We start from the raw sequence: 230,686 nt of genomic DNA, 5'->3' as shown, positions 1-230,686 counted from the left end.
CCTGCTGCGTCGTTATTCGGGTTGTTATTAGTGGCTAAGAGGTACAGGAGCGAAAGTCCGTATATACCAATGATGAGCCAGTTTAATAGTGTGATAGTTTTCATGGTCGAACAAAAGAGGAGGTTACGGGTAATGGGTTGATCATTCTACCAACTCGATACGATAGAGCCTGGTACGCTCGCTACTGAGGCTGCTGCCTTTGAGAAAAGGGCGACTAACATCTACCGTTTTTGTTGAGTTTAGCATGAGGCTAAGTGCATTAAATCGGGTTTGTGGCCCCTCAAAATAACTGAGTGGAATCATGTGTGATCCGCCCCCGCTTCCAATGATGAGCGTGATGTAATCGGCCTGATTACTGCTGCCATCTTCTTTGACACGATGTCCCCACTTGTCTTTCCTTTCACTGATCTTGCTCACCAGTAATTCATTGTAAGATGTTTCGCTCTGCCAGCGTTTCCAGAATGACAGCCAGGAATTGCCTGATTCGATGTCCCGCCACCGGAGTAAAAGGGGCTGACTGCGGGAGTGAGCGGCCGGGAGCGCTAAATGGCTGGCGTCGAGGTCGGGTTGTGTTTCAATACGTCCCAGTAAGTGTTCAGTGCCGTCGGTCATTACGACCGTGAACGTATACATTTTATTGCTCTGAATAGCAGTATCTGACTTCGTTACCAGTTCATAGTACGGAAAGGCTCCGTAATAATTTGTTGACCCGCCATTCAGCCGTAAGGCTTGTCCATTGACACGTAGTTGAATTGCTGGATTGGCGATTGTTTTGCCCATTGCATCTTTTACGTATCCCTTAATAAAGTGGCTAGACGATCCATCTTCGAACACGCGCCGATGAACGACTACGTTCACCTGAAGCTGTGCTGGATCCGTCAATGGTCCGGTCGATTGGTCAGAGGTTCCACAGCACATTAGTAGGGTCAATGCCAATACGAAGAAACAGTAGCGAGTAAAAACAGGACTGGGCGACAGCATAAGGAGCTACATGTAAACGTGTTATCATATTTTTTCAAGCAGGCTCAGAAACTCCTGTTTTTTATTACGCGAAACAGGTAATGCCTTGTTGTTTTCCATAACGACTTCGCCACCGTCGCCCCGGATGTAGCGCTGCACGTAGCGCAGGTTGATCAGGTAGCTGTGATGCACCCGGCAAAACCCCTTGCTTTCCAGCACCTCTTCCACTTCTTTCAGGGTCTTGGAAATCAGAATGATCTGGCCGCTACGTAGCGCAAATCGGGTGTAGCCGCCATCGGACTCGCAGTAGTAAATCTCCGCACTATGAATGATTTGCAGCCCTTCCATCGTGGGCAACGCGATACGGTCGCCCGCCCGCTGGCTTTGCAGATACCCTAAAAACTGGTCGATTTGAGAAGGAGCATGACTGGCCAGCGCCTGTTCGGCTTTGGCAACGGCACGTATCAGTTCGTCCTTATCAATGGGTTTCAGGATATAATCCAGTGCATTATGCCGGATGGCTTTAATGGCATACTCGTTAAAGGCCGTGGTGAAAATCACACGGAAACCATTGTACCGACAGGCTTCAAGCATCTCAAAACCGCTCATTCCGGGCATCTCAATGTCCAGAAAAACCAGGTCTGGACGCAGGCTGTCAATGGCGGTGTGCCCTTCCTGCCCACTGGCACATTGGGCCACTATGGTTACGTTGGGGCAGTACCGTTTCAGTAGCAGGCTTAATACGTCTCGGCAATGTTTTTCGTCGTCAACAAATAGAGCAGTCATTATGGTTTTAGGTTCTGAGTGAAGGTGATGCAAGTACCGGCTGGCTGGCCGTCAGTCGTAACTAAATCAAGGCTTTCAATATGGGCGTCAACGCCATAAATATCATTCACTAAAGCTATTCGTTCTTCGGCCACCTGACTGCCCTGAAGCTGGTTTTCGGCCATGCTTCTGGCATGCATACTGGCTGCCGCAGCCCGTCCGATGCCATTATCGGCAATGGATATAGACAGCTGATTTCCAGCGCGTTTGCAATTGATTTTTAGCTGCGGATGGCCGTTTAGTTGCGGTAATAAACCCCGCCGAATGGCATTTTCTACATAGGGCTGAATCAGTAACGGTGGCACTTGCACTGTATAGGCATTGAGCGCTGCATCTATCTGAACATCTACATCAAAATGTCCATCGCATCGCAATTGCTCCAGTTCAATATAACTCCGCAAGGCAATTAGTTCGTCGTGCAGGGAAACCCAATCGGTTTGCGTATTCGCTAATATTTGCCGCATTAACGTAGCAAATACGGTTAAGTAGCGGGAAGCCTGTTCGCTATCGTTCTGTAAGACAAAGTTATTGATTGCGTTCAGGCTGTTGAACACAAAATGCGGATTCATTTGCATGCGCAGGGATAACAGTTTCGCTTCGGCAATGCGTCGGTTGGTGTCCGACAACTGCTGTTTAGCTTGCTGATAGTCCGGTTTTGTTTTCACAAGTTTCGCATCCAATGCCACAGGTATGGCTATTTCTAAGGTAATGGATAGGCAAAAGAACGAATGATCTGCGAGGCAAAATAGCCTGAATGGATAACAGGTGGATTTGAGTCCATAACTGGTTGCCTGCGAAAATAACTACCGTAGGTATCGGAGTATCGGGCTGACGCTCTGAGAATTAACTTCTTCACTACGTATCGCCCGACATCACGGCTATCGTTACCCTGAAAAGATGGTAAACTACCGGTTATCGAAACGGTAGTATCCGTTTTCGCTTAACTATCGTTTATATTCGCTTCGCCGACCGCCAGAATCGCTGGTAGGTATTTAAGTAACTATGAAGCCCGCTCCGTGTAAAAAAAGTAGAACGAACGTAGTGAAGCACAGGGAGAAGAGGTGCCTGTACCGATGGCAAAATAGACTTACCCTGTTGCTGTTATGTCTGGTCTGGGGACAGGGGCACGGTCAAACACCGACATTGGCGTTTCAATATCTATCGCTGCAGCAAGGACTGGCTGGTAATTACACCACGGCGGTCACGCAGGATAAATCGGGTTTCATCTGGATTGCTACCGTTAAAGGGCTGACCCGATTCGATGGGCTGCGCTGCCTGACGTTTACCCATCAGCCGGGTAATCCAAAATCGTTGTCGCATCGGATTGTCCGCTATGTGTTTACTGCCCAAAATGGGACGCTCTGGGTGGGCACACAGGAGGGTTTGAATCGGTTTGAGCCAGCAACACAGTCGTTCCAGCGCTACTCATTTTCCCATTTAGGCGCAGGGTGCAACTTTGTTCGATTTATAACCGAGGGCAGGAATGGTCAGCTGTGGATAGGCACGAAAGGGGGCGTGGTGGATTTTGAGCCAGCTACTGGCCGGGCAAATCTGCTTGCCCTACCGGCTGGATCGCTTCCGGTAGCTAAATCCATTCGCCGAATTTTGCCGGACGGACATACACTCTGGATTGGTACGGAGGGAGGTCTCTTCGCGTATGACCTCCCAACCAGAACGTTTCGTTCCTTTCGTCACGATCCGGGGGCTTCTACTACGTTACCTGATAATTACATAACGTCTCTGGCCCGCAATCCCCAAACCGGCGAGCTACTGATAGGTATGAACAAAGGGCAATTAACCACCCTGAATCCATCCACAGGTCTGTTTCGATCCATGCCCCAATTGGCTGCCGATCAACCTGTTTCGGCGTTGCTGTTCACGCGCTCGGGCGAATTATGGGTTGGTGTTAAGGGAAGTGGACTTTATCGTTATGAGGCCGTAAGCAATCGAATCTTCAGTTATCATAACAATGAAAAGAACCCGAGAAGCCTGATCTCAAATTCTATTAGTGCGCTCATGGAAGATCGGTCGGGCGTAGTGTGGGTTTTAACGGATGATTCGGGCGTTTGCTGGTTCAATCCCAAAGTCGATAAATTTCACTCGCTTTATGATGAAGTCGGGTATCAGCCAGTCAATACGCAGGGATTTGATGCCGGAGGCCTCTGTGTTGACCGGGCGGGTACCATATGGGTGGCTACCCGCGATGGGGTAGCCCACATCAACCAGCACACCAAGTCCTACAGGTTGTACCGGAACGATCCTAAAAATCCTCGTAGTTTAGATAATAACCTGACTTACTCCGTCATGTCTGCTCTGGATGGGCATATATGGGTGGGTACGTCTACGGGTTTGAACAGGCTTGATCCTGCTAGCGGGCGCGTAGAACGCATTCCGAACCTGACAGCCGCCGATGAACCTGCAAAAAAATCAACGATCAGCTTAGCCAAAGGAGTTGCAGGGAATCAAACGTTTAAGGTCATTAGAGCGCCTGATGGGCGTTTGTTTTTTGGCACAAACGAAAAACTGACCATTTATGACCCCAGGACGGGCCAGTTTCGTCACCAGTTTAACGATTCCCTGCTTCGGAACCTGCCCGGCAAAAACTATAATGAGCTATTCTTTGACCGTCACCAAAATTTGTGGGTAGGTGGTTTAGGACCAATCTTTAAAATTAGCCCGGATTTACGGCTTTTGGCCCAATATACCCATAACGATGACGATCCGCAGAGTTTGCCCGACGAAGGCGTAACGGCTTTTGCCGAAGATCGGTTTGGGCGTATGTGGATAGGTACCGATAACGGCCTGACCTGTCTGAACCAGAAGACGGGCAAATTTCGTGTATTTACGACGAAGCAGGGCTTGCCTCACAACGATATTTCGGCCGTTCTACTGATTGGGGACACGCTTTGGTTCAGCACCAGCCGAGGGCTGGCCTGCATGGATGTCCGACGGCTCCAGGTTACGATCTTCGACGAAATGGATGGCTTTTCTGCTTCGGAGTTTGAGTCGGCTTCCGTTACCCGCGATTCTTCCGGGCGGATTTATTTCGGAGCCTTGCGCGGATTAGTGTACTTGCAACCAAACCAGATTCGGTTGAATCGCTTCGTGCCGCCCGTCTACCTGACTTCGCTTCGGGTAAATGCGCAGGAATTGCTACCTGACCCAGCGGCTACCCTGGCTGGGTTGACGCTTCGTCACACCCAGAATATGTTTACCTTCGAGATGGCTGCCCTAAACTTCGATAATCCTGCCGGTAATCAATATGCCTACCGGCTCGAAGGCTTCGAGGAGACATGGAATCAGGAGGGTAATCGAGCCTTTGCTACGTATACCAATGTGCCGCCCGGTGCCTACGTATTGCAGGTCATTGCGGCCAACAACGACGGCGTCTGGAATCGAACGGGCTATCGACTTCCCATCACCATTCTGGCACCGTTCTGGCAAACCTGGTGGTTCAGGTTACTTTCGTTGTCAGCCTTAGTGGCGATAACGGTCGTTATTGCACGCTGGCGTGAGAAGCGATTAGCTACTGAACAACGCGAAAAAAGTGAATTGCGGGAACGGATTGCGCTGTCGGAAATGAAAGCGCTACGTTCCCAAATGAATCCCCACTTTTTGTATAACTCGCTGAATGCCATTCGCTTATTTATCCTTCAGAATGACAGCGATAATGCCGACAAATACCTCGTTAAGTTTGCCCGGCTGATGCGGCTGATTCTGGACAATTCGCGGCAGGAGTGGGTAACGTTAGCCAGTGAACTCGAACAACTGACGCTCTACCTGGAACTTGAACAACTTCGGTTCGACAACAAATTCATATTTTCAGTAACGACCGACCCAACACTACGGCTGGAAAAAACGGCGATTCCGCCTATGATTATCCAGCCCTATATTGAAAATGCCATTCTTCACGGAATCGCGCACAAAAAAAGTCAGGGCTCCATTCAGATACGTATTGAACGCAAGTCAACTCATTTGGAATGCACCATAGACGATGATGGCGTTGGACGACAACGGGCTGCGTCGCTCAAACAACAGCCATCGACACACCAAAGTGTTGGTCTGCGCGTAACCGAAGATCGGCTCCAACTCATTGGGCAACGTAGCGGCCAGGCATCGGGCGTAGAGATTCTGGATAAATACGACGACGATCAACAGGCCACCGGGACGCGAGTCATTATTGAATTACCCTTTTTGGATCAGTAATGCGGGTAGAAACCCGCACTACGTTACACCAACGCGAACAAATCCTGAACGCCCAGCATTCGTTTGCTGATGAACCCTTCACCAAATTCCACGCCAATCATATGACCGTGTTCGCGGGTACGGGATTCCAGAAACTTCATGAACGGCTCCCCCGAGATATAGCTTTGGGGCTCATCACTTTCAGGGTTGAAGAACTGACTTTTATACGCTTTAATGGCGGCTAGTTTCTGATTCCAGTAAGGTGTTACGTCCACGACAAAATCGGGTTTCAACGACCGATCCTGAATAAAGTAGTACACAAATTTAGGGCGGTGCGCTTCCTGTGGCAGGCCGTCTTTGCCAACCGTTTTGATTTGGCGCAGACCCGCGTAAAAGCAGGCTTGTGTGACCAGTTCGGCCGCACGGCCGTGGTCGGGATGGCGATCGTCGACGGCATTTGTGAGCACGATTTCGGGCTGAAACTGACGTATCACCGCGATCAGGGCCATTTGATGTTCTTCGTCGTTTTTGAAAAACGCATCGCGGAAACCCATATTTTCACGGGCTATCAGGTTCATCGCTTTAGACCCTTCTATTGATTCCTGTAAGCGTATTTCGGGTGTTCCGCGGGTGCCTAGTTCGCCACGAGTCAGATCGACTCCAGCTACTGTTTTTCCTTGGGCAACAAGTGATAGAATCGTGCCCGCGCAGGTCATCTCAATATCGTCGGGATGAGCGGCAATGGCCAGTACATCAACGGTCATGTAGCGTAGTTGTCAAATTAGTGGTTGTCGGTTCAAAGCAGGTGCTGTAACCAGACAACCAATTAATCAACCAATCTGCCATTTTGTTCCGTGTTGTCAACTTTTTGCGAGTTCCTCTTTGGGTTTGCGTCGGCGTTTGGGAAGCCGGAATAAATTGCTGCCAGCCTCTTCGGGTGTTTGGTCGCCCAGCAACACCCCCCAAGGCCGAAGGCTGTCTACCCGGTCGAAAATTACTTTCATAATGGCAATAGCCGGGATAGATAGAAACATGCCCGATACGCCCGCCAGTGCCCCGCCAATCAGGACGCCAACAATGGATATGAGTGCATTTACCCGAACTTTAGACGCTACAATCAGAGGGACCAGTATATTGTTGTCGATAAATTGAACCAGCAAAAAGATACCTACAACACCTAGAATAACAGAAAGTTCTGGCTGATTACTGAACGTTATAATTACCGTTAGCAACGTAGCAACCAGGCCGCCGATGTAAGGAATTAGATTTAATATTGCCCCCATTATCCCCAGTAAAATAGCATATTGAACGTTCAAAATTAACAGCCCGACGGAGTTGAGTGCAGCTACGCAGGCCGTTTCGATAAGCAACCCAACCACATAACTCTGCACAACAGATTTAACCTCACCCAGCACTTCGCGCACGCGGTCCGTATGTTTCTCCGAAAAAAGCACGATGACAAAATGCAGCAGCATGGTTCGGTAATAGAGCAGCAGAAACACGTAGATGGGCACAAGCGTCAACGTACCGAGTGGTCCTGTAATGAAGCCCAGCGTATCGGGGCTTTGCAAGCTATCGAGCGTTGATGCCTGCGCTTTCTGGAGGTATTTTTCCTGCTGTCGATAGCTGACATTATATTCCCGTCGAACCCACCGTTTGGCATCGCTAAAAAAATCGGTCAGATTCTGCCGGATTTTAGGCATATCATCCGCAAAGTCAGACAGTTGCATAGATAGCAGCACCGCTAAGCCCGCTACGATAATGATGGCTAGCAGCAGGGCCAGGCTAATGGCAATCACCTTGTGCATTCCCCATCGAATGAACCGCTGCTCAACGGGACGTAACAAAACGGCAATCAACCCCGACATAGCCAGTGGCACCAGAATATCCTGCCCCAGGTAAATAGCGGCTGTCAGGATCGCTAAAGCGAGCAAAGAATGAGAAAACTGGTGGTAATGAGGCCGTAAAGGTTCAGTGGTCATAGAATTGGATTTGTTACCGAATTGAATCAATCGGATAATCAACATCTCACCTTCCGTTTTGTTCGTTAGCTTGTCAGTTGCAGCGCAACTTCGATCGGTTTTACCGTCTTTCGCTAAACTTGGCGTATTTTTGCAGATTCATTCATTATGATACCAAGTATTCGCGATATCGCTTTTCAACTTCGACAGGGACAACTTGTCGCCATCGCCGACGAAACCGGCTGGTCTATTGCCGCTGACCCCGTCAATGACGTGGCTGTCGAGCAATTGCTGACGTTGTTGTCCATTATGCCCGCTGGATTACAGCTGACAGTGCTTATTCAAAACACGGACCAGTTGGGCATGTACGTAGCAAAGGTGCCCGATGTTGCCTATGATCTGGTCGAGTTTGCCGAAAATCCGCTCATCGTCGTGTATGATCAGGGTAAAAATATATCGCCACTTGTCGGGCGTATTTTACAGACACAGTCAACTACTGATCCCAAAAGTTTGCCTGCTAATGGCGTTCAACCCTTTGGACCACTGGCTGTTCGGCGGTCGTTGAGCGCTGAGGTTCAGCGTTTAATTGGTAGTTTTGGTCGTGGGTTATTGACGATCCCCTTTGAATCCTTATTGTTACCACCATCGGTCGAGGCACTTGTTCCACTACAATATGGCACGCTTCCGGGCATGCCTAAACGGCCACGTATTATGCGACTGGGCGTTAATGGAGAGGTTAGTTTTATAAGAAAATAAGTCGTTGGTCGATGTTCGTGAAGTACTGATCTACGAACGACCATTGACTGACGACTGTTAATTGTTCATGAATTTCAGCGATACGTTAGATAAGAATCCGATTTTTGAGACCGTTGCCCGCGAAGCTGATGCACTCGGTTTGCCGGCCTACGTGATCGGTGGATTCGTTCGTGATTTGGTGTTGGGGCGCCCGTCAAAAGATATTGATGTGGTGTGCATTGGCAGCGGTATTGCCTTGGCCGAAGCCGTTGGAAAAGCCCTTAAGACGAACGTATCGGTATTCCCAAATTTCGGAACGGCCATGTTGCGGACCACTCAGCCGGCAGAAAATCAGAATGAGCAGGCGTGGGAGGTTGAATTTGTGGGTGCCCGGAAAGAGTCGTACCGGGCTGAATCGCGTAAGCCAATCGTTGAAAATGGTACGCTTGAAGACGATCAGAATCGACGGGATTTCACCATCAATGCAATGGGAATCAGCCTGAACCGAAAAGGTGGTGACGTAGCTTATGGCAAACTGATCGACCCGTTTGACGGACTGAAAGACATCAAGCGCAAGCTTATCCGTACACCGCTCAATCCCGATATTACGTTCTCCGACGATCCGCTACGTATGATGCGGGCCATTCGGTTTGCCTCGCAACTTGGTTTCGACATCGAGCCCGATACGTTCGACGCTATTGTGCGCATGAACGAACGGATTACCATCGTCTCGCGGGAACGCGTAACCGATGAATTGAACAAAATTATCCTGTCGCCTACACCCTCCTATGGCTTCAAGTTGCTCTATCACGCTGGTTTACTGGAGCGTATCTTCCCGGAACTGATTGCGCTGAAGGGCGTTGAAACGATTGAGGGGAAGGGCCACAAGGATAATTTTTACCATACGCTTCAAGTCCTTGACAACATCGCTAACCGGATTCGGAAAGATGGTACCGATGCAGAAAATGAACTCTGGCTACGTTGGTCTGCGCTATTGCACGATATTGCCAAACCGGCTACCAAACGGTTCGATCAGAAAGTTGGGTGGAGTTTCCACGGTCACGAAGACTTAGGCGCACGCTGGGTGCCGGGAATTTTTCGAACCATGAAATTGCCGCTTAATGAGCATATGCGCTTCGTGCAAAAGCTCGTGCGTCTCCATCTGCGACCGATTGCGCTTACGAAAGAACAAATCACCGACTCGGCACTACGTCGACTGCTATTTGATGCAGGCGACGATTTAGAGGGCTTGATGGCACTCTGTCGCGCCGATATTACCTCTAAGAATTACGAGAAAGTACAAAAACACCTGCGTAATTTCGATAAGGTCGAACGTAAATTGCATGATCTGGAGGAGCGAGATAAGCTACGTAGTTTTCAGCCGGTTATCACAGGTGAGTTGATTATGGAAACCTTTGGCTTGCCGCCTTCCAGGGAAGTGGGTGAGTTGAAAACGGTAATGCGCGAAGCTATTCTGGATGGTCTGGTTCCTAACTCACTCGATGACGCTTATCCATTTTTATTGGCCGAAGGCCGCAAACGCGGATTAACACCTAAAATAGTGAAGAATGTAGAGTGATGAATGAAGAGTAAATTAGCTGGCATCACTCACCACTCTTTAGTAACTAACTTATGGAGAATAATAATACCAATTTTCGGCGCTTTTTTGGCGCATCACTCACCATTCTGGGTGTCGTTGTCGTTCTGTTTGCGCTCGTGGCGTTTCTATCGGAAGGGAAGCCCGTGTTAGGCCTCCACGTGTCGAAAGGCGAATCAGCTGCACCGTTCATCGTGGGCATGATTTTTCTCATCACAGGCGTTAATCTCGTGCGCGAATCGTAGGAAAGATAGATGGTGTAGGATATACGATGTCAACTGAGAAACAAATACATCCTATATCATACACCATACATCAATTCACCGGTTTGGCTTTTAGTAACCAGGCATATGTATTGACGGGGAGGGGCAACCCGTTCGGTTGGATTTGCAGATACATCAAGTGTAAGTGGGTTGGGGAACGAGCCTTATAGGCATTGAAGCCGGTTCGCCCCATTTCGGAGATTTTCTGCCCGGCCTGGACCCACTGGCCCGGCGATACGTCGACCTGGCTGTTATGCGCGTAGTAAAACAGGCCATTGAGCACGGGGTCATATACCCAAATCCAATTACCTCCCCGGTATTCAGACCCTGGTTTCCAGGCGGTTTCGATAGCTAGTACCAGGCCGCTGCTCATAGCCAGCACGTCGGCAGGTTGGCCTGTTCGGTCGTCCAGATTATCCTGATTACGGTCGGTGATAAAAATATCCTGTGCCGGGTGACTTCCCCGCACGTTGTAATCGAACAGATCGAAACCATTGCCCCGATAACCTTCGCCGTGTGTGCCACCGATGGCGCTGGTTGGGTAGCCACGTAATGGAAAACTAAAATACGAACCCGTTTGGATCAGACTATCGCGTTGGAGTGAATCCTGATGGTAATTCTCTTCGCTTCGAAAGCGTTCCCGCAAACTAAGCATGATTCGGCTGAACTGCATCCGGGCCGAATCAGGGGTTATACTCTCCACCCGAATCTGCGTATACAAGGTTTGAAATTGCTGGCAATACGTATATAAAGTGGGCTCGTCGGTATTATTGACAAGCACCTGCGATGATGCTACATTTAGTCCACCCACCAACAAAGCCCCCAAAACACCGGCTATACGCATGAACGAAGTTACATCAATCTTCACTACTAGTCTCTTCAGTTAAGTGGCCAAAAATACGCAAAGTAGCGGGATGGATGCATGAATTAACCAACGGGCAGGTTAGTTCGACGGCGCTTATCTGCTCAACAGTACGTTAGAACGGCCGGCCGGCAACTGGTTTTTCGTGTGATAAATCGTTAATTGACTGATTACCTAGTCGATAAACAAGGCTAAAAAGAACTCAACTCGCTAGGCTAGTAAGCTGAATTACAGTGCCCAGAAGCGCTTTTTTGTTAACTTTTGACCCGCTGCAAAGAAAATTATAATTTCTAACGAAAAATTTAGAAATACATTTGGAAATAAAAATTATTGTGCCGTCCTTCGCTTAAATTTAAAACAAGCAATGCAAACAGGAACTGTAAAATTTTTTAATGAAACCAAAGGGTTTGGTTTTATTAAACCCGATGAAGGTGGTGAAGACATTTTTGTACACGCTTCAGGTCTCATCGACCAAATCCGTGAAAACGACAAAGTGAAGTTCAATGTCGAACGCGGTAAGAAAGGCTTAAATGCCGTGAACGTCGAAATAGCTTAATTGTAAGATATAAAGACATCCGTTGTAAAAAACATGCCCTATGGCATGTTTTTTTTTGCCCTGTCGGTTCATAGGGCCATTTTTGCGGTCCAATTGTCCATTCAGTTGCATGACCCAATCATTTGAACAACGCGTTGCTGCCCGGCTTGGCTTACCGGCTAAGTCAGTAGCGGCAACCATCGAATTACTCAATGGCGGAGCCACCGTTCCGTTCATTGCCCGCTATCGTAAAGAGGCCACCGCATCGGCCGATCGTGGCCCGCTCGACGAAGTACAGATCGGACAGATCAAAGACACGTATCTGAAACTACAGGAGCTTGATAAACGTCGGGAAGCCATTCTCAAGGCCATTGATGAACAGGGCAAACTTACGCCCGAGCTGCGTCGGAAACTCGAAGCGACTGACTCGCTTACCGACCTGGAAGACCTGTATCTGCCTTATAAGCAAAAACGAAAAACCCGCGCCATTCTCGCCATTGAGCGTGGATTGGAACCGCTGGCCAACGTCATTTTTGCCCAGCGAGAAGTAAATATAGACCGAGTAGCGCAACGGTATCTCTCCGATGCTGTTCCGGCTGTATCGGATGCACTACAGGGCGCTCGCGATATTCTGGCCGAGCGTGTAACCGAAGATGCTGATGCCCGTCAGCGTATGCGTAATTTGTTCGAGCGCGAGGCTATTATACGTTCCAGCGTCAAAAAAGGGAAAGAAGTAGAAGGCATAAAATTCAAAGATTACTTCGATTTTGCCGAATCTCTCCGACGTGTACCCTCACATCGGTTGCTGGCGCTTCGTCGGGGCGAAACCGAAGGCTTTCTGGCCGTAAGTATTGGTCCTGATGAAGAAGCCGCTCTTGAGCGACTGGAACGGCAATTTGTGGCTGAGCGGTCTGGAACTCCAGCTTGCAAAGAACAACTCGTGCTGGCGATTCGGGATGGCTATAAACGCTTGCTGAAGCCGTCGCTGGAAACCGAGTTTGCCAACAGTTCAAAAGAGAAAGCCGACCTTGACGCGATTCAAATATTTGCCGATAACCTACGTCAACTATTACTTAGTCCACCGTTAGGCCAGCAGCGCGTGCTGGCTATTGATCCTGGATACCGGACTGGTTGCAAAACGGTTTGCCTGGATGCGCAGGGTAATCTGCTAACCGACACCGTTCTATATCTGGCTCAGTCCGAAACGCAGCGGCAACAGGCCATGCAGACGGTTCAGAAATTGGTTAGTCAGTATAAGATTGACGCCATTGCTATTGGCAACGGTACGGCCGGCCGCGAAACGGAGGAGTTTGTGCAAAGCCTGCAACTGGATAAGCCGATTTTCATGGTCAGTGAACAGGGTGCTTCGATTTATTCGGCCTCCGAGGTGGCTCGCGATGAGTTTCCGGATCGGGACGTTACGGTGCGGGGAGCCGTGAGCATTGGCCGTCGACTAATGGACCCACTTGCCGAACTGGTTAAGATTGATCCCAAATCAATTGGCGTGGGCCAGTATCAGCACGATGTGGACCAGACGGATTTGAAGACGAGTCTGGATACTATCGTTGAAAGTTGTGTCAACCAGGTGGGCGTATCACTCAATACGGCTAGTGCCTACCTGCTGCGCTACGTATCGGGGCTGGGGCCGCAACTGGCAGGGAATATTGTCGCTTATCGGGCAGAGAATGGCGCATTTACATCGCGTGAACAACTTAAGAAAGTGCCTCGACTTGGGCCAAAGGCGTTTGAACAATGTGCTGGTTTCCTACGTATCGAAGGCGCTAAAAATCCGTTGGATAACAGCGCGGTCCATCCCGAACGCTACGCCCTTGTCGAACGGATGGCTACTGATGTAAAGAGTACCGTTACGGATCTTGTTCGTCGGCCCGAGTTGCGTCAGCAAATTCAGCCGGAACGTTACGTAACGAATGCGGTTGGCTTGCCAACACTGCGCGATATTCTGGCTGAACTTGCCAAGCCCGGCCGCGACCCTCGTGAACAACTTTCGGTATTTGAATACGACGCACGTGTGCGCTCAGTAGAGGACTTACATGAAGGAATGATACTGCCCGGCGTCGTGACCAACATCACGGCTTTTGGGGCATTTGTAGACATTGGTGTTAAGCAGGATGGCCTGGTTCATGTGTCGCAAATGGCCAACCATTACGTCTCCGATCCAAAAACGGTGGTTAAAGTATACCAGAAAATAAACGTCAAGGTGATGGAAGTGGACAAGGTTCGGAAACGAATTGCGTTATCAATGAAAATTTGATAGGTTGCATGTACATGCGATCCTGATATTTCTAGAGTCCTATCTACAGTAGTACGCTAATTCAATTTCTATGCAACATCGCTGGCTCTGGGCAATCACGCGCCCCGTTCTGCTAAGCACCCTTCTGCTTTCTTTATTAACGGCCTGTAACGCACTACGTTCCTCTGGCCCATCCGTTAGTCGCCGTCCTTCGGCAGCATCCGCTCGACCCGTTGCCCGCCGAACACCAAATGGCAGAGCCCCGGCGGTTCCAGCCAAACCAACAGGAAAAGTCGTCGATACCCGAACGTACGAAAATCGCTACGTTCCGGAAGTTGTGAAAATTGCCCGCACTTATACTGGCACCCCTTATCGTTCGGGTGGCAACACGTCGGATGGAATTGATTGTTCAGGTTTGGTATACGCCGTTTTTAACACCGTAGGGCTGAAAATGCCACGGATCTCTTGGCAGCAATCAGAAGTGGGTCGTGAAGTCGAAGTTGCAGAAATTCTGCCTGGCGATTTGATTTTTTTCGTTCCCGACAAGGGCCAGGCGGGTTACGTATCGCATACAGGAATCGTGACGGAAGTAAATGGAGCGCAGAATATCCGTTTCATTCATGCATCCTCCTCGCGGGGTGTACGGGAAGACAATCTCTATGCTGACTATTTTAAAGGCCGTTTTGTGAAAGCATTACGTCCCTTTTAAATTTTTTTGTCATCCCAACATCTGCTAGTGCCGGTGCGCTAGGATGGATGACAGAACAAACAAAAACCGCCTTCAAAGGCGGTTTTTGTTTTGAAACAGTGGCGCTAGTCAGTTGGCTGAAGTCTTAGCAGGCTTCAGCAGAAACGGCTGTTTGACTGTCTATCAAGCAACAGGCTGAGCGCTATTGATGAGTTCTTCCCAATAAGCACGATCTTTTTTCTTCAATCTCATTTCCAGGCTCAGAGCCTCGTTGCGGGTCGCAAACGGCTGGGTGAATTTTATTTCCCAAGGCTTACCATCAGCCGTAGCTGGGTTCGTTTTTGCATTATGCTGCCACAGCGTGATTTTCAGGTCTTTGCTCTGGCCGATAAAGTACTTATCGGTCGATGGGCTATAGATAATATAAACGGTATGCATAAGGTGTCGGGACTATTACCAAAACTACGCATTTGATCATACAAAACAAACTTTGGATGAGTAAGCGGGTAAGTTCAGATGGTCGGTTAAAAAAAACGGGTTCTGGTTTGGGTCAATTTGATTTTTTGCTCATCTTTGCACCCACAAAACGCATATCCGCGATTTGATGGGGGATTAGCTCAGCTGGCTAGAGCGCTTCCATGGCATGGAAGAGGTCATCGGTTCGACTCCGATATTCTCCACTGGTTTGCACATTGCTAATACACAACGCTCATACGGAAACGTATGGGCGTTGTGCGTTTTAACTATTTCCACATTTATAACTTCTTTCTCGCCAATGCCTAAAGTACACACCGTTTTGGGTGACCTAACCGAATACCTTGATTACAAAGAATCTTATCTGAGAGCCGGTAGCTTTAAAGTCTACCGGCTTTTTGCGTTTAAGATGAGAGAGTTTTTATCAGTGCACAACTTAAGTCACCTTGAAACAAAAAAGGTAACCCCTGCCCAATGTGAACAGTATAAGCGCTTTATCCTCAAAAAGCATTCGGACCCAACAACCCGAAATAAAGAAATCGGGCAAATGAAATGCTTCTTTTATCAGTTCACGAAACCCGGCTGGGAGCGATACCGGGTGAGTCCAGCCGCCAATGTTGAGTTAGTGCCGAAACAGGATTCCGAAATGCACGAACCATACAGTACTGAACAGGTAGCGGAAATCTTTGGCGCGATCCTAGCCAAGCGGGATTACTGGTTACTGCTGTACATCTATTTTATTCACTACACCTTTGCTCGACCTGGGAGAGAAGTACGATTTTTGAAGGTAGGCGATTTAAAGCCCCGTGCTTTGCTCATACGCCCCGAAAACTCAAAAACCAGACGTACCAAGACACCAACCATTCCAAAGCCCCTAGAAGAACTAATAGGTTATCTGAGCGTAAAGAACTACCCGTTAGACTGGTATATCTTTGGAACCGATGGTGAGCCGGGGCCAATTGCTTGCGGTCAAAATATGTACTACTACCGGCACAAAGAAATATTGAAAGCATTAAACCTTGTTGGCCGCTATACGCTCTATGGGTGGAAACACACCGGCAACATTCGGGCTATCCAGTTGGGCGTAGCAGATAGGGAGCTACAACTACAGAATGGCTTTAAAGAACACCGGACATTAGAAATATACTTACGTCGTCTGAGTGCGTACTATTCGACTGAGATATATGACAAGTTTGTGTAATTGCAACCAATTCACCTTTCAACCCATAATACAATGAAAAACCTATTCATCTCCCTTTCCCTTGCAACCCTATCCCTCTTCGCGGTAGCGTCTTGTAAAACAAAAAGTGACCCAACGCCTGCTACAACTACAGATGCCTACGTAGGCGAATACAGCGTTACTGGTAATGATGCTTTTACGGCCAATGGCAAAACGGCTAACAATAACCTTACGGCTAATCTAACCGTCATGCAATCACCTACGCCTGGTCGTTATTTCTTTTTTGAAAAGTACGGCACCGTTGAGTATGGTTATTTTGTGACGGTAGTCGGTAGCGACTTTGAGAGCGAACGCATTGTAGATCAAACCTTTCCAGATGGTAATAGATGGATTGGCTACCGAACGACTAAAGGTAAATTCAATGGGAATGAGATCGTATATCAATCGGAAACACCCGCCTTCAATATTGCGAACTTTGGGCTTGGTAGTTACCCGACTTCATTTAGCAGCCTGTCAAGAAAGGTAACGTATAGAGCTACTAGAAAATAAAAGTTTTCGAAAAGTAGGCTACTACACCTATAACAAATCTTAACTTTGCTGACAGGATTTAATTTGAGTGTTAAAGTGATTAATTTAAAAAAGGCCGCTCAGTGAGCGGCCTTTTTGTTTACCCCGGATGCCAAGCTTGCTACCAGCAACGGGTAAGCAACCCATTAGCAAAATAGTTTTCTTTTTCAAAAAGTAGGCTACTATGCTTACAACCTACTACAAATACTATCTTTGCAAAGGAATGTTATTTAGTGTAGATAGAACTGATAATCAAAAAAGGCCGCTCCCTGAGCGGCCTTTTTGTTTACCCCGGATGCCAAGCTTGCTACCAGCAACGAGGAAGTTAACTACGAAAAAATAAAAGTTTTCAAAAAGTAGGCTACTACACTTACAACCTACTACAATAACTATCTTTGCCTAAAGGAAAATTTAGTACATTTACACGTTGATTTCAATTAAAAAGGCCGCTCATTGAGCGGCCTTTTTTTATCCCAAGCGCCAAGTTCTTACTTATTTCCCTGCTGTTCTTCAAGCTTTTTAAAGTCTACGGCTACTTGTGAAACCGTACTGGCAACGGCCCCGGCTGTAATGATGTACCCGCCAATTATGGGAAGAATACCGCCCCCGGTCAATAGCGTTGCGCCTACAGCCGCTAAACCAAATCCGACTTTTTGCAGGATGGAAAAGATTTTAGGCTTAGGTGCCACTAGCCGTTGGGCTATTGAAATGTTATCTTGAGTAATCATAAAAAAGAGGTTTATTGATATTTAATTAAAACACAAACAAAAACCACTACTTAGGCTAAGGGAGCGGTTGAGATCATCAATCCCCCGTGATTAAACCAAATTCTAACCTGATCGAGCGTGTAGTTAAACCATAACTGCGCGTAATTATTTGGAATGTCTGCGGCTGTCGGATTGGCCGGACTCGCATGTACGCGGACCTTCATGCCATCCTGCATCACATCTATTACCGCGTTCCCGCTTGAATCAAGGCTTTTTAAGATACTTTGCCCTGCTGCTTTTCCTTTGATCGTAACAGCGGGTGAATTGCCCCCAGCATCGTTAAAAACGGTAGTGCCATGATAAGACCGCAATTCGTTTTGGCCACCAAAAATTGAGAACAAGCCCGAATTTGTACCGCCAAAATTGAACGATATTGTTTGACCGGCTCCGAAACCTGAAAACGTGAATTGGCGATTATTCGCCGATGACATTACCACATCACCATAAAACGCCCCGCTATTTGCCGAAATATCACCCAACTTTGAAGCTTGATAATTTCGTCCTACTTCCCTAAGTTCAGTAGGGGATGTTTTACGTAGAGTAATGGTATCACCTGGAGAGAAAACAAAAGGGACATTGCCCGATAGTATTATAGATGCACTAGGGGCAATGCTTACCACTACATCACTTTGTAAGGTTATTGTCTTGCCAAGCGGAACATCATTAATTTCTACAATGGTATTTCCCGCTTCTGCACCGGGAATGTAGATGTAATTACTACGGTAATTATTCGCACTAAACTTTCTTCCTAATGCATGGTTCAAATCGTCTTTATAAACCAATACAGCTTGCTCCCTAACATCGCGCATGTCTAGCGGATAGTTATCTTTTATCCGGTTTCCATACGCTTGGTTTGTCAACTCCTCTTTAACTGTTTCTGCTCCACCTGTGCGAATGTTGCCCCATATGGTCGCGTTTTCATGCCCATTTCGCAAATGAATCGCGTACTTTCCGCCACCAGCTTTTAAGTTAAATGTATTGTTTGTATAGGTGTTATCTGAGGACCAAACACCCGTCCCTGAAACTATTAATCCGTAAGGGTCTAAAGGTCTGGTAGCTGGACCATCCCATACGGTAGAAACAGCAGAGTAGTCACACTGATTATGATTAACCAGCATTCTATTTGTGTGGTCAAGCCGAATAAAAGAGGCTTCATCTATATCATTACCTTCGTGGTAAAGTAGATTATGCTCAATGAAACTTTCCTGAACGTTGTTTAAATTAACGCAATCTTGTTGCGCAAAAATATGACAACCCGTTACGCGCCAATACGGGGCACTATACGCGTTTACTCCTATTACACCGTTTCGAACAGCAGGCATATAGCAGTCTATTATTTGCAGTTGCTCAATACCGGGAAATCCTGTTGAATCGGAACGAATACCATCGGTTACACTAACTAAACGGCAATTAATAATATTGGTATTGTTACTCGTTACACCATTAGAAATTAAATGAATCCCTTTCGTATCAGCCGCCTTTTTTGTTGTACTCGCCCGAACATAAACTTCTGATATTGTCATCTGGGAAGGATTGATAATTTCTATTCCCTTCTTGAACTGAAATTGACAATATTGAACCGTGTCCATATCAGCCCCATAGATTTCTATGTGTGATAAAAAACCCTGCTGTTTCTCAACATACGTAACACTAGGAGCCGCAATGCCTAATATTTTTATGGCAACGGCATCTAATAAATTAGCCCCGGCTTCTAATCGTAAACCCTGCAAAAAAGGCATATACATTCCGTCGGAATTGTCAATAACAATTGTATCAACATTTCCCATTTGACGGATAAACCCATGTCTTAATGTGCCTGAAAAATGAACAGGAACATTGGTAGCCGTTGCCGTACCATCTACCATAATCCCCCCCCTTGGCATGGCTAACCGTTCCCCTGAATTTAAGGCTTCTTGTAGCGCATAGGTATTCAGGGATATTTGTGCAACGGATTGTTTCCCAGTCTTAAGGCCAAAACGCGTAAGGCTTTGTTTGACCTGGTTAATTTGGTTTATATCGTCTGCAACCCGATTGAAACCCTGCAAGGTATTCGCTTGATCTTGTGTCATTAGGATAAAATTTAAGTCGTTAAATCTTCATAAAACTTTACGTAATTAATATTTTCTTCTACCTGAACCGGCTGAGTTGTTGGCGTATTCGGATTAACCGGATTGCTGGTTATAACCCCGGTTGGTGTAGATACGGTAGTCGTTCCCCCGGCTACCGTTGTTTGTCCGTTGGCAGTGGTTGTGCCTAATTGGGTCGATTTTTCGGCTACTGCTTGAGCGGCTTTTATTTCGGCTGTCTGCTGTTTCTTGCGTAAAAACAGATAAAGAATCAAGCCGAATAGGAGTAAATAAAATACGTTTTTATTCATCGTTTTAAGGAGTTAATTGTAATAAAATGCAAATGCCATTTCGGGATTGCCTTCGTAGATAATGGCTGAAATCATCACGTAGGAAACAATATATAATTCTCCAATTCGGAACTTATCGGGCTTTTCAAATAAGTACATAGCTATGGGATTGAAATAATTAAATCATTGTCTGTATTCGTCGTTCCCGTTGGCCGCTTTTCGATAATGAATACTAAAACACTAGCAATTGCGGCAACAAGGAATATCGACCACGCTTTACGCGGACCCGAAAAAAATAAAGTCAGAAACGTAGCGGCCAATGCGAAATAGATATAAACCTTTTCGCTGGTTAGTAAGGCTTTGAGCGAATCAGGAGCGACTAAGCCCCCATACAGATAAAATCGAATGTCAGTGGCTAGTCGATCATTCGCACTTAGTAGACCATCTGGTAAAACAATCGTGTAGCCTTCGGCGGTAATCGGTAGATAGCTATTATGCCTATCAGCAACAGATGTTTTTTGAAAGAAGGTAAGGGGTTGACGGTCGTACGGGTTTTCATAGATTTCTACGGGGTGGGAATGAAATCGAATCGGTAAGGCTCCAGACAGCAACGCTTTGTTGCGCTCGGTCTCAGACCCTAGTGGCTTGTAGCCGGTTTTGCGCTCGGTCGGTCCTAATTGATTGGGTAGGATGGTAAAGCGCGTTACGATCAAATCCCCATTCACCGGATAAGCATACAGGATGCCCCCGGTTTCTTCGTGCAAAGGGTAGGCCGCTTTTAACCCTTTGAGAACATCGGCTTTGATGACCACCCGAACGGGACTTTGTAAGATCCATTCTTTGCGACCTTCCGTCGTTACTTCCCGGAAATACCCGTTTTTTATTAATTCAGTAATCATACAGAATCAGAATAATATTTGGTCAGTTTCGCGGATTTTTCCCTGAGGACCGTTTGATCGGTTGCATCGATGCTAAAAATGACGCCAAGCGTAGCGCGTAAAACAGAAGATTATTTGGAAAAGACATTGCCCCGGCTCAAGACGGCCAGGGCAATAGTTGAACCAGGTTAAACAAACTAAACTTTGCCCGTAATCCGACCCGCCCCGAAAGCGGCTAGAATCAGAAACATTAGGATAAATCCTTTCTTCTGTCGAGCGAAAAAGATGGTAAGAAGCAAGGCACCCAACCCGGCTATAATTGCCCAATCAAACGTCTTTAGCGTCACACCGGCAACGCTATACGTATTGTCTTCAGCCGTTGCAATGGCCGCGCCTGACTGACTGAGATACGGGGTAGACTTGCTCAAGAAATCAGCCGTAATAGCATCGTTCCAATCAGAAGCGTATTGGTCAATAGCCGCCCCAAAAGGATGATCGTTATTTTTAAAATACGCGGGCCAATACTCTTTATTGAAATCCGGCCCCATAAACGTATTCGGGTAAGTTTCAATAATCTTTTTGATGCCTTGCGCCGTAACAGGGTCCGTTAACGTCTGAATATTGGGATTGACCACAAACTGTTCCTGCAACAGCACTAAGGCCAGATTAGGCCGATTCCAGTGATTACGGATGTAATTAAATACATTCTCGAATTGCTGTACGAACGTGTCAGCACTGCTACCCCGGTCATTATAGCCGTGTTCGCACAATACCGCCCGAACCCCTGTTTTCACTACGTAGTTATCGAAAACAAATTCAACCGGCGCAAACGGTTGGCGGCTGGTTGGGTCAGTCACACCGGGGGGCAATCCCGTACGGGGAAGGTTATTTAACACTTCATAAGATTGGCGAATGTTAGAACCCCCATACGCGGCCCCATACAATAGCACCGGCACTCCCAGACGTTTGACTAATTTATCCCCGAACATTCCCCAGCTATCTGGGTACGTCTGCATAGGACCAATTACCTGCGTAAGTTGCTGGAAACGATTCCCCCCGTTGCCGATGGTATCAACGAGCGCGTTAACCCGTTCGTCGGTACTAGCGATTTGATGACTCTTATCCTGCCCCCCAGACATAAACGAATGGCCGAATAATACAAAGACTTCCCCCGCTCCTACACGGTCGATAACTGCCGAAGTCGTTCCATCACTCACCGTTAGCTTATACCATCCACCTGGAACCACTACGCGACCTGAAAACGAACCATCGGCATTTGCTTTGAAGGTTCGGTTTATAGGCAAAGCATATTCCAGCGTTTGAACAGCACCCACTTTAATAACCGTGAACATGGCAGTTATCGTAGCGTTTGACGTTGCCCCGTCTCCAATGATCGGGATAAAGGATGATCCGGTGTTATCCCGCTGGTAAACCGCCCGGTTGAAAGGTTCTTGTAGTACCATAAATTAGAGTGCGTCGGGAACGACGCTGTTAAGAAAATGTAAGAGAATCCCGAAAATGCCGCCTAGTATCAGAATCTTTTGGAAGGGCGTTAACCCTTTAAAATCGTCTGATAACTCATTGATTATGTAGTCCGAAACGAACCAATACAAGATCATACCACACAGCCAAACGCCCCCGAAAAGAGCCGAACCATAGAAAAACAGATTCGAGATTTGTTGCAGAACAGCAGAGAAAAACCCGGCATCGATAGCCCCGGCGAGTGAGTTGGTAATAAAGTAGCCCCCCAATGTAATGGCCGCTTTGATAATCATCTGGTTGATCTTGCGTAGAACGGCCTGTTTTGTCTCATAGACAAAATCGGTTTCGGGAACGACGCTTTCCCCCGAATAGATGCCGAGTTCGATTTGTAGCTCCTTAATCTTGCGCTCGTTAATAGTCGCGTAGCCGTACAAACTCCGCTTTTCGGCATCGCTGGTTGCTTTGCTCGCCTGTTCCCGAAATCCTTCCGCTTCTGTTTGCAGTACGCCCAGCAAGCTTAGTTTCTGGTCTTTTTCTTCTTGAGCGGCCTTGATTTTATCGTCTGCAATCTTATCTAGTTGAGCTTTGAGATTTTGCTCATCACTATTCAATTCCTCTAAAGTCTTCATACTTAGGTAGGTCTTTCGGGACAAACTGTTTGATTTGTTTTTTTACGTCCTTGATGGTAATTAACCCGTCTTTATTCCCGTCTAGCACCTTATTCCAGTAATATCGATTGCGTCCCAATTGGCTAGGTGAATCCGCCCGATAGAGTATGGTTTTATTAGCCTGACCCAAAAAAGCCGGGGCAAATACCGCTATGTAGACATCGTAGACATCGTGCATTTTACCGGCATAGGGAGCAAAGTATTTTTCGATGTAAACCAGTTGTTCTACCAGCGTCATACGAGCTAATTGGTTGGGCGTAGTGCCTACGCGCCTGCACGTTGACGGAATCATCTGAATTAGACCAACGGCCCCCGAATACTTGTTTCTGACGCTTGGTCGAAACGTGCCGGCACTCTCAAACCGAAAGACGATCATTAACCAGTTCGGGTCAATGTGAAGTCTATCAGCACTCAGAACAACGGCATTTTCAAAGGCTACTCGCTCCGTTGCTGGCACCATATCCGCGTAAATAAGGGTGCGGGAATGGCTAGCCGTTTGAAGGAATAGACCCGTTAGAAGGGATAAAGAAACTAGGTAGTTTTTCATGTGAGTAATGGGTATTAAAAAAGCCGGGGCGAATGCTACGCCCCGGCCCTCTCGAATGAGCGAATAGTTAAAACTGGTAGCTTATGCGCTTATTTCGCCAGCCGGTATATAGTGTACCAATTCAATCAAAACACTTGATTGGGTATTGGCGGCAACAGGGGCAAACGTTACCCGCTCCTTCATACCCACGCTGGCATGGGGATTTCGGTCGGCCTGTTTTAAATCACCCGCCGTTGTGGTAACTACCTTATTGGTTAGTTTACCGTCAACGTCTGCCGGATTATCCAGATTTACCCGTCCGTATGTTGTATCGAGCGTAACGTACGTTTGAATTGCGCCCCCGGTCATGGCAGTACTATTATCCGCAATAAGAGCGGCTAAATCCTTTTCCCGTTGCCGCTGTATTTTCATAGGCGTTGCAGACGGAAGAACTTGAGTAACGTACACTTCATCGGCTTCAATCAACTGTGATACAGATACCAACGTGTTGATTAGGATAAACTGAGAGCGTTTTACTAGTGGCTTATTCATCTCAAGAATTAGTTAAAAAAGAGGAAAGATTTTATTTCAGAAACCCCCTATTACTGAGGGTTTTGATTCTCGTTTGTACCATTGGCCAATGGTGTTTCCGACTCCTTTGGAACAACAGGTTTTGCCGGTTTTGGCTCTGGATGCTCCGAATACAGAATAACAGACGCATTCAGCGAATCACCCAAATCGACATTGTACGTGCCGGTTGCCAGTGATTTCACGGTGCCGGGGGCCATTGAAAACATAGCGTGTTTTACGGCCTTTGCCTGTTCTTCTGTCAGCACGGCCAACGCATCGTCAACCGCCGTGTCAGTGAGTAGGATAGGGGTATTACCCGCATTGATGAGCTTGGACTTTTGACCACCGGGGACTACCAAAAGACCCGCAATAACTGTAATGAAAGAAATTTTAGAAGCCATCGCTAGTTGCGTTTTAAGAGAAAGTAGAGAATAAGAAGAACGATAAGAATGAGCGCAAGCGGGAGCGGTTGTGCCACTTCCGTAAGCGTAGAAACCCCTGAACTATAGCCGGTTGGAATGTATCGGGTAATAACCTCTTTAATCTCTCCTACGGTTATTATACCATCATTATTCGTGTCAAGTGACTTGTTTGACGTATAAGCATTTGACGGACTGGCATACACTTTTTGGCTATTTGGCCGCCCTATATAAGCGGGGGCAAAAACAGCCAGGTAGAGATTATACAGATCAACCATTTTGCCTTTATAGGGCGAAAGGTATTTTTCTACATAGTCCAACTGTTGATCGACCGTCATTTTTGCCAGTTGGTCAAGGGTGACGTTCCAGCCCTTAATTGCAACGGTAGTGAACTGAATTAGACCAACGGCCCCGCTGTTTTTATTGCGAACGGATGGCAGGAACGTATTGGCCGATTCAAATCGGAATACAATCATTAACCAGTTCGGGTCAACTCCAAGCCGGGATGCAATAGCCTTTATTTTGGCTATGTTTGCGCTTGAGAACTTGGATTCAACTTCGTATGCTAGTAGTGCCATAATTACCCGATTTTAACCCCTGCTTTGTCTACCCAATGGTATTCTGAGATACCAAGCGTTACGCTTTTGTAGCGAACAAACGTGTTACGATTGCCACTATACGGAATGTTGGGAAGTATCATTTCGCTTACGTAGGTGCCTAAATAATCACCCGCTTTCGCCTGTATGTTCCCCCCAAAAAAGCCTGATTCCACATCGTACGGGGCTTTATCAATACGAATATTGATTGTCTGTTTTGCCGTAACGGTCTTACCAATGAGCGACGGTGTAGCCGTTCCCCCGGTTGAAGTTGAGCCGCCCCCGGTCGTAGTTCCCCCGGTTTTCTGTACCACTGCCCAAAATTGTATCAGTTCTTCCCGTGTCAGTTCTTGGGTTAAATCAGTGGTCAGTTCTGACCCACTGAATAACACCCGGTAGGCATCAGCAACGGCCTTGTAATCAGTGATTAGTGCCGCCTGTTGCATAATCAGTGCCGTGTCCGTTCCGTCTATCGACATCATTAAGGGAATGCCGGAACGGTTCATGGCATCCCGTAGGGCCAACGCTATCTGGCTGTTTTTATCCGTACCAACGGCATCGAGATAGGTTTGCTGCTTACTCTTACTCCAACCCCGAACGAGCAAGTAAATAGCGATACCTGCAAGGGCTATAAGGAGTAAATTATTATAGGCTCCATCGTTGGCGGCTTTTAATCTATCGTTCACGGTATTAAGCAGTTAAGAAGTAAAAAAACGAACTATAAAAACGTTTTGGCAATCGCCAGAAGCGGTCCAAACTTTTCTTTGAGAATAGGGAAAGCTTGTTCTATATCCGCTATGCCAATCTTTCCAGCATCGGCTTTCGCTTTCAAAGCGTATGCCTTACGGATGTTTTCAGGGGTTAACACCTGTTGGGCAAATGCCGGGTCTTCGTTGATCCCGTCCGTTATCCGGTTGATAATGTCAATGGATAAAACAGGATCACCCGTTGCCTTTGAGAGTGCATTAAAGAGTCCTTTGCAGGCTTGCAAGGCATCTTCTAATGTGAAAACTTTAGGGGTTTCCATTGCCTTTGCTTGAGCGGCTTCAACTAATTCTTGTGATGCCATCAAAGGCTTGCCGTTAAGAAGGCCAACTTGTACAGATTTTTTGTCGTTTAACATGGTTGTTGTGTTTAAGCGGTAGGGGGTAGGGGATGCAAGGGGAAGGGGGATTACTCAAATAGGGATGCTCCCTTAAATGCGTTTTTCACCTGTCCAACGGCGGTAACGGCTTCACCCGCTTTTTTCACCGTGTCCATAATATCCGGTATTCCATCGCCATCTTGATCTTCATTCCAAAGCGTATCAATCTTCTTTTTGTAATCCGGCCATTCATCCAAGAATACTTCAACTTTTGCCAGTACCCGCTCAACACTCAGTTTGTGCCGTATCTCCGATTCCAGTTGCTTGTACTTATCATCTGGAATATTGTAGGGATTATTTGTGCTAACTGGTTGGGCTGGTTGCATAAGTGCTTGAACAGTTGTTCCCTTCATAAAAGGGAATTTGAAAGAGCCGGAACGGTCGTTTGTTTTCTGCGAGTGTTCAAGCTTATAAGAGCCGGGGGGTAATAGAGCAAGGGCGTTTCTAAGTGCCTGAACACTGGCTTGCATATCAGTCTCCTTTATGTTCTGAGCAACCTTACCGTTACCCTGATACAACCACCAATAAGGAGACTCATTAAGCTGTAACGATTGGATTGCTTGTTCTACCGTGTCCATATATACGCAAGGTGAAAGAGTTGAAAAAGAAGCCGGGGGACAACCCATTCAAGGGACGGTTTACATACCATTATAGCCCCCCGGTTTCTTCTATTTCTTCTTCATGTCGGACAACTTCTTACGGGCTGCTGAACGCTGCTGCTTTTCCCGCTTGATTGCGTCGTTATGTTTTTTCACTTCTGCGAACCGCTTTTGTGCGTTTTGAAGGGTGTCCAAGCTTGCACCGGCTTTCGGCATTTTGGGGAATTTTCTGAGCTTCGCCATTTTTGGTTAAAAATGAGGGGGGTTAAAAAAATGGGGACTTACGGTTTCTAAAGGTTACGATCCTACCGAAACCCGCCCCTTCGTCGGGGTTGTTTTATTTTAGCGGCGTCTCTTTTTGGAGAAACCAAGTGCCGGTGCTATGAATGGTTTCCAGAGTAGGAAGCCAACGATGATTAACACCAACCACCAATAGTTCGATAGGAAGGTAGAAACCTGTTCCATAATCGTTGGTGCGCTGAAAGTGGTATCACCACCCGTTGATACAGACCCGCCCCCGGTCGAAGTCGAGCCGCCCCCGGTTGACGTAGAACCGCCCGTCGTGGTGCCGCCCGAACCTGTTCCCGGTTCGTTGCCAGCGGTTGACGTAGCCGTAACCCAGTCAGAACCAACGGCTACATACCCAACGAACGCGGCACCGGTGCTAGGTTGACGATACGTTGGAGCGTCGCCAACAACCTGCAAATCAACGTAATTGCCAAGTACGAAATCAGCCGGAGCAAAACCACCGTTCAAGTTGGCAACGTAAGCCGGTTGTACGGCTACCAGTTTCATTACGCCCCCGTAGTTACGGCCAACGAGCATAATTTTCTTACCACCGCCCGGACTGTCATCCGTAAAAATTGGGCCAGTGTTACCCAAATAACCTACCTGCGTATAAGCCATTGTTTAGAAAAATAAATTGTGAGAAAAAAAAGAGAAAGAGTTCCTTAGTAATTGAATGGCAGGTAGTTAGTTGGACCTAACAACTTCCAACCCGCGTACGGTTTGAAATCCGCTATGAATGCCAATCCGCTCCCTAATACGACACCGGGGAACGCCCGTCCTTTTGGCATCATACCTTGCGAATCAAGGCTTAACATTCGGCTCAAATCATCAGAAGGCGTATCGACATAATCCGTGACAACCATACTGTTAACGCCAATTGATTGCAACCAAGCCCGGTTTTTGAACACGTACCGGCCATCGGCGTTCGTTGCAAAAACTGACTTAGCAAACGGGGTTTGCACTTCATAAATAGGCCGGTTTACTGCGGTCTGCCCTATCTGAGCAACCTTAACATTAGCGTTTGCCATTTTTTGATTTTGGGTTAAAAAAGAGAAAGTAGATAAGGATCATCACGACCAAAAAGGCGATAATCAGCGTCTTAGGGTCTGAGAAATCAAGGTTGAAAACGCGGTTACTTGTGGACGGTGCGCTGTCAATAGCGTTGTCTTTTGCGACGTTGGACAAGTCAATTGAATAGCCTTGAGCGGCTAGATTCTTATTTTCTAAGATTCCGTTCTTAGTCAGAATGCTTAGAATCTTGTCCCCGTAGGTGAGAACCTTGTTAAAGATGTTCTCAAACTTCGTATCCCCGTTAGCGGCTGCTTTCGCTTTCGCGGCTGTCAGATCGGCAATTACTTTCGGGTCCGTCGGTGCTTCCGGAGTCAGTCCGTAATCGTTGATATAGGACTGTATATCAGCATCCGTTACCCCCGCTAACGCAAGGCTCCACCATGTATCCGTTGTAAACATTATAGTACGTTTTTATAGTCCAGGTCGAAAGACTGAGAGATGGGAACTTGAAAGCCTTCCGCGTAAACCAAGCCATCTAAGGTTAGATTGACTTTGCCCGATTTGAACAGGTTGACAAAGGAGCTTGCCGCCGTAAGTACTTCATAGGCTGAAATGCTTACGTTCACGTTAATGATGGTGAACCCATTCCCGGCAATCGTAACCGGCGTTGTCAGTAGTGCCTTACCCAGTGATTTACCGGCTGTCAGAATATCAAAGTCTAAGGCTTTAATTCGTAAGCTGGTAGCCAGAACGTTTTGCACCTTGAGCGGTAAAATGAAGGTCAACGCCCCGGTTTTCAAACTCACCTCTTTGGGAATCCCGACACTAAATTCCAATTGCCTTGCCGTGTTGATCTTATTAGCGATATAGAGCGTAATCAACAGGACGATTGCAATAATTATAAATCCCTTTTTCATCGTCTACCCCGTTTAGAATTGCGCTGTTTCAGCCATAAGAGAAAGATTAGTAGCAACCCCGCGCCTACGAAATAGTACCATGTTGGAATGGCAGTAGCCGCATTGCTTACCGTTTCATCGGTAGGGGAGAGATTGGACGCTTGGTATTCATCAAGCAACTGTTTGTTAATCCGTGCCAGTAGCGCGGCATCGGCAGTGTAGCCTTCAATACTTTGTTTGGCTCCAAGTGCATTGGTCAGATTATACTGCGCTTGTTCCCTTTTTGCCAGTGCGCCCACCCATCCAAAGGCCGCGCCAACAACGGGCAAGGCAGATGCCGTTTGGTTGAAAATGGTAAAGGCGTTATCGGTTCCGGCTGCTGCTGCTTCTGCATATCGGATATTGAGAACACCTACGCGTTGCCGAATTAAATTTGTCCGATTAGAAACGGCTTTAATTCGAGTGGCCAACCAATCCAGCCGGTTAACATCCGATGTGTAAGGAAGCTTAACATCGGCTATCGTTGCCTTTACTTGAGCATTGAAACTTTGGACTTGCAAACGGTCAGCTTTAATTTCTGCACTGTTTGCCATTGTCTCTCCTACCGGTGCCGGTAAATACTTTATTAAAGCATTTCCTAATGCATCAGGGTCTAGCTGTTCATCATACGGAACATAAATTGTATTAAGGTCTGCCATATTGCATTACCCATTTGAGTGATACAATATTAGTTTACGTTTTAGTATATATTTAGGTTTGCGTATCTTAACGCCCGGTAACTAACGATAACCGACGTTAACCGATAAAAACGGTCTTTAATCAATGGATTCGGCTAAAATGGGCGTATATACTAAGACTGATTTTGCAATGGCTTATGGAGTAACTAGACCATTATTTGAAAAGTGGATTGAGCCGATTAAACAGGATATTGGTTGGAGAGATGGACAAAGGCAAAAATTCCCGCCCCGGCTTGTTAAAATTGTATTTGATTATTTGGGAGAACCGAAATAGGATTTGTATTTATTGATATAAAAAAAGCCCGTTCGATGTGAACGGGCTTTTAAATTAATAATTTATTAAACTTCAACCGTCAGTATATTTAAGTGCAAGATCATTTAATTTAATAAAACTTTGATCTTCTCCGCCAGAATACATAACTCTTAACTCAATCTCTACATCTTTAACGACTTCTCGGATAATATTTAAAGGAAGGCTTATATTAAACCTAAGAACGGTTAGGGTTTCATTTGGGAAGATTGGAGAAGTACCTGTAGCCGAAATTTTAATCCTCTTATTTTCCATTATTGTGTGTGAATGATTAGTATTTGTAGTATCATACGATATATCAATTGACTTTGGCGGATTATTAATATATGCATTCACTTTGTAAGTTGATTCTACAACGTCGCCAGAATTGATAATAGTCCCTGAAAATTCAAATTGGATTCTTTCATTATTACTTCTAGCTTCGTTTTTGGAAAAACCCCATCCAAATATCTGTAAAAAAGAAGTTGATTTTCGTCCATATGATTGCCGTATTTCATATTCTTCCATAGGGACGGATAGAAAATTAAATCTTTTGTAAAACCTGTTATCTTTAGAAATATGTGGTGCATCAATACTTCTTGGTATTTTGATGATGTAAATGGTTTTTTCTATATCTCCATTTTCTCTTAATGGGAATATTAATAAGCTAGGAATGTTTCTTTGAATACTTGAATTGATAACTTGCTCAAGCCATTCTTTGGTAAATATATTTCCGTTTACATAAGAAAGTGAGTGAGCTTTATGATCTAATTCTTTAATCCCATAAATTATTATGCCTCCATCTGAGTTAGCAAAGGAAGCTACGTCTTTAGAAATATCTTTCCGCTTGCCATCACTTTTATCTAATGCCCCTGCTTCCTTAAAATCTAAATAAATAGATTCTTCAACTTCATTAGTTATAAGTGATTGAATGTCTTCAATTGAGTAATCTTCTTTTTCGTAAAAGGATTTCATATAAATTGTATTTAGAAACTATGTGGTTGTGCCCTAACAAAGCAAAAGAAACACCTTAGTTACCTTAAGGTGTTATAATCCAAGCCCCCGAAAGCCTACCAAACTTTTACCGAAAGCCAGCCAAAAGCCCCCCGAAAGCCAGTAAAAAGCCTATATACGTGCTTTAATAAGGTCGTTGAAATCGTTGTATTCGGCGTATAATCCAGAGCAATCTGTTACCGTACAACCGGCATTACGTAACTTAATGACTGCTTTCTTTCCGGTATCGTCATTGTCCAGAAACGTAAATACTACTTTGCCATCCACTACCCACTGCTTAATTAATTGATCGTTTAGGTTTGTGGTACTATTAAGCACAATTGTAGTATGGCTTGGCTGAATAACTCCATAGTGAACCAAAGCAGATAGGAAGTCGAAAAAGCCTTCAAACAAATAAACCTTATTGCCAGGTCTGGGAATGGTACGTATGCCGGTGCCGCCGATGTTACATTGAAACTTATTGGATCGTACCGCCCAACTTCCTTTATCTGATTCAAACCCTACCCCGAAATAATTACGATCATTCAACGAGTAGTGTATTTGCTTCACCCACCGTCTAGCCAGATGTATTGGAATGCCCCGGCTTTCTACATATTGGGTTAGCGCGTAATGCCTGAGTTCTGTAACATCCGTAATGATGTGTTTCCCCCTGTCAGCTTCATTTGTTTCGTTGGTTGGCTTTTCTACCAGTGAGTCAGGTAAAACGTTGTCTATACTTAACAATCGCTCTACGGCCTCTATAAACGAGCATTTCTCAAGTAGTAAGACCAAACGTATCGCATCCCCTTTTTCACCGCTGCTATAGTCAGTAAATACGTTTTTGTGAGAGTTGACAAAGAAAGACGGGGTGCGTTCATTAGAGAAAGGGGAGAAGTACGCATAGTCATTAATTGCGCTCCTACTATGTTCTGCTGGTATTATGTTGCGGGAATATAGATAAGCGGGGATTGATACTTCTTTCGCCCGTAAAACCAAAGCATTTTCCATTGTTTGATTGAAGGTTATGCTTTCTTTTCGGCGGAATAATTATAAATCTTGCCGCCGAAAAGAAAGGAGTGGAAAAAAGAATAAAATAAAGTTTTCAAAAAAGTGCCTACAACACTTACAACATTCAACATTTACGCGTAATCCCTTGATCTACTGACCCCTTTTACCCCAACTTCTCAAAAACCTACTTACAACACTTTCAATAAATCCGCTCTATTTGTTGTAAGATGTTGTATGTTGTTGTAAGAGGAATAAGATTTATCTTACAACATATAAAGCATTGAAAGACAAGCGTTAATGTTGAATGTTGTAAGTGTTGTAAGACGATTTGAGAAAAAGAGTATTTTTTTAAAATGGACCGCTAACGGGGGCCATCTCTAGCGTTTGGCCCTGATTTGGGAGTTGTTTTAACCAGTACCCATATGCTACGTTTTGTCCTATTCGGTGCGCTTTCCGCTCAACTCCCATTTTAGTAAGGGCACGGCCAATATTTTCGGGGATGATTCTAACGCGGTTTTCAACTAAGGAGCTTAGTATTTGGGCCAATTGGAAGGGCTGGAAGAATTGACCGCCGTTCTCTTTATCAGACGGGGTAAAGTGTTGCAGTAGCATTTGGTACTCAACAGTACGTGCGCCGTATTTCTCGTTGTTGGCTTCCGAGTGCGCTAGGTCTTCTTTGGTAAGATTGATTACATAATCGTTTATAAACAAGTAAAAGGCTTGCGCCCATACTTTGTTGATGTCTACATCGACGTAACCGCCCGGCTGACCTTCGTTGTGGTTTATTATTATTATCTCGAAAACCACCCAGCGCACGTTACCCGTTTCATCGACTAGAAATTCACGCTTATTAGTGGAGCCTACAAAACTGGCATTCCGGGGCATAATCGAATCCTTTTTATCGTAAGGCAAGCGGACCTTAATCTGAGATTCCGAAAACGTTGCTTTTACTTGGTTTACATCCTGTTTTGTTAAAGCAGACAGTTCGTCAAGATTAAGCAAAAAGTTTTCCGCTAATGCGCGTTTTGCTTCCTTACCAATAATATCCGGGTTCTTTTTATAATAATCCCATAGGGGAGTACCATTTACTAAATACTCCCAAAAATAGGTTTTGCCATCGTTCTGTTTTGAAAATAATACGATGCATTGTTTATTAAAACCGATTTTGCCGAACGCTTGAGCAATCATACGGACAAGCATTTTCTTAAATTGTGCGCGCCAAAAATCTTGGTCTGTTGTTTGCACATAATCGGCTAACGTTTCAATATAATCTGTTTGACCATCCCACTGTTGAAGGTTTTGAAAGTATTCAACAATGGGATTAAAGCGTGGAACTAAGGTTGTCGTTTTCAAGAGCGTATTAAGTTGTTTATCAAATCCGGTGAAACCCTGCTCATATAATTCTTCTTCAAGGTCTGCCGGATTTAAGGGTTTAAAAATATTATCTTCTTTGTCTGCGTACTCTAAATCAATCGCTACAGTGTTAAAACGAAACAAATACTTTTCAGCTAAATAGTCTCGAATTACCACGTATTTAATGGGCTTATCAGAAGCTTTTCCCATTCATGTAAGGGTAATATTATTGGTGGGTAACTGAATTTAAGTATTGCGTTTTTTCGTCAATCACTTGTCGAATGATTGCAATTTTTATTTCGTCGTTCGGCTCTCTTTCAAGTTCGTGCCGTAAATGATTAATACATCCTAGCCGGGTCATTCTCATATACATTACCCGTAGTTGGTCGGTTGAAAGTTCTAATGGCATGGTACAATTATTTATTTGAATCAGCTTTTGAAAAATAAACAAATACCCAAATAGCATTTAGAAAGCATAAGAAAACTCTAAATTCTTGCGGCCAATAATCCGCGTACCAATCACCAACGATAAATGCTAAATTCATGTAAATAAATATCGAGCCTAGAAAAAACACGATAAAAAATAATAAGGTCTTTTTCATTTATCAGTTTCGTTTAGATAGTTGAATCCTAATACATTGTGTGCAGTTGCTACGATAGCAAAAGGAGCTTTTGTAATGCTTTCTGAATACTTCCAGACATCACGAAAAGCACGATAGTAATTGATGCTATCCCGCTTGGAGAATACTAACAAGGCTTCCCGAAAAGCCATTTTCTTGGATTCCGGTGCGACTTCATACAAATTGCCCATACCGTTTAATTCTTTTTTAACTACCTGTTTTTCAATCATTTCCATAATAAAGTGACCGTTTAATTAAACCATAGTCTATATTTACGTTCAAACGTGCGTCATTTACGTTTAAACGTGCAACAAGATTACCGCAAACCAGAATAAAAAGCAAACATTATTATGGAAACAGGTCTGAGGAATGATGGTCAAAAACTTAGGGAGATATTAAAACTGAAAGGTTTTGATATGACAAGCGTAGCTAAGTCATTGAATGTCAGTAGGGCAATAGTTGAAAAGGACTCGCAGAAACCAATGCTTTCGCGTAAAGCATTAGCAAAATATACTCCATTATTATTTCGGAGTATTGATGCTTTTTATATGGATGAGACTTCTATACCGGAAAAAGGTATGGATTATAGTGTAGGCGAAAGTCAGGGACTTGTATATAAAGATGAACTAATAGAGTCCATGCGCGAGACAATTCGGGAACAGCGCAAGCATATTGATACACTGACCAGTATGTTACGTTTTTTTCCGAGCGCGGTACAGCAGGCTACAATTACAGCGTAAATGATCCTGCTGGTAATACTTCTAAAAGATGATAATTATTCGGCTCATAAGCCGTACCGCAAACCAGAAGAAAATCCGATATTCTCCACTGATTAACAAAAAAACCACTCATTTCGAGTGGTTTTTTTGTTTTGTGGTTACGTAATAGCGTTTCGCCAGCAGCCATAGTCCGTAATCTGGCAAGCTATTTTTGTCTAAAACAAAAAAGCCGTGCCCAGTATAGAGCACGGCTTTTGAAAAGTTAGCTTCCCTTTGTGAGGAAACATCTTTATTTATCGATCATTTCAGCATCTGCCAAAATGTAATTCAGTTCGTAAATATTATCGGCATTCAATTTCAAGGTACCATGAAACGTCCGGCGTTCATCAGTTTTAAATTTCTTATCTGTTTTTTTGAATTTCAGCGATACTACTGATTCGGGGCCGGCACCTCCGCAAAAGAAACAGGCGCTGTAAGGAAAAGCCGATAGTACGTATATATTTGACTCAAGGTCAACAGGCAGTACGTAGCCTGTCAGTTCAACTGTTTTACCGTTCAGTTTTTGGATGCCCTGCCCGAAGGTTGGGTAAAGCATATAGACCGATTCTTCGGCATACCATTTTTTCTTGAATGTAACGTCACGCAGAACTTCCCACGAGAGTTTTACCGGTTCGGCGGCTACCGAAGTCGATGTGGTTGGATTAACCCGATCTACAGGTGGTAGCGCTGGGCGAAAAGCGGTAGCTACGGACACTACGAGTAACGAGGCAATCAATAATCGAATCATGGCGTTGGCGACTTATACGATAGAAAATGAAGGTAAAATTACAAAAAAGATTACTTTTACTAACTCATTTTGTTTCGACCACGCTACTTGTGCCCGATTCACTAAACGATAACGCAAAAGACGGCTCGGTAATTCCCATTCGGTTCACCCGATTGTACATGACTTTGCTCATTATCCTGGCTATTTTGCTTACGGTAGGGCAGATATTGACGCAATGGTGGCTTCGAACTGTTCAGGATGAATTCTGGATAATCCGGTATTCGGCTTTGCAGCGCCACCAAAGTCAGCAAATTGTGAAGCAGGCGCTGCAGGTAGTTGATATCGACGAACAGGATCATTTTAAGGAGAATGTAGATGCGTTGCGGCAGGTATTTCCTGTTTTCGAGAGTTACCATATGCAGGTTCGCAAAGGACGTGCCGATGATGTTAAAGTCGTTATTACAAACTCCGATACGATTCAGCGATTATACGAAGGCATCCGTCCTGAGTTTGAAGCCTTTCAAAAAGGAGCTCATCGACTTATGCAGCTGCAACGTTTTGAGGAGGTTCGGCAACCCGACGTTCAGTTTGCTTTCAAACTTATTCTGGCTAACGAAAAACCATTTTTAGAAAAAATGGATGGAATCGTTCGGCAATATAATGGCGAATTGAGAGCTAAACTCATTATTCTACAATCAATAGAACTTTATTTATACATATTCATTGTAGTGGTACTGGCGAGTTTTGGTTTGCTGATTTTTCGCCCGGCGGCCCGAAAACTTAAGCAAACATTTGCGCAGTTAGTTGAGGCTGAAAGCCAGACGGCAGCTGTGAATAAAAAACTCCTGAGCGTCAACCGGTCGCTCAAAGAAACCCGCCAAAAACTGTTTGAAGCAACCAAACTTCAGTATGAACAAAAACTCGACGACCAGAAACTGCGAACATCCTATCTGATTGCCGGGCAGGAAGAAGAACGTAAGCGATTATCCCGCGAATTGCACGATGGACTGGGCCAAATGCTCACGGCCATTAAATTGCAGATAGAGGGACTTGAAGCGGGGTTAGCCCGAGCGGCCATTCCCGAACAGAATGGTGCTCCAGCCTATTCCAAAAACCTGAAGACATTAAAAAGTTTGGTAACGCAAACAATTCAGGAAACCCGGTCAATTTCTAATGATCTGATGCCCAGTGTTTTGAGTGACTTCGGCGTAATTCCGGCCATTAAAATGCTAGCAGAAAATGACCGAAGTGAAACGGTGGATGTTACATTTAAAACAAACCTTACGGCCGATATGCCCCGATTAGACAAAGATGTCGAAATCATGCTGTATCGAGTTACTCAGGAAGCAGTTAGTAATGCCGTTAGGCACGCCAACCCATCACATATTCATATTGAGTTGAAAGGACGTGCAAACACATTACAGCTTGTCGTAAGTGATGATGGCCAGGGATTTGAGGTGCCACGAAAAAAACAGGCTAACGCCTTAATGAAATCAAAACTGGAGAGCAACAGCGATATCACCGAACCCTTGAAATTACGACCGCCTTCGCAGGGGTTGCATAATATTCAGGAACGTACTAAGCTGCTCAACGGGAAATTCAAAATTTATTCTACACCAGGGAAAGGAACGAAATTACACGTCAGTATACCCTATCAAACGCATTTTGCTTACCATGACTCCTACTAAATTAATGCTGGTGGATGATCACTCGATCGTTCGTGACGGTATTCGACTCTTGCTGGAACAGGCTGATGGCTTAGAAATTATTGACGAAGCCAACGATGGCGAAGAGGCTCTCGATAAACTCAAAGCGCATCAGTCCGATGCAAGTACGTTGCCCGATCTTATTCTGATGGATATTTCGCTGCCCGGTATGTCGGGCATCCAGACGACGCAGATTGTAACACGCTTATATAAAAATGTGCGGGTGCTCATGCTATCGATGCACAACAATGAAGATTATATTCTGAAGTCGGTTGAGGCTGGTGCTTATGGCTATATTCTCAAGGATTCGTCGTCAGATGAAATGATTAAAGCGATTCGTACGATTGCTTCAGGGGAGAAGTATTACAGTTCGCCAGTGGCTTCGATCATTTTGAGTGGCTATATGCAGCAATTGAAAAAAGGCAGCCGTCATGGTCGTACCGAACGTCAATCCAAATTATCAAATAAGGAGAAGGAAATATTACAATTTCTGGTCGATGGAATGAGTAGCCGGGAGATCGCCGAAAAGCTACAGCTTAGTGTTCGAACCGTTGATAACCACCGGGCTAATATGATGCGCCGATTGCAGGTACGTAATGCGGCTGAGCTGGTTAGAATGGCAGTCGAGGATAAATTGATTTAAAAACGACAGCATCTTTGATTATAAGCCCTGCTACGGATTTCTGGAATGTTCAGACAAACGTAGCAGGAGAAGCGCTGATAGCTAAGTCTAGCTGCGATTGCGAACTCAGTAACTTTTTTTTAGGTTTGTTCCATAAACCGGCAAGCAGCCGGTTTTCCATTCCCCTCTTACTATATTTAGTAGGTAGATTTTGTGAACTATAAAACCAATCTCAATCATGTCACTTCGCTTAGGAGATATTGCCCCCGATTTTGAGGCCGACACAACCCAGGGCCACATTCACTTTCACGAATGGTTAGGTAATTCATGGGGAATGCTATTCTCACATCCTGCCGACTTCACACCTGTTTGTACAACCGAATTAGGCAGAACAGCCTTGCTCAAAGATGAGTTTGGCAAACGTAACGTAAAGGTCATTGCCGTATCGGTTGATGATCTAGACTCACACAACCGCTGGACTCCCGACATTAAGGACGTAACAGGCAGCGAAGTTAACTTCCCAATTATCGCCGATTCTGACCGGACTGTGGCGACACTTTATGATATGATTCATCCTAACGCGAGCGAGAAAGCAACCGTACGTTCGGTGTTTGTGATTGGACCTGATAAAAAAATTAAACTGACATTGACGTACCCAGCCTCGACGGGACGTAATTTCAACGAGTTACTACGTGTCATTGATTCCCTTCAATTGACTGCTGATTATCAGGTTGCCACGCCTGCCGATTGGCAACAGGGCGATGATGTTATTGTAACGCCTGCCGTACCGAACGATCAATTGGAAGCTAAGTTTCCCAAAGGAGTGACATTTGTGAAGCCTTACCTACGCACAACGCCCCAGCCCAACAAGTAGTACGTTTTTAAAATTGTAGGATTATAAATTTGCTTTGTGCCTGTCCGGTTGCTTTGTAATCCTACAATTTTAAAACTTTACAATTCATTACGTCGTTAACGCTGCGTTATCATATAAACGAACGACGCGTTATGGCAAAGCAAACAAACGATAATCCAGAACACAAAGAAGGGCCGGTCGCTACGGCTATCGAAGAACAGACAGCTAAACTGCCTTCTGATATTTTCTTATGGGCTGCCTTAGGATCAATGGGCGTTTCATTGTATCTACAGGCACAAGGTGATCGTGATCGGAGCTTATTTATTGGCCAATGGGCAGCTCCTTTTCTACTACTTGGCCTTTATAATAAGCTGGTTAAGCTAGAAGGTCACGATTAGGTATAGTGTGGCAAATTAATTAATGGAAGCCCCTTGTAAACGCAAAGGGCTTTTTTTGTTGGTTGTATTCGAAGGTAAACCTTTAATTTCGGGCTGGCATTTAAGTTCCTGCATGAAAACACGCGTTCTAGTCAACCTCATTTTTCGGCAATATGGTTTATGGATTGCGGCATTATTGATCTTAGTAGCAGGTATTTGGGCCGTTCTCTCCCGTCGACCAGCGGACATGGATTGGCGGTTTGTGCAGGCGTTTGGCATTAAGTTGCCTATGCACTATACCATTCATGGAATCGATGTATCGCGTCACAACGACCGCATTAACTGGGCACGCGTCCGTCAAATGGAAGCTGATGGTGTTCGATTACAGTTCGTATTCATCAAAGCCACCGAGGGCGCTACGTTGGCCGACAAGCATTTTGATAAAAACTGGAGTGAAGCTAAAAAATCTAACCTACGACGGGGAGCGTACCATTTCTATCACCCTACCCGAGACCCCATTAAACAAGCTGATAATTTCATTAAGCATGTGGATCTCAGGGCGGGTGATTTTGCGCCGGTTGTTGACTTTGAAGTAATAAACGGACAGTCTGACGAAACGATTGTTAACGGACTCCGCTTGTGGCTCGAAACCGTAGAAAAACACTATCAGGTTCGGCCGATTATTTACACAAACGGTAACCTTTACAAGCGATATATCAAGCGGAATCTGGACGACTATCCACTCTGGATTGCCGACTATTCAACCAAGCATCTTCGTAGCTATAATGCCGATAAACTTTACCTCTGGCAACATAACCCGAGTGGCTGGGTAAAGGGTATTCGGGGACAAGTCGATTTCAACGTATTTGTTATGGATGAAAATCGATTGAACGATATTTGCCTATAAGTCTAAGCTAGCACAGTTCTGAGGGCAATGTTACGTCTCGTTCATAGGTTTACTTTCGTCAATTCCGCTGGTCCTGCTAGCCAATCTTTCGCCTGTTCACCAAAGGCTTTCATGTGAGGCATCTGGTCGTGTGCCAGCAAACCCGCTTCATTGTCCCAGCGTTCGTGCATAATAAAACGCTCAGGGTGTTCTGCACTTTGATACAATTCATAGAGCTGGCAGGCCTCTTCAGTACGTACCTGTTCGACCAATTCAAGTAAGCTGGTTTTAAGATTAGCTTCGGCACCGGGGCGGGCCGTGATAGTAGCAAAAACTAGTAAGGGCATAAGAATACATTTAGGTTAAAAGATGTCGTTAGCCATAGTTTACCCTTGCCAGATTTCCCAGGCTTTTTCTGCCTGTAATTCCAACATTCGCAGGCCGTTATGCGTGGCCGCTCCGCGTTCTCGGCCGAGTTGCATGAACTTTGTCTCTATGGGATTATACACCAGATCGTAGAGCAAATGATGATGGGTAAGCAGGTGATAGGGGAGGGCAGGTGCTTCGTCAATGTGTGGGTATGTACCAACCGGCGAACCATTGATAATTAAATGATAATCTCCCAGACCCGCCGATAAATCGTCGTAGGTTAATGCATTGTCGGTCTTCGTGCGCGATACGAATTTATACGCGATGCCTAAATCGGCTAGTGCCACCGTAACAGCCTTTGACGCTCCGCCCGTACCTAATACTAACGCTTGTAGCTCATGAGGTGTGCGCTGAAGCAAATTCAGCCAATTGGTTAAAGATTGTCGGAACCCGTAGTAATCTGAGTTGTATCCCGTTAGCGAACTGTCCGACTCGAATTTAATTACGTTCACCGCGCCAATTTTTTCTGCCGATGCATCCAGGCGATCTACGTAAGGCAAAACAACTAGCTTGTGGGGAATTGTAACATTCAAGCCGCGCAGGCCAGGCAATTTCAATAAGTCTGGCAAGGCTGTGATGTTGGGTAGCTCGAACAAATCGTAGCGACTGTCGCTAATGCCTTCACGAGCAAATTTTTCGGTAAAGTACCGTTGCGAAAAGGAATGAGTAAGTGGAAAGCCGATAAGGCCGTAACGTTTCATGATAAGGATAGGATTAAAAATGCCTATGCCACAGCTTTCTAGCCGTGGCATAGTAATCTCATTATACTTAAGAATTTACCTGATGGTCTCTATTTAGAGGAACGCTTTTTAATGAACTCAAACACGATAGGTAACACTGAAAGGCCAACGATTCCGAAAACAACCAGTTCGAAATTCTTCTGGACAAACGAAATATTGCCAAAAAAGTAGCCTAATAGCGAAATACTAGTTACCCATAGCACTGCCCCCATGATACAGAATTTGATATAGGTACCATAGGTCATGCTACCAGCCCCAGCTACGAAAGGAGCAATTGTCCGTACGATAGGAATAAATCTGGCAATAATTACAGTCCGGCCACCATATTTGGCATAGAATTTTTCTGTTTCGGCAATGTATTCACGTTTGAAGAACAAGATACGTTCCCGTGATTTAATCTGGCTTCCCAAAAATTTACCGACGAAATAGTTGACGTTATCCCCCAGTAATGCCGCGCCAATGAGCAGTGGAATAATAGCCCAGACACTTAACTCATTTGTTGGTCGGGCAGCCAGAGCACCAGCAGCAAACAGCAGCGAATCGCCGGGCAGCAATGGCATAACAATCAAACCTGTTTCGGTAAAAACAATCAGAAATAAAATAGCGTATAGGAGTACACCGTATTCGTTGGCCCACAGATCAAGATAACGATCCAGATGTAGCAAAAAATCAAGTAGCGATTTGAGGATTTCCATAAAATAAGTTGTCAGTCAACAGTCATTGGGGTCATAGAAGATAGGCGTCTACGACTACCGACTAATGACTGACCACTGCTGGCTAGTGTCTATTTATCTAAAAAGTGAGAGAACGTATCACCGCGTAAGCCTAACCGGATGGTTTCCAGAGGGATAACTTCGTGAGGAGCAATATTGCCAAGGTTAACATTAGCACCAAGGAGCTTAACAAACCACACCTGCTGTTCTTTTTGGGGGGCTTCCCATAAAATGCTTTCGAACGGAACCTGCGTCAGAATTTCTTCAACCAGCCCCTGTCGGACTTCGCCACTTGCCCGAAACAAGCCAACTGTGCCGCCTTCGCGCGCTTCGCCAATCACTTTCCAGGCACCCGCCTGTAATTCGGACTTCATCAATTGAATCCACTTGTAAGGCGGAATAATTTTTGCTTCGTCCTTCGAGCCCACTTCCGACAATACAGTTACCTGAGTTGCCAACGTACGTATGTAGTTACATTTATCGTCCTGGTTCATGTCGATTGAACCATCTGACACTTCAGCATGCTCCAGACCATATTTGTCTAACAGTTTTCGATATTCATCGAACTGATTACGTACTACGAACGCTTCGAATAATGTCCCACCAAAGTAAACAGGAATACCTGCCGACTGATAAATGGCTATTTTATCTTTCAGATTTGGTGTGACAAATGATGTTGCCCAACCCAATTTAACTATGTCTGAATGGCCAGCAGAGGTGGACAAAAAGTCTTCCACCTCGCGTAGACTTAACCCTTTGTCCATTACCATTGTCAATCCACTCTGGCGGGGCTTTTCGGTACGGTCGGGTAACTGTGTAAGTGTATAATTCATTTGAAATAATCAAATAGGCGCATAAAAATCGTTCAAAAGTAGTATAAGTCTTGAAAATCTCACAAGAAAGTCCACAAATAATAGCGTCCTTTGGGCTTATAGCTTAGTTTAATACTATTTTTGTTGCCTATGAACAATGCTACGAATCAACGCCTAGATTTCTTCCAGTCCCAGATTGGCCAATCTATGAGTAATAGCATCTCTCCGCTGGGGCGCTGGCTCAATGGGACTATTCGGGCTGCGGATTACGGACGATTAGTGGCTGATTTTACCGTTCGTGAGGATATGACAAATCCAGCGGGCGTACTTCACGGGGGAGCTGCAACTGCAATTCTGGACGATTTGATTGGGGCGATGGTATTTACACTTGGGCGCGAGTTTGCCTATACATCTATTAACCTTACTATCGACTTTTTGCATGCAGCTCGGTTGGGCGAGGTAGTGACGGCCGTAGCTGAGCTTACAAGGGAGGGAAAAAATATCGTTCACTGCGAGGGACGTATTATCGCTGCAGATAGTAAAATAATTGTTAAGTGCGCAACGAATCTGATACAGACGTCGGTGAAACTACCATTTTAACGTCCATGAAGAATCATGCTACCAAGGGATGCACATTACGAAAGCCTTAAATTATCGTATACAGGTAAGCCAGATCCTAAGTAAATGATTCTTTCTAAGTTTTATTTCTTATGAAATCCAACTTTTTAATGCCTGTCAGAGTCTGCTTGATAAGAAAAAACAGAAATATGCCCTTTGTTTGAGCATGAAAACCAGAATTGTTTTTTTATCACCTTATTATTGCTATTATTGACCAAAGATACTACTTCTGACAGGTTTGAACGAAACGTTACCCCACTATGGAAAAAGTCCAATGGCCTTTCGATACCCTTATTACTAAAAGACAAATATGACCCGAGCTCGCTTAGGTTATTTGGCATAAGGCATTGAAAAAATATTGAAAGAATAGGTTGACTTTTGCAATTCAGTCTTAACATTGCAGAAAAATCGTGAATTAATGGATCATGTGTAAGGTGATCTGTGCGGCCAGTCACATTCGTTGACTGTATTTTTATGAGAAAGGTCATTTTCTGGCTGATGTCTTGAAAAATTAATACGAAGCCAGAAGAAACATTTGTTTAAAAAATTAGTCATAAGTACATCTAAGGACTGCTTGCAGACTGAAAAGTAGATCGTAGACTGGCTAGTTGTAGTGAAAACCACTGATTTAGTGGTCTGATCATTCTCTAAATTCCACAGCCGTACCTGAAAAGGAAATTTTATTTTTTGAAACATTGCGTCAAATTAACTCAATAAATATGCGAACATTTATCCAACAACACCCCATGAGGATGCTGGCTGGACTCGTGTTGCTAAGTTTTGCAATACCTACTCTTGGCCTTGCTCAACAGGCTGATACAGTCCGGGTTCAACCCGCCACAGTTCAACAAAGTACGTCAACAACTGCCCCTAGTGGTTACTACGAGCGCGAAAACATCTACCGTCTGGGTAAAGGAATTTACACAGATACCTTGCGTAGAAACGATTTCAAAGCTCAGGCCAGTGATGTTGCGGAACTGGACGATTGTGATACGACTTTTCAAACATTTATTCTGGTCCGTCGTCTGTCTCCCTGGAGAGTCGGTTTATACGCCGGACCTAACTTTGCTTATTGCGGTACTTGGGAAAATACGTTTGGTCCCAATAAGCGTGATAAAACCTTATATAACGGCGCGGGTATTAATATAACCGCTACTGTTGATTATTTTTTCACACCTGCTATTCGTCGTCTTCGTTTTGGTGTGGGGACTGCCTTTGGCTACCAGAACTATATTACACGTAGTATCTATAAAGATTACTTGTATGGACTGGCTGCTGCGCGTACCCCAAGCGTGCCGGCTAGTCAGGTTCAGATTGATCAACGAGCGTCGGAAGATATGTTCCTGACAGTAGGTCCGATACTGACGTTTACACTAGCTCGTAGTCGTCGTAATCCGGAAGCTACAACGTTTATCGAAGCAGCTGCTCGTGGCGGATTGTTCCGCACAGAAGCCGCAACCATTGCTGCCTATATTCCATCGCAAGGTACATTACAACCCGGAGCTGTTCCGTCTCTTGTTAATGGGGGAGCTTTACTTCGATCAGTTAACCCCAGCTCGAACCTTTATCACTTAGGCGCACTAGGATCGTTGGCAGTGTTCTTCCCATTACGTAACAACTGGAACATCGGTGTGCAGGGGCAAGGGTTTATTACTCGCCTTAACTATCTGATCGTTAATGGCGTTGATAATCAATTGTACGAGTTCAAACGTAAACATGGTGGTTTCACGGTTGGTCTGGCTGTTCGGAAAGGATTCGTTCAGAAGAAGCTGATCCCCAAAGCTCCTGTTTCCTGCCCAACCTGCGAACAGATTCCTGAGTTGAATGTCAATTTTAATGGTGCTTCACTCAAGGGTGCATCGTTATCATATGCTGATAGCACGAACGAGCAAAAGTTTACCGCCGTGAATAAGTCAGCAGCAGCACCAGTCATTAGCTGGCGCAGTACGACGCCGAATCCAAGAAACGAAACTTTCACGGCTCGTTTGTACTACCGTCCAGATTCAGTAGTTGCCGGTAACGCAGATCAAGTGATTGCTCAATTAGAAAATACGACGGATACAACGTTAGCTTTCCCACCGGCCTATTTCTCTAACGGACAATTAAACCCTGGGTTCTATTACGTAACGGTTCACAATAAGCAAGTTGCTAAATGTGGTACCTGTATGAGTGAAGTAGCAACGAGTAGCTTTGCTAGTATTCGGGATAAGCCAGAGTTTGTTGACTGCAAATACCGTCACCGTCTGGAGCGTCTGGAAGTATACTACCGCACACCTTACACGCGTGAAGTGGCTAACGTCTGCTACTGTAACGGTACGATCACCTCGGTTGGAGATACCGTTACTCGCCTTCGCTATCGTGGTCTGAATCGTCTGTTGGCAACCAGTGCTATTGAGTTCGATACAAATACGGTTATCCTAAACCTCAATGAGCTGCCAGGTGGTCTTGCACAACAACTACAGGCTGAGAAAACAAAAATTGAAAGTGGAAACGCTATCCGCTTCAAAAATCGCCGGGTACGTCCACAGGTTCAGTACTTCCGCGCTGTGTTCTCCGTTACGAAACTCCCATGCAATGGTCAGCCAGAGCAAGTTGTGGGTAGCTTCAATACGACGATTAGCGATAACAGCTACACGATCACTGACCTGAAACCATTGACTGATGCTCAGAAAGCTAAGTTACTGGCTCCGCCTGCACCCGTTAAGAAGAAAGCGACTCGTCGCCGTGCTGGCAACAGTGGCCGTCGTGCAGATGTAATGTTCGGTGTAGAATAACAAAGTAATAACAAGGTAAAAAAACCGGGGGCCAACGCTCCCGGTTTTTTTGTTATCTCGTTTCTATTAATAGCTACCCTAATAATCCAACAATATAAATGCGATGGTTTTTATTACTGACCGTGTTTTACTGCTTCATGACCATGCTTAACGCTCAACCACAACCTGGACATTCAGCGCCTAATGCCGTTGATGCTACAATGCATACATACTCCATACGGCTTCGACCTGGACAGGATTTGAAAACAGAATTAGAATCACTGGTTAAGCAACAACGTATTGGTGCAGGCGCCATTCTTACTTGTGTGGGGAGCCTAACAGACGTAACAATACGGCTGGCCAATCAAGAGAAAGGAAGTGTGTGGAAGGGGCATTTTGAGATCGTGTCACTCGTTGGCACACTGTCAGTAAATGGTAGCCATATCCATTTGTCCGTATCCGATTCAACTGGTCGGACCATTGGCGGGCATTTACTGGAAGGTTGTACGGTTTATACGACGGCCGAACTACTTATTGGCGTGATGCCCGATATCGAATACGTTCGTGAAATTGATCCTACGTTTGGTTACCAGGAATTGGCAATCCGAAAGCGAAAAAGAAAATAAGTAAGAAAGCCAGATCACTCGAACTGGCTTTCTTACTTATACGGGTTTTTATGAAAATAGAAATTACAATCGGCTTCTCTATACAAGAAATTTAGTTCCGTTTGCTCATTTCATCGCGAATTTTGGCTGCTCGTTCGTATTCTTCATTACCGAGCGCTTCTTCGAGCATCTTTTGTAGTTCTTCAGAGGATGCGTTTTTTAACTGATCACCAAATGAGCGTGTTGAAGGTCGGTTTGAAGAACGTACTAATTCTTCCTGTTCTTCCTCTTCATCATTGCCGCTGGCTGTTATGCCCGCTTCTGATAAGATGGATTCATTCGTGTAAATCGGTACGTCGAACCGGATGCCAATAGCGATGGCATCGGATGGCCGGGCATCAATAACTGATTCCCGAACGCCATCAAAGCACACAATCTTGGCGAAGAAAATGCCCTCTCGCAGATCGGAAATCATAATTTCGCGAACTGTGAATTTAAACTGTTCGGCAAACTGCTTGAACAAGTCATGAGTCATTGGCCTGTTCGGCACAATTTTTTCGATTTCAATGGCAATAGCTTGTGCTTCAAACATGCCAATGATAATAGGCAACCGCCGGTTGCCATATTCTTCTCCCAATACCAGCGCAAACGATCCTGACTGCGACTGACTGGGTGAAAGTCCTAATATTTCCAGCTTAATCTTATCCACGGCGTAAAAATAACAAAAAGTCGTAAGGCATGGCCTTGTAAGTCGCAAGTAAATATTAGCAAATCACTATTACCCACGACTTACAAAGTTATATTTCACGACTTTTTTACAGAGCTTTTACCGCTTTTGTCAATCGGGGCAGTACGTCGAATACATCACCAACGATACCGTAATCGGCCGATTTGAAGAACGGGGCTTCTGGGTCTCTGTTAATAACAACAATTACCTTCGAGGAGTTTACACCAGCCAGGTGTTGTATCGCACCCGATATACCACAGGCAATGTATAAATTTGGGCTGATTTTTAGGCCTGTTTGCCCTACGTGCTCAGAGTGAGGACGCCAGTCAAGATCAGAGACTGGTTTCGAGCAGGCTGTAGCTGCGTGAAGCGCTTGGGCCAGATCTTCGACAATACCCCAGTTTTCAGGGCCTTTCAAACCACGGCCAGCAGATACAACCAGATCAGCTTCGGGCAGCAGGATATCGCCAGATGATTTTTCGGTGTTTTTAACCGAAATGACAAAATCGGAGTCGTTCAGAGCAGGAGTGAAGGCTTCGACTGGCGCAGTCGCGTCGGTTTCTTCAGGTGTAATCGTGTTCTTCTTGATGGCCAAAATTTTAATGTCGGCTTTCAAGTCATTGTAAGCAAAGGCTTTACCAGTATAAATGCTGCTTTTGACGCGAAAACCATTCGACAGGTCGGGCAATTCAATCACGTTGGCGGCTAAACCTGCTCTCAATTTACCGGCCAGCCGAGCGGTCATGGCATCGGCCAACGATGATTTAGCCAGAACAATTATATTACTGCCTTCCTGCTGAGCGGCTGCTGCTACCACGGTAGCGTAGGCCATGCCATTCGCTTCATTCAGTTTCGGGTCAGATGAATGCAGTACTTTGGCTGCACCAAAGCGACCAGCCGAAGCCAGTTCTGTATCGTCAGCCTGACCGATAATGATGGCCGTAGCCGATGTACCAGTCATTTGGGCGACTTTCGCGCCGTAGAAAATAGCCTCCTGAGAGGACTTCTTGATTTTGCCTTCGTCTAATTCAGCAAATATGAGGACTGACATGTGTTTGGTCGTTAGTGGTTTACAGTCGGCAGTTGAGAGTCATCAGTCAATAGCATTCTAACTATTGACTGATGACTCTCAACTGCCGACTAAATTACTTTTGCTTCGGTGTGGAGAAGCTGGATAAGCATTTCTGCTTCGTCGGCTTTAATCATTTTAACTGCGCCACGAGGAGCTGGTAGCTCATAGCTGCCAACCGTCGTAAGTTTGTCAGTGCCGGTTGGCTCAACGACCTTAAGAGGCTTGGTACGGGCGGTCATGATGCCCCGCATGTTGGGTATTTTCCATTCGGCAATTGGCTCCTGGCAACCCAATACGAGGGGTAGTTTAGCTTCCAGGCTTTCTTTACCACCCTCAATTTCACGAGTAATTTTAGCCGTATCACCGTCTATGTCGAGCAGCATAACCGGCGAAATGGAGGGCATCCCAAGCATTTCACCGACAATACCGTGAACCTGGCCACCATTGTAGTCGATAGACTCACGACCCATCAGGATCAGGTCGTAGTTATTTTCTTTGGCAATGGCTGCAATTTGCTCGGCTACAAAATAGGCATCGGTAGGCTCGGCATTCACACGGATCGCATCGTCGGCACCAATGGCCAGACATTTGCGAATAACGGGTTCCGTATCACTTTCGCCAACATTGAGTACCGTTATCGTAGCACCCGTTTTTTCCTTAAGTTCAACGGCCCGCGCCAGGGCATAATCGTCATAGGGGCCGGTAATGAACGTTACACCAGCTTTGTTTAATTTGGTATTGTTGTCCGTAAAGGTAATTTTGGTGGTGGTGTCGGGCACACTGGTTACACACACTAAAATTTTCATACGCATTGTGGTTTTGTGGTTGTTTAAGTAGTTGGCAGTGTCTGTAAAGCCGTCGGTAATCAACGTACTAACCCTTTACAACTTGGTACTTATTACTACTTTTATACCCCAAAAGTACAAACTGTCTCACATAAAAGTATGCATGCATACTATTTTTTCTTACGTGAATGAATACGGAACGCATCCAGCAATTAATCCAATTTGTCCAGGAAGAACCCAGCGAGCCATTTAATGTTTATGCGCTGGCTATGGAGTACCTAAACAGTCAGCCTGAGCAGACCAGGATTTATTTCGATCAGTTGCTGATCGAATATCCTGATTATTTACCTACGTACTATCACGCAGCCGCGCTTTATGCGGAACTGGAGGAGCGCGATCGGGCCGCCGAGCTGTATGAGAAAGGTATCAAACTGGCGCAGACCCAGAACAACCAGAAAACATTACTGGAATTGCAGCGGGCGCAGCAGGCTTTCGAGGACGATGAAGATGAATGGTAATTAGTGACGCTGGCGGTTTTTCTTTTGCCGCACCAACTCCTGCTTGAACAACAAAGGCACGGTAGCCTGCTCTGGAATAGTGTAATTTATAGCCAGAAAATAAGCTCCCTGTACTTTCGGTAAATAAACAAACCCACGTACCGATTCGCCGGGAGCCAGCGTATTGGCTTTCAGAGCCAGCTCGCGCCAGCGATATTCTTCATAATCAAAGCGTTGCATCCGGTCGGCGAAGGTGCTATAGTCTATAGCCCGTTTAACAGCAATGCCTTGATAGGCCAGGCCATGACTAACCCGATTCGTAACGTATTCGTTGTAGGAGCGGCTCTTGCCTGACGATGATACGTCGGAAGCAACAGCCGCCACCATCAAGATTGTGTTGAACACCTTAGCTCGTTTTAGCCGCTTCTCTTCCTGTTTCCGTTTCAGCTTCATGCGCCCAGCCTCGTAGGTTGGGTCAGCAGCCGAGCGAACAAGCGCTAAACCTGGGTTTTCTGGCTCTGAGAGCGTATCCTGAGCAGCACCGAGAGCCGAGAAATGAAAATCTGCCGGATTTACGTCGATGGGATGATCAGTGTGGTTTTTTACCTCGATATCGAGCGTTACAAATTCCAGATCTTCACGCTCAAAGGAAGCGACTACACCTACTCCATTCTGCTCGGCTTTCGTAACCGAACGACCATCAATCGTAGTTACATCGCCCGAAATGGGTTCGAGCTGATAGGTTGTAATAGTCGGAGCACAGCTACTTAACGTATTGACTATGAGGCCAACAAAAAATAAATCTTTTAGTCTGGAAAAAGGCTTCATGGTCTTTTTGAGTTGACGCGGGGAATTGTGAGTAAGCCGTGTAAAGTTAACTAAGAAGATGATTTAGTTGTGTTAAGGACAGGCTGGTTTTTGCCATGAAAAGCTACCGTTGAATAAAACGCAGGGTAATGTTTCCGCTTCTGTGAGAAAAATCGACAAATTAGATAGGAAACCTAGCCACAACTGAAACATGTACTATCGAAAGTTCATTCCGTCTACGCATTTATTGCCCTTTGTGGAGTGCTACTTCGCCTGGGAAAAGAAGGATGTTCTAACGCAACCTATGTGCATTGAGTCGCCCCCAACGGGCTTTGCGTCAATGGTATTTAATTACGGTGATGGTTACTGCGTTGACAACAACAAACATAATTTGCTGTTAGCTCCCTCGTCCTTTTTAACTGGTCAGGCTACACAGAGCTATACCCTGAATTTAAGTGGGCGCATTGGCATGGTTGGTATTGTTTTTAAGCCAGCCGGGTTATCCTCCCTGTTTGGCCTGCCCATGTATGAGTTTTCCGATGAACGGATCAGTCTGATTGACGTACTGGGCAAATCGTTTCAGTTTCTCCATGAGCAAATTCAGGAAGCTCATACGTCGGTTGATCGCGTTTGCCTGCTCGACCAGTTTCTGAACCGACAACTGCTCAAAAAAGGTAATACGTTCGACCGAACTGACTACGTAGCTAATGCCATTGTCGACCGGAAGGGGGTTGTAAACGTCGGTGAATTAATGGACGATATGTACGTTTGCCGACGGCAATTCGAACGGCAATTCTTGCAGAAGGTGGGTGTAAGTCCCAAATATTATGCGCGTATACGCCGTATTGGTTATCTCTGTGCGCAACTGGCAGGTCAACGGTGGCACGTAACCGACTGGCATGACCTGATCTACCAGTGTGGGTACTACGACCAATCGCACTTTATCCGGGATTTTACGCAGTTTACAGGTAAGCGACCATCGCTCTACGTGAAAGACAATCTCGAATTGATGAATTATCTATCCTGATGGAATGTCGCATATTTACAATTGTATAGCCAACTGACATTCATATCTTTATATAATCTACCTGGCATATCGCTTCACTGGTGATACGGTTTGTTTTGTTAGCTTTATGGACAGACAGGAAGGGAATAGCCTTGTGCAGCCAGATGGTGTACTTCTGATTGCATGCCCTGCCTTAGAGTAGGGACGTAATTTCCAATCCAGCGCTATTCCTGCGTTAACCGCCCCTCATAAGAATTTAGAATTAACGCGCTATGCAGGAAGCAATTATCTGACTTAAGCCTAATGACTCGTCTTGTTCTCATCATTCTTATCCTGTATTCGGCTGTTGGGTTGGCGCAAACGCCAGCTCAGCAAAAGGCTACGGTCAGGAGAGATCTGGCGGAGCCTATTTCTCTGGAACACTATTCGCAGGAAAAGGGACTCTCGCAGGGGACAGGCTATGCTATTGCCCAATTCGATGATTACATCTGGTTTGCTACGCAGGATGGGTTGAATCGGTTTGATGGGTATGAATACAAGATGTTTCGGGCGGGAGGCAAACAGGGTCTTAGCAACAGCTTTGTTCAGGCCTTGCTGGCCGATCGTCAGGGGCGTTTCTGGATTGGTACTGGTGGCGGCCTCAATCTATATGATCGGGAAAATGAAAACTTCACTACGTTCAGTAGTGTATTTGGTATCAAGCATGCTGTTGATGACTTGTCGATCAAAAAACTGCTCGAAGACCGCAACGGTAACATCTGGATAATGACGGAGGAACGGGGTCTTTATCGCTTCAATCCTACTACAAAACAGATCAAATCCTTTTTGCCATCGTCGAGTAATCTTGTCAGTTTTTCACTTGACGTATCGGGGCAACTCTGGGTCGCTGCGACCAATGAACTTTACGTGTATCGACCCAACTCCGATTCTTTTCAGCCAACGTTCATTCATAACACCCTTCATTTAAAGCCTCAGACGACCCTCCTCTCAATCCTCATTGACGCCCGCAATGCTCTGTGGATCGGGACGTATGAAGATGGCGTGTATGTTGCCTCACTAGCGAACGGGCTTCTATCCGATGCAGGGAAATTGTCAGTACATGCAATAACCCATTTTCAGCAGGGAAATTCAGTTAAGCACCTCACGAGCAACCAAATTACCTGCCTGATGAACGATAGGTCGGGGCGTATCTGGATCGGTACCAGAACGGGTGGTATTTCAATGTATAACCCCGATAGTCAATCATTTACATCCATTCAGCACGCCGGCAATAATCCCCAAAGTCTGGCTGAAAATTTCGTGTGGTCATTGTTCGAAGATCGCCAGCAGATTGTCTGGATTGGGTTGAGCAGCCATGGTATTGATAAATATGACCCGTTGAAATTTCAGTTTCATCGGATTCAGCAGGATGAGCATGCGCCACGTAATACGTTGCCCGATGATATGATTTTTGCCATTTACGCGCATCAAAACGATTTATACATCGGTACTGAAACAGGAGGGATAGCCCGTTATTCGCTGGCGACGAAACAATTCGTTCCATTTTTAACCAACACGCAATCGTCGACCAATTTTCTCACGCATGAAGTACGGGCCATTACGTCGGATGCTCATAAAAACCTTTGGTTTGCCAATACGCAGGGCCTGGGTAAGTATGATCCCCTCAGGCGAACGCTGATTACGTACCCATTAGCGCATCGAAAACCACTTTACCTGTTTTCGGCTCAGGCAATAAGCCAGCAGGCAGGTGGGCAGGAAATCTGGATCGGCGAACAGGGTGGACTCTGGCGGTTCGATTTGACAACCAACCGCTGGAAAGACTGGAAAGATAATCCGGCTGTAGCAGCCATCTCAGGCTACACGGTTCGGTTGATTAAGGAAGATTCTCAACAGAATGTCTGGCTTGGTACGTTAGGACACGGTCTGTTGCGCTACGATCCAAAAACGAAAAGAATCGCGGTTTTTGATAAGAAAAATGGCTTGCCCTGCAACAATATCCGAAGTCTCCTGGAAGACGGTAAGTGGCTGTGGATCGGGACTGACTGCGGACTTTTTCAACTGGATTTACAGCAGCTGCGCCTAGTAAGACACTACACCAAAGCCGACGGCTTACCGAACGAAGTCACGTACGGAATCCTGAAGGACAACATGGGCTATTTATGGCTGAGCAGTAACAAAGGGCTGGCGCAGTTCTCGCCAACGCGGGGACGTATTAAAACCTATGACCTGAGTGATGGCCTGCAGAGCGATGAATTCAATACAAACGTGTGTTATCGCGATACGGATGGCACGTTGTTTTTTGGGGGAGTACATGGTATCAACTATTTCAATGCCAATGAATTAAAGCGAAATCTGTTGGTGCCGCCCGTTAAGATTACGGCCGTTACGGTGCTGGATAGTGCAAGGCCACCCAATCAAAAAAAACTGACTCTTACGCATGACCAAAACTTTATTGGTTTCGAATTCGCGACGTTGAACTTCTCCAATACTGAAAAAAATAAATACCAATATAAGTTAAAAGGCATTGATCGTGACTGGGTGAACGCGCAGCACCGGCGCTACGCCAACTATACGAAGTTGCCCGCTGGTGACTACGTCTTTCGGGTGAGAGGCAGCAACGACGATGGTGTCTGGAATGAGCAGGGCGCTTCTATCAGCATCGTCATTAAGCCGCCATTCTGGGAAACCCTGTGGTTTAGAATAGCCTTGCTCGTCTTGTTGATTGGGGGCATGTACGGCGTTTACCAATACCGTATTTTTCAACTGAAAAGTCGCCAGGCACAGGAGTTGAACGTAGTGGTCAGAACGCAGGAGCTTGAACGCCAGCGTCTTGCTAAAGAACTCCACGACGGTGTAGGCGCTAATCTGGCTGTTTTGAAAATGTATCTGGCTTCATTAGGTAATCCAGCTATACCGACAGAGGAGTTGAAAATACGATCAATGGCTATTCTGAAAGCCTCGCTCGACGACATTCGCAGCATTATTCGTGACATGCATCCCCGCAGTTTGGCCGAGTTAGGGTTAGCCCAGACGATCGCCGAAATGGCGATGCTTATCAACGAGAGTAAGCGGCTGAACGTAGCGTTTGTTTCGAACAATGTTCCCCAAAATTTGCCCGCAACGATTGAAATAAATATGTTTCGTGTGGTGCAGGAGTTACTTCAAAATGCCATAAAACACGCCGAAGCCAGCACCGTCTGGCTAAATCTTGACCACGAATCAGGAGCTTTGTTGCTTACCTACCGCGATAATGGACGGGGGTTGGACACCACGCTGGTAGAACGGGCGTCGGGTAATGGCCTCGTGAATATTCGGCAGCGAATCGCCCTTCTAAAAGGAACCTATCAACTGACATCCGCCGAAAAACAGGGGATGTCTATCCAGATACAGGTGCCCACCGCAGTAAGCTAATTCGCTGCTGCTTTACCTCAATAACTATATTTTGCGTAGAAATACGTATCAATATACCAAGATCTTCGTATAGCTTCGTCCTGTCTTTTCTCCGATCTTTGGTTCATTAAATGTGGCCAATTTATGGACTCTAAAAAAGAGTACGCAGCTCGTATCTGGCTGGTTATCTCGCTGCTAGCCGTCGTGGCTGCCGTGGCAGGATTACTATTAGTTTGACATAAATACTGCCGTCGTGATTATCACGTGCTGCGGGAGGTTCCTGCCCTGGCTGTGAGTAAAATTAGGGGCGATTCAGCCTTATTGATGAAAAACCCATAGCCATGAAAAAAATCCTTTTCGCGTTGTGCCTGGCAACGACTTCTCTTCTCAACCTGACGAATAGCTTTGCCCAGAAAGGCAAACTTTATACATTCCCCATTGGCGTTGAATCGTATACGTATCGGAATAGCTTTCCCAAAAGCGTTGTCGCTACGTTGGACACGATCAAGGCGCTCGGCATTACGGATATGGAAGGTGGTGCTCCAAAAGGAATGACCGAAGCCGAATTTAAAAAGATGTGTGATGAGCGGGGTATTAAAATTTCGGCAACTGGCGAAGGCTACGATCAACTTGTGAAAGACCCTATGGATGCGGTTAGAAAGGCAAAAGCCCTGGGGGCTTCGTTTGTGATGGTCGCCTGGATTCCGCATCAAAAAGCCAGTTTCAATCTTGACAATGCCAAAAAGGCCGTTGCCGATTTCAATCGAGCTGGCAAAGTGTTGAAAGAAAACGGCATCACATTCTGCTACCACAACCACGGTTACGAATTCCAGCCTTACGAGAATGGCACCTTATTCGATTATATCGTTAAAAATACTAACCCCGAATACGTTTCCTTTGAAATGGACATTCTGTGGGCGCAACACGGTGGAGCTGACCCTGTACAATTGCTGAAGAACTACGGTAGCCGGTTTAAACTGATGCACCTGAAAGATCTCAAAAAAGGCATCAAAGGTGATTTGAGTGGCGGTACACCACCCGAAAACGACGTAACGCTTGGTGAGGGACAGGTTAACATTCCTGAAATTTTACGCCTGGCGAAAAAAGCGGGTATCAAACATTATTACATCGAAGACGAAAGCAATCATGAGTACGAACAAATGCCCAAAAGCATCGCGTATCTGAAAAGCTTGAAAGAGTAAGATTTCGCTATGGGTAAGCCGGTAAAACCTGCTGACGCCATTGAAGCCCATCTATCAAGTAAAAACGTCCCGAAAAGGCTTACCTTTTCGGGACGTTTTTACTTGGTTTAAATCCCCAATGTGCCACCCAGCGTAACATCGGCATCTGGACTGTGTGCCGGATGGCGGCTGGCGTGATGGCTGCCAGGATGTTCGTCTTCTTCAACTTTAGAGCGCTTGTTTACAAAGGACTCGGCCAGGATCGTCAGTTTGCGATCGGCTTCTTTCTCTTCGGCTAGTGTTAGCGCCAACAACTCAGCCGACTGGCCGAAATCCAGTACGTTGGCCAGCGTCAAGAGGGAGCCATAGCTGGCGATTTCGAAGTGCTCAATTTTTTGCACCGCAATTATCAACCCGGCATCACGCGTCAGCGAACCGGCTTCCGTATTGGCAATAACCCGTTTGGCGTCATTAATCAGGCCGTCAATCGCATCTGATTTTATCTCCTCGGTTTTTACGCCAATGATTCTGAAAATCTCTTCCAGACGTTCGATCTGAACCTGACTTTCGTCACGATGTTGCAGGAAAGCTGTACGTACTTCGTTTGTTGTACCCGCGTCGGCCTGGTTGTTCAGCGCATTAATTGAGTGCTTTTCGGCGTAATAGACTTCTTTTAATTCGCTGATAAACAGATCTCTCAATCCTTCGTCGGTAGTGGAGTCCTCGCCACCAAAAAAACTTGCTATGCGGTCTGTCAGAGATGCCATGTTATGTGTGATTTAGATTAATGAGTCAAGTCCAGATGGATCAATATAGTAGCATACAACTTACGCGCCTGCTTTGTGGCATGATGTTCGCGTTACGTTTTGGTAAGACGAAAGCCTCGCGTATATCAACAAAACGGTATCAAAGGTGTTCGGGTATCGGCTGTAAAATTTTTGACGTAGTGGTTTCTGTTCGAGAAGATCAGTACTACCTCGTAGTGTTTTTTAACTAAGACAACTCTGTTTTTTTACTACAGACCGCAACTTACTTACCCGTGCTGTAGTTACAGCAACTACATTATCAGTAAGTAGTATGAGTAACGTCAATAAAATTCTTTATTTCGTCGCACAAACCTACCGGCAGATCCAAATCTCGGTAGCAAAAGGTGTCGAGCCGTATACATATGGCGATTTTAACCGGCAGTTTAATCGATTGCTGGAAGCATCAGACGAAGAGCATGCCAAGCAGCTTTCGATGCTGTTGACCGAAGAAGCAAGTCAGCATAATTTAACGGTTGATTATCTACGTCAGGAAATGGAATTCGAGATTCGGGCGGCCGAACTGGGTAATCGTACTCAGGCTGCGCTAGATGACAATCAGCCAGATTTGTATGATCAGCGTATGAAACGATCCGCAAAATAAGTGTTTATATTCCAGTAGTATACTAACAAAAATCTGGCACTCGTGCCGGCTTTTTTTACGCTTTTAGCAGCAGATTCAGCAGTTTCCGGTCCAGCTTATGACCGTACCAGTCTTCGTAGGCGACGTCGGTACGTCGGGAGTCCAGAATGCCAAAATCACCGATGAATTCCCAGAGCGCAAAGCCAATGCCGTGGCTCGACAGAATATCGAGCACATCGGTAAACCAGGCCAGAAAGACGTCGTGTGGCGTTTTGTTCCAGCATCCACATTCCCCACAATGAACGCCAACGCCCTTATTTACCAACTCAATCCACGGCTGGTAGAAGGTTTCGAGCATGGCACGACTCAGGTATTTATTTCCTACCTGCCCCGGCCATTTAGGTTCTGGCAGATGATCCGGGTCTTTGTTGGCCCAGGGCGCTTTGTAGTGTGAAATAATGCCCGGATTATACCCCCGGCAACTTTGACCGATGTTGAGGTCGATGAGTTCGGGAATAACCGAAGTGCCCGTATCGTTCCCATCCGCAATGACCAGATGGTTAGGGTTTTCCTTCCGAATGGCTTCTGATGCGGCTTTCGCCACCTTGCGATAAACGTCGCCCGGCACGGTGCTACGTTTGGAGTGCTGGTCGTTCATGTCGGCCCGCATACTCGGCTCATTCAACAGGTCGAAGCTGATTTTCGTGGCTGATACGTTCTTATACCGTTTGGCCCACATGTTCCAGTGAAAACAGAACGCATCGAGTGCGGCCTGGTCGGTCCAGAGATTATACGGCTCGTTGAAGCCTGCGTTGATGCAATAACCCGGTGCCCGATGCAGGTTCAAACTGACATGCAGCTTGTATTTATGCGCCAATGCCACCAACGTATCAATTCGATCAACGGCCTGCTGGTCAATTTGATAGACTTCGTTGGGTGTAATGTTTCGACTCCTGTCAAATTTCAGATAAGCTGGATACGCCATTGGGAGCCGGACAAAATCGAACCCCCAGTCCTGCATCCATTTAAGATGATCTTCCTGAGTTGCCTTACGAGATTGGGCAGGATCGGGCGAGAAAAAATCCAGCAGATTAAACCCTTTCCATTTCGGTAACTTATTTTTTGCTACGTTCTCCGGTTGCGACGTAGCAAAAACCGCTGGTCCGGCTGTACTCACAGCGGCTGTGAGTAGGCCGGTATGTTGGATAAACGTCCTTCGTTGCATGAAGAAATAGAGAAAGCCAAGTCGGTAATCTACTCAATGCATATACCAATCATTTCGCTTTCGCTTTGTGCACCGTTTTGTTGGCCTCGCGAATCGCACGGTGCGATAAATCGTAGGTAAAGCAGCTTTCCCAACCTCGAAAATCGTAGTGCCACCACTCCCACGGAAATATCGAAAAGCCTACCTGTTCCATCGCGGCTTTTAAAATAGCACGGTGAGCCAGCGACGCGCTATCCGACTGCGTGTAATTATGATAAGCACGGGGCGTCGATTCATCGTAATCAGATGGCATCGACAGCCGTTTGCCGGTTTTTCGATCGAAAAGCGTCAAATCAATAGCCATACCCCGGTTGTGTCGCGAGCCTTTTCGTGGATCAGCCACGAACGTAGTATCGCCGTTTTCTTCGTAGAACAGGACAGTGATGGCATAGGGACGATAGCCATCGAAAAGCAGCAAACCAAGCCCCTGCTTCTTCAGATTTTCGTGCGCCTGCCGAATGGCGAGTGCCGCCGGTTTCCGCATGAATACATCGGCCGTGGGGTACAATTTTCGCTTCAGAAAATTATTGGTGTGGGCATACGTAACGTCGAATTGAGCGTCGGGCAGAATGGCGCGCATATCCACAAGCTCATTATTGGGGTCGGCGGCTACGATCTTTTTATAGATCGTTACGTCATTGACTACGGGTAAGCCATACTTGCTTTTAGGCAAATCAAAGGTCAGTGGCTGCGCTATGGATGCGACTGGCAAACTGAGGAAAAGGAACGTAGTGAACAGGCCGTTTTTACAGAATTGATTTTTCATAGGGGAGGTTGTATATGGTTCATTCTGGCGTTCTGGCATGGATCGGTCCGGCGTTCCGGTAAACCCGCGCCAGATTACGCTGTTAAATTATCGACCAGGCAGCGCTCAAGGTTTTGTAAGCCGGTTTTTAATTCATCGGCAGTAGGATACCCGAAGCCGATGCGCATGGACGTTCTGGCCTGCTCGAACCAATGTCCCGGCCCAACCAGTGTGCTGTACTGCGCATATAATGATTCATAAAATGGGGCTACGTTAAGTTGGTAGCCCGATTTTAGTCTGGGAAAACAGACTACACCGGCAGTCGGCTCTACCCATTCCAGGTAAGGCGTTTCGGAAAAGAAGGTCTTGATAATCTCGAAATTGATGCGAATAGGCTGATGCGTTGCAGTCAAAATAGCTGCCTGATTTTGCAAAATGTGTAACGCAATCTGCTCATCGACCACCGAGTTCGTAATCATGATCTGTTCTTTTGCCGCCAGAAATTGGGACATTAGTTGCTTATCGCGACAGATGATCCAGCCAATTCGTATACCGGGTACGCCAAATGCTTTCGATAGCGAACTAACCGAAATTACGTTCGGGCTTTTCTCGGCAAGATAGGGAGTGCGTGGCGTTTGGAAATTCAGGTAGCGATACGTTTCATCGACCAGCAGATAACAATTGTGAGCTTCGGCTAAGGCTACCAGGTCGATCAATACGTCTCCCGAAATAACTGTGCCCGTCGGATTATGCGGATTGGTGATGCTGATCAGGCGGGTGTTAGATTGAATCTCCTGACGAACCTGGTCTACGTCGAACGCATAACGTTCCTCAAATGTCAGGTCGATGATGCTCATCTCACAGTTGATGGCCCGTGGTGTTTCGAGATTCGTTCCATAATTGGGACGCACAACAACCAGATGATCTTTCTCGCTGAGCAACGTAGTGGCTACGATAAATAAAGCGGTAGCCGCCCCACTGCAAACAAGCACGTCGTTGGGCTGGAAAGTTGTGCCTTCGCTGGCAATACAATTCAGAAGGTCGGGGTGTCCCCGGTGATGTCCATAACTTAAAACGAGATCGCCCAAGGAGAGATTCAGGTCTTTCAATTGAATGTCCCGCACGGAACTCTCCGCCAGATTATACGTAATCGTCGAATAGCCAATTTCTTCCGGCGATTCTATTTCAATCGGCATCCGCGTGTACTGCATAGCTAGATCAGCGTAGTGTGTAGCGGCTGAAAATAGTCATTTGCTGCCACTTTACTACCCTTCCTACGCCCTGGCAGAGCTTATTATATAAAAAAACGGAACGCAGATGCTCCGGGTCAGATCAGCGTAAATATGTCTAATCAGTGGTAGCCGCATTCCATTTCGGAGGACTAAAGGCGAATGAAAACTGACTTAACTAAACTTGAGCGACAAAACTTCCTGCGCCAATTGCCAGTGCCCGTTCCGTTTTCGCCAGATACGCAGATAAGCCTGTTTTATCTGGTTGAACGTAGCATAGCCGTAACTAAATCCAAGATCGCCCGACGGAGCCGCGATGGTTTGTGCCGGCTGGTAATCAACTTGTTGGATGGATGAGTTGGCCAAGTGTTTAGCCGTTGCGCCCTCATACAGTACGTGGCCTTCGCGCAATAAACGGATCGAGTCGCTGGCTGGTAATACGGGTTGATAGGCATCGTGCAGGCTTTTCTGGCGGGCCGTTTCCGCAAAGAGCGATTCCACCTGTCTCAATTCCCGACTAATCACCGACGTATCCAGACCAGCCACTACCTTAGTGGCAAATTGATTGGGTGGATTTAACTCTGGAGCGGGTTGGTTGGGCTTTTCATGTGTGCAACCGAAATCAATCAGTACTTTCCAGTTGCCCGTTGTGGTTTTTTGCCAAACGCTCGTGAACTGCCCATAAGCAACGGGTACCTCTTCCAGGGAGCGCGGCCGCAACTCAAACGGACCAGTAGTAAAGCCCAGCGTCCCCGATTTAGCAATCTCAGCGTAATTCGGTCGCCAGCTTAGTTTGGCTGGTCCGACGGGCGATTTTTCATACGTAGCCTTACCGGGTCTGAACTGATTCTGGACGAAAACGACTGATTTTTCGTCGAGATTGGCAAGAAATGCATCGCGGATTCCCTTGTCAATACCCGCCTTTGCAAAGCTACGTTCGGCAGCGACTAACGCTTCATAATCAGCCTGAACGGTAGTAGGTTGGTTAACGAATGGCGTGAACCAGAATAGCGCCAGGGCGTGATAAAAGATTGGAAACATGGGTTTGTTGACTGAGTGAGCCGAAAGGTACGTTTCCGCCTTTTGGCCGGCCACTTAATACAAATCCAACACGTTAATTTACAGGCTGAATTGAGGGAAATAGGCTTTCAAATAAATCGTAGTTTCAGCGCTTTTGATAGCATCCGATGAATCTTAAAATAACTGGACCAGGCCGGAACGGATCGACGCTTTGACTTGTCTTGGACAAATAATGAAACACGTACTAATCTTAACGGGTCTGAGTGGTAGCGGCAAGTCAACCTTCGCCCGTCGGTTCTGCACCGAAAATCCGAATTGGCTACGGGTCAATCGTGATGATTTCCGGCGAAGTCTGCTACCCGTATCACTTCCTGACTATTGGGCAACCTGGTCCGATAAAGATAAAAACCGCATTGAGCAGCTTGTCAATGAGTTACAGAAGACGGCTATTCTGGTAAGTCTGGCTAAAGGCTGGCATGTTCTGATTGATAACACGAGCCTGAAACTAAGTTATATTAATGAGTTTCGGAAGCTGCTGATTGAGCATTTCGATGAAGTCGAGCTACGTTATGCGTTGATTGAAGCGCCTATTGAGGAGTGCATTCGCCGTGATCAGAATCGCCCGGATTCAGTGGGAGAAACCGTGATTCGGAAGCAAGCCGAACAACTCGGCATACTGAAGAAGAATTTCAACTTTCAGACGGAAATGCTGACACGTAGTGCCGTATTTCAGCGAGAGCAGGATGAATCGCTGCCGCGTTGTATACTGGTCGATATTGATGGAACCGTAGCCAGAATGGGCAATCGGTCACCTTTCGACTGGCATCGGGTGGGCATCGATACGCCGAAATGGCCCATTATTCGACTAGTGCAGGCTATGAAGACATCGGGCTATAGCATCGTGTTTTTTTCGGGACGGGATGCTGTTTGTCGTTCCGAAACAATGGCCTGGCTTAATCAATATTTTGGTTGGCAATCGGATGACTACGAGCTGTTTATGCGGGCCGAAAAAGACAATCGGAAAGACTCCATCGTGAAACAGGAATTGTTCGCACAACACATTGCCGGGTGGTATTACGTCGAATTTGTGGTAGACGACCGCCAGCAAGTCGTGGACATGTGGCGACGAACATTGGGATTGACTTGTGTGCAAGTGGACTATGGAGATTTTTAGTTTGGTATTCAGCAAATCTATTTTCGCCCCATCTTTGTTATTCCTGCAGAAATACAACCAATGCCGAATTGAGGACTGAGCGAATGACTGCTCGTTCACTCATTCGCGCTATAGCCATTAAAAAATGAAACTTCTTAAAGTAGCCGCCGGAGTGCTTAACCAGATACCACTGGCATGGGATCACAACAGGCAAAATATCATCGACGCCATCGAAGAGGCTCAGAAGCAGAACGTTAGTCTCCTATGTTTGACCGAACTCTGCATTTCGGGATACGGTTGTGAGGATGCATTTTTCGCTCAAAATACGATTGATCAGTCGATTGCATCATTGCTGGAAATTGTCGAGCATACCAGCGATATTGTCGTGGCGGTCGGTTTGCCACTTCGGCATAACAACCGGACCTATGACACGGCCTGCCTGATTGCCAACAAACGAATTTTGGGTTTTGCAGTGAAGCAATATGTGGCGAACAATGGCGTCCATTACGAATCGCGCTGGTTCCAGCCCTGGAATCCCTACGTTCGTGACGAAATCAAGATCGGCGACTTTTCATACCCGTTTGGCGACGTAGTGTTTGACCTGTCGGGCGTTCGCATTGGTTTCGAGATTTGCGAAGATGCCTGGGTGGCTAACCGGCCGGGTCGTATTCTGTATGAACGGGGCGTTGATGTTATCCTGAACCCGACGGCCAGCCACTTTGCCTTCCTGAAATCGCAGGTACGCGAGCGCTTCGTGGTTGATGCCTCACGGGCTTTTGGTGTCAGCTACGTGTATGCCAACATGTTAGGTAATGAAGCGGGTCGGATAATTTACGATGGCGACGCGATGGTGGCGTCAAACGGCGAACTGCTGGTATCCGGAAATCGCCTGAGTTACGAAGATTTTCTGATTGTTCCGGCGGTTGTCGATGTGGATGCTACCCGGCTTAATCAGACGCAGAACCGGGGCAACATTGCGTTGGCGTATCCAAATCTTCGGGTTTCGGAGCGATTCGAATGGCCCGACATTGCGCCGGTTGTTCAGCGAGCCGAACTCGAAGCCTGGGAACGGGGCGGATACCTCAAAGAAGAAGAATTTGCGCGGGCTGTTGCGCTTGGCCTGTTCGATTACCTGCGAAAAAGCCGCTCGCAGGGATACGTTTTGTCGCTGAGCGGTGGAGCCGATTCATCGGCTATTGCCGCACTGGTGTTTCTGATGATTCGGATGGCGGTTGAAAATCTTGGTATCGACGGAGTTAAGAAAAAGCTTGGCTACATCAAGGCTATTCAGGACTGTAAAACGCCGGAGGAGATACTTGGTAAACTGCTGACCGTGATGTATCAGGGCACCGAAAATTCATCGGATGATACGTTCAATTCGGCAAAAGAACTGGCCGACGACATCGGTGCTACGTTCATGAATATTAACATCAATGGACTCGTCGATACGTATCGCGGCCTGATTGAGGAGCAGTTAGGTCGCCAACTGTCGTGGGAGACGGACGACCTGGCATTGCAAAACATACAGGCGCGGGTGCGGGCTCCGAGTATCTGGATGCTGGCCAATCTGAACAATGCGTTGCTGCTAACAACCTCCAACCGCTCCGAAGCCGCTGTTGGCTATGCTACGATGGACGGCGACACGGCGGGCAGCATTTCGCCAATTACGGGCATCGACAAGCATTTCCTGCGTGGCTGGTTGCGGTGGTTAGAAACGGTTGGGCTGAACGTTAAAAATGAATCGACACCAGCGGATCGCACCGGAGCGACCATTGATTCTACCGTGTCTGACCAGCTCATTAAAGTCAAGGGATTACACGCTGTCAATAATCTGCAGCCAACGGCCGAACTCCGGCCGCTGGACAAGAAGCAAACCGACGAAGACGACCTAATGCCGTATGACGTACTGAACTCGATTGAAGAAGCCGCCATCCGCGACAAGCAGCCGCCGATTGACGTATTGAAATTGGTTGAAGTTCGGTACGATGGCCACGACGGCAGGCCGCAATATGACCGCGAGAAGCTCCTGGTTTGGGTGGAGCGATTTTTCAAACTCTGGAGCCGTAACCAGTGGAAGCGCGAGCGTTATGCACCTTCCTTTCACCTCGATGACCACAACCTCGATCCGCGTTCGTGGTGTCGCTTTCCGATTCTGTCGGGAGGTTTTGAGAAGGAACTGGCCGAAATGCGTGACTGGGCGGCCGGGCAAACGCCGAGCAGCCGCAAGAGTACGCCCGGCCGAAGCAAGATTGGGTTTTAGGTCTATATTTGGTGAAAATGAAATTATTGCAGATCCAGATCACAACTGGATCTGCAATGCCTAGCTACTTATTCCGCTCCTGAATAGTAACGGTAAAGTACGCATTCGAAATTTGTAACTGTGCGCAACCTCATTCCCGGTCTTCTTTTTGCGGCCCTTTGGGCATCGGCATCCGTCGCTACTAAGTTTGGTGTTCAGTCGGTTCATCCGCTCATTCTGGCTAATGTTCGATTCTTTATCGCAGGGGGCGGTATGCTGCTGTTTGCGTATGGTATTCAGCGTACCAAAGATGCCTGGCCAACGGGCGTAGAATGGCGGCAACTGGCCATTTTCGCGCTGCTCAACACAACGATCTACCTGGGCGCCTTTGTGCTGGCGCTTAAGCAGGTATCAGCAGGCATTGGCAGTTTATCAACGGCAACCAATCCGCTTTTCATTGCCTTGCTATCGGCGATCTGGTTGCGTCGGATGCCGCGCTGGAATGAGACGGGTGGGTTACTGCTGGGCCTGACGGGCGTAGGTATTGCTACGTATCCGCTGCTTCAGAATAGTTATGCCACCGTCGAAGGACTGCTCATATTGCTCGGTGGTATGGTCTCCGTGTCGGCGGCTACGGTGTATTATGCCAGTCTTACATGGCGATTACCTGATCTCGTTATCAATGGCTGGCAGGTGTTGTTGGGCGGTCTATTGCTCCTGCCATTTACCTGCATCAGTGCTGCGGTAGACCCAGCGGCTTTCAGTACGTCGCATTACGATATGAGGTTCTGGGCGTCGGTATTCTGGCTTATCCTGCCGGTTTCTGTCGGCGCTTTACAATTGTGGTTTTACCTTGTTCGGCAAGATCCCATCCGGGCGTCGCTATGGCTGTTTCTTTGCCCACTTTTCGGCTTTATATACTCATATTTCCTCATGGGCGAACCCATCACTACGTATACCATCGTCGGTACTGCGCTGGTAATTGGCGGTCTGTGGCTGGGCAGGAGGGTGGCGTCTACATAAGAAATTGTCCCTCTACGAATTAGGTTTGGTGGGCTGGCTGGGTAGTAAAGGCGTTAGTTTACTGTCAGCTAATTGTTTTGCCTGTTGCGGCCAGCTGGAAGGGTCGTAAATGCGGTAATGCGAACCCGCCGACGAGAGTATTTCCCGAATACGCTCGACAGGCGTCTCGGCTAGTTTAGAAAATTGCCGGATACCCGCCTGTACCAACAAATTGGCCACTTTTGGCCCAATGCCTCTAATTTCTACGAACCGATCTACACTGTCGACACCTGGCTTATCTGTCGGCTCTTCAATAATGGTCAGTTCAATATCTGTGCCATCCGCTTCGCTGATAATATCTATAACTTCGGTTTTTGCCCCATCCATTGAGTCGACAGTATCCGACAATTCCATGACATAACCAGTAGGACTGATGATGAGGTCGAGGGTCGTGTTTTCATTGAGCACATCACCTACGGGTTCGGCTTCTGGTTTATGAGTTGTTGCCTGATCATGACGCAAATGATCAGATACGTCGCCAATAGTTTTTCCCTTCTTTGTCATAGCGTTGAGTTGAGTTAACTGGCAGATTTTGCCACGGCTAAATCAGTTGCCATTTTAGTTAACTCAAGCTATAGCATATTGTTGAGCCGATTATTGGCCAGGTTATTCTTTCACCACAATCATTTCTACGCGTCGATTGAGTTGTCGGGTGGTCTCAGTATTGTTACTGGCGATGGGTCTTGTAGGCCCGTAACCGCGCGTAGTGATCCGGCTGGCCGCGATCCCGTTCTTCACCAGGTACTCTTTCACCACTTCCACGCGCTGCTTCGACAGCCGCAGATTCTCGTCGAAATCGCCCTGGTTATCCGTGTGCCCCGACAGCTCAATTTCGGCAGTGGGTTTGCCTTGCAGAAACTGCAGAAGTTGTTCCAGCGCGGGCATGGCGTCGGGCAGAAGTTCGGGTTTGCTTTGCACAAACTGAATAGCACGTAGTTGCGTCGTTTTGCCAACAGCGGCCACAACAAGTGGGGGCGTATACACCACTTTAGCGTCAAGCGTTTTAGGGGGCGCTACGCGGGCATTGGTAGTCGATGCCGTATTGCCAGAAGTTGATTGGGCAGTAGCTAGTGTATTCGATACGGCCACTGCCGACGTAGCTGCCGTTGGTGCAGGGGGCGGAGGTGTACTAGCGGGCCTTGTACCAGGCAGGTACAAAAGTGTTGGGCGCTTCTTAAGGGACTCAACTCTGGACGATGTAAATACGAGTGGCTCATCATACGTATCGTAACCAGGCGCCTGGAAACTAAGAAGGTACGACTGTTTAGGGTCGAGCTTAAATGAAAAACTTCCATCAGCGTTGGTTAGTTGCTGCGCTTTAAGTACACCCGCCTGATTTTTAGCCACCACCGTAGCGCTAACAATTGGCCTTTTCGTGGCGGCATCCTGCACACTCCCTTCTACAGATGCCATTCCCTGGGCTGGTTTGGCCGATTGCTGAGGCTGACTCCAGCTGATTAAGGGCACTATGTTAATCAGGCATATTCCGCCAGCAACTACTACACAATTTATCCACTTCATGCTATATAGGCAACGAAAAGAGCGATCCCAAAAGTACGCTGAAAAAGCTAAAAGTAAAGGTAATGTCATGGTGTAAATAAGCTGCTTTTAGGTTACTTTTTAAGCTTAAAAAATTGACTATAATTAACTGATAATCAAAGTATTATGCGGCTTAAATTATTGGCCAAAAATGAACCCTGAAAGATGATTTTTCGTTAATAAATTATGACACAGATAACCAACGTGACGATGCATTCCCCGAACGCTCAGGCACCTCTTGCACCGACTTCAGCGGGCAATTTGCCGCTCGATGACAACTGGCGGAAATCGATTCCGGCGCAGGTATTTCTGAACCATTTTTTTGCGATGGATTATCACATTCATCATCAGAACGACCTTTTTGACCTTATCAAATTTCCTATTTTTAAACAGTTCTACGGACGCGTAACGGATGAGAACCGGAAAGCGCTGGAGAAATTATTATTGAATAGCTGGAGTGCCGAATATGCATTGCGTATTACGCCCGTTGTCAATGACGAGCAGTATCTGCAAAGTTCGTTGCACTGGACGTTTCCACAGGCTTATTACAGCGTACTGTTCAGCGCACGGGCATTTCTGGCTGTGCAGGGCATTAATGTTAGCAATGAAGAGTTGATCCGGAAACGGGTTGGCAATATGGTCGTACGCGGCTATTATCCGGCATCAGTTGGCTATTACGCACTCGGCCCGATTAATAATTATCGGATTCAGCGGTTGCCGATGGCCAAACGGTTCAGTGCAGCTACTAAAACCGATTTGTTGTTGCCATCCCGGGCGGCTTCGGCTCAGGCTGAGCTGGCGCAATTCCTGAAAACAACGCGTGATCAGCGAGTGAAAGCACTACGTAATGCAATTCAGAATAATCCGAAAACGGCGTTACGTAGCCCGAAAACGGGTGAGATTTTACAGAAATTCAGTATTGAACAGTACAAACAACTGGCGAAGCAGATCGGCTATACGACCTACTTCGATATGTTGAGCCGGTTGCGAATTTCGTCGACAAATCGTGAGATCGAGCGCTTTGTTGACTCTGAGATTGACGTTAAATTGTTTCACCAGAGTCTAGTCAACATTGTATCGCATGTGAATACCGTACATGAAGCTTACATTGCCAAGGCACTCGGTATTCAGGCGTACCGCCAGCTTGTGGCTAAATTGCCGTCGTATTTACAGGAGAGTTTTGTGCGGGAGCGTATGAACACGATCATCGCACCCATGCTGACTCCTCCAGCCTCAGAACAGGATTCCTACCTGCCAATGGCAGCCTAGTAGTTTTGGTTAAATCAGGTAAGATTCTTTTTCCGGTAATGCCTGATCGCTGGTCTATAATCAAAAAAAGTCTGTCATTTCCTCACCGATCGGTGAGGAAATGACAGACTTTTTTTTGCTATTTAATTAAAGAGCAACCGCTTACACAATTTTTTTATGGTCAGTTTAGAATTGGTGTGAACTTGTGGAATTCCTCTTTTTCACAACTTAAAATTATGAAACCAATTGTAAAAATTGCCGTTGGCGTACTGGCTGCGCTTGTTTTGATTATTAGTGCTGGCCTGGCTTATGTTAAACTAGCCTTACCCAATGTGGGGCCTCCACCCGAAATGAAAATTCAGGCAACAGCCGCCCAGATCGAACATGGCGAATACCTGGCTAATCACGTGGCCGTTTGTATCGATTGCCATTCTACGCGAGACTTCACAAAACTAACGGGGCCAATGATTGTTGGTACGGAAGGCAAGGGCGGGGAAGCATTCACCCGGGAGCTGGGCTTCCCTGGTAATTTCTACGCGCGAAATCTAACCCCGGCAAGTCTTGGTGCCTGGACCGATGGCGAAATTTTTCGGGCTATTACAACGGGCGTAAATCGTGACGGTCATGCGCTGTTTCCGGTGATGCCCTACGAAAATTATGCGCACATGGACCCTAACGATGTCAAAGACATCATTGCTTATCTGCGTAGTTTAGCCCCCATTCCCAACGCGATTCCGGCTGATGAGCCTGATTTTCCGATGAACTTTATCGTAAATACGATTCCCGCTAAACTCGAACCCGGCGTACGGCCCGATACGACCGACCGAATCGCTTATGGCAAATACGTAACAACCTTTGCCTCCTGTGGGGTGTGTCACACACCCGTTGATGCGCAATCGCAACCCCTACCGGGTATGGACTTTGCCGGTGGTCGGGAGTTCCCGGTACCAACCGGAACCGTTCGCTCCATGAACATCACGCCGGATCAGTCGGGAATTGGTAGCTGGACGAAAGCCGCCTTTATAAGCCGGTTTAAAGCCTACGCGACTAGCGATCAGCCAACAGTTCATGAGGGAGAATTTAACTCGCTGATGCCCTGGACGATGTATGCTAAAATGAGCGAGCAGGATCTGGGCGCAATCTACGATTATCTGCACACCCTGGCACCTGTTCAACACAAAGTCGAGCGGTTTACACCTAAGGCTAAACTAGTGGCGAGTAATTGAAAAAAAACGCCTGGTAAAAACATTATCTTTTTTCTTCCGTTAACTATATGTAACGCATGTGCAGGCTTGTTACGGACATAAGGAATTTAGTATGTTGCTATAGAGTATACGAATTATTGCAATAGATTGCCCCTTATCATCTTCAGTACTGTACCTGCCGTAAAGTGACACGAGCTATCCAAATTTTGGAAGCTCGTGAACATTGAAAACCTCCTGAATTTTGCGATTGTCATATTGCAAAACGGGAGGTTTTCTCATGAATAACGACGTAGCGTGCTTACTGCACCGAAGCTGCCAACTTGGTATAGGTCAACGTAGATAGTATGATGCCAGTCCCAGACTTAACAGATAGTTTGGACAGCTCTTTATCCGGAAAGAAAATGCCCGTCATGACGGTAAGTCCATTGTCGGCAAAGAGTTCGGCAGAGGCAACGTCGACCAGCAACGTTAGCGAAATCGTTTTGTCGGTCGATAGGCGAGGGGCTGTCATTCGCTTTCCGAAATCCTTCTCAAAATCTGTTTTGCCCGATTTCGTCCGGTCAACGTAGTACGTATTGGCCCCTTTGTCGTATCCGACGATTATCTCGTTGCCTTGCTCATTGGCGAGTATAACGGAGAAATCACTCGTGGCCGGTGCAGAAAGCGTCAGTTTGAATGTATCATATTTCCCCCCGGTTTTGGGCGTCAGATCGTAGCTGCCTTTTACGTTCACATTCGTCAGGGATATTGTTTTGCCATTCAGTGCATTAAGTTCTTTCACGGGTGTCGACGTCAGATACAGTTCTTTGCCCGCTTCTTTGAGGCCGAGGTCACGCGGTACAGTGGTAGCACCGCGCCAGGTTTCGGTAGGTACTTTATTCGCGTACTGCCAGTTATTCATCCAACCCATCAGCACGACCCGGTTGCTGGTGTTCGAGAACGTAACGCCCGCGTAATTGTCCGTTCCGAAATCCATCCATTTGGTTTCTTTCGAATAAGCCTTGAAATCCTTTCCATCAAAATCGCCCAGGAAGTACTGCGCTGCCGATCCTTTGTTTGGTCCACCGGGGTTGATATTCACGATCAGCACCCAAACATCCTTGCCGTTGTGCTTCAGCGGAAACAGATCCGGACATTCCCAAACGCCACCATGCGCTCCCGCGTCGCTGCCAAACTCGCTTTCTTTTGACCAGGATTTAAGGTCTGGTGAGGAGTAGAACGTAATGCGATCTTTGGTCGCCAGCGTCATGATCCACTTTTTCTGAGCCTCATACCAACGCACCTTCGGATCACGAAAATCGGTGATGCCGGGATTGGGCAGCACCGGATTTCCAGCGTATTTAGTCCACGTTTTACCGTCGTCGAGGCTATACGCTAGGCTCTGACTTTGAACCTGTTCGGGTTTCGATTTCTCTAATTTGGGATTATGATGTGTGAAAATGGCAACCATTGGCACCTGTCCATTCTTGCCGAACCCCGATGTATTGTTTGCATCGACAACGGCGCTGCCCGAAAAAATATAGCCCAGACTATCGGGATATAACGCAACGGGTTGTTCCTGCCAATGCACCATGTCTTTGCTGGTGGCGTGCATCCAGTGCATCGGCCCCCACACGCTGGCATCGGGATAATACTGACAGAATAAATGATACGTCCCTTTGTAATAGACCATTCCGTTCGGATCGTTGATCCAGTGGGCCTTGGGCGAAAAGTGAAACTGCGGCCGGTACTGTTCCGACTTCGTATCCGCCTGACCCATCGACATGTGACTCATGGCAACCAGCAGGGCAATCGGTAAGAGTAGCTTTTTCATAGTGCGTAGCGTAAGTAATTCAGGAATAAGAAAGATATAGTGGGGAGTCAGCTATATAACGAACCGCCCCCCACCATAAACTGGACTACCAACCTAAAAGGTATTTTTTATTGGTTTGATTTTAGAAACCGACATTCTGCTTGTAAAGCCCTTTGGTAAAATTGATTTCCCGTTGCGGAATCGGCAGATACTCGTCGCGGCCAGCGGTGAACGTAGCACCACTCAAATGGGAACGTCTGGTTTTTTCTTTGGTTATGTAGGCGTTCAGCGTTTCGGCGGCAATACCCCAGCGGACGAGGTCGAAGAAGCGCGGACTTTCGGTGGCGAACTCCAGACGGCGCTCAAACTGTAACGCTTTTCGGGCATAGGCCTGCGTCCAGTTGGTCGCTGTATATGGATTGATCAGGTACTTGGATGGGTCGGTTCCATCTGCTTTTTTCGTCCGTCCGGTGCTTTTAGCCGCCCTTGCGCGGATTTGGTTAATCAGCGGCAATGCCAGCGCCTGCTGCCCTAATTCAATGTAGGCTTCAGCCTGGAACAGCAGAACGTCGGCATACCGGATGATGTCGATGTTTTTCGAAACGCCCATGAACGGCCCCTGCTTTTTATACGACGAGCTGGTGGCCAGTTGCTGTGATTTCATCGCCTGAAAGTTTCCGTAAACGCCCGGATCGCGCACCCAACTGTTGCTGAACGGGGACGCTGCATTGTATTTGTACGGATGACCGTCAATGCCAATCGTGTGGTCAACACGCGGATCGACCGTTGCGGTTTTGAAGTCGATAACGCCGTCGTTGAATGTATCGAATTTGGGCAATCCGTTCGCATCTGTTCCAAACGCGTTGGCTAAGTTCTGGCTGGGTTGGTGGAAGCTGCAGCAACCATATTGGGGAGCACCATGCGGATAATTTAGCCCATCTTCAAAGTTGAGTCGACCCACAGTTGTTCCATCATTAATTGAGTATTGCACCGCAAAGACCGATTCAACGCCATTGTCATATTCGGGCAGAAAATTCTCCGCAAAATCAGGTTGCAGGCTGTATTTTCCTGAACTGATAACGGCCTGAGTTAACGTAACAACCTGTTGCAGTTTGTCTTTATTGATACCCGTAACTTTGTTGTTGTCATCCTGTTCATAGGCCTGATACAGCCGCAATTTCGCCAGATAGGCCGATGCCGACAGTTTGTTGGCCCGCCCTACCTGCGTTTGTGAAACCGGCAGGTTATCGACCGCATACTGGAAATCTTCCGCGATTTTGTCCCACAGCTTATCGTTGGTTAGTGCCCGGTTCGACACCGTCAGAATCTGCTCGTTCGATAGCGTTTCGTCAACGTAGGGAACGAACTTGAACAGCATTTTTAGCATGAAGTGCGCATGTCCCCGGAGGAAACGCAGTTCGGCCTGACGAGTTTTCTTCAACGGGAAAGCTGCATCGGTTAGCGCGTTGATTGAGCGTAACGCTACGTTAGCCCGCGAGATGGCCTTGTAATAATTCTCCCACGTATACGGATGGTAAAAACCGCCACCCTGCTGCGGCTGCGTCAGGTTGTGCTGCTCGTAGAAGTTGATGTCCTCCAGATCAGCCACGCCACCCCCGCCTTTGTAGGCATCATCGGAGCGCACGCTGCCATACACCCACATGCTGGCAATGGGTCCAATCATTTCGCCGTTACCCAGCGCAGCATAAGCCGCCGTTACCAGCGCATCGGCATTGTCGGCACTCTTGATATTATCGGAAGAAAGCGTTCCCTGGGGCTGGTAGTCCAGAAACTCTTTGCAGGACGTGAAGAAACTGCCACCGGCAATGACCAGCAATGAAAACAGAACTTTATTTTTCATGATTGTAAGGTCTTTGGGATTAGAAAGAAACATTTAAGCCGAACGTGAAGGTGCGGGGTACCGGAACCGTGTTGACATCCGTCCGCTCAGGATCTGGCCCCAGGAAGGTTTTGCTTTTAAACCAGACCACGTTCTCCGCCATGGCATATAGCCGCAGGCTCGATAAGCCCAGTTTACCAATCATGTCCCGCTGGAACGTATAGCCCAACTGAATATTCCGAATCTTGAAGTAGGACGTATTGACGTTGAAATAATCCGACGAACGTGTTTCGTTATTGCCATCGGCCAGGGTAAGCGCCGGGATGCGCGACGACGTATTCTGGGGTGTCCAGGCATTGAATACGCCCGGCCCAATGTTGTCGCGGCCACGGATGAAATTGTTGTAGAACGTGTACGGATCAAAGCCCGTCCGGCTGGCCACGCCCGAACCGAAGAGGGAGAAGTCGAAATTTTTGTATCCCAGTTCAACGCGGGCACCGTATTCGAGACCGGGCAGCGTCGTTCCGAAAAACTCCTGATCCAGCGCGTCGATTTTGCCATCGCTATTCAGATCCCGGTAGCGAATACGGCCCGGAGCCGCACCCACCTGCGTGGCGTGATTTTTTACGTCTTCCTGATTCTGGAAAAGGCCATCGGTCCGGTATCCGAACAAATCAAACTGCGAGTGGCCCAGGATCGTCGTTACGGCATTCCCCGCAAACGCCGACCGAACTTCTTCGGGAAGTACTGTTATTTTATCCCGGAAGCGGGCGAAGTTGGCCGATACGTTCCAGGTGAAAGCCCCTTTAGGTTTGCCAAAATAGGTCAGGAGCAGTTCAAAACCTTTGTTGGTTTTAGTCGCGCCATTCACGAATTTCAACTGCCCTTCGCCCACGGCTGAGGCAACTGGTGGTTTGATCAGAATATCTTTGGTTTCGCGGGTGAAATAGTCGAACGAGCCCACCAGACTGCCGTTCAGGAATCCAAAATCGACACCTACGTTCAATTCGTCGGTCGTTTCCCATTTGAGGGCTGCGTTTTCGCCCTGTGTCTGTACGAAACCAGATGGCAACGTACCGCTGTTTGTGCCGTTCAGGTCGTAGGCCGTCCCTACATTCCAGTACTGATCAAAAAAGCCGTCATGACCATTGGGCACTTGTGATGCCAGTGTACCGTAGCGAGGCTCAAATAGGCCAAAGCGGGCCAAATCCCCGATGTCCTGGTTACCAATGCGGCCAACACCCGCCCGCAGTTTGAGGTTAGAAATAGCCTTCACGTTGCTCATAAACGCTTCTTTGTCGATGCGCCAGCCGACCGATGCTGCCGGGAAGAAACCGTATCGATTATCCTGGCCAAACCGCGACGAGCCATCCCGACGTAGCGTCAAGGCCGCCAGATAGCGGTCGCCAAAGCCGTAGTCAATCCGGGCAAACTGCGACAAAAGACGGCTACCGGTTGAACTGCCATTGCTGCTGGCATTGCCCGAAGCTGCACTGAGCACAAAGAAATCTTCGGTCTGCACCGCGAAATTTTCCCTGTATGATGTTACGTCATTCAGATTGTCTTTGATCGATTCGACACCGGCCAGTACGTTGAACCGGTGCGCACCCAAGTCAAAATTGTAGCGTAACGTATTGGTCCAGGTCAGGCTCAGAAACTTGTTGGTGTTCAGCGTCAGGCTGTTCAATGAGCGGGAAATAAATCCGTTCTGGAACGACTGTTCAATGTTTTTGTTGGCATAACCCGCATTGTCCATCCCCAGCGATGATCGGAAAATTAGCCCCCGGATCGGCTCGATCTCGGTGAAGACGTTGCCGAATACGAAGTTCCGGTTGATCTTATCCCAGCGGTTAATGTACTGCATGAACACCGGGTTGTTCCGGTCCGAATAACCCGATCCAATGGGACCGGCATAATCACCTGTGCTGGTGTAGACCGGAATCGTTGGCGCTAACGTGATGGCCAGGCCGGGCGTTGGAGCGCCCCCAAGATCATTGGTTACCGGCGTTTCTTTGGAGGTCGTCATTTGCAGATTAACGCCGAATTTCAGCCGCCCGTCGAACATACTGGTTGCCCCGTTAACGCGTCCCGTAAGCCGTTGATAGCCCGTAAATTTTACCATGCCCGAGTTGTTGAGGTAGCTCAGGTTGACCAGCAACGACGAGGTTTTGGTACCACCCGAAATCGTCAGATCATTGTTCGTAACATAACCTGTCTGGTAAAGCTCTTTCTGCCAGTCCGTGTTACCAGCCGGTACGTTCTGATTGCCCCCAACGTAGGGCTGTACCGTTACGTTATTGAGCACTGGATTACTGAAATTCCTGTTCCAGTCGAACGCGTAGATTTCGCCATAAGCCGACGCCGGATCGGCTCCATCGTTCACCGATGCCTGCCAGAGTGCCCGCCCCCGATCAACCGAATTCAGCATCTTGAAGCGTTCCGGTTTTTCCGACTGCGCCGAAATGCTGGTGTTAAACTGCACATGCAATTTGCCGTCGGTGTTGACCCCGTTTTTGGTCGTTACAATGATGACGCCGTTCGACGCCCGAGACCCATAAATAGACGCCGAAGACGCATCTTTCAGTACCTGAATTGACTGAATGGCCGTTGGGTTGAGGCTCTGAAACACCTGCGACCGCTTGGTGGGCATCCCGTCGATGATATACAGCGGATCATTGTTGCCTAACGTATTGGCCCCCCGAATCAGAATGCGGCTGGCCTCCCCGGAGGGCGTCCCCGACTTCTCAATGTACAGGCCTGGCACCCGGCCCTGCAAGGCCTGCATGGGATTTCCCGAACTGGTATTTTTGGTCGTTGCTACGTCCACAATGGCCACCGCGCCGGTCAGATCCTGTTTGCGGGCCGTGGTATACCCCAATACCACAACTTCAGCGAGTTGACCACCTTCGGCCAGCAGCACCGTGATTGTATTTGCGTTGGTAATAGCCACTTCCTGCGTAGCGTACCCAATAAAAGATACCGTAACCGCCGTGGCATTTTGCGGCACCCCAATCGAAAATTTTCCACTAACATCCGCAACGGTGCCCGTTGTCGTTCCAGGGACGATAATGCTGGCTCCGGGCAGAGCCTCCTTTGTTTTGGCATCGAAAACGGTCCCCGTAATCGTGCGTTGCTGGGCCAGTGCCAACGTAGCCGTTAGCAGGATGGCCAGCGTGAACAGGTAATTTTTCATGTTCATAGATGTAAAGGTTTAAAGCGTTGTACTATGGAAAGAGGAGCGTGATATGCATTGCTAAATCAGGTTGTTAGTAAGGCACTATTCATGATTGTTTCTTCGGAAAAAAGCGGTGTCGCGCCCCGTTGTGTCGCTACGTAGGCACCGGTGGCGCAGGCAAATTCCAGGGTCTTTTCGGGCGATTCTCCTTGTAGGGTTTTGTAGAGAAATGCGGCCAGAAAGGCATCCCCACTGCCGATGGTGTCTTCTACCTCGACGGGAAAACCAACCTGGCTGTATAAGCCGGTTTCATCCAGCAGCACGGCTCCTTTTTCGCCCAGCGTCACACAAAGCGTTTCCAGCTTATAGCGTCTACGCAGTTGATTCATGGCCTGGTGCAGGTCCGTTTCTTCGCCATACCAGGATGATAACTCAACCAGTTCATGTTCATTGATTTTCGCAATGTCGGCGTAGTACAGGAGGGTCTCTACGGTTGTTCGTTCGTAATGGGGCGCGCGAAGATTCACATCGAATACTTTGCGGGGAGCAGCCTCCAGTAGCGATAGCAGCGTTTCGTGAGACTGGTTACTTCGGGCAACCAGACTGCCATAGACAAATAAATCGCTTTGCCGTACGGTGTCGAGCAGGCCTGGTGCCAGTTGGATATAATCCCAGGCAACCGGCTGGACGATCTTGTAGGTCACCTCATTGCTGTCCGAAATATTGGCTTTTGCTACGCCCGTCAGATGCGATTGGCCAACCTGAATCAGGTCTAGCGGGATACCTTTCTGTGCCAGGAAATCCAGTAGTTCGCGGCCCAGGTCGTCGCTACCTACCCGGCTGATAAGCTGGGAGTTAAGGCCGAAGTTACGCAGGTCAGCGGCTACGTTCATGGGCGCACCACCGGGTTGTTTACTGGTTGGTAATACGTCCCAGAGGATTTCGCCGAAGCAGGTGATCGTTTGGTTCATGATCGGGAATGAATTAATGAATGACGAGTGTTTTTTCGACTTGCTCCAGACTGGTTCCCTTCGTTTCGGGCATCATGCGCCACACAAACAGAAGTTGCAGCACCATCATCAGGGCGAAGAAGGAGAACGTAGCACCACCCCCGAAATAGTCGGCAATGACGGGGAAGGAGAAGGCAATAATGGCGGCCATGAACCAGTGCGTGAAACTGCCAAGTGCCTGTCCGCTGGCCCGGACTTCGGACGGAAAAATCTCGGAGATGAATACCCAGATAACCGCGCCCTGCGAAAATCCGAAGAAGGCAATGTAGACGAACAGGAAGATGGGGACACCCGTAAAATCCTGAATAAAGAACGCGCGGGCCACGAGGCCAAGCGTCACAATTACACCGACGGACCCAATGAACATCAGCGTGCGACGCCCGAAACGGTCAATGATGTTGATGGCTAGCAACGTGAAAATGAAGTTGACAAGACCAATCCCCGCCGACGACAGAAAGGCCGATTTCGGGCCGAGGCCAGTCATTTCGAAAATGCGTGGGCTGTAGTAAATAATCGCGTTGATACCCGAAACCTGATTGAAAATAGCGAACAGGACAGCCAGTTTAACTGGTGTTTTGTACTTCGCTGAAAATAGCTGGCCTTTGGGCTGGTCGTTGGTCGCCAGAATGGCGTTAAGCGTTTCCTGACTGGTTTCTTTATCGATCAGGTCCAGAATGGCTTTAGCTTCATCGACTTTGCCTTTCTTCAGAATAAGCCAGCGTGGACTTTCGGGAACGGCCAGAATGGCTAGCAGAAAGATGAGGGAAGGTATGGCCTGCACACCCAGCATCCAGCGCCAGGCGTTGGGCCCCATATCCTGCATGAAGTAATTGGAAAAATAAGCGATCAGAATCCCAAATACGACATTGAACTGGAACAGCCCGACCAGACGGCCCCGCGACTTGGCCGGTGAGATTTCGGAGATGTACATGGGTGCCGCGACGGATGAAGTACCTACTCCCAGTCCGCCCAGAAACCGAAAGAAAATAAACACGTACCAGTCGGTCGCTAAGGCCGAACCCAGCGACGATACTAAATAGATAATGGCAATCCAGAAAAGCGTCGTTTTGCGTCCCAGTTTATCGGAAGGTATGCCGCCGAGCATGGCGCCAATGACGGTACCGATAAGCGCGATGGAAACGGTGAATCCATGCTCTATAGAGGAGAGTCCCCATAAAGTCTGAATGGCTTTCTCCGCGCCTGAGATGACTGCCGTGTCGAACCCGAAAAGGAACCCGCCCAAGGCTACGACAATCGACCAGATTAGTACTTTGTTATTCATAGCAGTTCTGAATTTTCGATCAAAACTACTACTTGGGACTACCCTGAATAACTAAATAATATCTCAAAAAAGTTAAACTTTGATACAGGCCTTTTTTAAGGATTAATCAGCTGATAATTAGTCTTTTATTGAGAAATTATGAACTCCTCAACAAACGGCTCTTTCACTTTTGATACAGGGATTTTCAAAATTGATACATCTGCATAAAAGCATTTTTCCAGAATGGTACAATCAATTGACTGTGTATCACTAAATGGGCATTGTTTTAGGAATTCTTATATTCCAGCGGGGTTTGGTTATATTTTCCTTTAAAAGAGGTCGAAAAATAGGTTGGTGACGAGAAGCCTACTTTATAAGCAATGTCAGCCACCGTCAGATCATCCTGTTTCAGTAGAAACCGGGCTTTGTTCAAGCGCACTTCCTGAATGTATTCGTTTACGCTGTAGCCAAGTAGCGCTTTCACTTTGCGGTATAACTGCACCCGCGACATACCCAAATCCCGACCAATTTCCTCTACATTCAGCTCTGAATCATTGTATTTTTCCTCGATATGGGCCTTAAACTCGGCAATGAATTTCTTATCCAGTTTGTTAGGAGCGTTGCCTGCCAATAGCTCAGTAGGAAGCTCGCTGGTGTAATGTTCACGTAGCAATGTCCTGTTTTTCAGCAACGTTTTTATGGTCGCTTCAACATACTTCAGATTGAAGGGCTTCGTGATGTAAGCATCCACTCCCATTTGAATGCCTTCAATTTGCTGTTCGTTGGTGTTTCTGGCAGTAAGTAAAATGATGGGAATATGCGACGTCCTGAAGTCGGATTTCAGAATTGACGCTACGCTCAGGCCGTCTTTCCGGGGTAGCATAATGTCGCAAACGATCAGATCCGGAATTTGATCAAAGGCTATTCGTAATCCTTCTTCGCCGTCTAATGCCTTGTATACTTGATACGTAGTCTGGAGTTTTTGCTCCAGTAAACTATTCAGATCTTCGTTGTCTTCAATTACCAATACCGATTTTTCGTGTTGTTTGCCCGAGGACGGGATCGATGTTTTTATTTCGTTATCATCCAATACTATTCGATTCTGCACGGCTGGCAGGTCTTCAGCAGGTTCAGTTTGGCGTTCGCTAGTGTCCAGATGCGCGTTCCCCAAGGGCAGTTCAATCGTGAAGCAGGTTTCCTTACCCTGTTCACTACGTACCGATAATGTACCCTGATGCAGCGTGATCAATTCTTTGGAGAGCGCCAGACCCAGTCCGGTACCAGAGGCTTTGTAGGTGCTCTTTCCCTGGTAAAAAACCTCAAAGACATGGGCTATTTCAGCGGGGGTCATGCCGATGCCATTGTCTTCGACACGTATCTGCACGTGGGTAGATGAAGATATTCTAACGTAAAGATATATACGTCCTTTGTCTGGTGTGAATTTAAAGGCGTTCGACAGCAGGTTGAATATCACTTTATCGAGCATGGCGGGATCGAACCAAACCATAATCTGCGGCTCGGAAGCGATCAGTCGGAAGTCAATTTTATGCTTTGAGGCCGTTTTTTCGAACGCGGCCATGATGTCTTTTACAAACTCAATCATGTTCTGTTCACTGGCCAGAACCGGCATTTTGTGGCTGTCGATTTTGCGGAAATCCAGTAACTGATTCACGAGCCGAAGGAGACGTAACGTGTTCTTCCGGATCAACATCATCTCCTGTTTCAGCAGCGAATCCCGAACTTTGTCGTTCTCTAAAATATCTTCGACCGGGGCCAGAATAAGCGTTAAGGGCGTGCGAAACTCGTGCGAAATGTTGGTAAAGAACTTCAACTTGGCCTCATTCTCGATCTCAGCCTGTTCGGCCAGTTGCTCGATCTGGTTTTTCTGATCGGAGATCTCTTCATTCTGTGCCTCCAGCCGACGGTTAATTTTCCGGTTTTCACGTAGCGAATAGAAGGATAATAGCCCAAAAATTAGCGCCAGGGCCAACGTAATCGAGACGGCGTAAATGATGGTAGCTTGATTTTCGGAAATCGCCTGTTGTTCCACAATCTTCTTTTGCCGTCGCTCAATATCTTTTTGCTGGGCAATCACTTTCTCGTTTTGCAGCTTCATAATCCGCACATTCGACGAATCGATGAGCGTAATCTGAAGCTGATTTTCCCGTTTGAATGGCTGCTTTTGCAAAATGGCCATCGCTGTTTGAATAGCCTCTTCTCCACCGGTCGGATACAAAACGGTTGCCGTCAGAATGCCCCGTTCGACCAGATCGATTCCCTCGTTTGCGCCCGATAGTCCATCGACGCCAATGATTTTCAGCGTTTTTTCGCGTCCGAGTTTTTTGCAAATGGTATACGCTTTCAGAGCAGTGCGGTCATTTTGCGCAAAAATTAGTTGAATGCCTGGGCGATTTTTTAGCAAGCCAGTGAGCTGACTTTCAAAGGATTGTTTATCCCAATTGCCAGTAAGCTTACTGACAAGATGAATACCCGGATGGCGATTTAGCGCGCCAATGAAACCGCGATGCCGGTCGATGTCCGCCGAAGACCCTGGGCGCTCGCTGATTTCCACTACGTTACCTTGTCCATTCAGGAGGTTATTGGCGTAGGTTCCGGCGGTATAACCAACGTCATAATTGCTGGCGCCGACGTAAGACGTATACTGCTCGGAATTGGTACGTCGATCCAGAATAATCACCGGAATTCCCTGCTGGTATGCTTTTTCGAGGATGGGCGTAATGGGCTTCGCTTCATTGGGCGTAACAATTAGTACGTCAACATGCTGGTCGATCAGTTGCTGTATCTGTTCAATTTGACGGGCCGTATTTCCGTTGGCGTCTTTCATGATGAAAGCGACTTTCGGGTCAAAGGATAATTCCCGGTACATGTTCTCCTGCATGGTTCTACGCCAGGAATCGGCCCCTGTACACTGCGAAAAACCAATCCGATACGTTCTGTTCTCAGAAGTTGAATTACAGCTAACTAACAATGATAGCATGCCAGCCATAAGGACGTAACGCGTGTCCTTATGGCTGGGAAATTGCTTTTTTACCAAAAAAAGAACCGGTCTAGCTAACCAGTTAAGTAGCGCATTCATAATAAAGAGGCAAACTTTCGGTACTGTCCAAAGATAATCTATAATAAATTGGATACAAGGTCAAGAAATAAGTATCTAAACAGGATTCTGGAAAGCCGTTGGCTAAAAGAGAACGTAATGGATTCTACAAAAATACGCTACTTCGTTGACGATAACAGAAAGTCAATCAAGAACGGGTGTCAATTGAACCAGACAATTTGCGGGTTCAATCACTGGTTTTTTCACTTTATGTACGTAGTGATTTTACCTATAACCAGCTAAAGCGACTTTTGCTACCGATATAAATAACCAGAAACCACCATGAAAATCCTCTATTCTCTTTTCCTGTCGATGGCTGTCGCAGCCACGACGACCTTCGGCCAAATCGCTAACGACAATAAATTCGACGTACAAATTGACGGTAAGGATTACGCTACACAACCGCGTCGAATCAGAATAGGTAAATTCTGGTGGATTACGGCCAACTCCATAAAGCCCGATAAATCAGTACGTATCTGGCTGGGGAGCTATGACAATAAAGATAGTATTGAGTCTGGTACGTATCTGATCGTGGATGCGGATAATCCTGATACCAAAGATAACTGGAAGCGAATTCAGGAGTTGGGTACGTATAAAGGGCTGGCCGTGGTTAAGTACGTTGAAGAAACGAAAGAGCCCCGCATAGAATATCATGTCGGGAAATCGCAGAATAACAACGAAACGATTACGGTTAAAATGGGAACCGATGGGTTTCTGGAAGCAACGTTCAATAGTACGTTAGCCGGAACCTTCTGGAAAGAGAAAGCAACGGCTACCGTGTTTGGTGGGATGGGCCGACTGATCAACAAGATGGAAGACAAGGCCATCACCAAATCGACGGGCTATGATTCGGCTATTGATCCCGAAGGAAATGGGTACAAAAAACAGAGCCAGACCGACAAAATCGTTTTGTCGAATGGTATAGTCAAATTGAAAATGAATTGATCTGGGATCTGGCGCGAGTAAACACACGCGCCAGATCCAGACCGCTTGTTTTTTCCTACACCATAACCGGTCGCTTATACGCCATCTGTTTTAACAAAAACATAACCCCATGTTTGGCAATTTGCCCTCTGTATGACTTATACATGGCCGTAAAATGGGGATACGTACGCAGACGGGCTTCGGCCAGGGGAGAAATTCCCAGGAGTGAAACGACATCGCCATCGTTAACTTTTGCCCAATCTTCCTGATGCAGATGCGGCTCTTCTACCGCATAAGGAACTCGCTTATCATCAGCTTCAGCTGATAAATAATGGCCGTAGGCCGCAATCAGGAACGTAATGCGGTGAATATCCCCTTTCTTTTCTAACAGATCAAGCAAGATAGGTAAGACAAACGTCGGGAGTTTCGAAGCACCGTCGCAGCAAAGCAGCGCTAACTGATCGCTGACCGTCGTGTTCATAACGCGGTCAATCAGTTGTGATTTATAGTCGTCCAGATCGACGTCCAGCGGAGCCAGGGTTGTAATATCCTGGTTCATAAAGGCACGTACATATGTATGGAATAAGTCGTCGTTAACTGCTTCGGAGACCGTGCGGTAACCAGCCAGAAATGCCGGATAAGCCAGCATCGTATAGGAGGCAATTAAAGCAGGTACGTCTACTTCAACAGAATCGTTTGAAGAGACATTTGAATTGTTAGTCAACATGATGAGTGTTATGTGTTAGTGGATGTCGCTATTAATTTTCTATTCGGCTGTACTGAGAAGTTGCGAAATTGAATCGGCATGGTACTGCCATTTGTCGTCGCGGTGGCGTAATGACTGAGCAATGCCAATGATGTTAGCGCCCCATTTGCCTTGCTCCTCAATGCTTGCCTGGTCGTAGGTAGTCTGGCGCGTTGGCTCCCAATAGAAAAGCTCCGTTTTATCATCGTAGATGCCAATGGGTGTGCATCCTTCTTTGGCAGCTACCTGTAGCAAAATGGCATCGGCTTCGGCATGTGTGGCACAGTAAATATTGTAGTACTGCTTCCTGAGCAGATATATGACTGAAAAACGGTTCATAGTGATGATGATTAAATGAACACAAGCGGTCGTCATGGACGAATAATAGTCGTAAACATCCGCTGTGTAAGTAACTGAATCGGTCTGATTCAGCCGGGGCAGTGTCATCTGCCACAATATACGTAAGGCTTGTCGTTGCGGTTTTGAAAACTACGTGTAGTTACATGTAAATTTTCAAAGCGCTCTGTTTTAGTACCTAAACAACAACTTCGCCTACTGCTTAATTAGTTGAGCGGTCCCGCTCTCAGATTTAATTTAAAATAAGAAAAAATAGCGGACAATTCTATCCGATTCAATGGCCAATTCAGCGATTCCCAAAAGCTTTTAAGGTTCGAGTTAACGCTTCCGTTACTACTACGGTTCTGTTAAAAAGCTATCTATACCTAATGAGGAAAAAGTACAAATACTCATCCATGCTACCTTAACGCTATCTGAATAGTTTAGAGTGTATACTAGTTTCATAATCAGCGTAAGTTATTTGTAATCAATTTAAAAGAAGCAAGGTTTGTGCCTGCACTTCTCAATTCAATAACTAACTGATGTACTAAAATAGTTTTGCAATATGAGTATAGTGCAATAAGTGCCTGTCATTTTTCAGTGAAAACGAAAATTGTACAAGCGATTCTTGGTGAAGTAATATAACTGAAACAGAAAAAATGAGGGACTGGTCCAGTTGACAATGGTTTACATAAGTCGGCTTATTCTATATTCTTCCCGTAGCTGAGCAAAGTCCTGTTCAGATATAATTTCGTTCGCTAGTAGCCACTGAAGTCGATTTATAAAATCTCCTTCTGATACGTAGCTGTCTATTTTCGTGTATTTATTTCTCATATGGCTTTTAGAAGCCGAAATGACATCATCTATAAAAACCAAGACACTTTGCTCGTCCGGGATATTTCGATAGAAAAACAAGTTCTGTGAACCTCCAGTTAATATTATATCGTCTTGGTGTTCAGTTAAATAGTTGGCAAGAGCTATACCGAGCCATAGTATATAATTCATTATCAAATATTTAATTTCTAATAATGAATTATGCTGAATTAAATTAGCTATAGTTAATATAAGAGGAATAGCAATACTGATATACAAGAAGACTTTGCCTGCTAAGATATTGTCAGATTGATAGTGCAGGTTAGACCCAATCTGATCAAGCTTAATCTCAAATTTTGTGAATTGGCTTATAGTTTTCTGTTCTACAAGAAGCCTGTCGGAGTACAACCCAAATTTTCTGTAGCTGAAGCGTCGTTTCTGAATAAATTCTGTTGGCATTCTTGCTTTTCTGTTGATTGACCTGATTCTGTTTTTTGGGGGAAAGATACCTAACTTTTCCTGTTCTCATTCCACTACATAGTCGGGACGTCCATGCTCCGAAAGGTTCTGATTTAGTGGGAATCTACCTATCTCAAGCTTTGTGAAATTAGCTTTCATGATCTTTTTTAATCCTGTGTAGCGTTAGTACCCCGCCGAATATTTAATGAAATGAGGCCGGTTATGTATGTTTTTGGACAGAACCGAATGGATTTCTATACGGTTAGTTGGGGATATAACCAGTCGGGGCTGTTGCCAAAAGCAACGCGGAATCTACTGGTAATACCTGTATTGAAAAGCTGGAATCATTAAAAAATACCTATGGAATACAGACAATTAGGCGCATCGGGACTACAGGTGCCCGTTTTGAGTTTAGGTACCGCTACGTTCGGTGGGGGCAACAAATTTTTTAAAGCCTGGGGAAGCACCCAGGTCGATGAAGCCACCCAAATGGTTAATCTCTGTCTGGAGGCTGGTGTCAATTTGTTCGATACTGCAGACGTTTATTCCGACGGTCTTTCGGAGGAAATATTGGGCAAAGCCATTACGGGTTTGCGTGATAGAGTGCTCATATCAACTAAAGCTACGTTTACGTTCGGCGAAGGCCCCAATAATCAGGGATCATCCCGGTTTCGTTTATTGAAACAGTGCGAGAGTAGTCTCAAACGCCTGAAAACGGACTACATCGACATCTACCATATGCATGGCTTCGATGGGGTTACACCCGTAGAAGAAACGCTACGTACGCTGGACGATCTGGTACAGAGCGGCAAAGTGCGCTACATTGCCTGCTCTAATTTCTCGGGTTGGCATCTGATGAAGTCACTGGCTGTGTCGGAGAAATACGGTTGGAATCGCTACGTAGCTCATCAGGTGTATTACTCCCTGGTGAATCGTGAATATGAATGGGAACTGATGCCGCTTGGCATCGACCAAAAAGTAGGAAGTCTTATCTGGAGCCCGCTGGGGGGTGGGCGTTTGGGTGGTAAATATGGACGCAACAAACCTGCGCCAACTGAAGGTCGGGTCGTAGAGGGCGGTAGCCCCGTTCCGCAATCGGTTATACCCGAAGCGATTTTCTATACCATCACCGACGCTTTGGATGAGGTAGCTGCCGAAACCGGAAAGTCTGTGGCTCAGGTATCAATCAACTGGTTATTGCAACGGCCAACGGTTTCGAGCATCATTATTGGCGCCCGGAACGAAGAGCAGCTCAAGCAAAACCTAGACGCTGTCGGCTGGAACTTAACCGTCGATCAGATCAAAAAACTGGATGCTGCCAGCGATGTGCCGACGATCTATCCTTATTGGCACCAACGCCAGAACCTGACCTTGAACCCACTACCGAAGTTTTACTAACGCGTTTTCATTCTCGCCGGGTTAAAACCCGGCGCAAAAACATAGAACGGATGTGCTGCGTCGGGTTTTAATCCGACGAGAATGAAAATTAGTCCCCTTATACAATGATACAATTTACCCGTTTAGACCACATTCTGATTTCTATTCCCGAAGGAAAAATCGCCGAAGCTCGGGCGTTTTATACGGACGTACTGGGCCTTACAGAAATTCTGGGAGATCATCCCAAAGGGGCTATGTGGTTCCAGATTGCCGATATTCAACTGCATGTTCGCGAAGAGGATGGCGGAAGCTATTCAAGTCGGCATCCCGCTTTTGAGGTTGCTAATCTGGACGTAGCAAAACAGGATTTAGAACGTAGCGGAATCGCCATTTCCTATTCCTCCGAGATCGACGGGCGGCAACGTTTTTTCTTTCGAGATCCCTTCGATAATCGGTTTGAGTTGCTGCAATTTGTTGACTAACAACCTGGCCAATTTCAGGTCATCAACCAGAATCGTAGGCTGGTAAAGACAATACTATCTTAGTTTACGAAAGCTGAAGGTTTAGTATAGCTGTGCGTTCTTTTACTTAACTTTATGGCTGAGAACTAGTAGTCAACCTGGGCAAATAAATCATTGGATACAGATTTAGTAACGACCAGCGAATTGTTTGAGCTGCTGACAAAGGCCACCCGGGATGCGGTCTGGCATTGGGATCTGGAAGCCGACACCGTTTGGTGGAACGAAGGGTTTAATACGTTATTCGGCTATGAGACACAGGTGAGCGAAAGCGGACCAGCATTATGGTATAATCATGTCCATCCCGATGATAAAGATCGGGTCTTAGGCAGTATTCATGAGGCCATTGAACAGGGAGCTACGAACTGGTCGGCAGAATATCAGTTTTGCCGGGCTAATGGAACCTACGCTACGGTCTACGATCGGGGATACATTCTCCATCGGGACAGAAAGCCGATACGTATGGTGGGTGCCATGCAGGACATCACCGAGCGTATTGTCTTACAACGGGCGCGGGATGAAAGTGAAGAACGACTACGTTTTGCCCTGCAATCGGCCCAATTAGGCACTTGGGAGTATGATCCCCTAGCTGGCACGGTTAATTGGGATGACCGCGCCAAAGAAATTTTTGGTATACCCAGGGCCAACGCAATGGCCTATGAACACAGCCTGGCCTATATTCATCCAGATGACAGCCGCAAAGTAGAAGAGGCTGTAAAATGGGCACTGAATCCAGCGTCTGGCGGGCATTATGACCTGAAATATCGTACCCGAGCAGGGGATAATGGTCAATCTCGCTGGGTACGTTCTATCGGCCAGACGCACTTCTCGGAAACAGGTCAGGCGTATCGTTTTTCGGGAGTTGCTCAGGATATTACCGAGGAAATGCTGGCCAAAGAGAAAGCCGAACTTTCTGAGCAACAGGCCAGAATAGCTGTAGAAGGAGCAGGGTCGGGCTCCTTTTCGGTCAATATGGACACAAATGAAATCATTTACTCGGCTTCCTATGCCCGCATCGTAACGGGAGAAATAACCACGGGCCTTAGCCGGGACGTATTTATTGAGCATATCCATCCCGATGATCGTTTGATTCGGGAGCGGGCCTACGAAATGGCCAGCGATACAAATACAGTTAGTTACGAAGCTCGTTTTATCTGGAAGGATAAGTCTGTACACTGGGTCAAAGTACTGGGTCAGTATTTATCCAATTCGGCTGGTAAGTCAGTCACTTTTTCAGGTATTGTAACGGACATCACTCGCCAGAGAGAAAGTGCAAAAGCGTTGAAAGAAGCGGAAGAACGTTTTACCATTGCTTTCAACAATACGTCGATGGGTATGGCCTTCACCGACAAACGGGCCAATTTTACGCTGGTCAATGAGGCTTATACAAAGCTCCTGGGCTATTCTATTGACGAGTTACAACACTTAAACAGCTTCGAACTAACTCACGCCGAAGACCGCGAAGGTAACCGCAAGTTATTCGAAGAAGTTGTGCGGGGTGATCGGCCTTTCTTTAATCTGGTTAAGCGATATATCCATAAAGATGGTTCTATCCGGTGGGTACAACTGAACGTTACGCGGGTGGCCGATGCACAGGATGAAACCCATAGCATGATCATCATTGCAGATGATATTAGTGCAGAGGTAGCTACCCGGCAGGCACTTCGGGACAGTGAAGCACTGTTCCGAAGTATTACCACCGCATCGACTGCCGCTTTGTGGACTACGGACGAAAGCCTGGCCATTACCTACGTAAGTCCAAAATGGGTTGACTGGACGGGTGTTCCCCTGGAGAAGCACCTGGGAAATGGGTGGTTGAATTATGTCGTCATCGAAGATCGTCAACGGGCAGCTGAACATTTTCTGGCCGACTTCAGGGCGTTCCGATACCATGAAAGTCAGTTCCGTGTGCTTAACGCGACTGATGGTAGAATGCGTTGGGTGGTTTGCACAGGTACCCCGCAGTATGCAACAGATGGGCGCTTCACGGGCTACATTGGCGCTATTCTGGACATAAGTGAGCGCATTGAGGCCAATGCAAAGCTCCGGGCCAGCGATGAACGGTTTCGGAATATGATCACGCAGGCTCCAGTAGCCATTGGTATTCTGAATAGCCGGAATCTGGTTGTCGAGACAGCGAACACGTCCATGCTGGAAATATGGGGTAAGGATATGTCCATTATCGGCTTGCCTCTGATCGAAGCCTTGCCCGAACTTGACGGACAGGGTTTTATCGAATTATTGGAAAATGTCTATGATTCAGGTATTTCTCACTATGGATATGAGATGCATGCCCAGTTGCACCGGAAGGGAAAACTGGAAGATGCTTACTTTAATTTTGTCTACGCACCCGTACGGGATGAAGTAGAAATGACGAATGGTGTGCTGGTTGTTGCTACTGAAGTTACCAGTCAGGTAAAAGCCAAAAGAGCCCTTCAGGAAAGCGAACAGCGTTTCCGGAATTTGATTGAAGAGGCACCGGTAGCAACGAGTTTGTTCATTGTCCCGGAGATGATTATTGAACTGCCTAACGAAGCTATGTTGAAGTTTTGGGGGAAGGACAGTGCGGTGATCGGGAAAACACTGCGTGAAGGCGTACCAGAATTGATAGGTCAGCCGTTTCTTGATATTCTTCAGCAGGTATACGCAACGGGCATTGAATATAGCGCTCAGGAAGCTCGAGCCGATTTGATGGTGGATGGGCAATTAAAAACCTTCTACTTTAATTTCACCTATAAACCGCTACGTAACGCTGCCGGAAAGGTTTACGCCATTCTCGACATGGCCATCGATGTTACCGAGCAGGTTTTGGCCCGTCGGACAATTGAAGCGAGTGAACTACGTTTCCGTTCCCTGATGGAGGCTATGTCGCCCATGACCTGGACCAATACGCCCCAGGGCGAAGTTGATTTCTACAACCAGCAATGGTACGATTACACAGGGCTGGGTTTTGAGCAAACTAAAGCCTGGGGTTGGCAAGCTGTAGTTCATCCCGACGATCTGGCTCATACGCTGGAGGTGTATAAGGCTGCCTTATCAACTGGAACTGTGTTTGTCGTGGAAAATCGCTATCGCCGGGGGGCAGATGGGATGTATCGATGGCATTTGAATCGGGCGTTGCCCATTCGTGATGAGGAAGGTGTGATTACGGTTTGGGTGGGTACAGCTACCGATATTCATGAGCAGAAGGAACTGGAAGCCGAACTGGAAGAACTGGTGCAGGCTCGTACTGAACAATTATTGGCGTCGAACCATGACCTCCGGCGTTCGAACGACAACCTGGAAAAGTTTGCTTACATCGCTAGCCATGATTTGCAGGAGCCACTTCGGAAGATACAGGCGTTCGGTGACATCCTGAAGAGTCAATATGCTGACCAGTTGGGCGAAGGCGTCGACAACCTGGAGCGGATGCAATCGGCAGCCAGCCGAATGTCACAACTTATTAGAGATCTACTAACTTTTTCGCGTATCTCAACCCGCCAGGAAACGACATCCCTGGTACATTTAAATCATGTACTTGCCGGCGTACTCGACGACCTGGAGATAGCTATCAAACAGGCCGAGGCTCGCGTGCGGGTAGGAAACCTGCCAACCGTATTGGGCGACGAATCCCAGCTACGTCAACTGTTCCAGAATTTACTGAGCAACGCGCTGAAATTTCAGAAAGCAGACGTTCGGCCGATAATTCAGATTCAGGTTGAGCAAGTTGGCCCTAATGACATACCGCTATCGATCAGACCTATCCGTCCTGTTTCGGCTTACTACTGCATCAGCGTGTCTGACAACGGGATAGGATTTGAAGAAAAGTACATAGATCGAATTTTTCAGGTTTTTCAGCGGCTACATGGCAGAACTAAATATGCGGGTACGGGAATCGGCCTGGCCATTTGTGAGAAAGTAGTGACCAATCATGGGGGGGCTATTACGGCCGTCAGCCAACTGGGTCGGGGGGCTACGTTTATTGTGTACCTGCCTGTCGTCTAAATTTTTATTTAATTTTTTTTAGTATCAAAACCTATTGATAATCAATAGGTTTTGATACTTTTTTTGTGAGTTTTAATAAGGTTTAAGGAATTTTCAATCACCCCATGCAACCTGATCCTACTGTTCTTACATCTTCCTGCCAAATGACACAAAGAATACAAACCTGGATTGCATAAACTTCAATTTTCCTAAACCCTTATTTTGCTTACAACCATGAAAACGTTCAGCCACATCCTCACTATGGCTCTGCTTGCCGCTTCAACAGCCTCCTTCGCTCAATCGACGGCTACCAGCCCAACCGATTCCAGTTCCTACACTACGTATTCGACGACAAAATCAACGAGAAGAATTGAGCATATTACATCAGATCTCCATATCTACGTTGGTGTCAATAATTTCGGTGGGTCGCTGCCTGCGGGTTACGATTTTCGTCCTATTGGTTCGCGCTACGTAGCACTATCCTGGCAGAAACGCATTCCACTCGCCGTGATGGGTTCCACAAAACTTCGGTTGGTAACGGGACCTGAAATCGCCTGGAACAACTTCATGTTCGAGCGGTCGCCCGAGGTGGGACGTAACATGTTGGTTGAGCGCAATAATCAGCTTGTTATTGAGCAGGCAGACACTGACCTGCATAAGTCAAAACTCGTTACGACTCAGCTTAACTTACCCGTGATCCTGAACGTTACGTTCCGATCGGGGTTGACGTTCGGCGTGGGAGCTTACGCCGGTATACGCCTGGACAGTTACACGAAAATAAAACCCGAAGGCGGATCGGCCGTTCGGACACATGGGTCTTACAGCCTGAATCCCGTTCGCTGGGGACTTACTACCGAGCTGGGTTTCCGGGGACAACCGAAACTCTTCGGACGTTATGAACCCAATAGTCCATTCAAAGCAGGACAGGGGCCAGACGCCAGCGTGTGGGCTGTTGGGATCAAATTCTGACCGCACGGGCGGCCCCGCAGGATTTGTATGATTTTATTGACCGACTATGATTTTATGCATTGGCTTTCAGGGAAAGCCAATGCATAAAATCATAGTCGGTCAATAAAATCACAAAAATCCCGGTTCTGGCATGCAACATTCTCTTCGCGCCTGCATCTTTATCTCGATTGCTTCAAAGGCGCAGTAAATCCAAGTAATTATCCACTCATCCCAGCGTTCAGACCGCTTGTGTAAGAACAGGTACTTTGTGATACCCACTACCTACCTTTGCCATGTACTTAGTGCAAGACACAAAGCAACCTTCTGAAAGAATAAGACAATGAAAAAGCCTTTGACTCATCACATATTGCTATTAGTGGCCTTCTATGGTCTGCTTTTGCTAAGCCTGACAAACTCGTTCGGTCAGGTTCTGACGAGAGGCACCGTAAATGGTAAAGTAGCCACAGTAGCAGGAAAGTCGCTGGAATTCAGTACCTTAATGTTACTGAAGGCGAAGGACTCCACCTTGGTAAAAGGAGCTATCAGCGACGTCGATGGAAAATATGCATTCGATAATGTTGGCGCAGGTCAGTATGTCGTAGCGGCTCAGCAAATTGGTTATCATAAAACGTATAGCGCACCGTTCGCGATTGATGAATCACATCCGGCGCTTGAATTGCCTACTTTAGCCATGACCGACGAAACGAAAAACCTAACTGAAGTAAAGGTTGTTGCTCAGAAACCCTTTATTGAGCAGCAGGTTGATCGCACGGTTATGAACGTCGAGAACAGCATCGTAGCCAGTGGCAACACCGCCCTGGAAGTACTGGAAAAAGCACCCGGTGTGACCATCGACCGCCAGAATGACCAAATTCAGTTGAAAGGAAAAGCGGGCGTTATTGTCTATATCGACGGCAAACAAACGTACCTGTCTCAGCAGGAAGTATCGAACCTGCTCAAAAATACACCCAGCGATAACATTGCTTCAATTGAGATAATCACGAATCCAGGTTCCAAATATGATGCGGCTGGTAACTCCGGGATTATCAACATCAAGATGAAGAAAAATAAGAATTTCGGCACCAATGGTACGTTCATCATCGGCACGGGGTATGGTTGGGTAAATAACTTAGCTGGTGCCCGCGACGATCTGCCAAAATTCAATACGTCGCTGAACTTGAACCACCGGGAAGGGAAAATCAATTTCTTTGGGAATTATAGTTATGTAAATCGACAGAGTTCGCAAAGTAACGAGATCAACCGGGCTATTCCCTTCAACGGTACTACCACCTACTTCGATCAGTATTCGTTCCGGCCAAATCAGTTTACGGGACATTCCTACAAAGCTGGTCTGGATTACTTTATCAATCAGAAAAGCACGATTGGTGTGTTGATCAATGGTTTCTCGAACGATTGGCGGTCGTCGGGGGTGAACAATACGTTCATCAGTGATGAAAATCATAAGCTGACCAGCAAGCCTGCTACCAAAACAGATGCCCGTAATTATTTGTCAAATCTTACGGGTAACCTCAATTACAAATATGATTTCGACGGAAAAGGCCGGGAGTGGACCATTGATGGCGACTTTGTTCACTACGGCGGTAAGAATAACAATGACTTGAGTACAGTCTATTATGGTCCTGAAATTCTGCCGGTTCGTCCGAATCAGGATGTGCGTAATAACATGCCATCGACCATTAATATTCTGGCTTTCAAAACAGATTACGTGCATCCATTAAAAAACGGCGGCAAGTTTGAAACCGGCCTGAAAAGTAGCTTTGTTAATGCCGATAACAACACCCTTTACGATACGTTGCAGCAGGAAAGCCGCCAGTGGTTATTCGATGCCAGCCGCTCGAACCAGTTCAAATACACCGAAAACATCAATGCCGCCTACATTAACTACGCTGGTAAGTTCGGTAAGTTGAAAGTTCAGACGGGGTTGCGGGCCGAGCACACGCACTCAATTGGTACGTCGGTTACGCTGAATCAAACCGTTGATCGTAACTACCTGAATCTCTTCCCGACTGTATTTCTGTCACGCCAGTTAGACACGAATAACGTACTGAATTTGTCGTTCAGTCGCCGGATTGACCGTCCGGATTACCAGAACCTGAATCCGTTTGTGTTCTATCTCGATCCATACACCTATCAAAAAGGAAACCCGTTTCTACGACCACAATACACCAACTCGGTTGAACTGACGCACGTTTTCAAAGGGACTCTGTCAACGACTCTGGGTTATAGTCGCACAACGGATTTTATTAACCAGGAAACGCCCCGGCAGATTCCCGCTGAAAACATAACCTATGTAACCGCTGAAAATCAGGGTCATTTAGATAATGTAAGCCTGAACGTAAGTTTTCCGGTAGTCGTGGCTAAATGGTGGCGGATGCAGAATAACATCAATACGTATTACCAGAATTACCAGACGTTCTATTCGGGCACGCCTTACGAAGTAAAGTTAGTGGCTTACAATCTGTACACGTCCCAGAATTTCACGCTGAACAAAACGATGTCGGCTGAACTATCCGGCTGGTACAATTCGGCCTCGCAATATGGTTTCTATCGGGCGCAGCCAATGGGTGGCTTTAGCGTAGGGGTGCAAAAGAAAGTGATGGAAGGCAAAGGGAACGTTAAACTCAATATCAACGACCCTTTCTGGCTGAACCATTTTAATGGTCGGGCTGTGGTTCAGGACATCAATTTCCACGTAGCATCGCGCTGGGAGAGTCGCAGAATCATGCTGACGTTCACGTATCGTTTCGGCAATCAGAATCTAAAAGGGGCTCGTGATCGGAATTCGGCCACATCAGCTGAGCAGAATCGGGTAAAAGCAGGGAATTAAACAGAAATAGCGAATAATGTAGCCTGTATAAGAATGAGGGTAGGGTCTCAATCTGGTTTACAAACAGGATACAGGTTACATTTTTTAGATAAGATTTTTAGTTTAGGTTAAGAAAACGCGAAAGCCATGCTCACCTTGAAGCATGGCTTTTTTGTGCCTAACCAGTAGAGATTTAGGGGAAATGATAAAAAAACAACCGCTACCCAATCAGGCAGCGGTTGTCCGGCTTCAGTATTTATCGTAGGACCAACACAGTCCATTCTGGACATACGCAAAAGGTAGGCTGTTGGATTGTCACTAAATCAGCCTGACGTAAAACAGAACTGGCTCTCCGGCAGTTAAATTGCGATTAAAAAGGCCAATAGTGGCAACAAGATTAGCTTTATGTGTTGGCGTAGATAAGAGCCCGGTTGAGCGAAAAGGAAAAAGATGTATATTGAAGGCCATGAACACTCATATTATAATCGGCTCGTTTGTTGTCCTGCTGGGCGTAGCCCTGATCCTTTGCGGGATTGTGGTAATGCGACAGGGACTGGTCGTTAACGATTTAAAGAACAAATCTGCTCATAAGTCATTATTGAGTGACCCGCGTTATATTAAAAGTAGCACAACCCTGGAGAAACATAAGGAATTAACGCGTGTATATGTCCAATACAGCGAAGATATTGCTCGCCAGGCCAAAGCGAATGAGCCGGACAAAAAGAAGCATATTGCCGCCATTGAACACAAGAAAGAAACATTATATCAGCAGATGGATTCGCTGGAAACTGAGTGGAATACCCTTTGGGTAGAATTATCCAACGAATACATTGAACCCGAAATGACAGCTCCCAAATAATTCAACGGCAACAGCCTTATCGTCATTTGCCTTTCCAATTTACGGCGTACTGAATCATAATCGTTTGACAAGCGCAGAAATGAAATCGAAAATTCTGCGTCCTGACGCAACCGTATCGTTACGCAACCCGTACCATGAGTATTAACAAGGAATTCAGACAGCCGTTGCTCAATTGAGTAGCGGCTGTTTTCTTATTAACTTATGCTGGGAAATAAAGTCTGTAATGGCGGAATAAGGCTCTGCATAAGTAGTATGCTTCACGCAACGTAGCGATTCGGTCGTCTGGTCGGGCTGAGCTAGATATTAATGGGCATTGTAAACGATTCTATCATCGTTATGAACAATCCTACTATCGGGGTGACTTTCCACTTTTTTGCCAGTCTACCATTATATAATTTGATGCTACACGCCCCGATCGATTGGTTGGGGCTTTTTTGTTGGCCACCTCAAACATTGGCATTGTAGATCCGATTCAGGTTTAAAAAAGGATTAGAGCAGGTCAAGGTTTTGGGATACGTCCGGCCAATTATACAGCGCTATTCGTAAGTCCACCAGAACCCGTTCAATTTGGACCAAATCTGGTCGATCGGGGAGAGGACTTATAATAGCTGCTGCTTCAATTCGGGCCACTTTCTCTTCCGCTTGTTTGATCAAATCATCATACGCGAACGCACCCGACCGAATGTTTAAGAGTTCAGCATGGTTTGGCCGACGTACAATAACCTGGCCAGTTTCCAGAATCTCCGTCGCCATATCCAGCAAGCGGAACGTATGCATCATATTTTTGGCATCGTAGTTTTTGCCGTGATTGAGCGTGTTCTGATACCGAGCGTCGTTACGTTTCTCAACCCAATCCCAATACTCCCGATAATCTTTGCAGTAACTGGAATATCCGTCATGATTCACAGACAGGTACGCCAGTAACGTAGCATTTTTGGGGATACTGCTCAATGATACTTCGGTTGACTCTTTGCCTGAGATAATTCCCTGAAAACCTAACGTAGCTGTTTCGTCGTAGAAAAGTGCATATACATCACGGGCATGCGGAACGCTTGCCAGACCGCAATTTTCCTGTTTCCAGCCATGAGCCGCTAACCAGTCCAGGACAGGTTTTGACCCGGCTGAAGAAGCACTGCCTTCCAGTACGTAGCAAAAGTTGAGCAGAGATTTTCGCTCCTTCGGCAGTGGATTCAGGATTTTCTTGTTCAAGCCCCGCGCTTTTTTAATCTGGCTGACGGCATAACCAGCAAAGGTGTCTTTGCAGAGTTTTGATAGAAAGTCAGTAGGCTTTAACAGGTCGAACAGCGGATGCTTCTGGAGAATACAGTCAGCTGGAGCGCAGAGAAGTTCGAGAATGTTAGGGTTGTTTTTGGAAAGCAATTCGACAAACCGGCGCAGCTCATAAAAAACCACATCGTTCTTGTCATCGTTAACCTGCTCAACGTAATTCAATCCGTAAAGATCAGCCTGAGGTAGAAGAAATACCCCTCGAATATCAGTGTCAGATGTAGGCAGGTCGGTACCGTAGGCGCGGCTGCCGCTTATGCACTCGAATAAAATTAGGTTACGGTCTCGAAGGTTTTGAATGGTCATTGAGATTGGTTTTTTGAATTCTTGCCGGTTTTATTCGGTGCGAAACATACGTATCGCTAGTGTAGAACTTGACAAAACTAGTCTATAAGAAAACCAAAAATCCTTAAAAAAAGATAAGGTTCCCCGATCGAAGCGGAGAACCTTATACTGACTATTCCTAAACCCTTAACCTTTTCTACATGAAAAACTAACTTTTACTCTTTTCTGTTCCAAATACCTAATTTTTAGATATTTATTCCAAAGTGCTGAACATCAGGCGTTTCGCTAGTGGATTGGTTCGCATTCCAGAGGAAGTTGATCATCCGGGCTGTGTGGCCAACCTGTTTTGTCCAGTTACTGGCGTTTGCATCTTTCTGCTTGGCCAGTTTATCAGTTAGTTGAAGAGCCGCTTCGTTGAACTTGATACGATCGGCAGGGCTGATGTTCAGCACAGCGGTCGGATTTTGGTTGTACAACGAGACAACACTCATAAAGTTCTGCCAGTTGGTAGTATTTACAAACTTGGCAATGTTAAGTTCTGCATACGAAGCAAATTGCTTCTGCGAACCATTGACAAGCATCGTACTTGCCGGCTTGTTGGCTGCCGGGCTATCATCAGTGTTGGTGGTGGTAGCCGCGGTTGCCAAAGTATTTACTAATCCTAATCCAAGAACCAGTGATGCAAAGATAACACGCGTTTTCATTGTTTTGTTCTATTTTTGTTTCAATCAGATAACGCACAAAGGTCTATAGAAAGTTTGAAAGTGCAAACCCCGTATAGGGCCGTATCGGAATTTTGTTCCGAATTTAATGCGGTTTAGAGAGAATTTTATGGAATGGGTCGATACGTATTGCAAGGAAACAGTATAAAATTCTGCGATAATGGGAGGTCAGTTCTTCTTTATACGTTTTGGAAAAATTGAAATATTCTTTAAAATGTTATATCATTGGTTGTAATTATTCATCGCTGCTTGTATGCCCATAGTACAAAAAGTGAGCGCAGCATCGCCCGCGCGGTCCAGATAAGCCGGTAATTGGATCAATTCATCTTCCGGAAACTGTCCCAGTACGAAGTCAACTTGCTTTCCTCTAGAGAAATTGTTGCCAATACCTACCCGCAATCGGGCGTATTCCTGCGTACCCAACGATTCATCGATACTCCGTAGGCCGTTATGCCCCCCCGCCGAACCTTTGGGTTTCAGGCGCAGCTTATCAAACGGTAAGTCTTTGTCGTCAGTGATAACCAGCAGGTTTTCAATGGGAATGTTTTCCTGCTTCATATAATACAGTACAGCCTTTCCGCTAAGGTTCATATACGTAGTGGGCTTCACAAAAAATAACTGCTTGCCTTTGTGCTGCCATTTGGCGGTATACGCCAGACGCGTCATCGAGAAGGTGAAGCCGTGTTGTGCAGCCATCCGATCGAGTACCATAAACCCGGCGTTATGGCGGGTGAGAGAATATTCAGGCCCTATGTTGCCCAGGCCAACAATCAGAAATTTCATTTGCTATTGATTCAATAAAGCTACCGATTCGTGATAGCTGGTTTGAGTGCCGTCGGGAAACTGACAATCCAGCCGGTACACATACATACCTGCTGGCGCCGAATGACCATTGACTTGCCCATCCCAAATGGGTTCACTGTTTAAAAGCACAAAATTAGTATGATTATACATGACAACACCTCATCGGTCGTAAACCGTAAAGCGGGAAACTGTAACAGAAGGAAAGGCGAAGTGTGTCGTAAAAACATCGTTAATCTGGTCAGCATTAGGCGAAAAGGCGGTTGGTATATAAACGATTCTAGGGCAATCGAGCTCGATCAATACGGACTGAGTAACCACACAGTTATTTGTGTCTCGGGCCGTAATGACATAATTCCCGGCCTTCAGTCCCGAAAAATCGGCGCTACGTTGATACGTTTGCCCATCGAGCGAGTAATCTGTGGGGCCTGTCACACGGCTGCCAGCTACTGAGATGACGCCGTTTTCTTTGCCGCATTCTTCGGGAGTTGTTTGAACATCTTCCAATTGAGGGCCCGTTCTGGGGGCCACGCTGATATTCTGCTTGATCGTGCATCCTGTTCCATCCTTCGCCACCAGCGTATACGTACCAGGTTTTGGGCTGTATGTATTACCTGTAGCCAGTACGCTGGTTTTAGCTCTCGACGAATACCATTTAATGTTTTTACCCGTAACGACGAGATTAACCGGGCTGCCTTTGCAAAACCTAGTACCCGATTTTAGCACAATTCGGTATAACTCGACTTTGCCGCCCGATGAGTCTTCGCAGGTTGTGCCGTTAGCGATACTTTCGTAGGTACCAATCAGACTCTCGTCCGCAGGGTTATACATAAGTTTTCCCCGCCAGAAGCAAAGATCTTTAATTTCTGTACTCCCGTTTTTGTCGGCCTCACTAAACGTAACAAACGATGGCGTGACCTGCCCTGACAAATAGGCTACCCCTCCGAAAGGTACATCAGGAACAGATGTTTGTGCTGTACCGCCAAGGGTGCTTCCCGTTTGGGTAAGGGTCATGGTATAGTTATACACGATCTGATTCGGATCAGTCGGATAGGTAATGCCAAGCCAGTAGCCCGCTACGTTCTGCGCCTTGCTCACGATAGCCAGCAGCCCCAACAAAAGGGAAAGGCAGCTTGTAAACCCTTGTTTCATCGCTAACGAAGTTTTTACATAATGGCTTCACCCGTTGTTACCGCTAAAGTAGTGACAATTATGCATTTGTGTGATTCATGAATTGGCTACGCTGTCGTTGTCAAGCAGAATGTTCGTTTAATCGCTTATTTTTACCCGATGAACCAACAACGCCTGATTCTGTCCAGCCCGCTGCTCGAAATCGTTATTAGCCGCCTGGCGCAGCAATTGATCGAAAATCACCAAGACTTTAGCGATACTGTTCTTTTGGGGATGCAGCCGCGGGGGATTTATTTCGCTGAACGTGTCAGCCGCGAAGTCAATCGGGCGCTAGGTCATAACGTACCGCTGGGCTATCTGGATGCTACGTTCTACCGCGATGATTTCCGTCGTCGCGACACGCCACTACGTCCGAACACAACGAATGTGCCGTTTATTATTGAGAATAAGCGCGTAATTCTGATCGATGATGTATTGGCAACGGGCCGTATGGTTCGGGCTGCTCTGGATGCCATGACCGCCTTTGGTCGACCCCGCAAAGTTGAACTGCTGGTGCTGATTGATCGACGGTACAACCGCGACCTTCCCATCAAACCCGATTATACAGGCATGCGTGTCAACACCCTTGAGTCGCAGCAGGTACTGGTTGAATGGACGGAACAAGGTGCCGACGCCGACCGAATCTGGCTCGTTGGCTGAGCTATGCAGCCAAAGTAGATACGTTCAGACTACTCTGATGAAAATACTCATTTAGTAATCATTTTGGCTAAGTATATATAACTGTTTAGAGGCAGAAAACAGATAATATTGATGTTCTAATAATTAAGGATTTATTTGTCCGATTTTGAGGGTATATACGTAATTTGGATTGTCGGTTTTTTTGTAATTTAGCCGACCGTAATTACCTAAAATGAGGCCTCTGAATCTACTTCTACTTCTTTTCTTGATAGTTTCTTATCTGGGTACTGAAGCCAGGGCACAAACTGTCTACACCGTCACCGGTTTGGTGACCGATTCCCGAACCGGAGATCCCATCCCATTTGCCAGTGTGGCCCTCGTTGGGCGTCGGAGTGGTACGGTCAGCGACGAAAAAGGCCATTATACGCTGACTGTTAAAATTTTGACGGACTCGCTGGCTGTCAGCTCGCTGGGCTACAAACCTCTTCGTCGGGCTATTGATCCGGAAAGACCTACCCAAGCGGTTGATTTCAAGCTGGAGTCGTCTGGGACGGCCCTGCAGGAAGTCACCGTAAAAGCAGGTGAAAATCCCGCGTGGCGCGTGCTCCGTCAGGTTCGGAAAAATAGGACGATCAATGACCGCAAGCGGCTGTCAGCGTATGAATACGACAGTTACGTAAAGACGGAAATTGCACTGAGCCACGTAACGGAACGGATGCGGAAGAATCCGCTGATCAAGCGGATCAACGAGGCCATGAGCAAGCAGGATTCGATCGTGGACGATGAAGGCCATCGGCTGCTTCCGCTGCTGGCTTCGGAGTCGGTATCCCGCTATTATTTTAGAAGTAGCCCCGAGCGAAAACGTGAAGATATTCGTAAAACCCGCATCAAAGGTGTAGCCGTTGACGATGCCGGTCTGAGTTCGCAATTACTGGGCGGGACAAACCTGGTCAGCCAAAACTTCTACGACAACTATATTCCGATTCTGGGTAAGGATTTTGCGTCACCCATTGGCGATAACTGGAAGAACTGGTACGAATTCTTTCTGGCCGATACTACGCAGATTGGTGATCACGTCTGTTACGAAATTCACTTCGATCCCAAACGGCCCGAAGACCTGGTCTTTATCGGGAAAGCCTGGATCGATACCACGTCTTTTGCCCTTTGCCAGATTGAAACGCGCATTGGCAAAGATGCTAACCTGAATTACGTGCGTGGCCTGACCATCGAGCAGGAACTGGAAACAACGGTCGATTCCAGCGCCAGTAAAACAGCTTCTGCGGGTTGGTTGCCTGTGAGTATCAAACTGACCGCCAACCTGACGGGCGTTGGAAAGCAATCGCTTGGAATGCGGGCGCAGGTGACCCTGCGCAATAGCAACGTAGTAGTCAACCGACCGCATCCAATACTCTTTTACGAACAGCCCATCGAGCCAAGCGATACGGTCGCCACGACGAACGAAGCGTACTGGCATACGGTACAGAGTACACTTGCTGGAGCCGATTCCTTGAGTAAAGAGGACCAGAAAGCCCGTGAAATAATCGCAAAACTACGGGCAGTTCCGGCTGTGAAAGTGGCCGAGGCTATCGGGCAGGTTGCTGTTACGGGTTTTCTTAAAGCAGGGGGGCTCGACATTGGGCCATATCCTTATCTATTCGCGGTGAACAGCGTTGAAGGGTTACGAACCCGGATAGGCTTTCGTACCAACGAGCAGTTTAGTCGTAACCTGGTGCTACGTGGGTATGTCGCTTATGGCACACTGGATGCCCAGTTTAAATACGGAGCCGAAATAGATTATCTATTCTCGCGGCAGCATTGGACCATAGCCGGCGTTCGTATCGCTAACGATCTGGAACGATTGGGGCTGACGCCTGAGTTGATTGGAGGCAATCGTATTTTTTACGCCTTCAGCCGATTTGGGCGCTATCGGGGTGGATATCAGAGCTATCAGAAAGAAGTGTTCTTTAAAACAGAACCCGTTAAAGGAATTCTCCTGACGGCTATGCTGGGCAGCCGGACATTTGATCCGCTATTTCCATTTCGCTATCGGGTAGACCCCGAATTAGGTGATCAGTCGACACTGCGATCTGAGTATAACGATGCGTACTGGGCCGTTGAAGCTCGGCTAGCCCGCAAAGAAAAATATTTAATGGATGGCAATGAGCGGATTACACTTGGCACCAAACGGGCCCCTGTCCTGACATTGCGCTATACCCGTGGATCTAAAATGCTGGGTGGCGACTTCAATTACGATCGGTTTACGTTACGAGCGCAGCAAACGTTTCGGCTTGGCCCGCTTGGCCGCACCACCTATCTGCTGTCGGCGGGTTATACACCCTCTACATTACCGGCTCCGCTGTTGTTTCCGCACATTGGAAATCCAACTCCGCTATTGACGACCAACACCTTCAACCGAATGCAGTTTTATGAGTTCGTCAGCGATCGTTTTGTGGCCATTCATGTCCAGCATCGCTTTGAAGGGCTATTGTTCAATCGCATACCGGGCATTCGAAAATTCAACTGGCGATTGATCGCTAACGTTGATGCGTTGTGGGGAAGTATGTCGAAGGCCAATGAGGCTGTTGCGTCGCGTAAACCCCTGCCGGATGGTGTAAGACCTATTTATTTTGGGGCGCTCGATGGTAATAAACCCTATATGGAGGTCGGTTATGGGATCGACAATATCTTTAAGTTGATACGTATCCAGGCGATTCACCGGCTAAATTATCTGGATGACGGCCCTAACAACATACCGCTTAACTCATTTGCCTTGAAAGCATCGGCAACTATCAGCTTTTGACGTCATTTCGTAATCATTTAAGAGCACAACGAGTTATTGAACAAATAGCTAGTTACTGTCATGTCTCTTGTTGCCCCTGTTACCGTTCATAAAATCATTGGTGAAAGCATAACGGAGTCTCCCGACTTGCTGGCTGTTGAGGAACCGCTGGAAATTCAACTGGGTTTTGGTCCAGTTACCGATCGGCAACAGCGATCAGTGTCGGTCACGATGCGGACGCCCGGTCATGATGAAGAACTGGGCATGGGCTTTCTGTTCACTGAAGGCATTATTCAGCGACCCTCCGATATAGTTTCGTGTCGCCATTGCGTGCAGGATTCAGCTAAGGAGGGTAACGTACTACGGGTTGAATTGCATCCTGACGTAGTGGTGGACTGGGCAAGACTGGAACGAAATACGTTCACATCGTCGAGTTGTGGGCTGTGTGGCAAAACGACGATCGAGGCTGTTATGGCACTCACGGCTGGCCCAATCCTGTCTGATTTTACCGTCGAACCTGCCATATTGCATACATTGCCCGACCATGTTCGTGAAGCGCAACGGGCCTTTGCCTACACGGGAGGTATTCATGCAGCCGCTCTGTTCGATGCTGACGGGAAATTGCTACTTGTTCGGGAAGACATTGGGCGTCATAATGCGCTGGATAAGCTCATCGGAGCGGCTTTCTGGCAAAATTGGTTACCCCTGAGTAATTACGGTGTTTTCCTGAGCGGACGTATCGGTGTGGAACTGGTGCAGAAGAGTTGGCGGGCGGGCGTTTCAATGCTGGCCGCCGTGGGTGCACCCTCCAGTCTGGCTGTGCAAATGGCGCAGGAAGCCGGCATGACAGTCGCCGGTTTTGTCAGAGATAACCGTTTTAATCTGTACAGCGAGCCCAGCCGGGTACGACTCATGCAATCTGCTTAAGCGAGTGCGTTGTGTGGCACAAGTATCGATAAAGCACCCGGTTGAATAGCGGCTTTTAACTGAGTGATACGTCCCTGGTATTCGCCATCAACCTGAAAGTAAGCCCGTCGATGCGTTTCGATATGGACAGACGTAGCGGGATGAATTTCAATCTTTTTGGGATCAAACGGCCGATACTGCCAGAATAACTTTACAATTTCCCAGAACGATAATTGCCGGAAAATAACGACTTCGAACTTCCCGTCGAAGGGATCGCCATCGGGATTGATAACAGCACCAGTGCCATACATGCGGGCGTTAGCCAGTACGACCATGAAGGCTGCCCGGTTTATACACTCATCCCCAACCGTAATGGACACCCGCATCAATCGCCGTTTCTGCAATACGTTCACAACCCCTTTCAGGTAACCCCACTTGCCTCGCAAATTGTATTGTTGATAATGTTTAACTAATTGAGCGTTCAGGCCAATATCGCTGAGGTGCAAACAGATGTTGCCGTCGTTTACCGAAATAATGTCCAGTGGCTTAGGCGTCCCGTTCACCAGCACATCTAGACTTTCGTGAACGCCAGAAGGGATACTTAATTCACGGGCCATGCCATTGGCCGAACCGGCTGGTAAAACACCAAGCAGAATATTGGTCCCAAGCAATTGAGTGGCCACGATTTTTATGGTGCCATCGCCCCCGACAGCTACTACCCGATCGGGCTTGTGCTGGGCAATTTGCTGGCGTATCGTTTCTTCGTCGGTTTTGCCATTGAGGTAGAACGTGTGGAAAGTATGCGGCAAATCGGCGAAGTAATCATTTATGCCGCCTTCCCAGACGGTTTTGTCGTTTCCACCGGAAACGGGATTAATGGCAAATAAAAAAGTCAACGGCGGAGTGCAGTTAGTGAGCAGTGGTAAGTCAATGGGTCAAATAGACCTCATTTCAATAACTCAAACCGTTTATAAAGGTTATAAGCAGTGTGTATTGACTGAACGTTATGGAAACTCTGTCCCCGCCAACCATTTATGAAAAGACCGGAAGTCTGAAAGGCAGGCTAAAAGGTCGTCTTTTGTCGTGGCTGCATCTGACCGAACGGCCTGTGGTAAAGGTATATCGCGGTTTTGGCAATGATCATCAGCTAACGATTCACGGTAGCGTATTCCATCGAAGTGCACTCTCCCGAACAAAATACAGGAGCAACATCTGGGTGAATTTGCTTGGTCTGATCCGATTGTTTTTGGTAAAACCCTATCCGCATGCAACCGTTAAGGTTTGGGCGAATGATCAGACAGCGCAGGCAAAAACGGATGCTGAAGGGTATTTTCGACTGGAAATTAAGTTACCGCAACCACTGCCGCCGGGTTGGCACCGTATTCAGGTACAGCTTATACATGAAACTGTACTTGCCGAGAGCGAGGGGAGCGTACTAATACCACATCAAACGGAATTTGCCTGTATTTCAGATATTGACGATACGTTTCTAGTCTCTCATTCGGCTACGATTACCAAACGACTGACCGTGTTACTTACCCGGAATGCCCATACCCGAAAACCATTCGAAGGCGTTGTAGCACATTATCGACTGCTAGCCGAAGCGAACAGCGGCCCAGCAGCAACCAATCCGTTTTTCTACGTATCGAGCAGCGAATGGAACCTGTATGACTACATTCTGGAATTCTCGGAGAAGAACGGCCTGCCCGAAGGTGTTTATTTTTTAAGTCCGTTAAAACGATTGAAAGACGTACTGAAAACCGGCCAGAATAAACACATGACGAAATTTATGCGCATTGTGCGTATACTGGAGGCTTATCCGAACCAACGATTTATTTTGTTGGGTGATGATACACAGGAAGACCCCACAATTTATGCATCAATTGTCGAGCACTTTCCAACTCAGATTCGTTGTGTGTATATCCGGCAGGTTCATGGCAAAAATGAGCCGAAAACCCGAGCCAAATTAGTAGGAATCGAAGCAAAGGGGGTACCGTATTGTTACTTTGCTCACAGTGCCGAGGCTCGACAGCACTCGATAGATAATGGCCTAGTTGCTACGTAGTAATATATCGGACAGCCTCTTGCTGTTTGAGTAATTTTTAATAAAACAGCAAGAGGCTGTTTTTGGTAAAAATATGGATCAGAACACGCCCCCCGAAGAACTAACCGGTGAACTTGAAGTTGGTAAGCCCTATACCGAAGCCGCTGGTGTTACGGCCATTGTAAAATCGCTTGAGCATATTGTAAACGGCACAGACCTGATACGTGGCCTGAAAGTATTGGCCGACTTAAATCAGAAAGATGGGTTCGACTGCCCGTCCTGCGCCTGGCCCGACCCCGATGGACATCGGTCAAAGCTGGGTGAATACTGCGAAAGCGGGGCAAAGGCCGTAGCGGACGAAATCATGGATAAGCATACGGCCTCGCCGGTCCTGTTTCAGCGTTATTCCGTAGCCGAATTGCTCCAGAAAGGCGACCTCTGGTTAGGGCAGCAAGGGCGTCTGACACAGCCCCTTATACTCAAACCGGGGGCTACGCATTACGACGCTATTTCGTGGAATGATGCTTTTCAGCTCATCGCCGATCAACTCAAGGCACTTGACTCGCCCGATGAAGCGATTTTTTATACGTCGGGACGTACCAGTAACGAAGCCGCTTTTTTGTATCAATTGTTTGTGCGGATGTTTGGTACTAACAACATGCCCGATTGCTCGAATATGTGCCATGAGTCAACCAGTGTGGCCCTGGCCGATTCGCTTGGTCTTGGTAAAGCATCGGTAAAATATGAGGACTACGAGAAGGCCGACGTCATCATGATTATGGGGCAGAACCCCGGCACGAATGCGCCCCGAATGCTCACGCCCCTGGAGGAAGCCAAACGAAATGGCGCGAAAATCATTGCCGTCAATCCGCTGCACGAAGCCGGATTGCTGGCCTTTAAATACCCCCAAAGTCCCCGCGATATTTTGTTTGGCGGGCAAAAACTGACGGATGTATTTCTGCAGGTACGTATCAATTCGGATCTCGCCCTGATGAAAGCGATGGCCAAAATCCTGCTGGAAGAAGAGAAAAAAGCACCAGGAAAAGTATTGGACCAAAACTTCATTCAGCAATACACATCGGGTTACAATGATTACGTAAAGAGTCTCGACCAGTTCGAACTAAATGACCTGGCCGCACAGTGTGGCCTGACCGTGGCACAAATTCAGGAAGCGGTTGACCTGTTCAAATACACGCCCAAGCTGATCATTTGCTGGGCAATGGGGCTAACGCAGCACCGGAATTCCGTAGACAGTATCAACGAAATTATCAATCTACTGCTGCTGAAAGGCAGTATCGGTATTGAAGGGGGAGGGGCTAGCCCCATTCGTGGGCACAGCAACGTGCAGGGCGACCGAACGATGGGAATTTGGGAGAAGCCGAAACCGGAATTTCTGGACGCGCTCAAACGGGTCTTTAAATTTGAACCACCCCGCGAAAATGGGTATGACACCGTAGCGGCTGTAAAGGCTATGAAAGAAGGTAAAGCCAGGGCGTTTTTTGGGCTGGGCGGCAATTTTGCTATGGCCGTTTCGGATACAAACTATACTGCTGATGCTTTAAAAAATTGCAAACTGACCGTTCACGTATCGACTAAACTGAACCGAAGTCACCTCATTCATGGCGAAACCGCGCTGATTTTACCCTGCCTGGGCCGCACCGACAAAGATATTCAGGCGACTGGCGAACAGTTTGTTAGCTGCGAAAGCACTACAGGCGTCGTGGCTCAGTCCCACGGTTCTGTAGACCCTATTTCATCTAATCTGAAAAGTGAAGTAGCGATTATTGGTGAGCTAGCGAAGGCAGTTTTTTCAACACCGACCGAGACGGTCGGACGTGACAACAATACTTCCAGTGCCAACCTTCCCGGTCGATACTACATAAATTGGGACGCCCTGATTGCCGATTACGACAAAATTCGTGACCTCATTGAAAAAGTAGTGCCGGGCTTTGATAACTACAATGAGCAAGTGCGGAAACCGGGTGGTTTTTACATTCCGAACGGACCACGGGTTCGGGAGTTCAAGACAAAAGACGGTAAAGCGCACTTTACGATCAACGCGCCCACGCATCATGAGCTACAGCCCGGCGAGTTATTGCTGATGACGGTACGTAGTCACGACCAGTTTAATACAACTATTTACGGTAATGATGACCGTTATCGGGGTATTTATAACGAACGGCGGGTGGTTTTCATGAACTCCGACGATATGGCCAATCTGGGCTTTACGGAGAAACAGGTTGTGGATTTACACAGTGAGTACAATGGGCAAAAGAGAACGGCGCATCGGTTCTTAGTCATTCCTTACAACATTCCCCAGGGTTGTACGGCGGCTTATTTTCCTGAAACGAACGTACTGGTCCCTATTGATTCGATTGCCGACAAAAGCCACACGCCTACGTCCAAATCAATCGTCATTACCGTGACGCCAGCGGCTGAGTGAGTACATGTTGAGAATAAGCAATTAGTATAACGCTTGCGGATCGTGTTAAAAAAGCGATCCGCAACTAATTACTTCGTCGCCACGTAGAAAAAGTCCAGACTGCCGGCTGGGTCGTTGCTTACTACGTAGTCAGTATAGTTGATTTCAGCGGCAAGACCGTCGGCTTGCAGAAGCCGGTTACGGTTCAGGCGGTTCATCAGATCGTAAGGAACTTGCAGCAGTCGGCGGGGCAAGCGGTATTGCAGATTGAAAATATCGAAGCGGGTTAGTTTCTTGACCGATTCCTTATTCTGCTCATAATACGTCATTACCTTCTTGTTGCCGTGAATTCCCTTCGTGTCAACGGCTGAAAAATACTTGTTCATCAATGATTTTAGCCCGTCGGCGTAGTATTCCCGTACATGCCAGGGATTACGCGTGAGCGAGAACGTTTTGTTGACCGTTGTCAGCAGGAGTTTACCACCCGGCTTAAGCACCCGATGAGCTTCCCTGATAAATAAATCGTCGTTTTCGATATGTTCAATTACCTGAAACGTTACGATAAAATCGAACATATTGTCAGCAAGACCCGCGAGAGGGGGAATGTTAGCGGCAATGAACGTAGCGTTCGGATACTCAGCACTTAGCGCCGAGATTAACTCCTGATTTTTGTCGATGCCCGTATACTGTTTGGCGGCTTTATTGAGTAATTCGAGGCCCCGGCCCCAGCCGCAACCGATTTCGAGGACGTTGCCGCTTACCATGGTGGCTGCTTCGACGTAAGGAAATAAAAGCCGTTGGTGAACGGGATTATCCGACGCGATTTCAGCGGAAGTAATTTCAGTGGTTTTGTACATGCGTTTGTAATTCGTACCGTAAAATTAGTCTATTTGTATAAGTAAAGAAAAATGAACGGCTCTGGTAACCCGAATGGTATCATTTTTTCGTTATTAGTAAGCAACCTGCAGAAATGTCTTTGTAGGCTGTTATAATTAACGCTAACCAGGCTGTAGCTATGCCGGTTGGGGTCAGTTTAGGTTGATCAACTTTACTGTTGTTTATGCGAATTCTATCTGCTTTGCTCCTTATTGCCCTCGTATCGGGCTGCTCAACCACCAAAAAAACGCAGCAGGCCAAAATCAATGCGGACTATGATGCCCGCGCCAAAGGGCTTAACAATCAGGCTGGCCAGTCGGCCGCTCGCCCAGCCGATAGTCAACGAGCTGAGTCTCAACGGAACGACCGCCCAAGCAGTACTACACCCGTCGAATCGCGTCCGGCTGTTGCGCAAACACCGCCACCGGTTAAGGTTGCCACAGATGGCCCCGCGCTGGGCACGAGCACAAATCTGTCAACTAAAACGACAGGAGAATGGGTCGTTACGTCCATCAAAGGGAAATTTCTAGCGAATGACTCCACCAGCGTTCGGGTTTATATGGACTTAACGGCCAAAACGCCAATGGGTGCCCCTGTGTTGAACCCAACCGATTTTTCGGAACATTTTCTGATTGCCTATGTCATGTATCCTGACTACAACAACCGCGAACGGTTGGGTTATGGCACGGTGCCGCTCAATGCCCAGACGGTTGGGCAGGAAGGTGATCACCTTACCCTGACGTTTGACATAAAACGCCCAAAAGATGCTGTCAATGCAGTTTTGCTCACTGAAATTACGGAAACTAGTAGCGGCACGAAGGCACGAAATGATTTGTCGTTACGATTCCGGGCGCCCAGATTGAGCGACCGATTCAGCTTATTCGATAAGACTGGCCAAAAGCCGCAACTACGTAGCTACGTAAATGCGGGCGATACGGTTATTATCCGGGATGTCAGCGGTACAAATAAGTCATTGTATGGCGTTCGCTACCGGCATGATTTCGATGCGGCTTCATCGCCCATGAATACGTCGCCCCGGCCAGCGTCTAAATCGCTTAACGTTGATTCGACACTCACGATCACGACGAATCAGCCGTTTGTGCTGCCCCGTGAAGGGTTATATTATTTTGTGGAAGATACAACCGATGCATCGGGCATTGGTTTAGTGGTTGCCGACAAACGGTTCCCGAAACTAACCCGCCCCGAAAAGCTCATCAAACCGGTGCTATACATGAGCACCAGCACAGAAATCGGCGAACTGAATCAGGCGCAGGACGTCAAAAAAGCCTTTGATCGGTACTGGCTGAGCCTGATGTCGGGAAATGAAGAAGTAGCCCGGAAAACGCTGAAAGCTTACTTCGATCGGGTTGAAGAAGCCAATCGCCTGTTTACGAGTTATAAAGAAGGCTGGAAGACCGATAAAGGCATGATCTATATCGTGCTTGGTGCCCCAGATCGAGTGCAACGGAACCGGGAACGCGAAGTGTGGGTTTATAATCGCCGGGCCAATGTCTCGGAGGTTAATTTTACATTTACGAAGAAACCGAATCAATTTGTCGAGGATCACTACGAACTGGTGCGCTACATAGAATATCAGCCGATTTGGTACCCGATTGTCGAAGCATGGAGAACCGGCGCAATCCGCGAGTAAATCGCCCGAATAAAACGAATCATTCCCGACCCGGTGGGTCAAGACCGCAGTTTCGTCCGCAACCCGACGAAATGGTATTTGGTATTCAGTCCGTTATCGAGACACTCAAGTCCGATCAGCAGATTGATAAGCTATATATGGAACGGGAGTTGAGCAATCCCGATATTCAGAATCTGGCTTTTCAAAACCGTGTTACGATCCAGCGCGTGCCGGTCGAAAAACTGGATCGGCTAACCCGCAAAAATCACCAGGGTGTGGTTTGTCTGGTTGCTCAGGTTCAATACGTTAAACTGTCCAACGTCATCGCCGACGTATTTGAACGGGGCGAAGCACCCTTTTTCCTGCTTCTCGACCGTATTACTGATGTTCGGAATTTCGGGGCTATCGCCCGCACCGCCGAATGTACGGGCGTACAATGCATTGTCATTCCGGGCCGGGGAGCTGCCGCTATCAATTCCGACGCTATGAAAACGTCGTCGGGTGCACTGAACCATATCTCGGTTTGCCGCGAAGCCGAACTCACTGAAACCGTGAAATACTTGCAGGAATCAGGCATCACAGTGGTGGCCTGTACCGAAAAATCAAGTCGTGATCTCTACGAGCGTAGTACCAATCTAACTGGACCGCTGGCCATTATTATGGGTTCGGAAGAAGACGGCATCTCGCCTGAACTGCTCAGAATGGTGGATACGCACGTTAAGATTCCATTGTTGGGTGCTGTGGGCTCGCTCAACGTGTCAGTTGCTACCGGCGTAGTACTTTATGAAGCGGTAAGACAACGTACTGTAGCGGCAAACGCAGTATAGCTTTTGATAAAACGATATAGAAAACAAATTTTATAAAAAACAAAAAGACCGACTTATCAACAGTCGGTCTTTTTGCTGGTACATAACGCGAACGAGACGTCCACGTTACTTATTTACGACAACTGCAAGTCGTCAATTACGCGCTGCACTTTCGCCTTTAGTTGCGCGTACGTATCGTCGAAAGCTTCTCTGCTGGCCAGTGGTTCGCGAACACTGACGTAGAACTTGATTTTAGGCTCTGTGCCCGATGGCCGCGCTGAAATCTTGGTGCCGTCGGCCGTGAAGAATTGCAGTACGTTAGATGATTCGATGCCCATTTTGCCCGCTTCAATGGCCGTTGTTGTGCCTGCCTGAACGTCCAGACGCGTCAGCGCTTTATAATCATCCATCCGAACAACGGCTGCTCCGGCGATTTCTTTAGGCGGGTTGGCCCGGAAATCAGCCATCATCTGCTGAATTTCTTCGGCTCCCGTTTTGCCTTTTTTCGTCAACGACACGAGCGATTCGTAGTAGAAGCCGTTTTCCTGGTACATCGCCATCAGCAGATCGAACAGGCTCTGGCCTTTGTCTTTGGCATAAGCAGTTAGTTCGGCAATCATGGCGCAGGAAGCAATGGCGTCTTTATCACGCACGAAATCACCGATCAGGTACCCATAGCTTTCTTCGCCACCGGCAATAAATTTCTCTTTTCCTTCCAGTTCGCGGATTACTTCGGCAATGTATTTGAAGCCGGTCAACGTATTGTAGCAGGCCACACCGTAGCGTTTACACATCTCGTCGATCAGGTCGGTTGTAACGATGGTCTTGGCTACAAATTCCTTTCCGGTTAGTTTTCCCGCATCTTTCCAGGCGTTGAGCAGGTAATAAATAATCAAGCTGGCCATCTGGTTGCCGTTCAGCAACTCAAACTCCCCGTGGTGATTGCGGGCACCTGCACCCACGCGGTCGGCGTCGGGGTCGGTAGCCATAATCAGATCAGCATCGATTGAATTGGCCAGATCGAGCGCCAGTTGCATAGCCGCGCGTTCTTCTGGATTCGGTGATTTTACGGTTGGAAAGTTGCCGTCGGGTGTAGCCTGCTGCTCAACAATATGCACGTTGTTAAAGCCCAGCGCATCGAGTACACGCGGCACCAACGTAATGCCAGTTCCGTGGATGGGTGTATATACGATATTCAGATTAGCCTGCCGCTTAATAACGTCCGGGTTGACGGCGTTAGACTTGACGCGCTCCACATAGGGGGCGTCAATTATTTCATCAATCAATTGAATTTTCTCCGGTACACCTTCAAACTTGATATCGTCAACCGACGTAATCTTATTCACCTCGCCAATGATGGCTTTATCGTGCGGAGCGACCACCTGGCCGCCGTCGTTCCAGTAAACTTTGTAGCCGTTATATTCCGGTGGATTGTGCGAAGCCGTTACAACAATACCACTCTGGCAACCCAATTGCCGAATCGCAAACGAAAGTTCGGGCGTTGGACGCAGGCTGCTGAACAAGTATACTTTAATGCCGTTCGCCGAGAAAATATCGGCGACTAATTGGGCAAATTCAGGACTCATCCGGCGACTATCGTGTGCGATGGCTACGCTGATGTCTACACCCGGAAAGGCCGCATTGATATAATTGGAGAGTCCTTGCGTAGCGGCTCCAACGGTATAACGGTTCATGCGGTTGGAACCCACGCCCAGAATACCGCGTAATCCGCCGGTGCCAAACTCAAGATCACGATAAAATGAGTCGGTCAGTTCTGCTATGTTGCCGGAGTCAATCAGGTGCTGGATAGCTTCTTTTGAAGCGCTATCGTAGTTTCCAGCGAGCCACTGGTCAACGCGTTGCTGGGTAGAAGGATCAAGGGTCGTTGTCATGCTTGTCTAAACTAACTGTTATTGATTACAGAGTGAATGTATTCGGTTTGTGTGTAAAAAAGAACATTATTTTCGGGAATATGTCAAAAAGCTTTTAGGTCTACTAGCTTCCGGTTAAGTGGGATTTAGTGAAACCCTGTTTTCTCATCACTGTTTCGAATAGACACGTAGCATTGCTATTAAACAGAAGTCGAAAGCCAAAGACGCTGAAGATTTCAGGCATTATAGATGAAAGTATTAATTCGCCAAAATTACACGTAGCTGGTTGTCTGCCAAACCTACACGATAGATTCTGGTATGTATTTTTAAAATACACACCAACTTCGGGAACATATCAAGCCTGATTAAATAAAAATCCCCAACGTAGTGGTTGGGGATAAAGGTATTGATAGATGGTAATTCTGGAATTACGTCAAAATCGGCTCCAGGGCGGCCCGGTTTTCATTGAGCCAGGCATGAATGTCGGTCACAATTTCGCGAATGCCGAGTTCCGGTTTCCAGCCGGTTAGCTTCGTTACGTTCGTATTATCTGTAATATAAAGCCGGATGTCAGCGGCCCTATTTTCAGCAACTTGTTTGATTGGAATAGTTTTGCCGGTCACCTCCTGGCAAATTTTAGTCAGTTCCTGCAAGGATGCGCTGCTTTCATTGCCTCCGCCTGCGTTCAGAATCTGGCCGTTTACGGCATCTAAATGATGCAATTCCCAGTCGATGAGTCGGTAAAGGTCGGCAATGTGAAGCATGTCGCGGGTTTGTTTGCCCGTCCCACCATAGCCAATGTAGGCGAGTTGCTGCTCAAAATAATGCTTGGCGATCCAGAGCACCATCACACCCTGATCGACTTTTCCCATTTGCCAGGGACCCGTAATGACACCACAGCGATTGATGACCGTTTTCAGGCCGTAAAACTCGTTGTATTCCTGAATCAGAAGTTCGGACGCCAGTTTCGTAGTGCCATAGAGCGATCGAGGGCCATCAAGGGGGAAGTTCTCGGCAATGCCCCGCGACGATACGCCCGGAACAGGTTGGTCATCGGTTAAGACAAACCGTGTATCAGCCTCCTCGAAATTAAGTGTTTCAATGGTTTTGATTGGGTAAACGCGGCTGGTCGACAGGAAAATAAAATTGGCCTTATGTTTTAATGCGTAGTTAAGGCAATTGACCGTACCAAATAGATTGGTGTTGATCAAATAGTCCGGCGTACCATCAAGCCCTGCCAGTACCGATGGCTCGGCTGAAGCTTCGATCACCGTATCAACGGCAGGGAGCGCATCGAAGTCTTCTTTATTTCGAATATCGCCGTGCAGAAATTCAATGCCTGCGGCTTTCAGGCGGGACAGGCTTAGTTCAGAACCACGCCGTTTGAGATTATCGAGCGCAAAAATCTGGTAGTGCGGATAATTCTGTTTCAGGGATATGGCTAACGAAGCGCCAACAAATCCGGCCCCGCCGGTGATAAGAAGTTTCATAGGGAATGATGAATGATGAATTATAGATGATGAATCACTATGGGCGCAAATCATTTATAATGCATCATTCATAATTAAGTTGTAATACGTTTTAACTGGACGTTTTCGACCGGACGAATGACCAACGGTACTTTCTCGACCTTAACGGAACTACTGTCCAGACCGAACCAGCGGTCTTCGGGGGTGGTAAATCCTTTGATCGTAAAGTATAGATTCATGATAAAGCGCTCACGGGCTGGTAATTCGTTTTCGAACGACAGAAACTTTTCGAGAACCACAAATCGGAAATCGCCAATTACATTTTGACGGCTCAGCGATTCGTAGCGGCTCGTGATGTCCACTTCTTTGTTTTTTACCATGTCTTCAATCACCTTGCGGAAGAACAGGTTGATACGTTGCTCAACCCGGAAACCGAGCTTAAACGTCACTTTATAGGCATCGTCGGGGGCGATCGTATTGACTTTATATTCCATCGTATAGGGGTCGTCGGTGGTATCGACGTGAACGAACCAATAGATATCGGCGCGTTTTGGGCGTTTCTGGAAGATCGAATAAATAATTTTCGACTCAATTTCCGACTGCCGGGCTGCATTGCTCATGAACACGATGTGGGTCGCGTATTTTGGAATGCTAATGTCGCGACTGAGTTCCTTGATCGCCTGGGTGTACTGGTCGATCCGGACGTACTCCGTTAAGCGCAGTTTGATCTGGAACGCCTGTAGCCAGATGTACATGACCCCCGCAATGGTTGCACCAATCAATACCGATACCCAGCCACCATGCGGGAATTTGATAAGATTCGCTACCAGGAAAGATCCCTCAATGCCGAGGTAAACCGTCAGGAAAAGAACGACCCACCAGGCTTGATACTTATGCGTATAGAGGTAATAGGACATCAGCAACGTAGTCATCAGCATGGTCAACGTAATGGCCAGGCCATAAGCCGCTTCCATGTTCGATGACTCACGGAAATAGAGCACTACGCCTACACAACCTGCCCAAAGCAGCATATTAACGCTTGGTACGTAGAGCTGCCCTTTCTGAACGCTCGGATAACGTAGCTGTACTTTAGGCCAGAAATTAAGTCGAATCGCTTCACTGATAAGCGTAAAAGAGCCACTGATGAGTGCCTGACTGGCAATGACCGTAGCGGCCGTAGCGATAACGATGCCAACGGTCAGGAACCAGGGCGGCATGATCTCGTAGAAAGGAATCCGGTCTTTTAACGTCTGTCCCTGCATACTCACCAGCCACGCACCCTGACCAAAATAGTTGAGTATCAGGCAGGATTTGACAAACACCCAGCTAACCCGAATGTTGGCCCGGCCACAGTGCCCCATATCGGAATACAGGGCTTCGGCACCTGTTGTACACAGGAATACGGAGCCAAGCAGCCAGAAACCACCCGGATATTCAGAGAGAAGCCACCAGGCGTAGTAGGGGTTAATAGCGGCAAGAATGCCCGGTGCATGAGCAATCTGAATAGCCCCAAGGGTACCCAGCATCACGAACCAGACAAGCATGATAGGACCAAATGCGGTGCCAACTACATTCGTACCAAAGGCTTGAATCAGAAACAGAATCGTTAGAATCGCGATAACTATCTCGATAATCTGCACATGGGTAATAGCTGGATAGAGCAGACGCAGGCCTTCTACTGCCGACGACACCGAAATAGGTGGTGTAATAATACCATCAGCCAGCAAAGCTGAGCCTCCAATAATAGCTGGTAGTGTAAGCCAGCGGGCATGACGTCTTACGAGTGCATAGAGGGCAAAAATGCCTCCCTCCCCCCGGTTATCGGCCCGTAGAATCAGGATGACGTACTTAACCGTGGTTTGCAGCGTGAGCGTCCATAACACGCAGGAAAGGGCGCCCCGAATAACGTCGGCCCGGATTATATTTTCAGGTCCGATAATAGCTCGGAGTGTATACAGGGGCGATGTACCAATGTCACCGTAGATGATACCCATTGCCACCAGCAAACCAGCGGCCGTAACGGCATCTATATGTTTCTTGTCTTCCATAAAATAGGCTTTCGCCTTATTGGTACGAGCTGGTCAAAACGGGGCAAAGATAACCGATGTTTAGATTCATTAACGTTGCTTTAATTGAAAGTTGACAATTGCTGTCAGACTCAAAAATTGTACTGGCCTGAAAAACCAGATAATAGTATCTATCGTATGTATTGATATCAGACGTGGCGGCATACATAGTTCCCCTACGGCTAAGGGTTTTGTTTAATTAGGTGTGTTTGGCAGATGGCCCGTTTATTTAACGGGTCATCTCTTATTATGGCCTTAGCTTGAGACGTATGACGCTAGTGAATAATAATTCATTACTTCTGGCTATTGCGGATAAGCGCTACATAAAAACGAATTGACGTCAGATAATCTTTTATGTTAATACGCTCATTTGTACCATGAATCCCCTGTGTTTCGGTGTCGTTAAGCGGTATGGGTGAAAACCGATACGTAGCGGTCGTGAGCCCCGCATAAAACTTGGAATCCGTGGCACCTAACATCACATAAGGGGCTACAACTACGTTGGGAAAAACACTTTTGATGGTCTGGTGGATTTTCTGGAAGACAGGGGAGTCCGGGTCTGCTAACGCCACCGGATCATTCCCCTTGCCCAGAATACTGACGGTAATGCTATCGTTTTCAATCACTTCTTTTACCCGTTCAACGACTCCGTCAACCGTATCGCCGGGTAGCAACCGGAAGTTGACCGTAGCCACGGCGTCGATGGGTAGTACATTGTCTTTAGCGCCAGCCTTGAAAATGGTGGGTGCCGTTGTGGTGCGAATTGAGGCATTACTTGATTTTGTCTGCGCCAGCTGGTGTTCAATAAGTGGGCTAAATAACCATTGATTCGCCAGAATCAGTCGTTGCCCAAACGGAACTTCTGAGGCCAGATACGACAGCATGTGATTGATGCCGCCATCTAAACGGGCTGGAAATGGATGATGTTCCAGCTTACTAACGGCTTCGGCCACCATCCCAATACTGGTTTGTTCGGGGGGCATTGACGAGTGGCCCCCTTTGCCAACGGCTGTGAGTTCCAGGCTCAGGTACCCTTTTTCGCTGATACCGATTAATGCCACTGGCTTCTTTATGCCCGAAACGCCGTCGGTTTTGATAACTCCGCCCTCATCCAGAATATATTCGAGCGAGACACCCCGTTGTTTCAATGCAGCAGCAATCGCCTGGGCGCCATGTCCCGATGTTTCTTCGTCCTGTCCGAAAGCCAGCAATAAGGTTCGCTCGGGCTGGAAATTGCTACGTAGCAGGTACTCAACTGATTCTAACAAGCCCATCATGCCCATTTTATCATCGAGCGTACCACGTCCGTAAAGGTAACCGCCCTCCATAATGCCCGCAAAAGGTGGACGTTTCCACATACCCTGCGTTCCCTGAATGACCGGCACAACATCATAATGTGCCATCAGCATCACCGGTTTCAAGGCTGGGTTACGACCTTTCCATTCGTAGAGCAAACTGTATTGAGTAAATGTCTCACGTTTTAGCCGCTGATGAATAAGTGGATAGGCAGTCTGTATGTAGCTCAGAAACTTGTCAAATTGAGTAGTATCTGTCAGGGTGTACTCAGTGAAGGAAACGGTAGGAATCTGTATGGCCCTGGCTAATCGCTGAATTGCGGAGTCGGGGACCACGATTGGTGCGGCTGGTGGCACGTTGGTCAATTGATGCGAGGTTAGCCGAAACGTATTGACAAACAACACGGTAACCAACACGATAACCAACACGATAACTAATAGAGCCGTGACTTGTAAAAAAGAGCGCATAGAATAGGTTAGTGTAAGTTGTAAGTAGTTAAACAAACGTATCGTTTGCGCACATGCCTGACTAAGACTGTCCCAAAAACGCTATAATTTTATCTAAAAGAAAAATTTATTTGGATAAGATGATTTATGCCAATTTTAAATATTGGTATTGTTTAGCCTAGGCCAATAATAATGATAAAGTCTACCTACGTGCGGATAGACTTCATTCGGCGCTTCTACATTGAGCTACCATGTATTGACCCTTGAGATTGCTTTGCAGTTACCGGCCTCCGGATACGAAATTCTTCTCTACCACTAAACTGCCCTGAAAACATTTCGGGGGTTAGGTGTTTTTGTGAACTTGACGATACCAAGGTTTAGCCCATCTGCGCAGCCTTTTTGCGTAGTCGAATATTTTTTTTAGTTTTTTGGGAAAAAGATCCTTTCACACCATGCCAGCTAACCGGAATGCCCTGATTCGCTACCGGGCTATTGATAATTGCCTGACAAATAAGTTTCGTCGATGGACGCTCGAAGCGCTCATAGAAGCTGTTTCAGAAACATTATATGAATATGAAGGCATGGACAAAGGCATCAGCCGACGAACGATTCAGGCCGATTTGCAGATGATGCGTAGTGATAAGCTGGGGTACAATGCCCCCATTGTTGTGCTCGAAAAAAAGTACTATACCTATGAAGATCCAGCCTACAGCATTACACAAATTCCATTGACCGGACAGGATTTAGGACGTATCAGTGAGGCTGTTGAAGTCCTAAAACAGTTCAAAGGGTTTTCTCATTTTGGGCAGTTGAGTGGCGTCGTCCAGAAACTCGAAGCACATGTCTATTCTGCCGCAACAAATCAGCGAACGGTGATCGATTTCGAGAGAAACGATAACCTGAAAGGGCTCGCGTTTCTGGATAGTCTGTATCAGTCGATTATTCAGAAAAAGGCCATTCGTATTACATACCAATCGTTTAAAGCTAGGTTACCTAATCAATTCTGCTTTCATATCTGGTGGCTGAAAGAGTTTAATAATCGCTGGTTTGCGGTCGGCGTTCGTGAGCATCAGCTTGAGGTATATAATCTGGCATTGGACCGTATTTTGAGTATTGAGTCAGCCAATGAGATTCCGTATCGAGACAATCCTGATCTAGATGCGGATACATATTATCACGACGTTATTGGGGTGACCGTCAGCCCGCGAACGCGCCCTGGTCGGGTGCTGATCTGGGTAGCTACTGAACACGCGCCCTACGTCGAAACCAAACCAATTCATCATTCGCAGCAAGTTATCGAACGGCGTATGGATGGCATTGTAATCCAACTAACCGTTCAGCTGAATTTTGAACTGGAACGCGAAATTCTGGGCTTTGCCGATGGTATGATGGTGTTGTCGCCCCCAGCGCTACAAAAACGAATCTGGCAAAAACTTAGAAACGGACTAGCAAAATATGAAATGGATACGCCGGATGAGCAGTCTGTATAAATGCGAAGCCGCTGCCCAACGAACTCTATTGGGCAGCGGCTTCGCATTTATGCAGGGCACTCAGTTACTAATTTTATTGCTTAAAATAATCAATCCTATCAGCATCGGAGTTGTTGCCCGTGTTTGCTTCGTCCTCACTTCCCTGCAGCACCATGGCGCTAATCGTTAGCTGCCCTTTGGTGCCTTCTGGATTTAATAACCCACTCAGGCCTACTGATAGTATCTGCTGTCCCCCGATCGTGACCTTGCTAGTCAGAATGTAGAATGCCGAATTAGATTCCCCATCAAAGTTCCACTGATCGTTCTGCACAGAGCCGGGATAGCCTGGAATACTGGTCGCATTCGGATCGAAGTTCAGCGGTAACATGGAGTCTTTGGCGATATACAGTGAAACAATCCCCGTGCTGGCTACCCCATTGAGTTCTGCCACCTTTATCACCACAGTTACGTTGTTTTTGCCATAAATCGTGTTAGGGCTGGTGTAGAGAATAGGGGCCAGATCGTAATGGAAAGGGTTATTAGAGCCGCTTTGTTGTGAATAGATAGGGTTGCTGGACGACCCCATATTCTTTAAGTACAGAAACTTGCCATTGGCTGTACCAATGATCGCATCCAGATCGCCATCGCCGTCAGTATCTCCCAAACTTGGACTGGCATTGAGATCAATACCGTTACCCTGTCCGCCGAAGGGGTTAGTGCTTCCCGTCTGCTGCGAATAGATAGGGTTGATGGCCGTACCTACATTTTTGAAGAATAGAATCGTACCATCGGCCGTGCCCACAATCGCATCTAAATCGCCGTCGCCATCCATATCGCCCAGACTCGGGCTGAAGTTAGAGTTAGCGCTAACTCGCAAATTCGGAGCTAAGCCACCAAATGGGTTGGCACTTCCTGTCTGTTGGCTATAGATTGGGTTAGTTGCCGTGCCTACGTTCTGGTAGTATAGAAGGTTACCATTAGCTGTACCTACAATGGCATCCATATCGCCATCACCGTCTATATCCCCCAAACTTGGCGCGGCATTGGGGTTCTCATCATTACCCTGCCCATCAAAGGGGTTAGTACTTCCCGTCTGTTGAGAATAAATGGGGTTGATGGCCGTACCCACGTTTTTGAGAAATATAAGTGTGCCACCAATGGTACCCACGATCGCATCCAGATCGCCGTCTGCGTCTATATCCCCCAGAGCTGGGGCGGCATTGTTGTTTATATCCGAGCTATTGAAGGGATTAGATGACCCCGTTTGCTGCGAATAGATAGGGTTATTGGATGTACCTATGTTCTTAAAGTACAATAGTTTACCATCGGCCGTGCCCACCGTGGCATCCAGGTCGCCATCCGCATCTGTATCTCCCAGACTTGGCGCGGCATTTGAGGTTAGGTCTGTAGTACTGAAGAGTTTAGCCGAGCTATTGCCGGGAGTAAAGTTTTGAGCCCTGGTCACTCCATTGGCCAGACAACCCAACAGCAAAAAAACGAACTGCCAGTGTATGCGCTTCAATCGCATGAAATCAGTACCACGACAGATGGGCGTTTGTAAAAGAGAATTCATAAGTAGTTTTTAAAAGAGGATGTTAATGGACGGTTATTAGCTGTTTGTACTGGATAAACCTTTAACGGGTTAGTCAGTACAGTAACGCCTTATTACCACGTAATGTATTAGACTGTTTTTGGTCAGATATTTATGAAAAGTTTATATTATTAACATGTGTGTTTAACTGCCAATAACTTTGCTGCTATGCTATGTGTAAAAACAAACAACTTTGTTGACTTCCGATTTAGAGTCAGTGTAAAAAGCGAATCCAATACGAAAATTAGTAATAAGAAATAATTTATTACCACATACGCCCTACTTATTTAATAGATGAGATATAAATACTTGAACTTGTTTAAATTATGGCAATATAAATCTCTGAATTCCAACGTAATATAATTTTGGCGCAACTATTTTTTTTAGTCTGTGGCATCGTTTCTTGTATAAAGACACAGTCTGTTTTATTTAGTTAATGGTATAGCTTATGTTATAAGATACTGATTAGCTATAAGTGAAAAAGAGTAGCATAGACACTATGGTTTGATCTTAAGGAAAAGTATAACGTAATTACGCTTGTTGTGCATTCAGTTCTGAATGTAGAACGAACAGAAGGATAAGACAAGATTCAATGATCTCTGTATATAATAGAATTTGTGTTTACGACAAGGTATCCCACAGCAAATACCCATTCAGCCCCATGATGAGGATGGCAACAATCCAGGATAAGCCTTTCACCCAGGAAGGGTTGACAAAACGACCCATTTTTAGCTTGTCGCTGGTGAATTGAACTAAAGGTACAACGGCGAAACTGAGTTGGAGCGATAGAATAACCTGACTAAATACAAGCAGTTCGCTGGTGCCTCGCTCTCCGTAAAGAATGGCTACAATCAGGGCAGGTACAATGGCTACTAAACGTGTAATAAGCCGACGTATCCAGGGCTTGATACGTAGGTTTAGAAAGCCTTCCATGACAATCTGGCCCGCCAGCGTACCCGTCAAGGTAGAGTTTTGTCCCGAAGCCAGCAAAGCCACGGCAAACAGAATCCCCGCTAGTTTAACGCCCAGAATCGGGTCGAGCAGGCGGTGTGCATCGGTAATGTCGGCTACTTGTTGATTGCCGGAAAAGTGAAAGGCTGCTGCCGACAAAATCAGGATGGCCGCATTGATGAAAAAGGCCAGAAATAGAGAGACTGTCGAGTCGATGGTGGCAAATTTGATGGCTGACTGCCGGCCGACATCGTCGCGGCCGAAGTCGCGGGTTTGTACAATGCTGGAGTGCAGATACAGGTTGTGCGGCATAACGGTAGCCCCCAGAATCCCGATGGCAATATAGAGCATGCCCGGATTGGTGATGATTTCAGTATGGGGCACTAGCCCAGCCACTACCTCGCCGACGTTGGGTTGTGAAACCAGCAGTTCGTAGCCAAAACAACCAACAATCAGGAAAATCAGGCTGGCAACGATACGTTCTATCACCTGAAACCCTTTATTCTGTAGGTACAAAAGGAGCAGTACGTCGAGAGCCGTAATAAGAATACCCACCGTAAGCGGCAGGCCAAATAATAAATTTAAGGCAATGGCCGAACCAATTACTTCGGCTAAATCTGTAGCGGCAATAGCAATTTCAGCCAGTAACCAAAGACCAATGGATACTGGACGACTAAAATGATCGCGGCAGGCCTGCGCAAGATCACGGCCAGTAGCGATACCTAATTTTAAGGCTAAATGCTGAAGGAGAATAGCAAATAAATTGGAAATCAGGACAACCGATAATAACCGGTAACCAAACCGGGCGCCCCCCGCAATATCAGTAGCCCAATTGCCGGGGTCCATATAGCCTACCGCCACCATCAGACCAGGGCCAGCATATGCCCTTAGCGTTTTGAAAAAACCGCTGTTGACCGGAACATGCACCGAACTATGTACATCGGCCAGTGAATTTGTGTCATTAGCCTGACGCCAGCCTTTTATTGGTGTATTCGTTACATCCATTGAATCGAGAAAAGTATACGCTATGTCTACCTAAGACGTTGAGTAAAGGTATAACGTAACAAAGGTATGTATTGTTTAAATAAATTTTTAGATTAGTCTAAATTTTTAGAAAGTTTAACATAAAAATTATCTTTGCTGGTAAACTGTTTTCAATTGTTTAGCTGTTGCAATTACGTAACCGAGAGTTTATGCAGTCCTTTACCGAAGAAAATTACCTGAAAACCATCTATTACCTCGCTAATCGGCAGCAGGGAGAAGTCAGCACGAATGCACTGGCAGAAATGACGGCAACTAAGGCAGCTTCGGTAACGGATATGCTACGGAAACTTGCTGATAAACAACTTATTCATTATAAAAAATACCAGGGCGTACGATTAACAGAGGAAGGTGAGCGACTGGCGTTACAAGTCATCCGGCGGCATCGGCTCTGGGAAGTATTCCTGGTGGAGAAACTCGGTTTTGGCTGGGAAGCTGTTCATGAAATTGCCGAAGAATTAGAACACGTTCGATCGGAAGAACTGGTTGCCCGATTAGATACGTATTTGGGTCGACCGAAGTTTGATCCGCACGGTGATCCAATTCCAACGCCTGCGGGCAAAATGCCCGAAACCGGATTTCGTAAACTGTCGGACGTAGCGACCGGAGAAGATGTCTGTTTGAGAGCTGTGCTGGAGCATTCGACCGAGTTTTTGCAACACCTCGATCACTCCAACCTAACCCTTGGCTGTTCGGTAACCGTTACAGAAATCAATGCCTTCGACAAATCGGTATTGGTGCAGATTGAAAACGACCGGACTGTATTTGTCAGTTACGAAGTCGCTAAAAATTTATTGGTAGATAGTCATTAGTCGTCATTCAGGAGTAGCGGTTTGTGACTGCAACCATTACTCCTGAATGACGACTAATGACTAATAACTGTTTTATGAAACTATTAGACTGGTATATACTTAAACGTTTTCTGCAAACCTACATCTTTGTGGTGTTGGTGATCGTGCTGGTTGTTGTGATGATTGATTACACTGAAAAGGTGGACAATTTTCACAAGACCCATGCCCCCGGGAACGAGATTTTCTTTAATTATTACCTCAATTTCATTCCATACTGGGCAAATTACATCAGTCCGCTGATGGTCTTTATTGCCACTGTATTCCTCACCTCCCGACTGGCGGCCCGTACCGAAATTATTGCCATTTTGAGTAGTGGCGTCAGTTTTATCCGCTTGCTGTTTCCTTACGTTCTGGGGGCAACGGTACTGGCAGTGCTCACCTATTTTATGGTTAATTATATAATCCCGAAGGCCAACAAAACCCGGATCGCCTTCGAGATCGTCTACATCAACGATGCCTATACCTACTCGGGGCGTAATGTGCATTTGAAGATTGCGCCTAATACATACGCCTATCTGGAGAGCTACAACAACACGAGCAACACGGGCTATAAATTCACCCTGGAGCGCGTTGAAGGGAATCAGCTTAAACAAAAGCTAACGGCCGATCGGATCGAATGGGAAGCGAAGAAAAAGAAATGGGTTATCCATGACTACAAAATCCGCAGCATCGACGGGTTAAAAGAAAACTTAACATCGGGCTCCCTTATCGACACGACATTAAATCTGAAACCTGATGATTTTGGCTCAGATTTCAACCTCTACGAAACGCTCACCCGCCCCGAACTCAATAAACGGATTGATCTCCTGCAAAGCCGTGGAGCGGATGGTGTTGAAACGTATCTGCTCGAAAAATATAGCCGCGATACAAGACCATTTGCCATTATTATCTTAACCGTAATCGGCGTAATTATGTCGGCCCGGAAGAGTCGCCGGGGCGTGGGGTGGCAGGTGGCATTGGGGTTCATTCTCGCCTTTACGTACCTCTTGTTTTTCATGCTGGCGAAAGGTATCGCCGAATCAGGTAACCTCAATCCAATTGTGGCGGTTTGGCTACCAAACGCTATTTTTGCAGCCATCGGCGTATTGTTGTACAATACCATTCCGAGGTAAGAACCGATGAATGAATTATACATGATGCATGATGCATGATGAATTGGCTACTATAGCATTCATCATGCATCATGCATCATTCACCCTTATGGTTAACAAACCTTCCCTTACGGATTACCTGCAACTCCATTTCATTGTCCTGATCTGGGGGTTTACGGCTATTCTGGGCAAGTTACTACAACCGCTCGACTCGTCGGCGGTGGTTTTGTTTCGAACGCTGCTGGCCGTTGCGGGGATGGGTACCTTGCTGTTCATCCGTAAACAGTCTATTGACGTTTCGCCTGCCGATCGCTGGCGACTGCTGGGAACGGGGGCCATTATCGCGTTGCACTGGGTGATGTTTTTTCTGGCGGCCCGCATCGCCAACGTATCGGTTTGTCTGGCGGGCATGGCCACCAGTTCACTCTGGGCGAGTGTGCTGGAGCCGCTGGTGCTACGTCGGCGGGTGCGGACAATCGAAGTGGTGATGGGCGCTGTGGTAATGGCTGGTCTCTACCTGATTTTTCGCTTTGAATTCGACAAAGTCGTTGGGCTGGCAATTGCCGTATTTTCGGCCATGTTGTCCTCCCTGTTTACTATCATTAATAGTCGATTTACCCATAAGTACGATGCGCTGGTTATCTCATTTTATGAAATGGCCGGTGCCGTAGTGGGTGCTTTTGCGCTGTGGATGGCCGTCCGTGCGGCTGATCCGCTGGCCGCAAACCACGTTGTTCAATACGTACCTGAAACCTCCATCCAGTGGCTGTGGCTGTTGATACTGGCTCTTGTCTGCACCGTATATGCCTATTCGGTTGGCGTTCGGTTGCTACGTAAATTCTCCCCGTATATGGCAGTCCTGACCGTTAATCTAGAGCCTGTTTATGGCATTCTGTTAGCTGTATTGATTTTTGGCGATTCCGAACGTATGACGCCAGGTTTCTACATTGGCACGCTCGTTATTCTGGCGGCTGTGCTGGCTTATCCATTTATGAACCGTCGGTTTACCAAAGCCACCCTGCCGACTACTATTTAAGCGTATCAAACGAACTATGTCTATTTCTTTATCGCGTGTTATTACAGGGCTGCTCGTCCTTTTTACGTTAGTAATAATCGTCCCTTTAATTGCCCTGGCAACCTATAATCATCCCTCGCCAACCGATGATTATTGTTTCGCCAATACGGCCCTTCACTTTGGATTCTGGCAAGCTCAGCAATTTTACTACGATGGGTGGTCAGGGCGATTTTTTCAAAACTTCATTGTTCATGCCAACCCATTAGTGATTAGATGGCTAGGCGGCTTTAAAGTTTTTCCGGTTGTTGTTTTGATCTTACTGTTAAGTGGCTGTTATGCCCTGGCCAGCCAATGGCTTTATCGCTTCTTTGGGAAAGACGTTAAATTGGCCTTAACGCTGGGGATTTTCATAGGGTTTGTAACGGTACTGCCTAGTGTTTCGGCTTATATGTTCTGGTATACGGGCATGACTACCTATGGTTTATCGAGCATACTAGTGTTGTTTTTTCTGGCGATTTTGCTGGCACATCAGCATCGGGGATTTGGCCTGCAACCCGGTTATATTCTGGGCGAAAGCTTTCTTGTCGTAGCTATTATCGGGTCAAGCGAGACCACCATGATGATGGTCATGTCGGTATTAGGACTCATGACTTTGGTGGAATTGATACAACGCCGGAAGGTATCGGCTACTACGTTGATTTTACTGGTTGTGGCCGCCATATCGTGTTACTATCTCCTGAAAGCACCCGGTAATTTTGTCCGGATGGGCGGCAATCCAAATAGCCGGGATATCCCCCTGACATTGGTGTCATCGTTACGGTATGCCGCTACGTATGTGCCGCGTCAACTGTTATTAACGCCCTGGGTGCCTCTCTTGCTGCTGTATCTGCCTATTGCCTGGAAACTGGTTGGTTCGTACCGAACCACTGCCGAATTGCCATCATACCTGCGCGTGCATCCGCTGCTGGGTCTGTTACATGGTTCCGCTACGGTGCTGGTTATGATTTCGCTGCACTTCTATGGCGTTGGGATTCCGCCCATTCCCCGGTTGATTAACCTGATCAATCTAACGTTCTGGCTTAGCTTTCTGTATAATGCAACGCTTTTAGTGGTAGCGCTGCGTCATCGATTTCAGCCTGCCGTTATAATGCCTTACCTCCGTCCGTTGATGCTGGTAGCCGTGGTCTGGGCATTAATCAGTTCGTTAGTTGGGTCAATGTTACCAGTTGTGTATGGCGACTGGCTTAGTGGCCGTGCTGCCCAATATGATCGGGCAATGCAGGAGCGGTATGATCAATTAGCCGGTTCGCCGAGTCCCGAGGGTGTGCTATCTCCGTTGCCCGTTTACCCGACTTCTCTTTATATCGAAGACATTCAGGCGAATCCAGAACATCTCTGGAACCGCTGCTGGGCTGAGTATTTTCATAAAAAAACGATTCGGCTAACGGATAAGTCAAGTAATTCATCCAGTAACCACCTATGAATTCAGCTTATATATCGCTTAGGCAAGCGTTAATCGCCCGGTCAACGACAGTGGCGCTCGCGCTGGTTGTCATTCCTTTCCTCTGCTTTGGCCTACTGTTGTTTACCTACGTAGTGAACGTGCCCTGGATGGATGACATTGAAACCTTCCTGAATTTTATGCTGGGTTATACAGGCTCCCATACGATCGGCGAGAAGCTGGACTGGCTGCTCCGACCTAATAACGAACACCGGATGCTGGTCGGAAAACTGATTACACTGGCACTCTACAAACTGACTGGAACCGTAAACTTTCGTTGGCTGATCTTTGCAGCATTTGCTTTTTTTCTGGGGATTGTACTTGTGCTTTACCGGGTTTTTCGGTCCATAAATCTGCCGTTGATCGCGTTCGTACCGGTTCCCTTTTTAATGCTTCAGCCCCAGTCTTACCTCACGACCATGTGGGCCATTACCGGGATGCAACATGAGGTGGTTATCGCGTTGGTTATTACATCGCTTTTCCTGCTGGCGAATGGTAGCCGCAATCAGTTTGCCGGTGGGCTTGGCCTGCAGATACTGGCGTCGTTTTCAATGAGCAATGGCTTGTTTGGTTGGGCAGCCGGGGCTGTACTACTGGCTACACAGCGGCAATGGGGACGGTTGGGCATCTGGCTGGTGGCAGGTGTTGGGGCGGTCCTGTTTTATTTTCATGATTTTCAGAATGCTCAGGGTAATGATAGTAGCATTACGTTCTTCCTGGCGAATCCTCACCTTACCTTTTTTGGCTTTTTTACGTTTACGGGTGGCCTTTTTGATTTTTTCTTCGAGTCCGAAATTTTCCGGCGGAGCATACTGCCCACTATTGCAGGCATGATCCTGATTCCGGTGATGCTCTGGCTGCTCTGGCGCATGAACAAATCACTCCTGCGGGGTGGCTGGTCGTCTGATACGCCTAAAAATCAGGAACAGACAGCGCTATGGAAGCGCCGGTATTTTTTCACGGGTTGCTATACATTCCTGATGGTCAATGCGGTCATTATAGCCTTCCTACGACCTCGTTTTGGGTATTTCGTTATGCTGGTTAGCAACTACATGATCTACCCGGCTTTGCTGGTGTCGCTGCTGTATCTCAACGTATTGAGTGAAGAGTACCAAAACCGAAAGATTATACGTCGATGGATGACGCTCGGCGCCGGAATCAGCCTGATGGTGTGGGGCGTCTGGTACGTGCTTCGAATGCCCAAAGTCGCTTACCGTAAACAGGAATTATTAACCAACGCGTATAATCAGAAGCGTAACGATGTGGGTCTGGGGGCATCGTTAGGCACAACTTTTGCCCAGTCGGCACAGCGGTGGATGGACGATGCGGTTGCCAAAGGCATGTACCAATATCCCGCGGCTTTTTATACGCCTTATGAGCAAATGTTGCAGGAACCCATTGCCGGAAAACCCACCAGTACGATACCGCTACTCGTAAGAGAGCACCCTGATGTGGATTTAGTTCGGACAAACGCGTGGCGGGTACCTGATGGCCTGTCAAACGCTTGTTTTATCGTAAAATCAACGGAACGGACGTATCTATTTCCGGTGCCGACTTTGTTTTCGCCCAAACCTTTTTTCCTGGGGCGCAGCATTCCTGTGTTGGAATCAGAAATATTAAAAACGTCCCTGTATCCCGGCACGTATAAAGTCGGTATTCTGCTACACCCGACGCAGGGTCCAGCTATTCAATATCTTGACCACACGATCACGGTTCAGTAGGTAGCTAGCCATCAGAGCTCTACCGTTCCTTAAGAAAACGAGTTGGATTATATCCTGAACGTCAAAAAAGTTTACTTTTGTCAATTCTGCCACCGACTCAATCTATACTACGTTGTCAAATCCACAAATTTCAATTATCGCACCATTATTTAATGAAACCGAGTCGTTTCCAGCGCTAGTTTCTCGGTTAAATGCGGTGATGGATGCCTCGCCACTATCGATTGAAGTTGTACTTATTGATGATGGTAGCCGCGACGATACAGCGGCATTGATGCAGCAACTAGCCTTAGCCGACTTTCGATATCAGTGCGTCTTTCTTTCCCGCAACTACGGCCACCAGATTGCGCTGACGGCGGGTATCGCAACGGCCTGCGCTACAGAAGCCCTGTTTATTATCGACGGCGATTTGCAGGACCCGCCCGAGTTACTAACAGAATTTTATCGGAAGTTCCAGGAAGGCTACGATGTTGTGTATGCCGTGCGTAAGAAACGTAAGGAGAACTGGTTTAAACGAACAGCTTACGCATCCTTCTATCGGTTAATGCGGTCAATATCCTACGTTGATGTGCCGCTGGACAGTGGCGATTTTTCGCTTATCAGCCGCCGGGTTGCCGATGTGCTGAACAAGATGCCCGAAGAGAGCCGCTTTATCCGGGGCATGCGTAGCTGGATCGGTTTTAGGCAAATTGGCGTCGAATATGAGCGGGATGCGCGGTTGGCTGGTGAGTCGAAGTACTCCTTCAAAATGCTGCAACGACTGGCCTACAACGGCATTTTTAACTTCAGCGAATACCCGATCAAGATTATTACCCGGATTGGTATGGTCACCATCGGAGTGGCGGTGATTTACCTGATTCAGACCCTTATCAAACGATTTGTTTACCACGACGTACCACAGGGATTTACGGCCCTTCTGTTCGCGATTGTTCTGTTCAGTGGTTTGCAACTCATCGCGCTGGGGTTAATTGGTGAATACGTATTACGTATATTTTTTCAGGCCAAAGGTCGCCCGCTGTATGTGATTCGGGAAGTGATCCGGGATAAAGAACGTCAGCCTTTATAATGCTTTGCCGGTCAGAGAACGTAGCAGTAACCTAGCTGACTACTAACCTGGCCGCATTAAGTGCCCAGTTGATCCGATGAGAACGTACCATTATCGTGTTGTAGGTCAAAAGGGTCTATTGAAAATTAGTCGCTAATCGTCAGTTTAAGGTCGGTATACTGTATCGGATGACTGACGATTGCCGACTACCGATTATCGACTAACGGATGCTCTTTAACTCGCTACAGTTTTTACTGTTTTTTATTGTCATTACGCTCGGTTACTTCAGTCTGAAGTGGCAGGGTCGGTGGATATTGTTGCTGGTAGCCAGTTGCTACTTCTACATGGTTTTCCAGCCAGCCTATATCCTGATTCTGTTTCTTACGATTGTCATTGATTACATCGCTGGTATCTGGATCGAAAAAACAAGTGGCAAAGCCCGGCGATGGCTGCTGATTTTATCCCTGATTTCCAACCTTGGCATTCTGGCGTTCTTTAAATACCTCGGTTTCTTCACCGAAAATGTAGCCAGTCTGTTCGATACGCTGAACATGCCGGATATCGCCCATTCCGTAACGGATTTGGTCAATCGAGTATTTGTGAAAGTGTTGCATGTATTCGGGCAAAGCGGCATTACATCCTATAAAAGTAACATGAGCATTCTGCCCATTGGTCTGTCGTTTCACACGTTTCAGGCGATGAGCTACACGATTGAAGTGTACCGGGGAAACCACAAAGCTGAACGACATTTCGGCATTTACGCGCTCTACGTCATGTTCTATCCACAGTTGGTGGCTGGCCCGATCGAGCGACCGCAGAACGTGCTGTGGCAGTTTCATTCGTACTTCAAATACGATGTTGAGAAAGTAAAGTCCGGGTTGATGCAGATGGCCTTTGGCCTCTTTAAAAAACTCGTTATTGCCGACCGGCTGTCGATGCTCGTAGACCATGCCTATGCGTCTCCTGATCAGCACAATGGGTTGACGCTGCTGGCGGCTACGTTCTTCTATACGTTTCAGATTTATTGCGATTTTTCGGGTTATTCCGATGTCGCAATTGGCGCGGCAAGGGTCATGGGCTTCGATCTGATGGAGAATTTCCGAACGCCCTACATTGCCCAATCCATTTCGGAGTTCTGGCGACGCTGGCACATTTCCCTCTCAACCTGGTTCCGGGATTATCTCTACATTCCGCTGGGCGGCAACCGAAAAGGGGAAGTTCGACAGTACCTGAACATGCTGATCGTATTTCTGGCCAGCGGCCTCTGGCACGGTCCCAACTGGACCTACGTGATCTGGGGTGGCCTAAATGGACTCTATCAGATACTGGCCGTGCTGCGCGACAAGCTATTGACAAAAATGGGTTTTTCCAGCTCGGCAACGTCGCCCGTTACCAACAAAGAGATCCGCAAATCACCTGTGCGAGCCGTGCTGAATACCCTTATTACGTTCGCCCTGATCATGCTGACATGGGTATTTTTTCGCGCCCACAACCTGAGTGATGCGTTCCTGATTCTGCAACGAATTGGTACACTGTCGCTCAATGATACGATCGATAGTCCGATGAACTCTGTGGAAATGTGGTTCAGCGTTTTTCTGATCGTGTTTTTGCTACTGAAGGAGCAGTTTTTCCTCATGATTCCAACACGTAGCACCGCTCGCTTTGTCGTGCTGTTCGCCCTGATCACATTCGTGACGTATCTGTTCGGCGTTTTCTCCTCCAATCAGTTCATTTATTTCCAGTTCTGATTTGCAGTTTGCGAATTGCAAATCTTAAGTACCTAGTAGGCCAAATGCAGGGCTCACTCATTTTCCCTCTGAAAATTCCATGGCTACGCCATTCATGCAGTAGCGCAAGCCAGTAGGCTCAGGCCCATCGTTGAAGACGTGGCCCAGGTGCGCATCACAAACGGAACAGCGGACTTCCGTTCGATTACCATCAGGTTCGTTGTAAACTGCATTCGGGACAATTGGTATGTAGAAACTGGGCCAGCCCGTATGGGAATCGAACTTGGTGGCAGACGAAAAAAGTGGATTGTGGCAAGCGACACAGGTATACGTACCGCGCCTGTGTTCATGCGTCAGGTCGCTGCTGTTAGGCCATTCAGTGCCACTCTTACGAACAATGTTGTATTGCGATCGCGTTAGAGTTTCTTTCCATTCGGCATCCGTTTTTTCAACCCGTCGCCCATTTGGCGATGTGGCTCCGGCCGGGCGACGATGGGGAGGACGAGGCTTGGCCAGATACGTACCATAGGCCCACAAACCACCGGCAAGAACGAGTGCAATCAGGAGAAAGAGCGTGTTTAGCTTCATACCTAAAAAACACCGAAGCGACGAAATTAATTACCCAATCGCCACTTTTCGCAAAATCGAGTCAATCACCTGCAAGGTCGTTATGCCATCGGCTTCGGCCTCGTAGTTGAGCATAATCCGGTGGTTGAATACGTCTGGGGCTACTTCTTTAATATCCTCAGGCAATACGTAGTCGCGTCGGTCGAAGTAGGCGAGCGCTTTAGCGGCCAGGTTGAGGTTGATACTGGCGCGGGGCGATACGCCAAATTGAATATAGCGGGCTTCGTCGCGAAGGTTATATTCCAGCGGTCGGCGGGTGGCGAATACCAGTTCAATAATGTACCGTTCGAGTGTTTCCGAGATCGTGATTCCGTTGATTTCGTCGCGAATAGCAACCAGTTCTTCCTTGCCCAAAACCGGTTGCACTTCGTAATTGAAGTTCATGTTCGACATCCGGCGCATGACTTCCAGTTCGTCGTCTTTACTCAAATAATCGACGAAAACTTTCATCATAAACCGGTCGACCTGCGCTTCGGGCAACGGATACGTACCTTCCTGCTCTACGGGGTTTTGGGTCGCCAACACCAGAAACGGTCGATCCAGTACGAACGTTTCCTCTCCAATGGTTACCTGCTTTTCCTGCATGGCTTCGAGCAAGGCCGACTGCACTTTGGCGGGTGAACGATTGATTTCATCGGCCAGAATCAGATTGGCGAAAATCGGCCCCTGCTTTACCTCAAACTCGGCCGTTTTCTGATTGAAAATCATGGTCCCAATCAGGTCGGCGGGCAACAGATCGGGTGTGAACTGGATGCGCTGAAAATCTAATTCCAGCACTTTGGCCAGCGTATTGATCGTCAATGTTTTGGCTAGCCCCGGGACGCCTTCCAGCAGAATATGACCACCCGTAAACAGCCCAATGAGCAAGCGGTTAAGCAGCCGTTCCTGCCCGACCACAACCTGGCTCATCTCACTGAATACTTCGCGGATTTTTGTATGATACGTAAACGAGGTGGTTGGCTGCATAAAGTAGTCGTCGGTCAATAGTCATTAATCGTCAGCATAGATAGCAACTAGTTTACTAGCGACTGACCACTATTGACTATCGACTCTTTTTAAAACGTCGCCCGAATGCTTCGGTCTTTGCCATGAATATCTTTATAAACCTGAATATTGGAGAAACCCCTGTCGGCAAAAACTTGCCGGGTTGCCTCGCCAAACCGCTCGTTTATTTCAACGTAGCAGGCACCATCTTTTGTCAGGTGGCGAACGCAGAAATCAGCAACGGCTTTGTAAAAAACCAGCGGATCGTTGTCTTCCACAAACAGCGCCAGACCCGGTTCGTAGTCCAACACGTTCCGGTTCATGTCGGCCGCTTCGGAACGCGTTACGTAAGGTGGATTACTCACAACGCAATCAAACCGGCGACTAAAATCGGGGGGTACGTTCAGAATATCCTGAATCTCGAACGTAACGTCGGCGTTGAGGTTTTCGTTATTGTGCTGCGCCAGCGCGAGAGCTTTATCCGACACATCCCAACCCGTCACAACGGATTGCGGCAGGAACCGGGCCAGTGTGATAGCGATGCAACCGCTGCCCGTGCCGATGTCTACAATGGGAACGTCATCGGTGCGGTCGGCAAAATCGTGCATGATAAGCCGCACCAAATCTTCGGTTTCGGGCCGGGGAATCAATACGTCGGGCGATACCTCGAACTCTAACCCACAGAAAATCGTCGTGCCAATGACGTGCTGGATAGGTTCCTGGCGATTGAGTCGTTCCAGGATTTTAAACCAGTCCGGTTCGGTTCGATTGGGTGGCAGCGGTTTATCGGTAAGAACATCCGTCTTGCGGAGCCCAAAATAATGGTCGAGCAGCATAAACGCCATCTCCCGCGCTTCTTCGGATGGATAAGCTGTAATATTCTTACTAAGTCGTTCGTATAGAGGCTTGGCGGTGGCCATTGGGTTCTGTCGAGTAATTTTGCCAAAAATAGGGAAGTTTTCACGGTTTATGGTGTTTGGTTTACGGCGAATCGTCGTGGTGAAATACTGGAAACCATAAATTGAATCCTGTTAATGAGACATCACTAATCGCAAACAATGAACGAAATCTTCATGCTTCGCGCGCTCGAACTGGCTACGCTTGGTCGGGGCCATGTTAGTCCGAATCCAATGGTCGGCTGTGTCATTGTTCACGGCGAACGTATCATTGGTGAGGGTTGGCATCAGCGGTATGGCGAAGCCCATGCTGAACGTAACGCCATTTTTTCGGTTCGTCCCGACGATATGCATCTGCTGCCCGAAAGCACAGCCTACGTAACACTCGAACCCTGTTCGCATTATGGCAAACAGCCACCCTGCGCCGATTTGCTCATCGAAAAGAAAATTGGGCGGGTTATTTGCTGCAACGACGACCCAAATCCACTCGTATCGGGCCGGGGATTTAATAAACTGCGAGCCGCTGGCATTGCGGTAGAAACGGGCGTTTTAGCTCCCGAAGGCCGCGAATTGAATGCTCGTTTTTTTACATTTTTTGAGAAAAAACGACCGTACATTATCCTGAAATGGGCTGAAACCACCGATGGATTTATTGGCGCAGTAGGAGGGAAGCCCGTAAAAATAAGTGGTGATCTATCGCATCGATTGGTCCATCGGTGGCGCAGTGAAGAAGATGCCATTATGGTGGGTACCAACACGGCTCGCAATGACAATCCTAGCCTGAATACGCGACGATGGCCGGGTAAAAATCCAGTACGTATAGTTATCGATAACCAACTTTCTCTTGATCAAAACCTAAATCTGTTCGATGGCTCTCAACCGACTATTGTTTATCACCAGATTGATAATGAGAACCTAGCCGATCGTCCCAATATTTTTCGCTCTTTCGTTACCCGGAGTGCCGGACCGTTTCTCAATCAGTTGTTGACTGACCTTCATCAACGTAATATCCAGTCGGTGCTTGTTGAGGGCGGTGCTACGTTGCTTCAATCGTTTATGGATGCTGGTCTTTGGGATGAGATGCGGGTATTTCGCAGTCAGACGATGCTGGACAAGGGTCGGTTCACCGATGCGGTAGAAGCGCCCAGCGTGCGCGGTACGTTAGCAAGCCGGGAAATGGTGGGCGAGGACGAACTGTCGGTTTATAAAAATAGCCCTGGAGGTTAATCCGGGGCTATTTTTATACGCATTATATTAAGCGAGACCTACTGCGACTGGGCAACGGGTGTCGCGTTGGCTCCAATATTTCCACTCGCTACCAACGTTGTGCCTGACATAATCTTGACGTTGGCACTATAGGTAGCCAGCTTGTCGTAGAAACCAGCTTCATTGACCGTGAAATACTTGTTCGTCGCAAACTCGCCGGTAGTCCCACTGATGGCATCAAGCTGTTTCAGCGCCGTGGTGGAATTGTCGGAAAGTTTACCCGGATAAATAGATGACGCATAGGTCGTTCCGGTTGTTGTTTTGTAGAGAGCCATCTCGACCAACGTAACCGAGGAGCTATACTTATAGAACACTACTCGCCCGTAAGCAGCCGATCCGGCTGCCGACGTTAGGGTATACGATTTATAGGTCGTTACCGTACCACCGCCTTGCGCTACGCTTAAATTTGGCTCATATTGTTGCTGTTCGCACGAACTAAGGAATGCGAGCATAGACAGAAAAAGGCCCACTACAGGGATAATGCTTCGTTTATTGAAATATCGGTTCATAGCTTGGGTAGCAATTAGAAGTTGAACATCACACGGCCATAATAATAGGCACCGTTGGAACCTTGCTGATTATTGGAATACAGGTAGAAGCCCTGATTCTCAGACCGGAGTATTTGAGGGTATTTATCGAAGATGTTGCTGCCGCCAATGGAGAACTTCACACTACGATTCAGGTCATAGCCAACGCTTAAGTCAAAAATGGCTTGGGGGGAGAACGTCTGGTCGTAAAAGTTTCCATCGTTATCAGCAGATACAGACCGTTCTGTAACTGACCCATAATACGTACCTCGCAGCATGGCATTAAATTTATTGATACGGTAGGCCATGGAACCAATCAGTTTAGTTCGGGGCGTTCCTGTTTCAAACTGCCCCACTACATCGCGGCTGAGGTATTTGCCTACGACCTGCTCGGCAGAAAGATTCGCTACGTTCAGGTTCAGCGTTTTTCGGTTGAGGACCGTGTTCTTACTGAAAATGGCAGCAAGGCTGAACGTAAGGCTTTGTCCCCCTTTCAGGTTGAGCGTGTAATTACCAACGGCCTCCAGCCCTTTAGACCGTACATCGGCCCCGTTGACGAAGAACTGAGCTTCCCCATCCCCAATTACTTCGCCGTAATTATTGCCAACTTCCGATGCGTTGAAATAGCTGGTTCTGAAAATACGGTTGTCAACATCAATCTGATACGCATCCAGGGTTACTTCCAGGCCCTGAGTAGGCTGGAACGTAAGGCCAAAACCATAGGTGCGGGATTGCTCCTGCTTCAATCCTTTAATGCCTAATACGCGGGCAGCCGTGCTATTGGTTGGATAGGTCGTTACGTCCAGCGGTTGTGGAATGCCGTTCGCATCGGGCACGAAAGCCGTGGCTGTGTGCGTATAATTTAACTCCTGCAACGAAGGGGCGCGGAAGCCGGTAGCAAACGATCCACGTAGCGACAGCGTTTTAGTGATGGAATACCGGGCCGCCAGTTTGGCGATCGTTACACCACCGAAATCAGAATAGTTTTCCAGCCGGAAAGCACCGGCCAGCAAGAATTTTCGCGTTAGTTCCAGTTCGGCGTCCAGATAGGCCGCCATCGTTGTTCGGAACTCATTTCGTTCGTTCTTAGGACCAAAACCAGCGAAGCACTGGCAGTTTGAGGACAACGACTTAACCGTCACTTGCTGGCCAGCATAAACCGACAAGGGGTTGCCGTTGGCATCAACAATGGGTGCACTGCTCGCATCTTCCAGCGGCTTGCCATCCGGACCAACCAGCAGCCCGTCTTTGCCTACTGTAAGAATACCCGCTGTTCCGTAGCTATAACTTTCTTCCTGACCTTTAATGATTTGGTAATTCTCTACGCGCATTTCAGCGCCAAAGGCGATGTTCAGGCCATTCATCACCTCTTTGAAATAACGGGAGAAATCGAGGTTGGTCGAGTTCTGCGAGAACTGGTGCGTACCCAGATTCATGTTTACCGGCGAATTGGAGCCCAGCGAGGCATTGAACGTGTTGACCATACCCAGGCGCATCGTGTTTTTCCCGAACGTATTGCTGAAGTCAACGCTGAAGTTGCCAATCTTGCTTTTAATACCCACCGTGTTCGAAATATCCGACGTATTGGAGGTCATCTGTGGCCGGAATCCGTTGGGATAAAGGAGGTAGTTAAACCGGTCCGTCTGCGCGGGTCGGCGGAAATAGCAGGAGAAACCTTCCAGATACTTGTACGAAGCTCCGCCAAAACTGTAGATCGTTGTGGTGGGGTTTATTTCATAACCCGCGTTGTAAAATGTGCTACCCAGCGTAATAGCGGGCATACCGGCGTATACGGCGAAATCAGCCTTCGTTAATCCGCGGGCACTCATCAGACCATCTTCGGTTTTCAGCGAAGTCATCAGCGACGTATTACCGGCAACCTGCGCGTTGATTAATTCAGGATTTGTGATCACTGGATTCCCCGCCTTGTCGGTTCTGAGGTTATTCAGGTACGTATTGTCAAAAAAGCCCCAGTCATTCACAAACGGACGTAGCGTTGGGCGCCGTTGGGTGATCTGGCCCGAAATGTTAATGTAGCCTTTGTCGCTCAGTTTAAAGCCATAGTTGGCGTCGAACTGATAATTGAAGCCATCCGGTTTTCCCGATTTGGTCAGCGCTCCGGCTTGTCCGCCTGTATTGGCATAGCCTCCGCCCGTGAGGCTGGCCGTCAGTTTATTCGTTCCTTTTTTCAGAATGATGTTCACAACGCCGGCCACAGCATCTGAACCATACTGAGCAGCAGCACCATCGCGGAGAATCTCGACCCGATCAATCGCCGAAACGGGAATGGTCATCAAATCAACGGTGGTAGAAGGGCTACCAACCGCTGTTTCGGTGATGAGCAGGGCCGACGTATGGCGTCGCTTTCCATTCACCAGAACCAGAATCTGATTCGGCGCCATGTTCCGTAGCTGAACCGGATCGACGTGGGAGTTCAAATCTCCTCCCTGCGACCGAACAGCATTGAAGCTGGGCGCAACAAACGCCAGCATCTGCGCCAGATCCATTTGAGGAAGACTGCCCATTATATCCTTGATCGAAATAACATCGACTGGAACCGGCGATTCAATGATGGTGCGCCCAACATTGCGGGTTCCGGTCACAATCAATTCGGTCAGTTCATTCACATTTTCTTCCAACGGAATGTCAAACGAGGTGCGGTCGCCTACTTTTATTTCCTGCGCTTTAAACCCGATGAAGCTAATCACCAGCACATCGTTTGGCTCAGCTTCCAGCGAGAAAATGCCCTTATTATCCGTGGTCGCACCCTTTTTTGAATTGCCTTTGACCAGAACATTAACGCCCTGGAGGGCTTCGGACGTAATGCTGGTGTAAACTTTCCCGGTTATTTTCCTGGATTGAGCCCAGGCGGTCGTGGAGCTTATGATGACGAGAGCAAACAGCAGCATCACTACCGGAATGACATTATGTTTACGTAACTTTCTTTTCATGATTATGGGAGAATTAAGTTGGAAAACTCATGTTTAAGTACTCATTGCAGGTACTCTGCAATCGGATCAGGTGATTGCCTAAGCTCTATTTTGATCGATAATATCCTGAGAAACGCCCTCTCGAAAGACTGGGAAAAAACACCTTGTGGGAAGAAATGAGAGAGTTGAGCCAGGTTCAGCCCTGTTAAGTTGAACTGATTGGTTGTGTCGTAGACTCGTTACGGTGCCAATTCTGTTGACGTTCTGAGGCAGGGCGCCCGCTGTAGTTGTTGGTTGTCGGGCAGGTAGGAGATGTATAAAACATAATGCCGGGCGAATACCTCCTTGACACTGAATTTCCAGCAATTTGAATACGCACTACATGTTTCATGGCGTTTCAGGTTGTTAGCAAGGTGAATTTTTACGTATGGATAATGGGAAAATTTGGGCAAAAAACTACCTAAGGTCGATTTGGTAGACCTGCATCAGATACCTAGAAATTATGTTTATAATACGTTTGTGACTAATCTATTAATGCCGGTTGATTAGCCATAAAATTCATGAATAGATATACCCTCCATTACCATTTGTGCGCACAAGGTGAGAGTTTTTCTTGTTGTACTTTGTCAAATATGCCAATTATAATTGTGTTAACAAATAAATAAGCAAAATATAATATCTAATTGCTAGAATAATACAATATATGTCTTTCTGGTAAGCCTGTATTGATGACACAAGCGACCACTAGTTAATTTTTTGAGTACTTTTCTCCTGGGATTCCGCATGAACTCGTGAGTAGTTATTTGGTTAGTCGGGTAGTTTAGTTCGTCGGTAAGCAGGAAGTTACAGGGATTGGTTTTAACTTGGCAGTTGATCTTTATACTAAGTAGTCTTATCCATAAACAATACAGCAATCTACTAGTCTATGAAATACCTCTTCTTGACATTAGGGATGATTTGGGTTATTTCGGCTCGTGCGCAAAACGCTCGTAACGCTGAGGAAGCCATGCATTTCATTAAATTGGGCAATACGTTACGAATGGTTGATCGGCCGCAGCAGGCAATCGCTTTGCTATTAAGGGCCTTGCCCGCCGTGCAGGCTAAAGACACCTACATGGAAGCCGTGGCCTACGAGAATTTAGGATTTGCCTACAGCGAGCAGGAGAATAGCCAGGCGTCTCTGCGCTATTTTCAGAAAGCCCATCAATTGTATCAGAAATTAAACTTTAGTGCCAGTGAAACCGCCATGCGTCAGCTGATCGGGGAAACGTCCAGTAAGGATCTGTATGCCGGTATTGACATTGGTGCGTCGGGGGTGAAACTGGCTATTTTTCGTACGTCGTTCGAAAACGGCTTCTATAGCAAGGATGTCAAAGTCAAGCCGGTAGCTCCCAACGTAACGTTAGTTTCAGGAACCCCGCAATCGTTTCAAACGGGACAGGAAGTGCTCAAAACCTACCTGGATTCGATCCGGTATTACAAGATTCCTGCCGACCACGTTTATATGGCCTTTAGTAGTGGAGTCAACGAAACATTGGGCAAAACACCGGCCAGAAAGCGAAAATTATATGAGCTATTTTCGACGCTTGTGGCGGCTAATTCACCCGACAGTTCGTCGCTTGCCATCGATACTACGTTGACGGCCGCCCGCGAGGCCGAATTGTTTCTGGTTGGCTCCGTTCCCCGTAAGTTATGGACAACAACTTCCTGTATCGACATCGGTAGCGGTAACACAAAGGGAGGCTATTATGATTCGGATCGTCAGTTTCATCCAGTGAGTCTGCCGTTTGGAACAAAAACGCTGGCTAATCTGATCGATAATAATCGGTCGTTATCAATTGATGCCTACAAAGAGGAAGCGCAAAGAGTTATCAAAATGATCGCCGATACGACGCTAAATGTTGAGTTCAATACAGCTAGTCCTGGCTTACACCAGCGCAAAACGGTTGCTTTGGGCGGGGGCATTGCCTGGGCAATGACGGTGTACCTGCACCCTGAAAAAGCCGGAATGACCGCCGTGCCGCTGACGATGAGCGATGTCGAGCGGTTTTCCCGGTTGGCGAAGACCGATTATCAGAGCCTGATTCACCCGGATCTAACCGATCTGATGGACCCGGTCGTGCGGAAAAAAGCGGAAACAGACCTTACCAATGCGCAGAATCAGTTCAACGAAAAACAGCTTATTGCGGGTGCTTTACTGTTAGAATCTGTTTTCAAGGCTTATTCCAATACGTCGATACCCAAGCGGTTTGTGTTTATCCGGGATTCAGATATTAGCTGGGTAACGGGTAAGTTCATTGAAACGCTTAACCAGAACTACGAGAAAGCGATGGCCAAAGGCGCGCGCTGAGTTCTGTCATTGTACCAAGAGTTCTGTCTGAAGCCGTACCACGATAACAAACCGTGGCACGGCTTCATTGATTTTGATTACGCTATTTTCTGACCAGATGCCCATACGCCTTTCGTTTGTAAGGACGTGTTAGTACGTACCAGATTCGCTACGTAGCCCGGTTGAATTTTGCCTAGTTGATCGCCCAGGCCGATAATTTCTGCGGGAATCACCGAGGCCATCCGCAATGCACTGGTCAAGGGAATACCTGCCTGCTCAACCGCAATTTTGACGCAGTCGATAAGCGTAATAGCCGAACCGGCCAGATTCGCTTCGTTGTTGACGTACCGGCCCGGACCATTGGTATCGGGTTCAAAATGCACAACAAACTGGCCCAGCTCGAACGTAGGCCGGGGTGGGTTGGCAAACAGCGCATCCGAGATCAGGAATAGCCGTTCGCCCAGAAGCCGGTAAGCAATGCGAATGGCGGTTGGGTTGCAATGGTAACTGTCGGCAATAATGCTGGCCCGCACGCTGGGATGGTCAAAAACGGCACCCACTACGCCCGGCTCGCGACTCTCGAAACTGCGCATGGCATTGTAGAGATGAGTTGCCAGTGGAATGCCCTCGTCAAACGCCCGGGTGGCCTGCTGATACGTAGCGTTGCTGTGGCCGAGCGAGAGGAGCGTATTGGGATGTTTTAATCGGTTGATCGTATTTAATTGATCAGGCGTCAGTATTTCGGAAGCCAGTGTCAGAATCCGGATAACATCGGCGTTGGTGCTGAACAGCGTTTCCAGTTCCCCTTCAGCGGGTGTTCGCACATAGGCCATGCTGTGCGCCCCCCGCTTGATAGGGTTGAAATAGGGACCTTCGATGTGAATGCCTGGCACGCCCAGCGGATTTTCGTTACGTACCGTCGCCACAGCTTCCATCGACTGCTGCATAATAGCAAGCGAGGTGGAGTGGATCGTGGGCAATAAAGTTGTTGTGCCGTTTTTGGCGTGAGTTTCATAAATATGCCGAACCGTTTCGGGGGTGGGTTGGTCATTGAGGAAGAGAGTTGATCCACCATACAATTGAAGATCAATTAAACCCGGAATGAGGTAATCGCCGTTGAGGTCAACAACCGTTACGTTGTCAGGAACTTGAGTTTCGGAAGAGGACGTAGTAACCTCCAGAATTTGACCATTCTCGACACGTACCGACGCGCCGGTTAACCATTCATTGCCTGTGAAGACGGTAGCATTAATAAACTGATTCATGCGAAAAAGCGGGTTTCCTTCTGTGTGATATGTCAATTATGGCCGGAATGTAGCCGATTTTTCGTTTTTTTGCGAACTGGTTTGTGCCAGAATCAACTCGTTTTTCCTTTGAATGCTGTTCGCTTAACTCCTCCCACTGGTCCTGTTCGGGCCACGATTCCACTAGCTTCCTCGAAGAGTGAAAGCAACCGGGCACTCATTATCGATGCGCTGACTGGGTTCCAGTGTGACCTGCAAAATCTCTCGACCGCTCGCGATACACAGACGATGATTCGTCTGCTAAAGTCAGACGACGCGGTAGCCGACGTTCTGGATGCCGGTACGACGATGCGTTTTCTAACCGCTTATTTTGCCGCGACGGGCCAGAAAAAGATCATGACGGGCACTCCGCGCATGTGTGAGCGACCCATCGGCATTCTGGTCGATGCGCTCCGCACACTTGGCGCCGACATTACGTACCTGAAAAAAGAGGGTTATCCACCCCTGCAAATCAACGGGTTTTCACCAGCTGAAAACAACCGGTTGCAGATTCGGGGTGATGTGAGTAGCCAGTATATCTCGGCCTTGGTCATGATCGCCCCAACGCTGCCTAATGGCCTGACCCTGGAGTTGACCGGAGCCATTGGGTCACGGCCCTACATCGAAATGACGCTGGAACAAATGACGTATTTCGGGGCTGATGTTCAGGCCGACTGGGCGAAAAATATCATCACCGTTGGGCCAAAGCCATATATACCAAAGCCTTATGCCATCGAATCCGATTGGTCGGGAGCGAGCTACTGGTATAGTGTAGCCGCCTTAGCTGACGACCAAACGACCGAGCTGGAATTATTGGGCCTAAAAGCCAAATCGTTACAGGGAGACAGCGCTATTGTGGACATTATGCGGGCGCTGGGTGTTGAAAGTACATTTACTGATTCGGGGGTTAAATTAACCAAATGCGCGCCGGAGTCCTCGCTGGAGTGGGATTTTACAAACTGTCCCGATCTGGCGCAGACGGTTGCAGTTTGCGCAGCCATGAAAGGCATTCCACTGATATTGACAGGAATTGAAAGTCTAAAAATTAAAGAGACCGACCGTATAGCCGCTTTGCAAACTGAATTGCAAAAAGTTGGTGCTGAGTTAGTTGAAATAGAGACCAATGCCCGTTACATCGTTCGCCAGTTCAGCATTGGTCCCGAATCGACGGCTACCATTGCTACGTATGACGATCACCGCATGGCGATGGCGTTTGCTCCTGTAGCCATGCAGCAGGAAATCGTGATTGAGGAACCAGGCGTCGTCGCTAAATCGTACCCGAGTTTTTGGGACGACATGGCACGGGTCTTAACGGTGGAGACCGTTGCTTAAGCCACAAAAGATGGTTAACGAATTATAATGGACGTATTCCTACAGCTATAAAAACACAGCTATAGGAATACGTTTGACCTGTTCTTGCCCTAGCTAGTTGCCTGATTTACATAGGAAATTCATACTTCTTCGCCCATTTAGCTTTAATCTCCGCCCGAGCCTGAATGAATTCTTTATCGGTCCCCTGCGCAATGGCATCCAGCGGGAGACGTAGGGGCCGGGTCCCTTTTTCCATATTGATCAGATCGAGAACGCCATCGGCAATGGTTTGCGGATTCATATTAAACTCGGCCATTTTGCCAAATAGCCCGGCCCCAATGGCATTGAATTTTTGAACCGCAGCATCACCGTATTCAGCGATAATATCCGCTCTGTCGGCGTTGATGGCGGCTTTGCTGCCATTGTTCATTTCGGTTGGATAGACGCCCGGCTGAATTGTTACGTTCTCGATGCCAAAATCTTTTAACTCATCCTGTAAGCCTTCCGTAATTGTTTCCACTCCGAATTTCGACAGGAGATACGGAATCATGAACGGAACCGTAAAGCCACTGGCCCCCGACGTAAGGTTGATGATGAGTCCGTTATGGGTGGCCCGCATGGAGGGTAACACGGCTTGATACGTGCGTAATACACCGAACAGGTTTACGTCCAGCATTTTCTGAATCTGCTCTAACGAATAGCCTTCCAGGAGTCCAAACCCCGTCATTGCCGCATTATTGACCAGCACATCAATCTTGCCATATTTTGCCAGAACAATCTGTACCGCTTGATTTACAGATTCATCGGAGGTTATATCTATGTCTACTACGTCTACATTGGGCAGTGCGGCTAACTCGGTTGCTACGTTGGCATTTTTACCGGTTGTGCCACGCATACCAGCAATTACAGTATGGCCTTTGTTGGCGAGTGTTTGCACCATTAATTTACCAAAACCGGTACTCGTTCCTGTTATTAAAATTACCTTTTTCATTGTCTTTTGTGTTCAAATCAATTGATAAATTGATGACACAAAGGTGCAATAGCAGGTGGCTCCACTCCCTTGATATTTGCTAAAAAAACACTTGATAAATGTCAAGGATGTTTCACTATTGGGCTGAAAATAAACGATTTAGCCCGAGGAGCTTTGATCCGTTAGTTCAGTTTAAGGAAATTATTTTTTTAGCGATTGATGTCTGATGCGGCTAAGTGTTTCGGCAGAAATGCCCAGGTAGGAGGCAATCATACTTTGCGGTACACGATTCGCCAGTTGGGGTGAGGTTTTAAGGAAATTCTGGTATTTCTCTTCGGCCGTATAGCTGATCGACGCGTGAATTCTGTTTTGCAGGGCCACGAAACTCCTGGCCAAAATGCCGTTTATCAGTTCATTGAAAGCCGGAATTTCGTGGCAGATGTGCAGGAAGTTTTCATGGGTAAACAACAACACGACCGAATCCTCCAGCGCGTCGATATTCGATTGGGCGGGCGTACCGGATAACAGACTTTCGCGATCGCCGGTCCACCAATTCTCAATCGAAAATCCCAGAATATGTTCCTGCCCTTTATCATCGACCCGATACGTCCGTAAACACCCTTTGCAGACGAAGGCGTCATATTTCCAACTATCGCCCGCCTGCAAAAGGTATTGTCTCTTGCGAAGTTTTTTGAGAATACCGAGTGACTTTATTAACTCAAACTCTTCGTCGGTAATCGCGATTTTGCTGCTTAGATAGCTTTTGAAAACATCGAACATATAGACATTGTAACAACGTCCGAAAGATATCCATTCCTGGGTCTTTCGACAAGCGTTGTTAGCTTACGCTATTCAGACTTAGTCAGTTCTTTGGTTTGAGGTTTCAGTAAACCAAGCAACGTATCGGAGCCGATTTGCACACCCCAGGGAATACCCGCCAGATCGACCATGTAATTGCCGTTGTGATTGGAGAACGGTGTCGCTTTTCCTTCTTTTCTGGCGGCCAGTACCATATCCAGTGGCGCAGTTCCAACGAATATAAAATCGTAAACGGATTTCTTATTGTCCAGCACAAGGTGATGAAAATCTTCTGATCCCATAGCTGTTGGGAAGCCGGACGTTATAAGACTACCTTTCTTCACGACTCGTTGCAACGTAGCATTTATTTTGCTTACCAGCGCCGAATCATTGACAACGGGGAATGAATACCCCTTTTTCTTCATGATCGGGAAAAGCCCCATTGGCAAACCGTTACTGATGGCGATGCCACTGTCAATTCGGCTAACACCATCGTACAAAAGCTTTCTCGTCTCGGGTTTCAACCACCGGAAATTCACTTTAACCAACGCCGAAGCGGGTATCACGTTGTTGTCCTGACCCGCCTGAACAGAGCCAACTGTCAGTACGGCTGGTGTTTGTGGATCATTGCTTCGGCTAATGATCGTTTGGTACTGAAGAATGGCCTCGCTGGCCATAATGATCGGATCTTTAGCCGTTTGTGGCGACGAGCCATGGCCGCCAACACCCCGAAACGTCACATCCAGTTGATCCGTACCGGCCATACGCGTGCCGGGGAGATTCATGACCATGCCGGTGGGAAACGGGCCGGTGTGCATCGCCAGCAAATAGTCGGGTAGGGGAACGTGCTTGATAAACACACTGTCTTCCCGCATGGCCCTGGCCCCCATGATCGGTTCTTCGGCGGGTTGCGCCACCAGTACGAGAGTCCCTTTCCAGTCCTGCTGAAGCGTTTTCATTAGTTTGGCAATGCCCAGCAACCACGTAACGTGCGCATCGTGTCCGCAGGCATGCATCGTTGGTACTTCGTTGCCATCGGGCAGTTTTACGGTAGCAGTACTGGCGTAGGCCAGGCCCGTTGTTTCTTTGACCGGCAACGCATCCATGTCCCCGCGAAACATTACCGTTGGGCCTTCGCCATTTTTCAGAATGCCCACAACGCCCGTTTTTCCAATCCCCGAATAAACCTTGTAGCCCAAACTGGTTAACTCTTTCGTGATGATGCCTGCTGTCCGCACCTCCATAAAACCCAGTTCCGGATGGGTGTGCAGGTCTTTGAACATCGTTACCAAACGTACCGAATCGGCATAGGCCAACTGGCGAACTTTATCCAATAAAGCGGTGGAAGGTTGGGCGAAAGAGGCAGACCAGCCAAACGTAAGTCCAAGAAAAGTAAGGAGAAAAAATGACCGCTTTTGATCCGGAAAACGAAACGTTATCATGCGTGGTAAATTTAGAATGCATGCCAATGTACTAAAAATAAGTTATCTCCTTGTAGTTGCTCACTTCGAAGATTTTTTGTTATAATATTTTGTGTAATTTACTATTCGAAAAATAATATTTTATACAAAGACCAAAAATTCTACAGAATGAATTAATATAGGAAATTACTTCAGTGCGTTTTTAACTTCATGTTGCCGCCCATAAATATAGCGTAAGGCGATTCCAACCCCCCAGCCTGTGCCGTTTGCGGTAACGACAGCTTGCTGTTCTGACTTGTTGTTGACCGTATAGAGCAGATTAGAACGTAGAGCGTCGCTCAGACCCCAGTATTTACGGACGTAGCATCCCAACTCCAGAAAAGAAGCCAAACGAACTGAGTAGTCAACGCCCAATTCGGCAAGGCCGCTGATCCGGTTGAAGGTCGTCGTGCTGTTGGTGAGTCGTAACGTATCGGTTGAACGAACTCTGCCACTGTTGCGGGAGCTATACCCAATCAGTTTAAAATCGTCCAACGGCCCAGCCCCATTCGGGATAAGCCAGACTCCGGCCGTGAGCCAGAATCCCGTACCATTTGCCGATTTTTTACCCGATCCGATCCGTCGTTTCAGCCGTAGCGGAATACCGGAACCACTATTCTGGTAATCGAAAATAAGTGGCGTCTGGCCGTTGGCAATAGTTATATTCAGGTGGATAGGTGAATGTGAATAGCCCGTTTCAACAGCCCACGCGTTCCGGTACGTATACCCGATTAACACGCCCCAGAACGGTTTTGTCTGAGTAGCACTGCTGATCAAGCCATTGAACGAATTCGTTAACCTACTGCCATCGGAACGGAATCCGCCTTCGGCACCAACATACCAGGTCTGTACTTCACGAAGTCGGGGAAATAGCGGATTGTCTGCCTCCGGTCCATTGTGGTATCGACCGGTCGATTGCGCGCGGTTTGGTTGGTAAGGCGTATATCGTTGATCCGGATCGGGTGTGAGCACTTGACGTCGTTGGGCTGGGGGCGTGTAGTAGTTCGTGTCAATCACGACTTCCTGCGCCAGCGCCGACACCGACAGACCGAGTGAAAAAGCAAGAAGGAAGATGTGTTTCATGCCAAAATAGGAGTTTAGTCGGACGAACAGTGCTATAATACTACTTACGCAGGTTCTAATACCTTCGTTGCGGCTAATGAATTACTGCTCACTTTTTTCGCAATCGGTCACTCGATTTGCGTAGTTCGTCAATGACCGCGTGGACTGGTAGTCTGACCTTTGTTGTGTACTAATTAACACAAGAACGTCATGAATGCCACTCCAACTATCCTCGTTTTAGGCGCAACCGGAAGCATCGGCTACGCTGTAACTGCCAACCTACTCGCCCGCAGATTCCCTATTACGATCCTCGTTCGCAACCGCGCCAAAGCCGATGCTTTGTTCCCGAATGAACCAACGCTCACTATTGTCGAAGGCGATGTGCAGGATGCGGTTTTACTCAATCAGCTTGCTGTTGACAAAGATTTCATTTTCCACGGCATCAATTATCCTTATAACAAGTGGTTCGGCAACATGGACACGGCTACGCAGAAGATCATCAACGCGGCTGCTCAAAACCAGGCTACGATTGTGCTCCCCGGCAACGTCTACAATTTCGGGAATACGAAAGAGCCAATCCGGGAGGATAGTCGTCCGAATCCTTGTACAAGAAAAGGTCAGCTACGCGTTGAGATCGAAGCCATGCTGGAACAGGCCGCTAACGCTGGAAAGTGTAACGTACTGAATGTCCGGCTACCGGATTTCTGGGGGCCAAACGTCTTGAATGAGGGTATAAGACCCATCTTCGAGAATGCGCTGAACGGTAAAGCTATGCCCTGGATTGCAAACGCCGATATTCCGCATCAGTTGGTTTACACGAAAGATGCCGCCGAAATTATTGTTCGGCTAATGTTGCAAAATATAGACCTCACCGAATCGTCGGACCGCCCCAACCCCTCGCCTAAAAAACAGCAGAGAGGAGAAACTGCCTATCAGGTCTGGAATTATGGTGGAACGACGGTGCCGTCGATGCGGGCGTGGTTTGGCCAGATTAGTGCATTGACCGGTAAACCGCTGAACGTGCAGCTACATAGTCGATTTTTATTTAGCGTGTTAGGCTTATTCATGCCTGTTATGCGGGAGGTGAAAGAGATGTTGTATCTCTACGAGAACACAATTTTACTCAATGATAGAAAAGTGCTTGTCCTGTTCCCGGATTTCCAGCCGACGCCAATGAAACAGGCATTAACCGAAACGCTGACCTGGTTTTCGGAGAACCAGTTGAAGCATTCTTTTACGCCCGCAGTTGGAACAAATTAATTGTCTTTATCTTAACAATCATTCATACTAATTCTATTAGACACATGAAAACGCTATTGAAATCCGAAGAATTCATCCAGTTTCTGGGCGCTATTTACCTTTTCTCCCAGTTGAATTTTGCCTGGTGGTGGTTCCCCGCCCTATTATTAGTACCTGATCTGAGCATGATAGGTTATGTCATTAATCCAGCCGTTGGCGCAGTCTTGTATAACCTTGTCCATCATAAAGGTCTGGGTGTTGTGATTGGATTAATTGGCCTGATGTTGGGTAACCAGACGCTGATGCTGGCTGGCATCATTCTCTTCGCTCATTCGAGCATGGATCGTATGTTCGGGTATGGCCTGAAATACGGCGACAGTTTCAAGCACACGAGTCTGGGAGATTTGTAGTGTAGGCGACAGCCCACGATACGTTGCTAAGCTTGTGCCAATCGGTAAGCGCCGGGTGTTTGTCCAGTCCACTTTTTGAATGATCGAAAGAACACACTCGGTTCCGCGAAACCCAGCAGATAAGCAATGTCGGTTGTACTCAGATTCGCTTCCTGAAGATGCTTGACAGCTAGTTCCTTCCGAATCTCATCCAGCAGTTGCTGATACGTAGTGCCCTCTTCCTTAAGATGCAGTTGAAGCGTACGGACACCCATAGCCAGTTGATCCGCTACGGTGGCCAGCGTCGGTTCCTCCCCTTTCATGATCGTGACAATTTTGGATTTAACGCGGGTAGTCAGTGATGGGGCTTTAAGCCGATTGAGAATGTCGGCAGCGTGTTTCTCAAAGAGTATCGATAAGCTAGGGCTGGCGTTTAAAACGGGCAAATCGAGCAAAGCCGCATCGAGAATCATTTCGGTTTGGGGCGCGTCGAACGTCAGACGGGCCGGGGCAAATACGCGTGAATGCTCGCGGATATCAGCAGGATGCGGGTAGGAAAAACGTATCTCAGTCGCGTTAACGGGATACCCGATCAAGGCCCGAATAGCGGCCAGATAAATCGATAGCTCGGAGTTTAGGGTATGATCCAGGTAAATTATAGCTGAACTGGTTATTTCAAGTGATAGGGTAAATGAATGGCCCGATCGCCGACCAGTTGTCCGAATTCCTTCACAAACAATATCCTGATACTGGCAGAGTTTCTCAAATGCTTTTCCCAACGTCGGGCTATGCATCATTACGTAGGACAACACGCCAAACGCAACGGGATTGATCATTTCACCAAGTTTCAGGGCAATATTCGGGTCGCCGGTAGCGGCTGTGACCTCGCGCCAGAGTGCCTGCACCTGCCGAACTTCTACGCGACCGTCTGGGTCACGCAATTGTTCAGGACTGATGTCTATTGAACGGGCCAGCGCCTTTGTATCGGCGCCTAACTGGCTGGCCGCAAACAGAATCAGGTTAATGGAAGCAACAGAAAGTGTATCGCTGGGAGTCGTCATTTACCGAAAAATACGATCGTGTGAAACAAGCAGGTCGGGGAAAAGGCAACTGGGAATCTCACCCGATTCATAGACGTCTACTAAGGCGTACTCCCCATCTTCCAATACGTAAACGTTAACCGCCTTTTCTTTAGGCTGAACAATCCAGTATTCGCGTACGCCCGACTCCTGGTATAGATTAAATTTATCGTTGAAGTCGTTCCTGGCCGTTCGGGGGGATATAATCTCGATAACCCAATCGGGAGCACCCAGGCACCCGTTATCGTCTAATTTGCTGAGATCGCATATCACGCAAATGTCGGGCTGCACAACTGTATGCAATTGGTCGGGCTTACGTTCATTACGCACAGGCAAACGTACATCGAACGGAGCCGTATAGATTTGACAACTATCGTTGCTAAAATGAAGGCTAATGTCAACAAGTAGATGGCTTACAGCTAGTTGGTGTGCCCGTTTAGGCGCTGGCGACATTCGATAAATTTTCCCCTTGATCAGCTCAACGCTTTCGTCGAACTGCCATTTCAGGTAGTCCGCATACGTATAGGTGCCGTTAGGATCGAGTTGTGAGATGTCGGTAATCATGAACTGTATCGGGCGATTTCGTTACGCAAGTTCCTAAAATAGTCTGATGCCCGCAACAACCGGCTGCCATACCACGAAAACAACTCGCCATCCACAACCACTACGTGTGCCAATGGGCAGATTGCCTGAACTTCAGCGACGTGTTTGTCTGAAAACGGATATGGTTCTGACGATAGGAAAATCAAGTCGGGCTGGGCTGCTTTCAGATCGTCGGGCGTGATTTCTGGATAGCGCGTTCGATCGGCAAAAACGTTCTGAAAACCAGCGACTTCGAGCATCGAGTGAATGAACGTAGCATTAGCCGCCACCATATACGGCCTGCGCCAGATGAAGTAAGCGACTGATGGGCGAGGGGCAACCGGCAGGGGGCATAGAGTTGTCTCTATAGTTTGGGCTATGTGTTCAGCTTCGGAGCTTTTCCCCACTAATTTCCCCACGTCCCGAATCATGGCCAGCGCATCGGGCAGGCTTACCACATCGGTGATATGAACAACGTATTGACGTTGAAGCTCCTCAATTTCTTCACGCGTATTTTCTTCTTTATTCGCAATAATCAGATCGGGACGTAACGACTGAATCTTGTTGATGTTCAGGGTTTTGGTGCCGCCTACGATCACTTTGTCCTTAACTTTAGTAGCGGGGTGAATACAAAATTTCGTTATGCCGCTAATCTTTTCGTCAAGACCGAGATCGAAGAGTAGTTCGGTTTGCGATGGCACAAGCGAAATAATGCGTTTGGGTGTCATAAAGCAGACATTCAGTGGCTTAAAAAGCCGATTTAACACCGATTTAACTGCATTTAACAAGATTTTGTCTGAGAGTTGAGAATTTTGTGCAACGTTTACTATATCAATTGCTCATTCTACCATGAAAAAATACCTATTCTCCGCACTCGTGGCTAGTCTATTGTCCACGACGCTGTACGCCCAGACAACGGCCTCGGCATCTGGTAAAATTACGTATGAAGGCATGCGTCAGATTGATCGGTCGCAGATGCGCATGAACATCAATGGGCAGGAAGTTCGGCCGGGAAGCCCCGGCGCACCTGATGCGCCCGAAGGTGCTCCTGAAGTAATCTCGTTCACCCAGAAGCTCGTTTTCTCCGGCACGATGGCCAAGGAAGAACGCGACCGTCCGCAAGGCATGATGTTCCGTCGGCAAGCGGATGGTGCAGCGGGCGGAGATGGCCAGCGGCCACAGCGAACAGGCCCACGTATGAGCCCGCCTTTTGAACAGGAAACCTTTCTGGACCTGGCCAATCGGAAGCGAATCGACCTGTTAACGGTAAAGAAAGATTCGGTAACGAAAGAGACGTATCGCTCTGAAAAACCCATGCCAGCCGCGACGGATTGGGTAGCTAGTGATAAAACCAAGAAAATTGCGGGTTATGTGTGCCACAAAGCGACCGCTACGCACCGGAAGTTGCCTTATACGATTTGGTATACCACTGATTTGCCGTTTACCTACTCGCCCGTTGCCGATCTGACACCTCCTCAAGGCGTGGTCTTGCTGATTGAATCGGATAATGAATCCTACAAGGCAACCGGTATCTCGATGGAAGCCGTTGCTGCCAGTGCCGTTCAGCCGCCAGCGGATGCAAAAACCGTTACGTCGGAGGAAATGGAACAACTTCGCCGGAAAGGCATGGCCGATTTCAGGCAGAAAATGATGCAGAATGGCGGCTTTCAGGGTCGCAATTAAGTGAAATGATTACTAGCTGAAAATGTACAAAGTAAAATGAAAAATGGACCGCGTGGCCCCCAACGTGTAATGAAAAGACGAACAGTTACCAGATGGCTGCTGTGGAGCGCATTATGCATCTTACATTTCACTGTACTCAGTACTAACGGCTTCGCGCAAACTATCCGGGGCGCCGTTGTGGATTCGGTGAGTCGGAAACCGCTCATGGAAGCGTCGGTATCGTTGTTATCGGGTAAAGATTCGTCGCTCGTTTCGTTCGGCATTACGGATGGCGACGGGAAGTTTGAATTTCTGAAAGTAGCGGAAGGGCAATACCGGTTGCTGGTAACGTATGTAGGTTACCGTGGCCGTGCCAAACGTATTTCTGTCACGAAAGACGATCCCATTGCCGACGCCGGAACCATAGATATAGTAGCGCAATCGCAAACCCTTACAGAAGTGTCGGTACAGGGCGAACGCGCACCCATCGCTGTGAAAGGTGATACGCTGGAATTCAATGCCGGATCGTTTAAAACCAGGCCCAACGCGCAGGTCGAGGATTTGCTCAAGAAACTGCCGGGTGTTGAGGTCGACCGAGACGGGAATGTGAAAGCACAGGGACAATCCATTACAAAAATACTGGTCGATGGTAAACCATTCTTTGGTAATGATCCAAAAATGGCTACCCGAAATCTTCCCGCCGATATTATCGACAAAGTGCAGCTTTTCGACCAATCATCGGAACAGTCCGCTTTTTCGGGCGTGGACGACGGCGACCGCGAGAAGACGATCAACATTACGACCAAAAAGGATAAACGAAAAGGTTCGTTCGGCCAGCAGACCATTGGGGCTGGTCCAAAACCCGGTGATGACGCTCGTTATTCGGGTCGGGTGAGTCTGAACCAGTTTAATAATGGCCGCCAGATTTCGGTGCTGGGTATGGCCAATAACGTCAACCAGCAGGGCTTTACGGCGAGTGATTTAGGCCTCGGCAATAACTTCGGTGGGGCAGGCCAGGGCCAGGGTGGCGGAGGGGGCAGCAACGTAGTGCGGGGTGGCGCCGGTGGCGGAAGTGGTAATGGAGCGGGCCAGGTGGGCAGCAACGCCATCACACAGTCATGGGCCGCAGGTATTAATTATCGGGATGGCTGGGGCAAAAAAGTTGACGTTGTCAGCAGCTATAATGCCAGCAATACCAACACGCTCACCAACCAGCAAAGTCATCGGGAAAACGTAATTCCCAGTGGTACGTCGGGCACAACGACCCGGCCTGATGCCGGATTTGTACGCGATCAGACCAATGGTTCCGACAATACCAATACCAATCAGCGGGTCAATCTCCGGCTCGATTACCGGATTGATTCATTGACAACAATCCGGGTTATTCCGAGCCTTTCGTGGATAAATTCAGACTACAACAATCAAAGTGAAGCGAGAACCGTCACCAATGAAGGTGTCATGGCCAATTCGAGCGTGACCAATTATACCTCGGCAGGCAACGGTTTTACGGGAAATAACTCGTTGCTGCTGTTTCGTAAGTTTCGCAAGAAAGGCCGAAGTTTTTCGGTGAACTGGACGATCGGGGCTAACAACCAGAATAACGAAGGGATCAATAAGTCGGTCAATCAGTTTAATGGATCATCGACTAGTCTGACGTCTGGCATTATCACAAAAGACACGATAACGGGCATCACCACGCAGACCATCAACCAGCGCAACAATCAGCAAACGCGTTCGATGACCAACACGATCAACGTAAGTTATACCGAGCCGCTTTCGCTACGTCAAACACTTGAGTTTCATTATAATCTGTCGGACAATCACAATACGTCGAACCGGGCAGTCAATGATTTCAATGGCCTGACAAATCAGTACGATCAGTTGAATCCCCAACTGAGTAACAACTTCATAAACGATTATATAACGAATCGGGGAGGACTGACGTGGCAGACAAAAAGGCTGAAATACACGTACGCGTTTGGGCTGGATGCCCAGCAGGCAAGTCTCAATTCTGACAACCTGAGCAGTCAGGAGAGAAGCCTGAATCGGTCGTTTTCGAATCTGTTGCCCAACGCCTTATTCACCTATAATTTTGGTAAGAGCCGGACGTTACGTCTGAACTATCGGACCCGTGTCAACGCACCGTCAGTTAATCAGTTGCAACCGGTAGCGAATAATACGAATCCGCTTAATATTCAGAACGGTAATGCTGCTCTGCAACCCGAATACGCGCATACCATATCGCTGAATTACAACCGGTTCGATGCGGCCACATTCCGTAATACGTTTGTCTTTCTGAATGCGAGTCGGACGGATAATAAAATCGTCAATTCAACGGAGTTCACGTCAACGGGCGCACAGACAACCACACCCGTGAATACCAATGGCTACTATACTATCAACGGGTCGCTGGTACTGGGTCGGCCGCTTAAGTTAGGGGCGCAGAAAACCAATTTGAATCTATCGACCAACCTGACGCACAATCAGGGAACGAGCTTCATAAATAGACAATCGAACCGGGCTACAAACTGGCTGATTGGTCAGGGCGCTACGATAAGCTCAAATTTTACGGAGAAATTAGACCTGAACCTGTCGGGCAATATCAATTGGCAATCGGCTAAATATTCGTTGCAGCCGCAGCAGAATACGACCTTCCTGAACCAGACGGTTACGCTCGATGTCTACTACCAATTGCCGCTCAAGTTTACCTTCTCGACCAATGTTTATTACAACCATTACGGCGGTAGCTCGGCCAGCTTCAACCAGTCGTATACGCTCTGGAATGCAACGCTGGCCCGGCAGTTGTTCAAGCAAAATCAGGGGGAGTTGCGGTTTCAGGCGTTCGATTTGCTGAACCAGAACCAGAGCATCGTGCGGAACGTAACGGATACGTACACGGAGGAAGTGCGAAGCCGCGTGCTGAACCGCTATTTTATGATCAGCTTCGTGTATAACCTGCGCAAGTTTAATGCAGGGGTTACACCACCGAGAGACCCCTTCAGCCAGCCAACCAGGGGGCAGGGGGGGCAACGCGGTCAGGGAGGAGGTGGCAGACGGAACCAATAGATAAGAGTAAGTTTATAGAAAAGGGCCAGTCGCTACGTAGCAACTGGCCTTTTTGTTGTCAGATGTATGCACTTGGCTACGCCAGATAAATTCACCTAGTTCAAGCTGATGTTTTTTGTGTTTCTATAGATATTATTGATGATTTTTGTGATCTAAATCACTATGTCTATATCGTTTTAGTGATTTGTTCGGGCTGTAGACATAACAAATCAAGTAGCATTCGCTTATCCAATGAATATCCAGCAGTTAGAATACATTACCGCCGTCGATAATTTTCGTCATTTTGTTCAGGCCGCAGACCATTGCAATGTCACTCAGCCTACCCTGTCCATGATGATCAAAAAACTGGAAGAGGAACTGGGTGTAAAGATTTTTGATCGCACCAAGCAACCCATTATTCCGACACCCATTGGGCGGCAACTTATTGATCAGGGTAAAGTGATTCTTCGCGAGGCAGGTCGGCTGAATGAACTGGCCCGACATTATAACGGAGATTTATCGGGTGAGCTAAAAATCGGTGTGATTCCTACCATTGCTCCTTATTTACTACCGCATTTTGTGCAAGCGTTTATTCAGCAGTACCCCGAAATTCGTCTGCACATTTCGGAAATGATCACCGAACGAATCGTCAATGAGCTAAAAACGGGTAACCTGGACGTAGGCATTGTTGCCTCGCTGTCAGACGATCCGGCGTTGCAGGAAATCCCGCTTTATAAAGAGAGGTTTTACGCCTATGTCTCGGAAAAAACGATGCTGTATAATAAGCAGTATATTTTGCCCAGTGATATAGAACCCAATGAACTTTGGTTGCTGGAAGAAGGCCATTGTTTCCGTACTCAAATCCAGAAACTCTGCGAATTGAGCCGAAACAGCACATTTGGCAGCAGTTTTAACTATAAGTCAGGAAGCATCGAAACCCTGATGCGGATGGTTGACCGGAACGGCGGCATCACCATTTTGCCCGAACTGGCGGTGGTCGAACTCTCGGAGGATCGCAAAAAATACATACGGAACTTCCAGTTTCCAGAGCCCACTCGTGAAGTATGCCTGGCTGTAAACCGCGAGCAGGTCAAGACTCGACTGATTGACGTATTGAAGACCTGCATACTGGCATACGTTCCGAAGCAACAAAGTATCAATCGCTGACAAAGTGCTGAGCTTTGTCAGCGATCGAAACCCCACCAGCTACTCGTTTAAGCCACTTTTCGGGTTTGGAAATTTGATTCGTTGCTGCGTATTTCGTTGGCCAGGATCGCCAGATATGAATTCCCTTCCTTTGTGTACCGTCTGATCTCGTCCGGCGTCAGGGAGATTTTAATCTCATATAACCCCACAGAGCCACTTACTACGTTAAAAATAAAATCGCCCGACTCACTTTCTAATAAGCTATAGTTCCAGCTTTCCTTGGCCAATTCTTTCATATACTCTATTACAAATCTGTTTCAGTATACTTTCCTTTCGGAATGCGATCTACGACGGCTTCCGAATAACCCGTAGGTAATTTGCCGCCGGGTAACCAAAGGTTGTTGGTGCCCATCTCATTCCCCGATGGTAAACGGACGTGCAACTCTTCCGGATTGGGAATATCAATTCGAACTAAGGGTTTGCCCTGCCAGCTATTGGCCGGAATGCCCAGTTCCACCTCGATAGCCGCTACGTTCTTTGCCGTTTTTAACAACATCGCATCCATTTCCTGTTTCGCCATCACAAATTGTGAATTATCCGGGTAACCTAACAACTCCCGGCCGTAATCATCCAGTGCTTTTTTAGTGACTAAGTAAGAGGCTCCGTTTTTAAATAAGGCCAGTTGATACGTAATGTAGGGGGCTTGCAGATAAGTTGACGGATCGGGCCGCTGGCCTTTGGGAATCGTCAGTACTTTCTGGGAATCCCAGCCGCTTATCCAGGAATCCTGTAAGAGAGGAACTTGCGGGCTTACGTGATCTGCACACGATAAGGCCACTACTGACAGCATAACCGCCAGCAACGATTTGATAAAAGATAGGTTCATGAAGAGGAACGTAGATTAGTGGATATCGAGCAAGGTTTAGCGAGATGCTATGCTCTATTACGTTCCAAAAATAGCAATAGCACCAAATTATATGAGGTATAATCCGGTGCTATTGATTGAACGGTAACTTGTGGAAGCTGTCTCTTTCAAGTCAATGTATGCTTCGACTTGATGGGAGCTTACCTATCAAGGGCTGGTACTGCTCTTCTGCTGATTACGTAGTAACCTCTTAATTGAATCGTCCAGATCGGGAAACTTAAACCATGCCTGTTTAAAATAAACCGTTCCGTCAGGTTCGATCAAATAAGCCATATTGGGTGCTTGCCCAAAAGCTAACCAGAAATCATTTGTCGGATTGTCTACTAAGACAGGAGCCAGGAGCGCATTCTTCTGTTGCCATTTTTTCGCAAGCAGCTTCCTTTCTCCATACGTTTTGGCTTGTTTCGCTTCAATGTGATCTCTAACATTTGCCGGAGCAATCTCTATTCGATTGTTTTTTGAATAAGGACTGATCGTATCGGACGGATGGGCATCAATCGTATAAACAAGATAGATATTTAATTTGTCTCGGTATCTCGCGGTTAATGCATTGACATCCGGTATGTTAAGGCGGCTTATGTCACAGGTGTAACTGCCTGTAACCAACAGGAGCGGTTTATTATTTTCCAGAATTCCTGAAAGTGAAAATTTTGCGCCGTCGGTTGACAGGAAAGTAATATCCTTTATTTTATCTCCTTTCTGATAACCAAGTTTCGCAAAATCCTTGTAGTTATTTTTTATTCCTTCTGATAAAGGCAGGTCGATTTTAGCTACGTCGGTAGGAAGTTCTTGATGGCTATTACGCGCTGTATAACTTGTATGACAAGAACTTAACGTAGCTATTGACAGCAACCCAATAAGGTAGCTCAATTGCTTCATGTGTATAACGTCAGGTAATAATTTAGAAAAGAAAAGTTTTCACTCCAATTGATTAATAGACACCAGAAAAAAAGCTAACTAACTTTATCGGTATCCAGCGTGAAATTATAGAGAATAATCTAGTGGAGAGATTAAAAACTCTTTAAAAAAATATCCGTGTAACTAATTGATTTATAGCGCTTGAGCCGGCGAAAAGATTGACTAATAAGCGTATATACTCAGCAATGAATGAATTGAAAAAACAGATGAGTAAATAAGTATTTATGCTACTAGTTTCAACATAAGAAGGTGAGTATTTTTCCTTGGCAAAGCCTGTTTACGTCGGTAAGAAGCTAGTTTTTTTTATTATATAACAGGTAATAATCTAATTAACGAGTCTCTATATACGTATGAGTGATTTATTATAAATTATGACAGTTCAGTAAGGCAAATTACTTATACCGATAGTGAGCTGGGCAGCAAAAATTATTTTTGCTGCCCAGCTCACGAATTCACTTTATATACCGGAAATCTTCATCTCCTTTTAAGGCCAGCAATGTTTCGTACATAGGCTTGATCACAGCTTTTATATAGGGTGGTTGTTAGAGATTACTCAAACAGCTGTTTTGCCAATTCTTCTTTTGATAGGTCAAAGTGTTCAGCAATATTTTTTAGTATATTATTCAAGGTGCCTATCTTGATCGGATCATGGCGCGGGATAGTTTCGTAATGCTGCCCGTTTTGCATAGTTTGAATTCGGATATGGCTGCCCGTTTGACGAACCGCTTCATAACCGAATGGTTTTAATAGCTTTATCAGTTCCAATCCAGTTAGATTGCGTGGTATTTTCATAAGGCAAATACCTCATCTTTCACAAAATGAAGCCGGATTAATTGCGGCCATTGTGATGGATGATCGTAATGACAGTCAACCGCATCTCGGATCATCGTTTTCAACTCAGCCATCGTTTCACCCTGAGTAAATATATTTTCGCCTACGGCTTGTGCAGTATAGCCGCCTTCCGGATCTTCTTCAACTAAAAATATCAGTTCTTTCATCTTTTGACCGATAACAGTACAAGATAATTAAAAGTAGCCGGAAATCGTCCGGCTACTTCTTTGTGTTTCTTACTTTATATACCGAAAATCCTCATCTCCTTTCAAGGCCAGCAATGTTTCGTACATCAACTTGATAACGTTCTGTACGTCGTCCATGTGCACGGTTTCGACAGTCGTGTGCATGTACTTGAGTGGCAGCGAAATCAGGGCTGAGGCAATTCCTTCGGTAGCGTAAGCGAATGCATCGGTATCTGTACCCGTGGAACGACTGACAGCCTGCCGCTGGAACGCAATGTTCTGTTGTTCAGCTACGTCGATCAGGAAATCCAGTACGTTATTCTGCACGGCTGGGCCGTAGCACAGCACCGGACCATCGCCACATTTCAGGTCACCCTGTTCTTTTTTGTCATACTTTGGTGATTGCGTATCGTGCGTTACGTCGGTACAGATAGCGAGGTCGGGCTTCAGGCGACGGGCAATCATTTCGGCACCACGCAGGCCAATTTCTTCCTGAACCGCATTGACGACATACAGCGTAAAGGGCAGCGTTACGTTGTTTTCTTTTAGCAGCCGGGCCACTTCGGCGATCATGAAACCACCCACGCGGTTATCTAACGCCCGACCCACGTAGTAACGCTGGTTCAATTCCATCAGCCCATCAACGAACGTGCAGACGGTGCCCACATGGATGCCCATATCCAGCACCTCCTGTTTGGTAGCCGCCCCTACGTCGATGAACAAGTCCGTTACTTTAGGCGCCGTGTCTTTGGCAAGATCTCGAACGTGGATAGCGGGCCAGCCGAACACACCTTCCACAACGCCTTTTTTCGTATGCAGATTCACCCGCATCGACGGGGCAATGACCGCGTCGGAGCCCCCGTTTCGCCTAACGAATAGATAGCCATCGTCGGAGATGTAATTGACAAACCACGAAATCTCATCGGAGTGGGCTTCGATAACGACTTTGTAGTCTTTGCCCGGCCCGATCACGCCAACGGCGGTACCATACGTATCGACGATGTATTCGTCGGTATAAGGTTTAATGTAATCCAGCCAAATCTGCTGCCCCGACGATTCGAAGCCGGTAGGGGAGGCATTGTTAAGGTATTTGTACAGGAAGATTTTACTGTGTTCGTTCATTTTAGATAGCTAATTGTCATTGGAACGCGTATGATTAAGCTGGTCGTATCATACGCGTTCCAATTAGGAAAGTAAATGTAAAAAATCAAAACCCGATCCGCTCGCGGGTCTGCTCGACGCCCATCGAACGTAGCAGTTCCATGGCGATGCGCTCGTCATATTTGCGTTTCCAATAGTCAGCTTCCAGGCGCAGTTTGTCTAACTCGATCTGCTGTTTTTCAACCAGTAGCCGGAGGGTTTCAAGCTCATGACTGATTAATTCGTTTGTTTTTGGCTCAATAACCTGCGCGGGAATGGCTTCGTCGCTGAGCAAGGTAAGGGGTGATATCGCCAGTACGTTGGCAATTTGGGTCAACCTAGAGAGGGTCAGATCAGTTTTCCCGCGCTCGATATCGCCGTAGGCTGTGGTGGATAAATTCAGCAGATCGGCCATGTTTTCCTGCGATAAACCACGCTGGAGCCGTTCAAGACGTATTTTTTCTTCGATGGATGTCTTCATATCAAGTAACGACGATAAATTCTAAACCAAAACCGATACTAATTTTCGGAATGATAACGCAATTTTGTGACGAAACAATTCTCGAACTTACACCAACCGTTATTGGTTTTCAAATCAAAGGAGTAAACCCAATTATGAATAACGAAAAAGAATTCCGCAAATATGCCGTGCACCACATGGGGCTTAACGGTCTGACCGTGGACGGTTACGTAAACCACACTGTTGAAAACATGACCCGCTCGGTCATTGAAGAGCGTCCAATGAACTTCCGGGAAGTAGATGTATTCTCGCGGTTGATGGCCGATCGCATTATCTTCATGGGACTACCCGTTGACGATAATATTGCCAATATTATTATTGCCCAGATGCTGTTCCTGGAATCGGCCGATCCGAAAAAGGACATCGTCATGTACCTGAATAGCCCTGGTGGATCTGTTTATGCCGGTCTGGGTATCTACGACACCATGCAACACATCCGGCCCGACGTAGCGACTGTCTGCACGAGTCTGGCCGCTTCGATGGGTGCTGTGTTATTGGCTGGCGGTGCCGCTGGAAAACGCTCAGCGCTTCCACACGCCCGGATCATGATTCACCAGCCATCGGGTGGTGCACAGGGACAATCGGTCGATATCGAAATTACCGCTCGTGAAATCGTTAAACTTCGCGAAGAGTTATACGAAATCCTGGCGCTGCATTCGGGCAAAGACGTTAAGCAAATTGAGAAAGATTCGGATCGTGACAAATGGATGCGCGCCGAAGAAGCGAAAGAATATGGCCTGATTGATGACGTACTACGTCGGGAAAAATAAGCCACTGTCTGACAATTAGCTAGTTGCTAAAGCGCGAGGATTACAGGTCGTAATTCTCGCGCTTTTTTATTGGCAGGCTGGCGTGGTGACTCGTGCCAGTATATAAACACTTGGCTGTTTGCTTACCAATGGATAACTTTGTTGAGAACCAAGAACGCATACTCATCTGAGGTGGTTATTTTTGCTGAAATTGGTTTGATAAGCATTTATACCAAACTGTTTTAAAATTCAGATAATAGGCGTAGTCACTCGTTTATTATCGACTAACCCCCAGCCCATTTACCCTGCAAACGTTCATGCCACAAATTAGTTGCTCGTTCTGTGGACGGCGCAAAAACGAAGTAACGCTGCTGCTGTCGGGCATCGACGCACACATCTGCAACTACTGCATTGAGCAGGGTCATCAGGTGGTGATGGAAGAAACGCGCCCCCGGCAGAGTGAACCGACGGAGGTGAAGATTAACCTCATCAAACCCGTTGATATGAAGCGACACCTCGACCAGTACGTTATTGGTCAGGATGATGCCAAAAAATCGATTACCGTTGCCGTCTATAATCACTACAAACGGTTGATGCAGCCCAAAACCGACGATGACGTTACGATTGAAAAATCGAACATTATCATGGTTGGTGAAACGGGAACCGGCAAAACCTACCTGGCCCGATCCATTGCCAAAATTCTGGAAGTGCCCTTCTGCATTGCCGATGCAACCGTTATTACGGAGGCTGGCTACGTTGGCGAAGATGTTGAAACCATATTGACACGCCTGTTGCAGGCCGCCGACTACAATGTTGAAGCAGCTGAACGCGGCATCGTCTATATTGATGAGATTGATAAAATTGCCCGCAAGTCCGATAATCCCAGTATTACTCGTGATGTCAGTGGTGAGGGCGTTCAGCAGGCACTACTGAAATTGCTCGAAGGATCGGTCGTGAACGTACCACCCCAGGGTGGACGTAAGCACCCCGATCAGCGGCTGATTGCGCTGAATACCGAAAATATTCTGTTCATCTGTGGCGGAGCATTCGATGGTATCGAGCGGCATATTTCCAAGCGAATCAACACGCGGCCCATTGGTTTCTCGGGAGACCGCCGATTAAATGACATGCTCGAAAAAGGCCATTTGATGCGGTACATTTCGGCACTTGATCTGAAATCATTCGGACTGATTCCCGAACTGATCGGTCGGTTGCCCGTGCTGACGCACCTTGAACCACTCGACCGCTCGGCGCTGATGCAAATTTTGACGGAGCCTAAAAATGCGATCACCAAGCAGTACGATAAGCTCTTCCAAATGGAAGACATCAAACTTCATTGGGACCCCAGCGCGTTGAATTACATTGTTGACCAGGCGTTGCAATATGGTCTTGGCGCACGGGGGCTGCGCTCTATCTGCGAATCGATTATTACCGATGCCATGTTTGAGATGCCATCCCAAACGGGTGTTAAAGAACTTACGGTTAGTCTGGAATATGCCCGCGAGAAATTTGGCAAATCCAGTACCCATCAAATACGCTCGGTAGCCTGATAAACGTACCTAAAAAGACAGCCCCCGATTTCTTGATTGAAATCGGGGGCTGTCTTTTTTTAGTTATTTTTTAGTACGTGTCAACAAATGAAACTTTCCGTAGTTACCTAACTGATAGTTCATTTATTACACTCAATTAAATAACCATTCTTGTTATGAGGAACATTACCCACAAACTACTGGGAAGTGCGTTGATGATTACGCTGTTTGCTGCCTGCAGCCGTCCGGTAGCTTATTTTCAGCCCAGTGCTCGTGAACATTTCGCCACTACACAAACAAAAACTGCACCCGTAGCCTCTGTTGAAACACCAGCCTCTGTCGTTGCTGAAACAACCACTCCCGTTGCAACAGTTATTCCAGCCGAACCAGTTGCCAAAGCAAGTACCGCTCTGGATCAAATGGATGCCCTGGTACGTAACGATAGCAAGTTGGCCGAGAACAAAACGGTTCAGAAACGCCTGAATCGGGTGCGGACGTTGCTGGCATCGGCTTCTGCCAAAGCGAGTCTGACGCCTACGGAGGTGGCTGCGCCGAAGAAAATGAATCTGGTGGAGCGCATGATGCTTAAAAAGATGAATAAGAAAATCAACAAGCAACTTGCTCCTGCCAATCCTGAGAAAGCAATGGCTAATTCTGGTACGCTGGCTGCTGGTGCCGTGTTGGTAATTATTGGGTTGCTCCTGCTGATCCTGACAAGTGGCACGGCGGCAACGGTTGGCCTTGTCGCGGTTCTGGTGGGTGCGGTTATCCTCCTGGTCGGGTTGCTATAACATACTAAATCAATACCAAATAAAATCCCTGTTTAACAGAAGAATTCTTCTGTTAAACAGGGATTTCCCGTATTATCCAATTCGTTTGATCTATTTTTTTAGCTTTTATCTCAACAAACCGACAAGGTTGTGGTTGTTGTGATGAGTCTCAAACGTTTACATTAAAACCTCTCTCCTTATGAACACATTTTCCCGGTATTTTTTTGCCACCATTTTAGGTGCTACTATCCTTTCTTCATGCAGCCGTCCAGTGGCTTACTTCCAGCCCAGCGCCCGTGAACACTTCGCCACTGCACAAACAAAAAATGCACCCGCTAAGATTGCCGAAACGCCTTCACCTGCACTTGTTGAAACCACAACTCCCGTTGCAATAGCTGATCCAACTGAACAGGTTGCCAAGGCGAATGTGGCACTGGATCAAATGGATGCGCTGGTACGTAACGACAGCAAATTGTCGGCTGATAAATCGGTTCAGAAACGACTGAGTCGGGTGCGGACTTTACTGGCAAGCGCTTCTGCTAAGGCGAGCCTGACGCCCACAGAGGTGAGTGGACCGAAGAAAATGAATCTGCTGGAGCGGATGATGCTCAAGAAGATGAACAAGAAAATCAATAAGCAACTCGCCCCGGCTAATCCTGAGAGAGCAATGGCAATCCAGCCGCTTCTGGTACTGGGTGCCATATTGGTTATTGTCGGTTTGTTACTGCTTATTTTTGGCAGCGGCACGGCGACAACCATTGGTCTTATCGGTCTTTTGGGTGGTGCGGTTCTCCTCTTGCTCGGCCTGCTATAGACGAAGCTTACTACCTGATCAAATCCTTGTCTGACGAACTGCTTATTCGGCTGAGCGGGATTTAGTATAAATTTCGGCTCTTTTGATCTATTTTTCATTTTTATCACAACAAACCTATCAAGTTGTAGTTGTTGTGGATGAGTCTCAATTGTTCAATTTTAATTATATCGTATACTATGAGAACGCTTTCCAAGCACCTTTTTGTCGCTCTTTTGGGCACAGCTCTTATTTCGTCGTGCAGCCGTCCGGTAGCTTACTTCCAGCCAACTGCTCGTGAACAGTTTAAAACAGCGCAGCCCGAAGCCGTTGCCACCACCACACCAATTGAGACCAGTCAACCAGCAACAGTAGAAACGCCTGCACCCGTGGCTGCACCAGCCGAGCAGCTCGCGCAGACAAAGCAGGCCATAAGCCAGGTAGAAGCGTATGTTCGGAATGATAGCAAGTTGTCATCGAACAAAAAGCTGACCAAACGCATGGCGCGCCTGAATGACCTATTGACGAACACCAGCAACAAAGCGGCAGTAACGACGAATCTTTCTTCCGCAAAAAAATCGACGCTGATGGAGCGCATGATGCTCAAGAAGATTGACAAGAAAATAAAAAACCACGTAGCACCCGACCAGACGAAAGTGATGGATAGCAATATTCGTTTGGGGATTATCATCGGAATTATCGGTTTGCTCTTGTTATTGCTAGCTAATGGTGGCGTTCTGGCCGTAATTGGTGCTATTGGCCTTATTGTAGGCTTGGTGCTGATTTTGCTGGGCGTTATTAACGCATAAACAGTCACACATACTTTTTTGGAATGAGTCACTTACCAGTTCTTTGTCTCATCCATGGCCACGGCGTAGATGCTTCCATTTGGGATGGCATCTACGCCGATTTGGTTTCGGATGCTCAGGTACTAAAACCTGATTTTGCCCGCCTGACGAATCATAAGACAATTGAGGCCTATGCCGAAGATCTGTATGCTCGATTGCAGAGCGCACAAGTTTCGAGCGTCGTGTTGGTTGGTCATTCGATGGGTGGTTATATGGCGCTGGCATTCGCTGAGCAACATCCTGAGATGGTACAGGGATTAATTCTGTACCATTCCACAGCTACCGCTGATGATGAAAAACGTAAAGAGATACGTCGGCAAACCATTGATGAGCTGAAAGCCCAGGGAACGGTGCCCTTTATTCAAAAGCAATTGCCGAAAATGGTGGCCACTACGTATCCTTCCGAAAAAACGCAGGTATTGATCGATCGTTTTCTGGACTTGCCTGTCGATGCTCTTATTGCGGGGGTAGAAGCCATTGCCGGTCGTCCGGACAGAACAAATGTGCTGCGTACCGCTCAGTTTCCAATCTTGCTGGTGCTGGGCCGTGAAGATCAACTGATGCCATTCGAAAAGACGGCGCAGCAGGCTGAATTGTCCGACAAAATTACGGTAACACCCATTGAGAACGCAGGGCACTTGAGTATGGTTGAACAACCCGAAGCCGCCATTCAGGCCATTCGGTCTTTTATAGCCCAGTTATAATCATGTTGCCAATTACTAAAGAAGGAGGCTGAACGAGCTTCCTTTTTGTGTTTTAAGCCCATTTCCAACTGATTATCCGTAAACTTGCATCTTGTTTTAAAAATAGGCCGGATGAGCCGAAATTATCCGGCCGAATTATCCTGTTACGACAATGGCCGAGCTTTTTAACGTTTATCCGCTATACGACATTGAACCCGTTCGTGCGCAGGGAAGCTACCTGTGGGACGTCAATGGCACCCGCTATCTCGATCTCTACGGTGGTCATGCCGTGATTTCAGTTGGGCACACGCATCCGCGATACGTACAGGCGCTTACGGACCAGTTGCACAAGATTTCGTTCTACTCTAATTCGGTCAAGATTCCATTGCAACAGGAGCTGGCGGATAAATTGGGTGCTCTTTCCGACCACCCTGATTACGCCTTGTTTCTGTGCAATTCGGGGGCCGAAGCCAATGAAAATGCGCTCAAACTGGCGTCGTTCCATAACGGTCGTACGAAGGTAGTCGCATTCAAAAAGAGCTTTCACGGGCGTACGGCCGGAGCCGTTGCTGCTACCGATAATCCATCTATCGTAGCTCCAATTAATTATAATCAGCACGTTACGTTCCTTCCTTACAACGATTCGGAAGCGGCCCGAACCGGCATCACTTCAGAAACCTGTGCCGTAATCATCGAAGGTATTCAGGGCGTTGGTGGCATCCAGGTGGCTACGGATGAGTTTTTACAAACGCTTCGTAAACGTTGCGACGAAACCGGCACAGTCCTGATTCTGGATGGCGTTCAGTGTGGATACGGTCGGTCGGGAAAGTTTTTCTCGCATCAGTTTAGCGGTATCGAAGCCGATATTATTTCGATGGCAAAGGGCATGGGCAACGGGTTTCCTATTGGCGGCATTCTGATTTCCCCCAAGTTCAAAGCCAGCTACGGATTGCTCGGCACTACGTTCGGTGGCAATCATTTGGCCTGCACGGCGGCTATTGCGGTGCTGGACATCATGCGTGACGAAGGATTGATGGAAAATGCTACGAACATAGGCAACTACTTAATGGACGGCATCGGGCAGATTGGAGGCTACAAAGAGCTGCGTGGCCGGGGCCTGATGATTGGTATTGAATATGATTTCCCTGTCGATTCGCTCCGTAAAACGCTCCTGTTCGAGCATAAGCAGTTTACGGGTGTAGCGGGAAAAAACACAATTCGACTGTTGCCCTCGCTGGCAATCGGTATTGACGAAGCCGATCAATTCCTGGAAGCGCTGCAACATTGTTTAAACGCAAAGGGCGCAACGGTTACGCAAGGAGCGCAATGACGGAAAATGAGTTATCTCGTGTTGTTTTCGATTGTGCCCTAAAAGTTCATAGAACGCTTGGTTCTGGATTGCTTGAGTCTGCGTATGAAGAATGTTTGTCATATGAACTTCTAAATGCAGAACTTCTTGTTGAGAGACAGAAAATACTGCCGATTGTTTATGAGTCAATTAAATTAGATGCAGGTTATCGGATCGATTTAATGATTGAAGGAAAAGTCATAATTGAATCAAAGGCAGTTGAGGTATTGACGGATGTGCATATGGCACAAGTATTAACCTATTTGCGATTGTCCGAATGCCGATTGGGATTGCTGATAAATTTCAATGTGACTTTATTGAAAAACGGCATGCGTCGTGTAGTTAACAACTTGTAAAAAATCTTTGCGTTCCTTGCGCTTATCTTAGCGCCTTTGCGTTTAAACCATAATGACCAATTTTCTTTCTCTTGCCGACGTCACGAATCTCGATGCGTTAATTCAATCCGGCCTCGATGCCAAAGCCAATCCCTTTGCCGATCAGCACCTTGGTAAAAACAAAACCATTGGCCTGATTTTTTTTAATTCCAGTCTACGGACGCGCCTGAGTACCCAGAAAGCCGCTCAGAACCTTGGCATGAACGTAATAACGCTGAATGTGGGTGCTGGGCAGGATAGCTGGGGGCTGGAAATGGAAGAAGGCGTCATCATGAATGGCGACAAAGCGGAGCACATTCGGGAGGCCGCTGCCGTTATTGGCCGGTATTGTGATGTAATCGCGATTCGGGCGTTTGCCGAACTTAAGGATCGGGATAAAGATTACCGGGAGCAGGTCATGCATCAGTTCGCGAAGTATGCAGGTGTACCCATCGTTAATCTGGAATCGGCGACGCGCCACCCGTTGCAATCACTCGCTGACTGCATTACAATTCAGGAAGCTCAATTGAAATCATCGTTGATTCCAGCTCGTCCGAAGGTGGTATTAACCTGGTTGCCGCATTTTAAACCACTACCTCAGGCCGTTGCCAATTCGTTCTGTGAATGGATGAACGTTCGCGCGAATGCAGGCCATGTTGAGTTTGTGGTGACCCATCCGGAAGGTTACGAACTCGCCCCCGAATTTGTTGGCAATGCCCGTGTGATCTATAATCAGGATGAAGCGTTTGCCGGTGCCGATTTTATTTACGGTAAAAACTGGTCGTCCTATACGCACTACGGTCAGGTACTGACGCAAGACCCGTCGTGGGCCGTCACCATGGCCGATTTACGCCTGACCAACAACGGAAAGTTCATGCACTGTCTGCCCGTTCGTCGTAATTTAAAAGTGGCTGATGAGGTACTGGATAGCCCGCAGTCGCTCGTAATTGAACAGGCTGCCAACCGGGAGTGGTCGGCTCAGGCGGTATTGAAAGAAATCTTAAAAACAATGTAAACCATAGAAAGCCTCCGTCTCTCCGGGTTTAAAAAAGATAATGGATAACCTAACTGTTATAAAAATTGGCGGCAATGTCATCGATAATCCGGAGGCATTGAACCGTTTTTTAAAAGCCTTCGCCAGTTTGGTCGGTCCTAAACTGCTGGTGCATGGTGGCGGAAAAATAGCGACGCAGGTGGCGGAGAAACTGGGTATTGAGACCAAAATGGTTGACGGTCGACGGATCACGGATCAACCCATGCTCGACGTGGTGACGATGGTGTACGGTGGCTTAGTCAACAAGCAAATTGTCGCTAAACTTCAGGCGCTGGACGTTGATGCCATTGGGCTGACGGGTGCCGATGGGGGTACTGTTCTGGCCAGAAAACGTCCTGTTAAGGACATTGATTATGGGATGGTCGGCGATATTGAGGAAGTCGATTCGGGCCAGATTCAATTCTTTTTGCGGCAGAGCTTGACGCCCGTTTTTGCGCCCATTACGTATACCCGTGGCGGTGATTTGCTCAATACAAATGCCGACACAATGGCCTCGGCGATTGCGGTAGATATGGTTCGGCACAACAACGTAACGCTGGTCTATTGCTTTGAAAAAAAGGGTGTTCTGAAAGACCCAGCCGACGACAATAGCGTCATCAATGAACTCTACCCGTCCCTCTATGCTGACCACAAAGCCGCCGGAACCATCAATAAAGGCATGATTCCTAAATTAGACAATGCGTTTAAGGCTTTGGGTAATGGCGTAGCGAAGGTTATCATCTGCCACGCCGATGAAGTAGCCGAGGCTGTTAAGCAGGGTGCTGGAACGACCTTAAAAAAGTAAAGCGGCCGGAAAGCCGCTCTTATGTAATATCGTGAAATTTAAGCGGCTCTCCGGCCGCTTTACTTTTCAGCCAGCAGGTGAGCAACACGCCGAATGCCCATAAACCGTTGCTGATAATAAGAAGCGTGGAGGTAATCGTATCGAACGCCCCCGTTCCAGGCTGAATGAATGAATTTGACTTTATCACCAATAACTTCTGTAATCAAACCAACGTGGCCAATCCGGTTGCCGCCCGACCCGTGACCTTTGAAGAGGATCAGGTCGCCGGGTTGCGCTTCGTCTTTGGCTACCGCTTCACCAACGTTTCCCTGGGCAGCGCTGGAATGAGGTAGAGAGACACCAAAATGTTTAAAGCAGAAGCGGGTAAAACCGGAGCAATCGAAGCCCCGTGTTGTGGTGCCGCCGGAGCGATATCGAATCGAAAGGTGCTCCTTGGCGAAGCTGATAATCTCTTTGACGACGGGGATTTTTTCGTAAAAATTTGCTTCTGTTAATGAGGCTTTAGAAGCTTCCGTTACGGTGGGTACGGTTTGTGCTTGAACGATGCCAAACGAGACAGTACAAACTACTGCCAGGAGCATTTTTCTCATAATAGAAGTGGGTCAAATCCAAGTTACATGCTTAAAAGTATCGAATATGAACCGAACTACCTATTAAATGAGGAAAAGTTTCTACACTTTTAATGTCAATTTTACGTGCCAAAACCCCTAAGTTGCTGAGGCTAAGTGTCCTGAAAACTGAAAATTTGCGTTTATTTTTTGGAATTTAATGTACTACGTTCGGACGGGTTAGCCGCTTATTTAAATAAATCAGCGGCCTCTCAATGCTTTTGCGTAAGCATTGAGAGGCCGCTGATTCGTAGGTCGAAACCGCGAGTGATACGTATTAATTAAAACCAGTTTGCGCCGACAATCCGGAAAGGCCAGGGAATGGAAGCCAGAATGAGCAATAAGCCTAAACCGTAGAAAATTCCGACTAACCGCTGCTTAGTGATGGCATCGGAAGCGCGTTTGGAGCGAGAATAGCCAATGGTGATGAGCACAATAGCGATCAGCATGCCGGTTGTGTGTTCAACACTGTAGAAGCGGTACAGCTTGTCGCTCATCAGGCTAAAATTAACTTTCGGGCTTATAAACAACAGAATCAGCCCCAGAATCAATTGTGTATGCACTGAAATCAGGGTGAACAGGTACAGTTTACGGTTACCGTCTGTATAACCACTACGTCCCTGCCATTTGCTGATGGCAGTGACAACGGCCGCTAGTAATAAAATAAGGGCTATCCAGCGAAGCCCCGAGTGGGCGTGTACTAATCCGGAATACATGAGTCAAGTTAGTTGTTTGATTGGCAAAGAAACAACCAAATAGCCAACTTACATTGCCAATCGCTTGTTGAGCCCTTATGATTCTTTACAATACAACCTACAGCGTTGCCAGCGAGATCGCTGACGACTGGCTTCGGTGGATGAAGCGTTTTTTTGTACCAGCCGCTGTGGCTACGGGATTGCCCGTTAGCTATCGAATTCTTCGACTACTAACCGAGCTTGACAATGGTGGCGTAACGTATTCCTTTCAGCTCGATTTCAACACAATGGAAGACTACAACACCTATCTGGAAATTCACGCCGATGGGTTGCGTAAACGGATCGAGCATCGGTTCGGGAACCAGTTTATCTCCTTCGATACGTTACTTGAAGAGGTTTAAACTGCAACGGCAGCCCGGCGGGATTTATCTGATTAAATTGATTGACATGATTTTGATTATCCGGGTTATACAAGCGAAAGTAAAGTCATAGTAATCAATAAAATCAAATAAATCCCGGTTCCCCTTTGATTCTGAAAACAGCGCCTTCCAGCGATTCATTGACCCGAATCTGGCAGGCTAATCGACTGTCTGAGTCGGCGTCGGGTAAGGTGTCCAGCATATCCAGTTCGGCATCCTGCGCGGATGGTAGCGCATCAAGTCCGTCGAGAACCTGTACGTGGCAGGTCGCACAGAGGGCCATGCCCCCACAGGTCGCCAGGATGTCATAGTCCGACGCTTTCAGTACTTCCATCAGGTTCAGGTTAATGCCTTCCGGTATTTCTATCGGCTGTTGCTCGCCGTTTCGGTCTTCTACAGTGAATGTGATCATAGGGAAATTCAGTCAGTCGTCGTCAGGCGATAGTCTTTCGTGCTTTCGCATCAGCACTGACGACTGTTGACTAATGACTATCGACTTATATTAAAAAGTTGGCACCCCGTTTACGGTTGTGTACTTGAAACTCAGTTTCTGGTCGGGATGAACGTAGTGAAATGCACTTTGGCACATTAAAGCCGCTTCGTGGAAGCCGCACAGAATCAGTTTCAGCTTGCCGGGATACGTATTGATGTCGCCAATGGCGTAAATCCGTTCGACGTTGGTCGAGTAATCCGTCGTGTTGACGCTGATGGCCGATTTGTCGATACTCAGGCCCCAATCGGCGATGGGACCGAGTTTCGGCGTCAGGCCAAAGAGCGGGATCAGGTGATCGGCGGGTAGTGTGGTTACGGTTTTGTCTTTCGCTGTAATGACAACCTCATTCAGATGGCCATTCCCGTTGATACTGGTAATCGTCGATTGCAGCACCAGATTGACGCGACCCTGATTCGCGAGGTTGACTACTTTCTCGGCCGAATCGGGCGCTCCCCGGAACGTATCACTCCGATGGACGAGCGTTACTTCACTGGCAATATCCGCTAGAAAAATCGTCCAGTCGAGGGCTGAATCGCCACCACCGGCCAATACCACCCGACGGTTGCGTAACTGTTCGGGATTCTTCACCATGTAGGCAACACCTTTTCCTTCGAATAACTCCAGGTTGACAATTTCTGGCTTTCTGGGTTCAAAACAGCCTAATCCTCCGGCAATGACCACTACCTGACAGTGAACGGTTGTTCCATCGTTCGTTGTAACAATATAAGAACCATCGATTTGCCGATCCAGACCTTCCACGCGCTCGCCTAGTGTGAATCCCGGATTGAAGGTCGCAATCTGCTCCATCAGGTTGTCCACCAGCGTCTGTGCGTTGATGGCTGGATAACCGGGAATGTCATAAATCGGCTTCTGTGGATAAATCTCCGAAAGCTGTCCACCCACCTGTGGCAGGGCATCGATCAGATGACACCGCATTTTCAATAAACCGGCTTCAAAAACGGCAAATAGACCCACCGGACCTGCGCCAATTATGCAAATATCTGTTGTTATCATGTGGTGGTAGCCGTGACACAACTAGCGCATCACAGTACGTCACAAATGTAGGGACCTGGTTGCGGCCACACTCATCATAAATCGGAATGAGGGATAAGCAAATGGAATAGGAAGCATTCAAATTCGAGCATCCTATGTCACGTCCTGTTGAGCATCGGACGAACCTATCTATCTTCACCGATAAATGCCCGCATGATGCACCCGTTTCTCTACATCCTGCTTGTTTTACTGCTTACGCAGACTGCTACACGCAGTTCTGTAGCGAATAGCCACTACGTTAAGTCGAGTGATGGCAACTGCGAATCTGTTCAGTCGGGTGATTGGACTAATCCGGCTACCTGGTCGTGCAATCGCCTGCCAACGATTGACTATCTGGTCACGATCAATGCTGGCCATATTATTACCGTTTCGACCCATACAGCCCAGGCTAAACAGATTATCTACAGGGGCGGCATTATCCAATTTTCTGGAACGGGCGCAAACGTGTTTGTAAAAAATGGCTCATCTTACGTAGTGGCTCCCATTATTTATCGAATCAGGGCTGGTCAGCAATACTGCGATCAAAGTGCGTTGGTTTTTACGCCTAAAACGACGCTTTCCTTTAGCGCTACGTTCGATAATTCAGCTATCTATACCAGTCAATCGCCTGAAAATCAAAACGACATCAACAAGCTTTATGGTTTTTCTGATTGTAATACGCACCACAGTATCGCCAGCGCCCGGTTCGGCTGGAACTGGCGTGACAACGCCTTGCGGATATATGCCTACTGCTACCGCAACGGCGAACGGGTCTCGCAGGAGTTGGGCGTGGCGCTTCTAAACACGGCCTACGACTATCAGCTCAGTATTGTGGGCGGAAATTACGTTTTCACCTTTCAGGGGCAACAAACCGTTATTGCCCGCGGTTGTACGCTTGTCGAAAGCACACAGCGCTATTTGCTCTACCCATATTTTGGTGGCGATGAAGTTGCGCCCCATGACATTACGATCGCGATTACGGATAAGTGATCGGGGTGATTACACTCAATTTACCAGATGAACAATAAAGTCGCCTTGATTACAGGGGCCAATTCAGGGTTGGGACTGGCCACGGCCAGGGCGCTTGCCAACCGCTCGTTTGACCTGATATTACTGTGCCGCAACCAGCAGAAAGGACAGGCTGCTCAGGCTGAGGTGCAACAGGAAAATCCCGACGTGCGGGTTGATCTGGTAACCGCTGATCTTGGTGATGCTGGGTCGATACGTCAGGCAGCCGATTATATTACTGCCCATTATTCAGCGGTAGATGTGCTCATCAATAATGCTGGTTACACGCCGTCTACGCTTGACTTTACAGAAGACGGGATCGAAAAATCGTTCTATGCCAGCCACATCGGCCATTTTCGACTGACGTACCATCTGACGGATTTATTGAAAAAGACAGCTGCCAAAACCGGCGACGTGCGTATCATCAGTCTGTCATCGGCCGCGCATGCCTTGGGTAGTAAAGCCCGCTTTTTTCGGCGAATTACCGATTTATCCTTGCTTTCGGCGTACGGAGATGATAAACTGGCCAATCTGTTATTCGCCAAAGGAGCCGCCCGACAATTTGCCGGTACGGGCATTCGGGCGTATGCTGTTCATCCTGGAGTAGTTAAGACTAATTTTGGCGGTGATGCACCGGGTTTTTTTGGCAAGATGCTGTGGCTGGCAACTCCGTTTATGCGCACGCCGGAAGCAGGCGCTAAAACCACGGTTTTTCTGGCCTCGGCTCCCCTCAAAGCCATTGGAGAACAGAATGACGGTGGTTATTTTGCCGACAGTCGTCCTAAAGCAACCACTAACCGGGACGTTACCGAGGCTAATGCTGACTGGCTCTGGCAGAAGAGTTTAGCCTACGTGTAAGTGAATTAGCTGTACTGGCTTTCAATCCAGTTTGAGCTTCATACCTTCGTGAGTCGCCGTAAACCCCAGTGATTCATAAAACCGAATGGCGTCTGGTCGTCGTTTGTCCGACGTGAGTTGCAGTAAATGACATCCTTTTTCTCGGGCCCGGTTAACAGCATAGGCAAATACTTTGGTGCCAATGCCTTGCCCACGATACGCTGAATTTGTGCGTACGGCCTCCATTTGCGCCCGCATTCCTCCCTGATACGTTAGGTATTGAATAAAGGTTAGCTGAAATGTCGCCACCATGTCGCCATTCATTTCGGCAACGGTCAATTCCTGATTCGGATCTTGCTCGATTCGCGCAAAGGCCGCTACGTAGTTGTCGGAAATAACTTCGTCAGACTTTTCCCGTGATGAGCCAAGCGTATCATCTGACAGCATTCGGACAATGGCAACGAGGTCGTCTTTTGTGGCAAGCCGGAAAGTAAGGCTCTGGAGCATAGTTTTGTTATCTTATCTGCCCTGCCAATTTATAGTCAATTCTTTTCTAAACACCCACTCGCTTTGGGTTGTTACTCATTCAGGCCGTTTAGCCAGTTTATTTTTCTTCCATGCCAGCCAGGGTACCCGCAGTTTGGTTTGTTGATGACGACGAAGATGATCGTCTTTTTGTTCGGTCGGCATTTGAGGATATCGGTCCCGCAGTAACGGTGTTGACGCTTAATAATGGTGAGCAGCTTTTAGCCGAACTAAAGGATAGTGGTGGGTTACCCAAGCTGATTTTACTGGATCTTAATATGCCAGGGTTGAATGGCTTCGAGCTACTCCGGCAACTACGTAGTACACCCTCTTTTACGCAAATCCCGGTGGTGATTTTCACTACGTCATCCAATGAACTGGACCGCCAAAAAAGCCTGACCGCGGGAGCGAATGGCTTTTTAACTAAGCCCACTACGTATGATGACTTATCCCGCATGGCCCAATCCCTAAGCCAGCAATGGGTGTTAACCGCTACGGCTTAACCTCGACGTGTGGTGTACCATCATAAAATAATAAAGCCAACCAGGGATCGCTCGATCCCTGGTTGGCTTTATTATTAACAGCAATAGAGGAAAATGTCTGTCTACAGCTTCGTAATCAGACGACTTCGATCATTTTCCAATCGTGATTTCCTTTTCTTTATAACCACCGCGCGTTGAGAGCAGTTTGACTTTCGCTTTGATTGGCCCCGGCTGGTTAAGTTTGACGTGGAAGACAGCTTCCTTTTTCTCGCCAACTTTCGTATAGCCCGCATAAATGGTTTTGTCAACCAGCTCCGGCTGCGTGATCATCACTTTGGCCTCTTTGAACCCTTTCAGCAAGGCTTTATCGATGTCTAACGTAACGCGATCTTCCTGAACCATCTTAACCCGCTTTGCCTGTTCCAGGGCCACCGGCAGTTTGCCCGAGTTGGTCCAGGTGGCTTTCACTTCATATTCGTTATTCGCCAGCGCCTTCACCGTTACGTCGGTCAGGTCAATTTGAGGCAGTTCTTTGGCCATCGCCAGGTTGAACATGGACTCCTTCGAGATCCAGGTTTCCAATTGCCAGGCCGGTCCATTCTGCGAGAAAAATTTGGGGTTAAATCCACCGATCTCTACGGCCCCTAACTGTGGATGCGTCATTTTTGTCCAGGGCTTGAATCCCCGTTTGCCGTTCGCTTCATCGTCCCACATCAGGCCATCGTAATCGTCACGGTCGCCGTCGCCGTCGTAATCTTTCATGGCGCCGTTGTTCCAGAGTTCATCGCCGTACCAGACCGCACCGTACTGAAAATAACCGAAATCGGGACCATGTCCGAATAAAGGCGTTGGTTTGGATGGTTCGCCCGTGAAACGGTTGATCTTGTTACGGGTATTGTAGGTTTCATACACATCGCCCGCCCACGGATAGCCCGTAAACGATAGCCCCAGACTGTCCATGTGCTTGTAGATCGCCAGATCGGGCGGGAACATGCTCTCGGCGCTCGACGACGTGGACGGTGGCCGCAGGTGCATCGGTACGCTCGTATCCATCGAGTTTACCACCGTAATATTCGGGTGCCCCATCAGCCAGACGTAGGTTGCGCGGGTTTCGGTTTCGCTGAGCGGATACTCGCTGGCACCCCCTTGCGTATACCCCCGGCCGGTGAAGTCGCCCCCCTGATCGGGTCGCCAGTTTTCCGGGTAATTGCGGTGGTTATCTAAACCGCCGATGCCATCTTCATTGTATTTGCCATCACCGTCATTATCAATGCCTTCAGTATACACAAAATAATCGCCCTGCCCCGGCTGAACGCGTTTCATCAACCGACCCGATTTGTCTTTAGGGTTCAATACGTAGTCGGCTTTCTCCAGCTCTTCTTTCGTCGTCGCCTTTTTGCGAATCTGGTAAATGATGCCATCGCCATCGAAGTCATCTTCCGAATCTTCGTCAAAAAGTCCGTCTCGATCGTCGTCGTGGGGACGTAGCGAACTGCGGTTGCGTTGCGCCGTATACAAATACATATTGGCCCCATCCGGGTTGTTTTCCGGCCGTAGATAAATCGACTTGGTGTCCAGCAGTTTTGTGATGGCGGGGTCTTTGCCGTAATTGTCCAGCAGATGTTTCGTTAGCCAGAAAACCGCTTCGCTGCTGGTCACTTCGCCACTGTGGCGGCCTCCTTCAAAGTACGCAGCGGGCTTATCGGTGTGTTTGCCCGTTTTCTTGTTCGTCAGCGTCATTTGCAGAATCGGGCGGCCTTCGTAACTCTTCTCAACTTCGTATAAATCAATCAGATTTGGATACTGCTCGGCCCATTTTCGGTACCAGCTATAGATCACATCGGGTGTATGATACGTATCGAAGGTGAGCGTTGTGCCTGGTTGATACTGAACGTCTTTGAACTGGTGTTTTTTGAAATAACTGATGCCATGCCGCTCACCTTTCACGGTGTAAAATTTGCGGGCTGTATCCTGTTCTGGCCACTTCTCTTCGGTGCCGTAATAGGATTTCTGGGCGTAGATTGTTGATGAACAGAGAAGACAGAATAATAACGTACTGATTTGTCTCATAAACGATTGGTTTCTTAAGAGAATAGAGATGGGCTTACACTATGTAAAAGATGATTTTTACACTGGCAATTTATTGATGATTTTGCAGACCCCGAATAGGAGCGAAGAATCTATTTGAAAAGTGCTTGTTTTCCAACTAAAATAAATGTTTTGTGAGGTATGAGACTTTCTTTCTTTACGGTTCAATCTAGCAGAACTATTAACAATAGCCACAAAGTCTCGTAACATGATTTATATTTACTCTGCTATTATTCCTAAATCCAGACATCCATGAAACTGTACCTTTTACTCCTGATCGCCTGCCTGTTCTGCACAAAAAGCTGGGCGCAGGCCGACGTCCAGAAACGCTACCAAACCCGGTTGATCATGGTCGAGAATGGCGGGACCGTTGACCTCGATCAGGGGACGTTTACGTTCACGGGGAGTCTATCGCTGGAGGATAAAAAGCGCATTGTCATCCGGGGGAAGGGTATCGACAAAACCATCTTGAGTTTCAAAGGCCAGACCGACGGTGCTGAAGGTTTACGTGTGTCTAATGCCGAAGAGATTGTCATCGAAAACCTGACCGTTCAGGACACAAAAGGAGATGGGATTAAAACCATGAACGTGAAAGGCATTACGTTCCGAAACGTGAAGGTTGAATGGACGGGGCCACCCAAAGCCGAGAACGGCGGCTATGGTCTCTATCCCGTGCAGTGCGACAACGTAGTGATTGACGGATGCACGGCCATTGGGGCCTCCGACGCGGGTATTTACGTTGGACAGTCGCGCGGAATCGTTGTGAAAAAGAGTAAAGCCTATCACAACGTAGCAGGCATCGAGATCGAAAATTCACGCAATGCCGATGTATTCGATAACGAAGCCTACGACAATACGGGCGGTATTCTGGTTTTCGATCTACCTGATCTGGTGCAGAAACAGGGCGGTAATGTGCGGGTATTCAACAACTACGTTCACGACAATAATCTGCCAAACTTTGCACCCGCTGGTAATATTGTTGCGAGCGTATCAGATGGAACTGGCTTACTGATTCTGGCTGCAAATGGGGTGGAGGTGTTCAACAATCGGTTTATTCGCAATCAAAGCGTCAGTACGGGAATCATTAGTTATCTGATTACCGAGCTGCCCATTAAGGACAAAGCGTATTACCCATTTTCGACGGCGGTTTCCATTCATGATAACGTGTATGAGCGGAAACCCGGCCCCGCTAGTTCGCGCGGTCGATACGGCAAAATCTTTGAGTCAATTCTGAAAACGGGTCAGGATGTGCCGCACATTCTCTACGATGGCATTGCCGATCCTGCTACGTTCGATAAGGACGGAAAACCACTGGCCGACAAGCGTATCTGCATCCGAAACAATAAAAATCAGAGCATTGTCAACCTCGATGCCGGTCGTGAATTCAAAAACGTTTCTTTCGATGCGATTCCCTTTAATTGCCAACTGGAGCCACTGAAAACCGTCACGAGCGCTCGTTAAAAGAATGCGTACTTACCTGCTTTGGAGCTTGCTACTACCCGTATTGTGGCTAACGTTGGTTAGCTGGCGAACGGCGGCTATTCCCGAAAAACTATCGGATTATGGGTTTTTTAGCGGCAAATTAGCTGATCAGCAACCAGCGGCCGGGGTCGTTCCTTACGTGCTCAACACACCCTTATTTTCGGATTATGCCGAGAAACTGCGCTTTGTAAAATTACCCGCTGGTCAGGCGGTGGCGTACAACGACTCGGCAGTGCTTAACTTCCCGGTTGGCACGACATTGATCAAAACGTTCTATTTCCCGAATGATTTTCGAGATCCCGCTAAAGGACGCCGATTAATGGAAACACGGCTGCTGGTTCACCAGCCAGAAGGCTGGAAAGCGTTCGATTACGTATGGAATGACGAACAAACCGACGCCTTGCTGGAGGTTGCGGGCAATACCAAAACGGTTCGTTACGTGGATGGACAGGGGCAAACTCGCCAACATGCCTACTCCATTCCCAACCTGAATCAGTGTAAAGGATGTCATAATCGCAATGAGGTCATGACGCCCATTGGACCGTCGGTGCGGCAACTCAACGGCGAACTGGTATACGGTGGGAGTGGGGTCAACGCTAGGGAAAACCAGCTGACGCACTGGCAACGTAGTGATATGCTGACGAGCTTACCCGCTTTAGAAAACTGCCCCAAAACGCCCGTCTGGAACAAACCCGAAACGGGATCAATTAACGACCGGGCGCGGGCGTGGCTCGACATCAACTGCGCGCATTGCCATAATCCCAAAGGTCCAGCCATGACGTCAGGCTTAAATCTGAGCGTTTCGGAGACCGATCCAACGGCCCTAGGAGTCCTGAAAACACCTGTTGCAGCCGGGCGCGGATCAGGTGGTCATCCGTTCGATATTGTACCGGGCAAGCCCGATGAATCCATCCTGATTTACCGTCTGAATTCGACGGACCCCGGCGAGATGATGCCCGAACTTGGCCGCAAAACCATTCAGCCCGAAAGCCTGGAACTGCTACGTGCCTGGATCAAAGAAATGAAGTAGCACCACGACAGCTTTCAAGTAATTTTTACTGCTCTACTCGTTTTGTCTTTGTGGTCAAAACGATTCTACACGTACTCTTTCCAATGAACTCTTCATTTTTGCGCTTTGGTCCGGCCTTCCGGGTCATATTTACGCTCTTAATTTTTAGCCAATCTACTCGGGCCCAACTGCCGCCCATTTTTGATCAGACTCGCGCTCAGACAGCCCAGACGGAAGCCACCGTCCGGCGGTTTCTGGCTCCCGTAAAAATTCTTTGGCGTACGGGTTCGATTACAAATGCGGAGCAATTACTAAAACCCGGTAATGGGCAGGCTGATCTGTCGGGGCAGGGTGTTTGCTCACTCAAAAGCGATGCGGCTGGCAAGCCCAGTCTGTTGCTGGATTTTGGCAAAGAACTCCACGGCGGTCTGCAAGTAGTGACGGGGCAGTGGAAAGTCAGCAAGCCCATCACGGTTCGAATTCGGTTTGGGGAGTCGGCCAGCGAGGCTATGGCGGATATCGAGCCCAAACAAAACGCCACCAACGACCACGCCATTCGGGATATGGTCGTGCAGGTGCCGTGGCTGGGAAAGCTGGAAATCGGGAATACGGGCTTCCGGTTTGTACGTATTGACCTGATCGATGCGGATACCGAACTGCTGCTCAAAGAAGTACGGGCCATTTTTACCTTCCGTGATATTCCTTACCTCGGTTCTTTTCACAGCAGCGATACGTTGTTGAATAAAATCTGGGCAACCGGCGCCTACACCGTTCACCTCAACATGCAGGACTACCTCTGGGACGGCATCAAACGCGACCGGCTGGTATGGGTGGGCGATATGCACCCCGAAGTATCGACCATCAACGCTGTCTTCGGCTACAATGACGTAGTGCCTAAAAGTCTCGATCTGGCGCGCGACATTACTCCCCTGCCCGGCTGGATGAACGGCATCAGTACGTATTCGATGTGGTGGATTCTCATTCAGCGGGACTGGTATATGCACAATGGCAATCTGGCGTATCTGAAGCAACAGAAAGCGTATTTAGCCAGTTTGCTGAAGTTACTTATCGAGAAGATTGATGAGAAAAACAGCGAAAAATTGGACGGTACGCGCTTTCTGGATTGGCCTTCGAGTGAAAATACCAAAGGCATTCACGCCGGATTGCAGTCGATGATGGTGATGTCGTTAAGCGCTGGTGCCGATCTGTGCCGTGTGCTTAATGATCCGGAAACGGCGAAGAGATGTAATGAAGCCGTAGCCCGCCTGAAACAGTATGTGCCCGATCCTAATAAGTCGAAACAGGGAGCGGCTCTGCTGGCCTTATCGGGTTTGGTACCGGCCCAAAAAGCTAACAGGGACGTGCTGGCCGTGGATGGGGCGCATAATTTCTCGACATTTTATGGGTATTATATGCTCCAGGCTAAAGCAAAAGCAGGCGATTATAAAGGTGCCCTGGCTAATATTCGGGAGTTCTGGGGCGGCATGCTCGACTTAGGCGCTACTACGTTCTGGGAGGATTTTAATCTGGATTGGGTGAAGAATGCCGGGCGCATTGACGAACTGGTGACCGAGGGTAAAAAAGACATCCACGGTGATTGCGGGGCGTATTGCTACGTTGGTTTTCGGCATAGTCTGTCGCACGGTTGGGCATCGGGTCCAACACCCTGGCTGACAGAACACGTACTGGGTATCAGCGTGGTTGAGCCGGGTTGTAAAGCCATTAAAGTGACCCCCCATCTGGAAGATCTGACCTTTGCCGAGGGCAGTTTTCCTACGCCCTACGGTCTGGTAAAAGTGAAGCATACGAAGTTGGCGAACGGCAAAATCCAGTCAGATATAAGTGGTCCCAAGGAAGTGCGCATTATTCGGTAACGAGGATACGTCGCGAAAGAACAAGTAAAAACTACGTTTACAGAGACTGTGTGCGGTTATTTGTTAAGTTAGCAGGATTAAAACCAACCTGAATTTACCCGTTACTATGAAACAGTTCTTCCCGGCTCTTATTTTCATGGCTTCTGCTGCGCTTGCCCAACCAGCACCGCCAGGTCGTGGTGTCGCACATATATCAACGTATCAGCCGCCTACATTCACCGATACTGACCGCCTGAAACGGCTGGAAGCGGCCTTCCCAATTGTTGAAAAACTCTACCGGGAACGAGCCGAGAAATTTCATTATCCGGGTGTGGCGTTCGGGATTGTATTAGATGGTAAACTGGTTTATTCGGGCGGTGTCGGTTATACCGACGTAGCGAAAAAGATACCTGCAACGGCCAAATCGCTGTTTCGGATCGCATCGATGACCAAGAGCCTGACGGCGATGGCCATTCTGAAACTCCGCGATGAAGGCAAACTTCGGCTCGATGATCCTGCCGAAAACTACATCCCGGAACTGAAAAGCCACAAATACCTCACCGCCGACGCCCCCCGCATTACGGTCCGCAACCTGATGACGCACTCAGCCGGTTTTCCCGAAGACAATCCTTGGGGCGATCGCCAACTGGCTGATACGGATGCTGATTTACTCAAACTTATTAAAGATGGTATTTCGGATTCCAATGTGCCGGGTTTTGGTTATGAGTACAGTAATCTTGGGTTTGCCATGTTGGGCCACATTATAAACGTAGTGTCGGGCAAACCGTATCAGCAGTACATCACCGAAACCATTTTGAAACCGCTGGGCATGAACGATACCCAATGGGAATACACAAAAGTGCCAACTGACAAACTTGCCCTTGGCTATCGTTGGCAGGAAGAAAAGTGGCTTGAGGAGCCGCTGCTTCACGATGGTTCCTACGGTGCAATGGGTGGTTTAATTACGTCTATTGACGATTTTAGCAAGTACGTAGCGTTACATCAGGCCGCCTGGCCACCGCGTTCGGATGCTGACAGTGGCCCCATAAAACGAAGTTCATTGCGTGAGATGCAGAAACCCTGGACGCTGTCGGGTTTGTCGGCACAGGCGAAAAATTCGGCGGGGGAGTTCTGCCCTGAGGTAAGTGGGTACGGCTTTGGATTAAGATGGGGGCAAAATTGTAAGGGGCAAATCGGCATAGGGCATACGGGTGGACTGCCCGGTTTTGGGAGTCAATGGCGCATTCTAACCGATTACGGTGTTGGTGTTATTGCCTATGCTAATCTGACGTACGCAGGAATGGGAGCGATCAATGCGGCTGTACTCGATACGTTGGTCGCCATCGGAAAACTTCAGCCGCGCCAACTACCAGTGTCAAACATCTTGGCACAACGTAAAGCCGAAATTGTAAAACTTCTGCCCGACTGGACAGGCGCTGAGAAAAGCGGCATTTTTGCGGAGAATTTCTTTCCTGATAAACCCGTTGCGCTACGTCGGAAGGCTGTGCAGGACTTGTACGCCAAAGTTGGTAAAATTCAACGTGTTGGCGAATTGATGCCCGAGAACCAGCTACGCGGGCACTTTTTGCTAGAAGGTGAAACCGGGACGATTGACGTATTTTTTACACTAACTCCCGAGAATCCCGCCCTAATTCAACAATTGGATTTTCGGGAAGCGAGCAAATAAGTAGCAATGACTCAAATTCGTATTTCACCGGCCACCGATCAGGATATTCCTGAGCTAAACCGGCTGGTTAACAGAGCGTATCGGGGCGAAAGCTCTAAAAAAGGGTGGACTTCCGAAGCCGATTTGCTTGGTGGTCTTCGAACCGACGAAGATGCATTACGAACGATGCTGGAAAATCCGAACGTAACGATTTTGACCTATAAAGAATCGAATCATTTGCTGGGATGCGTCTATCTGGAAACAAAAGGTAATAACCTTTATCTGGGTATGCTAACGGTTTCGCCTGACGCGCAGGCCAACGGTATTGGGAAGCAACTGCTAGCGATGGCCGAGCAAATGGCTATCAATCAAGGTTGTCGGACCATAACGATGACGGTTATCAGCCAACGTCATGAATTAATTGCCTGGTATAATCGGCGCGGCTATCAGTCCACAGGCGAAACCCAGCCCTTCCCGGATGACCCTCGTTTTGGCCTGCCAACTCAGCCACTGGAATTTATCGTGATGGAAAAACTTATACTATAAGTATATAATCGGGAGACGCCATTTTTGAGTTTGCGGATTAAACTGCTAATTTCACAACGTTAAAACAAAACACGATACCACAAGCCTTATGTCAGTTTCCAAACGCGTCCTGATTGCCGAAGATAGCTCCGTTATCCAGAATCTGGCCCGCAAAATTCTTGAGTTTCAGAATTACGACATCACGGCCGTTAAAAACGGTGAGCAAGTGCTGCAAATTCTGGAAAAAGAAGACTTCAGTATCCTCCTGTTGGACATTAACATGCCGCTGATGGATGGTATGGAGTGCGTACGGCGCGTTCGGGCATTGCCCGATAGTGAAAAAGCCAGCGTACCCATCGTCGCCATTACGGGAAACGCCAAGAATTACACGGAGGAAGAATTTAAAACAGCAGGCTTCAATGACGTACTGGTGAAACCACTTAACTTCGACCGATTGGTAGAAGTGGTGAATCAGCTCACAGATAAATAAAAAGCGAAACCGGGCCGCCGGAGCGGAGTGAATGAGTGAAAAAGCGAATTGCTAAAGCATCTGGTTTTGTTCATTCGCTCTTTCACTCATTCACTCTTTCACCATTATGCTCATCACCTTACTCGGTACGGGAACGTCGTCGGGAGTACCGTTGATTGGGTGCTCATGTGAGGTGTGCCGCTCTGTAGATTTTCGGGACAAACGACTCCGGACATCCGTCCATATCGCGGTCGATGGGCGTAACTTCATTGTCGATACCGGTCCCGACTTTCGCCAACAAGTACTTCGGCTGAATCTGCAACAGCTTGATGCTGTTTTATTTACGCACGAGCACAAAGATCATACGGCAGGCTTAGACGAAGTTCGGGCCTATAATTTCCGGTCAGGACAGGATATGCCAATTTACGGTCGACCGACTGTGTTGGCGCAATTGCAGCGTGAGTTTGCCTACATTTTTGCCGACCATAAATATCCGGGCACTCCCCACGTTCAGGTCAACGAAATTCGCAATGAGCCGTTTGATGTCCTGGGCGTCCGAATCGTGCCAATCGAGGTAATGCACCATAAATTGCCCGTTTATGGATTCCGCATCGGCGATTTTACGTACCTCACCGATCTCAACTACATTTCTGACGTGGAGCTGGAGAAAGTGTACGGCACCAAAATTCTGGTAGTCGATGCATTGCAACGTCAGACACATATCTCCCATTTTACCCTTGATCAGGCCGTTGCCCTGGCCCAACGTGTTAATGCCGACCGGACATACTTTGTACACATTAGTCATAAACTGGGACTACACAGAGAGGTTGAAAAAGAACTTCCCGACAACATTCGATTAGGCTATGATGGTTTGCAACTAACAGTGTAGCACCGACTGTTCTGCTTGCCACTACAAACCAATTGCTTCCACGTAGCGTTACCCGTGAAGAATCTTTCCCAACACGATGGTAGCCCAGATTAAGCCGTCCCGCTCATTTTCCAATGAATTATTGCAGCAGTATCGTCAGCAGGGTGACGTCCCGGCCGATACGGTTATTGCGGCCGTAGTTGCAACTGAAGGCCCAACCGGACTGCGCTCATTGATGACCTGGCTGGCCGATACAACCAATATGCAGCCTGTGAGTCAGCATCCGGCGGTTCAGGACTTTTTTGTTCAGCAGGCTAAGCTGCCTGCCTGGGCTGATGTGGAAAGAATGAAACGGGGCATGGCCTTTTTCAAAAAACACGCTCAACAGATTGGGTTAACCCTTGGTTTTTACTCGCTTCCCTATTCTTATCTTGGCGCGAACGGCGCGCAGGTACTTTGGATCACCGAACGTATCAAAAACGATACGGCCCGACGATTACAGGAAACCGGCGAGTGGGTGTTTGCGGTGAACAATTCAAAGGAGTGGGAGACGGGTAACGCTATCGTCCGAACGCTGAAAATCCGCCTGATTCATGCTGGAGCACGGTGGTTTTCGTTGCATTCCAAACGATGGAATAACGACTGGGGATTCCCTATCAATCAGGAAGATATGGCTGGAACCAATCTGGTTTTTTCGTATATCGTGCTATTGGGATTACGCAAAGCTAAGGTAGCCATGACGGAGCAGGAGGAAGAAGATTACCTGCATCATATTAACGTAGTGGATTCCCTCAACGGTGTAGTCGACGAACTGATTCCGACGAACCTCCGCGAAGCTTATAACCTCAACCGCGCGATCGCTCAACGACAGTTTAGGTCTTCCGAAGCGGGTATTGGCCTCACGCGTGCCCTATTGAACGCTATTGCTACGCAGATCGTCCAGGCCGGGGCCGGCAAATCAGGTTTGACCCAACCCGAAACTATCCGGAACCTCGCGGCTGGTGAAATGCGTTTCTTCCTGGGCGATCGCTATGCCGACTGGCTGGGTATTCCAGACGTGCCTGTCGAAAAGAGACTGATTAGTTTGGTCAATCGACTGCCTATTTTTTCAACCTTAATTCCCGCTCTCTGAACTGAATGGGACAATCGATCCAGGGAAAATCCTACCAATCAATTGTCTGGATTCCAGTCTAGGATACTATATGATTTATCAATTAGAACCGATTGCTGCGCTGGCAACGGCGCCGGGTATTGGTGCCATTGCCGTTGTGCGGGTATCGGGCGAAGGGGCCATCGCCATCACAAACCGATTTTTTCGAGGAAAAGACCTTACGCAACAGGAATCGCACACAGCCCATTTTGGTACGTTGCGAAACGCTGATGGCAGTATTATTGACGAAGTATTAGTAACGATTTTTCATACACCCAAGTCGTTTACCAAAGAAGACGTTGTTGAGATTTCGTGCCACGGTTCGGAGTTTATTATTCAGCAGATTCTCCGCCGATTAACTACAGAAGGCGCTCGGTTGGCTAAACCCGGTGAGTTTACACAACGGGCTTTCCTGAATGGGCAATTTGACCTGGTGCAGGCTGAAGCCGTCGCCGACCTGATTGCCTCCGACTCTGACGCCAGCCATCGCGCTGCATTGACCCAGCTACGTGGTGGTTTCTCAAAACAACTGAAAGTGCTACGTCAGCAGCTCATCGATTTTGTGGCTTTAGTCGAGCTGGAACTGGATTTTGGTGAGGAAGATGTCGAGTTTGCCCACCGGGATAAGCTTCGACAATTGATGCTGGATATCCGGCGGGTGCTGCATCCGTTGATCGACTCATTTTCAACGGGAAATGCCATAAAAAACGGCGTTCCGACAGTAATTATTGGCAAACCCAATGCGGGTAAATCGACCTTGTTGAATGCCTTGCTGAACGAAGAAAAGGCTATTGTCTCCGACATTCCCGGCACTACCCGCGATGTTATCGAGGACGAGCTATTTTTGGATGGTATTCGTTTTCGGTTGATTGACACGGCTGGTTTACGACAAGCTACCGACCAAATTGAAGCCATTGGTATCGAACGAACGCAGCAAAAAATGCGCGATGCCGCTTTGGTCGTTTATCTGTTCGACGGGAAAAACGTCCTGCCCGATGAATTGCGAATAGCGGTTGAGGATGTGCGTTTGTCAGGAAAACCGTATCTGCTGGTTGGTAATAAACTTGATGCCATAGACGATCTAAAACGTCAGGCATTGCAAAACATCGTAGGCGAAAAAATTGTCTGGATCTCGGCCGCTCAAAAAACGCATCTGGACGAACTCAAAGCAGCCCTGTCGGCACGCGTCCGCACCGATTCGGCGGTACAAACGGGTAGCGCCGTCGTGACTAACGCGCGCCATTATGAACACCTTACCGGCACAGACGACGCCCTCGCACGTGCGATTACTGGCCTGAACTCCGGCGTAACACCCGATTGGCTGGCCATGGATTTACGGGTAGCATTGCGGCATTTAGGTGAGTTAACAGGCGAAATCACAACGGATGATCTGCTGGAGTCCATTTTCAGTAAGTTCTGTATCGGAAAGTAACTTGATGCTGGGTAATGTTAAACCGATAACGGCTTATTTTTTCTCTACCGGTTTGCTACTTTCTTGTATTCACAATTTATAGGAACGATTTTATGAACGCTTGCAGATTTACAATTTCTACCTTATTTAGCCCGTAAATTCAACTAGTCGTTAATTTAATGAAGGTTTTTGTGAACGATTTCAGGCTTCTATGCTATGGATCGTGTAGGGCAATTGTTCAAAATGCATGTTCACTTATTTCAGCTTGGTTCATATATAGGGTTTTCCCTAAATTTTTAAACCGTTGGGTTTTCACTATTCCATAACCATATACAATAGTCCTATTTTTGCTAAACAAAATTCTATTTACTAATGCAGGTATACGAACCTATTGGATTTTCAGCAGGTTAATTTCTAATAAGCCAATATCCTCAATCGTTGTTTCTGCACCTAATAAAAGCGTTTTAATGATACGAGTACTGATAGCGGATGACCATAATGTCTTTGTTGAGGGCATTGAATCGCTTATTACAGGAGCGCCGGACATCAAAGTGACCGAACGATGCTATACTGTTCAATCAGTTATTGAGCGTTTGGGGCAGGCAGCTGTGGATGTGATTTTACTGGATATTTCATTTCCGCAAGTCGACGATGGGCTGGGACTTTGTGAACATATTACTCGCAGCTATCCAAAAACGAAAGTGGTAGCATTGACCATGCACGACGATGCAAGTTTGATTAAACGGGTTGTGAAAAAAGGCGCTAAAGGTTATTTATTGAAGAACACAACAAAGAATGAGTTATTACAGGCTATCCAGACGGTTTACCACGAGAAGCAGTATTTTAATGACACTATCATGCACATTCTGCTGAATGAGGGACCAAAGACCCGCAAATCGACGGCTGGAGTCGGTGTAAAGCCGAACTTGACGCCCCGCGAATCAGAAGTGCTGACACTCATTGCTCAAGGTCTCACTACTCAGCAAATGGCTACTCAGTTGTTTGTGAGTGCCAAAGCCGTCGAGTTTCACCGTAGTAGTTTACTGCTGAAGTTCGGTGTTCCTAACACGGCCTTGCTGATCAAGAGTGCCATGGAGATGCACTATATTGACTGATAGATACTTACCTGTGACCACTACGTTACTAAAGTCCTGCTCTACCTCATCAGCATGTTCGTCCTGGTGGTTCAGTGTTATGCTGTTTTTTAACCTGTTGGGTGGAGTTCAGCCAGTAAACGCTTTATCAGAGTCTGGATCGATTGATCCGTTAAAACGGGAAATTTGGCAGTTTGTTCAGGACAAAAAGTATGGAAAGGCAGCAAATGCGTACGATCGTTTAGGCAGGCTTTACCATCAGCGCTATGGGTACAATAAGTACACCATGGATTCATACCTGAATGGATTGAAATATTATAGCCTAGTAGGTGATTCATTGGGGTATTACAATGAGCATATCGTTATCGGTGATTACTATACGCATGATTATTTTATGCACTTGTATGCGGAGAAGTACCTGTTGAAAGCGCAGCAGTATTTTGAGCAAACCCACAATATCCCTAAAGTCATTGAGTGCCGATTGGGACTTGCCAACATCGCTCAAAACAAAGAGCCAATACCTGCCGATCTGCTGACTCAATTACGCAAAACTGAGCGATTGAGCCGCCAATATAAACAGACATTTTCACAGGCTTATGCCATGAATCTACTGGCCAACACCTATTCACGCGTCAAGAAGCCAGATTCGGCCGATTATTTCGCGACTAAGAGTCTGGCTATGTCGCATCAATTGAAAGTTAACTGGCTCATTGCCCTAAATTATTTTTATCTAGGAATTGTCGAACAGTTCCGAAACCATTCGACCGAAGCGATTGGCGCCTATCAGAAGAGTTTTAAACTAGCCGAAGCGGAGCATAATCTGTCTATGCTACGGGAGCTATCCAGGCACATGGCCGATAGCTACTCGCGAATGGGCGATGACAAAAACGCATATGCAGCCTCGTTAAAGGCACTTGATTTTACGAACCAGTTTTATACATCCGAACAAACCAAAAGCATTCGACTCCAGGAATTGGATAGTCAGATCAAGACACTAGCCGTAGAAAAGCAATTGATCGAAGAACAAAGTCACAATCAGCATGTGCTGAACTCCATGCTGGCAATCGGATTGATTATCAGTGTATTAGGCGTAGGCGCTCTGGTATTCTTACGGCGTCAGCAAAAGTTGATTGCGCATCAGGAAACGGTTATTGCGCAGCAACAGATCCGGCAATTGGAGCTAAAATCGTTGCGGGCTATGATTGAGGGGCAGGAAGGCGAACGGAGCCGCATTGCCCGTGACCTGCATGATGGTCTGGGGATTCAACTATCCAGAATCAAGTTGTTTGTTGAGGCACATCAGGAGCAATTACCCTTGTCAGTGAAAGAACCCTTAAACCAGTTTTTAGATGAAGCCTGTACAGAGACCCGGTTGATTTCCAATGATCTGCGTCCGTATGCCCTATCTACGTTTGGGCTTATCCCCGCTCTGGAAGATCTGGTTCAAAAATTAAATCTGGTCAACCAGACGAAGTTAATTCTGGAACATTATGGTGAAGTGCCAAATCTGGGTGACGAGGCCTCTGTCATGATCTACCGGGTTGTGCAGGAGCTACTCAATAACGCCCTTAAACACGCCGACGCCAAAACCGTGACGGTACAAGTCATGACCAGCGATGAAACTACATTAATCAGTGTCGATGACGACGGTAGGGGAGCAGATTTCGAGAATATACCGTCCAAAGGCAATGGTATCGCCAATATTAAATCACGCATCGCTTACCTGGGCGGACAGGTTATGTGGCAAAGTGAAGCCGGAAAAGGTACATCCGTCATGATTTCACTGCCCATGCACAAGTTGCTTAAAGCCATTCCAGTCATCAGCTAAACGCTAATACATCCGACTGGGGATCAGTCAGCAGGTGAATTATAATTAGAAATATCTACTAAGTCTATTGAACAAGTAAATTTTAATTTTTTCCTCATGATTAAACATGTGCTTTCAGGGGTCTTCGTCCTGAGTAGCTGGATAGTTGTCCACGCCCAGGAGAGAGCCATTACCAGTGCATCAGCGGAGAAGAACCCGCCTGCACTGGCGACTATAAAATCAACCAAACCTATCGCTAATACACCTTTAGATATCAAGGCCCTGGTAAAAGGAGTGGTATCTGACGAAAAGGGAAACACGCTTCCGGGCGCAACTGTATCGGTGAAGGGAACGACGTTGGGAACCACGACCGATGTGGAAGGTCGCTTCTCGATCAATATGCCAGCAGGGGCAAAAGTGCTGGTGATTTCCTTTATTGGCATGAAAACGCAGGAAGTTGAGGTTGGTACGCGGACCAATCTCAACATTACGCTCCAAACCGCCGACCAATCCCTGGACGAGGTGGTCGTTCGCATTGGCTACGGAACGGCAAAGCGGTCGGATGTTACGTCGTCAATCACGACCGTGAAAGCAGCTGATTTAAAAGATATTCCAGCGGCTGGTATCGATCAGTTGCTTCAGGGTAAAGCCGCCGGGGTAACCGTCACCAGCAATGGTGGCCAGCCCGGTGGTGGCGTCTCGGTTAAAGTGCGTGGCGTTACGTCGATCAACAGTAATGATCCGTTGTTTGTCATCGACGGCGTACCGTTTGTAGGAGGAAATACCTCAAATAGTACAGGCTATGCGGGCCTAGGCGGTGGCGATGGACAGACCGGCAATAGCGTGATGGCCATGCTGAACCCGAACGACATCGAGAGCATCGATGTATTGAAAGATGCTTCAGCACAAGCTATTTATGGCTCACAAGCGGCCAACGGCGTCATTCTGGTCACTACCAAAAAAGGCAAATCAGGCGAAGGCAAGATCAATTATGAGATGTACACGGGCGTTTCGGAAGTGGCCCGTCGGCTGGATCTGATGAAGTTACCGGATTTTGCCCGTTATCAGAACGAAGTCCTGCCCATTATCGGCAACCCCGTGGCCGACGAGTTTAAAAATCCCGATCTGTTGGGCAACGGTACCGATTGGCAGGAAGCGGTGTTCCAGCACGGCAAAATCAACAATCACCAGTTGAGTTTTTCGGGGGGCAAAGACCGGACTACCTACTACCTCTCGCTCAATTATTTCGATAATAAGGGCATCTTGCTGGGGTCAGATTTTAAGCGCTATGCGTCCCGTTTCAGCCTGGATACCCAACTCAAAAGCTGGGCCAAAGTGGGGCTTAGTGCCAACGTATCGCGCAGCATCCAGAACGTATCGCTGGCCGATGCCGCCGAAGGAACCATCTGGTGGGGGGCTTCGACCAGTCCGCTGACCCCGGTGAAAAATATTGATGGCACCTGGGGCGGTGGCCAAACAGTGGGGGGCGTCCAGTATAATGGGTCAAACCTGGTCGGTAACAGCCAGTTCCGGGGTAATACCAAAACCTCGAACAATGTTTTTGGTAGCCTATACGCCGAGTTGCAGTTTACGAAAGACCTGTCGCTTCGGAACGAACTCTCTTATTCGTTGGGGCAGGACAACAACGTTGCCTTCCAAAAAGCAGGAAATGTTGGCAGTACGTCGTTTCGCAGCAAATTGATTGACTCCCGTTCGGACAGCTATTACTGGTCGCTCACCAACTACCTGAGTTACAACAAAAATCTCAGCAAACATGGGATTCAGGCCACGGTAGGTCATCAGGTGCAGAATTCATATTATCAGTCTATTTCGGGGACCAAAGTGGATTTGCAGGCCAATATTTTCGATCTCAACACGGGTAGCGCCGACCAGACTACCTGGGGCCTGGGCGGGGGCAAAGGCCAGTGGGCCATGGAGTCTTATTTTGCCCGGGCCAACTATACGTATGATGATCGGTACTCGCTGTCGGCTAGTTTCCGAACGGACGGCTCATCGAATTTCGGCCCAAACAACCGCTGGGGCTACTTTCCCGGCGTCTCGGCTGGCTGGACGATCTCGAACGAGAAATTCATGAAAGGACCCGTCGCCAATGTCCTGAGTTACGCCAAACTACGGCTTGGCTATGGGATAGTTGGGAATCAGAATTTCCCCGGTGGCGCGCCCAATCCAGCCTATGTAGGCGCAGTACAATTCTTCTCCGGTCCGGTGGGCTTCGGTTCATCGAACATGATCAACGGGATTCCCAACCCGGATCTAAAATGGGAGTCGGTGAAAACGGCTAACGCTGGGGTTGATCTAGGCTTCTTTAACGGACGTATCGACGCGACGATTGATGTCTATAAGAAAGTAACGTCCGACATGATCATCTTCCTGACCGGCCCCAACCTGATTGGGGTAGGCGACCAATGGGACGATTTGAAAGCTCCACTGGGTAACGCCGGTCAGATGACCAACACGGGTGTCGACATTGGCCTGACAACCACGAACATCAAAAATGATAAATTTAGCTGGAAGTCGAACGTCGTATTTACGCAATTCACGAACCGCTACGATAAGGCAGCCAGTGCGGCTTCGGCGCTGGATGGTAAGGTGTATTACAACAACTACCTGATTACGCACACGACTCCCGGCAGTCCGGTGGGCTCGTTCTGGGGATTAAAAACGGATGGTTTATTCCGTACGCAGGCCGAACTGGACGCCAGTCTCCCGCAGTTTGGCTATAAAGTGAACCAGACCGAAACCTGGCTGGGTGATGTTCGCTTTAAGGATATCAATGGCGATGGCAAGATTGATGCTCAGGACTATACGTTCATTGGTAGTCCGCTGCCAAAATTCACTTGGGGCTTCACCAATACCCTCAACTATGGCGACTTCGATTTCTCGCTGTTCCTGCAGGGCAGCCAGGGTGCCAAAGCGTTCAACTTCCTGCGCTGGCAGTTGGAGGGGCTTAATAATGCCTATACCAATCAGCTAAACACCGTAACGGATCGCTATACCGATGCCAACCCGAACGGAGCCTTACCCCGGTTTACCAATACGAACAAGAACAACACGGCCATGTCGGACCGCTACGTAGAGGACGCATCGTACTGGCGCATTCAGAATATTACGCTGGGTTACCGACTGCCAAGAACGCTGCTCAGCAAAGTGAAGGTATCGAATCTGCGGATTTACGGGACGATTCAGAACCTGAAAACTTTCACCAATTACTCGGGCTACGACCCCGAAATCGGCGCTTTTAACAACAGTATCAAACTGATGAATGTAGACACCGGCCACTATCCAAACCCACGTACGTTCACGATAGGCGCCAATCTGCAATTCTAAAATTAAAGAGCGAAAGGGCGATAGAGTGAAAGAGCGGATTGCTGACGCATACCCTTTTACACTCAAGGTCTTTTTCACGATAGGCAGTAATCGCTCTTTCGCTCATTCACTTTTTCACTCTTTAAAAGATGAAACTCAAGCCATTATATGCCCTGATTCTTCCGGCGGTGCTGTTGTCTTCCTGCTCGAAAGATTTCATTGACCGCCCTTCACTGTCGGGCACCACAACCGGAAACTATTATAACAATGCCGACGAAGTACGGGCCGCCACCAGTACGCTCTACAGCGGCCTGCCCTGGCGCAACTACGAAAGCCGGGCGCAGGATGCCATTGGCGACGTAATGGGCGGAAATATGTTTACCTACACCGATGTCGAGTACCTAAACTTCTCGGTCTCATCGGCCTCCGATCGCGTTGGCGCGGCCTGGGGTGCGTTTTACAAGATTATTGGCTATGCCAACGTCATGATGAAAACGTTTGAAGAGAAGAAAGCCGCTGGTGGGGGCGCTGCCTACCTGGACCCCGCCATTGCCGAATGCCATTTTATTCGGGGTACGCTGTATTTCTACATTGCCCGTACCTGGGGAGCCGCACCCATCATCACAGATCCGGGTGCTACGGCCCTGTCTGGCAATTTTAACATCCCGCGTTACCTGCAAAAAGACGTACTTCGGTTTGCGCTCGACGAATTGAAACTGGCCGAAACGGGTTTGCCCGAATCGGACGTACCAGGCCGACTAACGAAATATTCGGCGAAGGGTATGATGGCCAAGTTGTATCTCTACAACAAGGACTACGCAAACGCGAAGGCGAAGGCCGAAGAGGTCATTAATTCGGGTAAGTACATGCTGGTGGACGATTATATGGGTATGTTCACCAAAATGAGCCAGAACAATAACGCGGAAACCTTATTCTCGATTCAGCACCAACTGGCAGGCGACCCCTGGGGAACGGGCAATATTAAAAATCCAGATCGGGGTGCCGGTGCCTTACGTACCGCCGAAGCCGATGCCTGGGAAATGTATGTTCCTTCGCTCGATCTGCTGAAAGAATATGAGTTTGGCGATTTGCGCCGGAAATGGTCGGTAATGGAACAGGGATGGTCGAACCTGAACTGGAAACCCCAGCGTGCCAATTCGCCCAAGTACAATGCGTTTATGGCCAATGGATTCAAGTATGATACGTTGCAACCTACGGAAGATGGCGGCAGTTTGAGCCCTACCCGTTCGAACATCATCAAGTACTTTGCTGGCCCCGGAAAAAGCTTTGGTGGCGAAGCCGTTCTAGGCCAGAACTCGGGCAATAATGTAGTGCTGCTACGTTACGCCGACATTCTATTGATCTATGCCGAGGCTACGTTGGCTGGTGCCGCATCGACCAATGATGCCAAAGCGCTCGACGCACTGAATAAAGTGCGGAGCCGGGCCGGGCTGACACCCAGAACGTCGTTTACACTCGATAATATCCTGCACGAACGCCGGGTCGAGTTTGCCTTCGAGGGCGACTACTGGTACGATATTCAGCGGCAGGGATTCGCCAAAGCGAAGTCAATTATTGAGAAGCAGAACCGGGGAACGGTGACGGGAGCTAACTACATCACTACGTTCACGGAAGACAAGATGTTTCTCCCAATCCCGGCGGGTGAGATCGTACAAGACCCTGAACTGGGAAAAGATCCGGTCCCTTACTACAACTAATTCCGAACAAGCAATCCGATGAAATTGACTAGATTAAATCGCATAGCGGGCTTATTATTTCTGGCGTCACTGACAGCTTTCTCGATAAGCTCCTGCACAAAAGATACGGACGGAAGCCCACAGATTGCCCCCGGTAATCCCGTCGCTACCAAGCTCATGCCGGACTCGGCGGCTGGTGGGTCACTGGTTACGTTAACGGGTACAGGCTTAGGAGATATTCGCAGTATTGTTTTTGAGAAAGGGAATGTACCTGCCGGATTTCAATCCACGCTCAATACGGAAGGAGCCTTACTTTTTCGGGTTCCTTCTGAGGTGCTGGGCGGCACGCAGAACATTATTTTCACCAACAGCGCGGGCAACACCCTGAAGGTTCCGTTCAAGGCACTCGCCTATCCGACGGTAGCCTCGGTCTCGAATTATAACTTCACGAAAGGCACGGTCATTACGCTCACCGGCAACAATTTTGACGACGTAACAGCGGTTACCCTCACCGATTCTATAAAGGGAGTTTCAGATGCAGTAACGATTGTTTCCAAAGCGAAGACCCAATTAGTGGTTCAGATGCCTGCTTCATCACTTAGCCGGGCTCCCCTACGCATCACCAACGGCACTGGTCGAATAACTTCCCCGCAGGAATTTGTGAACGTCGATAAAGCCTACCAAATCTTTACGGATGCGTATGGAACTGGTTTTCAGGATGCTTCCTGGGGAGATGCCGGTGCCATATCGTCTAAAGAGTTTGCTTCGGGAACGGCATCCGTTGGCAAGAACTTTCAGAAAGGCAATTGGCACTTGATCGCGTTTGCCAACAATTCAGCATCAGCTCTTCCGTACTCCGCCGATTACACCTACGTAACAGGTTGGATCAAAGGCGCTTCGGCCGATTACTCGCTTTACCTGACGACGGATGCAGGTAAAGCTGGCTTCGGTGATTTTGTTGAGTCGAATAAAATCAACGTGAAAGCGGGGGTTTGGAATTATTTCAAAATCAAGCTCTCTGACATGGATTTCTGGTTGCCGGGGAAAACGCTGAAGCAGGTCGGTTTCCGTATTCAGGGACCTGACAAACAGGATGAAACTTTCTATTTCGATGATCTCATGCTGGTAAAATAAAGTAGCGGCAGATCTTAACTTCCCGAAACGGGACCGCCCGTGCGGCTTCAAGCTTTCGGGAAGTTCATTTAGAGATATATTTTACCCATATGCTATCACTTTCATTGACTAGATTTGCTCAGCTCCTTCACCCAAAATTACCTGCTTTTCTTCTAGTTATGGTTCTCACATGCAGTCTTTCCAACTGCAAAGCAGCTGAGCCGATTCCAGTAATAGACACAGTACAGAAACCAACAACGCCCGCGCTACCAACTAAAACGTCAAGTCAGCTCGTCAATAGCCAGGCTACCCCATCAACAAAAAATCTATTCACTTATTTGACGAATCAGTACGGCCGTAAGGTGATTTCGGGCCAACAGGATGATGTGGAATATGTACTGGAAAAAACGGGCAAAGAGCCCGCCATTGGCGCGTTTGATTTAATCGACTACTCACCCAGTCGAGTTCAATATGGCGTTACGCCAAGCCGTTCCAGCGAAGCCATTATTAACTGGGCGAAAAAGGGAGAAGGGCGGGGTATTGTTAGTTTGTGCTGGCATTGGAACGCCCCCACCGATTTGATCAATCAGGCACCCGACAAACTCTGGTGGAGTGGCTTTTATACCCGAGCTACTACCTTCGATCTGACAGCTACGTTGGCCGATAAAAACGGGGAGCGTTACAAACTCTTGCTACGTGATATTGATACCATTGCGGTGCAACTCCAGAAGTTTCAGGATGCCGATGTGCCTGTACTCTGGCGACCCCTGCACGAAGCGCCCGGTGGCTGGTTCTGGTGGGGAGCTAAAGGACCTGGCCCATTTAAAGAACTCTGGCAAATCCTGTACAACAGACTGACCAGCGAGCATCAACTGCATAACCTGATCTGGGTATATACCGGAACTGATGCGTTGGCTCAAGACTGGTATCCGGGTGATCAATACGTTGACATCGTAGGGCTGGATATTTACGCAGACTCAGCTGCAGACTTAAACAACAACTGGATCAGCGCACAAACGCAATTTAATGGCAAAAAGCTGGTTGCACTGTCAGAAACAGGTAATTTGCCAAACCCCGATAAAATTCGTGGCGTTGGCACGTGGTGGTCATGGTTTGCCGTCTGGACAGGCACTGACTGGATAAAAAAACAACCACTTGATTTATTGAAAGCGGCCTACTCAGATAATGACGTTATTACCCGCGACGAACTACCGAATTGGCGGCTTCCCTAGCATGGCGAGTTCGATTTCCTTTCGTACTATGTTTATCAATTCCCTTTTCCTGCCGGTTAGAAAACTGAGCTTGTTTATAAGTCTATTTATATCGGTCATTGGATATGCCGCCCCCCGGCCAAAGCTAATTGATACAAAAGCCACGAAGGAAACCCAAGCGCTCTATTATAACCTGCATAAACTAGCCCCAAAACATATATTGTTTGGGCATCAACATGCCACAGAGTATGGTCATGGCTGGAGTGGAGATTCGGACCGTTCGGATGTTAAATCGGTGACGGGCTCTCATCCCGCCGTCATTGGAGTCGACTTTAGTGGCTTATCGGGTCGCTCACCCGAATCTATCGAAAAGACAAAGGCATTCTTACGGAAACAAATTAGTGATACGTATGACCGGGGCGGAGTAGTAACAGTGGCCTGGCATTTTACCAATCCGGTAACCCCGCAAACGGGTTTCAACTGGAAAGATTCGGTTTCGGCACCGGCAGTGGCTAATCTTATTCCGGGCGGATCACATCACGAGCAGTACAAAACAATTCTACAAACGCTGGGTAGTTTGGCGGGTTCGGCAAAAGGGCGGGATGGGAAACTTGTGCCTATGTTCTTTCGCCCTTATCATGAGTTTGACGGCGGCTGGTTTTGGTGGGGAAAGTCCCATTGTACACGAGAGGATTTCAGGACGCTCTGGCGTTTTACCGTTTCCTATCTGCGCGACAGTTTGCAGGTCCACAATTTCATTTACACATTTTCGCCGGATTGCCTCTATAAAACCGAAGCAGAGTATCTGGATCGCTACCCCGGCGATGCGTGGGTCGATGTAGTAGGCGTTGATAATTACGCCGATTTTGGCCGTAATGGCCACTATAATCTCCCGGCTGGCATCGCTAAACTAAAGATCATCTCACAGTATGCCCAGAAGACCGGTAAACTGGCAGCCTTTACCGAAACCGGCCTTGAGTCTATTCCCGACACGACCTGGTGGACAAGCTCATTACTAAAAGCATTGCAAGCGGAGAAAGTAAAGCTTGCTTATGTATTAGTTTGGCGAAATGACATACGAAGCCCCACACACTACTATGCTCCTTATCCAGGACAGGGCAGTGTTGCCGACTTTTTGCGATTTTATCAGGACTCTTACACGCTGTTCGAAGTTGATCTTCCCAACCTGTATCGACGCCGAAAACTGCTTGTTTTTTAAGCGAAATTGGGCCTAAAACCAACAATTTCTATACTATTACCTCTCGTTAAGTCAGTGTCATGAGTCATTTGGCTGCAAATCGGCTGGACTTATTGAGGCTGCTGTTTTAGCTGATACGTTTTCCGTTATCTTAACCTCTGAATAGCTGGACAAAATTGCAGAAACAGGTGGTGCGCCACTGCGATTAGTCCTTTCACATTCAGAAATTATGAGCAAAATCAGGCGAAGTTTTATTCCTGAAGATCGATATTCTATCGTCCAGGAAGCCATTCGCGACGGCCATGCCGAAATCTGTCGTAAGTACAATGGCATGGGCCACCCCGCTATTCCCTTCGTTACGGCGCAAGTGGCGCTTGAAATACCTGAGCAAAGGAAAAGAAGGCCTGAAGGACTCTACCTTCTTCTTATTGATGAGGTACTCTTTTTTTAATTCGTGCGTAATGTACTCATAACCAAGGGCATTGAATTCAATGTCTAATAGGTGCCGAATACTGAGAACAACCTGCTGCTTATCTACCCACTTTCATCCAGCTTCATGGTCATCTGACTGAGTCGGGCACCTACAGTACCCAACTGGGGTTGGTAATAATACACGCTGTCCGTCGATAGCCGAAGTAGCCACCTGCCTGACCGAACTTCGTCAGGAGCTGGGCGTGGGCATTACGTTAGGTATGGATTACCATCACCGGCTGTCGGTGGCCGAAGCCGCTTCATTCTGCCAGAAACTACTAATTGGTACACTCGATTTCCTGGAGGAGTCCATTCGGGGTCAGACTCCGTCAGCCTATCAGATGCTCCGCCAGATGGTGGACATTACGTTTGTCATCGGTGAGGAGTTTGCTAGTAAATGGAATTTCCTGCCTTACATTGAGCAGCATATCACCAACTTCGGACGGATCGACGTGTGCAACGGGGGTAGGCTGAGGGAGTCAATAAAGGTGGCAGGCTGATGCAAAGCTCATTACATTGACATCATGCCCCACAATCCGCTTGGGCCTATTTGCACAGCCGCAACGATCCATCTGGCGGCAGCTATTTCCAATTTTGCCTGGCTCGAAGTGTCCCCCTACGACACGGACTTACTGGGGCAGCGCGCATTTTTCATCAATCTCCCTTTGATGAAAAATGCGGTGTTTGCCATTTCCGACGCGCCAGGCTTGGGCAGATCACGGGGTGTATCCTCTCCAATGAGCTGATCGATACCTTTGCGGTTCACTCGGTGATTATGCAACAGCAGTTGGTGGGATCTAAACTCTGGCCACCGCCCTACATCGTGGCTACGTGATGACCATTGATTACGGGTTTGAATCGGCCGATCTCTATACCCCCAGTCGGCGTCAGGGGACGCTACGTTGTTACCGCAACCATACGACTAATACCAGTCTGTATGAGCAGATTGGTGGTCAGGACATCACCACGTCCATTAACTTCTCGGCCTTAGCGCATTACACTAGGGTGCCAAACAAGGGCTAACCACCTGCGGCTTAATCGATCAAGGCCGTTTTTTGTTAGCGATGGGCTTTGCCGACTTGCTTGAGCAGGCCTTCTCTGGGGAAACCAATATCATTCAGGCCGCCCGTCTCAGGCAGACCTTATTGGTGGATATGGGGACTAAATTCAAAATATTAATTCAACAAAAAGGCGTTACTGGCCAGGGTCTTTCCGGTCTTAGCCTACTCCCTGAAGCAACGAGCTAAGCCATAGCCTTAGGCGAACGTTAATAGCCCAGATTCTGGGTTAACAGCGGATTAAGGCCAACTTCAGCAGCAGGTATGGGAAACAACAGCCTAAATGGGGTAACCATTCGACCATCGGCCGGTAAGTAATTCGCTTGGGCTTTGATTTTCTCGCCAAACGCATTTAAGGTTGCTATTGCCGTACTACTACGAATCAAATCGTACCACCGCTTATTTTCAAACGCTAGTTCGACCCGCCGTTCGTGTAGAATAAGCTGACGCAGGGTGGCCTGATCGGCAGCCTGTACACTTGGTAAACCCGCCCGAGATCGAACTGTGTTCAGCGCAACCAGTGGTGATTTACCCTGTTCATTCTGCGCTTCGGCCAATAGTAACAACGCTTCTGCGTAACGATAAATCGGGAAATTATCAGCCGAACCAGTCAGCGCTGACAAGGGAGCGTGCAAATATTTCTTTATGTACGGAACCGCCACCCGGCCAGCCGGTGTCGTTGTATAGCCCACCACGCTTTTGACAGCCGAGAAGGTAAATAAATTACTGGCGCTATAGGTGCCTTCGGTAATCCCGATGGAGGCCTCCAGCCGTTTGTCCGACGGTTCATACGCGCTGATTAAATCCGATGTGGGCGTATTGACCCCAGCGGCCCCGCTGTTGTTGATGGCGACACCCGTTAGCAACGTGGTATTGGTAGAGCGGGGTAGAAAATTGAACGATAAGGTGTTCGGCGTAGTGCCTGTCGTGGTGCCATCCAGATATTGTACCTCAAAAAGCGACTCTTTGCTGTTTTTATTCGTTGGTAAAAACGCGCTGGCATAGTCGGCATTCAAGCCGTATCCCATGGTAGGTAAGGTAGCCAGTAATGTCTCTGCTTCGGCCCAACGCTGTAGCGTGACCATCACATCCGCCAGCAGTACCGTGGCAGATCCTTTGGTGGCCTCACCGGTTTGCGGAAACTTGGCTGGTACGTTCAACTCACGGATAGCATCGTTGGCATCGGCAATAATATGCTGGTAGACCTGCTCCACCGAAGCGCGGGGCAAAAATGCACTGTTGGCGTCCTTTACTTCGTCAACAAACAAGGGCACGCCACCAAACAGCCGCACCAATTTGAAATAGGCAAAGGCCCGTAGAAATTTGCTTTGTCCATCATAACTGTTCACCGAAGCAGCTGGCAGTCCGGAAGCCGTTTTTAAGCGGGAGATGACAATGTTGGCACGCGAAATGATTTGGTAGAGATACTGCCATTCAGCCGCCGTGTACGAATTGGTTGCCCCATCCTTAAAATCTGAAATGTTTTCCCGAAACACAAAGGCCGTACCCCGGTTGGCCAGCGCCGACTGATAAAAGGTGTTGTCCGAGCGCATTTCGGATAAATAAAAGTCATTGTTCATCAGATCAAGCAGGGGGGCGTAAGCGGCTGTCACGGCCTGCTTAAACTGGGCATCGGTCTGAAAATACGTGTTATCGGTGTAGGCGGCTTTAGGCGACAGATCCAGAAAACGTTGCTGGCAGGCCGAAACCGTAAGACTTATCACGAGGGTATATAAAAGAATCTTTTTCATGGGGAGCGTTGCGTAACGGGTCATTAACGAAAGGTGGCGGTAAGGCCGATGGCGAAGGTTCGGGGAATGGGATAGGCGTTCTCATCGACCTTCAGGCCCAGGGTGGCATCCTGACCCGCGAAGTTAATCTCGGGGTTCATGCCACTGTAGCCGGTTAACACCAGCGCCTGCTGGATGGAGCCGTATATTCGTAATCCTCTCAGCGCCGAACGGTCATTGAGGCCAAAGGTGTAGCCCAGCGATACGTTTTTAATCGTGAAATACGTAGCATTTTCCAGCCACTGCGAATTGACGCTCCGGCCCAACCCCGTTGTGCCGGTTTTCGTACGGGGGTAGACCCCCGAACCGGGATTGTCAAGCGAGCGCCAGCGATCAGCAGCCGCAGCCAGGGGAACCCGAGATCCATCCAGGTTTGTCTGGTACGCCCATTTGGCAGCATTCAACAGTTGGCCACCCACCGAAAAGGCAGTACTGATGTTTAAGTCAAATTTCTTGTAAGTCAGGTTATTGCTGAATCCCCCCGTGAATGCAGGCGTTGGGTTACCGATAAACGTCCGATCGTTGACGTCATCGATGACGCCGTCGCCGTTAATATCCTTCACTTTGATTGTGCCAATGTCCGACAGCCCATTGGGAGCGGTGGCCGTAGCCTGGTATTTAGCAGATTGATCAAGGTCGGCCGCATCTTTATAGAGCCCAAGAAAGACAAACCCATAGAACTCGCCCAGCGCATGATCGGCCTGGTTGCGGAAGTAATCCGAAGTGACGGTGTTGTTCCGACGGATGTAGCCGGGATCTACCAACGCCTTAATCTGGTTTCGGTCGAACGACACGTTGAAGCTGCTGTTCCAACGAAAGTCCGGCCGACTGATGTTTACCGTGTTCAAGGTTATCTCGTGACCCCAGAAAGCGAGTGCTCCGACATTGTCCAGAATAGACGTATACCCCGACGAGGTAGGCAACGGCCGACTCTGAATAAGGCCGTCCGTGTTCTTGAAGTAGTAATCGTAGGTTACGTTCAGCCGGTTGTTCAGCAGCGTCAGGTCAAATCCTAAGTCGAACTGGCGGCTACGCTCCCAGCGCAGATTTGGGTTACCCAGATTGCCGATGGTCGTTCCCTGCGTAATGACGTTGTTGAAGTCGTAATAGTAATTGGCGGTGGTCGACTGGGCTACGTAGTTGCCGAAAAAATTGTTACCCGTAACGCCGTAACTCGCTCTTACCTTCAGTAAATTGATGGCTTTGAATCGCTTCATGAACGATTCGTCGCTGACAATCCAGCCTGCCGAAACGGAGGGGAAATCACCATACTGACGGTTTGTGCCGAAACGTGATGAACCATCCCGCCGGAACGCGCCCTGAAGCAAGTAGCGACCTTTGAAACTGTAGTTCAGCCGCACCAGCGTCGATAATAGCGAGTAGGCCGTATAGTTACTGCTGCCCGTAACGCTGGTGGCCGCCGTCAGATACGTAATGTCATCGTTGGCAAAACCCAGCCCCGACAGGGTGTTACTTTCCTGGGTAAACTTCTGAGCAGAATAACCAGCCAGCAAATTCAACTGATGGTCCGTCCTGAAATCCAGGTTGTAGTCCAGGTATCCCTCAGCCGTGTAGGAACCGTTATCGACGGCGCTACTGGTTCCGTTCGGGTTGTTCACCGTTGAGTTAACAACGCCGGACTGGTAGTAATGACGAATCTCGTTGCCTTTATCAATACCGGCGTTGAATTTGAGCTGCAAACCTTTCACGACGGTGTAGTTCAGGAAGGCATTCCCCAGCATACGGGTCGTCTTATAATCATCGTTCGTTAAATTAAACTGGGCCAACGGATTGATGTAAGCGACCATACCTGGCGAATAAGTATCACGGTTGTAGCTGCCATCGGCATTGTAAGGAGATTTCAGAGGGCTGGCCTCAAAAATGCGCTCGAACAAGCCGCCCACCCCATCCGTTGCTAACCGGTTGTTGTGGTCGATGCGGTAGCTTGGAGCCAGACCGAAACCTAGTTTAATGCGTCCCCCGGCGATGGTCATATCCTTATTCAATCGGCCACTGAACAAGCGCGTACCCGTATTGATGAGTACGCCTTGCTGCTCCTGATAGCCAAAGAGCGCCGTGGAAGACGATTTCTCGGTAGCCGACTGCACGGTTAAATCGTAATTCTGAATTGGGGCCGTTCGGGTCAGCAGGGTATACCAGTTAGTGCCCTCGCCGTATTGCGACGGGTTTTCGTACTCAGCTGGGGTGGTGGTGGCTGGATTCTCGTACTTACGAATGTCCTGATACCGCTCGTTCATAAACGTCGCGTACTGCTGAGCGTCCATGACTTTTGGCACCCGATTGCCAGGCAATTTCTGCACGCCATAACTGGCATTAAACTCAATCTTAGCGTCGCCCGCCTTGGCGTGTTTGGTGGTAATCAGCACCACTCCGTTAGCCCCCCGAGAACCGTAGAGCGCCGTCGCCGAGGCATCTTTTAGCACGCTATAGCTTTCAATTTCGTTCGGATTGACGTTGTTGATACTGCCGGTGATGGGTAGACCATCCACGACGAAGAGGGGCTGATTTTCCGAATAAAAGGAAGCCGCCCCCCGAATCCGAAAGTCAGCGCCCCGACCGGGTTGCCCGCTGCTCTGTTGAACTGAAACACCGGCAATCTTTCCCTGAAGCTGCTGAGCAAACTGCTGAACCGGCATATCCTCAAGCAACGAAGCATCCAGCGTAGCGACCGAGCCGGTAATCTCCCGACGGCGCTGACGACCGTAACTCACGGTCACTTCCTGTAACTGATTGCCTTCGCCAGCCCCGAGCTGGATGTCCACAACCTGTTCGCTGCCCGCCTTTACGGTAACCGATTTAACTTCTTTTCGAGCGTAGCCTACAAACGTAGCGGCTACCGTATAGGTACCGGGAGCGACCGTTAAGCGATACCGCCCATTAGCATCCGCCACTACTCCAGTTTTTGTGCCTACGATTAGGACCGTAGCACCCGGCAATGGGCCCATATTATCGGATAGTAGGCCCCGAATAATTCCGGTAGCCGACTGAGCCTGTACGGGTGATAGTATACTCAATAGGATACAGCCGAGCAAAATTCCTGTTTTGAAGGGTAAGAAAGAGAAAAGTCTACGCATAAACGTAAGAATAGGAAGCGATCGCCGGAGCGATCCAGGGAATACGATTTGAGGGCGCAAACTTCGAAATTCAATGTTTCGCTAGTGTGACGGTAGTGTTACCATATTGTAAAGAGAGTATTTCGTAGCTGTATCGTTAGTTGAAAACTCGTTTGGTAGCAATGTCTCTCCCAATCAATTACCAACAAGCAAGACCTTATATTTAACATTGAGTTAACAGTGTGCCACTACCTTTGCAGCCTATCTTACTCGCTCATTTGTTATGCGTTTCTTTTTTTTTCGATGTGTGATTACTTCCTTGCTTGGCGGATCTATCCTGACCATGGCTACTCAAAGCGTTGGTCAACCCGTAGCGGCCGAGGAACCCGTGCTCAACACCCCCGGCCCTCCGGCAGCCGTCAAAAACGGTGACTTTTCCATGGCGATTATTCCTGACACCCAATACTATCTAGCGCAGGCGCAACTGGGCGGTACCTTTGATATGTTCAAGGCGCAGATCGAGTGGATTCAGAAAAATCAGGCCAAAGAAAACATCGCTTACGTAGCCCACATGGGCGACGTAACGGAACATGGCGATAATCCAGTAACCGCTCGCTCTGAATGGTATTTGGCCAAGACGGCGCTGTACGGCCTGGAAAATCCGGTTAGTATCCCTTACGGTATGGCCATTGGTAATCACGATCAGTTTCCCTCTCAGCACGCCGTTACCGGAACGACTAATTTCTATAACCGTTATTTTGGCATTAACCATTTTGAGGGGCGGCCTTATTACGGCGGACATTATGGCACCAACAATGACAGCCATTACGATCTGTTCTCGGCGGGTGGCTTAGATTTTATCGTGTTATACCTGGAGTACGACTCTTACAACGAAGACCGCACCAACCTCTACAACTGGGCTAATGAGATATTAAAAAAGTATGCATCGCGCAAGGCGATTGTTGTCAGTCATTCGCTGATTCACTTCAATCCGGAAAAGGGCACCAACACACCCCAAGCTCCTTTCAACGCGGAAGGAAAAGCCGTCTACGAAAGCATGAAGGCCAACCCGAATGTGTTTATGATGCTTTGTGGACACGTGGGCGACAGCGGGGAGGGCTACCGCACAGACGTTTACAATGGCCACACCATCAGGACGTTTCTCAACGATTACCAGAGCCGTCCTAACGGGGGACATGGACTGATGCGTTTGTATACGTTCTCGGTTAAAAAGAATGAGCTGCGCGTGAAAACGTTCTCGCCCTATTTTAAGGAAGAAGAAACCGATGGCGATAGTCAGTTTACCGTGCCTTTGTTTAATTAACTGCGATGACAGGTTTTCTCCCGGAACCTTGCGCTAGTCGCCTAGTTTTTAGGTAAGCATCGTATGCTACTAGTTGAACCGCAGTGCGGGCCTGCTGAATAGTTTTTAAAAATTGTGAATTTGTCTCCAGTCTGAATCGGCGGTTTAAATGGACAAACGTTGGTGCTATCGTTTGCAATAATTAGGGCAATTATCTTACCGAAGCTCGTGAACATGAATCCTAAATGAATAGTGAATTTTACAGGCAGTAGCGGAATAATAAAAAAAAATCTTTAAATTGACTAAGGGATAAAGCTGGTTTTGTAGACGTAGTAATATACAGGCTTTGGCTGTTCCCTCGATGACCGAGAATATATCGAATAAACTTACCCAAGCGAATCCATTTGGTAAACCAGATAGTGATCCGATTGTGGTTGACACCGAGTTCCCGATTCGGCAGGCTTTCGCCCAGAATGTCCGGGTGGGCTATGATTTACTATTTCGACGTTATTATTGCACATTGTGCAGTCATGCGGTGCGGTTTGTACACTCACGAACCATCGCCGAAGATCTGGTTAGCGAGGTATTTTTTAGCTTCTGGAAGAACCAGGTACACCAACACATTACAACCTCTTATCAGGCCTATTTATATGCCGCTGTGCGGAAAAGGACCTATACGCATCTGCGGCAGGAATTTCAGTCGGAAACTCTATCGGAGCAGACGGAAGCTGATGCCCTGGATGCGGTCGTTTCCATGGACCCGGAGCAACTCCTTCAGTATACTGAACTCGCTCAACGCATCGAGGAAACTGTTCGAACCTTACCTCCCCAGTGTCAACGCGTGTTTGTGATGAGTCGATTCGAAGGGAAAAAACACCGCGAAATTGCGGACGAGTTACATATTTCTCAAAAAACAATTGAAGCCCACCTGAGCCGGGCGCTGGCCCAACTTCGTCAAACTCTTCACTTAGGTCTATTTATCTGGCTATTCCTGTTTTTAGCTTCTTCTCCATCCAGCATGCCGGTTGCGGGTGCCTCAGAAAAAACGTTCGTTGACTTATGAATCAGGCTATTACAAAAGAAATACTAGCTGAGCATTTTGCTGGCCGGTCGACAGCCTTGCAACGAACGATGATTGCCGAGTGGTTGCAGCAACCGGCCAGTCAGGCTCAGTACATAGCCTGGCTCGATGAATGGGAACGGCACCATCTCCAGTATATGGCCGATGAGGATAGAAATTTTCAACGGTTGATGAATCGAATTGATAGCCTGGAACAACAACCTGCGCCCACAGCAACCGCGCCAGCACGTATTCGTCCGTTGCTCACAAATACCCGCTTGTTAGTGGCGGCTACAGTTGTTTTCTGCTTATCGTTTGCCCTATATATCGGGCAGGGACAACTACGTTACCAAACTATTGAAACCGCTTTCGGCGAAACGCGCCGGCTAACTCTCTCTGATGGATCACAGGTAACACTGAACGCCCACTCGACGCTTCGAATACCGCGTTTTGGCTTTGGCAATAGAACGAGGACGGTTTGGTTGACGGGGGAAGCGGCTTTCTCGATCAGCCATACACCTACTCATCAACGATTCATCGTCAATACGGATCGGGGGGTGGATGTCGTGGTGCTAGGTACTGAATTTAACGTGTATACTCGCCCGACGGGAACCAAAGTGGTGCTGAGTAAAGGGGCGATCCAGTTGAATTATACCCGTCCAGCCAAACCAAAGTACCAGCTTCGATTGAAGCCCGGTGATGTCGTGAGCGTAGATTCATCCGGCCTGCTAACCCAGAATCATACCCACGAACCGGATGTAAGTTCGGCCTGGAGCGACCACCGATTCGTTTTTAACCGTACAACTGTTCGCGAAATCACCGACCTTCTCCGGTACACATACAACCTACGTGTTGTACTGAAAAGTCAGGAACTGGCCAGTCGCACAATTACCGGCACATTCAAGGCTGACAATGCGGATGAATTTCTTCAGGTGGTAACCGGACTGCTGGAGATCAATTATAAACAATACGACAACACGGTTACCTTTTTCGACTAATAACCTTTTACCCTTACTAATCTCAGTATATGCGTTCTAATTTTTACCCCGCTATGTTGCCAATACTATTTGTTGGTGCATTGATGAGCGGTTTGCATCCTGCTCATGGTCAGACATTTGCTATGGCAAGGCAACAGCCCCGAGTTACCCTTGCTTCACCCGCTACGGCCACCCGCCGACTGGCTGATGTACTGAACGAACTGAAAGCGCGGTATCAAACGGATATTCTGTTTGAAGATCGCACAATAGCCAACCTGACCGTGCCTGCCGATGTGCTGGCGGGTAGCAACACGCTGGAAAAGTCACTCAGTCGATTACTAAAACCATTCAATTTACGCTACAAAGAAGTGAAGCCGGGTACCTGGGTGGTGCTCACTCGTAAGTCAACGGCCACAACGGCCGACTCGCGATTTCCGGTAACGGCCTCCAGCGATCAGGTATTAGTAAATGGCGAGTTGCTCAATTCGACAACGGCCTCACCAGTGGCTGCATTAGCCAGTACGGCTCCTGAAGACACGCCAATTTCAGGCACCGTTCGGGCAACCGACAACGGGGAGACGCTACCGGGGGTGAGTGTGGTTGTGAAAGGCACCAACCGGGGCACCACAACCGACGCCAGTGGTCGGTATCAGCTAAGTGTTCCAGAACCGGCAACTGGCCCGGCTTCCGTAACGCTGGTTTTCTCCTTTGTTGGCTACCTGACTCAGGAAGTAGCGGTTGGTAATCGGCCCGTAGTTGATATACGGTTGGCTCCCGACGACCAGACCCTCAGCGAAGTGGTAGTGGTTGGCTACGGTACGCAAAAGAAAACAGACGTCACTGGTTCAGTGGCCTCCGTTAAATCGAAAGAACTGAATGCGCTGCCGCAAACTACGGTTACCCAGGCCTTACAGGGCCGGGCGGCTGGGGTGCAGGTCACCCAGAACTCAGGTCAGCCGGGCGGAACTGTTACGGTCAGAATTAGGGGTAGCAATTCAATTGTGGGGGGTAATAATCCGCTGTATGTAGTCGATGGGTTCGCTTTGGCGGGTACACCGTCTGCACTAAACCCTGCTGATATTGAGTCGATTGATGTTTTGAAAGATGCCTCGGCTACGGCTATTTACGGCTCGCGGGGTGCCAATGGCGTTATTATCGTGACTACGCGCCGGGGAAAATCCGGGAAAGGTCAGATTGATATTGACAGCTATTACGCCGTTCAGCAGCCCATCAAAGAGATTCCGTTGCTCAATGCCCGCGAATACGCCGAGCTGGCCAATGAGCGAGCCAGTAACGATGGGCTGACGCCTTACTTCACGGCTGATCAGATCAATAATTTTGGCACAGGAACCAACTGGCAGCGCGAGCTACTTCGGAAGGCCCCCATGCAAAACCACGTATTGACGTTTTCGGGTGGTAATGACAAGCTACAATATTCGGCTTCAGCCAATTATCTGCGTCAGCAGGGTATCGTTCAGACGTCGGATTACTGGAAAGCGGGTGCCCGCGCGAACATTAACCACAAGGTAAATGACCGGCTGAGTCTGGCTTATTCGCTGGTGGTAAGCCGCACGAACCGAAATCTGGTCAGTGGCGAAAATTCGAGTCGGGGAGAGGGCGTTACATCGGCAGTGCTGGTGGCTCCGCCAACGGTGGCGCCCCTTGATGCTAATGGAAATTACAGTAATGTAGTCCCCTACACCTTCAGCCCTAACGTGTTACGTAACCCATTAGCCTTGGCGCGGGAAGTCGATAACCAGACACAGCGGGATTACACGCTGGCCAATATGGCGCTGAATTATCAGCTAATAACTGGTCTGGTGTTCCGAACGTCGATCGGTATCGAGAGCGACAAAACAAAAGGGAATCTATATTCATCCCGTCGGCTGACCGATCTGACGCCCACGGGCTCGGCTCAACAATCCTATGCTGACCAGCTGAATATACTGAATGAGAATACATTAACCTATTCCAAGACGCTAGCTGATCGGCATAACCTGACAGCACTGGGCGGATTTACGTACCAGAAACAGACCAACCAGGGGTTCAGCGCGTCGGCAACTGGGTTTGCTAATGACAACCTGAAATATTATTCGCTTCAGGCGGGAAGTGCACCCGGCATTCCAAACTCATCGTACAGCGACTGGTCGCTGCTGTCTTATCTGGGCCGACTCAATTACTCGTTCGCCGATAAGTACTTATTGACCGCCAGTTTACGGGCGGATGGGTCGTCCCGCTTTGGGGAAAACAACAAGTGGGGTTATTTCCCTTCGGCGGCCCTTGGCTGGCGATTGATCGAGGAGCCCTTCCTTAAAGATACCCGTTGGTTATCGGATCTGAAACTACGCGGCTCCTGGGGAAAAACGGGTAATACGGGTCTGTCACCTTATCAGACACTTAACCAGCTAAGTGCTTACCAGACAATTTTTGGTAATGACCTGACGATTGGGTATGCACCCGGTTCGGTCCTGTCGAATCCCGACTTGAAGTGGGAAACCACAACCCAATCGAACATTGGCCTGGATGCGGGATTTCTGCAAAACCGGCTTCAAGTGACCCTGGATTTTTACGTAAAGAAAACGACCGATTTGCTAGCCACCGTTCCCTTGCCACCCGGTTCGGGTTATAACCAAACCACTCGTAACATCGGCAGTATTCGCAATGCGGGGGTTGAAGTATCGGTGTCAGCCAATGTGCTGCGGGGGCCGGTTCGCTGGGATGTGTCGGCTAATGCATCGGCCAATCGCAATCGGGTGCTGGAACTATCGAATGGCAGCGACGTATTTGGCACCACGTTGGCGAACCCACTCGGTGTTCCGGTCAATCTGGTGCGGGTGGGCCAGCCGGTGGGGGTATTCTACGGATTTAAAGAGGCTGGGCTGGACGAAAAAGGCGCCATTAAGTTTGTGGACCTCAACGGTGATGGCATCATTAACGACAATGACCGGACCATTATCGGCAACCCCAATCCGAAGTTCACGTACGGCTTTAACTCAACCGTTTCTTGGAAGAACTTCGACTTGACCGTTTTCCTGCAGGGAGTTCAGGGTGCCGATATCTTTAACTTCAATACGGCTAGTTACGCCAACAGCTTCAATTTTGGTGAGAATCAGTTGAAAGACTTGTACGCCAATCACTGGACGGCCGCGGCTCCCGACCCCAACGCCAAGTACCCTAAAATCAGCGTGAATACCCGGTTTCGGGCCTCGGATCGTTACGTAGAAAGCGGGTCGTATCTACGGCTCAAAAATATTCAGTTAGCCTATAATTTGCCGGCTGCCAAGTTGGGCCTGACCTGGCTACGGTCGGCTCAGATTTATGTGAGCGCCCAGAACCTGCTGACTTTGACCCACTACTCGTGGTATGATCCGGAAGTGAGTACGCAAGGGGGCTTGCAGGGGGGCGATGTCACCCTGGGCATTGATCAGAACAGTTATCCTAATACTAAACTTACGACGCTCGGTGTTCGCATCGGCCTATAAAGCACTCTCTAAGTCATGAAACGATTTATCTTAGTTGTAACCGGTCTGAGTTTGCTGGTATTGTCCGGCTGCCAGGACGTATTGACGGAAGTGCCACGGGCCAATCTGTCACAGGCCAATTTCTACCAGTCGCGGGCCGACCTTGTGGCGGGGTTGAACGCCGTCTATTCGATCATGCGGAATGGCAACTACTATGGCACGAACTATCCGGCCCAGTTGGAAGGCTTGACGGATTATGCCATCTCGCGGGGTACGCAAACGCCCGTTAGCGAATACCAGGGACTCGACGGCACCAACATTGCCCGGACCAACGCCATCTGGAGCCAGACGTATCAGGCCATCAATTCGGCTAATATTATCCTGAAAGCGGCACCGGGTATCGCTATGGCCGACGCTGACCGTAATCCTCTTTTGGGCGAGGCCCGGTTCCTGCGCGCGCTTAACTACTACAACCTCATCCGCAACTATGCCGCAGTACCGATCCATACCGAGCCGACCGAAAACCTGAGTCAGCTGGGTGGCAAACGCGAGCCGGTCACGGAGGTGTACAAACTCATCATCGCAGATTTGCTGGAAGCGGAGAAAATCCTGCCGGCTACCACCAAAGAAATAGGGCGGCCAACGTCATGGGCAGCAAAAACCTTGCTGGCCGACGTGTATTTGACAAACGAACGCTGGGCCGATGCCCGTGATAAAGCCGATGAAGTGATTCAGTCGAAGGCGTATTCGCTGGTAGAGGTGAAAACATCTGATGACTTTGAACGGCTATACGGCGCGTCGGTTGTGACGACTACCGAGGAGATTTTTTACCTCAAATATGCGCAAGTAGCGACCCAGGGCTGGAACTACGTCGCTTATTTATACCCGGCCGATAATCCGAATGCGCCGGGGGGCGTGCGGGCTCATTTTAGCCGCCCCGATCTGCCGCTCATCAAAAACTGGGATGACAAAGACCTGCGTAAAAACTTTAACCTGTTCAGTACGTATCCCAACCGGGCTGGCGTATTAACCAGTCTTCCGGCCGCCGAGCCACTTGGATTCCGCAAATACAAAGATCCCAATGCGGTGAACGTTGGCAGCGACTGCCCGATTCTTCGCTACGCCGATGCTCTGTTGATTTATGCCGAAGCGGCTTCGCAGGCAGCAGGCGGCCCAACGACACTGGCACTGGAACGATTAAATATGGTCCACCGGCGCGCCTATGGCTATTCATCGACCGCAGTTTCGCCCGTCGATCTGGTCGCTACGGGACTAACGGCGGCTTCTTTCCGGGAGCTGGTCATGACCGAACGCGCCTATGAATTTATGCTGGAATTCAAGCGCTGGCACGACCTCAAACGGCTGGGGACCGATCGGTTAAAAGCAATTATTAAAGCCGCGAAAGGGAAAGATGTGGCAACAGCTCACCTGCTTTGGCCTATTCCCATTCAGGAAATTGACAATAATCCAGACATTGCTCCTGCCGATCAGAATCCTGGTTATTGAGCCTTAGTGCTAATGGCCTGTATTGCTTTGCCTTTTCCAAAACGCTGAACTTTAAATTTTTTTCCAACATCTAAGTTTACCAATGAAGCATACATTTTTCAGGTATCTGCATCAATCACATGCGCAGTCAAAGCGTTGGTTCGTAATGCCTTGTTTAGTAGCAAGTTTTCTCGTTGTTCTACAGACTATTCCGGTTGTGACAAATGCGGCAAAACCCCTTGCGGTTCGTCGGGCGGACGTGATCATTTATGGCGGTACGTGTGCGGCTGTGACGGCGGCTGTACAAGTGAAAAAAATGGGAAAGACAGTTATTGTCGTCTCCCCCGATAAACACCTGGGTGGGCTGTCATCGGGTGGTTTGGGTTTCACCGATACGGGTAATAAAGAAGTCATAGGTGGGTTGTCACGTGAATTTTACCAGCGGCTCTACCAACATTATCAACAGGATTCGGCCTGGAAATGGCAGAAAAAGGAGGAATATGGCAACAAAGGGCAGGGAACACCGGCCATTGATGGCAACTCCCGTACCATGTGGATTTTTGAGCCTCACGCAGCCGAAAAAGTCTTCGAGGATCTGGTGTCGGAGAATGAGATCACCGTGTATCGAAATGAATGGCTCGACCGGTCGAAGAAGGGCGTAACCCAAAAAGCGGGGGTTATTACCTCCTTTCGTACCCTGAGCGGACAGATCTACGAAGGGAAAATGTTTATCGACGTTACGTATGAAGGAGATTTGATGGCCGCAGCGGGTGTGAAGTACCATGTAGGTCGGGAAGCCAACAGCGTGTATGGCGAAACATCAAATGGGGTGCAGCCCAATGTATTTCAGCACGGGCACTATTTCAAGACCAACGTAAGTCCCTATAAAATACCGGGTGATCCCAAAAGTGGTCTTCTCCCGGAAATTGCAACTAGTGGACCGGGCGAGAAAGGCGCGGGTGACAGTAAGATTCAGGCTTACTGCTTTCGCATGTGCTTTAGCAACAACCCCGACAACCGGGTGCCTTTTCCGAAACCGGCTAATTACGACCCGGCCCGGTATGAACTGCTGGGCCGCGTATTTGATAGTGGATGGCGTGAGACATTTCAGAAGTTCGACCCCATACCAAACCGAAAAACGGATACGAATAACCACGGCCCATTCAGCTCCGACTACATTGGCAAAAATTATGATTATCCTGACGCCACCTACGAACGTCGTAAAGAAATCATCCGGGACCATCAGTTATACCAGCAGGGTTTGCTGTACTTTATGGCCAATGATTCGCGCGTTCCAGACGATGTGCGAAAAGACATGAGCCAATGGGGACTGGCGAAAGACGAGTTTACGGACAATGCCAACTGGCCGCACCAGATCTACGTCCGCGAGGCCCGTCGTATGCTGGGTGTTTTCGTTATGAAAGAAGCCGATGCTCTTGGGCAAACCAATGTACCCGACCCTATTGGAATGGGCTCTTACGCCCTCGATTCACATAATGCACAACGCTATGTGCGTCCCGATGGGTTTGTGCAGAATGAGGGCGATATTGGTGTTCACCCCAAACAACCCTATTCGATTGCGTACGGGTCTATCTTGCCCAAAGAAAGCGAATGCAAAAACCTGCTGGTTCCGGTCTGTGTATCCAGTTCGCACATCGCTTATGGGTCAATACGGATGGAACCGGTTTTCATGATTCTGGGTCAGTCAGCCGCAACGGCAGCCGTTCTGTCGATCGATAATAACGTACCTCCCCAACGATTGCCTTATGCAAAATTGCGTGACGTTTTACTGAAAGATCGCCAGCGATTGACCCTTTAAAAAAAGTTACTTTCCTTTCGTCATAACCTACGGTTGCCAATTCATTATTAAATTGGCAACCGTAGGTTATGACGAATGCGGTGTTTTTCTGGAGTGGATGGGAGGTTTTCGTGAACGATTTTAGTTTATACTTATAGCTGAGGTAAACCATTAAACGATAGCGGATTAGGTACTCAACAAGTACAAATAATTACCTCTTTATTTGACGATTATGGGCGGTTGAAAAGAGGGGAGGAGTTTGCTAAACTATTGCTGTATGGCCCAACGGGCTTCCGCTAATTGGACGGCGGCTGGGTAGGAGAGGTGATTGATTAATTGAATGTATTGTCAACTTTATCTCTTGCATACAGGTTGAGAACAAGACAAATATTCAAACGATTTAAGCTGCATATTTAGTGCTATGAAATGCACTTCATTAATTACTCAATCCGCCGAGGTTGCGGACTTCACTTAGATACTATATCATTAAATTTACAAAATAGTGATAAATCAATTCGGCAATAAGCTTCGTTCCCGAAGAACGAAGCTTATTGCCGAATTGATTAAAAATGAAGGTATATATGTAACGAGGCTACCTTACCACCCCTTATTCTGCGTTAGCGATGGGTTCAGCGCAATTTCATTGATAGGCAATGGCCACAGATAATCTCGGACTGGATCAAACTTGCGAAAACTAGCTTCCTGTACCAGAATATAGTTATCTGCCGTTAGCCGTACTGCCGCTACTGTTCCGAATTCTGCTTTGAAGAAATAATTACCTAAAATAGGCTTAGGCAGTTCTATTTCGGCAGTTTTCCAGCGGATCAGGTCCCAGTACCGGAAGCCTTCCTGTGCCAGCTCAACCCGACGCTCCCGACGGATTTCATCCCGCATGTTCAACCCGTTGGTTGTAGCAAACGTATTCGTCAGCTTCGCCACGCCCCCACGTTGGCGCAGGCGATTGATGGTCAAGTCCAGATCGGCATCGCTGATTGAGCCATTCAGATCATACAGCGCTTCGGCATACGTAACAAGTACTTCCGCGTAGCGTAAAATTGGACGGTCGATCGTAGACGCTTGCGTATTCCAGTCATCAACATTCGACGTTTTACGGAACATAAAACCAGTTTTATTGAAAACCAGCGGGGCAATATCAAAAATGGGTTTCGTGGTCATCATCGGATCGCCTTTCTTCATGAACGTATCGCTCATTCGTGTATCCCGATCAACAAATACATCGGTCGACACAACAGGTGCTTTATATAAAGGCGATTTGTTGATCGGCAATCCATCTTTATAGAGGTACGAATCCGCCAGACTCTTGGTTGGATTCATATTTCCATTTTCCAGGGTTCCCCGGTAGTAGCTATGCGTTACAACCCGTTCAGTTAATGATACGCCGTATTGTCTGACAATAATATTTTCCCGGTTTTGGCGTCCCTCACCGGCCAGTTGCCATATATCAAAGTAGGACCCTGTGTACAGCTCATGCTGCTTACTATCGATTACGGCTTTAGCGGCATCAACAGCCACTTTCAGGTGCTTGGCTGGCTCACCGTAGTTATGGTATTTTGAACGTGTTCCTTCGAACAAGGCCACCCGCGCCTTGAACGCTAAGGCGGCCGTATTACTGATTCGCCCAAAATCAGCCGTTCCCAACGTAGTTGCAGTTGGCAGCTTCTGAGCAGCGAAATCCAGATCCTGATAAATCTGATCAAAAATGGAAGCGCGCGGACTCGCTGGTACATTTAATTCGGCAGACGTTTCATCCAGCGTTTTCAGAATCAATGGTACGTCTCCATAGCGCTGAACCAGGTTATAATAGCCAAAGGCGCGGAAAAAACGAGCCTCTGCTACGTACCGATCAATAATTGATTGCGCTGTATTAACTGCTGCTCTGGATGCTTTTTCAATGATGTTGTTAGCTGCCCGTATCAGCAGATAATTGGCCGTATAATTAGCATCGGTAGCCGGTGCCAGGCGCGAACCATCACTTATATTGTTTGAAGCTAGTCCAAAGGCATCATCCGACCAGATGTCTTCACTGGCGTACGTAACGTTGTAGGTTGAGCTATAACCTTGCGGAGTAAGCGTGCCAAAGGTTGGCAAATATGTGTATAAGTAATTGGAAGCGGCTTTAAGGTCGCCCTCTGAACGCCAGAAGGTCTGATCGCTAATGGCTGTTTCAGGCAGCCTTTCCACTTCACAAGATGGTAAACCTGCCAGCATGCCCAATGAAATCGCCGTGTATTTAAGTATTTTTTTCATTGACTTGATAAGTTCGTTCTGCAAGTGACAATCAATTAAAAGGAGATATTCAGGCCCATCGAGGCCGTAGCAAAAAACGGATAGTCGTTCTGTACACCATCGCGTGTCTCAGGATCATAATACCCCTGGAAGGCTTTCAGGCCCGAGATAGTGAATAAATCCTGACCGGAGAAAAAGAATCGAGCCTGATTGATATGAGCTTTCTGCGTCAACGTAGTAGGCAGCGTGTAGCCAAATTGCAGGTTCTTCATACGGAGGTAACTGGCATTGAGCGTCCACTTGTCCGACGCCAGGTAATTATGCGTTGCCCCTACGTAGGGACGTGGGTAAAGAGCGTTCGGATTTTCGGGCGTCCAGTAATCGCTGTGAATGGCCAGCGCCTGCTTCCAGGTAACAAGCAATGGTGCAATGGATTCGGCGTTGGCCCGATAACTACGTTTGCCAACGCCCTGCATGAAAATCGTCAGATCGAAACCTTTCCATTGAGCGCTTAACGTGAATCCATACTGGTAACGGGGGTTAGTTGTACCGAGTAAAGCCAGATCTCCATAATCGGCCGCCGAACCCTTTCCAACCGTGATCCGTCCGTCACCGTTCTGATCAATGTATTTTACGTCGCCTGCACCCGAGCGATTGTCCTGAAATGCCCAATTCTTAACCTCATCGGCGGTTTGGAAATACCCCGCCGTCTGATAACCCCAGATCGTATTCAACGGGTATCCTTCGACCAATCCATTCGTACCCGTTCCAATAACTGTACGTCCTGAGTAACTCAGCAGTTTATTATTATTATCCGATAAGTTAGCGGAGACTGAATATGTAAAGTCTTTGCCCACCTGACCACGATATCGGACTTCCGTTTCCCAGCCCCAGGATTTCAGTTCACCATTGTTCTGCCTTGGCGTGCCGATACCAATTGTACCCGGCAACTGCATAGGTGTCAGCATATTACGATTGTATTTTACGTAATAATCGCCCGTAAATTGAAGCCGATTCTGAAAAAATCCGAGGTCAATACCAAGATCACTCGTTTCAATGGTTTCCCACGACAAGGCTGCCGACGGAATCGAGTTCTGGAAGATATACGATGTTCGCGCATCGCCCAGCACCAGGCCGGAGCCTCGACTCAACTGACTCAGGTAATCATAGTTTCCAATATTGTCGCCCAGAGCACCTCCCAGACGACCCCACGATCCACGGACTTTAAACTCAGTAAATAGCGGCAATGTCCGGGCAAACCATTCTTCGCGCTGCATGTTCCAGCCTGCCGATACAGACGGGAATATCTTAGTCCGTAAACCGGATGCCAGTTTCGAGCTTTCATCCTGCCGGATAGTAGCTTCGAACAGGTATTTACCATCGTAATTATAGTTGAAACGACTAAATATGGACTGGAAAGCCCGCGCTCCTACGTATTCGCTGTTGCTCTTGGTTCTATCGTCGCCAAGGTTCAGCGTTGGCAGGTCATTGCTAACCAGATTAGAGGACGTTGTCGTTACACCTTCTTCCCGGTAGTCTTCCCACTGATACCCACCCAACAACGTAAAATTGTGTTTATCGCCCACCTTGAGGTCATACGTTGCCAGAAACTGCAGGTTAGTGTTTCTAATCAGTTCATTCGTGACTTGGAACGAGTTCGGATTGTTGGCATAACTTAAAATTCGGGATTTTCCCCAGAGCGGTACAGTGCGGGCGAATAGCTCCCGGTTGGCGGGCCGATACTGCACTCCGGCCACGGCCCGTAAGGTTAGTCCTTTCACAAAATTGGCCGCCTGGAGGTTAGCCACGCCGTCGAACTGCCGCTTGTTCTGATCATTATAGCCGCCCGATTCAAGGATACCATACGCGGTAGCCGCTGAGCCTGCGCCGTTATAGCGTCCTTCCGGGGTGAAGAAGGGCGTTCGCGTTCGCAGCCGGTAAACCTGATACAGCAACCCTTCCCCATCGACTCCGGCCGATGATTGCTGGATACGTTCGAGTGTATAGGATAATCGCGTATCGAGCGAAAGGTGTTTGGTTAGCTGAGCCCCCAGATTTAGTCGCAGGTTGTAGCGTTTCGCATTATCAGGTCCGATTTTAAATACGCCCTGTTTTTCATAATAACCGGCCGATAACAGAAAGTTTACCTTATCGGAACCGCCCCGAGCTGTGAAGTTGTGAGTCTTCATCGTCGTGTATTTACGAAGCAACTGATCCGTCAACGATTGCTGATTATAAAATAGATACGTACCGGTGTCCGCTGGATTTACTACGTAGGGAATCCCATCCCGAATACGCTGCAATTCTTCATCCGTGTATTCAGGAGCGCTACCCGAGTTTTTACGAGCCAGGTTTGAAAACAAGGCCTCATCCATCAAGCTCATACGCCCTGGTACATTAATAGCCCAGTCGACACCGTATTGCGCGAGATAATCGAATGTAACCTTACCTGCTTTCCCTTTTTTAGTTGTAATTAAAACAACCCCACCCGCAGCCTGCGCGCCATAAATAGCAGCCGCAGCAGCATCTTTCAGCACACTGATACTCTCAATATCATTCGGGTTAAGCGTTTGCATGGTAGCAATCGGTACGCTTACCCCATCGAGCATCACTAGGGGATTGACGTTCCCATTGGCCGACGTAACCCCACGTATCTGGAGACTAATACCCTGACTACCCGGCTGACCACTCTGCCGCGTGATTGTTAATCCAGGTGTAACACCCTGAAGCGCGTTCGCTAACGTAGCACTGGGTCGGTACTCCAGCGCCTTCGAGTCAACTGTTGAAACGGCACCCGTCAGGTTTACTTTCTTCTGCGTTCCATACCCAACGACAACAACCTCTTCCAGAGCTTTATCGTCATTCTGTAACTGGACATTAATCACCGACCGGTTATTAACGTCAATCTCCTGGCGGATGTAGCCAACAAAACTGACAATCAACACGGCATTTCCGTTGGGAATGGAGAGCTTAAATTGACCCGATGCGTCCGTCGTTGTCCCCCGTGTTGTACTTTTTAAAACGACGCTTACACCGGGTAAGCCTTCGCCTTTTTCATCCGTGACTTTGCCCTCTACCGGACGTGTCTGCGCCAGTACCCGTGCCGGTAACCAGACGTTCAGCATTAGGAATAAAATGAAATATAAATGTTTCATGGGTATAGGATAATTAGTAGGTGAACGATCAAGAAGGGTTACTTTCAATGCTAAAAAGACTTTGATATATACAAAATTACGGTGATGAACAAACACGAAAAATGGTAAATGGACCGTAGAAGATGGATGATAGTATGCTACTCCAGTTCGAAAAATAGAGTTATATCTTCCGACATTGGTTGTTTAGCCCTGTCAGAAGACGGATTCAATACCTGAAGAGTGGATCAGTTAATGCCTAATGAAATTGCCCTAATACGAGAAAAGACAAGAGGTAAGTCTGTTTGCTTGACTAGGATAAAATGAGGACAGTGTGTGCCACGTGAATCATTATGTTGAGTCTACTCCAGAAATGCTATCATTTGAAAAAACACGATCACCTATTCTATATTTTACAAAAAAGATATAGTTATCCAGCCTTCAGTGGGGTAGACATTAATGCCGGATTAAAAGCAAAGAACAATCCTAGCCTTTTTTACTAGCTTATTTCACGGCAAAGTCCATTTTTGACGATGACTAAATTGTTGCTTGAGCCCTTTACCAAGGGTCACCTGCCTCTGACTTATTTCAGTAAGAATGGAACGTTTAATTGAACGGTGATGGGGAAAGAGCTAAGCCTGCGGTTTAGATCTCCGATGCCAGGGGTTGGGTAGTGGATGATGACGCAGGATGATTAACTCTTGATCCTTTCTGCTTTCCAACAGGCTACTCCCCCTGTTCTCATTCGACTCATTGAAAATGACCATGACATTGTGCCAGCTCTACTGGCCGGTGTCAACCTTTACCTCCCGGAACATGAACGGATTATCGCTGATTCGTAGTGCTTTCCCGCTGGTAGTCGTTATGTTTCTGAGAATGACCTCTTTCGTGATGACATAGGGGAATTTTTCCTGGTAGGTATTGTCTGTCATTTGCGGATTGAAATTGGCAAAAAGGGCAGTCCCCCGGTAAGTTTCTCCATGCCCCGAGTCGTCGATCCGGAGATTTTCAATGGTGATTCGTTGAGGCATATAGCAGGTGTAGCCGAAATTATGCTGACCTGAATAGGAGCCGCTTATCAGGTCGGCACTAATGAATTTATCGCCTGCTGGCACGAAAACACAATTGCGAATCACCACCTCTCCCTGCCAGCTACTCCCATAGTCGGGGCGCAGGTTGACCAGGCTCCTGCCGCGAAGGGTCGAATTCTCCACCAGTAAGACCCCGCTACCAATGGCATTGATGCCCATATGGCCCAGGGTTGAGTTGCGGATGGTGGCATTGGCCACGCCCTGGTGGGCATCAAACCGGGAGAGGGTACACCCATCATAAAGCAGATTTTTACTGAAGTTAGAACCCAGAATACCCCAATACGTCCTGTCGTTTATGTCATTGGTCTGGCTGCAATTTATGAAGGATACATGAAGGGCTCGGTTGACCGAAAGGTCATACGTACCCATTGAGACGGGTTTACCGGCCGCGCCGATGGTGCTATACGTCTTATGCCCAGTAAGCATGGTGTTTTTTACCGTGACATAGGCGCAGTCACCAATGTTGATAAAACCGCCATAGGGCGCACCGTGGTCTTCTTCACCCTGGATGTGGTGCTGTAGCCCCTCAACCAGCACATTGGACCGTCGGATGGCGATGTTTCGGTTATAATAGGTATAGTTTGATTCGGCTTTATTGGCAAGGGTGGTGAAACGCCCCCCCGTAATCGTCAGCGGTTTCTCGTCGATAGGCAGCGCGGAGATGTCGGTGATCTGATCGAAATCCCAGATGATGGGGGCGTTCATATCGACCTTGCCGGTTTTGTCGACGACAAAAATATCGGTCTGCGAAGAGCCATTGTTTTGGTTGAGCCCAAACCGGATGTAGTGCTTTACGTTCGCATTGGTGACCGTAATCAGACAGGGGCCCGGCAAAGACGCTTCGATTTTTTGCTGGTTCTTCTGAAGGGAAGGTATCGTTTCCAGCTTAAACGGTTTGAGCTCTGAACTGACCGTGAAAACCGACGTATTGCGATTTTGCACCTGGGTGTCGTCAATCAGAAAGGAGGCCGTGCCAAAATCCGTGTCCGTCTGAATGAACGCTGTGCGTTCCTTGCCGCCAATATAATAGGTGGCTTCCGGGTCGGCTTTCACCAACAGGCCGTGCCGGTTGGCAAAGGCATGGGTCGCAGCGATAGCGTCCATATCGTCGGCTTTGCCATCCCCTCTGGCGCCGAAGTCACGATAACGAACCCGTCCGGCGGCTTTGAATTTAGCGACATCCCTTGGCGATACGTTTAGCTGCAAGTCTCCATTTGGATTAGTGGATATGCCGCTTTTTCCTTTTTGGGAGGTGATTACTACGTGGTCAGGTGAGCCTTTCGTCTGCCCCTGAGTCACCCATGCCCCTAGTACCAGGAGGACCGTCAGGAAGCTATCCTTTATCATACGAATTAGCTTAGTCGTCATTACTTTGGGATAAGTGGGTGAGATGCTTTGCCCTCTTAACCCGTTAATTACTTCGATCCCTGTACATTGAACGTCTGGTAAAGGGGCTGATTGGAGCAATTTACTCACTGAAGTACGGAGCAAGTGGAAGGGGCAATCGGATAGTGGTGATTTTGTCGGTACACTAATCGTAGTTAAAGAGCCGCGTACATTCTGGTCTCTGGACGTGGCTTTTCAGGTTACTGATTTTTTCACTACACTTACCGGTTGAAAGCAAGCGCTTTGTCCATCCGCTGCCAGATTCCTCTACCCAGTCCACACTGCCCCAACTTCTGGATGGCTATCGCAGGGCAGTCGCCGATGGGAACGCCAATGGGATTAACGAGTTGGTTCGGCTTACTTACCACTCAACGGTCATCGAAGGGTCAAGCCTGACCTTGGCTCAAACCCGAAACCTGATTCAAAACGGCCAACCGATTGTAGACAAATCCTTCACCGAGCAAGGGCGTATGATCGACCATCACCAGGTCCTGGAGCAGATACTGTCCTTGGCCAGACAAGGCCAACCCCTCAATCGAATTGCCCTCCAGGCGGTAGCCGCCACGCTGATGGCTCAGACGGGAGGCCTGATCTATTCCTTATTAAGCTCTTTAAATACCGTCAGGGAGACTTACGCCTTGACTCGGCCATGGTCGGAAGGCGGAAAGTCGTGGCGGCTCACTAACTACCCGCAGCTATTGATGCGTTGCTCAAGGGCATCAACACCCGCATCCATCAGGTGCACACACCTCTCGGCAGGTCTATGATTTATCTTCCGAGTCTCACTTTCAGTTGTTAACTCTTCACCCCTTTTGAGCGGGCAACGGTCCCATGGCCCGGCTAGTAATGAACTACATTCAGCACTACCACCAGTTACCGCTTCGTGGGGTCTATATTGACCACCGGCTGGCTTATTTCACCAGCCTGGAAAGGAGTTGGCGTCAGCAAACGACGGTGCCTATTGTGCATTTTATGCATAGCCAGTTGTCTAGGCTGTTGGCGGAAGGCCTTGCCCAGTCGGCTGATGAGCAGGATTTAGCTGGATCGAGTTGAGCTTAAGCTATTCAGTGGAGGGGCTACAAACCCAGTGATCATTCCCCTCCCATAAGTGTCTTGTACTGGAAATAAACCGACGTTTAGTTGAACGTCAGCAGGGTAAATTGGATCGTTTACTGCATGGTTAACTCTTGTTTTGGTATACCTGGTCAGGGCTTGCTGGCCGGTAAGTTTTTGTTACCGCCTTTATACATCAATCCTTCATTGTACTTAAATAAACCGTAGCCCGATCCTTCCTCATATCCAGGCACATCTTCTTTCTGGTTTTTAACGACCTCCTCTGAAACGGGGGTGGTAAAGGGCATTTTCCCCGTTGGACTAAACTTGCCCGTCACAATGTCCAGCAGTGCGTCAGGTGTGGTGCCAAACGTGGCCAGAACGCCCTTAATTGAGTTGCTGGCATCTTTCCGGTAGATTTCGTCGATGACCCAGGGGTTGCTGTAGTTAATCGCCAAAATGGTCGGTCTCTTAACCGTCAATGAATTGACATAGGCGACGTCAATTGAATTCTTGGATAAGGACAGATAGATCGGCGACCCATCCGACGCGAACAGGGGCTTAGCCGAAGGCTTTAGCCAGAGTAGGATCACATCCGCGTCTTCAGGCGTAGCCACAAACGTAATGGGGTAGTTGCCCTCATTGGCCGTAAAGCTGGTAGCCGCTGTTGCGGAGCCACCAGCCCTGGCGGCATTGGCTTCGAAATACACTTTCGTTTGAGGCTTAAGGGGCAGCAGGTCGGCTTCATTGCGTAGCAGAACAATGGACTTGCGGTGGGCCAGATCGGCTTTAGCCTGAAATTGTGCGTTCCCCACAAGGCGCTCGGCGGCAGCCTCATCCACGTAGGGGTTTTCGAAAAGCCCCAGGTTGAATTTTTCCAGTAGCAGCCGAAGCACCGAATCGTCGATCAGTTTGGGGTCGACCCTGCCACTTTTGACCGTAGCCAGCAAATTGGCCGGGTCAGCCGTACCCGAGTAGAGGTTAACGCCCGCTTCCAGGGTTCGTTTATAGCGCTCCTGAATGGAGAGGTTTTCCGCTCCCCAGGGCATCATTTCAATCGGCCCTGTGTCGGAATTAATGATACCGGTAAACCCTAATTCGGTCCGTAACAGATCGTGAATAACGGCCCGGTTGTAGGCGTAAGCAATGGGTTCATACTTGGTATCAGCCGGGAGCGAATAATAGGGCATAATGGCTGAGGTACCAGCTTTAATCGCGGCTTTGAAGGGAATCAGGTTGTTGGCAAACCTGCCCCCTGGAAAGACTTCTTTCTTTCCCCAGTCGAAGTGAGGATCTTGTCCTCCCTGTCCAGACCCTCCCCCGGGAAAGTGCTTGGTGGTCACCGCCACCGAGCTAGGGCCGAGTGTTTTTCCTTGAAAGCCGTACACAATTTCGGTCATCATCTGACCTGCCCACTGAGCATCTTCCCCAAAGGTCCCTTCAATGCGCTGCCAGCGAGGTTCGGTGGCTAAATCGGCCATGTACATATACCCTTTTCGGAGGCCGACTGCCGACCATTCCTGGCGGGCAATGTCAGCAAACTCCCGCACAAGTGTCAAATCCCGCATGGCTGAGAGGCCTAATTCGCCGGGCCAGGCCGAGAAAACCGTTTTACCAACGCTGGTGCCGATGGCAGCTGCCCCGGTAATGTGGTTACGCGGATTGGATGCAATAATGGCCGGAATACCCAAACCGTCGCTTTCGCAGAGTGCCTGGAGTTTATTGGCCCATTCGGCTGTGGTACGAGCAGTTACATTCGCTCGTAAAATGAAGTGACGAAGGTGATATTGAGTAACGGCTTTGGTCGTACCCGCTGCGTTCATGATCGGCGTCGGCAGGGGTTTACGGGTAAACATGTTCTGGCTGGCCACCAAATCCTCTTCATTGAAATCGCTGGTAATGGGCTCTTTGGCTTGAGCCGTTCCAAACGACTGGTCGTTTTTCATGCGGGTGGTACTGATGAGCATGAAACCGACCTTTTGCTGGATTGACATTTTTGCCAACAAGTCGCGACTGCGCTCCTGAGCGGACAACCGCCAGTCTTCGTATTTGTCGAGCTGGCCATTCCGGTTCAAATCTTTAAACTGTAGTCCACCCTGTTCCAAAAGTTTCACGGATCGCACGCCCAGACGGGGTTGTTTAGGAGCAGATTTTGACTGGCTAATGGCTTGGTTGGTGAGCAACATAAAAGCCGCTACCAAAAGCCTTATCCTGGGTATCGGCATAAGGCTACAGGTTGGACCAAGGAGGGTTCTTTCCTGGCTAGCCTTCATGGGTTTCGAGCAGA

At 47.9% G+C, this 230,686-nt stretch carries 204 protein-coding genes, 1 tRNA gene and 1 pseudogene (1 of these 206 cut by a window edge); 102 read left to right on the top strand and 104 right to left on the bottom strand.

All coding sequences use genetic code 11. From position 1 onward, the window contains the following. From BM202_RS17705 to BM202_RS17690, 4 genes are all read right to left on the bottom strand, one after another. A protein-coding gene (locus BM202_RS17705; RefSeq protein WP_093828469.1) for a hypothetical protein crosses the window boundary here: on the bottom strand, positions 1–104 show its 5' portion. The gene continues 232 nt to the left of window position 1, outside the view; only the first 104 of its 336 coding nucleotides appear in the window; its start codon is at positions 102–104; its stop codon lies off the left edge, out of view. A 37-nt stretch (positions 105–141) separates the two neighbouring features. Next, positions 142–918 (bottom strand): hypothetical protein, encoded by a 777-nt coding sequence (locus BM202_RS17700; RefSeq protein WP_093828467.1) that lies wholly within the window; start codon positions 916–918, stop codon positions 142–144. 87 nt (positions 919–1,005) lie between these two features. Continuing rightward, complete coding sequence (locus tag BM202_RS17695; protein WP_093828465.1) at positions 1,006–1,746, bottom strand: LytR/AlgR family response regulator transcription factor; 741 nt, start codon at positions 1,744–1,746, stop codon at positions 1,006–1,008. Next, positions 1,746–2,450: a sensor histidine kinase gene (locus tag BM202_RS17690; protein WP_143100706.1), complete on the bottom strand. Its 705-nt coding sequence runs from the start codon at positions 2,448–2,450 to the stop codon at positions 1,746–1,748. Before BM202_RS17690 ends, BM202_RS17695 begins: the two co-directional genes overlap by 1 nt. A gap of 337 nt (positions 2,451–2,787) precedes the next feature. On the opposite strand from BM202_RS17690, the gene BM202_RS17685 reads away from it, so the two are divergent. Further along, positions 2,788–5,991 carry a ligand-binding sensor domain-containing protein gene (locus tag BM202_RS17685; protein ID WP_093828461.1) on the top strand — a complete coding sequence of 1,068 codons (3,204 nt, stop codon included), beginning with the start codon at positions 2,788–2,790 and terminating at the stop codon, positions 5,989–5,991. A gap of 23 nt (positions 5,992–6,014) precedes the next feature. Here BM202_RS17685 and bshB1 read toward each other — a convergent pair whose 3' ends face one another. Continuing rightward, positions 6,015–6,734, bottom strand: a complete 720-nt coding sequence (bshB1, locus tag BM202_RS17680; protein WP_093828459.1) for a bacillithiol biosynthesis deacetylase BshB1 — start codon at positions 6,732–6,734, stop codon at positions 6,015–6,017. 96 nt (positions 6,735–6,830) lie between these two features. Then, positions 6,831–7,952 carry an AI-2E family transporter gene (locus tag BM202_RS17675; RefSeq protein WP_093828754.1) on the bottom strand — a complete coding sequence of 374 codons (1,122 nt, stop codon included), beginning with the start codon at positions 7,950–7,952 and terminating at the stop codon, positions 6,831–6,833. 147 nt (positions 7,953–8,099) lie between these two features. Between BM202_RS17675 and BM202_RS17670 the strand changes: the two genes are divergently transcribed. The 3 genes from BM202_RS17670 to BM202_RS17660 all read left to right on the top strand — a co-directional run bounded on the left by BM202_RS17670 (position 8,100) and on the right by BM202_RS17660 (position 10,508). Beyond that, positions 8,100–8,687 (top strand): L-threonylcarbamoyladenylate synthase, encoded by a 588-nt coding sequence (locus BM202_RS17670; protein WP_093828457.1) that lies wholly within the window; start codon positions 8,100–8,102, stop codon positions 8,685–8,687. 67 nt (positions 8,688–8,754) lie between these two features. Further along, a complete protein-coding gene (locus BM202_RS17665; protein WP_093828455.1) occupies positions 8,755–10,245 on the top strand; it encodes a CCA tRNA nucleotidyltransferase in 1,491 nt (496 codons plus the stop codon). A 53-nt stretch (positions 10,246–10,298) separates the two neighbouring features. Then, entirely contained in the window at positions 10,299–10,508 is a 210-nt protein-coding gene (locus BM202_RS17660) for a hypothetical protein (protein WP_093828453.1), read from the top strand. A 70-nt stretch (positions 10,509–10,578) separates the two neighbouring features. On the opposite strand, the gene BM202_RS17655 is transcribed toward BM202_RS17660, so the two are convergent. Further along, complete coding sequence (locus BM202_RS17655; protein WP_177236619.1) at positions 10,579–11,370, bottom strand: M23 family metallopeptidase; 792 nt, start codon at positions 11,368–11,370, stop codon at positions 10,579–10,581. 382 nt (positions 11,371–11,752) lie between these two features. Between BM202_RS17655 and BM202_RS17650 the strand changes: the two genes are divergently transcribed. The 3 genes from BM202_RS17650 to BM202_RS17640 all read left to right on the top strand — a co-directional run bounded on the left by BM202_RS17650 (position 11,753) and on the right by BM202_RS17640 (position 14,883). Continuing rightward, entirely contained in the window at positions 11,753–11,944 is a 192-nt protein-coding gene (locus BM202_RS17650; protein ID WP_018620078.1) for a cold-shock protein, read from the top strand. 109 nt (positions 11,945–12,053) lie between these two features. Further along, positions 12,054–14,195, top strand: a complete 2,142-nt coding sequence (locus BM202_RS17645; RefSeq protein ID WP_093828450.1) for a Tex family protein — start codon at positions 12,054–12,056, stop codon at positions 14,193–14,195. 70 nt (positions 14,196–14,265) lie between these two features. Further along, a complete protein-coding gene (locus BM202_RS17640) occupies positions 14,266–14,883 on the top strand; it encodes a C40 family peptidase (RefSeq protein WP_093828448.1) in 618 nt (205 codons plus the stop codon). A gap of 162 nt (positions 14,884–15,045) precedes the next feature. On the opposite strand, the gene BM202_RS17635 is transcribed toward BM202_RS17640, so the two are convergent. Beyond that, positions 15,046–15,300, bottom strand: coding sequence for a GIY-YIG nuclease family protein (locus BM202_RS17635; RefSeq protein ID WP_093828446.1), 255 nt, complete (start codon positions 15,298–15,300; stop codon positions 15,046–15,048). Between the two features lie 168 nt (positions 15,301–15,468). Between BM202_RS17635 and BM202_RS17630 the strand changes: the two genes are divergently transcribed. The 3 genes from BM202_RS17630 to BM202_RS17620 all read left to right on the top strand — a co-directional run bounded on the left by BM202_RS17630 (position 15,469) and on the right by BM202_RS17620 (position 17,065). Then, positions 15,469–15,542: transfer RNA gene (locus BM202_RS17630), tRNA-Ala, on the top strand. Between the two features lie 95 nt (positions 15,543–15,637). Beyond that, the gene (locus tag BM202_RS17625) at positions 15,638–16,537 is read left to right on the top strand and encodes a tyrosine-type recombinase/integrase (protein WP_093828444.1); all 900 of its coding nucleotides are present in this window, start codon (positions 15,638–15,640) and stop codon (positions 16,535–16,537) included. Between the two features lie 33 nt (positions 16,538–16,570). Next, positions 16,571–17,065, top strand: coding sequence for a hypothetical protein (locus BM202_RS17620; RefSeq protein WP_093828442.1), 495 nt, complete (start codon positions 16,571–16,573; stop codon positions 17,063–17,065). A gap of 506 nt (positions 17,066–17,571) precedes the next feature. On the opposite strand, the gene BM202_RS17615 is transcribed toward BM202_RS17620, so the two are convergent. From BM202_RS17615 to BM202_RS17530, 20 genes are all read right to left on the bottom strand, one after another. Continuing rightward, a complete protein-coding gene (locus tag BM202_RS17615) occupies positions 17,572–17,811 on the bottom strand; it encodes a hypothetical protein (RefSeq protein ID WP_093828440.1) in 240 nt (79 codons plus the stop codon). Between the two features lie 50 nt (positions 17,812–17,861). Continuing rightward, positions 17,862–19,919 carry a hypothetical protein gene (locus BM202_RS17610; RefSeq protein ID WP_093828438.1) on the bottom strand — a complete coding sequence of 686 codons (2,058 nt, stop codon included), beginning with the start codon at positions 19,917–19,919 and terminating at the stop codon, positions 17,862–17,864. Positions 19,920–19,930: 11 nt separating this feature from the next. After that, a complete protein-coding gene (locus tag BM202_RS17605; protein ID WP_093828436.1) occupies positions 19,931–20,227 on the bottom strand; it encodes a hypothetical protein in 297 nt (98 codons plus the stop codon). 12 nt (positions 20,228–20,239) lie between these two features. Beyond that, positions 20,240–20,365: a hypothetical protein gene (locus BM202_RS38745; protein ID WP_262507695.1), complete on the bottom strand. Its 126-nt coding sequence runs from the start codon at positions 20,363–20,365 to the stop codon at positions 20,240–20,242. Positions 20,366–20,367: 2 nt separating this feature from the next. Beyond that, positions 20,368–21,105, bottom strand: coding sequence for a hypothetical protein (locus tag BM202_RS17600; protein ID WP_093828434.1), 738 nt, complete (start codon positions 21,103–21,105; stop codon positions 20,368–20,370). Between the two features lie 176 nt (positions 21,106–21,281). Next, positions 21,282–22,547: a hypothetical protein gene (locus BM202_RS17595; protein ID WP_093828432.1), complete on the bottom strand. Its 1,266-nt coding sequence runs from the start codon at positions 22,545–22,547 to the stop codon at positions 21,282–21,284. 3 nt (positions 22,548–22,550) lie between these two features. Then, positions 22,551–23,195 (bottom strand): hypothetical protein, encoded by a 645-nt coding sequence (locus BM202_RS17590; protein WP_093828430.1) that lies wholly within the window; start codon positions 23,193–23,195, stop codon positions 22,551–22,553. Then, entirely contained in the window at positions 23,170–23,781 is a 612-nt protein-coding gene (locus BM202_RS17585) for a transglycosylase SLT domain-containing protein (protein ID WP_093828428.1), read from the bottom strand. Before BM202_RS17585 ends, BM202_RS17590 begins: the two co-directional genes overlap by 26 nt. Before the next feature lie 81 nt (positions 23,782–23,862). Then, the gene (locus tag BM202_RS17580; RefSeq protein WP_093828426.1) at positions 23,863–24,312 is read right to left on the bottom strand and encodes a hypothetical protein; all 450 of its coding nucleotides are present in this window, start codon (positions 24,310–24,312) and stop codon (positions 23,863–23,865) included. A 50-nt stretch (positions 24,313–24,362) separates the two neighbouring features. Continuing rightward, positions 24,363–24,731 (bottom strand): hypothetical protein, encoded by a 369-nt coding sequence (locus BM202_RS17575; protein ID WP_093828424.1) that lies wholly within the window; start codon positions 24,729–24,731, stop codon positions 24,363–24,365. A 2-nt stretch (positions 24,732–24,733) separates the two neighbouring features. Continuing rightward, positions 24,734–25,327, bottom strand: a complete 594-nt coding sequence (locus BM202_RS17570; protein ID WP_093828422.1) for a hypothetical protein — start codon at positions 25,325–25,327, stop codon at positions 24,734–24,736. A gap of 2 nt (positions 25,328–25,329) precedes the next feature. Further along, positions 25,330–26,031, bottom strand: a complete 702-nt coding sequence (locus BM202_RS17565; protein WP_093828420.1) for a hypothetical protein — start codon at positions 26,029–26,031, stop codon at positions 25,330–25,332. Between the two features lie 32 nt (positions 26,032–26,063). Continuing rightward, positions 26,064–26,468, bottom strand: coding sequence for a hypothetical protein (locus tag BM202_RS17560; RefSeq protein WP_093828418.1), 405 nt, complete (start codon positions 26,466–26,468; stop codon positions 26,064–26,066). Between the two features lie 50 nt (positions 26,469–26,518). Beyond that, positions 26,519–27,067, bottom strand: coding sequence for a hypothetical protein (locus BM202_RS17555; RefSeq protein WP_093828416.1), 549 nt, complete (start codon positions 27,065–27,067; stop codon positions 26,519–26,521). A 90-nt stretch (positions 27,068–27,157) separates the two neighbouring features. Then, positions 27,158–27,331 (bottom strand): hypothetical protein, encoded by a 174-nt coding sequence (locus BM202_RS37280; RefSeq protein ID WP_177236618.1) that lies wholly within the window; start codon positions 27,329–27,331, stop codon positions 27,158–27,160. A gap of 99 nt (positions 27,332–27,430) precedes the next feature. Then, positions 27,431–27,994: a hypothetical protein gene (locus BM202_RS17550; protein ID WP_093828414.1), complete on the bottom strand. Its 564-nt coding sequence runs from the start codon at positions 27,992–27,994 to the stop codon at positions 27,431–27,433. A gap of 44 nt (positions 27,995–28,038) precedes the next feature. Continuing rightward, complete coding sequence (locus BM202_RS17545) at positions 28,039–28,404, bottom strand: hypothetical protein (protein ID WP_093828412.1); 366 nt, start codon at positions 28,402–28,404, stop codon at positions 28,039–28,041. After that, entirely contained in the window at positions 28,391–28,846 is a 456-nt protein-coding gene (locus BM202_RS17540) for a hypothetical protein (RefSeq protein ID WP_093828410.1), read from the bottom strand. The genes BM202_RS17545 and BM202_RS17540 overlap by 14 nt, the downstream gene beginning before the upstream one ends. Further along, the gene (locus tag BM202_RS17535) at positions 28,846–29,304 is read right to left on the bottom strand and encodes an LEA/WHy family protein (protein WP_093828408.1); all 459 of its coding nucleotides are present in this window, start codon (positions 29,302–29,304) and stop codon (positions 28,846–28,848) included. Before BM202_RS17535 ends, BM202_RS17540 begins: the two co-directional genes overlap by 1 nt. Beyond that, complete coding sequence (locus tag BM202_RS17530; protein WP_093828407.1) at positions 29,301–29,981, bottom strand: hypothetical protein; 681 nt, start codon at positions 29,979–29,981, stop codon at positions 29,301–29,303. The genes BM202_RS17535 and BM202_RS17530 overlap by 4 nt, the downstream gene beginning before the upstream one ends. Before the next feature lie 124 nt (positions 29,982–30,105). Here BM202_RS17530 and BM202_RS17525 point away from each other — a divergent pair, with 124 nt between their 5' ends. Further along, positions 30,106–30,294 carry a hypothetical protein gene (locus BM202_RS17525; RefSeq protein WP_093828405.1) on the top strand — a complete coding sequence of 63 codons (189 nt, stop codon included), beginning with the start codon at positions 30,106–30,108 and terminating at the stop codon, positions 30,292–30,294. Positions 30,295–30,366: 72 nt separating this feature from the next. On the opposite strand, the gene BM202_RS17520 is transcribed toward BM202_RS17525, so the two are convergent. The 4 genes from BM202_RS17520 to BM202_RS17500 form a co-directional block, all read right to left on the bottom strand. Continuing rightward, the gene (locus BM202_RS17520; protein ID WP_093828403.1) at positions 30,367–31,284 is read right to left on the bottom strand and encodes an AlbA family DNA-binding domain-containing protein; all 918 of its coding nucleotides are present in this window, start codon (positions 31,282–31,284) and stop codon (positions 30,367–30,369) included. 150 nt (positions 31,285–31,434) lie between these two features. Beyond that, complete coding sequence (locus BM202_RS17515; protein WP_093828401.1) at positions 31,435–32,310, bottom strand: CHC2 zinc finger domain-containing protein; 876 nt, start codon at positions 32,308–32,310, stop codon at positions 31,435–31,437. A gap of 348 nt (positions 32,311–32,658) precedes the next feature. Further along, on the bottom strand, positions 32,659–33,873 hold the full coding sequence (locus BM202_RS17510) for a VapE domain-containing protein (protein WP_093828399.1): 1,215 nt from the start codon (positions 33,871–33,873) through the stop codon (positions 32,659–32,661). 388 nt (positions 33,874–34,261) lie between these two features. Beyond that, the gene (locus BM202_RS17500; RefSeq protein WP_093828395.1) at positions 34,262–34,519 is read right to left on the bottom strand and encodes a hypothetical protein; all 258 of its coding nucleotides are present in this window, start codon (positions 34,517–34,519) and stop codon (positions 34,262–34,264) included. Between the two features lie 114 nt (positions 34,520–34,633). Here BM202_RS17500 and BM202_RS17495 point away from each other — a divergent pair, with 114 nt between their 5' ends. Continuing rightward, positions 34,634–35,023, top strand: coding sequence for a hypothetical protein (locus BM202_RS17495; RefSeq protein WP_093828393.1), 390 nt, complete (start codon positions 34,634–34,636; stop codon positions 35,021–35,023). Here BM202_RS17495 and BM202_RS37275 read toward each other — a convergent pair. Together BM202_RS37275 and BM202_RS17490 are read right to left on the bottom strand one after the other, a co-directional pair. Then, positions 35,013–35,189, bottom strand: a complete 177-nt coding sequence (locus BM202_RS37275; RefSeq protein WP_177236617.1) for a hypothetical protein — start codon at positions 35,187–35,189, stop codon at positions 35,013–35,015. The two genes, BM202_RS17495 and BM202_RS37275, sit on opposite strands and share 11 nt — an antisense overlap. A gap of 102 nt (positions 35,190–35,291) precedes the next feature. Next, the gene (locus tag BM202_RS17490) at positions 35,292–35,789 is read right to left on the bottom strand and encodes a DUF3299 domain-containing protein (protein ID WP_093828391.1); all 498 of its coding nucleotides are present in this window, start codon (positions 35,787–35,789) and stop codon (positions 35,292–35,294) included. Between the two features lie 89 nt (positions 35,790–35,878). On the opposite strand from BM202_RS17490, the gene BM202_RS17485 reads away from it, so the two are divergent. From BM202_RS17485 to BM202_RS17465, 5 genes are all read left to right on the top strand, one after another. Further along, positions 35,879–37,456 (top strand): sensor histidine kinase, encoded by a 1,578-nt coding sequence (locus BM202_RS17485; protein WP_093828752.1) that lies wholly within the window; start codon positions 35,879–35,881, stop codon positions 37,454–37,456. 4 nt (positions 37,457–37,460) lie between these two features. Continuing rightward, on the top strand, positions 37,461–38,117 hold the full coding sequence (locus BM202_RS17480; RefSeq protein ID WP_093828389.1) for a response regulator transcription factor: 657 nt from the start codon (positions 37,461–37,463) through the stop codon (positions 38,115–38,117). A gap of 217 nt (positions 38,118–38,334) precedes the next feature. Then, entirely contained in the window at positions 38,335–38,970 is a 636-nt protein-coding gene (locus BM202_RS17475) for a peroxiredoxin (RefSeq protein WP_093828387.1), read from the top strand. Between the two features lie 131 nt (positions 38,971–39,101). Next, positions 39,102–39,347: a hypothetical protein gene (locus BM202_RS17470; protein WP_093828385.1), complete on the top strand. Its 246-nt coding sequence runs from the start codon at positions 39,102–39,104 to the stop codon at positions 39,345–39,347. 112 nt (positions 39,348–39,459) lie between these two features. Next, complete coding sequence (locus BM202_RS17465; protein ID WP_177236616.1) at positions 39,460–40,233, top strand: glycoside hydrolase family 25 protein; 774 nt, start codon at positions 39,460–39,462, stop codon at positions 40,231–40,233. Positions 40,234–40,274: 41 nt separating this feature from the next. On the opposite strand, the gene BM202_RS17460 is transcribed toward BM202_RS17465, so the two are convergent. The 4 genes from BM202_RS17460 to BM202_RS17445 form a co-directional block, all read right to left on the bottom strand. Beyond that, complete coding sequence (locus BM202_RS17460; RefSeq protein WP_093828383.1) at positions 40,275–40,559, bottom strand: putative quinol monooxygenase; 285 nt, start codon at positions 40,557–40,559, stop codon at positions 40,275–40,277. 39 nt (positions 40,560–40,598) lie between these two features. Then, complete coding sequence (locus BM202_RS17455; RefSeq protein ID WP_093828748.1) at positions 40,599–41,342, bottom strand: shikimate dehydrogenase family protein; 744 nt, start codon at positions 41,340–41,342, stop codon at positions 40,599–40,601. Between the two features lie 89 nt (positions 41,343–41,431). Next, a complete protein-coding gene (locus BM202_RS17450; RefSeq protein ID WP_093828381.1) occupies positions 41,432–42,076 on the bottom strand; it encodes a DedA family protein in 645 nt (214 codons plus the stop codon). Positions 42,077–42,165: 89 nt separating this feature from the next. Continuing rightward, positions 42,166–42,927 (bottom strand): phosphosulfolactate synthase, encoded by a 762-nt coding sequence (locus tag BM202_RS17445; protein ID WP_093828379.1) that lies wholly within the window; start codon positions 42,925–42,927, stop codon positions 42,166–42,168. A 129-nt stretch (positions 42,928–43,056) separates the two neighbouring features. On the opposite strand from BM202_RS17445, the gene BM202_RS17440 reads away from it, so the two are divergent. The 3 genes from BM202_RS17440 (at position 43,057) to BM202_RS17430 (ending at position 46,903) form a co-directional block, all read left to right on the top strand. Then, on the top strand, positions 43,057–43,506 hold the full coding sequence (locus BM202_RS17440; protein WP_093828377.1) for a PaaI family thioesterase: 450 nt from the start codon (positions 43,057–43,059) through the stop codon (positions 43,504–43,506). 770 nt (positions 43,507–44,276) lie between these two features. Next, complete coding sequence (locus tag BM202_RS17435; RefSeq protein ID WP_093828375.1) at positions 44,277–46,298, top strand: hypothetical protein; 2,022 nt, start codon at positions 44,277–44,279, stop codon at positions 46,296–46,298. 143 nt (positions 46,299–46,441) lie between these two features. After that, positions 46,442–46,903: a PPC domain-containing DNA-binding protein gene (locus BM202_RS17430; RefSeq protein ID WP_245776702.1), complete on the top strand. Its 462-nt coding sequence runs from the start codon at positions 46,442–46,444 to the stop codon at positions 46,901–46,903. Between the two features lie 91 nt (positions 46,904–46,994). Here BM202_RS17430 and BM202_RS17425 read toward each other — a convergent pair whose 3' ends face one another. The 3 genes from BM202_RS17425 to BM202_RS17415 form a co-directional block, all read right to left on the bottom strand. Then, positions 46,995–47,591: a bifunctional nuclease family protein gene (locus tag BM202_RS17425; protein WP_093828371.1), complete on the bottom strand. Its 597-nt coding sequence runs from the start codon at positions 47,589–47,591 to the stop codon at positions 46,995–46,997. A 106-nt stretch (positions 47,592–47,697) separates the two neighbouring features. Next, positions 47,698–48,660: an electron transfer flavoprotein subunit alpha/FixB family protein gene (locus BM202_RS17420; RefSeq protein ID WP_093828369.1), complete on the bottom strand. Its 963-nt coding sequence runs from the start codon at positions 48,658–48,660 to the stop codon at positions 47,698–47,700. Between the two features lie 89 nt (positions 48,661–48,749). Then, entirely contained in the window at positions 48,750–49,487 is a 738-nt protein-coding gene (locus BM202_RS17415; protein ID WP_093828746.1) for an electron transfer flavoprotein subunit beta/FixA family protein, read from the bottom strand. 167 nt (positions 49,488–49,654) lie between these two features. Between BM202_RS17415 and BM202_RS17410 the strand changes: the two genes are divergently transcribed. Next, positions 49,655–49,984: an enzyme of heme biosynthesis gene (locus tag BM202_RS17410; protein WP_093828367.1), complete on the top strand. Its 330-nt coding sequence runs from the start codon at positions 49,655–49,657 to the stop codon at positions 49,982–49,984. Here BM202_RS17410 and BM202_RS17405 read toward each other — a convergent pair whose 3' ends face one another. After that, positions 49,985–50,791 carry a hypothetical protein gene (locus BM202_RS17405; RefSeq protein ID WP_093828365.1) on the bottom strand — a complete coding sequence of 269 codons (807 nt, stop codon included), beginning with the start codon at positions 50,789–50,791 and terminating at the stop codon, positions 49,985–49,987. A 190-nt stretch (positions 50,792–50,981) separates the two neighbouring features. Between BM202_RS17405 and BM202_RS17400 the strand changes: the two genes are divergently transcribed. The 3 genes from BM202_RS17400 to BM202_RS17390 all read left to right on the top strand — a co-directional run bounded on the left by BM202_RS17400 (position 50,982) and on the right by BM202_RS17390 (position 56,368). After that, positions 50,982–51,797 carry a helix-turn-helix domain-containing protein gene (locus BM202_RS17400; protein WP_093828363.1) on the top strand — a complete coding sequence of 272 codons (816 nt, stop codon included), beginning with the start codon at positions 50,982–50,984 and terminating at the stop codon, positions 51,795–51,797. A gap of 282 nt (positions 51,798–52,079) precedes the next feature. Further along, a complete protein-coding gene (locus BM202_RS17395; RefSeq protein WP_093828361.1) occupies positions 52,080–55,187 on the top strand; it encodes a sensor histidine kinase in 3,108 nt (1,035 codons plus the stop codon). A gap of 320 nt (positions 55,188–55,507) precedes the next feature. Next, entirely contained in the window at positions 55,508–56,368 is an 861-nt protein-coding gene (locus BM202_RS17390) for a sugar phosphate isomerase/epimerase family protein (protein WP_093828359.1), read from the top strand. A gap of 107 nt (positions 56,369–56,475) precedes the next feature. Here the strand turns inward: BM202_RS17390 and BM202_RS17385 are convergent, their stop codons facing one another. Continuing rightward, positions 56,476–57,114 (bottom strand): YciE/YciF ferroxidase family protein, encoded by a 639-nt coding sequence (locus tag BM202_RS17385; RefSeq protein ID WP_093828357.1) that lies wholly within the window; start codon positions 57,112–57,114, stop codon positions 56,476–56,478. A 310-nt stretch (positions 57,115–57,424) separates the two neighbouring features. Between BM202_RS17385 and BM202_RS17380 the strand changes: the two genes are divergently transcribed. After that, positions 57,425–57,754 carry a hypothetical protein gene (locus tag BM202_RS17380; RefSeq protein WP_093828355.1) on the top strand — a complete coding sequence of 110 codons (330 nt, stop codon included), beginning with the start codon at positions 57,425–57,427 and terminating at the stop codon, positions 57,752–57,754. A gap of 55 nt (positions 57,755–57,809) precedes the next feature. On the opposite strand, the gene BM202_RS17375 is transcribed toward BM202_RS17380, so the two are convergent. The 4 genes from BM202_RS17375 to BM202_RS17360 all read right to left on the bottom strand — a co-directional run bounded on the left by BM202_RS17375 (position 57,810) and on the right by BM202_RS17360 (position 62,012). Further along, positions 57,810–58,958 (bottom strand): glycoside hydrolase family 5 protein, encoded by a 1,149-nt coding sequence (locus tag BM202_RS17375; protein WP_093828353.1) that lies wholly within the window; start codon positions 58,956–58,958, stop codon positions 57,810–57,812. Between the two features lie 49 nt (positions 58,959–59,007). Continuing rightward, on the bottom strand, positions 59,008–59,763 hold the full coding sequence (locus tag BM202_RS17370; RefSeq protein ID WP_177236615.1) for a M15 family metallopeptidase: 756 nt from the start codon (positions 59,761–59,763) through the stop codon (positions 59,008–59,010). 74 nt (positions 59,764–59,837) lie between these two features. Next, positions 59,838–60,953, bottom strand: coding sequence for an aminotransferase class I/II-fold pyridoxal phosphate-dependent enzyme (locus BM202_RS17365; protein WP_093828349.1), 1,116 nt, complete (start codon positions 60,951–60,953; stop codon positions 59,838–59,840). A gap of 192 nt (positions 60,954–61,145) precedes the next feature. Further along, complete coding sequence (locus tag BM202_RS17360; protein WP_143100705.1) at positions 61,146–62,012, bottom strand: Cif family virulence factor; 867 nt, start codon at positions 62,010–62,012, stop codon at positions 61,146–61,148. A gap of 211 nt (positions 62,013–62,223) precedes the next feature. Between BM202_RS17360 and BM202_RS17355 the strand changes: the two genes are divergently transcribed. The 3 genes from BM202_RS17355 (at position 62,224) to BM202_RS17345 (ending at position 66,406) form a co-directional block, all read left to right on the top strand. Then, on the top strand, positions 62,224–63,165 hold the full coding sequence (locus BM202_RS17355; protein WP_093828345.1) for a phosphatase domain-containing protein: 942 nt from the start codon (positions 62,224–62,226) through the stop codon (positions 63,163–63,165). A gap of 124 nt (positions 63,166–63,289) precedes the next feature. Beyond that, a complete protein-coding gene (gene nadE / locus BM202_RS17350) occupies positions 63,290–65,404 on the top strand; it encodes an NAD(+) synthase (RefSeq protein ID WP_093828343.1) in 2,115 nt (704 codons plus the stop codon). 120 nt (positions 65,405–65,524) lie between these two features. After that, positions 65,525–66,406 carry a DMT family transporter gene (locus tag BM202_RS17345; protein WP_093828341.1) on the top strand — a complete coding sequence of 294 codons (882 nt, stop codon included), beginning with the start codon at positions 65,525–65,527 and terminating at the stop codon, positions 66,404–66,406. A gap of 12 nt (positions 66,407–66,418) precedes the next feature. Here the strand turns inward: BM202_RS17345 and BM202_RS17340 are convergent, their stop codons facing one another. Then, positions 66,419–66,949: a hypothetical protein gene (locus BM202_RS17340; protein WP_177236614.1), complete on the bottom strand. Its 531-nt coding sequence runs from the start codon at positions 66,947–66,949 to the stop codon at positions 66,419–66,421. 102 nt (positions 66,950–67,051) lie between these two features. Next, positions 67,052–67,858: an OmpA family protein gene (locus BM202_RS17335; protein ID WP_245776701.1), complete on the bottom strand. Its 807-nt coding sequence runs from the start codon at positions 67,856–67,858 to the stop codon at positions 67,052–67,054. 312 nt (positions 67,859–68,170) lie between these two features. Between BM202_RS17335 and BM202_RS17330 the strand changes: the two genes are divergently transcribed. Together BM202_RS17330 and BM202_RS17325 are read left to right on the top strand one after the other, a co-directional pair. After that, positions 68,171–69,253: a hypothetical protein gene (locus BM202_RS17330; protein ID WP_177236613.1), complete on the top strand. Its 1,083-nt coding sequence runs from the start codon at positions 68,171–68,173 to the stop codon at positions 69,251–69,253. Between the two features lie 215 nt (positions 69,254–69,468). After that, entirely contained in the window at positions 69,469–70,458 is a 990-nt protein-coding gene (locus BM202_RS17325; RefSeq protein ID WP_093828335.1) for a c-type cytochrome, read from the top strand. 277 nt (positions 70,459–70,735) lie between these two features. On the opposite strand, the gene BM202_RS17320 is transcribed toward BM202_RS17325, so the two are convergent. The 6 genes from BM202_RS17320 to BM202_RS17295 form a co-directional block, all read right to left on the bottom strand. After that, entirely contained in the window at positions 70,736–72,250 is a 1,515-nt protein-coding gene (locus BM202_RS17320; protein ID WP_093828333.1) for a glycoside hydrolase family 32 protein, read from the bottom strand. Between the two features lie 121 nt (positions 72,251–72,371). Continuing rightward, complete coding sequence (locus BM202_RS17315) at positions 72,372–74,090, bottom strand: RagB/SusD family nutrient uptake outer membrane protein (RefSeq protein ID WP_093828331.1); 1,719 nt, start codon at positions 74,088–74,090, stop codon at positions 72,372–72,374. Positions 74,091–74,109: 19 nt separating this feature from the next. Further along, complete coding sequence (locus BM202_RS17310) at positions 74,110–77,262, bottom strand: SusC/RagA family TonB-linked outer membrane protein (protein ID WP_093828744.1); 3,153 nt, start codon at positions 77,260–77,262, stop codon at positions 74,110–74,112. Between the two features lie 65 nt (positions 77,263–77,327). Continuing rightward, complete coding sequence (locus BM202_RS17305) at positions 77,328–78,215, bottom strand: carbohydrate kinase family protein (RefSeq protein ID WP_093828329.1); 888 nt, start codon at positions 78,213–78,215, stop codon at positions 77,328–77,330. Between the two features lie 13 nt (positions 78,216–78,228). After that, a complete protein-coding gene (locus tag BM202_RS17300; RefSeq protein ID WP_093828327.1) occupies positions 78,229–79,536 on the bottom strand; it encodes a sugar porter family MFS transporter in 1,308 nt (435 codons plus the stop codon). 265 nt (positions 79,537–79,801) lie between these two features. After that, positions 79,802–82,513 (bottom strand): substrate-binding domain-containing protein, encoded by a 2,712-nt coding sequence (locus tag BM202_RS17295; RefSeq protein ID WP_262507696.1) that lies wholly within the window; start codon positions 82,511–82,513, stop codon positions 79,802–79,804. Positions 82,514–82,912: 399 nt separating this feature from the next. Between BM202_RS17295 and BM202_RS17290 the strand changes: the two genes are divergently transcribed. Beyond that, positions 82,913–83,575 carry a hypothetical protein gene (locus BM202_RS17290; RefSeq protein ID WP_093828325.1) on the top strand — a complete coding sequence of 221 codons (663 nt, stop codon included), beginning with the start codon at positions 82,913–82,915 and terminating at the stop codon, positions 83,573–83,575. A gap of 55 nt (positions 83,576–83,630) precedes the next feature. Here BM202_RS17290 and BM202_RS17285 read toward each other — a convergent pair whose 3' ends face one another. The 3 genes from BM202_RS17285 to BM202_RS17275 all read right to left on the bottom strand — a co-directional run bounded on the left by BM202_RS17285 (position 83,631) and on the right by BM202_RS17275 (position 85,907). Then, the gene (locus tag BM202_RS17285; RefSeq protein ID WP_093828323.1) at positions 83,631–84,281 is read right to left on the bottom strand and encodes a mannitol dehydrogenase family protein; all 651 of its coding nucleotides are present in this window, start codon (positions 84,279–84,281) and stop codon (positions 83,631–83,633) included. Positions 84,282–84,320: 39 nt separating this feature from the next. After that, entirely contained in the window at positions 84,321–84,638 is a 318-nt protein-coding gene (locus BM202_RS17280) for a hypothetical protein (RefSeq protein ID WP_093828740.1), read from the bottom strand. Positions 84,639–85,322: 684 nt separating this feature from the next. Further along, complete coding sequence (locus BM202_RS17275) at positions 85,323–85,907, bottom strand: hypothetical protein (RefSeq protein ID WP_093828321.1); 585 nt, start codon at positions 85,905–85,907, stop codon at positions 85,323–85,325. Between the two features lie 360 nt (positions 85,908–86,267). Here BM202_RS17275 and BM202_RS17270 point away from each other — a divergent pair, with 360 nt between their 5' ends. The 6 genes from BM202_RS17270 to BM202_RS17245 all read left to right on the top strand — a co-directional run bounded on the left by BM202_RS17270 (position 86,268) and on the right by BM202_RS17245 (position 96,399). Beyond that, entirely contained in the window at positions 86,268–87,305 is a 1,038-nt protein-coding gene (locus BM202_RS17270; protein ID WP_093828319.1) for an aldo/keto reductase, read from the top strand. A gap of 104 nt (positions 87,306–87,409) precedes the next feature. Then, positions 87,410–87,766, top strand: coding sequence for a VOC family protein (locus BM202_RS17265; RefSeq protein WP_093828317.1), 357 nt, complete (start codon positions 87,410–87,412; stop codon positions 87,764–87,766). 153 nt (positions 87,767–87,919) lie between these two features. Further along, entirely contained in the window at positions 87,920–91,786 is a 3,867-nt protein-coding gene (locus BM202_RS17260) for a PAS domain S-box protein (RefSeq protein WP_093828315.1), read from the top strand. 213 nt (positions 91,787–91,999) lie between these two features. Next, positions 92,000–92,734, top strand: a complete 735-nt coding sequence (locus BM202_RS17255; protein ID WP_093828313.1) for an outer membrane beta-barrel protein — start codon at positions 92,000–92,002, stop codon at positions 92,732–92,734. A 319-nt stretch (positions 92,735–93,053) separates the two neighbouring features. Next, positions 93,054–95,561 carry a TonB dependent receptor gene (locus BM202_RS17250; RefSeq protein ID WP_177236612.1) on the top strand — a complete coding sequence of 836 codons (2,508 nt, stop codon included), beginning with the start codon at positions 93,054–93,056 and terminating at the stop codon, positions 95,559–95,561. A gap of 445 nt (positions 95,562–96,006) precedes the next feature. Continuing rightward, on the top strand, positions 96,007–96,399 hold the full coding sequence (locus BM202_RS17245) for a hypothetical protein (protein WP_093828311.1): 393 nt from the start codon (positions 96,007–96,009) through the stop codon (positions 96,397–96,399). Between the two features lie 489 nt (positions 96,400–96,888). On the opposite strand, the gene BM202_RS17240 is transcribed toward BM202_RS17245, so the two are convergent. The 5 genes from BM202_RS17240 to BM202_RS17225 all read right to left on the bottom strand — a co-directional run bounded on the left by BM202_RS17240 (position 96,889) and on the right by BM202_RS17225 (position 100,646). Then, on the bottom strand, positions 96,889–97,992 hold the full coding sequence (locus BM202_RS17240; protein ID WP_093828309.1) for a nucleotidyltransferase domain-containing protein: 1,104 nt from the start codon (positions 97,990–97,992) through the stop codon (positions 96,889–96,891). A 224-nt stretch (positions 97,993–98,216) separates the two neighbouring features. Next, positions 98,217–98,675 carry a hypothetical protein gene (locus tag BM202_RS17235; protein WP_093828307.1) on the bottom strand — a complete coding sequence of 153 codons (459 nt, stop codon included), beginning with the start codon at positions 98,673–98,675 and terminating at the stop codon, positions 98,217–98,219. 240 nt (positions 98,676–98,915) lie between these two features. Then, on the bottom strand, positions 98,916–99,476 hold the full coding sequence (gene pth, locus BM202_RS17230; protein WP_093828305.1) for an aminoacyl-tRNA hydrolase: 561 nt from the start codon (positions 99,474–99,476) through the stop codon (positions 98,916–98,918). A 3-nt stretch (positions 99,477–99,479) separates the two neighbouring features. Continuing rightward, positions 99,480–99,626, bottom strand: coding sequence for a gliding motility-associated C-terminal domain-containing protein (locus tag BM202_RS38245; RefSeq protein WP_245776699.1), 147 nt, complete (start codon positions 99,624–99,626; stop codon positions 99,480–99,482). A gap of 30 nt (positions 99,627–99,656) precedes the next feature. After that, positions 99,657–100,646, bottom strand: coding sequence for a hypothetical protein (locus BM202_RS17225; protein ID WP_245776698.1), 990 nt, complete (start codon positions 100,644–100,646; stop codon positions 99,657–99,659). Positions 100,647–100,784: 138 nt separating this feature from the next. Between BM202_RS17225 and pyrR the strand changes: the two genes are divergently transcribed. The 3 genes from pyrR to fdhD all read left to right on the top strand — a co-directional run bounded on the left by pyrR (position 100,785) and on the right by fdhD (position 105,009). After that, positions 100,785–101,324: a bifunctional pyr operon transcriptional regulator/uracil phosphoribosyltransferase PyrR gene (gene pyrR, locus BM202_RS17220; RefSeq protein ID WP_093828303.1), complete on the top strand. Its 540-nt coding sequence runs from the start codon at positions 100,785–100,787 to the stop codon at positions 101,322–101,324. Positions 101,325–101,568: 244 nt separating this feature from the next. Continuing rightward, entirely contained in the window at positions 101,569–104,103 is a 2,535-nt protein-coding gene (locus BM202_RS17215; RefSeq protein WP_245776697.1) for a DUF5686 and carboxypeptidase-like regulatory domain-containing protein, read from the top strand. A gap of 60 nt (positions 104,104–104,163) precedes the next feature. Then, complete coding sequence (gene fdhD, locus BM202_RS17210; protein ID WP_093828299.1) at positions 104,164–105,009, top strand: formate dehydrogenase accessory sulfurtransferase FdhD; 846 nt, start codon at positions 104,164–104,166, stop codon at positions 105,007–105,009. Here the strand turns inward: fdhD and BM202_RS17205 are convergent. Continuing rightward, positions 105,006–105,884, bottom strand: a complete 879-nt coding sequence (locus BM202_RS17205) for a diacylglycerol/lipid kinase family protein (protein ID WP_093828297.1) — start codon at positions 105,882–105,884, stop codon at positions 105,006–105,008. The genes fdhD and BM202_RS17205 overlap by 4 nt on opposite strands. Positions 105,885–105,994: 110 nt before the next feature. Here BM202_RS17205 and BM202_RS17200 point away from each other — a divergent pair, with 110 nt between their 5' ends. Continuing rightward, on the top strand, positions 105,995–107,053 hold the full coding sequence (locus BM202_RS17200; RefSeq protein ID WP_093828295.1) for an App1 family protein: 1,059 nt from the start codon (positions 105,995–105,997) through the stop codon (positions 107,051–107,053). 73 nt (positions 107,054–107,126) lie between these two features. Then, positions 107,127–109,475, top strand: coding sequence for an FdhF/YdeP family oxidoreductase (locus BM202_RS17195; protein ID WP_093828293.1), 2,349 nt, complete (start codon positions 107,127–107,129; stop codon positions 109,473–109,475). A 68-nt stretch (positions 109,476–109,543) separates the two neighbouring features. Here BM202_RS17195 and BM202_RS17190 read toward each other — a convergent pair whose 3' ends face one another. Further along, positions 109,544–110,311: a class I SAM-dependent methyltransferase gene (locus tag BM202_RS17190; RefSeq protein ID WP_093828291.1), complete on the bottom strand. Its 768-nt coding sequence runs from the start codon at positions 110,309–110,311 to the stop codon at positions 109,544–109,546. A 203-nt stretch (positions 110,312–110,514) separates the two neighbouring features. On the opposite strand from BM202_RS17190, the gene BM202_RS17185 reads away from it, so the two are divergent. Together BM202_RS17185 and rlmB are read left to right on the top strand one after the other, a co-directional pair. After that, on the top strand, positions 110,515–111,981 hold the full coding sequence (locus BM202_RS17185) for a GWxTD domain-containing protein (protein WP_093828289.1): 1,467 nt from the start codon (positions 110,515–110,517) through the stop codon (positions 111,979–111,981). After that, on the top strand, positions 111,954–112,787 hold the full coding sequence (gene rlmB / locus BM202_RS17180; protein ID WP_177236611.1) for a 23S rRNA (guanosine(2251)-2'-O)-methyltransferase RlmB: 834 nt from the start codon (positions 111,954–111,956) through the stop codon (positions 112,785–112,787). Before BM202_RS17185 ends, rlmB begins: the two co-directional genes overlap by 28 nt. A gap of 113 nt (positions 112,788–112,900) precedes the next feature. On the opposite strand, the gene BM202_RS17175 is transcribed toward rlmB, so the two are convergent. From BM202_RS17175 to BM202_RS17160, 4 genes are all read right to left on the bottom strand, one after another. Further along, positions 112,901–114,658 carry a phospho-sugar mutase gene (locus tag BM202_RS17175; RefSeq protein ID WP_093828288.1) on the bottom strand — a complete coding sequence of 586 codons (1,758 nt, stop codon included), beginning with the start codon at positions 114,656–114,658 and terminating at the stop codon, positions 112,901–112,903. Positions 114,659–115,065: 407 nt separating this feature from the next. Next, positions 115,066–116,127, bottom strand: a complete 1,062-nt coding sequence (locus BM202_RS17170; RefSeq protein WP_093828286.1) for an NAD-dependent epimerase/dehydratase family protein — start codon at positions 116,125–116,127, stop codon at positions 115,066–115,068. Positions 116,128–116,201: 74 nt separating this feature from the next. Next, positions 116,202–118,154 (bottom strand): KUP/HAK/KT family potassium transporter, encoded by a 1,953-nt coding sequence (locus BM202_RS17165; RefSeq protein WP_093828284.1) that lies wholly within the window; start codon positions 118,152–118,154, stop codon positions 116,202–116,204. Positions 118,155–118,465: 311 nt separating this feature from the next. Beyond that, a complete protein-coding gene (locus BM202_RS17160) occupies positions 118,466–119,935 on the bottom strand; it encodes a M20 family peptidase (RefSeq protein WP_093828282.1) in 1,470 nt (489 codons plus the stop codon). Positions 119,936–120,366: 431 nt separating this feature from the next. On the opposite strand from BM202_RS17160, the gene BM202_RS17155 reads away from it, so the two are divergent. Continuing rightward, positions 120,367–121,404 (top strand): helix-turn-helix transcriptional regulator, encoded by a 1,038-nt coding sequence (locus BM202_RS17155; protein ID WP_093828280.1) that lies wholly within the window; start codon positions 120,367–120,369, stop codon positions 121,402–121,404. Between the two features lie 73 nt (positions 121,405–121,477). Here BM202_RS17155 and BM202_RS17150 read toward each other — a convergent pair whose 3' ends face one another. Continuing rightward, positions 121,478–122,956, bottom strand: coding sequence for an FG-GAP repeat domain-containing protein (locus BM202_RS17150; protein WP_093828278.1), 1,479 nt, complete (start codon positions 122,954–122,956; stop codon positions 121,478–121,480). A gap of 639 nt (positions 122,957–123,595) precedes the next feature. Continuing rightward, on the bottom strand, positions 123,596–124,930 hold the full coding sequence (locus BM202_RS17145) for an Nramp family divalent metal transporter (protein WP_093828276.1): 1,335 nt from the start codon (positions 124,928–124,930) through the stop codon (positions 123,596–123,598). Between the two features lie 188 nt (positions 124,931–125,118). On the opposite strand from BM202_RS17145, the gene BM202_RS17140 reads away from it, so the two are divergent. The 7 genes from BM202_RS17140 (at position 125,119) to BM202_RS17110 (ending at position 133,935) form a co-directional block, all read left to right on the top strand. Then, entirely contained in the window at positions 125,119–125,778 is a 660-nt protein-coding gene (locus BM202_RS17140) for a metal-dependent transcriptional regulator (protein ID WP_093828274.1), read from the top strand. A 74-nt stretch (positions 125,779–125,852) separates the two neighbouring features. Next, on the top strand, positions 125,853–126,929 hold the full coding sequence (locus tag BM202_RS17135) for an LptF/LptG family permease (protein WP_093828272.1): 1,077 nt from the start codon (positions 125,853–125,855) through the stop codon (positions 126,927–126,929). An 88-nt stretch (positions 126,930–127,017) separates the two neighbouring features. Beyond that, the gene (locus tag BM202_RS17130; RefSeq protein ID WP_093828734.1) at positions 127,018–127,944 is read left to right on the top strand and encodes a DMT family transporter; all 927 of its coding nucleotides are present in this window, start codon (positions 127,018–127,020) and stop codon (positions 127,942–127,944) included. Positions 127,945–127,960: 16 nt separating this feature from the next. Further along, positions 127,961–129,406, top strand: coding sequence for a DUF6056 family protein (locus BM202_RS17125; RefSeq protein ID WP_093828270.1), 1,446 nt, complete (start codon positions 127,961–127,963; stop codon positions 129,404–129,406). After that, a complete protein-coding gene (locus tag BM202_RS17120) occupies positions 129,403–131,145 on the top strand; it encodes a hypothetical protein (RefSeq protein ID WP_093828268.1) in 1,743 nt (580 codons plus the stop codon). Before BM202_RS17125 ends, BM202_RS17120 begins: the two co-directional genes overlap by 4 nt. A 112-nt stretch (positions 131,146–131,257) precedes the next feature. Next, positions 131,258–132,208 (top strand): glycosyltransferase family 2 protein, encoded by a 951-nt coding sequence (locus BM202_RS17115; RefSeq protein ID WP_143100704.1) that lies wholly within the window; start codon positions 131,258–131,260, stop codon positions 132,206–132,208. A 206-nt stretch (positions 132,209–132,414) separates the two neighbouring features. Then, positions 132,415–133,935: an MBOAT family O-acyltransferase gene (locus BM202_RS17110; protein WP_093828264.1), complete on the top strand. Its 1,521-nt coding sequence runs from the start codon at positions 132,415–132,417 to the stop codon at positions 133,933–133,935. Between the two features lie 57 nt (positions 133,936–133,992). Here the strand turns inward: BM202_RS17110 and msrB are convergent, their stop codons facing one another. The 3 genes from msrB to prmC form a co-directional block, all read right to left on the bottom strand. After that, on the bottom strand, positions 133,993–134,502 hold the full coding sequence (msrB, locus tag BM202_RS17105) for a peptide-methionine (R)-S-oxide reductase MsrB (RefSeq protein WP_093828262.1): 510 nt from the start codon (positions 134,500–134,502) through the stop codon (positions 133,993–133,995). 30 nt (positions 134,503–134,532) lie between these two features. Then, positions 134,533–135,507, bottom strand: a complete 975-nt coding sequence (locus tag BM202_RS17100; RefSeq protein WP_093828260.1) for an AAA family ATPase — start codon at positions 135,505–135,507, stop codon at positions 134,533–134,535. Positions 135,508–135,596: 89 nt separating this feature from the next. Continuing rightward, a complete protein-coding gene (gene prmC, locus BM202_RS17095; RefSeq protein WP_093828258.1) occupies positions 135,597–136,445 on the bottom strand; it encodes a peptide chain release factor N(5)-glutamine methyltransferase in 849 nt (282 codons plus the stop codon). A gap of 138 nt (positions 136,446–136,583) precedes the next feature. On the opposite strand from prmC, the gene ribD reads away from it, so the two are divergent. Next, a complete protein-coding gene (gene ribD / locus BM202_RS17090; RefSeq protein WP_093828256.1) occupies positions 136,584–137,648 on the top strand; it encodes a bifunctional diaminohydroxyphosphoribosylaminopyrimidine deaminase/5-amino-6-(5-phosphoribosylamino)uracil reductase RibD in 1,065 nt (354 codons plus the stop codon). Positions 137,649–137,686: 38 nt separating this feature from the next. Here the strand turns inward: ribD and BM202_RS17085 are convergent, their stop codons facing one another. Together BM202_RS17085 and BM202_RS17080 are read right to left on the bottom strand one after the other, a co-directional pair. Beyond that, entirely contained in the window at positions 137,687–138,139 is a 453-nt protein-coding gene (locus BM202_RS17085; RefSeq protein WP_245776696.1) for a hypothetical protein, read from the bottom strand. Positions 138,140–138,210: 71 nt separating this feature from the next. After that, positions 138,211–141,165 (bottom strand): TonB-dependent receptor, encoded by a 2,955-nt coding sequence (locus tag BM202_RS17080; RefSeq protein WP_093828252.1) that lies wholly within the window; start codon positions 141,163–141,165, stop codon positions 138,211–138,213. A 904-nt stretch (positions 141,166–142,069) separates the two neighbouring features. On the opposite strand from BM202_RS17080, the gene BM202_RS17075 reads away from it, so the two are divergent. Continuing rightward, positions 142,070–143,494 carry a tetratricopeptide repeat protein gene (locus BM202_RS17075; protein WP_093828250.1) on the top strand — a complete coding sequence of 475 codons (1,425 nt, stop codon included), beginning with the start codon at positions 142,070–142,072 and terminating at the stop codon, positions 143,492–143,494. A 77-nt stretch (positions 143,495–143,571) separates the two neighbouring features. On the opposite strand, the gene nagA is transcribed toward BM202_RS17075, so the two are convergent. Beyond that, the gene (gene nagA, locus BM202_RS17070; RefSeq protein ID WP_093828249.1) at positions 143,572–144,738 is read right to left on the bottom strand and encodes an N-acetylglucosamine-6-phosphate deacetylase; all 1,167 of its coding nucleotides are present in this window, start codon (positions 144,736–144,738) and stop codon (positions 143,572–143,574) included. A 108-nt stretch (positions 144,739–144,846) separates the two neighbouring features. On the opposite strand from nagA, the gene BM202_RS17065 reads away from it, so the two are divergent. Continuing rightward, positions 144,847–146,088, top strand: a complete 1,242-nt coding sequence (locus tag BM202_RS17065; protein WP_093828247.1) for a 3-phosphoshikimate 1-carboxyvinyltransferase — start codon at positions 144,847–144,849, stop codon at positions 146,086–146,088. A 106-nt stretch (positions 146,089–146,194) separates the two neighbouring features. Here BM202_RS17065 and BM202_RS17060 read toward each other — a convergent pair whose 3' ends face one another. The 4 genes from BM202_RS17060 to BM202_RS17045 all read right to left on the bottom strand — a co-directional run bounded on the left by BM202_RS17060 (position 146,195) and on the right by BM202_RS17045 (position 150,378). Further along, positions 146,195–147,058: an SDR family oxidoreductase gene (locus BM202_RS17060; RefSeq protein ID WP_093828245.1), complete on the bottom strand. Its 864-nt coding sequence runs from the start codon at positions 147,056–147,058 to the stop codon at positions 146,195–146,197. Between the two features lie 180 nt (positions 147,059–147,238). Next, positions 147,239–147,817: a Crp/Fnr family transcriptional regulator gene (locus BM202_RS17055; RefSeq protein WP_093828243.1), complete on the bottom strand. Its 579-nt coding sequence runs from the start codon at positions 147,815–147,817 to the stop codon at positions 147,239–147,241. A 68-nt stretch (positions 147,818–147,885) separates the two neighbouring features. Then, entirely contained in the window at positions 147,886–149,277 is a 1,392-nt protein-coding gene (locus BM202_RS17050) for an amidohydrolase (protein WP_245776695.1), read from the bottom strand. 165 nt (positions 149,278–149,442) lie between these two features. Beyond that, positions 149,443–150,378 carry a hypothetical protein gene (locus BM202_RS17045; protein ID WP_093828241.1) on the bottom strand — a complete coding sequence of 312 codons (936 nt, stop codon included), beginning with the start codon at positions 150,376–150,378 and terminating at the stop codon, positions 149,443–149,445. 189 nt (positions 150,379–150,567) lie between these two features. Here BM202_RS17045 and BM202_RS17040 point away from each other — a divergent pair, with 189 nt between their 5' ends. Together BM202_RS17040 and BM202_RS17035 are read left to right on the top strand one after the other, a co-directional pair. Then, positions 150,568–151,617, top strand: a complete 1,050-nt coding sequence (locus BM202_RS17040; protein ID WP_093828239.1) for an NAD-dependent epimerase/dehydratase family protein — start codon at positions 150,568–150,570, stop codon at positions 151,615–151,617. Positions 151,618–151,661: 44 nt separating this feature from the next. Next, a complete protein-coding gene (locus BM202_RS17035; protein WP_093828237.1) occupies positions 151,662–152,006 on the top strand; it encodes a DUF4260 domain-containing protein in 345 nt (114 codons plus the stop codon). A 26-nt stretch (positions 152,007–152,032) separates the two neighbouring features. Here BM202_RS17035 and BM202_RS17030 read toward each other — a convergent pair whose 3' ends face one another. Genes BM202_RS17030 through BM202_RS17020 form a run of 3 tightly spaced genes read right to left on the bottom strand, consistent with a single transcriptional unit; the run spans position 152,033 to position 154,374 of the window. Next, positions 152,033–153,046 carry an AraC family transcriptional regulator gene (locus BM202_RS17030; RefSeq protein WP_093828235.1) on the bottom strand — a complete coding sequence of 338 codons (1,014 nt, stop codon included), beginning with the start codon at positions 153,044–153,046 and terminating at the stop codon, positions 152,033–152,035. Further along, the gene (locus BM202_RS17025; RefSeq protein ID WP_093828233.1) at positions 153,047–153,628 is read right to left on the bottom strand and encodes a Uma2 family endonuclease; all 582 of its coding nucleotides are present in this window, start codon (positions 153,626–153,628) and stop codon (positions 153,047–153,049) included. Continuing rightward, entirely contained in the window at positions 153,625–154,374 is a 750-nt protein-coding gene (locus BM202_RS17020) for a helical backbone metal receptor (protein ID WP_093828231.1), read from the bottom strand. Before BM202_RS17020 ends, BM202_RS17025 begins: the two co-directional genes overlap by 4 nt. Positions 154,375–154,495: 121 nt before the next feature. On the opposite strand from BM202_RS17020, the gene BM202_RS17015 reads away from it, so the two are divergent. From BM202_RS17015 to BM202_RS17005, 3 genes are all read left to right on the top strand, one after another. Continuing rightward, the gene (locus tag BM202_RS17015) at positions 154,496–155,329 is read left to right on the top strand and encodes a GLPGLI family protein (RefSeq protein WP_093828229.1); all 834 of its coding nucleotides are present in this window, start codon (positions 154,496–154,498) and stop codon (positions 155,327–155,329) included. A gap of 69 nt (positions 155,330–155,398) precedes the next feature. Further along, complete coding sequence (locus tag BM202_RS17010; RefSeq protein ID WP_093828730.1) at positions 155,399–158,374, top strand: outer membrane beta-barrel family protein; 2,976 nt, start codon at positions 155,399–155,401, stop codon at positions 158,372–158,374. Between the two features lie 231 nt (positions 158,375–158,605). Further along, a complete protein-coding gene (locus BM202_RS17005) occupies positions 158,606–159,520 on the top strand; it encodes a hydrogen peroxide-inducible genes activator (RefSeq protein ID WP_093828227.1) in 915 nt (304 codons plus the stop codon). A 47-nt stretch (positions 159,521–159,567) separates the two neighbouring features. Here BM202_RS17005 and BM202_RS17000 read toward each other — a convergent pair whose 3' ends face one another. The 7 genes from BM202_RS17000 to BM202_RS16970 all read right to left on the bottom strand — a co-directional run bounded on the left by BM202_RS17000 (position 159,568) and on the right by BM202_RS16970 (position 163,979). Beyond that, positions 159,568–159,795 carry a hypothetical protein gene (locus tag BM202_RS17000; RefSeq protein WP_093828225.1) on the bottom strand — a complete coding sequence of 76 codons (228 nt, stop codon included), beginning with the start codon at positions 159,793–159,795 and terminating at the stop codon, positions 159,568–159,570. 8 nt (positions 159,796–159,803) lie between these two features. Next, positions 159,804–160,385 (bottom strand): hypothetical protein, encoded by a 582-nt coding sequence (locus tag BM202_RS16995; protein WP_093828223.1) that lies wholly within the window; start codon positions 160,383–160,385, stop codon positions 159,804–159,806. Positions 160,386–160,571: 186 nt separating this feature from the next. Beyond that, complete coding sequence (locus BM202_RS16990) at positions 160,572–161,303, bottom strand: deiodinase-like protein (RefSeq protein WP_093828221.1); 732 nt, start codon at positions 161,301–161,303, stop codon at positions 160,572–160,574. 588 nt (positions 161,304–161,891) lie between these two features. After that, entirely contained in the window at positions 161,892–162,134 is a 243-nt protein-coding gene (locus BM202_RS16985; RefSeq protein ID WP_093828219.1) for a type II toxin-antitoxin system HicA family toxin, read from the bottom strand. Further along, complete coding sequence (locus BM202_RS16980; RefSeq protein WP_093828217.1) at positions 162,131–162,340, bottom strand: type II toxin-antitoxin system HicB family antitoxin; 210 nt, start codon at positions 162,338–162,340, stop codon at positions 162,131–162,133. Before BM202_RS16980 ends, BM202_RS16985 begins: the two co-directional genes overlap by 4 nt. Positions 162,341–162,409: 69 nt before the next feature. Beyond that, positions 162,410–163,480 carry a M42 family metallopeptidase gene (locus tag BM202_RS16975; RefSeq protein ID WP_093828215.1) on the bottom strand — a complete coding sequence of 357 codons (1,071 nt, stop codon included), beginning with the start codon at positions 163,478–163,480 and terminating at the stop codon, positions 162,410–162,412. 85 nt (positions 163,481–163,565) lie between these two features. Next, a complete protein-coding gene (locus BM202_RS16970) occupies positions 163,566–163,979 on the bottom strand; it encodes a helix-turn-helix domain-containing protein (RefSeq protein WP_093828213.1) in 414 nt (137 codons plus the stop codon). A gap of 134 nt (positions 163,980–164,113) precedes the next feature. On the opposite strand from BM202_RS16970, the gene BM202_RS16965 reads away from it, so the two are divergent. From BM202_RS16965 to argB, 10 genes are all read left to right on the top strand, one after another. After that, complete coding sequence (locus BM202_RS16965) at positions 164,114–164,788, top strand: ClpP family protease (protein ID WP_093828728.1); 675 nt, start codon at positions 164,114–164,116, stop codon at positions 164,786–164,788. A 296-nt stretch (positions 164,789–165,084) separates the two neighbouring features. Next, on the top strand, positions 165,085–166,317 hold the full coding sequence (clpX, locus tag BM202_RS16960) for an ATP-dependent Clp protease ATP-binding subunit ClpX (protein WP_093828211.1): 1,233 nt from the start codon (positions 165,085–165,087) through the stop codon (positions 166,315–166,317). A 155-nt stretch (positions 166,318–166,472) separates the two neighbouring features. After that, positions 166,473–167,087, top strand: coding sequence for a hypothetical protein (locus BM202_RS16955; protein ID WP_245776694.1), 615 nt, complete (start codon positions 166,473–166,475; stop codon positions 167,085–167,087). Positions 167,088–167,265: 178 nt separating this feature from the next. Further along, complete coding sequence (locus BM202_RS16950) at positions 167,266–167,880, top strand: hypothetical protein (RefSeq protein ID WP_093828209.1); 615 nt, start codon at positions 167,266–167,268, stop codon at positions 167,878–167,880. Between the two features lie 176 nt (positions 167,881–168,056). Further along, positions 168,057–168,665: a hypothetical protein gene (locus BM202_RS16945; RefSeq protein ID WP_093828207.1), complete on the top strand. Its 609-nt coding sequence runs from the start codon at positions 168,057–168,059 to the stop codon at positions 168,663–168,665. A 23-nt stretch (positions 168,666–168,688) separates the two neighbouring features. After that, a complete protein-coding gene (locus BM202_RS16940) occupies positions 168,689–169,408 on the top strand; it encodes an alpha/beta fold hydrolase (RefSeq protein ID WP_093828205.1) in 720 nt (239 codons plus the stop codon). Positions 169,409–169,559: 151 nt separating this feature from the next. After that, positions 169,560–170,717: an aspartate aminotransferase family protein gene (locus tag BM202_RS16935; RefSeq protein ID WP_093828203.1), complete on the top strand. Its 1,158-nt coding sequence runs from the start codon at positions 169,560–169,562 to the stop codon at positions 170,715–170,717. Further along, positions 170,714–171,091 (top strand): GxxExxY protein, encoded by a 378-nt coding sequence (locus BM202_RS16930; RefSeq protein ID WP_093828201.1) that lies wholly within the window; start codon positions 170,714–170,716, stop codon positions 171,089–171,091. Before BM202_RS16935 ends, BM202_RS16930 begins: the two co-directional genes overlap by 4 nt. 52 nt (positions 171,092–171,143) lie before the next feature. Beyond that, the gene (locus BM202_RS16925) at positions 171,144–172,124 is read left to right on the top strand and encodes an N-acetylornithine carbamoyltransferase (RefSeq protein ID WP_093828199.1); all 981 of its coding nucleotides are present in this window, start codon (positions 171,144–171,146) and stop codon (positions 172,122–172,124) included. A gap of 40 nt (positions 172,125–172,164) precedes the next feature. Further along, positions 172,165–172,947, top strand: a complete 783-nt coding sequence (gene argB / locus BM202_RS16920; RefSeq protein ID WP_093828197.1) for an acetylglutamate kinase — start codon at positions 172,165–172,167, stop codon at positions 172,945–172,947. Between the two features lie 59 nt (positions 172,948–173,006). On the opposite strand, the gene BM202_RS16915 is transcribed toward argB, so the two are convergent. Next, entirely contained in the window at positions 173,007–173,537 is a 531-nt protein-coding gene (locus BM202_RS16915) for a C40 family peptidase (protein ID WP_093828195.1), read from the bottom strand. A gap of 299 nt (positions 173,538–173,836) precedes the next feature. Next, positions 173,837–174,271 (bottom strand): cytochrome B, encoded by a 435-nt coding sequence (locus BM202_RS16910; RefSeq protein WP_093828193.1) that lies wholly within the window; start codon positions 174,269–174,271, stop codon positions 173,837–173,839. Between the two features lie 77 nt (positions 174,272–174,348). On the opposite strand from BM202_RS16910, the gene BM202_RS16905 reads away from it, so the two are divergent. Next, positions 174,349–174,651 (top strand): DUF4286 family protein, encoded by a 303-nt coding sequence (locus BM202_RS16905; RefSeq protein ID WP_093828191.1) that lies wholly within the window; start codon positions 174,349–174,351, stop codon positions 174,649–174,651. Between the two features lie 103 nt (positions 174,652–174,754). Here BM202_RS16905 and BM202_RS16900 read toward each other — a convergent pair whose 3' ends face one another. Then, positions 174,755–175,081 carry a 2Fe-2S iron-sulfur cluster-binding protein gene (locus BM202_RS16900; protein ID WP_093828189.1) on the bottom strand — a complete coding sequence of 109 codons (327 nt, stop codon included), beginning with the start codon at positions 175,079–175,081 and terminating at the stop codon, positions 174,755–174,757. A 90-nt stretch (positions 175,082–175,171) separates the two neighbouring features. Continuing rightward, positions 175,172–176,176, bottom strand: a complete 1,005-nt coding sequence (locus BM202_RS16895; protein ID WP_093828187.1) for an NAD(P)/FAD-dependent oxidoreductase — start codon at positions 176,174–176,176, stop codon at positions 175,172–175,174. A gap of 147 nt (positions 176,177–176,323) precedes the next feature. Between BM202_RS16895 and BM202_RS16890 the strand changes: the two genes are divergently transcribed. Further along, on the top strand, positions 176,324–177,184 hold the full coding sequence (locus BM202_RS16890; protein WP_177236610.1) for a hypothetical protein: 861 nt from the start codon (positions 176,324–176,326) through the stop codon (positions 177,182–177,184). A gap of 27 nt (positions 177,185–177,211) precedes the next feature. Continuing rightward, complete coding sequence (locus BM202_RS16885; RefSeq protein WP_093828183.1) at positions 177,212–178,060, top strand: SDR family NAD(P)-dependent oxidoreductase; 849 nt, start codon at positions 177,212–177,214, stop codon at positions 178,058–178,060. A 21-nt stretch (positions 178,061–178,081) separates the two neighbouring features. Here BM202_RS16885 and BM202_RS16880 read toward each other — a convergent pair whose 3' ends face one another. After that, entirely contained in the window at positions 178,082–178,546 is a 465-nt protein-coding gene (locus BM202_RS16880) for a GNAT family N-acetyltransferase (RefSeq protein ID WP_093828181.1), read from the bottom strand. A gap of 110 nt (positions 178,547–178,656) precedes the next feature. Between BM202_RS16880 and BM202_RS16875 the strand changes: the two genes are divergently transcribed. Continuing rightward, the gene (locus tag BM202_RS16875; protein WP_093828179.1) at positions 178,657–179,067 is read left to right on the top strand and encodes a response regulator; all 411 of its coding nucleotides are present in this window, start codon (positions 178,657–178,659) and stop codon (positions 179,065–179,067) included. Between the two features lie 129 nt (positions 179,068–179,196). Here BM202_RS16875 and BM202_RS16870 read toward each other — a convergent pair whose 3' ends face one another. Further along, a complete protein-coding gene (locus BM202_RS16870) occupies positions 179,197–181,116 on the bottom strand; it encodes a M14 family metallopeptidase (protein ID WP_093828177.1) in 1,920 nt (639 codons plus the stop codon). A gap of 270 nt (positions 181,117–181,386) precedes the next feature. Here BM202_RS16870 and BM202_RS16865 point away from each other — a divergent pair, with 270 nt between their 5' ends. The 20 genes and pseudogenes from BM202_RS16865 to BM202_RS16770 all read left to right on the top strand — a co-directional run bounded on the left by BM202_RS16865 (position 181,387) and on the right by BM202_RS16770 (position 204,732). After that, the gene (locus tag BM202_RS16865) at positions 181,387–182,595 is read left to right on the top strand and encodes a parallel beta-helix domain-containing protein (RefSeq protein WP_093828175.1); all 1,209 of its coding nucleotides are present in this window, start codon (positions 181,387–181,389) and stop codon (positions 182,593–182,595) included. 4 nt (positions 182,596–182,599) lie between these two features. Then, positions 182,600–183,646: an SO2930 family diheme c-type cytochrome gene (locus BM202_RS16860; RefSeq protein ID WP_093828173.1), complete on the top strand. Its 1,047-nt coding sequence runs from the start codon at positions 182,600–182,602 to the stop codon at positions 183,644–183,646. Between the two features lie 83 nt (positions 183,647–183,729). Continuing rightward, positions 183,730–185,499 carry an alpha-L-rhamnosidase-related protein gene (locus tag BM202_RS16855; RefSeq protein WP_093828171.1) on the top strand — a complete coding sequence of 590 codons (1,770 nt, stop codon included), beginning with the start codon at positions 183,730–183,732 and terminating at the stop codon, positions 185,497–185,499. A 106-nt stretch (positions 185,500–185,605) separates the two neighbouring features. Next, the gene (locus BM202_RS16850) at positions 185,606–187,165 is read left to right on the top strand and encodes a serine hydrolase domain-containing protein (RefSeq protein ID WP_093828169.1); all 1,560 of its coding nucleotides are present in this window, start codon (positions 185,606–185,608) and stop codon (positions 187,163–187,165) included. 6 nt (positions 187,166–187,171) lie between these two features. Next, a complete protein-coding gene (locus tag BM202_RS16845) occupies positions 187,172–187,690 on the top strand; it encodes a GNAT family N-acetyltransferase (protein WP_093828167.1) in 519 nt (172 codons plus the stop codon). Positions 187,691–187,778: 88 nt separating this feature from the next. Beyond that, positions 187,779–188,159 (top strand): response regulator, encoded by a 381-nt coding sequence (locus BM202_RS16840; RefSeq protein ID WP_093828165.1) that lies wholly within the window; start codon positions 187,779–187,781, stop codon positions 188,157–188,159. 106 nt (positions 188,160–188,265) lie between these two features. After that, on the top strand, positions 188,266–189,027 hold the full coding sequence (locus BM202_RS16835) for an MBL fold metallo-hydrolase (protein WP_093828163.1): 762 nt from the start codon (positions 188,266–188,268) through the stop codon (positions 189,025–189,027). A 76-nt stretch (positions 189,028–189,103) separates the two neighbouring features. Then, positions 189,104–190,138, top strand: coding sequence for an oxygenase MpaB family protein (locus BM202_RS16830; protein ID WP_093828161.1), 1,035 nt, complete (start codon positions 189,104–189,106; stop codon positions 190,136–190,138). 70 nt (positions 190,139–190,208) lie between these two features. Then, on the top strand, positions 190,209–191,588 hold the full coding sequence (gene mnmE, locus BM202_RS16825) for a tRNA uridine-5-carboxymethylaminomethyl(34) synthesis GTPase MnmE (protein ID WP_093828159.1): 1,380 nt from the start codon (positions 190,209–190,211) through the stop codon (positions 191,586–191,588). Between the two features lie 446 nt (positions 191,589–192,034). Continuing rightward, positions 192,035–192,682 (top strand): response regulator transcription factor, encoded by a 648-nt coding sequence (locus BM202_RS16820; RefSeq protein ID WP_093828157.1) that lies wholly within the window; start codon positions 192,035–192,037, stop codon positions 192,680–192,682. A 79-nt stretch (positions 192,683–192,761) separates the two neighbouring features. After that, complete coding sequence (locus BM202_RS16815) at positions 192,762–194,489, top strand: tetratricopeptide repeat-containing sensor histidine kinase (protein WP_093828155.1); 1,728 nt, start codon at positions 192,762–192,764, stop codon at positions 194,487–194,489. A 96-nt stretch (positions 194,490–194,585) separates the two neighbouring features. Beyond that, positions 194,586–197,816: a SusC/RagA family TonB-linked outer membrane protein gene (locus tag BM202_RS16810; protein ID WP_093828153.1), complete on the top strand. Its 3,231-nt coding sequence runs from the start codon at positions 194,586–194,588 to the stop codon at positions 197,814–197,816. A 128-nt stretch (positions 197,817–197,944) separates the two neighbouring features. Continuing rightward, on the top strand, positions 197,945–199,513 hold the full coding sequence (locus tag BM202_RS16805) for a RagB/SusD family nutrient uptake outer membrane protein (protein WP_093828151.1): 1,569 nt from the start codon (positions 197,945–197,947) through the stop codon (positions 199,511–199,513). Between the two features lie 18 nt (positions 199,514–199,531). Next, positions 199,532–200,626: an IPT/TIG domain-containing protein gene (locus BM202_RS16800; protein WP_093828149.1), complete on the top strand. Its 1,095-nt coding sequence runs from the start codon at positions 199,532–199,534 to the stop codon at positions 200,624–200,626. 158 nt (positions 200,627–200,784) lie between these two features. After that, positions 200,785–201,837, top strand: a complete 1,053-nt coding sequence (locus tag BM202_RS16795) for a glycosyl hydrolase (RefSeq protein ID WP_245776693.1) — start codon at positions 200,785–200,787, stop codon at positions 201,835–201,837. Between the two features lie 28 nt (positions 201,838–201,865). Continuing rightward, a complete protein-coding gene (locus BM202_RS16790; RefSeq protein WP_093828722.1) occupies positions 201,866–203,035 on the top strand; it encodes a glycoside hydrolase family 26 protein in 1,170 nt (389 codons plus the stop codon). A 208-nt stretch (positions 203,036–203,243) separates the two neighbouring features. After that, a complete protein-coding gene (locus BM202_RS16785; protein WP_245776692.1) occupies positions 203,244–203,465 on the top strand; it encodes a hypothetical protein in 222 nt (73 codons plus the stop codon). 223 nt (positions 203,466–203,688) lie between these two features. After that, positions 203,689–204,231 (top strand): annotated as a pseudogene (locus BM202_RS38240) (enolase C-terminal domain-like protein). A gap of 88 nt (positions 204,232–204,319) precedes the next feature. Next, the gene (locus BM202_RS16775) at positions 204,320–204,508 is read left to right on the top strand and encodes an SAM-dependent methyltransferase (RefSeq protein WP_093828145.1); all 189 of its coding nucleotides are present in this window, start codon (positions 204,320–204,322) and stop codon (positions 204,506–204,508) included. Positions 204,509–204,549: 41 nt separating this feature from the next. Then, positions 204,550–204,732 (top strand): hypothetical protein, encoded by a 183-nt coding sequence (locus tag BM202_RS16770; protein ID WP_093828143.1) that lies wholly within the window; start codon positions 204,550–204,552, stop codon positions 204,730–204,732. A 20-nt stretch (positions 204,733–204,752) separates the two neighbouring features. Here BM202_RS16770 and BM202_RS16765 read toward each other — a convergent pair whose 3' ends face one another. Continuing rightward, the gene (locus tag BM202_RS16765) at positions 204,753–206,294 is read right to left on the bottom strand and encodes a RagB/SusD family nutrient uptake outer membrane protein (protein ID WP_093828720.1); all 1,542 of its coding nucleotides are present in this window, start codon (positions 206,292–206,294) and stop codon (positions 204,753–204,755) included. 23 nt (positions 206,295–206,317) lie between these two features. Then, the gene (locus tag BM202_RS16760) at positions 206,318–209,428 is read right to left on the bottom strand and encodes a SusC/RagA family TonB-linked outer membrane protein (RefSeq protein ID WP_093828141.1); all 3,111 of its coding nucleotides are present in this window, start codon (positions 209,426–209,428) and stop codon (positions 206,318–206,320) included. 322 nt (positions 209,429–209,750) lie between these two features. Here BM202_RS16760 and BM202_RS16755 point away from each other — a divergent pair, with 322 nt between their 5' ends. The 6 genes from BM202_RS16755 (at position 209,751) to BM202_RS16730 (ending at position 219,512) form a co-directional block, all read left to right on the top strand. After that, the gene (locus BM202_RS16755) at positions 209,751–210,731 is read left to right on the top strand and encodes a metallophosphoesterase (protein ID WP_177236609.1); all 981 of its coding nucleotides are present in this window, start codon (positions 209,751–209,753) and stop codon (positions 210,729–210,731) included. Positions 210,732–211,071: 340 nt separating this feature from the next. Further along, positions 211,072–211,773, top strand: a complete 702-nt coding sequence (locus tag BM202_RS16750) for an RNA polymerase sigma-70 factor (RefSeq protein ID WP_093828137.1) — start codon at positions 211,072–211,074, stop codon at positions 211,771–211,773. Beyond that, positions 211,770–212,768, top strand: a complete 999-nt coding sequence (locus BM202_RS16745; RefSeq protein ID WP_093828135.1) for a FecR family protein — start codon at positions 211,770–211,772, stop codon at positions 212,766–212,768. The genes BM202_RS16750 and BM202_RS16745 overlap by 4 nt, the downstream gene beginning before the upstream one ends. 29 nt (positions 212,769–212,797) lie before the next feature. Continuing rightward, positions 212,798–216,229 carry a SusC/RagA family TonB-linked outer membrane protein gene (locus BM202_RS16740; RefSeq protein ID WP_245776691.1) on the top strand — a complete coding sequence of 1,144 codons (3,432 nt, stop codon included), beginning with the start codon at positions 212,798–212,800 and terminating at the stop codon, positions 216,227–216,229. Positions 216,230–216,244: 15 nt separating this feature from the next. After that, positions 216,245–217,714: a RagB/SusD family nutrient uptake outer membrane protein gene (locus BM202_RS16735; RefSeq protein ID WP_093828133.1), complete on the top strand. Its 1,470-nt coding sequence runs from the start codon at positions 216,245–216,247 to the stop codon at positions 217,712–217,714. A gap of 145 nt (positions 217,715–217,859) precedes the next feature. After that, positions 217,860–219,512: an FAD-dependent oxidoreductase gene (locus tag BM202_RS16730; RefSeq protein ID WP_093828131.1), complete on the top strand. Its 1,653-nt coding sequence runs from the start codon at positions 217,860–217,862 to the stop codon at positions 219,510–219,512. A 576-nt stretch (positions 219,513–220,088) separates the two neighbouring features. On the opposite strand, the gene BM202_RS16725 is transcribed toward BM202_RS16730, so the two are convergent. The 4 genes from BM202_RS16725 to BM202_RS37270 form a co-directional block, all read right to left on the bottom strand. Next, positions 220,089–221,759 carry a RagB/SusD family nutrient uptake outer membrane protein gene (locus BM202_RS16725; RefSeq protein ID WP_093828129.1) on the bottom strand — a complete coding sequence of 557 codons (1,671 nt, stop codon included), beginning with the start codon at positions 221,757–221,759 and terminating at the stop codon, positions 220,089–220,091. Between the two features lie 35 nt (positions 221,760–221,794). Further along, entirely contained in the window at positions 221,795–224,893 is a 3,099-nt protein-coding gene (locus BM202_RS16720; RefSeq protein WP_093828127.1) for a SusC/RagA family TonB-linked outer membrane protein, read from the bottom strand. A gap of 758 nt (positions 224,894–225,651) precedes the next feature. Continuing rightward, positions 225,652–227,307, bottom strand: coding sequence for a hypothetical protein (locus BM202_RS16715; RefSeq protein WP_093828125.1), 1,656 nt, complete (start codon positions 227,305–227,307; stop codon positions 225,652–225,654). A gap of 260 nt (positions 227,308–227,567) precedes the next feature. Next, complete coding sequence (locus BM202_RS37270; RefSeq protein WP_177236608.1) at positions 227,568–227,714, bottom strand: hypothetical protein; 147 nt, start codon at positions 227,712–227,714, stop codon at positions 227,568–227,570. Between the two features lie 30 nt (positions 227,715–227,744). Here BM202_RS37270 and BM202_RS36675 point away from each other — a divergent pair, with 30 nt between their 5' ends. Beyond that, the gene (locus BM202_RS36675; protein ID WP_177236607.1) at positions 227,745–228,113 is read left to right on the top strand and encodes a hypothetical protein; all 369 of its coding nucleotides are present in this window, start codon (positions 227,745–227,747) and stop codon (positions 228,111–228,113) included. A gap of 79 nt (positions 228,114–228,192) precedes the next feature. Beyond that, positions 228,193–228,399: a hypothetical protein gene (locus tag BM202_RS16710; protein WP_143100702.1), complete on the top strand. Its 207-nt coding sequence runs from the start codon at positions 228,193–228,195 to the stop codon at positions 228,397–228,399. A gap of 152 nt (positions 228,400–228,551) precedes the next feature. On the opposite strand, the gene BM202_RS16705 is transcribed toward BM202_RS16710, so the two are convergent. Next, positions 228,552–230,585 carry a glycoside hydrolase family 3 protein gene (locus BM202_RS16705; RefSeq protein WP_245776708.1) on the bottom strand — a complete coding sequence of 678 codons (2,034 nt, stop codon included), beginning with the start codon at positions 230,583–230,585 and terminating at the stop codon, positions 228,552–228,554. Between the last annotated feature and the right edge of the window lie 101 nt (positions 230,586–230,686).

The organism is Spirosoma endophyticum (assembly GCF_900112365.1).
GTDB classification, from domain to species: Bacteria; Bacteroidota; Bacteroidia; order Cytophagales; family Spirosomataceae; genus Spirosoma; species Spirosoma endophyticum.
The sequence above is the reverse complement of the archived record's forward strand: the minus strand, read 5'-3'. Positions and strand labels throughout refer to the sequence as shown.

What these genes read in the sequence shown, in the direction of transcription:
- prmC (WP_093828258.1), bottom strand. Translation starts at nt 136,445, where the DNA reads ATGGCCACCGCCAAGCCTCTATACGAACGACTTAGTAAGAATATTACA.
- BM202_RS16790 (WP_093828722.1), top strand. Translation starts at nt 201,866, where the DNA reads ATGTTTATCAATTCCCTTTTCCTGCCGGTTAGAAAACTGAGCTTGTTT.
- BM202_RS16895 (WP_093828187.1), bottom strand. Translation starts at nt 176,176, where the DNA reads ATGATAACAACAGATATTTGCATAATTGGCGCAGGTCCGGTGGGTCTA.
- BM202_RS17685 (WP_093828461.1), top strand. Translation starts at nt 2,788, where the DNA reads ATGAAGCCCGCTCCGTGTAAAAAAAGTAGAACGAACGTAGTGAAGCAC.
- BM202_RS16865 (WP_093828175.1), top strand. Translation starts at nt 181,387, where the DNA reads ATGAAACTGTACCTTTTACTCCTGATCGCCTGCCTGTTCTGCACAAAA.
- BM202_RS17645 (WP_093828450.1), top strand. Translation starts at nt 12,054, where the DNA reads ATGACCCAATCATTTGAACAACGCGTTGCTGCCCGGCTTGGCTTACCG.
- BM202_RS17055 (WP_093828243.1), bottom strand. Translation starts at nt 147,817, where the DNA reads ATGTTCGATGTTTTCAAAAGCTATCTAAGCAGCAAAATCGCGATTACC.
- BM202_RS16990 (WP_093828221.1), bottom strand. Translation starts at nt 161,303, where the DNA reads ATGAAGCAATTGAGCTACCTTATTGGGTTGCTGTCAATAGCTACGTTA.
- BM202_RS17040 (WP_093828239.1), top strand. Translation starts at nt 150,568, where the DNA reads ATGAATGCCACTCCAACTATCCTCGTTTTAGGCGCAACCGGAAGCATC.
- BM202_RS17015 (WP_093828229.1), top strand. Translation starts at nt 154,496, where the DNA reads ATGAAAAAATACCTATTCTCCGCACTCGTGGCTAGTCTATTGTCCACG.
- BM202_RS17465 (WP_177236616.1), top strand. Translation starts at nt 39,460, where the DNA reads ATGAAAACACGCGTTCTAGTCAACCTCATTTTTCGGCAATATGGTTTA.
- mnmE (WP_093828159.1), top strand. Translation starts at nt 190,209, where the DNA reads ATGATTTATCAATTAGAACCGATTGCTGCGCTGGCAACGGCGCCGGGT.
- BM202_RS17175 (WP_093828288.1), bottom strand. Translation starts at nt 114,658, where the DNA reads ATGACAACGACCCTTGATCCTTCTACCCAGCAACGCGTTGACCAGTGG.
- BM202_RS17460 (WP_093828383.1), bottom strand. Translation starts at nt 40,559, where the DNA reads ATGCCCTTACTAGTTTTTGCTACTATCACGGCCCGCCCCGGTGCCGAA.
- BM202_RS16930 (WP_093828201.1), top strand. Translation starts at nt 170,714, where the DNA reads ATGACGGAAAATGAGTTATCTCGTGTTGTTTTCGATTGTGCCCTAAAA.
- BM202_RS17415 (WP_093828746.1), bottom strand. Translation starts at nt 49,487, where the DNA reads ATGAAAATTTTAGTGTGTGTAACCAGTGTGCCCGACACCACCACCAAA.
- BM202_RS17390 (WP_093828359.1), top strand. Translation starts at nt 55,508, where the DNA reads ATGAAAAAAATCCTTTTCGCGTTGTGCCTGGCAACGACTTCTCTTCTC.
- BM202_RS17190 (WP_093828291.1), bottom strand. Translation starts at nt 110,311, where the DNA reads ATGTACAAAACCACTGAAATTACTTCCGCTGAAATCGCGTCGGATAAT.
- BM202_RS16855 (WP_093828171.1), top strand. Translation starts at nt 183,730, where the DNA reads ATGAACTCTTCATTTTTGCGCTTTGGTCCGGCCTTCCGGGTCATATTT.
- BM202_RS17670 (WP_093828457.1), top strand. Translation starts at nt 8,100, where the DNA reads ATGATACCAAGTATTCGCGATATCGCTTTTCAACTTCGACAGGGACAA.
- BM202_RS16860 (WP_093828173.1), top strand. Translation starts at nt 182,600, where the DNA reads ATGCGTACTTACCTGCTTTGGAGCTTGCTACTACCCGTATTGTGGCTA.
- BM202_RS17000 (WP_093828225.1), bottom strand. Translation starts at nt 159,795, where the DNA reads ATGAAAGAATTGGCCAAGGAAAGCTGGAACTATAGCTTATTAGAAAGT.
- BM202_RS16810 (WP_093828153.1), top strand. Translation starts at nt 194,586, where the DNA reads ATGATTAAACATGTGCTTTCAGGGGTCTTCGTCCTGAGTAGCTGGATA.
- BM202_RS17290 (WP_093828325.1), top strand. Translation starts at nt 82,913, where the DNA reads ATGAAAATCCTCTATTCTCTTTTCCTGTCGATGGCTGTCGCAGCCACG.
- BM202_RS17530 (WP_093828407.1), bottom strand. Translation starts at nt 29,981, where the DNA reads ATGGCAGACCTTAATACAATTTATGTTCCGTATGATGAACAGCTAGAC.
- BM202_RS16740 (WP_245776691.1), top strand. Translation starts at nt 212,798, where the DNA reads ATGCGTTCTAATTTTTACCCCGCTATGTTGCCAATACTATTTGTTGGT.
- BM202_RS17080 (WP_093828252.1), bottom strand. Translation starts at nt 141,165, where the DNA reads ATGAAAAGAAAGTTACGTAAACATAATGTCATTCCGGTAGTGATGCTG.
- BM202_RS17480 (WP_093828389.1), top strand. Translation starts at nt 37,461, where the DNA reads ATGCTGGTGGATGATCACTCGATCGTTCGTGACGGTATTCGACTCTTG.
- BM202_RS17285 (WP_093828323.1), bottom strand. Translation starts at nt 84,281, where the DNA reads ATGTTGACTAACAATTCAAATGTCTCTTCAAACGATTCTGTTGAAGTA.
- BM202_RS16955 (WP_245776694.1), top strand. Translation starts at nt 166,473, where the DNA reads ATGAGGAACATTACCCACAAACTACTGGGAAGTGCGTTGATGATTACG.
- BM202_RS17225 (WP_245776698.1), bottom strand. Translation starts at nt 100,646, where the DNA reads ATGAAACAAGGGTTTACAAGCTGCCTTTCCCTTTTGTTGGGGCTGCTG.
- BM202_RS17570 (WP_093828422.1), bottom strand. Translation starts at nt 25,327, where the DNA reads ATGGCACTACTAGCATACGAAGTTGAATCCAAGTTCTCAAGCGCAAAC.
- BM202_RS16835 (WP_093828163.1), top strand. Translation starts at nt 188,266, where the DNA reads ATGCTCATCACCTTACTCGGTACGGGAACGTCGTCGGGAGTACCGTTG.
- BM202_RS17140 (WP_093828274.1), top strand. Translation starts at nt 125,119, where the DNA reads ATGCAGTCCTTTACCGAAGAAAATTACCTGAAAACCATCTATTACCTC.
- BM202_RS17440 (WP_093828377.1), top strand. Translation starts at nt 43,057, where the DNA reads ATGAACAATGCTACGAATCAACGCCTAGATTTCTTCCAGTCCCAGATT.
- BM202_RS17020 (WP_093828231.1), bottom strand. Translation starts at nt 154,374, where the DNA reads ATGACACCCAAACGCATTATTTCGCTTGTGCCATCGCAAACCGAACTA.
- BM202_RS17600 (WP_093828434.1), bottom strand. Translation starts at nt 21,105, where the DNA reads ATGATTACTGAATTAATAAAAAACGGGTATTTCCGGGAAGTAACGACG.
- BM202_RS17375 (WP_093828353.1), bottom strand. Translation starts at nt 58,958, where the DNA reads ATGCAACGAAGGACGTTTATCCAACATACCGGCCTACTCACAGCCGCT.
- BM202_RS17695 (WP_093828465.1), bottom strand. Translation starts at nt 1,746, where the DNA reads ATGACTGCTCTATTTGTTGACGACGAAAAACATTGCCGAGACGTATTA.
- BM202_RS17170 (WP_093828286.1), bottom strand. Translation starts at nt 116,127, where the DNA reads ATGAAACTTCTTATCACCGGCGGGGCCGGATTTGTTGGCGCTTCGTTA.
- BM202_RS17200 (WP_093828295.1), top strand. Translation starts at nt 105,995, where the DNA reads ATGGAAACTCTGTCCCCGCCAACCATTTATGAAAAGACCGGAAGTCTG.
- BM202_RS17590 (WP_093828430.1), bottom strand. Translation starts at nt 23,195, where the DNA reads ATGAAGACTTTAGAGGAATTGAATAGTGATGAGCAAAATCTCAAAGCT.
- BM202_RS17130 (WP_093828734.1), top strand. Translation starts at nt 127,018, where the DNA reads ATGGTTAACAAACCTTCCCTTACGGATTACCTGCAACTCCATTTCATT.
- BM202_RS17500 (WP_093828395.1), bottom strand. Translation starts at nt 34,519, where the DNA reads ATGGAAATGATTGAAAAACAGGTAGTTAAAAAAGAATTAAACGGTATG.
- BM202_RS16900 (WP_093828189.1), bottom strand. Translation starts at nt 175,081, where the DNA reads ATGATCACATTCACTGTAGAAGACCGAAACGGCGAGCAACAGCCGATA.
- BM202_RS17250 (WP_177236612.1), top strand. Translation starts at nt 93,054, where the DNA reads ATGAAAAAGCCTTTGACTCATCACATATTGCTATTAGTGGCCTTCTAT.
- BM202_RS17605 (WP_093828436.1), bottom strand. Translation starts at nt 20,227, where the DNA reads ATGAATAAAAACGTATTTTATTTACTCCTATTCGGCTTGATTCTTTAT.
- BM202_RS17520 (WP_093828403.1), bottom strand. Translation starts at nt 31,284, where the DNA reads ATGAAATCCTTTTACGAAAAAGAAGATTACTCAATTGAAGACATTCAA.
- BM202_RS17235 (WP_093828307.1), bottom strand. Translation starts at nt 98,675, where the DNA reads ATGAAAACGCGTGTTATCTTTGCATCACTGGTTCTTGGATTAGGATTA.
- clpX (WP_093828211.1), top strand. Translation starts at nt 165,085, where the DNA reads ATGCCACAAATTAGTTGCTCGTTCTGTGGACGGCGCAAAAACGAAGTA.
- BM202_RS16995 (WP_093828223.1), bottom strand. Translation starts at nt 160,385, where the DNA reads ATGAACCTATCTTTTATCAAATCGTTGCTGGCGGTTATGCTGTCAGTA.
- BM202_RS17550 (WP_093828414.1), bottom strand. Translation starts at nt 27,994, where the DNA reads ATGGCTTATACGCAGGTAGGTTATTTGGGTAACACTGGCCCAATTTTT.
- BM202_RS17280 (WP_093828740.1), bottom strand. Translation starts at nt 84,638, where the DNA reads ATGAACCGTTTTTCAGTCATATATCTGCTCAGGAAGCAGTACTACAAT.
- BM202_RS16965 (WP_093828728.1), top strand. Translation starts at nt 164,114, where the DNA reads ATGAATAACGAAAAAGAATTCCGCAAATATGCCGTGCACCACATGGGG.
- BM202_RS16840 (WP_093828165.1), top strand. Translation starts at nt 187,779, where the DNA reads ATGTCAGTTTCCAAACGCGTCCTGATTGCCGAAGATAGCTCCGTTATC.
- BM202_RS17470 (WP_093828385.1), top strand. Translation starts at nt 39,102, where the DNA reads ATGGCAAAGCAAACAAACGATAATCCAGAACACAAAGAAGGGCCGGTC.
- BM202_RS17305 (WP_093828329.1), bottom strand. Translation starts at nt 78,215, where the DNA reads ATGAACCAAACGATCACCTGCTTCGGCGAAATCCTCTGGGACGTATTA.
- BM202_RS16850 (WP_093828169.1), top strand. Translation starts at nt 185,606, where the DNA reads ATGAAACAGTTCTTCCCGGCTCTTATTTTCATGGCTTCTGCTGCGCTT.
- BM202_RS17555 (WP_093828416.1), bottom strand. Translation starts at nt 27,067, where the DNA reads ATGGACACGGTAGAACAAGCAATCCAATCGTTACAGCTTAATGAGTCT.
- BM202_RS17620 (WP_093828442.1), top strand. Translation starts at nt 16,571, where the DNA reads ATGAAAAACCTATTCATCTCCCTTTCCCTTGCAACCCTATCCCTCTTC.
- BM202_RS16925 (WP_093828199.1), top strand. Translation starts at nt 171,144, where the DNA reads ATGACCAATTTTCTTTCTCTTGCCGACGTCACGAATCTCGATGCGTTA.
- BM202_RS17145 (WP_093828276.1), bottom strand. Translation starts at nt 124,930, where the DNA reads ATGGATGTAACGAATACACCAATAAAAGGCTGGCGTCAGGCTAATGAC.
- BM202_RS37280 (WP_177236618.1), bottom strand. Translation starts at nt 27,331, where the DNA reads ATGGCGAAGCTCAGAAAATTCCCCAAAATGCCGAAAGCCGGTGCAAGC.
- BM202_RS17025 (WP_093828233.1), bottom strand. Translation starts at nt 153,628, where the DNA reads ATGATTACCGACATCTCACAACTCGATCCTAACGGCACCTATACGTAT.
- BM202_RS16775 (WP_093828145.1), top strand. Translation starts at nt 204,320, where the DNA reads ATGACCATTGATTACGGGTTTGAATCGGCCGATCTCTATACCCCCAGT.
- BM202_RS16705 (WP_245776708.1), bottom strand. Translation starts at nt 230,585, where the DNA reads ATGTTGCTCACCAACCAAGCCATTAGCCAGTCAAAATCTGCTCCTAAA.
- BM202_RS17335 (WP_245776701.1), bottom strand. Translation starts at nt 67,858, where the DNA reads ATGGCATCTGTAGAAGGGAGTGTGCAGGATGCCGCCACGAAAAGGCCA.
- BM202_RS16870 (WP_093828177.1), bottom strand. Translation starts at nt 181,116, where the DNA reads ATGAGACAAATCAGTACGTTATTATTCTGTCTTCTCTGTTCATCAACA.
- BM202_RS17330 (WP_177236613.1), top strand. Translation starts at nt 68,171, where the DNA reads ATGACACAGATAACCAACGTGACGATGCATTCCCCGAACGCTCAGGCA.
- BM202_RS17650 (WP_018620078.1), top strand. Translation starts at nt 11,753, where the DNA reads ATGCAAACAGGAACTGTAAAATTTTTTAATGAAACCAAAGGGTTTGGT.
- BM202_RS16885 (WP_093828183.1), top strand. Translation starts at nt 177,212, where the DNA reads ATGAACAATAAAGTCGCCTTGATTACAGGGGCCAATTCAGGGTTGGGA.
- BM202_RS17490 (WP_093828391.1), bottom strand. Translation starts at nt 35,789, where the DNA reads ATGATTCGATTATTGATTGCCTCGTTACTCGTAGTGTCCGTAGCTACC.
- BM202_RS17560 (WP_093828418.1), bottom strand. Translation starts at nt 26,468, where the DNA reads ATGTTAAACGACAAAAAATCTGTACAAGTTGGCCTTCTTAACGGCAAG.
- msrB (WP_093828262.1), bottom strand. Translation starts at nt 134,502, where the DNA reads ATGAAGCTAAACACGCTCTTTCTCCTGATTGCACTCGTTCTTGCCGGT.
- BM202_RS16980 (WP_093828217.1), bottom strand. Translation starts at nt 162,340, where the DNA reads ATGAAAGAACTGATATTTTTAGTTGAAGAAGATCCGGAAGGCGGCTAT.
- BM202_RS17360 (WP_143100705.1), bottom strand. Translation starts at nt 62,012, where the DNA reads ATGTTTCCAATCTTTTATCACGCCCTGGCGCTATTCTGGTTCACGCCA.
- BM202_RS17150 (WP_093828278.1), bottom strand. Translation starts at nt 122,956, where the DNA reads ATGAATTCTCTTTTACAAACGCCCATCTGTCGTGGTACTGATTTCATG.
- BM202_RS16940 (WP_093828205.1), top strand. Translation starts at nt 168,689, where the DNA reads ATGAGTCACTTACCAGTTCTTTGTCTCATCCATGGCCACGGCGTAGAT.
- BM202_RS17640 (WP_093828448.1), top strand. Translation starts at nt 14,266, where the DNA reads ATGCAACATCGCTGGCTCTGGGCAATCACGCGCCCCGTTCTGCTAAGC.
- BM202_RS17575 (WP_093828424.1), bottom strand. Translation starts at nt 24,731, where the DNA reads ATGGCTTCTAAAATTTCTTTCATTACAGTTATTGCGGGTCTTTTGGTA.
- BM202_RS17540 (WP_093828410.1), bottom strand. Translation starts at nt 28,846, where the DNA reads ATGTTTACAACGGATACATGGTGGAGCCTTGCGTTAGCGGGGGTAACG.
- BM202_RS17075 (WP_093828250.1), top strand. Translation starts at nt 142,070, where the DNA reads ATGAAATACCTCTTCTTGACATTAGGGATGATTTGGGTTATTTCGGCT.
- BM202_RS17545 (WP_093828412.1), bottom strand. Translation starts at nt 28,404, where the DNA reads ATGGCAAACGCTAATGTTAAGGTTGCTCAGATAGGGCAGACCGCAGTA.
- BM202_RS16710 (WP_143100702.1), top strand. Translation starts at nt 228,193, where the DNA reads ATGAACTACATTCAGCACTACCACCAGTTACCGCTTCGTGGGGTCTAT.
- BM202_RS17195 (WP_093828293.1), top strand. Translation starts at nt 107,127, where the DNA reads ATGGATCAGAACACGCCCCCCGAAGAACTAACCGGTGAACTTGAAGTT.
- BM202_RS17300 (WP_093828327.1), bottom strand. Translation starts at nt 79,536, where the DNA reads ATGAATAACAAAGTACTAATCTGGTCGATTGTCGTAGCCTTGGGCGGG.
- BM202_RS17380 (WP_093828355.1), top strand. Translation starts at nt 57,425, where the DNA reads ATGAGTAACGTCAATAAAATTCTTTATTTCGTCGCACAAACCTACCGG.
- BM202_RS17515 (WP_093828401.1), bottom strand. Translation starts at nt 32,310, where the DNA reads ATGGAAAATGCTTTGGTTTTACGGGCGAAAGAAGTATCAATCCCCGCT.
- BM202_RS16905 (WP_093828191.1), top strand. Translation starts at nt 174,349, where the DNA reads ATGATTCTTTACAATACAACCTACAGCGTTGCCAGCGAGATCGCTGAC.
- BM202_RS17320 (WP_093828333.1), bottom strand. Translation starts at nt 72,250, where the DNA reads ATGAAAAAGCTACTCTTACCGATTGCCCTGCTGGTTGCCATGAGTCAC.
- BM202_RS17700 (WP_093828467.1), bottom strand. Translation starts at nt 918, where the DNA reads ATGTGCTGTGGAACCTCTGACCAATCGACCGGACCATTGACGGATCCA.
- nagA (WP_093828249.1), bottom strand. Translation starts at nt 144,738, where the DNA reads ATGAATCAGTTTATTAATGCTACCGTCTTCACAGGCAATGAATGGTTA.
- fdhD (WP_093828299.1), top strand. Translation starts at nt 104,164, where the DNA reads ATGTCTCTTGTTGCCCCTGTTACCGTTCATAAAATCATTGGTGAAAGC.
- BM202_RS17430 (WP_245776702.1), top strand. Translation starts at nt 46,442, where the DNA reads ATGCTTAACGCTCAACCACAACCTGGACATTCAGCGCCTAATGCCGTT.
- rlmB (WP_177236611.1), top strand. Translation starts at nt 111,954, where the DNA reads ATGGAGAACCGGCGCAATCCGCGAGTAAATCGCCCGAATAAAACGAAT.
- BM202_RS17340 (WP_177236614.1), bottom strand. Translation starts at nt 66,949, where the DNA reads ATGACAAAGAAGGGAAAAACTATTGGCGACGTATCTGATCATTTGCGT.
- BM202_RS17495 (WP_093828393.1), top strand. Translation starts at nt 34,634, where the DNA reads ATGGAAACAGGTCTGAGGAATGATGGTCAAAAACTTAGGGAGATATTA.
- nadE (WP_093828343.1), top strand. Translation starts at nt 63,290, where the DNA reads ATGAAACTTCTTAAAGTAGCCGCCGGAGTGCTTAACCAGATACCACTG.
- BM202_RS16715 (WP_093828125.1), bottom strand. Translation starts at nt 227,307, where the DNA reads ATGATAAAGGATAGCTTCCTGACGGTCCTCCTGGTACTAGGGGCATGG.
- BM202_RS17365 (WP_093828349.1), bottom strand. Translation starts at nt 60,953, where the DNA reads ATGCAGTACACGCGGATGCCGATTGAAATAGAATCGCCGGAAGAAATT.
- BM202_RS17240 (WP_093828309.1), bottom strand. Translation starts at nt 97,992, where the DNA reads ATGACCATTCAAAACCTTCGAGACCGTAACCTAATTTTATTCGAGTGC.
- pth (WP_093828305.1), bottom strand. Translation starts at nt 99,476, where the DNA reads ATGAAATTTCTGATTGTTGGCCTGGGCAACATAGGGCCTGAATATTCT.
- BM202_RS17445 (WP_093828379.1), bottom strand. Translation starts at nt 42,927, where the DNA reads ATGAATTATACACTTACACAGTTACCCGACCGTACCGAAAAGCCCCGC.
- BM202_RS16750 (WP_093828137.1), top strand. Translation starts at nt 211,072, where the DNA reads ATGACCGAGAATATATCGAATAAACTTACCCAAGCGAATCCATTTGGT.
- BM202_RS17110 (WP_093828264.1), top strand. Translation starts at nt 132,415, where the DNA reads ATGCTCTTTAACTCGCTACAGTTTTTACTGTTTTTTATTGTCATTACG.
- BM202_RS16770 (WP_093828143.1), top strand. Translation starts at nt 204,550, where the DNA reads ATGGGCTTTGCCGACTTGCTTGAGCAGGCCTTCTCTGGGGAAACCAAT.
- BM202_RS17660 (WP_093828453.1), top strand. Translation starts at nt 10,299, where the DNA reads ATGGAGAATAATAATACCAATTTTCGGCGCTTTTTTGGCGCATCACTC.
- BM202_RS16800 (WP_093828149.1), top strand. Translation starts at nt 199,532, where the DNA reads ATGAAATTGACTAGATTAAATCGCATAGCGGGCTTATTATTTCTGGCG.
- BM202_RS16830 (WP_093828161.1), top strand. Translation starts at nt 189,104, where the DNA reads ATGGTAGCCCAGATTAAGCCGTCCCGCTCATTTTCCAATGAATTATTG.
- BM202_RS16935 (WP_093828203.1), top strand. Translation starts at nt 169,560, where the DNA reads ATGGCCGAGCTTTTTAACGTTTATCCGCTATACGACATTGAACCCGTT.
- BM202_RS17450 (WP_093828381.1), bottom strand. Translation starts at nt 42,076, where the DNA reads ATGGAAATCCTCAAATCGCTACTTGATTTTTTGCTACATCTGGATCGT.
- BM202_RS16915 (WP_093828195.1), bottom strand. Translation starts at nt 173,537, where the DNA reads ATGAGAAAAATGCTCCTGGCAGTAGTTTGTACTGTCTCGTTTGGCATC.
- BM202_RS17405 (WP_093828365.1), bottom strand. Translation starts at nt 50,791, where the DNA reads ATGAAGCCTTTTTCCAGACTAAAAGATTTATTTTTTGTTGGCCTCATA.
- BM202_RS17165 (WP_093828284.1), bottom strand. Translation starts at nt 118,154, where the DNA reads ATGGAAGACAAGAAACATATAGATGCCGTTACGGCCGCTGGTTTGCTG.
- BM202_RS17585 (WP_093828428.1), bottom strand. Translation starts at nt 23,781, where the DNA reads ATGAAAAACTACCTAGTTTCTTTATCCCTTCTAACGGGTCTATTCCTT.
- BM202_RS16805 (WP_093828151.1), top strand. Translation starts at nt 197,945, where the DNA reads ATGAAACTCAAGCCATTATATGCCCTGATTCTTCCGGCGGTGCTGTTG.
- BM202_RS16975 (WP_093828215.1), bottom strand. Translation starts at nt 163,480, where the DNA reads ATGAACGAACACAGTAAAATCTTCCTGTACAAATACCTTAACAATGCC.
- BM202_RS17395 (WP_093828361.1), top strand. Translation starts at nt 52,080, where the DNA reads ATGACTCGTCTTGTTCTCATCATTCTTATCCTGTATTCGGCTGTTGGG.
- BM202_RS16985 (WP_093828219.1), bottom strand. Translation starts at nt 162,134, where the DNA reads ATGAAAATACCACGCAATCTAACTGGATTGGAACTGATAAAGCTATTA.
- BM202_RS17060 (WP_093828245.1), bottom strand. Translation starts at nt 147,058, where the DNA reads ATGAAAAAGGTAATTTTAATAACAGGAACGAGTACCGGTTTTGGTAAA.
- BM202_RS16720 (WP_093828127.1), bottom strand. Translation starts at nt 224,893, where the DNA reads ATGAAACATTTATATTTCATTTTATTCCTAATGCTGAACGTCTGGTTA.
- BM202_RS17085 (WP_245776696.1), bottom strand. Translation starts at nt 138,139, where the DNA reads ATGCTCGCATTCCTTAGTTCGTGCGAACAGCAACAATATGAGCCAAAT.
- BM202_RS16765 (WP_093828720.1), bottom strand. Translation starts at nt 206,294, where the DNA reads ATGAAAAAGATTCTTTTATATACCCTCGTGATAAGTCTTACGGTTTCG.
- BM202_RS17675 (WP_093828754.1), bottom strand. Translation starts at nt 7,952, where the DNA reads ATGACCACTGAACCTTTACGGCCTCATTACCACCAGTTTTCTCATTCT.
- BM202_RS17005 (WP_093828227.1), top strand. Translation starts at nt 158,606, where the DNA reads ATGAATATCCAGCAGTTAGAATACATTACCGCCGTCGATAATTTTCGT.
- BM202_RS17610 (WP_093828438.1), bottom strand. Translation starts at nt 19,919, where the DNA reads ATGACACAAGATCAAGCGAATACCTTGCAGGGTTTCAATCGGGTTGCA.
- BM202_RS17295 (WP_262507696.1), bottom strand. Translation starts at nt 82,513, where the DNA reads ATGCTATCATTGTTAGTTAGCTGTAATTCAACTTCTGAGAACAGAACG.
- BM202_RS17615 (WP_093828440.1), bottom strand. Translation starts at nt 17,811, where the DNA reads ATGATTACTCAAGATAACATTTCAATAGCCCAACGGCTAGTGGCACCT.
- BM202_RS17475 (WP_093828387.1), top strand. Translation starts at nt 38,335, where the DNA reads ATGTCACTTCGCTTAGGAGATATTGCCCCCGATTTTGAGGCCGACACA.
- BM202_RS17385 (WP_093828357.1), bottom strand. Translation starts at nt 57,114, where the DNA reads ATGGCATCTCTGACAGACCGCATAGCAAGTTTTTTTGGTGGCGAGGAC.
- BM202_RS17535 (WP_093828408.1), bottom strand. Translation starts at nt 29,304, where the DNA reads ATGAAAAAGGGATTTATAATTATTGCAATCGTCCTGTTGATTACGCTC.
- BM202_RS17435 (WP_093828375.1), top strand. Translation starts at nt 44,277, where the DNA reads ATGCTGGCTGGACTCGTGTTGCTAAGTTTTGCAATACCTACTCTTGGC.
- BM202_RS17245 (WP_093828311.1), top strand. Translation starts at nt 96,007, where the DNA reads ATGAACACTCATATTATAATCGGCTCGTTTGTTGTCCTGCTGGGCGTA.
- BM202_RS17100 (WP_093828260.1), bottom strand. Translation starts at nt 135,507, where the DNA reads ATGCAGCCAACCACCTCGTTTACGTATCATACAAAAATCCGCGAAGTA.
- BM202_RS17455 (WP_093828748.1), bottom strand. Translation starts at nt 41,342, where the DNA reads ATGAAACGTTACGGCCTTATCGGCTTTCCACTTACTCATTCCTTTTCG.
- BM202_RS17030 (WP_093828235.1), bottom strand. Translation starts at nt 153,046, where the DNA reads ATGACGACTCCCAGCGATACACTTTCTGTTGCTTCCATTAACCTGATT.
- BM202_RS17120 (WP_093828268.1), top strand. Translation starts at nt 129,403, where the DNA reads ATGAATTCAGCTTATATATCGCTTAGGCAAGCGTTAATCGCCCGGTCA.
- BM202_RS17325 (WP_093828335.1), top strand. Translation starts at nt 69,469, where the DNA reads ATGAAACCAATTGTAAAAATTGCCGTTGGCGTACTGGCTGCGCTTGTT.
- bshB1 (WP_093828459.1), bottom strand. Translation starts at nt 6,734, where the DNA reads ATGACCGTTGATGTACTGGCCATTGCCGCTCATCCCGACGATATTGAG.
- BM202_RS17580 (WP_093828426.1), bottom strand. Translation starts at nt 24,312, where the DNA reads ATGAATAAGCCACTAGTAAAACGCTCTCAGTTTATCCTAATCAACACG.
- BM202_RS17045 (WP_093828241.1), bottom strand. Translation starts at nt 150,378, where the DNA reads ATGAAACACATCTTCCTTCTTGCTTTTTCACTCGGTCTGTCGGTGTCG.
- BM202_RS17185 (WP_093828289.1), top strand. Translation starts at nt 110,515, where the DNA reads ATGCGAATTCTATCTGCTTTGCTCCTTATTGCCCTCGTATCGGGCTGC.
- BM202_RS17155 (WP_093828280.1), top strand. Translation starts at nt 120,367, where the DNA reads ATGCCAGCTAACCGGAATGCCCTGATTCGCTACCGGGCTATTGATAAT.
- BM202_RS17010 (WP_093828730.1), top strand. Translation starts at nt 155,399, where the DNA reads ATGAAAAGACGAACAGTTACCAGATGGCTGCTGTGGAGCGCATTATGC.
- BM202_RS16785 (WP_245776692.1), top strand. Translation starts at nt 203,244, where the DNA reads ATGAGCAAAATCAGGCGAAGTTTTATTCCTGAAGATCGATATTCTATC.
- ribD (WP_093828256.1), top strand. Translation starts at nt 136,584, where the DNA reads ATGAACGAAATCTTCATGCTTCGCGCGCTCGAACTGGCTACGCTTGGT.
- BM202_RS17355 (WP_093828345.1), top strand. Translation starts at nt 62,224, where the DNA reads ATGAAACACGTACTAATCTTAACGGGTCTGAGTGGTAGCGGCAAGTCA.
- BM202_RS16815 (WP_093828155.1), top strand. Translation starts at nt 192,762, where the DNA reads ATGCTGTTTTTTAACCTGTTGGGTGGAGTTCAGCCAGTAAACGCTTTA.
- BM202_RS17160 (WP_093828282.1), bottom strand. Translation starts at nt 119,935, where the DNA reads ATGCGCTCTTTTTTACAAGTCACGGCTCTATTAGTTATCGTGTTGGTT.
- BM202_RS16725 (WP_093828129.1), bottom strand. Translation starts at nt 221,759, where the DNA reads ATGAAAAAAATACTTAAATACACGGCGATTTCATTGGGCATGCTGGCA.
- BM202_RS17370 (WP_177236615.1), bottom strand. Translation starts at nt 59,763, where the DNA reads ATGAAAAATCAATTCTGTAAAAACGGCCTGTTCACTACGTTCCTTTTC.
- pyrR (WP_093828303.1), top strand. Translation starts at nt 100,785, where the DNA reads ATGAACCAACAACGCCTGATTCTGTCCAGCCCGCTGCTCGAAATCGTT.
- BM202_RS17635 (WP_093828446.1), bottom strand. Translation starts at nt 15,300, where the DNA reads ATGCATACCGTTTATATTATCTATAGCCCATCGACCGATAAGTACTTT.
- BM202_RS17410 (WP_093828367.1), top strand. Translation starts at nt 49,655, where the DNA reads ATGAATACGGAACGCATCCAGCAATTAATCCAATTTGTCCAGGAAGAA.
- BM202_RS17255 (WP_093828313.1), top strand. Translation starts at nt 92,000, where the DNA reads ATGAAAACGTTCAGCCACATCCTCACTATGGCTCTGCTTGCCGCTTCA.
- BM202_RS16760 (WP_093828141.1), bottom strand. Translation starts at nt 209,428, where the DNA reads ATGCGTAGACTTTTCTCTTTCTTACCCTTCAAAACAGGAATTTTGCTC.
- BM202_RS16735 (WP_093828133.1), top strand. Translation starts at nt 216,245, where the DNA reads ATGAAACGATTTATCTTAGTTGTAACCGGTCTGAGTTTGCTGGTATTG.
- BM202_RS17035 (WP_093828237.1), top strand. Translation starts at nt 151,662, where the DNA reads ATGAAAACGCTATTGAAATCCGAAGAATTCATCCAGTTTCTGGGCGCT.
- BM202_RS17625 (WP_093828444.1), top strand. Translation starts at nt 15,638, where the DNA reads ATGCCTAAAGTACACACCGTTTTGGGTGACCTAACCGAATACCTTGAT.
- BM202_RS16910 (WP_093828193.1), bottom strand. Translation starts at nt 174,271, where the DNA reads ATGTATTCCGGATTAGTACACGCCCACTCGGGGCTTCGCTGGATAGCC.
- BM202_RS17265 (WP_093828317.1), top strand. Translation starts at nt 87,410, where the DNA reads ATGATACAATTTACCCGTTTAGACCACATTCTGATTTCTATTCCCGAA.
- BM202_RS16880 (WP_093828181.1), bottom strand. Translation starts at nt 178,546, where the DNA reads ATGCTCCAGAGCCTTACTTTCCGGCTTGCCACAAAAGACGACCTCGTT.
- BM202_RS16820 (WP_093828157.1), top strand. Translation starts at nt 192,035, where the DNA reads ATGATACGAGTACTGATAGCGGATGACCATAATGTCTTTGTTGAGGGC.
- BM202_RS16945 (WP_093828207.1), top strand. Translation starts at nt 168,057, where the DNA reads ATGAGAACGCTTTCCAAGCACCTTTTTGTCGCTCTTTTGGGCACAGCT.
- BM202_RS17270 (WP_093828319.1), top strand. Translation starts at nt 86,268, where the DNA reads ATGGAATACAGACAATTAGGCGCATCGGGACTACAGGTGCCCGTTTTG.
- BM202_RS38745 (WP_262507695.1), bottom strand. Translation starts at nt 20,365, where the DNA reads ATGTACTTATTTGAAAAGCCCGATAAGTTCCGAATTGGAGAATTATAT.
- argB (WP_093828197.1), top strand. Translation starts at nt 172,165, where the DNA reads ATGGATAACCTAACTGTTATAAAAATTGGCGGCAATGTCATCGATAAT.
- BM202_RS17310 (WP_093828744.1), bottom strand. Translation starts at nt 77,262, where the DNA reads ATGAAAAATTACCTGTTCACGCTGGCCATCCTGCTAACGGCTACGTTG.
- BM202_RS17315 (WP_093828331.1), bottom strand. Translation starts at nt 74,090, where the DNA reads ATGAAAAATAAAGTTCTGTTTTCATTGCTGGTCATTGCCGGTGGCAGT.
- BM202_RS16730 (WP_093828131.1), top strand. Translation starts at nt 217,860, where the DNA reads ATGCCTTGTTTAGTAGCAAGTTTTCTCGTTGTTCTACAGACTATTCCG.
- BM202_RS17275 (WP_093828321.1), bottom strand. Translation starts at nt 85,907, where the DNA reads ATGCCAACAGAATTTATTCAGAAACGACGCTTCAGCTACAGAAAATTT.
- BM202_RS17125 (WP_093828270.1), top strand. Translation starts at nt 127,961, where the DNA reads ATGTCTATTTCTTTATCGCGTGTTATTACAGGGCTGCTCGTCCTTTTT.
- BM202_RS16745 (WP_093828135.1), top strand. Translation starts at nt 211,770, where the DNA reads ATGAATCAGGCTATTACAAAAGAAATACTAGCTGAGCATTTTGCTGGC.
- BM202_RS17595 (WP_093828432.1), bottom strand. Translation starts at nt 22,547, where the DNA reads ATGGTACTACAAGAACCTTTCAACCGGGCGGTTTACCAGCGGGATAAC.
- BM202_RS17135 (WP_093828272.1), top strand. Translation starts at nt 125,853, where the DNA reads ATGAAACTATTAGACTGGTATATACTTAAACGTTTTCTGCAAACCTAC.
- BM202_RS17665 (WP_093828455.1), top strand. Translation starts at nt 8,755, where the DNA reads ATGAATTTCAGCGATACGTTAGATAAGAATCCGATTTTTGAGACCGTT.
- BM202_RS17525 (WP_093828405.1), top strand. Translation starts at nt 30,106, where the DNA reads ATGGATTCGGCTAAAATGGGCGTATATACTAAGACTGATTTTGCAATG.
- BM202_RS17050 (WP_245776695.1), bottom strand. Translation starts at nt 149,277, where the DNA reads ATGATAACGTTTCGTTTTCCGGATCAAAAGCGGTCATTTTTTCTCCTT.
- BM202_RS16845 (WP_093828167.1), top strand. Translation starts at nt 187,172, where the DNA reads ATGACTCAAATTCGTATTTCACCGGCCACCGATCAGGATATTCCTGAG.
- BM202_RS17400 (WP_093828363.1), top strand. Translation starts at nt 50,982, where the DNA reads ATGTACTATCGAAAGTTCATTCCGTCTACGCATTTATTGCCCTTTGTG.
- BM202_RS17655 (WP_177236619.1), bottom strand. Translation starts at nt 11,370, where the DNA reads ATGCGTATAGCCGGTGTTTTGGGGGCTTTGTTGGTGGGTGGACTAAAT.
- BM202_RS16795 (WP_245776693.1), top strand. Translation starts at nt 200,785, where the DNA reads ATGGTTCTCACATGCAGTCTTTCCAACTGCAAAGCAGCTGAGCCGATT.
- BM202_RS17510 (WP_093828399.1), bottom strand. Translation starts at nt 33,873, where the DNA reads ATGGGAAAAGCTTCTGATAAGCCCATTAAATACGTGGTAATTCGAGAC.
- BM202_RS16970 (WP_093828213.1), bottom strand. Translation starts at nt 163,979, where the DNA reads ATGAAGACATCCATCGAAGAAAAAATACGTCTTGAACGGCTCCAGCGT.
- BM202_RS16755 (WP_177236609.1), top strand. Translation starts at nt 209,751, where the DNA reads ATGGCTACTCAAAGCGTTGGTCAACCCGTAGCGGCCGAGGAACCCGTG.
- BM202_RS37275 (WP_177236617.1), bottom strand. Translation starts at nt 35,189, where the DNA reads ATGGCTGCTGGCGAAACGCTATTACGTAACCACAAAACAAAAAAACCA.
- BM202_RS16875 (WP_093828179.1), top strand. Translation starts at nt 178,657, where the DNA reads ATGCCAGCCAGGGTACCCGCAGTTTGGTTTGTTGATGACGACGAAGAT.
- BM202_RS17420 (WP_093828369.1), bottom strand. Translation starts at nt 48,660, where the DNA reads ATGTCAGTCCTCATATTTGCTGAATTAGACGAAGGCAAAATCAAGAAG.
- BM202_RS16950 (WP_093828209.1), top strand. Translation starts at nt 167,266, where the DNA reads ATGAACACATTTTCCCGGTATTTTTTTGCCACCATTTTAGGTGCTACT.